General features: G+C 53.2%; 186 protein-coding genes, 9 tRNA genes and 1 pseudogene (1 of these 196 cut by a window edge). 128 read left to right on the top strand and 68 right to left on the bottom strand.

Annotated elements, in window-relative coordinates; translation table 11 throughout:
* The first annotated feature begins 626 nt into the window (after nucleotides 1–626).
* From KTH_RS24205 to KTH_RS24095, 23 genes are all read left to right on the top strand, one after another.
* Nucleotides 627–1,172 carry an RrF2 family transcriptional regulator gene (locus tag KTH_RS24205; RefSeq protein ID WP_111325484.1) on the top strand — a complete coding sequence of 182 codons (546 nt, stop codon included), beginning with the start codon at nucleotides 627–629 and terminating at the stop codon, nucleotides 1,170–1,172.
* A 245-nt stretch (nucleotides 1,173–1,417) separates the two neighbouring features.
* A complete protein-coding gene (gene sufC / locus KTH_RS24200) occupies nucleotides 1,418–2,242 on the top strand; it encodes a Fe-S cluster assembly ATPase SufC (RefSeq protein ID WP_111325483.1) in 825 nt (274 codons plus the stop codon).
* Nucleotides 2,235–3,689, top strand: a complete 1,455-nt coding sequence (gene sufD / locus KTH_RS24195) for a Fe-S cluster assembly protein SufD (RefSeq protein ID WP_497621486.1) — start codon at nucleotides 2,235–2,237, stop codon at nucleotides 3,687–3,689. The genes sufC and sufD overlap by 8 nt, the downstream gene beginning before the upstream one ends.
* Nucleotides 3,690–3,766: 77 nt before the next feature.
* On the top strand, nucleotides 3,767–5,032 hold the full coding sequence (locus KTH_RS24190; RefSeq protein ID WP_111325481.1) for a cysteine desulfurase: 1,266 nt from the start codon (nucleotides 3,767–3,769) through the stop codon (nucleotides 5,030–5,032).
* Between the two features lie 110 nt (nucleotides 5,033–5,142).
* Entirely contained in the window at nucleotides 5,143–5,550 is a 408-nt protein-coding gene (gene sufU / locus KTH_RS24185) for a Fe-S cluster assembly sulfur transfer protein SufU (RefSeq protein ID WP_111325480.1), read from the top strand.
* 8 nt (nucleotides 5,551–5,558) lie between these two features.
* Nucleotides 5,559–5,879, top strand: a complete 321-nt coding sequence (locus KTH_RS24180; protein ID WP_111325479.1) for a Rieske (2Fe-2S) protein — start codon at nucleotides 5,559–5,561, stop codon at nucleotides 5,877–5,879.
* 88 nt (nucleotides 5,880–5,967) lie between these two features.
* A complete protein-coding gene (locus tag KTH_RS24175; protein ID WP_111325478.1) occupies nucleotides 5,968–6,537 on the top strand; it encodes a TetR/AcrR family transcriptional regulator in 570 nt (189 codons plus the stop codon).
* 156 nt (nucleotides 6,538–6,693) lie between these two features.
* On the top strand, nucleotides 6,694–7,293 hold the full coding sequence (locus KTH_RS24170; protein ID WP_111325477.1) for a metal-dependent hydrolase: 600 nt from the start codon (nucleotides 6,694–6,696) through the stop codon (nucleotides 7,291–7,293).
* A 6-nt stretch (nucleotides 7,294–7,299) separates the two neighbouring features.
* Nucleotides 7,300–9,069 carry a DUF2079 domain-containing protein gene (locus KTH_RS24165; protein WP_111325476.1) on the top strand — a complete coding sequence of 590 codons (1,770 nt, stop codon included), beginning with the start codon at nucleotides 7,300–7,302 and terminating at the stop codon, nucleotides 9,067–9,069.
* A 224-nt stretch (nucleotides 9,070–9,293) separates the two neighbouring features.
* Nucleotides 9,294–9,782, top strand: coding sequence for a YggT family protein (locus KTH_RS24160; protein WP_111325475.1), 489 nt, complete (start codon nucleotides 9,294–9,296; stop codon nucleotides 9,780–9,782).
* 153 nt (nucleotides 9,783–9,935) lie between these two features.
* Nucleotides 9,936–10,874, top strand: a complete 939-nt coding sequence (locus KTH_RS24155) for a ribose-phosphate diphosphokinase (RefSeq protein ID WP_111325474.1) — start codon at nucleotides 9,936–9,938, stop codon at nucleotides 10,872–10,874.
* 208 nt (nucleotides 10,875–11,082) lie between these two features.
* Nucleotides 11,083–12,501: a ribosome biogenesis GTPase Der gene (gene der / locus KTH_RS24150; protein WP_111325473.1), complete on the top strand. Its 1,419-nt coding sequence runs from the start codon at nucleotides 11,083–11,085 to the stop codon at nucleotides 12,499–12,501.
* A 407-nt stretch (nucleotides 12,502–12,908) separates the two neighbouring features.
* The gene (locus tag KTH_RS24145) at nucleotides 12,909–13,781 is read left to right on the top strand and encodes a PP2C family protein-serine/threonine phosphatase (protein WP_170142912.1); all 873 of its coding nucleotides are present in this window, start codon (nucleotides 12,909–12,911) and stop codon (nucleotides 13,779–13,781) included.
* Between the two features lie 193 nt (nucleotides 13,782–13,974).
* Nucleotides 13,975–15,978: a serine/threonine-protein kinase gene (locus KTH_RS24140; RefSeq protein ID WP_111325471.1), complete on the top strand. Its 2,004-nt coding sequence runs from the start codon at nucleotides 13,975–13,977 to the stop codon at nucleotides 15,976–15,978.
* Between the two features lie 11 nt (nucleotides 15,979–15,989).
* Nucleotides 15,990–17,900, top strand: coding sequence for a protein phosphatase 2C domain-containing protein (locus tag KTH_RS24135; RefSeq protein WP_497621482.1), 1,911 nt, complete (start codon nucleotides 15,990–15,992; stop codon nucleotides 17,898–17,900).
* 51 nt (nucleotides 17,901–17,951) lie between these two features.
* Nucleotides 17,952–19,190: a vWA domain-containing protein gene (locus KTH_RS24130; protein WP_111325469.1), complete on the top strand. Its 1,239-nt coding sequence runs from the start codon at nucleotides 17,952–17,954 to the stop codon at nucleotides 19,188–19,190.
* A 456-nt stretch (nucleotides 19,191–19,646) separates the two neighbouring features.
* Nucleotides 19,647–20,312, top strand: a complete 666-nt coding sequence (locus KTH_RS24125) for a double zinc ribbon and FHA domain-containing protein (RefSeq protein WP_111325468.1) — start codon at nucleotides 19,647–19,649, stop codon at nucleotides 20,310–20,312.
* A gap of 94 nt (nucleotides 20,313–20,406) precedes the next feature.
* Entirely contained in the window at nucleotides 20,407–20,541 is a 135-nt protein-coding gene (gene rpmH / locus KTH_RS24120) for a 50S ribosomal protein L34 (protein WP_111325467.1), read from the top strand.
* 20 nt (nucleotides 20,542–20,561) lie between these two features.
* Nucleotides 20,562–20,978: a ribonuclease P protein component gene (rnpA, locus tag KTH_RS24115; protein ID WP_497621480.1), complete on the top strand. Its 417-nt coding sequence runs from the start codon at nucleotides 20,562–20,564 to the stop codon at nucleotides 20,976–20,978.
* An 11-nt stretch (nucleotides 20,979–20,989) separates the two neighbouring features.
* Nucleotides 20,990–21,253, top strand: a complete 264-nt coding sequence (yidD, locus tag KTH_RS24110; RefSeq protein WP_111325465.1) for a membrane protein insertion efficiency factor YidD — start codon at nucleotides 20,990–20,992, stop codon at nucleotides 21,251–21,253.
* Nucleotides 21,246–22,268, top strand: coding sequence for a YidC/Oxa1 family membrane protein insertase (locus KTH_RS24105; RefSeq protein ID WP_111325464.1), 1,023 nt, complete (start codon nucleotides 21,246–21,248; stop codon nucleotides 22,266–22,268). The genes yidD and KTH_RS24105 overlap by 8 nt, the downstream gene beginning before the upstream one ends.
* Nucleotides 22,269–22,563: 295 nt before the next feature.
* Entirely contained in the window at nucleotides 22,564–23,487 is a 924-nt protein-coding gene (jag, locus tag KTH_RS24100; protein ID WP_111325463.1) for an RNA-binding cell elongation regulator Jag/EloR, read from the top strand.
* Between the two features lie 112 nt (nucleotides 23,488–23,599).
* Nucleotides 23,600–24,487 carry a PfkB family carbohydrate kinase gene (locus KTH_RS24095; RefSeq protein WP_111325462.1) on the top strand — a complete coding sequence of 296 codons (888 nt, stop codon included), beginning with the start codon at nucleotides 23,600–23,602 and terminating at the stop codon, nucleotides 24,485–24,487.
* Between the two features lie 63 nt (nucleotides 24,488–24,550).
* Here the strand turns inward: KTH_RS24095 and KTH_RS24090 are convergent, their stop codons facing one another.
* Nucleotides 24,551–26,077: a 3-keto-alpha-glucoside-1,2-lyase-like domain-containing protein gene (locus KTH_RS24090; RefSeq protein WP_111325461.1), complete on the bottom strand. Its 1,527-nt coding sequence runs from the start codon at nucleotides 26,075–26,077 to the stop codon at nucleotides 24,551–24,553.
* Nucleotides 26,078–26,353: 276 nt separating this feature from the next.
* Between KTH_RS24090 and gcvT the strand changes: the two genes are divergently transcribed.
* The 4 genes from gcvT to gcvPB all read left to right on the top strand — a co-directional run bounded on the left by gcvT (nucleotide 26,354) and on the right by gcvPB (nucleotide 31,193).
* Entirely contained in the window at nucleotides 26,354–27,478 is a 1,125-nt protein-coding gene (gene gcvT, locus KTH_RS24085) for a glycine cleavage system aminomethyltransferase GcvT (protein WP_111325460.1), read from the top strand.
* Nucleotides 27,479–27,533: 55 nt separating this feature from the next.
* Nucleotides 27,534–27,920: a glycine cleavage system protein GcvH gene (gcvH, locus tag KTH_RS24080; RefSeq protein ID WP_497623279.1), complete on the top strand. Its 387-nt coding sequence runs from the start codon at nucleotides 27,534–27,536 to the stop codon at nucleotides 27,918–27,920.
* Between the two features lie 436 nt (nucleotides 27,921–28,356).
* On the top strand, nucleotides 28,357–29,709 hold the full coding sequence (gene gcvPA / locus KTH_RS24075) for an aminomethyl-transferring glycine dehydrogenase subunit GcvPA (protein WP_497621476.1): 1,353 nt from the start codon (nucleotides 28,357–28,359) through the stop codon (nucleotides 29,707–29,709).
* On the top strand, nucleotides 29,706–31,193 hold the full coding sequence (gene gcvPB, locus KTH_RS24070; RefSeq protein WP_111325458.1) for an aminomethyl-transferring glycine dehydrogenase subunit GcvPB: 1,488 nt from the start codon (nucleotides 29,706–29,708) through the stop codon (nucleotides 31,191–31,193). Before gcvPA ends, gcvPB begins: the two co-directional genes overlap by 4 nt.
* Nucleotides 31,194–31,245: 52 nt before the next feature.
* Here gcvPB and KTH_RS24065 read toward each other — a convergent pair whose 3' ends face one another.
* Together KTH_RS24065 and KTH_RS24060 are read right to left on the bottom strand one after the other, a co-directional pair.
* Nucleotides 31,246–32,088: a DNA-methyltransferase gene (locus tag KTH_RS24065; RefSeq protein WP_497621474.1), complete on the bottom strand. Its 843-nt coding sequence runs from the start codon at nucleotides 32,086–32,088 to the stop codon at nucleotides 31,246–31,248.
* Nucleotide 32,089: 1 nt separating this feature from the next.
* The gene (locus tag KTH_RS24060; protein WP_497621472.1) at nucleotides 32,090–32,587 is read right to left on the bottom strand and encodes a hypothetical protein; all 498 of its coding nucleotides are present in this window, start codon (nucleotides 32,585–32,587) and stop codon (nucleotides 32,090–32,092) included.
* A gap of 56 nt (nucleotides 32,588–32,643) precedes the next feature.
* Between KTH_RS24060 and KTH_RS24055 the strand changes: the two genes are divergently transcribed.
* The 10 genes from KTH_RS24055 to KTH_RS24010 all read left to right on the top strand — a co-directional run bounded on the left by KTH_RS24055 (nucleotide 32,644) and on the right by KTH_RS24010 (nucleotide 42,980).
* Nucleotides 32,644–34,014: a DEAD/DEAH box helicase gene (locus KTH_RS24055; protein WP_497621470.1), complete on the top strand. Its 1,371-nt coding sequence runs from the start codon at nucleotides 32,644–32,646 to the stop codon at nucleotides 34,012–34,014.
* A 4-nt stretch (nucleotides 34,015–34,018) separates the two neighbouring features.
* Complete coding sequence (locus KTH_RS24050) at nucleotides 34,019–35,269, top strand: DUF790 family protein (protein WP_111325455.1); 1,251 nt, start codon at nucleotides 34,019–34,021, stop codon at nucleotides 35,267–35,269.
* A 135-nt stretch (nucleotides 35,270–35,404) separates the two neighbouring features.
* Nucleotides 35,405–36,331 (top strand): GntR family transcriptional regulator YhfZ, encoded by a 927-nt coding sequence (gene yhfZ, locus KTH_RS24045; RefSeq protein WP_111325454.1) that lies wholly within the window; start codon nucleotides 35,405–35,407, stop codon nucleotides 36,329–36,331.
* A gap of 27 nt (nucleotides 36,332–36,358) precedes the next feature.
* Nucleotides 36,359–36,760, top strand: a complete 402-nt coding sequence (locus KTH_RS24040) for a PRD domain-containing protein (RefSeq protein WP_111325453.1) — start codon at nucleotides 36,359–36,361, stop codon at nucleotides 36,758–36,760.
* 113 nt (nucleotides 36,761–36,873) lie between these two features.
* On the top strand, nucleotides 36,874–37,251 hold the full coding sequence (locus KTH_RS24035; RefSeq protein ID WP_111325452.1) for a DUF2620 family protein: 378 nt from the start codon (nucleotides 36,874–36,876) through the stop codon (nucleotides 37,249–37,251).
* Nucleotides 37,248–38,564 (top strand): YhfT family protein, encoded by a 1,317-nt coding sequence (locus KTH_RS24030; RefSeq protein ID WP_111325451.1) that lies wholly within the window; start codon nucleotides 37,248–37,250, stop codon nucleotides 38,562–38,564. The genes KTH_RS24035 and KTH_RS24030 overlap by 4 nt, the downstream gene beginning before the upstream one ends.
* Before the next feature lie 52 nt (nucleotides 38,565–38,616).
* On the top strand, nucleotides 38,617–39,546 hold the full coding sequence (locus KTH_RS24025; protein WP_111325450.1) for a phosphotriesterase family protein: 930 nt from the start codon (nucleotides 38,617–38,619) through the stop codon (nucleotides 39,544–39,546).
* A gap of 8 nt (nucleotides 39,547–39,554) precedes the next feature.
* The gene (locus KTH_RS24020; protein WP_170142909.1) at nucleotides 39,555–40,667 is read left to right on the top strand and encodes an aminotransferase class V-fold PLP-dependent enzyme; all 1,113 of its coding nucleotides are present in this window, start codon (nucleotides 39,555–39,557) and stop codon (nucleotides 40,665–40,667) included.
* Entirely contained in the window at nucleotides 40,657–41,805 is a 1,149-nt protein-coding gene (locus KTH_RS24015; RefSeq protein WP_111325448.1) for an alanine racemase, read from the top strand. The genes KTH_RS24020 and KTH_RS24015 overlap by 11 nt, the downstream gene beginning before the upstream one ends.
* A gap of 32 nt (nucleotides 41,806–41,837) precedes the next feature.
* On the top strand, nucleotides 41,838–42,980 hold the full coding sequence (locus KTH_RS24010; protein WP_170142908.1) for a phosphopentomutase: 1,143 nt from the start codon (nucleotides 41,838–41,840) through the stop codon (nucleotides 42,978–42,980).
* A 44-nt stretch (nucleotides 42,981–43,024) separates the two neighbouring features.
* Here the strand turns inward: KTH_RS24010 and KTH_RS24005 are convergent, their stop codons facing one another.
* Genes KTH_RS24005 through KTH_RS23985 form a run of 5 tightly spaced genes read right to left on the bottom strand, consistent with a single transcriptional unit; the run spans nucleotide 43,025 to nucleotide 49,199 of the window.
* On the bottom strand, nucleotides 43,025–43,378 hold the full coding sequence (locus KTH_RS24005; RefSeq protein ID WP_111325446.1) for a hypothetical protein: 354 nt from the start codon (nucleotides 43,376–43,378) through the stop codon (nucleotides 43,025–43,027).
* Nucleotide 43,379: 1 nt separating this feature from the next.
* The gene (locus KTH_RS24000) at nucleotides 43,380–45,263 is read right to left on the bottom strand and encodes a hypothetical protein (RefSeq protein WP_111325445.1); all 1,884 of its coding nucleotides are present in this window, start codon (nucleotides 45,261–45,263) and stop codon (nucleotides 43,380–43,382) included.
* A 23-nt stretch (nucleotides 45,264–45,286) separates the two neighbouring features.
* Nucleotides 45,287–46,843 (bottom strand): hypothetical protein, encoded by a 1,557-nt coding sequence (locus KTH_RS23995; protein WP_111325444.1) that lies wholly within the window; start codon nucleotides 46,841–46,843, stop codon nucleotides 45,287–45,289.
* A complete protein-coding gene (locus KTH_RS23990; RefSeq protein ID WP_111325443.1) occupies nucleotides 46,840–48,072 on the bottom strand; it encodes a glycosyltransferase family 4 protein in 1,233 nt (410 codons plus the stop codon). The genes KTH_RS23995 and KTH_RS23990 overlap by 4 nt, the downstream gene beginning before the upstream one ends.
* A complete protein-coding gene (locus KTH_RS23985) occupies nucleotides 48,060–49,199 on the bottom strand; it encodes a glycosyltransferase family 4 protein (RefSeq protein WP_111325442.1) in 1,140 nt (379 codons plus the stop codon). The genes KTH_RS23990 and KTH_RS23985 overlap by 13 nt, the downstream gene beginning before the upstream one ends.
* 366 nt (nucleotides 49,200–49,565) lie before the next feature.
* Here KTH_RS23985 and KTH_RS23980 point away from each other — a divergent pair, with 366 nt between their 5' ends.
* From KTH_RS23980 to KTH_RS23955, 6 genes are all read left to right on the top strand, one after another.
* Nucleotides 49,566–50,333 carry a glycosyltransferase family 2 protein gene (locus KTH_RS23980; protein WP_246046339.1) on the top strand — a complete coding sequence of 256 codons (768 nt, stop codon included), beginning with the start codon at nucleotides 49,566–49,568 and terminating at the stop codon, nucleotides 50,331–50,333.
* Nucleotides 50,334–50,347: 14 nt separating this feature from the next.
* Nucleotides 50,348–51,352, top strand: coding sequence for a glycosyltransferase family 2 protein (locus tag KTH_RS23975; RefSeq protein WP_111325440.1), 1,005 nt, complete (start codon nucleotides 50,348–50,350; stop codon nucleotides 51,350–51,352).
* On the top strand, nucleotides 51,346–52,167 hold the full coding sequence (locus KTH_RS23970; protein ID WP_170142906.1) for a polysaccharide deacetylase family protein: 822 nt from the start codon (nucleotides 51,346–51,348) through the stop codon (nucleotides 52,165–52,167). Before KTH_RS23975 ends, KTH_RS23970 begins: the two co-directional genes overlap by 7 nt.
* 17 nt (nucleotides 52,168–52,184) lie before the next feature.
* Entirely contained in the window at nucleotides 52,185–53,513 is a 1,329-nt protein-coding gene (locus tag KTH_RS23965; RefSeq protein WP_111325438.1) for a lipopolysaccharide biosynthesis protein, read from the top strand.
* Nucleotides 53,514–53,596: 83 nt separating this feature from the next.
* Nucleotides 53,597–54,835 (top strand): NAD(P)-binding domain-containing protein, encoded by a 1,239-nt coding sequence (locus KTH_RS23960; RefSeq protein WP_111325437.1) that lies wholly within the window; start codon nucleotides 53,597–53,599, stop codon nucleotides 54,833–54,835.
* Nucleotides 54,832–56,091: a carboxylate--amine ligase gene (locus tag KTH_RS23955; protein WP_111325436.1), complete on the top strand. Its 1,260-nt coding sequence runs from the start codon at nucleotides 54,832–54,834 to the stop codon at nucleotides 56,089–56,091. Before KTH_RS23960 ends, KTH_RS23955 begins: the two co-directional genes overlap by 4 nt.
* On the opposite strand, the gene KTH_RS23950 is transcribed toward KTH_RS23955, so the two are convergent.
* The 5 genes from KTH_RS23950 to KTH_RS23930 all read right to left on the bottom strand — a co-directional run bounded on the left by KTH_RS23950 (nucleotide 56,066) and on the right by KTH_RS23930 (nucleotide 60,766).
* The gene (locus KTH_RS23950) at nucleotides 56,066–57,679 is read right to left on the bottom strand and encodes a serine/threonine protein kinase (RefSeq protein WP_497621462.1); all 1,614 of its coding nucleotides are present in this window, start codon (nucleotides 57,677–57,679) and stop codon (nucleotides 56,066–56,068) included. The genes KTH_RS23955 and KTH_RS23950 overlap by 26 nt on opposite strands.
* A 439-nt stretch (nucleotides 57,680–58,118) precedes the next feature.
* Nucleotides 58,119–58,191, bottom strand: a tRNA-Arg gene (locus KTH_RS23945).
* Nucleotides 58,192–58,254: 63 nt separating this feature from the next.
* The gene (locus KTH_RS23940) at nucleotides 58,255–58,830 is read right to left on the bottom strand and encodes a GtrA family protein (protein ID WP_497621461.1); all 576 of its coding nucleotides are present in this window, start codon (nucleotides 58,828–58,830) and stop codon (nucleotides 58,255–58,257) included.
* A 314-nt stretch (nucleotides 58,831–59,144) separates the two neighbouring features.
* A complete protein-coding gene (locus tag KTH_RS23935; RefSeq protein ID WP_497621459.1) occupies nucleotides 59,145–60,083 on the bottom strand; it encodes a CHAP domain-containing protein in 939 nt (312 codons plus the stop codon).
* Between the two features lie 350 nt (nucleotides 60,084–60,433).
* Nucleotides 60,434–60,766, bottom strand: a complete 333-nt coding sequence (locus tag KTH_RS23930) for a hypothetical protein (RefSeq protein ID WP_111326439.1) — start codon at nucleotides 60,764–60,766, stop codon at nucleotides 60,434–60,436.
* 545 nt (nucleotides 60,767–61,311) lie between these two features.
* On the opposite strand from KTH_RS23930, the gene KTH_RS23925 reads away from it, so the two are divergent.
* The 7 genes from KTH_RS23925 to KTH_RS23895 all read left to right on the top strand — a co-directional run bounded on the left by KTH_RS23925 (nucleotide 61,312) and on the right by KTH_RS23895 (nucleotide 68,503).
* On the top strand, nucleotides 61,312–62,325 hold the full coding sequence (locus KTH_RS23925; protein WP_497621457.1) for a LacI family DNA-binding transcriptional regulator: 1,014 nt from the start codon (nucleotides 61,312–61,314) through the stop codon (nucleotides 62,323–62,325).
* Between the two features lie 42 nt (nucleotides 62,326–62,367).
* Entirely contained in the window at nucleotides 62,368–63,684 is a 1,317-nt protein-coding gene (locus KTH_RS23920) for an ABC transporter substrate-binding protein (protein WP_497621455.1), read from the top strand.
* 20 nt (nucleotides 63,685–63,704) lie between these two features.
* A complete protein-coding gene (locus KTH_RS23915) occupies nucleotides 63,705–64,613 on the top strand; it encodes a carbohydrate ABC transporter permease (protein WP_497621453.1) in 909 nt (302 codons plus the stop codon).
* A 17-nt stretch (nucleotides 64,614–64,630) separates the two neighbouring features.
* Nucleotides 64,631–65,470: a carbohydrate ABC transporter permease gene (locus KTH_RS23910; protein WP_174843909.1), complete on the top strand. Its 840-nt coding sequence runs from the start codon at nucleotides 64,631–64,633 to the stop codon at nucleotides 65,468–65,470.
* A 33-nt stretch (nucleotides 65,471–65,503) separates the two neighbouring features.
* Nucleotides 65,504–66,808 (top strand): sulfatase family protein, encoded by a 1,305-nt coding sequence (locus tag KTH_RS23905; RefSeq protein ID WP_497621451.1) that lies wholly within the window; start codon nucleotides 65,504–65,506, stop codon nucleotides 66,806–66,808.
* A 323-nt stretch (nucleotides 66,809–67,131) separates the two neighbouring features.
* A complete protein-coding gene (locus tag KTH_RS23900; RefSeq protein WP_497621449.1) occupies nucleotides 67,132–67,875 on the top strand; it encodes an RNA polymerase sigma factor in 744 nt (247 codons plus the stop codon).
* Between the two features lie 34 nt (nucleotides 67,876–67,909).
* Complete coding sequence (locus tag KTH_RS23895) at nucleotides 67,910–68,503, top strand: helix-turn-helix domain-containing protein (protein WP_497621448.1); 594 nt, start codon at nucleotides 67,910–67,912, stop codon at nucleotides 68,501–68,503.
* 29 nt (nucleotides 68,504–68,532) lie between these two features.
* On the opposite strand, the gene ubiG is transcribed toward KTH_RS23895, so the two are convergent.
* Nucleotides 68,533–69,243 (bottom strand): bifunctional 2-polyprenyl-6-hydroxyphenol methylase/3-demethylubiquinol 3-O-methyltransferase UbiG, encoded by a 711-nt coding sequence (gene ubiG / locus KTH_RS23890; RefSeq protein WP_497621446.1) that lies wholly within the window; start codon nucleotides 69,241–69,243, stop codon nucleotides 68,533–68,535.
* 328 nt (nucleotides 69,244–69,571) lie between these two features.
* On the opposite strand from ubiG, the gene ffh reads away from it, so the two are divergent.
* From ffh to KTH_RS23860, 6 genes are all read left to right on the top strand, one after another.
* The gene (ffh, locus tag KTH_RS23885) at nucleotides 69,572–71,074 is read left to right on the top strand and encodes a signal recognition particle protein (RefSeq protein ID WP_497623277.1); all 1,503 of its coding nucleotides are present in this window, start codon (nucleotides 69,572–69,574) and stop codon (nucleotides 71,072–71,074) included.
* A 341-nt stretch (nucleotides 71,075–71,415) separates the two neighbouring features.
* Entirely contained in the window at nucleotides 71,416–72,501 is a 1,086-nt protein-coding gene (locus KTH_RS23880) for a L,D-transpeptidase (protein ID WP_497621445.1), read from the top strand.
* Between the two features lie 107 nt (nucleotides 72,502–72,608).
* Nucleotides 72,609–74,330, top strand: coding sequence for a L,D-transpeptidase (locus KTH_RS23875; RefSeq protein WP_497621443.1), 1,722 nt, complete (start codon nucleotides 72,609–72,611; stop codon nucleotides 74,328–74,330).
* Nucleotides 74,331–74,523: 193 nt separating this feature from the next.
* The gene (locus tag KTH_RS23870) at nucleotides 74,524–76,248 is read left to right on the top strand and encodes a L,D-transpeptidase family protein (RefSeq protein WP_497621441.1); all 1,725 of its coding nucleotides are present in this window, start codon (nucleotides 74,524–74,526) and stop codon (nucleotides 76,246–76,248) included.
* Between the two features lie 156 nt (nucleotides 76,249–76,404).
* Complete coding sequence (locus KTH_RS23865; protein ID WP_497621439.1) at nucleotides 76,405–78,123, top strand: L,D-transpeptidase family protein; 1,719 nt, start codon at nucleotides 76,405–76,407, stop codon at nucleotides 78,121–78,123.
* Between the two features lie 160 nt (nucleotides 78,124–78,283).
* Complete coding sequence (locus KTH_RS23860; RefSeq protein WP_497621438.1) at nucleotides 78,284–79,336, top strand: DUF6585 family protein; 1,053 nt, start codon at nucleotides 78,284–78,286, stop codon at nucleotides 79,334–79,336.
* Between the two features lie 32 nt (nucleotides 79,337–79,368).
* Here KTH_RS23860 and KTH_RS23855 read toward each other — a convergent pair whose 3' ends face one another.
* From KTH_RS23855 to KTH_RS23840, 4 genes are all read right to left on the bottom strand, one after another.
* On the bottom strand, nucleotides 79,369–80,835 hold the full coding sequence (locus tag KTH_RS23855; RefSeq protein WP_497621436.1) for a DUF3536 domain-containing protein: 1,467 nt from the start codon (nucleotides 80,833–80,835) through the stop codon (nucleotides 79,369–79,371).
* Between the two features lie 314 nt (nucleotides 80,836–81,149).
* Nucleotides 81,150–81,695, bottom strand: a complete 546-nt coding sequence (locus KTH_RS23850) for an HNH endonuclease (protein WP_497621434.1) — start codon at nucleotides 81,693–81,695, stop codon at nucleotides 81,150–81,152.
* A gap of 403 nt (nucleotides 81,696–82,098) precedes the next feature.
* Nucleotides 82,099–82,175 (bottom strand) — tRNA-Pro (locus KTH_RS23845).
* 221 nt (nucleotides 82,176–82,396) lie between these two features.
* A complete protein-coding gene (locus KTH_RS23840; protein ID WP_497621433.1) occupies nucleotides 82,397–83,665 on the bottom strand; it encodes an NAD(P)/FAD-dependent oxidoreductase in 1,269 nt (422 codons plus the stop codon).
* Between the two features lie 181 nt (nucleotides 83,666–83,846).
* Between KTH_RS23840 and KTH_RS23835 the strand changes: the two genes are divergently transcribed.
* Nucleotides 83,847–84,680, top strand: coding sequence for a putative RNA methyltransferase (locus tag KTH_RS23835; RefSeq protein WP_111324542.1), 834 nt, complete (start codon nucleotides 83,847–83,849; stop codon nucleotides 84,678–84,680).
* On the opposite strand, the gene KTH_RS23830 is transcribed toward KTH_RS23835, so the two are convergent.
* A complete protein-coding gene (locus KTH_RS23830) occupies nucleotides 84,666–85,052 on the bottom strand; it encodes a YybH family protein (RefSeq protein WP_211326281.1) in 387 nt (128 codons plus the stop codon). The two genes, KTH_RS23835 and KTH_RS23830, sit on opposite strands and share 15 nt — an antisense overlap.
* Nucleotides 85,053–85,188: 136 nt before the next feature.
* Here KTH_RS23830 and KTH_RS23825 point away from each other — a divergent pair, with 136 nt between their 5' ends.
* Nucleotides 85,189–85,533 (top strand): winged helix-turn-helix transcriptional regulator, encoded by a 345-nt coding sequence (locus tag KTH_RS23825; protein WP_111324541.1) that lies wholly within the window; start codon nucleotides 85,189–85,191, stop codon nucleotides 85,531–85,533.
* Nucleotides 85,534–85,582: 49 nt separating this feature from the next.
* On the opposite strand, the gene KTH_RS23820 is transcribed toward KTH_RS23825, so the two are convergent.
* Entirely contained in the window at nucleotides 85,583–89,152 is a 3,570-nt protein-coding gene (locus tag KTH_RS23820; RefSeq protein WP_346268197.1) for a WD40 domain-containing protein, read from the bottom strand.
* Between the two features lie 335 nt (nucleotides 89,153–89,487).
* Between KTH_RS23820 and KTH_RS23815 the strand changes: the two genes are divergently transcribed.
* Both KTH_RS23815 and KTH_RS23810 read left to right on the top strand, forming a co-directional pair.
* Nucleotides 89,488–90,123, top strand: coding sequence for an RNA polymerase sigma factor (locus KTH_RS23815; RefSeq protein ID WP_111324539.1), 636 nt, complete (start codon nucleotides 89,488–89,490; stop codon nucleotides 90,121–90,123).
* Nucleotides 90,124–90,261: 138 nt separating this feature from the next.
* Nucleotides 90,262–91,602 (top strand): hypothetical protein, encoded by a 1,341-nt coding sequence (locus tag KTH_RS23810; RefSeq protein ID WP_497621431.1) that lies wholly within the window; start codon nucleotides 90,262–90,264, stop codon nucleotides 91,600–91,602.
* Between the two features lie 111 nt (nucleotides 91,603–91,713).
* Here KTH_RS23810 and KTH_RS23805 read toward each other — a convergent pair whose 3' ends face one another.
* From KTH_RS23805 to KTH_RS23785, 5 genes and pseudogenes are all read right to left on the bottom strand, one after another.
* Nucleotides 91,714–92,184, bottom strand: a complete 471-nt coding sequence (locus KTH_RS23805; protein ID WP_111324537.1) for a peroxiredoxin — start codon at nucleotides 92,182–92,184, stop codon at nucleotides 91,714–91,716.
* Nucleotides 92,185–92,198: 14 nt separating this feature from the next.
* A pseudogene (locus tag KTH_RS23800) lies at nucleotides 92,199–92,756 on the bottom strand (DsbA family oxidoreductase); the annotation flags it as partial.
* 120 nt (nucleotides 92,757–92,876) lie between these two features.
* Entirely contained in the window at nucleotides 92,877–93,200 is a 324-nt protein-coding gene (locus KTH_RS23795) for a DMT family transporter (protein WP_111324535.1), read from the bottom strand.
* 122 nt (nucleotides 93,201–93,322) lie between these two features.
* On the bottom strand, nucleotides 93,323–93,736 hold the full coding sequence (locus tag KTH_RS23790) for a DUF3037 domain-containing protein (RefSeq protein WP_111324534.1): 414 nt from the start codon (nucleotides 93,734–93,736) through the stop codon (nucleotides 93,323–93,325).
* Nucleotides 93,714–94,496: a HipA family kinase gene (locus KTH_RS23785; protein WP_497621429.1), complete on the bottom strand. Its 783-nt coding sequence runs from the start codon at nucleotides 94,494–94,496 to the stop codon at nucleotides 93,714–93,716. Before KTH_RS23785 ends, KTH_RS23790 begins: the two co-directional genes overlap by 23 nt.
* Before the next feature lie 475 nt (nucleotides 94,497–94,971).
* Here KTH_RS23785 and KTH_RS23780 point away from each other — a divergent pair, with 475 nt between their 5' ends.
* On the top strand, nucleotides 94,972–97,134 hold the full coding sequence (locus tag KTH_RS23780; RefSeq protein ID WP_497621427.1) for an amylo-alpha-1,6-glucosidase: 2,163 nt from the start codon (nucleotides 94,972–94,974) through the stop codon (nucleotides 97,132–97,134).
* 116 nt (nucleotides 97,135–97,250) lie between these two features.
* On the top strand, nucleotides 97,251–98,066 hold the full coding sequence (gene otsB, locus KTH_RS23775) for a trehalose-phosphatase (RefSeq protein ID WP_497623275.1): 816 nt from the start codon (nucleotides 97,251–97,253) through the stop codon (nucleotides 98,064–98,066).
* Between the two features lie 65 nt (nucleotides 98,067–98,131).
* On the opposite strand, the gene KTH_RS23770 is transcribed toward otsB, so the two are convergent.
* The gene (locus KTH_RS23770) at nucleotides 98,132–99,709 is read right to left on the bottom strand and encodes an alpha,alpha-trehalose-phosphate synthase (UDP-forming) (RefSeq protein ID WP_497621425.1); all 1,578 of its coding nucleotides are present in this window, start codon (nucleotides 99,707–99,709) and stop codon (nucleotides 98,132–98,134) included.
* 1,463 nt (nucleotides 99,710–101,172) lie between these two features.
* Between KTH_RS23770 and KTH_RS23765 the strand changes: the two genes are divergently transcribed.
* From KTH_RS23765 to KTH_RS23750, 4 genes are all read left to right on the top strand, one after another.
* Nucleotides 101,173–102,309, top strand: a complete 1,137-nt coding sequence (locus KTH_RS23765) for a hypothetical protein (RefSeq protein ID WP_497621423.1) — start codon at nucleotides 101,173–101,175, stop codon at nucleotides 102,307–102,309.
* Between the two features lie 7 nt (nucleotides 102,310–102,316).
* Nucleotides 102,317–103,423 carry a histidinol-phosphate transaminase gene (gene hisC, locus KTH_RS23760; protein WP_497621421.1) on the top strand — a complete coding sequence of 369 codons (1,107 nt, stop codon included), beginning with the start codon at nucleotides 102,317–102,319 and terminating at the stop codon, nucleotides 103,421–103,423.
* 195 nt (nucleotides 103,424–103,618) lie between these two features.
* Nucleotides 103,619–104,944, top strand: coding sequence for a phosphopyruvate hydratase (eno, locus tag KTH_RS23755; RefSeq protein WP_111324526.1), 1,326 nt, complete (start codon nucleotides 103,619–103,621; stop codon nucleotides 104,942–104,944).
* Nucleotides 104,945–105,140: 196 nt separating this feature from the next.
* A complete protein-coding gene (locus tag KTH_RS23750) occupies nucleotides 105,141–106,016 on the top strand; it encodes an alpha/beta fold hydrolase (RefSeq protein WP_497621418.1) in 876 nt (291 codons plus the stop codon).
* 136 nt (nucleotides 106,017–106,152) lie between these two features.
* Here KTH_RS23750 and KTH_RS23745 read toward each other — a convergent pair whose 3' ends face one another.
* Nucleotides 106,153–106,359, bottom strand: a complete 207-nt coding sequence (locus KTH_RS23745; RefSeq protein ID WP_497621416.1) for a hypothetical protein — start codon at nucleotides 106,357–106,359, stop codon at nucleotides 106,153–106,155.
* A gap of 170 nt (nucleotides 106,360–106,529) precedes the next feature.
* Nucleotides 106,530–107,204 (bottom strand): hypothetical protein, encoded by a 675-nt coding sequence (locus KTH_RS23740; protein ID WP_111324523.1) that lies wholly within the window; start codon nucleotides 107,202–107,204, stop codon nucleotides 106,530–106,532.
* 405 nt (nucleotides 107,205–107,609) lie between these two features.
* On the opposite strand from KTH_RS23740, the gene KTH_RS23735 reads away from it, so the two are divergent.
* The gene (locus KTH_RS23735; RefSeq protein ID WP_497621414.1) at nucleotides 107,610–108,440 is read left to right on the top strand and encodes an XdhC family protein; all 831 of its coding nucleotides are present in this window, start codon (nucleotides 107,610–107,612) and stop codon (nucleotides 108,438–108,440) included.
* Nucleotide 108,441: 1 nt separating this feature from the next.
* Here the strand turns inward: KTH_RS23735 and KTH_RS23730 are convergent, their stop codons facing one another.
* Entirely contained in the window at nucleotides 108,442–109,194 is a 753-nt protein-coding gene (locus KTH_RS23730) for an SIR2 family NAD-dependent protein deacylase (RefSeq protein WP_111324521.1), read from the bottom strand.
* 166 nt (nucleotides 109,195–109,360) lie between these two features.
* Here KTH_RS23730 and KTH_RS23725 point away from each other — a divergent pair, with 166 nt between their 5' ends.
* The 7 genes from KTH_RS23725 (at nucleotide 109,361) to KTH_RS23695 (ending at nucleotide 114,995) form a co-directional block, all read left to right on the top strand.
* On the top strand, nucleotides 109,361–110,563 hold the full coding sequence (locus KTH_RS23725; RefSeq protein WP_497621411.1) for a GAF domain-containing sensor histidine kinase: 1,203 nt from the start codon (nucleotides 109,361–109,363) through the stop codon (nucleotides 110,561–110,563).
* A 44-nt stretch (nucleotides 110,564–110,607) separates the two neighbouring features.
* Nucleotides 110,608–111,285, top strand: a complete 678-nt coding sequence (locus KTH_RS23720) for a response regulator (RefSeq protein ID WP_497621409.1) — start codon at nucleotides 110,608–110,610, stop codon at nucleotides 111,283–111,285.
* A 195-nt stretch (nucleotides 111,286–111,480) separates the two neighbouring features.
* Nucleotides 111,481–111,813, top strand: coding sequence for a hypothetical protein (locus tag KTH_RS23715; protein ID WP_111324518.1), 333 nt, complete (start codon nucleotides 111,481–111,483; stop codon nucleotides 111,811–111,813).
* Nucleotides 111,814–111,828: 15 nt separating this feature from the next.
* Entirely contained in the window at nucleotides 111,829–113,307 is a 1,479-nt protein-coding gene (locus tag KTH_RS23710; protein ID WP_497621407.1) for an NAD(P)/FAD-dependent oxidoreductase, read from the top strand.
* A 2-nt stretch (nucleotides 113,308–113,309) separates the two neighbouring features.
* Nucleotides 113,310–113,615 (top strand): 4Fe-4S dicluster domain-containing protein, encoded by a 306-nt coding sequence (locus tag KTH_RS23705; RefSeq protein ID WP_111324516.1) that lies wholly within the window; start codon nucleotides 113,310–113,312, stop codon nucleotides 113,613–113,615.
* A gap of 4 nt (nucleotides 113,616–113,619) precedes the next feature.
* On the top strand, nucleotides 113,620–114,417 hold the full coding sequence (locus KTH_RS23700) for a hypothetical protein (RefSeq protein WP_497621405.1): 798 nt from the start codon (nucleotides 113,620–113,622) through the stop codon (nucleotides 114,415–114,417).
* A gap of 161 nt (nucleotides 114,418–114,578) precedes the next feature.
* On the top strand, nucleotides 114,579–114,995 hold the full coding sequence (locus KTH_RS23695) for a hypothetical protein (protein ID WP_497621403.1): 417 nt from the start codon (nucleotides 114,579–114,581) through the stop codon (nucleotides 114,993–114,995).
* Here KTH_RS23695 and KTH_RS23690 read toward each other — a convergent pair.
* From KTH_RS23690 to KTH_RS23680, 3 genes are all read right to left on the bottom strand, one after another.
* The gene (locus KTH_RS23690) at nucleotides 114,992–116,551 is read right to left on the bottom strand and encodes a hypothetical protein (RefSeq protein ID WP_497621401.1); all 1,560 of its coding nucleotides are present in this window, start codon (nucleotides 116,549–116,551) and stop codon (nucleotides 114,992–114,994) included. The two genes, KTH_RS23695 and KTH_RS23690, sit on opposite strands and share 4 nt — an antisense overlap.
* A gap of 26 nt (nucleotides 116,552–116,577) precedes the next feature.
* Nucleotides 116,578–118,632 (bottom strand): protein kinase domain-containing protein, encoded by a 2,055-nt coding sequence (locus KTH_RS23685; RefSeq protein ID WP_497621399.1) that lies wholly within the window; start codon nucleotides 118,630–118,632, stop codon nucleotides 116,578–116,580.
* 335 nt (nucleotides 118,633–118,967) lie between these two features.
* Nucleotides 118,968–119,747, bottom strand: coding sequence for a hypothetical protein (locus tag KTH_RS23680; RefSeq protein ID WP_111324511.1), 780 nt, complete (start codon nucleotides 119,745–119,747; stop codon nucleotides 118,968–118,970).
* 320 nt (nucleotides 119,748–120,067) lie between these two features.
* Between KTH_RS23680 and KTH_RS23675 the strand changes: the two genes are divergently transcribed.
* A complete protein-coding gene (locus KTH_RS23675) occupies nucleotides 120,068–123,550 on the top strand; it encodes an ATP-binding protein (RefSeq protein ID WP_497621397.1) in 3,483 nt (1,160 codons plus the stop codon).
* A 56-nt stretch (nucleotides 123,551–123,606) separates the two neighbouring features.
* Here the strand turns inward: KTH_RS23675 and KTH_RS23670 are convergent, their stop codons facing one another.
* From KTH_RS23670 to KTH_RS23660, 3 genes are all read right to left on the bottom strand, one after another.
* Nucleotides 123,607–123,945, bottom strand: coding sequence for a hypothetical protein (locus KTH_RS23670; RefSeq protein ID WP_111324509.1), 339 nt, complete (start codon nucleotides 123,943–123,945; stop codon nucleotides 123,607–123,609).
* Between the two features lie 192 nt (nucleotides 123,946–124,137).
* Complete coding sequence (locus tag KTH_RS23665) at nucleotides 124,138–126,525, bottom strand: ATP-dependent helicase (RefSeq protein WP_497621395.1); 2,388 nt, start codon at nucleotides 126,523–126,525, stop codon at nucleotides 124,138–124,140.
* A gap of 169 nt (nucleotides 126,526–126,694) precedes the next feature.
* Entirely contained in the window at nucleotides 126,695–127,204 is a 510-nt protein-coding gene (locus KTH_RS23660) for a hypothetical protein (protein WP_497621393.1), read from the bottom strand.
* 193 nt (nucleotides 127,205–127,397) lie between these two features.
* On the opposite strand from KTH_RS23660, the gene KTH_RS23655 reads away from it, so the two are divergent.
* Together KTH_RS23655 and KTH_RS23650 are read left to right on the top strand one after the other, a co-directional pair.
* Complete coding sequence (locus KTH_RS23655) at nucleotides 127,398–128,867, top strand: pyridoxal phosphate-dependent decarboxylase family protein (protein ID WP_497621390.1); 1,470 nt, start codon at nucleotides 127,398–127,400, stop codon at nucleotides 128,865–128,867.
* Nucleotides 128,868–128,985: 118 nt separating this feature from the next.
* Entirely contained in the window at nucleotides 128,986–129,846 is an 861-nt protein-coding gene (locus tag KTH_RS23650) for a PHP domain-containing protein (protein ID WP_497621389.1), read from the top strand.
* A 37-nt stretch (nucleotides 129,847–129,883) separates the two neighbouring features.
* Here KTH_RS23650 and KTH_RS23645 read toward each other — a convergent pair whose 3' ends face one another.
* The 3 genes from KTH_RS23645 to KTH_RS23635 form a co-directional block, all read right to left on the bottom strand.
* Entirely contained in the window at nucleotides 129,884–132,205 is a 2,322-nt protein-coding gene (locus KTH_RS23645) for a transglycosylase domain-containing protein (RefSeq protein WP_497621387.1), read from the bottom strand.
* A gap of 427 nt (nucleotides 132,206–132,632) precedes the next feature.
* Nucleotides 132,633–135,554: a transglycosylase domain-containing protein gene (locus KTH_RS23640; RefSeq protein ID WP_497621385.1), complete on the bottom strand. Its 2,922-nt coding sequence runs from the start codon at nucleotides 135,552–135,554 to the stop codon at nucleotides 132,633–132,635.
* 243 nt (nucleotides 135,555–135,797) lie between these two features.
* A complete protein-coding gene (locus tag KTH_RS23635) occupies nucleotides 135,798–136,433 on the bottom strand; it encodes a helix-turn-helix domain-containing protein (RefSeq protein WP_497621383.1) in 636 nt (211 codons plus the stop codon).
* Nucleotides 136,434–136,693: 260 nt separating this feature from the next.
* On the opposite strand from KTH_RS23635, the gene KTH_RS23630 reads away from it, so the two are divergent.
* The 5 genes from KTH_RS23630 (at nucleotide 136,694) to KTH_RS23610 (ending at nucleotide 143,113) form a co-directional block, all read left to right on the top strand.
* Nucleotides 136,694–137,224, top strand: a complete 531-nt coding sequence (locus tag KTH_RS23630) for a hypothetical protein (RefSeq protein WP_497621382.1) — start codon at nucleotides 136,694–136,696, stop codon at nucleotides 137,222–137,224.
* Nucleotides 137,225–137,645: 421 nt separating this feature from the next.
* Complete coding sequence (locus tag KTH_RS23625; protein ID WP_497621380.1) at nucleotides 137,646–137,867, top strand: hypothetical protein; 222 nt, start codon at nucleotides 137,646–137,648, stop codon at nucleotides 137,865–137,867.
* A 99-nt stretch (nucleotides 137,868–137,966) separates the two neighbouring features.
* Nucleotides 137,967–139,154: an FIST signal transduction protein gene (locus KTH_RS23620; protein WP_497621378.1), complete on the top strand. Its 1,188-nt coding sequence runs from the start codon at nucleotides 137,967–137,969 to the stop codon at nucleotides 139,152–139,154.
* Nucleotides 139,155–139,263: 109 nt separating this feature from the next.
* Nucleotides 139,264–140,553: a lactate racemase domain-containing protein gene (locus tag KTH_RS23615; RefSeq protein WP_497621376.1), complete on the top strand. Its 1,290-nt coding sequence runs from the start codon at nucleotides 139,264–139,266 to the stop codon at nucleotides 140,551–140,553.
* 4 nt (nucleotides 140,554–140,557) lie between these two features.
* Nucleotides 140,558–143,113 (top strand): metallophosphoesterase family protein, encoded by a 2,556-nt coding sequence (locus tag KTH_RS23610; RefSeq protein ID WP_497621374.1) that lies wholly within the window; start codon nucleotides 140,558–140,560, stop codon nucleotides 143,111–143,113.
* A 66-nt stretch (nucleotides 143,114–143,179) separates the two neighbouring features.
* Here the strand turns inward: KTH_RS23610 and gyrB are convergent, their stop codons facing one another.
* The 3 genes from gyrB to KTH_RS23595 all read right to left on the bottom strand — a co-directional run bounded on the left by gyrB (nucleotide 143,180) and on the right by KTH_RS23595 (nucleotide 149,735).
* The gene (gyrB, locus tag KTH_RS23605; RefSeq protein WP_111324497.1) at nucleotides 143,180–145,201 is read right to left on the bottom strand and encodes a DNA topoisomerase (ATP-hydrolyzing) subunit B; all 2,022 of its coding nucleotides are present in this window, start codon (nucleotides 145,199–145,201) and stop codon (nucleotides 143,180–143,182) included.
* Nucleotides 145,202–145,858: 657 nt separating this feature from the next.
* The gene (locus KTH_RS23600; protein WP_170142782.1) at nucleotides 145,859–146,455 is read right to left on the bottom strand and encodes a zinc ribbon domain-containing protein; all 597 of its coding nucleotides are present in this window, start codon (nucleotides 146,453–146,455) and stop codon (nucleotides 145,859–145,861) included.
* A 175-nt stretch (nucleotides 146,456–146,630) separates the two neighbouring features.
* Complete coding sequence (locus tag KTH_RS23595; RefSeq protein WP_497621371.1) at nucleotides 146,631–149,735, bottom strand: alpha-mannosidase; 3,105 nt, start codon at nucleotides 149,733–149,735, stop codon at nucleotides 146,631–146,633.
* A 480-nt stretch (nucleotides 149,736–150,215) separates the two neighbouring features.
* Here KTH_RS23595 and KTH_RS23590 point away from each other — a divergent pair, with 480 nt between their 5' ends.
* Nucleotides 150,216–151,127 carry a glucosaminidase domain-containing protein gene (locus KTH_RS23590; RefSeq protein ID WP_111324494.1) on the top strand — a complete coding sequence of 304 codons (912 nt, stop codon included), beginning with the start codon at nucleotides 150,216–150,218 and terminating at the stop codon, nucleotides 151,125–151,127.
* Nucleotides 151,128–151,135: 8 nt separating this feature from the next.
* On the opposite strand, the gene KTH_RS23585 is transcribed toward KTH_RS23590, so the two are convergent.
* Together KTH_RS23585 and clpB are read right to left on the bottom strand one after the other, a co-directional pair.
* Nucleotides 151,136–152,485: a LuxR C-terminal-related transcriptional regulator gene (locus KTH_RS23585; protein ID WP_497621369.1), complete on the bottom strand. Its 1,350-nt coding sequence runs from the start codon at nucleotides 152,483–152,485 to the stop codon at nucleotides 151,136–151,138.
* Nucleotides 152,486–152,552: 67 nt separating this feature from the next.
* The gene (gene clpB / locus KTH_RS23580; protein ID WP_497621367.1) at nucleotides 152,553–155,150 is read right to left on the bottom strand and encodes an ATP-dependent chaperone ClpB; all 2,598 of its coding nucleotides are present in this window, start codon (nucleotides 155,148–155,150) and stop codon (nucleotides 152,553–152,555) included.
* Between the two features lie 566 nt (nucleotides 155,151–155,716).
* Between clpB and KTH_RS23575 the strand changes: the two genes are divergently transcribed.
* Nucleotides 155,717–158,134 carry an FtsK/SpoIIIE domain-containing protein gene (locus KTH_RS23575; protein WP_497621365.1) on the top strand — a complete coding sequence of 806 codons (2,418 nt, stop codon included), beginning with the start codon at nucleotides 155,717–155,719 and terminating at the stop codon, nucleotides 158,132–158,134.
* Nucleotides 158,135–159,298 carry an FtsK/SpoIIIE domain-containing protein gene (locus KTH_RS23570; RefSeq protein WP_497621364.1) on the top strand — a complete coding sequence of 388 codons (1,164 nt, stop codon included), beginning with the start codon at nucleotides 158,135–158,137 and terminating at the stop codon, nucleotides 159,296–159,298.
* Nucleotides 159,299–159,601: 303 nt separating this feature from the next.
* On the opposite strand, the gene KTH_RS23565 is transcribed toward KTH_RS23570, so the two are convergent.
* Nucleotides 159,602–159,892, bottom strand: a complete 291-nt coding sequence (locus tag KTH_RS23565) for a hypothetical protein (RefSeq protein ID WP_111324489.1) — start codon at nucleotides 159,890–159,892, stop codon at nucleotides 159,602–159,604.
* A 421-nt stretch (nucleotides 159,893–160,313) separates the two neighbouring features.
* On the opposite strand from KTH_RS23565, the gene yjjX reads away from it, so the two are divergent.
* Nucleotides 160,314–160,844: an inosine/xanthosine triphosphatase gene (gene yjjX / locus KTH_RS23560; RefSeq protein WP_497621362.1), complete on the top strand. Its 531-nt coding sequence runs from the start codon at nucleotides 160,314–160,316 to the stop codon at nucleotides 160,842–160,844.
* A 34-nt stretch (nucleotides 160,845–160,878) separates the two neighbouring features.
* Here yjjX and KTH_RS23555 read toward each other — a convergent pair whose 3' ends face one another.
* The 4 genes from KTH_RS23555 to KTH_RS23540 form a co-directional block, all read right to left on the bottom strand.
* Nucleotides 160,879–161,754 carry a deoxyribonuclease IV gene (locus KTH_RS23555; RefSeq protein WP_497621360.1) on the bottom strand — a complete coding sequence of 292 codons (876 nt, stop codon included), beginning with the start codon at nucleotides 161,752–161,754 and terminating at the stop codon, nucleotides 160,879–160,881.
* Between the two features lie 36 nt (nucleotides 161,755–161,790).
* The gene (gene scpB / locus KTH_RS23550) at nucleotides 161,791–162,396 is read right to left on the bottom strand and encodes an SMC-Scp complex subunit ScpB (protein ID WP_497621359.1); all 606 of its coding nucleotides are present in this window, start codon (nucleotides 162,394–162,396) and stop codon (nucleotides 161,791–161,793) included.
* Between the two features lie 45 nt (nucleotides 162,397–162,441).
* Nucleotides 162,442–165,243 carry a BACON domain-containing protein gene (locus KTH_RS23545; RefSeq protein WP_497621358.1) on the bottom strand — a complete coding sequence of 934 codons (2,802 nt, stop codon included), beginning with the start codon at nucleotides 165,241–165,243 and terminating at the stop codon, nucleotides 162,442–162,444.
* 245 nt (nucleotides 165,244–165,488) lie between these two features.
* Nucleotides 165,489–167,141 carry an acetolactate synthase gene (locus KTH_RS23540; RefSeq protein ID WP_497621356.1) on the bottom strand — a complete coding sequence of 551 codons (1,653 nt, stop codon included), beginning with the start codon at nucleotides 167,139–167,141 and terminating at the stop codon, nucleotides 165,489–165,491.
* Nucleotides 167,142–167,408: 267 nt separating this feature from the next.
* On the opposite strand from KTH_RS23540, the gene KTH_RS23535 reads away from it, so the two are divergent.
* The 3 genes from KTH_RS23535 (at nucleotide 167,409) to KTH_RS23525 (ending at nucleotide 170,506) form a co-directional block, all read left to right on the top strand.
* Complete coding sequence (locus tag KTH_RS23535) at nucleotides 167,409–168,428, top strand: Gfo/Idh/MocA family protein (protein ID WP_111324483.1); 1,020 nt, start codon at nucleotides 167,409–167,411, stop codon at nucleotides 168,426–168,428.
* A gap of 19 nt (nucleotides 168,429–168,447) precedes the next feature.
* Nucleotides 168,448–169,443, top strand: coding sequence for a helix-turn-helix transcriptional regulator (locus tag KTH_RS23530; RefSeq protein WP_249033470.1), 996 nt, complete (start codon nucleotides 168,448–168,450; stop codon nucleotides 169,441–169,443).
* A gap of 67 nt (nucleotides 169,444–169,510) precedes the next feature.
* Nucleotides 169,511–170,506, top strand: a complete 996-nt coding sequence (locus tag KTH_RS23525) for a Gfo/Idh/MocA family protein (RefSeq protein WP_497621353.1) — start codon at nucleotides 169,511–169,513, stop codon at nucleotides 170,504–170,506.
* A gap of 45 nt (nucleotides 170,507–170,551) precedes the next feature.
* On the opposite strand, the gene KTH_RS23520 is transcribed toward KTH_RS23525, so the two are convergent.
* A complete protein-coding gene (locus KTH_RS23520) occupies nucleotides 170,552–172,609 on the bottom strand; it encodes a pectinesterase family protein (RefSeq protein WP_497621351.1) in 2,058 nt (685 codons plus the stop codon).
* A gap of 321 nt (nucleotides 172,610–172,930) precedes the next feature.
* On the opposite strand from KTH_RS23520, the gene KTH_RS23515 reads away from it, so the two are divergent.
* The gene (locus KTH_RS23515; RefSeq protein ID WP_111324479.1) at nucleotides 172,931–173,746 is read left to right on the top strand and encodes a site-2 protease family protein; all 816 of its coding nucleotides are present in this window, start codon (nucleotides 172,931–172,933) and stop codon (nucleotides 173,744–173,746) included.
* Here the strand turns inward: KTH_RS23515 and KTH_RS23510 are convergent, their stop codons facing one another.
* Together KTH_RS23510 and KTH_RS23505 are read right to left on the bottom strand one after the other, a co-directional pair.
* Nucleotides 173,747–174,337: a GNAT family N-acetyltransferase gene (locus tag KTH_RS23510; RefSeq protein WP_111324478.1), complete on the bottom strand. Its 591-nt coding sequence runs from the start codon at nucleotides 174,335–174,337 to the stop codon at nucleotides 173,747–173,749.
* 6 nt (nucleotides 174,338–174,343) lie between these two features.
* Nucleotides 174,344–174,622 carry an Lrp/AsnC family transcriptional regulator gene (locus tag KTH_RS23505; RefSeq protein ID WP_111324477.1) on the bottom strand — a complete coding sequence of 93 codons (279 nt, stop codon included), beginning with the start codon at nucleotides 174,620–174,622 and terminating at the stop codon, nucleotides 174,344–174,346.
* Between the two features lie 69 nt (nucleotides 174,623–174,691).
* Between KTH_RS23505 and KTH_RS23500 the strand changes: the two genes are divergently transcribed.
* Nucleotides 174,692–174,934, top strand: coding sequence for a hypothetical protein (locus KTH_RS23500; RefSeq protein WP_497621349.1), 243 nt, complete (start codon nucleotides 174,692–174,694; stop codon nucleotides 174,932–174,934).
* A gap of 149 nt (nucleotides 174,935–175,083) precedes the next feature.
* Nucleotides 175,084–176,262 carry a carboxylate-amine ligase gene (locus tag KTH_RS23495; RefSeq protein ID WP_497621347.1) on the top strand — a complete coding sequence of 393 codons (1,179 nt, stop codon included), beginning with the start codon at nucleotides 175,084–175,086 and terminating at the stop codon, nucleotides 176,260–176,262.
* Between the two features lie 364 nt (nucleotides 176,263–176,626).
* Here KTH_RS23495 and KTH_RS23490 read toward each other — a convergent pair whose 3' ends face one another.
* The gene (locus tag KTH_RS23490; RefSeq protein ID WP_111324476.1) at nucleotides 176,627–177,115 is read right to left on the bottom strand and encodes a hypothetical protein; all 489 of its coding nucleotides are present in this window, start codon (nucleotides 177,113–177,115) and stop codon (nucleotides 176,627–176,629) included.
* Between the two features lie 282 nt (nucleotides 177,116–177,397).
* On the opposite strand from KTH_RS23490, the gene KTH_RS23485 reads away from it, so the two are divergent.
* Nucleotides 177,398–178,081: a hypothetical protein gene (locus KTH_RS23485; protein ID WP_497621345.1), complete on the top strand. Its 684-nt coding sequence runs from the start codon at nucleotides 177,398–177,400 to the stop codon at nucleotides 178,079–178,081.
* Here KTH_RS23485 and KTH_RS23480 read toward each other — a convergent pair.
* Nucleotides 178,070–178,597 (bottom strand): PadR family transcriptional regulator, encoded by a 528-nt coding sequence (locus KTH_RS23480; protein ID WP_497621343.1) that lies wholly within the window; start codon nucleotides 178,595–178,597, stop codon nucleotides 178,070–178,072. The two genes, KTH_RS23485 and KTH_RS23480, sit on opposite strands and share 12 nt — an antisense overlap.
* A gap of 377 nt (nucleotides 178,598–178,974) precedes the next feature.
* Here KTH_RS23480 and KTH_RS23475 point away from each other — a divergent pair, with 377 nt between their 5' ends.
* The 3 genes from KTH_RS23475 (at nucleotide 178,975) to KTH_RS23465 (ending at nucleotide 181,758) form a co-directional block, all read left to right on the top strand.
* The gene (locus KTH_RS23475; RefSeq protein ID WP_497621342.1) at nucleotides 178,975–180,198 is read left to right on the top strand and encodes an MFS transporter; all 1,224 of its coding nucleotides are present in this window, start codon (nucleotides 178,975–178,977) and stop codon (nucleotides 180,196–180,198) included.
* 149 nt (nucleotides 180,199–180,347) lie between these two features.
* Nucleotides 180,348–180,839 carry an NUDIX hydrolase gene (locus KTH_RS23470; RefSeq protein WP_111324472.1) on the top strand — a complete coding sequence of 164 codons (492 nt, stop codon included), beginning with the start codon at nucleotides 180,348–180,350 and terminating at the stop codon, nucleotides 180,837–180,839.
* Between the two features lie 70 nt (nucleotides 180,840–180,909).
* Nucleotides 180,910–181,758 carry a class I SAM-dependent methyltransferase gene (locus KTH_RS23465; protein ID WP_111324471.1) on the top strand — a complete coding sequence of 283 codons (849 nt, stop codon included), beginning with the start codon at nucleotides 180,910–180,912 and terminating at the stop codon, nucleotides 181,756–181,758.
* Between the two features lie 68 nt (nucleotides 181,759–181,826).
* On the opposite strand, the gene KTH_RS23460 is transcribed toward KTH_RS23465, so the two are convergent.
* Complete coding sequence (locus KTH_RS23460) at nucleotides 181,827–182,696, bottom strand: isoaspartyl peptidase/L-asparaginase family protein (protein ID WP_111324470.1); 870 nt, start codon at nucleotides 182,694–182,696, stop codon at nucleotides 181,827–181,829.
* Nucleotides 182,697–182,980: 284 nt separating this feature from the next.
* Here KTH_RS23460 and KTH_RS23455 point away from each other — a divergent pair, with 284 nt between their 5' ends.
* Genes KTH_RS23455 through KTH_RS23445 form a run of 3 tightly spaced genes read left to right on the top strand, consistent with a single transcriptional unit; the run spans nucleotide 182,981 to nucleotide 186,537 of the window.
* On the top strand, nucleotides 182,981–184,156 hold the full coding sequence (locus KTH_RS23455) for a CaiB/BaiF CoA transferase family protein (protein WP_497621339.1): 1,176 nt from the start codon (nucleotides 182,981–182,983) through the stop codon (nucleotides 184,154–184,156).
* Nucleotides 184,157–185,353 carry a M20 family metallopeptidase gene (locus KTH_RS23450; RefSeq protein WP_497621337.1) on the top strand — a complete coding sequence of 399 codons (1,197 nt, stop codon included), beginning with the start codon at nucleotides 184,157–184,159 and terminating at the stop codon, nucleotides 185,351–185,353. It abuts the gene before it with no gap.
* Nucleotides 185,350–186,537, top strand: coding sequence for a pyridoxal phosphate-dependent aminotransferase (locus KTH_RS23445; protein ID WP_111324467.1), 1,188 nt, complete (start codon nucleotides 185,350–185,352; stop codon nucleotides 186,535–186,537). Before KTH_RS23450 ends, KTH_RS23445 begins: the two co-directional genes overlap by 4 nt.
* Nucleotides 186,538–186,616: 79 nt before the next feature.
* On the opposite strand, the gene KTH_RS23440 is transcribed toward KTH_RS23445, so the two are convergent.
* Nucleotides 186,617–187,840 (bottom strand): protein kinase domain-containing protein, encoded by a 1,224-nt coding sequence (locus KTH_RS23440; protein ID WP_497621336.1) that lies wholly within the window; start codon nucleotides 187,838–187,840, stop codon nucleotides 186,617–186,619.
* 6 nt (nucleotides 187,841–187,846) lie between these two features.
* Entirely contained in the window at nucleotides 187,847–188,908 is a 1,062-nt protein-coding gene (locus tag KTH_RS23435; protein ID WP_170211509.1) for an ROK family protein, read from the bottom strand.
* Between the two features lie 271 nt (nucleotides 188,909–189,179).
* Between KTH_RS23435 and KTH_RS23430 the strand changes: the two genes are divergently transcribed.
* A complete protein-coding gene (locus KTH_RS23430) occupies nucleotides 189,180–189,686 on the top strand; it encodes a hypothetical protein (RefSeq protein ID WP_111324464.1) in 507 nt (168 codons plus the stop codon).
* A 25-nt stretch (nucleotides 189,687–189,711) separates the two neighbouring features.
* Here the strand turns inward: KTH_RS23430 and KTH_RS23425 are convergent, their stop codons facing one another.
* Complete coding sequence (locus KTH_RS23425; RefSeq protein WP_170142777.1) at nucleotides 189,712–190,812, bottom strand: ABC transporter ATP-binding protein; 1,101 nt, start codon at nucleotides 190,810–190,812, stop codon at nucleotides 189,712–189,714.
* Between the two features lie 245 nt (nucleotides 190,813–191,057).
* On the opposite strand from KTH_RS23425, the gene KTH_RS23420 reads away from it, so the two are divergent.
* From KTH_RS23420 to KTH_RS23400, 5 genes are all read left to right on the top strand, one after another.
* Nucleotides 191,058–191,432: a winged helix-turn-helix transcriptional regulator gene (locus tag KTH_RS23420; protein ID WP_111324462.1), complete on the top strand. Its 375-nt coding sequence runs from the start codon at nucleotides 191,058–191,060 to the stop codon at nucleotides 191,430–191,432.
* A gap of 466 nt (nucleotides 191,433–191,898) precedes the next feature.
* On the top strand, nucleotides 191,899–192,399 hold the full coding sequence (locus tag KTH_RS23415) for an HIT family protein (RefSeq protein ID WP_111324461.1): 501 nt from the start codon (nucleotides 191,899–191,901) through the stop codon (nucleotides 192,397–192,399).
* Between the two features lie 37 nt (nucleotides 192,400–192,436).
* Entirely contained in the window at nucleotides 192,437–193,807 is a 1,371-nt protein-coding gene (locus tag KTH_RS23410) for a hypothetical protein (protein WP_111324460.1), read from the top strand.
* A 379-nt stretch (nucleotides 193,808–194,186) separates the two neighbouring features.
* Entirely contained in the window at nucleotides 194,187–194,960 is a 774-nt protein-coding gene (locus tag KTH_RS23405; RefSeq protein ID WP_497621332.1) for a CAP domain-containing protein, read from the top strand.
* Nucleotides 194,961–195,217: 257 nt separating this feature from the next.
* On the top strand, nucleotides 195,218–196,495 hold the full coding sequence (locus KTH_RS23400) for a M16 family metallopeptidase (protein ID WP_111324458.1): 1,278 nt from the start codon (nucleotides 195,218–195,220) through the stop codon (nucleotides 196,493–196,495).
* Between the two features lie 24 nt (nucleotides 196,496–196,519).
* On the opposite strand, the gene KTH_RS23395 is transcribed toward KTH_RS23400, so the two are convergent.
* The 5 genes from KTH_RS23395 to KTH_RS23375 all read right to left on the bottom strand — a co-directional run bounded on the left by KTH_RS23395 (nucleotide 196,520) and on the right by KTH_RS23375 (nucleotide 203,110).
* A complete protein-coding gene (locus KTH_RS23395; protein WP_111324457.1) occupies nucleotides 196,520–197,407 on the bottom strand; it encodes a WD40 repeat domain-containing protein in 888 nt (295 codons plus the stop codon).
* The gene (gene mog / locus KTH_RS23390) at nucleotides 197,407–197,892 is read right to left on the bottom strand and encodes a molybdopterin adenylyltransferase (RefSeq protein ID WP_111324456.1); all 486 of its coding nucleotides are present in this window, start codon (nucleotides 197,890–197,892) and stop codon (nucleotides 197,407–197,409) included. The genes KTH_RS23395 and mog overlap by 1 nt, the downstream gene beginning before the upstream one ends.
* A gap of 5 nt (nucleotides 197,893–197,897) precedes the next feature.
* Entirely contained in the window at nucleotides 197,898–198,533 is a 636-nt protein-coding gene (locus tag KTH_RS23385) for a CpXC domain-containing protein (RefSeq protein ID WP_111324455.1), read from the bottom strand.
* 145 nt (nucleotides 198,534–198,678) lie between these two features.
* Nucleotides 198,679–199,953 carry a DNA double-strand break repair nuclease NurA gene (locus KTH_RS23380; RefSeq protein WP_111324454.1) on the bottom strand — a complete coding sequence of 425 codons (1,275 nt, stop codon included), beginning with the start codon at nucleotides 199,951–199,953 and terminating at the stop codon, nucleotides 198,679–198,681.
* Nucleotides 199,954–199,969: 16 nt separating this feature from the next.
* Nucleotides 199,970–203,110, bottom strand: a complete 3,141-nt coding sequence (locus tag KTH_RS23375) for a hypothetical protein (RefSeq protein WP_497621328.1) — start codon at nucleotides 203,108–203,110, stop codon at nucleotides 199,970–199,972.
* Nucleotides 203,111–204,170: 1,060 nt separating this feature from the next.
* On the opposite strand from KTH_RS23375, the gene KTH_RS23370 reads away from it, so the two are divergent.
* From KTH_RS23370 to KTH_RS23345, 6 genes are all read left to right on the top strand, one after another.
* Nucleotides 204,171–205,520, top strand: a complete 1,350-nt coding sequence (locus tag KTH_RS23370; protein ID WP_111324452.1) for an ABC transporter substrate-binding protein — start codon at nucleotides 204,171–204,173, stop codon at nucleotides 205,518–205,520.
* Between the two features lie 159 nt (nucleotides 205,521–205,679).
* A complete protein-coding gene (locus KTH_RS23365) occupies nucleotides 205,680–206,606 on the top strand; it encodes a carbohydrate ABC transporter permease (RefSeq protein WP_497621326.1) in 927 nt (308 codons plus the stop codon).
* Nucleotides 206,607–206,640: 34 nt separating this feature from the next.
* Complete coding sequence (locus tag KTH_RS23360; protein ID WP_497621324.1) at nucleotides 206,641–207,534, top strand: carbohydrate ABC transporter permease; 894 nt, start codon at nucleotides 206,641–206,643, stop codon at nucleotides 207,532–207,534.
* A gap of 233 nt (nucleotides 207,535–207,767) precedes the next feature.
* Nucleotides 207,768–207,839 (top strand) — tRNA-His (locus tag KTH_RS23355).
* Between the two features lie 55 nt (nucleotides 207,840–207,894).
* Nucleotides 207,895–207,979: transfer RNA gene (locus KTH_RS23350), tRNA-Ser, on the top strand.
* 5 nt (nucleotides 207,980–207,984) lie between these two features.
* Nucleotides 207,985–208,057, top strand: a tRNA-Asp gene (locus KTH_RS23345).
* A gap of 99 nt (nucleotides 208,058–208,156) precedes the next feature.
* Here KTH_RS23345 and coaA read toward each other — a convergent pair.
* Nucleotides 208,157–209,122: a type I pantothenate kinase gene (gene coaA, locus KTH_RS23340; protein ID WP_111324449.1), complete on the bottom strand. Its 966-nt coding sequence runs from the start codon at nucleotides 209,120–209,122 to the stop codon at nucleotides 208,157–208,159.
* A 282-nt stretch (nucleotides 209,123–209,404) separates the two neighbouring features.
* Nucleotides 209,405–211,414, bottom strand: coding sequence for an ATP-dependent zinc metalloprotease FtsH (ftsH, locus tag KTH_RS23335; RefSeq protein WP_497621321.1), 2,010 nt, complete (start codon nucleotides 211,412–211,414; stop codon nucleotides 209,405–209,407).
* A gap of 459 nt (nucleotides 211,415–211,873) precedes the next feature.
* Between ftsH and KTH_RS23330 the strand changes: the two genes are divergently transcribed.
* The 4 genes from KTH_RS23330 (at nucleotide 211,874) to KTH_RS23315 (ending at nucleotide 213,327) form a co-directional block, all read left to right on the top strand.
* Nucleotides 211,874–211,949 (top strand) — tRNA-Met (locus KTH_RS23330).
* 29 nt (nucleotides 211,950–211,978) lie between these two features.
* Nucleotides 211,979–212,054, top strand: a tRNA-Met gene (locus KTH_RS23325).
* A gap of 96 nt (nucleotides 212,055–212,150) precedes the next feature.
* Nucleotides 212,151–212,223, top strand: a tRNA-Met gene (locus KTH_RS23320).
* 768 nt (nucleotides 212,224–212,991) lie between these two features.
* Nucleotides 212,992–213,327: a hypothetical protein gene (locus KTH_RS23315; RefSeq protein WP_497621319.1), complete on the top strand. Its 336-nt coding sequence runs from the start codon at nucleotides 212,992–212,994 to the stop codon at nucleotides 213,325–213,327.
* 51 nt (nucleotides 213,328–213,378) lie between these two features.
* On the opposite strand, the gene KTH_RS23310 is transcribed toward KTH_RS23315, so the two are convergent.
* From KTH_RS23310 to KTH_RS23295, 4 genes are all read right to left on the bottom strand, one after another.
* Nucleotides 213,379–215,025, bottom strand: a complete 1,647-nt coding sequence (locus KTH_RS23310) for a DHA2 family efflux MFS transporter permease subunit (protein WP_497621317.1) — start codon at nucleotides 215,023–215,025, stop codon at nucleotides 213,379–213,381.
* Between the two features lie 144 nt (nucleotides 215,026–215,169).
* Complete coding sequence (locus KTH_RS23305) at nucleotides 215,170–215,856, bottom strand: TetR/AcrR family transcriptional regulator (RefSeq protein WP_497621316.1); 687 nt, start codon at nucleotides 215,854–215,856, stop codon at nucleotides 215,170–215,172.
* 80 nt (nucleotides 215,857–215,936) lie between these two features.
* On the bottom strand, nucleotides 215,937–216,971 hold the full coding sequence (locus tag KTH_RS23300; protein WP_497621314.1) for an ArsR/SmtB family transcription factor: 1,035 nt from the start codon (nucleotides 216,969–216,971) through the stop codon (nucleotides 215,937–215,939).
* Between the two features lie 315 nt (nucleotides 216,972–217,286).
* Complete coding sequence (locus KTH_RS23295; RefSeq protein WP_497621312.1) at nucleotides 217,287–217,589, bottom strand: hypothetical protein; 303 nt, start codon at nucleotides 217,587–217,589, stop codon at nucleotides 217,287–217,289.
* Nucleotides 217,590–217,890: 301 nt separating this feature from the next.
* Here KTH_RS23295 and KTH_RS23290 point away from each other — a divergent pair, with 301 nt between their 5' ends.
* The 13 genes from KTH_RS23290 to KTH_RS23230 all read left to right on the top strand — a co-directional run.
* A complete protein-coding gene (locus KTH_RS23290; protein ID WP_497621311.1) occupies nucleotides 217,891–219,921 on the top strand; it encodes a hypothetical protein in 2,031 nt (676 codons plus the stop codon).
* Between the two features lie 124 nt (nucleotides 219,922–220,045).
* Complete coding sequence (modA, locus tag KTH_RS23285) at nucleotides 220,046–220,852, top strand: molybdate ABC transporter substrate-binding protein (protein ID WP_497621309.1); 807 nt, start codon at nucleotides 220,046–220,048, stop codon at nucleotides 220,850–220,852.
* Nucleotides 220,853–220,877: 25 nt separating this feature from the next.
* Entirely contained in the window at nucleotides 220,878–221,687 is an 810-nt protein-coding gene (locus KTH_RS23280; RefSeq protein WP_497621307.1) for an ABC transporter permease, read from the top strand.
* A 120-nt stretch (nucleotides 221,688–221,807) separates the two neighbouring features.
* Nucleotides 221,808–222,407 (top strand): hypothetical protein, encoded by a 600-nt coding sequence (locus KTH_RS23275; RefSeq protein ID WP_497621304.1) that lies wholly within the window; start codon nucleotides 221,808–221,810, stop codon nucleotides 222,405–222,407.
* Nucleotides 222,408–222,568: 161 nt separating this feature from the next.
* Nucleotides 222,569–223,561: an ROK family protein gene (locus tag KTH_RS23270; RefSeq protein WP_497621301.1), complete on the top strand. Its 993-nt coding sequence runs from the start codon at nucleotides 222,569–222,571 to the stop codon at nucleotides 223,559–223,561.
* Nucleotides 223,562–223,594: 33 nt separating this feature from the next.
* Entirely contained in the window at nucleotides 223,595–224,350 is a 756-nt protein-coding gene (locus KTH_RS23265; protein ID WP_497621299.1) for a TlyA family RNA methyltransferase, read from the top strand.
* Between the two features lie 35 nt (nucleotides 224,351–224,385).
* Nucleotides 224,386–226,089 (top strand): benzoate-CoA ligase family protein, encoded by a 1,704-nt coding sequence (locus tag KTH_RS23260; RefSeq protein WP_497621297.1) that lies wholly within the window; start codon nucleotides 224,386–224,388, stop codon nucleotides 226,087–226,089.
* A 100-nt stretch (nucleotides 226,090–226,189) separates the two neighbouring features.
* Entirely contained in the window at nucleotides 226,190–226,765 is a 576-nt protein-coding gene (locus KTH_RS23255; RefSeq protein ID WP_111325825.1) for an NUDIX hydrolase, read from the top strand.
* A gap of 81 nt (nucleotides 226,766–226,846) precedes the next feature.
* Nucleotides 226,847–227,593 (top strand): response regulator, encoded by a 747-nt coding sequence (locus KTH_RS23250; RefSeq protein WP_497621295.1) that lies wholly within the window; start codon nucleotides 226,847–226,849, stop codon nucleotides 227,591–227,593.
* A 5-nt stretch (nucleotides 227,594–227,598) separates the two neighbouring features.
* Nucleotides 227,599–229,119 carry a sensor histidine kinase gene (locus tag KTH_RS23245; protein ID WP_497621293.1) on the top strand — a complete coding sequence of 507 codons (1,521 nt, stop codon included), beginning with the start codon at nucleotides 227,599–227,601 and terminating at the stop codon, nucleotides 229,117–229,119.
* A 38-nt stretch (nucleotides 229,120–229,157) separates the two neighbouring features.
* Nucleotides 229,158–229,230, top strand: a tRNA-Lys gene (locus tag KTH_RS23240).
* Between the two features lie 168 nt (nucleotides 229,231–229,398).
* Nucleotides 229,399–229,743, top strand: a complete 345-nt coding sequence (locus KTH_RS23235; RefSeq protein WP_497621290.1) for an ArsR/SmtB family transcription factor — start codon at nucleotides 229,399–229,401, stop codon at nucleotides 229,741–229,743.
* Nucleotides 229,744–230,003: 260 nt separating this feature from the next.
* Nucleotides 230,004–230,686, top strand: partial view of a PHP-associated domain-containing protein gene (locus KTH_RS23230; protein ID WP_111325829.1) — the 5' portion only. 172 nt of this gene lie beyond the right edge of the window; the window shows 683 of its 855 coding nt (coding positions 1–683); it begins with the start codon at nucleotides 230,004–230,006; the stop codon falls past the right edge of the window.

Below are 230,686 nucleotides of genomic sequence, written 5' to 3'. Positions count from 1 at the left end.
GGACTTTCAGTCAACACAATGTCAAACATCCACTACTAACTACTACACGTTTCGCATACGATAGTAGTTCCCCATTACGGCCCATTTGACACTCAAACCACCGATACCATCCACCCTCAGACATTGTGCCAAACTCCATATCAGGTATTGTACCCTGTTTCACACTTCTCTACATCACCATAAAAACGCAAGGGCTACGGCCCGGAGAAGCGTTCACGGGCCACTTCGGCACTTTTGCCTGTTCTCAAAAAACGAATCCTCGTATAGTAAGATCGTTTCAGGACGGTATTTTGTCTCAACCAGTAGGTAAATAGTGTTCAAATTGATGCAATTTGTCTCATAACGCAAGCAGCCAGATGGTTCATCCTTTATTATGAGCTATTTTTTGCGAAGTGTGAACAGAAGAACGCTGATCTATGCGCAGGAGAACAGGGACGCTCGATAAAATGCCTTTTTTGTATGCCTGGTAGCATCTTTTCTTTTCCCTCAGAATATGTTGACGCTCCATATCCTCTAGTGCTAGAATATATCCTAGTTAACAGGTCGGAATAATTTCGCATAGTGCAGACCACATATGATACCTATGTATCACCTGGCAATACATGTTGAGAAAGGGAGAGACCACAATGTTGCGTGTATCTACAAAAGGCGAGTATGGCGTGCGGATCATGGTAGACCTCGCTCGGCATTACGGTGGCCGTCCCCGCTCACTGACTGACATATCACAGACGGAGATGCTGCCACTGGCCTATCTGGAACAACTGGTGAAGCTGTTGCGCGAGGCAGAGCCGCCACTGGTCATCAGTACGAGGGGCGCACATGGTGGTTATCGCTTGAGTCGTCGCCCGGATGAAATCTCGATGGGTGAAGTTGTACGTGTCCTCGAAGGACCAATTTCTCCGATGATTTGTGCAACAGAAGGCGAGATGTCTCAGGTCTGCGGTTTTCTCGATTCCTGCAAGACAAAGTACCTGTGGGCCCGGGTGCGTGATGCCGTAGCGCAAACGCTCGACACCATCACACTGGCCGATCTGGTAGCTGAGTCAGCCCGCTTTCCCGAAAACCAGGAGCAGAGCAGTACCCAGTTTATCTCGCTTTCAGATGTTCGCCCGTCTATCAGCACAGGTGGCTCTCTCAAGAAGCAAACTGAGTCTCCATCTCTGCCAGGGTAAGTGAGAATGCCTGATACAGGCACCGAACAAGTAAATCCATTGGATCCAAAGCAATACGGAAAGAAGGAAGCATAAACGCTTCTGCGCTTTGTCCCTATCTGATAGATGAGAGGCACCAGGCCGCTCAGCAGAGCTCGTATGCTCTGTTGTCCTGGACTCGCATTTGTTTTGTCCCGATTTTTTTGCGAATTCAGAAAGAACGACTGCATTCGCACCGAACATAATTGAGGAAGGTGTTATCAATAATGGGATCTGAACTTGTCATTAAAAACCTTCACGCAAATATTGAAGGCAAGCCCATTCTGCGTGGCGTCAACCTAGTGGTGCGCCAGGGTGAAGTACATGCCCTGATGGGCCCAAATGGTTCTGGCAAAAGCACTCTGTCAAACGTGATTATGGGCAACCCCAAATATGAAGTCACCGAGGGAGAGATCTGGTTCAAAGGTGAGAACATCCTTGAGTACTCGCCTGATCGCCGCGCACGTATGCGCCTCTTCCTCGCGTTCCAATATCCAATGGCTATCCCCGGCGTCAGCGTTGCGAACTTCCTGCGCCGCTCTCTTGAGGCAATTCGCGAAGGCAACAAGCCTCTCGAAGAGGGCGAGAACCCGTCAGGCAAAGCAAGCAAGCGCAAAACCATTCCTCCTGGTGAATTCCGCAAGCTCTTGCAGGAAAAGATGAAGCTGCTCAAAGTAGACAACAGCTTTATCAACCGCTCGATCAACGACGGCTTCTCCGGTGGTGAGAAGAAGCGCGCCGAGATCTTGCAGATGGCTCTGTTGGAGCCCGAAATTGCCCTGATGGACGAAACCGACTCCGGTCTTGACATCGACGCCCTGAAGATTGTTTCCGAGAGCGTCAACGCGCTGCGTGGCCCGAACATGGGCATCCTGCTGATCACGCACTATCAGCGCATGCTGAACTACATCACGCCTGACTTTGTGCACGTCATGTACGAAGGCCGCATCGTCAAGTCCGGTAGCAAAGAACTGGCCCTTGAGCTCGAAGAGAAGGGCTACGAATGGCTGAAAGAGTCCATCGAAGAGAATGGAGTGTCCGCGAATGCTTAATGTCTCAACTACAGGTTTCACAAAAGACGCGCTGGTAGAGCTATCGCGTCAGCGCGGGGAGCCTGAATGGTTGCTGGACAAGCGCCTGCAAGCCTGGGAGCTCTATGAGCAGACTCCCGCGCCTCTGGGCCGTCGTGGTGACCTGGGCACCCTCAAGGCGCTGGCAGGCTTCCGCTTCCAGCAGCTCACCTCTTATGTTCCCGATCCAAGTGAGAAGCTGCCCGCGAAGATTGAGCAGTCCTTGCAGGAAGCGCTGGTCAATGACCGCTCGGGCCTGATCGTGCAGCATAACTCGTCGGTAGTGCACACACAGCTAGATGAGGATCTCAAGGAGCAGGGCGTGATCCTGCTGCCTCTGGACAAGGCCGTACAGCAGTATCCGGAGCTTGTGCAGAAGTACTTCATGACCGAGTGCATTCCGGCACATGCCAGCAAGTATACCGCACTCCATGCCGCCTTCTGGACAACCGGCTTCTTCCTCTATGTGCCAAAGGGCGTCGAGATCGAAAAGCCGATTCTCTCGCAGGTCTGGATTGATGCGCCGTCTTCCGCGACCTTCACACATACACTGGTTGTGACCGAGCCCCAGAGTAGCGTGCGCTTCGTTGAAGAGCTCTCTTCCAGCGTGACCAGCGATCAGCCGAGCCTGGTCAGCGACGCCGTTGAGATCTTTGCCCAGCGCGAGTCCCGCGTTGAGTTCAGCTATCTACAGGACCTTGACCAGAACACCTGGAATATCACGAACAAGAACGCGGTCTTTGAGAATGACGGGAGCGTTACCTTCGTGATGTCGGATCTGGGGGCGAAGCTCAATCTTGTTGAGATTGGTGCGGGTCTTCAGGGCAACGGCAGCGCCGCTGAACTGGTTGGTATCTTCTTCACCGACCACGATCAGCGCTACAAGATCAACACGCTGTCTGACCATGTGGGCCTGTCCACCAACGCCGAGACACTGGTCAAAGGCGTGCTGACAGATGAATCTCGCGTCGAGTTCGATGGTATGATCCGCGTGCGTCCCAACGCGCAGCAGACGGCGTCGTTCCTTTCGGCGCACGGCATGATGCTGAGCAAGAAGGCACGCGGCGAATTCATTCCCGGTCTGGAGATCGCGGCAAATGAGGTCAGCGCCAGCCACGGTGCAACCACCGGTCAGATTGACGAAGAAGAGCTCTTCTACCTGATGTCTCGCGGCGTTCCCCGTCCTGAGGCCGAGCGCATCATTGTGCAGGGCTTCTTTGAGCCGGTCCTTCAGCGTATTCCGCTGGAGAACCTGCGTATCCGTCTGCGCCGCAGCATTATCTCCCGCATGAGCGGTGCTTATGAGACCGAGGCCGACACCTGGGTCGACGCTCAGGAGCGCTGGGAGATCGAGGGCGTTGATGAGGGCGCGGTCCATCTGGATGACTCAACCAGAGACAAGGACGAGATTGAGCTCTCAGAATACTAATTTGGTGAGCAGGGTACCTGTTTACGGGTACCCTTTGCTTTTCTTCCCCCTGGTTCCCGTCTGGCGGAGAGTATACGATGATTAGCGAGAAGAACACAACAAACCGCAGCGTTGAGGATATTCGCCGGGATTTTCCCATTCTTTCGCGGCAGGTACACGGAAAGCGTCTGGTCTTTCTGGACAGCGCGGCAAGCTCACAGAAGCCTGCTGTGGTCATTGAGGCGCTCGATCAGTACTATAGAACCTATAACGCGAACGTCCATCGCGGCGTCTATGAAATTAGCGAAGAGGCAACCGAAGCCGTTGAACGGGCCCGCCTGAAGATCGCTCGTTTCATTCATGCACGTCAGAGTAAACAGGTCATATTTACCCGCAACACAACCGAAAGTATCAATCTGGTAGCGTACAGTTGGGGTGGGGAACATATTCAGCAGGGCGATCTGATCGTCCTGACCGAAATGGAACATCATAGTAATCTGGTTCCCTGGCAGTTACTGGCCCAGCGCACGGGCGCGCGGCTGGAATTTGTCCCTGTCAACGAAGAGGGCCTGCTACGTCTGGATGTCTACGAGCAGCTTTTACAGCAGAAGCCGAAACTGGTCGCTTTCGCCCACATGTCAAACGTGCTCGGAACGATCAATCCGGTGAAAGAAATGGTCGCACAGGCGCATGCAGTTGGAGCGATCACGCTGGTTGACGGAGCACAAAGCGTGCCACATATGACGGTCGATGTGCAGGATCTTGATGCTGACTTTTACTGTTTCAGCGGACATAAAATGCTTGGCCCGACCGGCATAGGTGTGCTCTATGGGAAACGCCCGCTGCTGGAATCCATGACGCCTTTTATGGGTGGCGGTTCGATGATTCGCACGGTCAAGCTACACGAGTCCACCTGGGCCGATCTCCCTCACAAATTTGAGGCAGGAACCCCGGCGATCGCCGAAGCCATCGGGCTGGGCGTGGCCGTTGACTATCTGAATGAGCTTGGCATGGAGTGGGTCCGCCAGCACGAGAAAGCACTGACCGCTTACGCCCTCAAGCGGCTGAGCGCGATTCCTGGCCTGACCATCTACGGTCCGAAAGATGTTGAGCAGCGCGGTGGCGTGCTCTCCTTTACGCTTGATGGAGTACACCCGCACGATCTCGCCTCAATCCTTGATATGGAAGTCGGCGTTGCCGTTCGAGCCGGTCACCACTGCGCTCAACCGTTGATGGATCGCTACAACATTCCGGCAACCGCTCGCGCCAGCTTCTATGTCTACAATGATGAACGCGATGTTGATACGCTGGCAGAGGGCTTGCAGAAGGCTCAAGAGATCTTCCAGGCGACAGCAGGTCTCTAAACTTTCGACCAACGCGCTTGCTTAACCAGCCTCACAGGTGTACACTTTTACACAATTCTCATTTCAGTACCCCTGTGCGCTGAGCAGCAGCGCCTTTGGAGGCAGATACAATGTCAATGGATTATTATCGCGAATATATTCTAGATCACTATCGGAATCCGCGTAACTATGGGACCCTGGAAGCGCCAGATGTACATATGGAGGATAACAACCCGTTGTGTGGCGATCAGCTCGCGATGGATCTCAAGGTTGAAAATGGCCTTGTCACCGAGGTTCGCTTTCAGGGAAGAGGGTGCGCCATCAGTCAGGCATCAGCTTCCATGCTCTCCGAAATGATCGAAGGACAGCCGATCGAGGAAGTGGTCAAACTTGGCAAGGATGAGGTGCTCGAAGCACTGGGCATTCCCATCAGTCCGGCCCGCACAAAATGTGCCTTCCTTTCATTGCGTGTCCTGCATCGTGGCCTCGCGGTAGCCGGCTATGAGCGTCCCGATCTGGATGAGGACGAAGAAGAGTAAAAGGCTTTATGACCGAGTTTATCAAAGCAGCCGACCTCTCAGACATACGAGAGGGGAAGCTGTATCCCGTTGATATCGATGGCGAGCCGGTCTGCCTGACGAAAATCGATGGCACCATTTATGCCTTCTCTGATAACTGCACTCATATCAGTGGCCCGCTCAATCGCGGCGAACTTGATGGCTGCGTGATTACCTGCCCGCTTCATGGGGCTCGCTTTGATATCACCAATGGAAAAGTGTTGCGCGGGCCTGCCCGCTATGACCTGATCACTTTTCCGGTCAAAATCGAAGAGAATTCCGTTCTGGTCGGGCTCCCGGATGATGAATGACCTTATAGCTTCCGCACTTATGACTTGCGGAAGCTGCTTCTTTTGCCCTCCGCTTGACAAGAACATGCTCTAATGGCATAGTGTCTTTATGGAAAGACAACATCCAACAAAACGAGCTGCCATTCTGGAAGCGGCCAGCCGCATTGTGCATCGGGACGGCGTTTCGCATCTGACGATAGAAGGAGTTGCCCGTGAAGCCGGGGTCAGCAAGGGCGGAGTGCTGTACCATTTCCCGAACAAAGATGCCCTCATTGAAGGGATGCTCAACGCTTTTCATGAGCATTTCCGCGCGCGGCTGAACGAAGAGCTCGCAAAGCAGGATGACACCCCGGGGCGCTGGCTCCGTGCCTTTGCTCAAACCTCCTGTAATCTTTCCGGGTATGAGCCAGACTTTATCAGTGGTCTGATCGCAGCACTCAGTAATAACCCCGTGCTACTCGAATCGACCCGCAAGGAATTCCTGTACTATCAACAATGCGCCGAACAGGACGGACTTCCACGCGCTTACGCAACCATCTTGCGTCTGGCGATTGATGGCCTCTGGTTCGCGGACCTGTTCCACTTCGCCTCTCCTGAGGGCGCTTTCCGGGATGAGGTACGTTGCCTGCTTCAGGATATGGCACGTCCCGATTTCTCGCTTTCACAGCGCCGTTCGTAGGCGTCGCTTCCTCTTTTCCTGCACCTCGTGTGTCTCCCGATGCAAGAGGGCGAATAACTTCAGTTGACAGCAATTCGAGAACACTCTACAATAACCTATGCGTTTCGTTAATGGAGAAAAAGCGCTTTACACCGCGCAAGCAGGAGAGTCAAGATCATGGAAGGTCGCTCGCACCTCTTAATGGGCCTGGCAGCAGGCGTTGTACTGGATAGCTTCGTTCACCTCTCAGGAGACCCTCTGACACTCGCTACATCTGTTCCCCTCGCATTGGTCGTGAAAAAAGCTGTCTTCTATTCGGCAGTTGGCTTCGGCGCGTTGCTTCCAGATATTGATAACGCACGAAGCATGCTTGGTCGTCGTTTTGGCTGGATCAGTAGGACAATTCAGCATGTGGCAGGGCATAGAACGATTTTTCATAGCCTTCTCGGGTTAGCGTTAGGCTCATTGCTGGCCATCGGCCTGGAACAAGTGGTAATATTTTTACTGGGTACGCGCGGTTTACAGGCTCCTGCGCATATCGTAAGCTTATCGCACGTTGTATTCTTCGGGGTCCTTTTTGGATGTATCGTCCACATCGCCTGTGATTCCTTAACCGAGGGCGGGGTCCCCCTTTTCTGGCCGTACCGTAAACGCTTTGGAATTCCCCCGCGACCTGATATGCGGTTCAAAACTGGAACCTGGGTTGAACACGTCGTTGTCTGGGGATTTATTATCCTTGTGCTGCTCGGTATCTGGCAATCAATATTAGTTATTTGAGGTCTGATGAAGCGGTTCTCCTTCTCTTTTCTACAAAAACACCAGACACGCCTTGCCTTTCTTCTGGCCTGTCTCGCGATAGTGGTCTATTTCGGATGGATCAACTATGAATCGATCCTGCGCTATACCACGTTCCGCGCTACAGCCTTTGACCTGGGGAATATGGATCAGGTTGTCTGGAATACGCTGCATGGACGTCCATTTCAGTGGACAAACCAGGGAGTTGACTGGTTCGGCCCGCCACTGCGATTAGCCCAGCATGTCGAACCGATTCTCCTGCCGATATCGCTGCTCTATCTGATCTGGGCCGATCCACGTATGCTGTTGACGCTCCAGACCGCTATGCTGGCTCTCGGAGCGCTCCCAGTCTATGCGCTAACACGCTACTTTATCCCCAGATTTCCCTATCTGGCCACCGGGATGGCGATTGGCTATCTCTTTTCGCCAGCCCTGATCGGCGTGAATATCTTTGACTTTCACCCGGTCGCGTTGGTTGCGCCATTCATGCTTTTTGCAGCCTGGGCGCTGACAAAACGACGATTTGTGCTCTTTATTCTCTTCTGTGTTCTGGCGGCCTCCTGTAAGGAAGAGATTCCTGCTGTAGTTGGTCTCTTTGGCCTGCTGGTCATGTGGAAGTACAAGCGCCCGCGGCTCGGCCTTGCCCTCTTCGTCGGGGGCATCGCATGGAGTGCAGGCGCGTTTCTGTTGATGAAGCAGCTTTACCCTGGCAATCAGGGGAACAATTTCTGGTATCGCTATGTAGAGCTTGGCGACACCCCCGGAGACGCGATCAAGAACATCCTGCGTCACCCGATGATCCTCTTCACTTTCTTTGTAACGCTGGATCGCCTCTTCTATCTGGTTGGCCTGTTCCGCAGTGGCGGCTTCTTCGGCCTGCTGGCTATTGAGTGGTTACTACCCGCGCTGCCCGATCTGGCGATTAATCTGCTAAACACCAATAGCCCGCAGCTTTACAGCGGCATTTATCACTACAATGCTCCCATTATTCCATTCGTCACGCTTGCCACAATTCATGGTCTGGCTCGCTTTGTAGCCTGGTGGCAGGTTCGCCACGGCGAAACGGTTGAGCCGATTCCATTGATCGTCGGCGACACAGCACAGGCGCAGCGTTCAAGCTGGCCGGGCTTTGTAGTCAAGCCAATCAAAGGCATACAGCTTGCCCTGACACGCGCCGCTCGCAACCTCTGGTCAACCCGCCCGGTGACGATGGTACGCCCCGGCGTGCTGGCAATTGTAGAAGAGGGAGCCCTGCGCCGAAAAAGCTTTCATGAGCGGATGACCGACCTCTCGCGGGTCATTACTCCTACCGTGATGCAGTGGGTGATCTGTGGGCTGGTAGTGCTTATGGTGCTACTCAACAACTTTATTATGTATCCTAAATACAACTGGCTGCTCGCGGATCATACACCCGGCACGCGGGAGCAGCGCATTGAAGAACTGCTGACCATGATCCCGGATACGGCTTCGGTCTCGGCCAGTGCCACGCTCAATCCACATCTGACACGACGGCAATATGTGACCGTCTTCCCGTTTATCACCTATCTCACGCTTGACGGCAATATGCATACCGTTGAGTATGTAATTGTGGATGTGCGCAATATTGTGCCCGCCGATATGCGCGGAAGTACCTTTGAGATGCTCAACCAGATTCGCGAAACACATCTCTTCTGCACCATCAAACAGACAGATGGCGTGATCCTGCTGGCGCGAAATGATGTAAGCTGCCCCGCCAATCCTGAGCCTGGAGGCAAATAGAAGAAGAAAACATCGAAACACACCTGTAGCAACAAGAGCGGAATTAATGTTATAATTGCAGCGTGCAGGACAATGTAGCTAAGAGCTGAGACAACAATGCGGATAGTGCTTGTATGCTGTTTGCTCTATTGTCCGCCCTTGTTTGCTACAGGTATTCGCATTCTCTTCGGCCACGCAGTGTGGGCTGAAGAAATGCCATAACCGCGTGTTGGAGGATTGGCAGGATGCGCAATAATCCCTATGAAGAACCTACCGGTCAGGCAGATATGCAGAACAGGGCGGGACGGATGGAGGATCTGCCCATGCGGCAACCTTCTCTTCCCCCTCAGCAACAACCGCCACCTGCGGGTGATCCTGCCCCTGAGATTGACCTTGAACGGCAGGAAGAGGCTCGCACCGTGAAATATGCGATCGGAAAGCTGATCGACTTTCTCCAGTGGTTTACTACAGTCCTGGAAGTCGCGCTTGTGCTTCGCTTCCTGTTGAAGCTGATTGGCGCATCCAGCGGCAACCTGTTTGCAGGTTTCCTGTACTCGCTGACCGATATCATTCTTTTCCCGTTCCGTTCTATTGTGCCATCACCGTCTATTCGGCAAGATCAGGCATTTGAGTGGTCAACCCTCATTGCCATGCTCATCTACTTCCTTATCTTCTGGGCAATTCGCCGCTTCCTGCAAATCCTCATCTCCAGCCCGGAGGAAGCGCCCAACTAGGCAAAGCAACAGAGTGCCGCTTCTCCTGATTCTTGAAGCGGCATCTCTTTTCTGGTGGTCCTTTTGAGCGTGAGAGCCTTTTTCCTCTCTGTACATGTCAACAGGTGCGGTCACCTCCCTGATATGGTATACTGAAAAACCAGGAGGTGCCCTGTGGACAAACTAAGTATTTTTACCGGGAACGCGAATCGACAACTGGCAATTGACATTTGCGAACATCTGCATATTCCGCTCGGGAAGGCGGATGTTTTTCAATTTAGCAATGAAAATATTTTTGTGAAAATCAATCAAAATGTGCGCGGACACGATGTCTTTGTGATTCAACCCTTCAGTTCACCAGTCAACCGCTCAATCATGGAACTACTCATCATGATTGATGCGTTGAAACGAGCATCAGCCGCCAGAATTACCGCTGTTATTCCCTACTACGCTTATGGCCGCACTGATAAAAAGGATCAGCCGCGTGTGCCCATTACCGCCCGCCTGATCGCAGATTGTATTACAGTGGCTGGTGCACAGCGTGTTGTCTCAATGGATATGCATGCAGGTCAGATCCAGGGCTTTTTTAACATTCCCGTTGATGAGCTAACCGCGCAAACCATTCAGGCCCGCTACTTCGCCGCCAAGAATATCTCTGATCTGACGGTTGTCTCCACCGATGAAGGGTTCGCGAAAAAGGCCCGCAAGCTGGCCGATCGTCTGGGCGCACCTCTGGCAATTGTCGAGAAGCGCCGCCTCGGCAACGATGGCACAACCGAAGCCCTGGGACTCATTGGTAACGTTGAGGGACGCCGCGCATTGATCGTTGACGATGAGATTGATACTGCCGGCTCTATCACGCAGGCGGCACGCATGGTCCGAGAGCACGGAGCACGCGAGATCTATCTATGCGCCACCCACGGCGTTTTCTCTGGACCCGCTATTGAACGCCTCGCAAAAGCGCCCATTGAGGAGCTGGTTATCACCGATACCATTCCTTCACCGGATGCGAAACGCCTGCCTAAACTGGTTGTCCTCTCCGTCTCAGAACTGCTTGCAGGCGCGATCAGCCGCATTCATGACGGCCGCTCAGTCTCTGAGCTCTTTAACTGATGAAAGGAAACAGAACAAATCCATTCTCTCTACGCTGAAACAGCTCTTATTCTTTTACCTCTCATACCCAGGAACGTTAGTTTATGCTATAATGCCTCCTGATATCATACCGTTTATAACAAACAACAGTCCTCAAGAGAGCAAAGGGCATCTCGGGTAGTGCTGAGATGCCCTTCTTAAAACTACATAGAAAGGGTGGAAGGGCGCAATGAAGCCACTTGTCGCCATTGTAGGCCGTCCCAATGTCGGCAAATCCACATTTTTTAATCGCATGATTGGCGAGCGTCTCGCCATCGTTCAAGATATGCCTGGTACAACCCGTGATCGCCTCTATGGTGATACCGACTGGAATGGGCGCGAGTTTACACTTATCGACACAGGTGGCCTCGAACTTGGCTCCGGTGTTCCGGTAGGACAGATCGGGCTCACAGGGCAACCAGGCGATATCATGGATCACGTCAAGGCGCAGGCGCAACTTGCGATTGAAGAAGCCGATGTGATTGTCTTTATGGTTGATGCCCGTTCCGGGATCACCGCCGCCGATGAAGAAGTTGCGGACTTACTCCGCCGCTTTGCAACCAAGCCGGTTATTCTTGCCGCCAACAAGGCAGACAACGAGGCCCGCCGCCAGGATTCCGTTGAGTTCTACGCCCTCGGCCTGGGAGAGCCCATTGTTGTGTCTGCAATCAGCGGCATTGGCACCGGCGATCTTCTTGACCGCATCGTAGAAGAACTGCCTCCCGAAGAGGAAGGAGAAGAGGAAGAGGACGAGGAAGAGATTCCGCGCATCGCGATTGTTGGGCGTCCGAACGTGGGAAAATCCTCGCTGTTGAACGCCATTCTGGGCTTCAAACGCTCGATTGTCAGCGATGTTCCCGGCACAACTCGCGATGCCATTGACACCACCTTCGAGTTTGAAGGACGCAAGCTCAAGCTGATCGATACCGCCGGTATTCGGCGCCGTGGTCGTATCACGCCGGGCATCGAGAAGTTCAGCGTGCTGCGCACATCGCGGGCTATTGAGCGCTGCGACATTGCCCTGCTGCTGATTGATGCTTCCGAGGGCCTGACCGCTCAGGATACCCACATCGCGGGCGAGATTCTTGAACAGTCCAAAGGCGTGATCGTAATCGTGAATAAATGGGATCTGGCCCAACAACAGCGCGCCGCGGAGCGTGAAGGCATCTACCCGCGCCCGGATGAGGAGATTCCAGAGGCCGAGGAGATGCGTAAGCAACTGGAAGAAGATCTGAAATTTATTCCATATGCCCCGGTGATCTTTGCTTCGGCCAAAACCGGCTATCATGTTCAATCGATTCTGCGCACGGCCCTGAATATCGCCGATATGCGCTACCTGCGTGTCTCCACCTCACGTCTGAATGAGGTTGTTCAGGAAGCAGTTCGCCATCATCACACAACCATTATCCGGCATAAACCGTTCAAGATCTATTATGCGACTCAGGCCCGGGTCAACCCGCCAACCTTTGTCTTCTTTGTGAACGACCCGGAAAGCGTACACTTCTCGTATACTCGTTATCTGGAAAACCGGCTGCGTGACGCCTTCGGTTTCAAAGGAACAGGAATTCGCCTTCAGTTCCGTGCCCGTGGCGAGAAAGAGACACGATAGCCCTTCCCGCGAAAAGCTGATACAGGAGAGGAGCCGCCCGGCATGCGGTTCCTCTTTTCTTTTTTCAAGGAAAAATGAGCTACTGGTTTGCACAACCTTTTGCGGGCTGGCGCGTATTGAGTATAGACAATTGCAGTTGTAGCGCACAGGCAGAAGGGAGAATGCTATCATCTCTGTTCGCTCGCAGGTAATCCCACAGTTGTGATGGAATGGGTATAAAGACAGGAGCACCGTACGGGTAGCCTCACATGTCCTGATACACATAAATAGAGAAGAAAGTATATACATATCATATTCATATATGCACACACGCGGGGATGTCTCAATTGTCATATATACTAGCTATATGCTATAGTGAGCATGGAAATTTCTCTAAAAGCATTCCTGCTCCTGTGAGGTACGTACCAATGCAGTTTAAACTCACCGCCGCTGATAAAACCGATGTCGGTCGACAACGAGAACAGAATGAAGACTACGTCTATAAGCGCGTAGAGTCGGCGGAAGACGGCGACCGTGGTCTTTTTATTGTTGCTGATGGAATGGGAGGCTATAAGGCAGGTGAAATCGCCAGCCGTATCGCTGTCGAAACAATCAGCCAGGGCCTGGATCACATCTTTAAGCCAATTTCAGAACAACCAACAATCAAAATAGACCGGGCAGTGCTCCAGCAGACACAAAAAGCCGACACCAGCAATCAGGGACAGTCCCCGCAAACGAGCAAGCTCGCAGATACCCATATGGCTCAGGCGATGGAAGAGCAACTGAAGGCTGCTATCCAGCAGGCCAATCGGAAGATTAACCGATACGGTGAAGAAAAGGCTTCGGCCCGGGGTCTGGGCTGCACCGTCACTGTGGCATTACTTCAGGGCGAACACGTCTATATTGGCAATGTTGGTGACAGCCGCACATATCTCTTTCGCAAGGGCAAGCTCACACGCCTGACGAAAGATCACTCGGTTGTGCAACGTCTGGTGGAAACCCACCAGATCGCCCCGGACGATGTCTATACCCATCCACAGCGCAACCTGATCTATCGCTCTTTAGGTGGGGGCAATGCCCGGATCGAAGTTGATGTGTTCCATGAAATCGCACAGCCGGGAGACACGTTTCTCCTCTGCTCGGATGGCCTGTGGGAAATGGTCCGCGATCCAGACATAGAGCGTATTATTATCGAAACAGGCTCCCCTCAGGCAATCTGCGATAAGCTGATTGAACAGGCGAACAGAAACGGCGGCGAGGATAACATTACCGCCATTATTGTGCATGTCAACGCCTGTTGATCCGGTATATCTACGCCTGCATATGCAAAACGAACAGAGAAGCGCGCATCTTTTCCCTCCTGACCCGAGGGGAGGCTGCACCGTGAGATAGCGGAACCGCATCAGGCATCTCCCAACACTCTGCCAGACTGCCTATTGCACGTTGCTTACACTTATAGGGGATATTAGTTCAGAAAGGTTGAGCGCACGGAGTATGGCTCTCCCGATCGGTACAATCCTTGATGGAAAATTTAAAATAGTTCAAATATTAGGCGAAGGGGGGATGGGAACCGTCTATAAAGTTGCCCAGGTGGGCACCAATCCCCCATACTATTATGCAGTCAAAGAGTTACTCGTTAATCCCAATACAAGCGAAGAAGAGCGCAATGCAGCGATCGATCGTTTTCATAAAGAAATCGAGTTACTTCGTGACCTGAAGCATCCGCGTATTGCTTCTCTGAAGCTTCCCTTCCAGGATCGGGGGAACTATTACTTTGCGATGGAGTTCGTCCCCGGACGGAGCCTGGAGAAAATCCTTGAGGACGCAAATAAGCCGCTCCCCGAGGAACAGGTCATCAAATGGATGATCCAGGTCTGCGAGGCGCTCAGCTATATTCATTCACGCGTACCGCCCATTATCCTGCGCGATCTGAAGCCAGGTAACATTATGATCACGCCCGATAACGAGGTCCAGTTAATCGACTTCGGAATCGCGCGCCGTTTTGATCCCAACAAGCGCACCAATACCGAGAACCTGGGGACCATCTCATACGCGTCACCCGAGCATCTCGGCTCCATTACAATGCCCGGACAGCGCCGCTCCGCCGACAATCCCGGTCGGCTGGTTCAGACAGATGCGCGCTCGGATATCTACTCGCTTGGCGCAACCATGTATCATCTGCTGACCAACTACGAACCCGAGCCCATTCAAACACCAGCACCGGGGAGTATCCTGGCGAAGAATCCCGCTCTCCGCACCATTCAGGTCGGAGGGAAAACGGTGTGCCCGGTGGAGCAGGTTATTATCAAGGCCATGCAGCAGGAGCCCGCGCACCGCTTTCAAAATGCCGATGCCATGCGTACCGCGCTTTTTTCCTGCCTGCCCAATGTGCCTTTCACCCCGACAACCGTGCAGATTCCGTCCATGCCCAACAAAGCCACCATCTCGACCACACCAGCCGGAAGCGCTGTCTCCGGGCTGATCTGTCCAAAGTGTGGCTATCAGAATCGTATTGGCGCGAAGTTCTGCAAGCGAGATGGACAACCACTGGTTCAGGGTGTCGCCGTCGCGCCTCCGCAGCAGCGGCATTCGCGTATTCAGGCCCGCCCCGTCCGTCAGCCAATTCAGCCCCGGCCCGTCGCTCGTCAACCGATCCGGGCCCGTCCGGTCAGCTCAAATAACGCGGCACGACCTGCGACCTCGATGGGTGATCCCATGCAGCCCTATCGGGATGGGCTCCAACAACTGGCCAGCAAAAACTATGCTGGCGCGGTCAGCCATTTCAAGCAGGCGCTCAGTCTTGGTGCTCCGCCATACGACACATACTACAACCTCGGTCGCTCGTATCGTCAGTATGGGCAGGCCGTCCGCAGCATCAATCAAAAAGCCTTTACCGACAATATGCGCTACGCCGCAGAACAGTTTGAGCAGGCTTTAAAGTATAAAGCAGATGGCATTGACGCTCACTTTCAGCTTGGTCTCTGTTACCGGGATCTGGGGCTCCTGGAGAAAGCCAGTGCGGCCTTTCAAAAGGCGCGTTCTCTCGCCCCTCAGGACCCGGCAATCTACTACCAGCTTGGCAGCATTGCCCTTGAGCAGGGAATGAAACGCAACGCCGAAACCTGGTTCCAGGATGGCCTGCAAATCAATCCCAATCATGTGCTGCTGCTGTCAGCGCTTGGGCGTCTCCAACTGGAAGAAAAACAAATCCCGGCAGCAATCAAGACGCTTCAGCAAGCAACACGACTTGATCCGTCACTCTGGGATGCCTGGTACGCACTGGGACGAGCCCACATGCATAATCGTGAATGGAAATATGCGCTCGGTGCACTGGAACGCTCGCGACAGGCAAACCCCCGGATCTCGGAAACCTACAGTGCGCTAGCAACAGCGTATCTGAAGTTGAACAAAAAACATGAGGCCCGAAAGATGGTCGAAGAGGCTCTGGCACACGATCCACAGAATACCGAAGCCCGACGACTACAAAAACAACTCTAAAGGAGGGCAGGATGCACTGTCCGTCATGTCATACATTGAATCGTGAACATGCAAAGTTTTGTAAAGGCTGTGGTCAGGCTCTCCCCACAACGACAGTCGACACGCCTTCGACGACCCGGGAAGCCTCCGCTGAAGCCGTAGAACAACAGGTCCTGTCTCCCGCTCCTGAAGCGCCAGAGACACAGGTAGTAGAAGAGCCCAACGAGCAGCCAGCAACAGATGAGGCTCAGCAGGAGTCGGTCGAGCCCTCCTCTGAGGCCGCACTAGAGGAAGCCAACGCGTATCCGACACAGATTCTGACGCCGAACAAGATGAAAGAATACCATGTGCGCAAATGGGAACGCGAGCTTGAGCGCGAACGAGAGCGTCACGGTGAATACGCCCAGGAACAACAGGATATCGCAGAGGCCCCGAGTGCTCAGACTCCCTCTCCCAAAGAGGAGATGCAGGAGCCAGAAAGCGCCGAACAGCACATCCCGCCTCAGGAGGAGCCGCAAGCCGAGCAGCCACAAGCAAACGCAACACAGCGAGAAGAAACACAGGCACCTTCTGTAGAGAGCCTGGAAACATATGCAGCGGTGCCAGCAGGCACGGCTACGACTACAACAACGGAAGAGGTCATAATGGAGCAGGTAACACCACCTTCTGACGACAATCAGGCACATACCGAGTATGAGCAGTCCCAACCAGCCGAGCCAGAAATCACGGAGGAGAACCCGGAAGGGTTGATTCCACCACCGCCACCCCCTTCGGCTGAAACGACTGAGGAGAGCACCACGTTCCCGGTCCTATCCATCGGGACGGTGCTAAAGGAGCGGTATGAGGTCGCCGAGGTGCTGGAGATCACACAACATGAACATGTCTATGAGGTGCTTGATCGCCAGAGCTATCGTCGATGCTGGAACTGTGGCTCGGATAAGAACACAGAAGACGATGACTTCTGTATGGATTGCGGTGCTGAGCTGCGCAACGCCTCGTATATCCTGCGTGAGTTCGCGGCTGATATGCCTCCTATCGAGGATACCCGGCTCAACAATACGATGTTAGACACCTTTGTCGAGAACAACCAGACCTACATTATCGAACATCAGCAGGATCTTCAGCCAGCGTTCCCGAACGGCATTGCACTGATCGCAGCCTGCGCCTCAGATGCAGGTAACCTGCGCCGCGGTGATCCCAACGAAGACAGCACGCTCGTGCTTCACCTACAGCGCGTACATGAGTCCATTGCCTCGACAGCAGGAATCTTTGTGGTCGCTGACGGCATGGGCGGTCACGACAATGGCCAGCTTGCCAGCCGCATCGCGATCAGCACGATGGCAAACCAGATCACACAGGCGCTGCTCCTGCCTCCTCTTGAGACCGAGCAGCAGGGCCAGGTCGCGGAGAAGGCCGAGAGCGAGGCACTAGACGCACTGCTAAATCGAGCCGTGCAGGAAGCCAATAACGCCATCTACCAGGTCAACCAGAAAACAAATACGGATTCCGGCTCAACTATGACCGGTTTTATGATTGTTGATGATTATGCGTATATTCTTAATGTAGGGGATAGCCGTACCTATATGTTGCGTGACGGCAAACTCTATAAGCTCACCACAGATCATTCTCTGGTCGGGCAGCTTGTCGCCGGTGGTCTGATCGAGCCAGACGAGGTCTATAGCCATCCACAGCGCAGCCAGATCTACCGCAGTCTGGGCGATAAGCAGAATGTACAGGTAGATATCATTCATCAACAGCTCCATCCCGGTGATATTCTGTTAAGCTGTTCTGACGGCCTATGGGAGATGGTTCGCGATCCGCAGATTGAAGAGATTCTGAATCGTTCAGCCGATCCGCATACCGCCTGTAAGGAATTGATTGATGCAGCAAATATAAACGGCGGAGAAGACAATATAAGCGCTGTCGTTGTTTTTGTGCGATAAGCAGGTATGATATACTAGGGGCAGCCGAACGCGAAAGGAGCTAAAGAGACTATGCCCGGAGAGGTAACGTTTACTTCCCAGGTAGGGAAAGAATATATGCCAGTCACTGGCGGTAGCCAGGTTGCATACGTCCTGTGTGAAGCCAAACCAACTGATGTTGTGGCTCAGGTTCGTATGCCGCTGAACTTCTGTTTGGTCATTGACCATTCCGGCTCGATGAAGGGCGCGAAACTGCGCAATGTCAAGGAAGCCGTGAAGATGGTCATCGACCGTCTGGAGCCAACCGATTACATTTCAGTTGTGATTTTTGACGACACGGCTCAAGTGATCATTCCCTCAATGCCCGCCAATGACCCCATTGGCATGAAAGCGGCCATCGACCGCATTCAGGACGCTGGTGGAACAACCATGTCTCTCGGCATGATTCAGGGACTGGGAGAGCTGCGCCGTTGGAATATCCCCAATGCCGTCAGCCGCATGATCCTGCTGACCGATGGTGTCACCTACGGCGATAATGACCGCTGTCGCCAGCTCGCACGTGATGCAGCCGCAGCCGGAATCTCCATCTATCCGCTTGGTATCGGGGCAGACTGGGATGAGAATCTGCTTGACGAAATCGGTCAGTTGAGCGGTGGTATGCCCGCCGAATTTATCCGCACCCCGGCCGATGCCATGAGCATCTTCGAGCAGCAGGTACAGAGCGCGGTTGCGGTCGCGGTCCGTAACACAACCATGACCCTCAACCTGCCCGCTGGCGTCTCACCACGCCGCGCTGTCAAAGTGCTTCCGATCATTCAAGATCTTGATCCCTCGACGCTTTCAGACCGTCGGGTTGTTGTGCCACTGGGAGATCTGGAAAAAGATACCCCGCAGGCCGTTCTGATTGAGCTGATGATTGAGCCCCGCCCCGCCGGACTATTCCGTATTGCACAGGCCGAGCTCTCCTATGATGTGCCCATCAGCGGCCTGGTCGGTGAGCGCATACGCGAGAATATCACTGTCACCTTCACCAGTGATGCCAATCTGATCAGTCAGGTGAATCCAAAAGTCATGAACTTTGCCGAGAAAGCGCAGGCCAATCGCCTCGTTACGCGCGTGCTTGACGAATACAAGCGCAGCGGGAAAGTGACAACCAAGCTGTCGCCCAACGTCACCAGAGTGCTTGACGCCGAGACACAGCAAGCGATTGAGAAGATCAATCAGGGCCAACAGATCTCGGCAGATCAGGTCAAATCGATCGGCAACAAGACACGTAAGCTCACACAGCGCCTTGATGACCTGCTCCCCTGACGACAGAGGCAGGGGAAACCCTGTTCCCTGACAGGGGCATCAATCGTTTATATAGCGTGTATACGTGAACAAACTCAGGAGAATCAGCAGGAGACTGTACAGATACGCAAGGCCAGAAAGCTCCGTTCCTGAGAAGGCGGGAATGCATGGGCCTCCCTGTCGAAAGCAAAGCAACAGAGTGGTCCTGTCGGACAGACAGAACCAACGGTTCCGGCGGATCGTGAAACGCTTCTGGTCACCTGGCCTCTCTACGCTGTCTCGCAAAGACAGCCGAGCACGCCACATGGATGGAGGAAGTATCCCCCGCCTGGAAGTGGGCGGTGTGTCAACGACTCAGCAACCGGTTCAAGGAGCAAACCGTAAGATAAGAGAGGCCCGTCTGGTTCTCCCGAGAAAAGAGATTTACCAGCAGTTGCCATACATTACAATGTACGAAAGAGGAAGGATAATAGCATCATGCCAGTACGCTGTTCTTTAGGACATGAGAATCCAGATGGCTCCGCCTTCTGCGATGAGTGCGGTGAGCCTCTGGGGAATGCGCCTGCCGCATCGACAGCAGCTCCAGAGCCTCCAACCCCACCAGCAGCCAGCCAGGATGCAAACCAGGGTGCAAGCCAGATCTGCCCTTCGTGTGGTGCAAGCAATCCGGCAGGTGAGGCCTTCTGCTCCAACTGTGGAGTGAGCTTGCAGGGTGCCCCCCAACCGGTCGCACAGCCTGCTCAGCCTCAGGAGCCACTGGCACCACCGGCACCAGAACCGCCCGATGTTCAGCCCGCTCCGGCAGCCACGGGCACAGGCCTTCAGGCCCGCCTGATCGTTGAGGCCGACAATCAGGAATTTGACCTCAGCGGCAAAGATAATATTACGATTGGACGCGAGGATGCAGTCAGTAACATCTATCCCGACGTCGATCTGACGCCACATGGCGGCGAAGAGGGAGGCGTCTCACGCCTGCACGCTCGCATCTTTGTGCAGAACGGCAAGTACATGCTGGAAGATGAGAGAAGCACCAATCGCACCTATCTCAATCGCCAGCGCCTTGAGGAGAAAACGCCTGTCGAGCTGCATGACAACGACGAGATTCGACTGGGACATGTCGTGTTACGTTTCAAAACCCCCTGATCGGGAAACAGCTCTGTCCGATTATAGCATTTGACAGTATACTTATTACTCGCTATAATCTTTGGGATATCCGAACTGGGAGGATTTTTGGTCAATGAAACGTACCTGGCAACCAAAGCGCATCCCGCGCAAACGTGAGCACGGCTTTATGAAGCGTATGGCGACCCGCAATGGTCGTCGTGTGCTGAAGGCCCGCCGCGCAAAAGGGCGCTGGAAACTGACCGTCTAACATAAAGGCTTCAGTCCACCGTGGCTCTTCAACGTGCTTTACGTTTAAAGAAAAGTGCAGATTTCATGCGAGTAAGGCAGCAGAGAAGAAGTGTTTCCTCTCGGCTGCTTATCCTCGCATGGGCACCGAATAACGTTCACCACACCCGTATAGGCTTCGTAGTGAGCAAACGAGTTGCTCGCAAAGCAAACATACGCAATTATCTGAAACGGCTATTGTCAGAGGCGATCCGACCTCACCTTAATTTTTTGCCAGAACAGACCGATATAATTATTAGTGTACGGCAGACGGCAGTTCAACTCGATCCACAGACACAAAAACAACGTGTGGCCGTGAATCTGCGTATACTACAGAAAGAACTTGTATACGTGTTACGTAAGGCGCATCTACTCGCACCTTCTCAATCAGGAGAAGTTCGGCAGAGTAATCAGGCGTAAGGTTACAAACCGTGAAATATATCGCTCTCGGTCTCATTAAACTCTACCAACACACGCTGTCGGTGATCCTGCCCTCATCGTGTCGGTTTACACCCTCATGTTCCCAGTATGGGTATGAGGCAATTCAACGTTTTGGCTTTTTACGTGGTGGCTGGCTTACCATCAAGCGGATAGGCCGTTGCCATCCCTTCTATCACGGTGATCTCTATGATCCGGTTCCGGAAACACTGGGCGGGAAACTAGAGCGAGGAAGGCAGGAAGAAACTCGTGTTTGAATTTATTGGCGCATTTTTTGATATGATATTCGCCAGGCCCATCTTTAATGGATTGATGCTCTTATATCATCTTTTCGGAGATCTGGGCCTCTCCATTATCGTTCTGACGATTATCATTAAGCTCGTCCTTTTCCCGCTTACGATCAAGCAGCTCAAGTCGTCAAAGGCGATGCAGCAAATCCAGCCGGAATTGAAGAAGCTGCAAAAGCAGTACGCCAGCGACCCGCAAAAGATGATGCAAGAGACACAGAAATTGTACAAGGCCGCAGGCGCCAGCCCGATGAGCGGCTGTCTCCCCACCCTGGTACAGCTTCCTGTGCTCTACGGTCTCTACTATGCCGTCTATGGTGCATTTGGCCAGCACGGTTCCTCTGCGACCCAGTTGCTCAAAGCAATCAACGACCGACTGTATGCCTGGGTCCCCCACTTCACTACCCCGGTTAATTTCCACCTTGATTGGCTGACCTTTATCAGTCCCGTGCTGTCAGTCGACCTTTCCAAGCCAAGCCCGGTGCTGGCGATTCTGGCTGGTCTGGCAACTTTTGTCTCGCTGCGCATGAGCATGCCAAAGCAGAACAAGCAGGCAGACAAGGATAAGAAGACGCCAGAAGATCCAATGGCCCAGTCGATGAAGATGATGCAATACATCTTCCCGTTCATGACCGCCTTCTTCGGCTTTACGTTCCCGGCAGGGTTGGCGCTCTACTGGACCATTTCGTCTGTCTTCCAGGCAGTTCAGCAGTACTTTGTCACCGGTTGGGGCTCACTGCTTATCGGCACTCCCAAAAAGCCAGAGGTGAAACCGGCCGTCGAAACACTACCCGCTTCCACAGTTGAAGCCAATGGGCGCGAAGGTTCCCAGGCAAAGAGTGGCAAAGAAGTTCCGGTTGCAGCCGAGAAAAGCTCGTCAACCAGCACACTTCGCTCAAATGCCCACAATGCGACCGGAAGTCAGCGCCGCTCGCGGAACAGTGCCTCAGCGCGCAGACGCAACACGCAGCGTACCCATCGCTAGTACAAACGCTGAGACTATTCCAACAAAATAAGGTATAATGCAAAAAGGTCCCCTCCTGTGCGCTATCCGCTGGGAGGGGATCGTATCCCTTGCAGGTAAAGGAAGCAAGCGAAGTGCTAAAACACCCTCCTGAGAGATCGGGCACCGGAAAAAGGACCCTTGATCCTGCTATCTCTTGTGTGATTATATCTTTCTGGTGACACCGGGTGCGCTTCAGGCAAGAATCTGTTACAATATTCATCACACAGGCTGCAATTATAGACTCTAGTTCTTTACTTAGGGAGGCAAGGAAACTGTGGAAAGTATCGAGGCTAGTGGCAAAAGTATAGATGAAGCAATACACCAGGCTCTTTTACGTCTGGGCAAACGCCGGGACGAGGTTGACATTACGGTCTTGCAAGAGCCTGTGCGTGGTACTTTTGGCATAGGGAGCAAAGAGGCGCGAATCCGGGCCACCGTTCGCTCGACCCCCACGACCTCTGGCGCTGTCATCACACCAGAAATGGCCGACGCCATTCTTGGCCCGAGTAGTGATGATGATGAACTCTATGACCATGATGAAATGTACCTTGAGGATGAGGCTGACGATGAGTATGAGGACGATGAGTACAGCGATGAAGCGGAGGAAGAAGAGGAGGAAGAGGAAGCTACAGAGGAGGAACATGCTCCATTCCTGGCCTCCAGCAACTTTCCCGGTGTTGCCGCTGCCGCGTCTGCTGAAAAGAACTCAGAACTGCCTTTCATCGAAACCCCATCCCGCGAGGATGTTGAGATTACGGTCGATGTGCTTCAGCATATTTTACGCTATATGAATATCCGGGCCACCGTACAGGTGCGCTCTACCAGCCCGCTGACACTCAACATTCATGGCATCAATGAGAATCTTGGCCTGCTCATCGGTCGCCGTGGTGAGACGCTGGCAGCACTTCAATTGCTGGTTAACCTGATCGTTGCCCATCTTACTGGCCATCGTCTCCGCATTATTGTCGATGCTGAAAATTACCGCGTACGACGTGAGGAGAACCTGCGCTCTCTGGCTCTACGTGTGGCACAACAGGTGCGCAGCTATCGCCGTTCTATCGCGCTGGAAGCCATGCCACCGCATGAACGCCGAATCGTTCACCTTGCGCTTGCAGATAGTGCAGATGTCACAACAGAAAGTATCGGCGAAGGCGATGAACGTCGCGTCGTTATCTCTCTCAAACGTCCCGGCAGGTAATTTTCGGTTTTCTTCTCGCAGGGCGACCCCCCTGCATATATAGCTTTTTGTTGTATCAGAAGCTTTTTCCGGTCGGTCGCCCTCCCACACTTCAGTTTAAAGGGCCTGATCTATGCTACCGGTTCCAGATTTTCTTACTATCGGTCATGTATCGAAAGACCTACGCCCTGACGGTACTTACACACTCGGTGGTACCGTTACTTATGCTGCTCTTACTGCACAGCATCTGGGCCTTGCGACCGGTGTGATTACGTGCGCCGACCCGAATATGTGCATTGAGCTCCCTTCTCACCTACCGGGTATCGCGTTACATATTCGTCCGTCTTCCGTCACCACAACCTTTATCAACCAGTACACGGAGGGCGTACGGATACAGTATCTTTGCGCTCGGGCCGACACATTTGAAGCCCGTGACGTCCCCGAAGCCTGGCGGAATACTCCGATCGTCCTTCTGGGCCCACTCGCTCAGGAGCTTCCTACAGACTTCGCCTCCCTGTTCCCCCGGCGCCCGGATGCGCTGATCGCTGCCAGTCCACAGGGCTGGCTCCGCCAGTGGGATGCTGATGGCCGCATCTGGCCCACAGCCTGGCACGATGCCCCGAAAGTTCTTTCTTCTCTCGACGTTCTGATCCTGAGCTACGAAGATATTCTGTCCTCTAATGGCAACAGCCGCGAGGAAGCAGATGCCCTTTTCAGCGAGTGGAGTACGATGGTGCCAATTCTTGTCGCCACTGAGGGCAGATATGGCGCGACCCTTTTCCACGAAGGTCAGACAAAACAGTTCCCGGCCTATGAAGCAGAAGAGGTTGACCCGACCGGCGCAGGCGATGTCTTCGCTGCCGCCTTCCTGATCCACCTTTCAAAGAATGGTGATCCCGAACTGGCGGTCGAGTATGCCAATTGTGTTGCGTCGTTCTCGGTTCAACAGGAGGGAACAAAGGGTATCCCGTCCCTGAGCATGATTAATCGTGCGTTCAGATCACAAAGCAGGAAAGAGTAGTGTTACGATAAAGGGGGAGCCGAACGGCTCCCCCTTTATCGCTTTGCTAACTGCCTGCCTGACCTACAGTTCCCACACTTTCGCGTTTGAATAGACCACCTCAGCGGTCGCTTCATTCATATTGGTGATGCTCATCACACCGATTCTGCCATTCGTATGAGATGAATCGCTCATTCTATTGACTAAAGTCCCATTCACATAGAATTGCAGGCTTTCGCCCTCCGCCACAACGCTGATTTTATTCTCTCCATTTTGCTGGAAAGAGGGTACGCTATCCCCGCTTGCGAGCAGGATGATATCGGAGTAGACCCCCATCCCCTTGATAATATTATAGCCTTTAGATGAGACCAGGAAAGCGTACAACTTGCCTCCGTTCACGTTGGCCCGGAAATAGATACCTGCCCAACTCCCCTCAAGCAGCTTTGCGGTGATCTCATAGGTAAAGTTCGAGAACTGCTTGCTTTCCCCACAGAACGTGGCTGCATCCGATTTGACGTGCACATGGTAGCCATCCTGCTGGAAAGCGCAATCCCCGTTCACATCCCACTCGGCCTCATTCTTGTTGAGCGGCTGATTCAGGACCAGCTTTGTGCTGAATGGATAGGTTGATTTCACTGCGGTAGCCGTCTGTACAACGCTGGTTGCGGTCGCATTTTTGTTATTTGTCTCTGTTACCTGGGCCTGGTAGGAGAAAAAGGCAAAAATCAGACTCCCGAAGAGCACCAGGACCAGCACAGCGCAACATGCCAGAAAGATCGTTTTCCCAGGAGAGCGACGCGGCTGCTGCCGATACGGCTGTTGATATCCATACGGGTATGGCGGTGGCATCCCCGGGCCCTGCTGTGGAAACACACCAGAAGGAGCGGGATACTGTGGCCCACCTGATTGCGCCGGGTAGCCCCACGGCTGCGACCCGCTGACCGCCATCATTTCTTCGGGTGGTGGGCCGAAGCGCTCGCTATAGACGTGATCCTGCTGCACCGAGACAACCTGCGGAAACGCTGCCGGGCCATTCTGTGGTGTGGCAACCGGGGAAACAGGCGGTGTTGGAGCTACCGGAGCTTGCTGCACGCCTCCCCGGGGAGGCATCCTGCGTACCGTCACCTCGTCCACAGAAGATCCCTGTTGCTGCTCTTCCGACGGTGATGCGGGCGAGATTCGCTGTGTCTGCTCCGCGGAGGCAGCCACCACAGACTGTTCTTCCGACGGTGATGCAGGCGAGATTCGCTGTGTCTGCTCATTATTCACGGAACCAGCAGGCTGCGCCGGAACCACTCTCTGTGTCACCTCTTCTACGGGTGTTGCCCCGGTATATCCTTTTTCTTCAATGACGGGCTTGTGTGTGCTTACGGGTCTGAAGGTAGCCTCGCTCGGCGTCGTGGGGACTTCCTGCTGAGTAGCCTGCGCCGCATAAGGGGGAACTGCTTTGCTGGTTGGTTCCTCGGTCGAGAGCGTTTCCTGCTCGCGGCTTCCCTGTGGCAACTCAGACGCCTGCTCGGGATACTGCCGCGCCTCTGCCTGCGGGCTCTGCTCCTGAACTGGATTATCCCCCGAGCTCTGCCGTTTTTGAGTCTCTGGGTTCACGTCCATGCCTGCATGAACTCCTTCTAAAACAGATAATAGAAAAAAAAGAGAGCGTCTCTATTGCTTATAGTTGTTCTATTATTATACCAAATTCTGCGGAACGACTGGAAAGCAAGTGGACATACGGGGCACCCTTCACGCTCAATCTCATGCCACAGTAATGGATTCCTGATCTTGTGTTATATTGTTCTTGAAAACAAAATCTGCTATAGTGACAAGCGATATCTAGCTGCGCACAGCGTCTGCTCACACCAGCAGTGCGCAATGGGAGAAAAAACACCTATGTCAACGCAGGACAATGCGGTCAATCAACTGAAACGTACTCCTCTTTATGAAGAACATCGTTCCCTGGGAGCTCGCCTGGTTGAATTTGGCGGTTGGGAAATGCCCGTCCAGTATAGCGGGATTCTCCAGGAACATCAGGCCGTTCGTACAAAGGCCGGTCTGTTTGATGTCAGTCATATGGGAGAGTTCAAGGTTGAGGGAAAAGACGCCGAAGCCTTTTTACAATATCTGGTGCCAAATAATGTCGCTCGCCTCGCGGTCCATCAGGCGCTCTATACACAGCTCTGTAATCCCGAGGGAAACACACTCGATGACCTCCTGATCTACCGACTGAGCGAAGAGCATTTTATGCTGGTCGTCAACGCGGCGAACATTCAAAAGGACCTTGCCTGGATTCAGGGACACGCGACCAAGTTCGCCAGCGTAACCATCACCGACCAGTCTGACACCACCTCGCTGCTTGCATTACAGGGTCCGCTCGCACAAACCATTCTTCAGCCTCTTACCTCCACCGACCTCTCTGCCTTGAAGTATTATCACTTTCTGCCAGGACAGGTGGCCGGCTATACATGTCTTATTTCACGTACCGGATATACCGGAGAGGATGGTTTTGAGCTGTACTGCTCCTCGGCTGACGTGGTTGCACTCTGGCGCAAGCTCCTGGAGGCCGGTCAGCCTCATGGTCTGCTTCCAGCCGGTCTGGGCGCCCGCGATACGCTCCGCCTGGAGGCGGCTTATTGTCTGTATGGGCACGAGCTTGACGAGCAGACCAATCCGCTGGAGGCCGGGCTTGGCTGGACGGTGAAACTGAAAAAGCCGGGCGAGTTCATCGGTCGCGCAGCCCTGGAAAAGGTCAAAGCCGAAGGGCTCAAGCGCAAGCTGGTCGGCGTTGAGATGATCGAACGAGGAATACCGCGCGGAGGCTACGCCCTGTATGCCAGTGATCAACAGATCGGCATCCTGACCAGTGGCGCCCCCGGACCAACAGTACAGAAGAATATTGGTCTGGGCTATGTAGAGACTCCATTCGCGGTTGAAGGCACACAGATCCAGGTCGATATACGCGGCAAGCGTGTTGCGGCTCAGATTGTTGCGCTCCCCTTTTATAAACGCGCACAATAGAAATAATACACCTACTTTTTTGAGAGTAAGGAAGGGAGATTCATCGATGGCAAGCCTGAACCATCCTGAAAACCTGAAATATACAAAAACTGATGAATGGATTCGCCTTGAGGGTGATGTTGCTGTGATCGGCGTGACCGATTACGCGCAAGACCAGCTTGGCGATATCGTCTATATCGAACTCCCCTGGGACGGTGGCGAGCAGTTTGACGCTGGCGCAAAGTTCGGTGACATCGAGTCAGTGAAAGCGACTTCTGAGCTCGTTTCCCCGGTCAGCGGTCAGGTGATCGAGGCAAACGCGGAGTTGAAAGAGCATCCCGAACTGATCAATGATAGCCCTTATGAACAGGGCTGGATGCTGAAGATCAAGCTGAACGATCCTTCCGAAGTTGATCAACTGCTGAGCGCAGAAGACTATCTGCGGCACCTTCAGGGCCGCTAATTCCTGCTCCGTCTTCCTCGCCTCCTGACACATCCAGGCGAGGAAGGCCCTCCCTCAGTTGCAGGCCGAAAAACTCCCCTATGCTCCTCTTCTAGCCCAAATGGGGGGTACGCAATTCATGTATTCTCTTTTTGGCTATGCCAGACAATTATGAGATATAATCAAGGGGTCTGATAGAGCACAGCTCTGTTCCCCACCCACAAATTGAGTATCAATGGGTGCCTGAAATACTTTTTTACAGGAAAAATGCTTTACCGTTTTTCCAGATATTTTTTGTGCTTATTCAAAGATAGATATCTACCTTGCATTCAGAAACACCATATGTTGTGTAACGTTTGCCCGCAGTGAATGCCGCTGAATGCCCAAAGGTAAATACAAAAAGCCAGAGCAGCACCCCCACCAGGGGTGTTTCTCGATCTCCCGGAGTGTTTTATCCATGAGTTATGTACCAAATACACCGGAAGAGCAGCAGGCGATGCTAGAGAGCATGGGCCTCTCGTCGTTAGAGGACTTGCTGGCTCCTGTTCCAGCCAATGTCCGGCTCAATCGCCCTCTTGACCTTCCAGCCGCCCTCTCGGAACCCGACCTGCGCCGTGTGGTAACGAGGATGGCCGCGAAAAATCGCAACCTTGACACTGCTATCTCTTTCCTGGGGGCCGGTACTTATGACCGTGCGATCCCGAGCGTAGTCCCCCACCTGCAACGCCGCTCGGAATTTGTCACTTCCTATACACCATATCAGCCTGAAGTCAGCCAGGGGATGCTGCAAACCATCTATGAGTTTCAAACGATGGTCTGTCAGATCACCGGTCTGGATATAGCAAACGCCTCCCTCTATGATGGCGCGACCGCAATGGTTGAAGCAGTCTTTATCGCGCTTGGTCCGGGCGGTAAGGGAGAGGTGGTTATCTCTGCTGGCGTCGATCCCCAGTACCGCCGCGTCCTGCAAACATACGCCTTTGCCCGCGGCTTTACGGTGAAAGAGGTTCCAACCCGCAATGGTGTGACCTCCCTTGAGGAGCTCGATGCAGCGGTAACAGCCACAACAACCGCCGTGGTGGTCCAGCAGCCGAACTTCTTCGGCTCTATCGAAGATATGCAAGCAATCGAGAAAATCGCCCACAAAGGGAAAGGCGTCTTTATCTCGGTCGCAACTGAGCCCGCCTCTTTCAGTGTGCTTGCCCCTCCGGGTGAATACAACGCGGATATCGCGGTTGGCGAACTCATGAGCTTCGGGAACCCCATGAGCTTTGGCGCTCCGGCCCTCGGTTTCATGGCATCCAAACAGAAATTCATGCGCCTGCTGCCGGGCCGCCTCGTAGGCCAGACGGTAGAAGAAGGCGGCGACAAGCAAACGGGCTATGTGTTGACTCTTCAGACCCGCGAACAGCACATTCGCCGCGAACGCGCAACCTCCAATATCTGTACCAATCAGTCGTTGCTTGCGGTCGGCGCAACAATCTATATGGCAGCGATTGGCAAGCAGGGCTTCCGTGAACTCGGTCAGCTCTGTTTGCAGAAAGCGCACTACGCCTTCCGCCAGATCACCGCCCTGCCCGGTTTTGAAGCTCCCTTCGCTGCTCCCTTCTTCGACGAATTCGTGATCAAATCCCCCGTCCCGCTTGCCCGCCTTGAAGAGGCCTTTACTCAGGCTGGAATCGTCGGCGGCTATGCGCTGGACAAAGACTATCCAGACATGGAAAACTGCATGCTCTTCTGCGTCACGGAGACGCGCACCAAAGAAGAGATTGACTATCTGGTATCCGTTCTGAAGGAGGTGCAGGCATGAGCGTAGAGAAACTCATTTTTGAAAAGGGCGCCCCCGGTCGCCGCGCCAGCAATATGCCTGCAATGGATGTCCCGACCGAAACCATTGAAGATCTGGTGCCTGCTCACCTGCTCCGTCAGGAAGAGGCGCCGCTTCCCGAGGTCAGCGAAATCGAGGTAGTGCGCCACTACACTCATCTCTCACAGCGCAACTTCGGTGTTGATACCGGCTTCTATCCGCTTGGTTCCTGTACTATGAAGTACAACCCAAAAGTGAACGAGGATATGGCCGGGCTGCCCGGGTTCGCGCATATCCACCCGCTTCAGCCCGCTGAGCAGGTGCAGGGCGCGATTCAACTGGTCTATGAGCTGGAACAGTATCTCGCGGAGATCGCTGGCATGACTCGCGTCACCCTGCAACCCTCCGCAGGCGCTCATGGTGAGTTGACCGGCCTGATGCTGATCAAGGCCTATCATCAGAGCCGGGGCGAAGGTCACCGTCATCTGGTGCTGATCCCGGACAACGCTCACGGCACCAACCCGGCCAGCGCAACCCTCGCAGGCTACAAGTCGGTTGAGCTGAAATCAGACAAGGCAACCGGCGGCGTGGATATGGATCACCTGCGCCAGATCCTGGATGCACACGCGAACGATATCGCGGCAATCATGTTGACCAATCCCAATACGCTTGGTCTGTTTGAGGCGAATATTCTGGAAATTGCCCGTCTCGTGCATGAGGCAGGCGGCCAGCTCTACTATGATGGTGCGAACGCAAACGCGGTTATGGGTATCACTCGCCCCGGTGATATGGGCTTTGATGTGGTGCATTTTAACCTGCATAAGACGTGCAGTACTCCTCATGGTGGTGGCGGCCCCGGTGCTGGCCCTATTGGCGTAAAAGAGCATCTGGTTCCCTTCCTCCCCGGTCCCCTGCCCGCGAAGGACGAGCAGGGACGCTACTACTGGCAGGAGGTGGGGCCGCAGTCAATCGGCAAGGTACGCGCCAATCTGGGCAACTTCGGCGTACTGGTTCGAGCATACACCTACATCCGCTCCAATGGCCCCGATGGCCTGCGTCATGTCTCGGAGAGTGCGATCCTGAACGCCAACTACGTCAAGCATGGACTCTCAGAGGATTACGAGATCTATTATCCTCATATCTGTCAGCACGAGTTCGTGGCAACAGCACGCCGGCAGAAGGAGGAATCAGGCGTCACGGCAATGGATATCGCGAAGCGCCTGCTCGATTTCGGGATGTACGCGCCTACAACCTACTTCCCGCTGATCGTGCCCGAGGCGTTGATGATCGAGCCAACCGAAACAGAGACACGCGAGACGCTGGATACCTTTATCGCGGTGATGAAGCAGATTGCAGAGGAGGCCCGCACCAATCCAGAGCTTGTGAAAACGGCTCCCCACACTACGGTGGTCGGGCGCCTTGATCAGGCACTGGCAGCGCGTAAGCCCAATCTGCGCTGGACACCCGGTCAGGAAGTCACGCACTAAGGCAGAACCTGTTGAAGCCATCCAGTTGCTTGCTGGATGGCTTCTTTGCTCTCTATGAGACGGCGGGTAGCTCCGGTTGTACCTCGGCCAGATATCGTTCAATACGCTGCTGGGCGATCAAACAATACTTCTCGTTGAGTTCAAAGCCAAGCACCTTCCGCCCGTTTTGGAGCGCCGCGACCGCGGTTGTCCCCGATCCCATGAACGGATCAAGTACCAGCTCACCCGGGTGAGAACATGCCTTGATAATACGGTCGATCAGCGCAAGGGGAAACTGCGCCGGATGGGCTGTTCGCTCTTTTGAACTGCGCTTCTGCCCGGATGTGACCTTCGGAATTTGCCAGACATCCGAGGGATTCTTCCCGAGTGGATTACATTTCAGCTTTCCGTTTTTCTTTTGAAAAGGGTATTTTACGTCTTTATCTCGTACAGCATCCAGGTTAAAGGTATAGTGTTGTTCCGACTTGACATACCAGAGAAATTTTTCGTTGCGCGGCGAGAACCGTTTGCGCGTATGCAGGCCCGCTCCGTAGTTCCAGACAACTTCCTGCACAAAATAAAAGGGCGAGCGATCCCAGAGTAAATAGGGGATAGGCACCGCCTGTGCTCGATGAGGGATTGAGAGATACCCGAGGTTTAACCAGAAAGCGCCATTTGTGCGAGTCAGGCGATGAATCTCCTCCATCCAGCACTGGCACCAGTATAAATAGTCGTCTAAAGGCAATGGCTGTTCGTATTCTTTGCCAATATTGTAAGGAGGGCTGGTAACAGTAAGGTCTATAAACGGCTCGTCCAGCTTTTGCAGCGCCGCCAGACAATCCATCTGATAGAGCAATACAGCCTCATCCTCAAAAAAAGGCTCTCCCAGCGCCTCCTTTATTGCCTTAAAGTACACGTCAAAATACCCTCCATATCTCTTTGCAGCTTATTTCTGCCCTTTCATATGAATATGTGGCTCTATTGTTGTCAATTATACCGTTAGCTCGGACAAACTGATAAGGTGTTCCCTTAGCGTGCGTCTCGGGCGGGTATTGGCGACAGGAAGCCAGCGTTCCTGTACAGACAAAAAGCTGTACCTGCCATTGCTCAGCAGGATCAGTCACCAGTTCAAGCTGATGCAGGGTCCCTTCGCGCTCCTGAACCTTAAAGGCGCTCCTGGTCTGCCCGCACTTGAACGAGCCGCCAACGTCGAGCGGGTAGAGCATTGCCGTGACATGCCCCTCACCTCGACAGCTCAAACGAACTGCCCAGATACCAGAAACACGCAGCCCTAGCCTGTTTAACACCGCGCTCCCTTTTCCATGAAACACTCGAATCTCTTTCCAGTGTACCGCTGGCTCTCCACAGCCAGTCAGCAACAGAACAAGCAACAGCAGGCTCCATACTATGCGCATCTCAAACCCTCCTTCCCTTTTGCGCTGTTCACCCGCAGTTTGTTATGATAAAGGACATGAGTACATCGGTCTTCTTTCATGGTGGCACACTGGTCTTACAGGGAATCGGCTCCGACGCCTGCCCACCTGCTCCCTTTCGGTTTATCAAGGGACGTTGGCGCTGTGAGGCCTATCACTATAGTACGCTGGTTCCCTGGTTCCGGGAGCAGAAAATCCGCGACTCTGTCCCCCGCTGGCACACGCTGCATCTGACACTGCATGAACAGCGCGAACCTCATGATTATCAAACGGAGGCGCTGGCGGCCTGGGAAAAGGCCGGGCGACGCGGCAGTATTGTGCTTCCAACCGGCGCCGGGAAAACCTTTATTGCACAGCACGCAATTCACCGTGCCAGATGTGCGACCGTGGTTGTTGCTCCCACGATTGACCTGCTTCACCAGTGGTACAGTCGCCTGACAAACGCCTTTCAGACCGAGATCGGTGTCTATTATGGAGGCGAAAAGAAGATCTTGCCGTTAACTGTCACCACCTATCACTCAGCCGGAGACCTGATCGCTGAGGCAGGCAATCACTTTAAGTGCATTATTTTCGATGAGGTACACCATCTTCCTGCGCCCTCATGGAGCGAGACCGCGCTGATGGCTCCGGCTCCACTCCGTCTGGGTTTGACCGCTACCTATCCCGACGCGCAAGAACAGACAAACGGACGGCGCAGCCTTGAAGACCTGCTCGGCCCGATTGTCTACACGAAAAAGATCGATGAACTGGTAGGGCTGCAACTGGCCGAGTATCGTACAGAACGTATTCGGGTGAACCTGACAGCCGAGGAACGCGAGCGCTATGACCGGGATCACAAGCTCTACACAGACTATATCAACACTCAGCGCCTTCCGCAGCGCTATGGTCCTGATTGGCTGCTGGAATTGATGCGGCGCTCAACGCAGGATCTCGCAGCACGACGAGCACTCCTTGCTCGTCAGCATATGCTCCGCTTGATCGGGCAGTGTGCAGAAAAGTTTCAGGCTCTCGAAGCCTTGCTGCATGAATACAGCCAGGAGCGCGTACTGATCTTTACCGAACAAAACGCCACAGTATATGAGCTGTCACGCCGCTTTTTGATTCCGGCTATCACCCACGAAACCGGCGCCGCCGAACGCAAGCATATTCTGGATGGCTTCCGTGAAGGTCAGTATCGGGTGATCGCAACCTCTCGTGTGCTCAATGAAGGGGTTGACGTGCCCGAAGCCAAAATTGCGGTCGTGCTTGGCGGCACCTCGGGCGCACGCGAATACATTCAGCGGCTTGGACGCGTGTTGCGCAAAGTCGAGAACCGACAGGCACAGCTCTTTGAGATCATCGCCCGGAAAACGCTTGAAGAGGGTCGCGCCCAACGCCGACGCGCCCACTGGAAGAAGAGAGAGGGATAAGACCATGCTGACCGCTGATCTGGTTCGGCCACGACTCCGACTTCGAGCCAGAGACCTTTCAATTGATGTAGTGGACACCACAGATCCGCACTGGCTGACCACAGCAGGCGAGCTGATTTCCCTGTTCAAACAGCAGACCGGACGGCCACGAGAGAGCTGGAACGCAGCACTTGAACAATATGAAAGTGATCGCACGGACTACCTGACCATTCGCGGTCTGGCAAAAGTGCTGACCGACGCCGCAAGCTTCGAGCCACGCCCGACGCCGAAGCCACCCCTGGTCTTGCGTGAGCGCCTCTTCTCGTACGGTCCGGTCTTCTCCAAACCATCCCTTTTCGGCCAGAAGACCCGCGAAGAAATCTTACAGGCCAGTGCGCACGATCTGGGAATTGATGCCACCCAGATTGACACAGCGCTCTTTGCGGACCGTCCCGCTGCGTATTTGCTCACCTCGCCCGGGCCGGATTGGACCCCGGAACAACTGTTGAGCCGCTACAACCTGGAACTGGCTCGCGGTGTTCTCTACTGGGCAAGCCAGGTGCAGATCAAGGTACACGGCGGCTATAAAGATCTGTGGAAGTATCTCAAGCTATTTAAGCTCATGTTTGTGGCACACCCCTTACAGTCCGGCTATCTGTTGGAGCTGGATGGGCCAATCTCGCCGTTTGTCTCGGCAACCACCCGCTACGGGCGACAATTTGCCGCCTTTCTGCCCGCGCTCCTGCACTGCGATCAGTGGAGTCTTGTCGCCACTATCCACCTGCCCCAACAACCACCCGTCACCTACCGGCTGGATCACACAATGCCGCTCCATTCCCACTTTAAGCGAAGCGGACTCTTTGATAGCCGCCTGGAGGCCGATTTTGCACACGAGTTTGAAGAGAAGTTCGGCAGTGAGCGCGGACAATGGCAACTCAGCCGTGAAGATGAGGTACTGCTTCTGGGCGATACCGTCATGATTCCCGACTTTGCCCTGACCCATAAGCGCAAGGGGCATCGCGTCCTGATTGAGCTGGTGGGTTTCTGGCATCCCGACTATCTGCGGCGCAAGGTCGAAAAGGTGCGTGCTGCCCGCTGTCAACATCTACTGCTACTCGTCTATGAGGGCGTGAACCTCAGTGGAGAGGCGCTGCAAGATGTCCCCGGGGAAGTGCTCTACTTCAAACAAAAGCCCGTCCTGAAAGAGGTAATGGCAACCGTTGAAGCGCTCGCCACTCGCGTCTATGAAACGTCGGAGCAGAGACACCACCAATGAATTTCAATCTCTCTTTCCACCCGATATACAGGCAGGGAAAGAGGTTAGAACGCCTCGCAGCTCAGAAAAAAGCTTGACTTTCTAGTTTTTCTTCCTATACTATACAGTATACTGAATATTGAAACGGAGACAGAAATGAGTGCTCTGGAAACAGATGGCTTTCTTTCGCAGACAGGAAAAACAACTCTCGCGATCGCTCGACTTCTGCTTGCTTATAACCAGGGAGACCGCATTCCAAGAGTAATGGATCTTGCACGCGAACTGAAGGTCGGGAACGGCACTGTTCAGGAAGCGTTGAACTGCCTGACCCGTACCGGAGCGATCCGGATAGAGGCCAGAGGTTCACGGGGAACCAGCATTACAGAGATCGACTATCAGCAGCTCTGGCGCTACGCGGGCAATGATTGGATTGTTGGCTCAATGCCGCTGCCCTACACGCTGCGATATGAAGGGCTTGCAACCGCATTACACGCGCAGATGGAAGAGACCGGGCTTCCTTTCAATATGACCTATCAGCGCGGTGCTTTGACACGGGGGGAGATGGTGCGCAAAGGTCATTACCATTACGCCGTGATGTCGCTGCTGGCCGCAGAGCACTTTATCAAGCAGAATCCAGATGTCTCCATTATCACACAGTTGCCGGTTCACACCTATCTGATGGAACACATTCTTGTTTCCGCGGTCCCCCGAGATCAGATTCGACGAATTGGCGTTGAACCGGTTTCGCTTGATGAACTTCTGCTGACAGAGGAGGAGCTGCGCATTCATCCCGAATGGAAGACCGTAGCCATCAATCGGCTTCAGGTACTGGATGTTCTGCAAGAAGGACTCTGTGATGCACTGATCTGGAACCGGGATGGGCTTCCCTCAGTTCTCCCCGCCGGAATAGAGATCTTTCCACTCGAAGGTGACAGCAAAAAACGCGATAGCGCCACACAAGCCGCTATTGTTGCCCTCAAAGATGCTCCCGTGCGCAAAGTTCTGATGAGTATTTTTTCACCGGAAAAGATCACCGCCATTCAGCAAGAAGTGTATCAGCGTCAACGGCTGCCGCTCTACTAGGGACAGCACCAGAAAACAGGAGGTTCGATGGATCAAACAATCCAGGAGCGCCTACAGCTATTCGAGCAGGAAGAAATCGTTGCGCCTGCCATTGCAGGATTTGTTCGGAATATGCTTCTCTGGCTTGAGGAGCGCAGCAAACACCCCTGCACAGAGGAAAGCGCCGGAACACTGGCCAGCCACCTGATGATGGCATTAGAGCGCGTACGCAAAGGTGAAGGATTAGGCGACACCTGGGATCCCGATGTACACCAGGAGGCGCTACAGCTCTCCATCCTGCAACCGTGGGCAGAGCATATTCGCGCTCAGGCTCAGCAGGAGCTTCACCTGAGCCTGCCTGATGAGGAAGTGGACTTCCTTCTGCTTCACCTGGGCGCCTTCTTCTTACACTACAATGACCCGATGCTTGAGAATATCGGCGCATCATAGCGCCTATCCGTCAAGGGAAAGGACGTCAAAGAACCTGAACAGATCATCGAAGATCATTTGTCTTCACTTGATACGGGAACCTCTAGAACAGAAAAGATAGGAGCGAAGAAGCTATGTTAACAATCTATGTAGGTGGTGTAGGCAAAGTTGACGTCAAGCGGCTTCTAGAGCAGCGCCGCAGCCCGGATCTCAAGATTATCGCAAGCAGCGACCTTGAGGCGGGTCCGGCCATGAAACGCAACAAAGACGCATATTATATCGGAACCTGCCATACAGGAGCGGGCGCATCTCTCGGTGCAATGCTTGCATTTATGGGAAGACAGAAATGTCATACATTCGGACGCCAGAGCAAACTGACGACAAAAGATGTACATTCATTGCTTGATTCTGGTGTACGGGCTTTTGGCCTCTCCATTGACCAGATCAACGCCATTGTCCCTGTTCTGGTTGATGGCCTTCAGTCGTACAAGGAGAAGGGAGGGGCATCATGACCCTCCATCTTCCCCCTCTCGTTATCATTTTCACGATTCTCTGCACTGCCTTTGCCTCACTGCTCTCTCACATGGCACTGGCAGTCTTTAACGACGGTGTGCGCCCGTTCCTGCTGGATTTCCACCAGGGAGAGCTCAAACGCCCGCAGATGTCGTCCATCGCGTTCGGACTGTCAGCAGGCTTTATCTTCGGTCTGGGCGTGCCGATCGCCTTCTCTTCGAGCGTGCTGAACCCGTGGCTTCTGTTCTTGCCATCAGATATCCTGGGCATTATTTCGCCCAAGAAATGGCTTGCTCCGATCCTGGGCGCGGCCTGGGGGGCCATTGTCGTTTTCAGTCTGGGAGCTGTTACTTCAGCCGCAACCAGCCTGCCAGTGAACTTCCTGGACGCAATGCAGCAGATGTCGACCCCGATTCTCTATCTGTTTGCATTCTTCCCCTCGGTTGCCATTGCAATGCAGTTCGGGAAACTGCGCGGCTCAATTGCAGCGATTATCAGTTTTGCGGTCATGCTTGTCATCATGAAGTGGGTACCGGCTATTAATCCTGGTGCAGCCGCAATGGCAGCAGGCATGATCATCCTGGTTATCATCGCTATTTTTCAGGAGTTCAAAAACCGCAAGGAAGCCAAAGCCGAGGCCGGTGAAGAAGACGCGGAAGATGTGGAGGACGAGACGGACTCTATCTTTGCAGCCAACGCGAAGCGCCTGCGCAAATACCTGCCCATGTTTATGGTTATGGGCGCTCTGCTGGCCGTTCTGGTTAATACGCATAAGTTTGGAGGCGGTGAGGCGACCAGCTACCTGCTGGCAAAAGGTGATTATGCAAACGCCGCACAGGTCGACTTCTATCGTGCACTTGGCTTTATCCCGCTGGTAGTCACAACCGCTGTGGCTTCGGGCGCCTATCAGATCGTCGGCTCGACCTTGATCTATCCGATCGCCTATCTCCTGCCAAACCCGATTCTGGCAGCCATTGTCGGCGCGCTGCTCTTTGGCCTTGAGGTCTTTGTCCTGAGCTACCTTGCAAAAGGACTATCGAAGCTCAGCACCGTCCGTGATGCCTCGGATACAATCCGTAACGCGATCACATTGACGCTTGAAGTCGCGATTCTCTTTGGCTCGATCGCCGCAGGAAACGCGATGGCGGGAGGCATTGGCATTGCCGTTGTCGGTGGTATTTACGCGCTCAACGAAGCCTTTGGCCGCCCCATCGTGCGCATGGCAGCGGGACCAGTTGGTGTGATTATCGCCGGTATTCTCTTTAATATTCTGGCATATGCGCATCTCTTCACACCGCTAGCTGCCAAGTAAAGAAAGCACACACACGCCTTTGCCAACCAGTCACAGTGCAACGAGGAGAACGATGTCTACAATTATGATACAGACGGCTGCGGGACTGCAACCGCTCAATGATGGAATCATTTACGCACATGAGCATCTCTGCATCGATTTGACGACCGAGCGCGATCAAGCCGGAAAGCTCGATCAATTCGACGCTATCATCGAGGAGGTCAGCGAGCTTAAGCGCCTGGGCGTTGCAGCCATTCTTGAGCAAACCTGCCTGGGAATGGGGCGCAACGTGGCTCGCCTTCGGGAGATTCAGGAGGCAACCGGCGTACAGATCATTCCCGCAACAGGCTATTATCATAAGGGATTCCACCCGCCATTTCTGGCGACCGCAACCATAGATGAGATCGCTCACACGCTCGAACAGGAGCTACTTACTGGCATGGATGGCACAGGCGTGCGCCCCATGTTGCTTGGCGAAATTGGCGGAACCGGCTCTCCTCCCTTCCCGGAGGAGGCCACCGTCTTTCGAGCAGCCGCACAGGTGGCGCGAAAGTATCCTGTACTGGTCACAACCCACGCCCACCTGGGAACCGGGGGTCAGGATGAGCTCGATCTGCTCCTTGAGGGTGGCGTTGAGCCAGCGCGCATTCTAATCGGACACCAGGATCTCTGTCCGTCGCTGGATACTCTTCTCCACATCGCCGAGCAGGGGGCCTATCTTGGCTTTGATACAGTGGGTAAGACCAGCTACGCGCCAGACGAGCGCCGCGTTGAGTATATCAAGGCATTTGTTCAGGCAGGGTTACACCATCGCATCCTGCTCTCCTGTGACATCTCACGTAACCCGTACCTCCGCAAGAATGGTGGACAGGGCTATGCCTATCTCATTCAGACCTTCTTGCCCATGCTGCGCGCTGCTGGGGTCTCAGAAGAGGCAATTTATGCCATGACCGTTGAGAATCCTCGCGCCTTCCTTGCGGGTGCCGGCATTACGAAAGGATGATAGGGCATATGTTAACTGTTTCACGTCTTGCACCCTTAACATTGAATACTGCCCGCCAGCTCCAGGAGCGCCTGATAGAGGCCATCACCCGAGAATTTCAGGGGAACGAATGGCTGACACGGGGTGAACTGGGCGTTGGCATTGATGGACGCGGCAGTCAGTTCACACAAAAAGTCGAGCGGGTACTGGCTCGTCTCTTCCATACAGAAGATGCGGTTCTGGTCACCGGAGCCGGAACAGGCGCGATTCGTGCGGTTCTGTTCGCGATGCTTGCATCAGGAAGCCGGGTCCTGATCCATGATGCGCCTCTGTACTCCACCACAGGCGTTACCTTTCGGGCCGCGGGCTATCAGGCCGTGCGGGTTGATTTCAACAATCAGGAGCAGCTTCAACAGGCACTTGAATATGAAGAGGTTCAGGCCGTCTATATTCAGCACACACGCCAGCAGCTCAAAGATAGCTATGACCTCGCAACGGTGATTCGGCTTGTGCGAACCCATAAACCGAACGTACTGATCGTGATCGACGATAACTATGCTGTTGCCAATACCCCACAGATCGGTGTCGAGATGGGAGCCGATGCCAGCGCCTTTTCAGCCTTCAAGCTGCTTGGTCCTGAGGGAATCGGCATTGTCTGCTGCACCTCCGCGATCGGCGCACGTATCCGGGCCGATATGTATTCGGGAGGAACCCGTGTTCAGGGCTATCAGGCACAGGAAGTGTTGCTCGGCCTCAGCTCTGTTTTTGTTCAGAACGCGCTCACCCAGGAAGCAGCGACCGCTGTGGTTGAGCATATTCGCCAGCAGAAACCGGCAGGCATCAGTGAAGCCTGCATCGCCAATGTGCAATCTCCGGTCATTCTGGTTCGCTTCGAGCAGCCGATAGGACCCCGCATTGTTGAGCAGGCTGCCCGCTTTGGCGCTGCTCCCTTCCCGGTCGGCGCAATGTCACGCTATGAGCTCGTCCCTATGTTTTATCGCGTCTCAGGCACAATGATCGCTGAACTGGGAGAGGAAAACGCCCGCCACTGGATACGCATTAACCCGATGCGAGCCGGAGCCCAGACGGTCCTGGCAATTCTCGAAAAAGCGCAAAAAGAGGTAGAAAACCATGTTTCTTGACGCTGTCCGCAAACGCAATCCAGGGCTGATCCGCTTTGCAGCGCAATTGCACCGCGAGGGCATGATTCCGCCCAATACCTTCGTTATCGATAAGGGAGCCGTTCGCAAGAACGCCCACATGATCGCCTCCCGGGCCCATGAACTGGGTCTTAAGCTCTATTTTATGGCAAAGCAGTTCAGCTACGATGCAGAGATTATGGAGGCTATCCGCGAAAGCATCCCTTCTGCCGTTGCCGTTGACTGGATGGGGGCAGAGGCCATGATGGCACAACAGGTTCCAGTCAAACATGTGGGACACCTTGTCCCGATCCCTTTCCACACCATTCCCAAAGTGATGCAGCAGGCCCGCCCGGAAGTCTGGACGGTGCTTGATCTGGAAGCCGCAGCGGAGGTCAGCCGCATCGCCAGTGCACTCAATATTACGCAACCGGTTCTGTTGCGCATCACGGGTGATGATCTCTTTCCGGGACAGGAGGGCGGCTTCACATCCAAAAACGTTCAGGAAGCGGCAAAGCGCATCGCCGATATGCCCGGTCTGGAAGTTGCCGGTGTCACCAGCTATCCCTGTTTCGCCTGGGATGAGCAGAGCCTGAGCTATAAACCGACCTCGAATCTGGAACATGTGCAGATCGCCATTGAGCGCCTGAAGGCCGAGGGCTTTACGCTGAAGCAGATCAATTTGCCCGGCAACACCTCGCGCAGCGTTCTGTCACTGGTCGCGCAGTATGGCGGCACACATGGAGAGCCCGGCCATGCACTGACCGGCACCACACCGGAACAGAGCCAGGGGCATTGTGATGAGATTCCCGCGACGGTCTATGTTAGCGAGATATCCTCGATTGCTCCCGATCAAGCGCAGGTCTACGGCGGCGGCCTCTACCCTCGTGCCCATGCCCGGGGCGCACTCGTTGGAAGCAGCGTTGATGAGCTGGTTGAGCGAGAGCCCCTGCCAATCGAATTCCCACCCGCACAATATATCGATTATCAATGCACGCTAAAGCTTCCTGAGGGACAGCGCGTCCACTGCGGTGATACCGTGGTGATGTCCTTCCGCTTCCAGCTTTTTGTGTTGCGAAGCTATCGCGCTATTGTCGAGCAGGATGAGCACGGCACCTGGAAGCTTCTCTCATTTCACTGAGCATTATGTGGAAAGTAGAAGAAAAAAGCGTTATGAATATGATCTCAAAGAAACGTGCAGTATTATGCATTCTGGATGGATTGGGTATAGGAGCCATGCCAGACGCTCCTGAACAGCAACAGGGGGCCAACACTACCAACCATGTTATCAGTCGGGAGCAACGCGCCTCGTTCCCCCATCTAGCAGCACTTGGCTTGTTTGAGGCCGCCGATGGCACTTTCGGCCCGGCAGTCGGGCGGGCAGCGCTTGGCTATCCCGGTGCTGATAGCTACCTCGGCCACAACGAGCTGCTAGGCGGCACGGCCCCCGAAACCCACCCCGACACCGTTCGCGGGCGCCTTGAGTTCCTGATCCCGGCGCTCGAACAGGCAGGCTTCATAGTACACCCCATCGCGGACAATGGAGCGCTCTGGGTCAATAATGGTATTCTCGTCTCGGACAATCTGGAAAATGAGCCCGGCATGGCGATCAACCTTGCAGCCACCTTCGATATTGTCGATCTTGAGACGCTGGTCCGTGCTGGTGAGGTAGTGCGCACACAGGTTCGCAACCCGCGCGTTATCGCCTTCGGTTCGCCCGAGATCTCGCCTGAGAGCATTCTAAGCGCAGTCCATAAAGCGTCGGAAGGCCGAACAGGGATTGTTACACCAGAGGTTGGTTTCTACAAAGAAGGGTATCTGGTGCGCCACCTGGGTGTCGGTTTCAAGCCAGATGACGAGCTTCCCTTGCAGTTCATGCAGGCGGGCTATCCAGTGGAGTTGATCGGGAAAGTCGCGGACGTCGCGGCCGGAGATCAAGGCATACCACGCCGCCCGACGGTCGATACGCCGGGTGTTCTCTCGGATATCAATGAGACCTGGGAGCGCCTGGAAAGCGGCCTGATCGTCGCCACTGTTCAGGAAACAGATCTCTCCGGCCATGCCGAGGACGTGGATCGCTTCCGCGATATTCTGCGGCAGGTTGATACGTGGCTCGGCGAGTTCCTGCCCCGTCTGGATGACGAGAGCCTGCTTATCATCTCGGCGGATCACGGAAATGACCCGACATATGGCACCCATCATACACGGGAATATGTCCCGGTGCTGGTCCGCGGTCCACTGACAGAGCCTCTTACTCCTATGTCGAGCCTGCGCGGCGTCGCGGCACTCTGTCGCTCCTTCTTCGGGCTCGCCTGAGCCAAGCCGTACCATGAGGGACATACCTTGAGCGGGGTTGTTCCTCATGATACGGGCAGCCGCTCCAGCACACGCAAACAAACAGAGAGCAATTGGATCGCGGCCCCCACACAGCAGAAACAGGCAAGCACATTCACAATTCCCATAATCGACCAGTGCCCGGTATAGAGGGCAACGCTTGTCACCAGCATCATCAACACAATGCTCATCGTCAGCGCCAGAATCCCTTCAAGAAGCGGCTCTTCAAGCCGGAGAAAATTGACCACGATCGTTCCAGGAGCCAGAAACAGGAAGCCCAACAGGAGCAGATTGCAGAACCAGCCTCCCGAGATCATCAACGGCTCACAGAGAAACGAAAGCGGCAAAATCAGCAACGCACAGATTGTTGTTCGAGCCATCTCATTTCTCCTTTTCCGGCACGTAGCGCAAAATAGTAATATCTCCGTTTTGGTAGAATGACTGAAAGCGCTCCGAGCGCAGCAACTCTCGTTCCAGTTGCCGCAGTTTAAACGAGGGCACATCATTCAACAGGTCCGCTGCTGCCTCCTGACTTTTGGAAAAGAGAATATAGACCTCTGTCGGCTGCTCACGCCGAATCACATCCAGAATCGCCTCAACGTGCTCTTTACTGGCAAGCGCGATCGGGCTATACTTGATGACATCCTTCGCCGAGAAATAGTTGAACTGCTCGAAGCGCTCAAATTGCCAGGGTGCTCCATACCAGGCCTCCATCAGCAGTGAGTGCGGCGGCGCCACGCGATAGAGATAGCGCAACCCGACAACCTCATTCGCACTGATATAATCCATCTTTTCATTACCATACCGGGTAAACAGGAAACTGCTTAACAGCGCCAGTACAGCACAGGCCACCAGACCACAACGCCAGAGCGGGATCTTCTCCAGTTCTTCCTGCAAAAGCGAGGCCACAAAGAAAGCCGCGAAGGGGAGCGCAAACAGGTAGACCCGCAAGAGCATCTCACCACCATACGACTGCACAATCATCAGGAGGAATGGAGTCACGGCCAGAGCGATCAGCGTGATGTCTCTTTGGCCGCGCCGCCAGCGCAGGAGACAGCCCGCCACAGCCGCGGCCCAGAGAGTCAGTGTCATCATGATGCGGACAGATGAAATGTAAATATGCTCAGGGCTCCCCTTTACCGCCCGGGCAGTCACATTCGCCGAAAACGAGCTTGCGACCTGACCCAGATGGCCCGTCACCATTGGCATATGGCCGCGCAAGAACGGTTGTGCCATAATCACCATCCAGGCAAGCGTGAGCCCGCACAGAGCAACCGGCAGCCAGATAGGATGACAGCGCCGCAGCAGCACCAGCGCCGTGATACTGGCAATCATAAAGAAGGGCGTGAGCGGGTGGCTGGCTACCACACACACAAAAAGGAGTAATACCAGCGTCAGTAAGACAATCCGCTGGGCACGTGTACAGGGTTGTGGAACTTCGTCTGTCTGTCTGCTCCAATGCTCATAGCGCCTCAATAGTGCGATCGCGGGCTGTAGCCGGCGCCAGTTCGGCACCCGGAGCGGTTGAGTTGCTCCCCTGAACCAGCGCAGCAGGATCAGCAGAATTACCAGATAGCAGAAGAAGCTAAGCCCCTGTGGCGAAAAGTAGTCCTGCCCGATCCAGTTGCCCAGATAAAAAACCAGCAACCCCAACCAGAGCAGCCGCTTATTGGTGGTAAAGGTACCCAGAAGCCCATAGAGAGGGGCAAGATAGGCAAGGTTCAGCACAAGCGGCGCCCACCCGGCAAACACGAGAATATCAGGCGCGTGTATGACCCGGGTCAGAAAGGCTCCGAAGATAAAGAAGCCCGGCCAGTTAAAGTAGGCGTCAAGGTTGGGATCCACGGTCCCGTTACGCATGATGTACTCGGTATAGCCCGCATGTCGATAGACCGTCGCGAAACGCGGCACCTCCTCAAGTACCGACGTTATTCCATAGAGCATAAAAATGAGCGTGAGCAGATAGAGCAGTAGCAGCGGCTCCCGCAGCGACTTCAATTGTAGCAGAACCACAAAGCAGAGGACCGCAAGCCCCAGAGCTCCAAGCGTCTGTAACGGTAAGGCTGATACTAACCCTAGACCGGTCATCCTTTCTAACTGTACATCCGAGAGAGAGAAGCGCCAGAGCAAGAAGATAAGCAGCAGAATAAGCAGAGCAGTGCTATCGATCCACCTTCGCCTTCTATCCTGAAGGTAGATGTGAGTAAGCGATACCAGTTTGTCACGCAGTAAAACGCCCTCATAAGCATACCCGAGTAATCTCATAACGCTCCTTTTCTCCGATACTCTTATCTGGCAGTCTCCTCTAATAGGGCCTGGCAGGCTGGCTGAAGCGAGGGAACGCCTCCCTCTTTCAGGACAGTAGAGATACGCGCTGTATCCACAATCAGTACCTCATACGGTTTCAGCGTTCGTGACTCTCGCTCAAAGTTCACTGTGCGCGTATCGGCGGTTTTATTCACGATAATGGTTTTTATCGGCCCGGCAAGCGCCGCAATATCGGGCGAAGTCGTGTACGTGCGATAGATCACCGACCCGGCGCTAAAGCAATTGTTCAGCACCCTGTAGACCATAAACCACGGCAGCGGTCGGCCTCCATTCTCTACCGCGGTTGATGTCCAGAGACCATTCAACGGCGTGGACTCTCCTTCTCCGTTACCACCCCAGATCAACGCGACCGAGCCACCCGCCTCGATAAAGCGCATCATGGCATAGGTTTTGACCGCGAGCGTTCCCTGTAACTCGTTTGGTTGATAGCTATCGGCATACCACTCCGCCCACCAGATCGGCAACGTACGCGCTCCGGGATAGCGGTTCGCATCCAGCGAGCGAAGCCAGCGCACCACATCGGCAAACTTTTCTGCCGCTGTAAATGGATTCACATCTTCAACATCGTCCCGATTGCGATTGTTGCCGGATAACGTGATAAACTCTGCTCCCCGTTTATGTTCCAGCCAGTAGCTGATAGCGGCCAGATCGCGGTTATCATACATCCCGTACGAGCGAATAAATTGCGAGGGATGGCTGGCTTTCTGCGCATGCAGCCAGGTGTTCACCACAATGTAGGGTCCACCCACAAAGATCGCTGAAGGGTTGATATCGAGCTCTTTCGCGACCATCTTCAGCGTCTCATACACACGGTTGTACATATAGGTATATCCGTGCTTCGCATTGGGGCCATCGGGCTCCCCGGGCGATGTGCTGACATCCCAGTTGTTGGTCGCGGGATTATAGTACCCCTTAAACTCATTCCATATCTGAAAAAACCGGACATTATAGGGAGCGACCATATAGCGCTCGGCGACTCGGCGCACCAGATGCAGCCAGTTGTCCATCTGATTATCAAGCACACGCGAGGAATAGGCCACCTCAGCAAAATCATCAGCGGGGGTCAGCAATCTGGTGGTGCCATCTCCACGTAACTCCCCCTTTATCCACCAGGGAGCCTCACAGAGCGAGATTACAGGGTGCGCTCCCATCTGTCGCGCCAGCTCAAGCTTGCGATCCATAGAGGCCCAGTTATCCGGTTCTGGCTTAGCTGGATCAGGCCAGGGATTATCTGAGCCCCACCCCATAAGGAAATTGTTCACGAAGGTCAGCCCCTGAGAGGCAAGCGCCCGCGCCTGTTGAACCGCCTGCTCGCTGTTTGTTTTCCAGGGATAGGACAAACTGGAATCAACATTCGACATCCCTGGCGAAAAACGGCTGAGATAGCTCTGTTTTGTTACCTCAAGCGATGGCCCCTCCAGCTTACAGGATGCCAGCGGCAGAACGGCCAGGAAGACGAGTAGCAGCATGAAGCGCACAAACAAGGCTCGCTCTGCACGCCCTCGACTTCCATTCATGATGACTGTATGACCTCTCGATAGATAGTTTCAATGCGTGAGACGACCGCGCTTGCCAGAAAAGAGGTGACTTGCTGCCTGCCATGCTCCCCCATCCGGGCTCGCAAATGGTCATTCTCCATCAGCCATTCAAGCACAAAACGGAGAATACGAGCATTCCCGGGAGGAACCAGCACGCCCGTTTTGCCATCGACGACAACGTCAGAGATACCGCCAATACGCGAAGCAACCACGGGTTTTCCCATGGCCATCGCCTCCATTGCTACTGTCGGGCAGGCATCGGGGCACAGCGACGGTACAACGCCAATAGCACACCGTCGCCAGGCATGCATTACCGCCTGATGGGGCCAATCCCGCAACCAGATCACTCCTGGAGGCAGTTCAGTAGGAGAATCGGCCACAGCTCTCCCGATCAGGACAAGTGGCACGTTACAGGCCATATCGGCATAGGCATTGAGCAGCGTCGTTATGCCCTTATCATAACCAACATCTCCCACAAAAAGCAGAAATTCTCTCCTGGGGAGCTGCTGCAATAACCGATTCAGCTTCGCGTTTGAACTGCAAAGTGAGGTCACGGTATCAGGAATAAAATTCGGAATCACCTGAAAGGGTAACTCTAGCTCGCTCAGCCGAGCGCCCTCCGCCACAGCCCGGCTGACCGGGAGAAACAGATCCACTCCCTGACGGGCAGTAGCTGACGCGATGCGATGCATCAGTGCGACCGATATGCCTTTCATTATGCCATAATGCTGTGCACTACACTGTAGACACTTGTCCAGCCTCGGTCCCTCACAGAGTTCTCGCTGAAAGAGAAATCGCCTGGTTGGGCAGACCTGACTGAAATCATGCAGCGTCAAAATCAGCGGGCAGCCATACTGCTGCTTAAGAGGCAGGAACGAATAGACCAGCCAGTTATGTGCGTGAACAATCTCCGGGCGCTCCTGGTGCATGATCCTGGACAGGGCGCGAACTGCCTCGGGATCAGGAAACGGAGGCACATGTGTCCGCCGTGGATCGCTGTACAGAGATGAAAAGCGCTGCGTTGTCGTCCGAAAACGATAGACACGTACTCCCTGGTCCTCTTCAAATTCCGGGCAGCCCTCCTGCCAGAGTGTTGCTACCGCCACCTGATGGCCGCGTGCAACCAGTTCCAGGCTCAAATTGCGGACATGTCGTTCCTCTCCGCCGATTACTGGCGGGTAAAATTGAGTGAGCATCAGGATACGCATTGTGCCCTCCTCTCGCTTACAACACGTTGATAGAGCGTCAGCAACCGCTCGGCACAATCATCCCAGGTAGGCAAAGGAACGTCCTCTGCCCGGGGTGGCCATGCAAGAATCTCAGCAACCGTCTGCGCTATTTTCTGTGCCGAACTTCTTAAAGGAATCACTTTGACCAGAGGCCAACGGGCAAGCTCGCTCAGGCCCGACGTGTTGGCAACCAGAACCGGCTTGCGCAGCGAAAGCGCCTCCATAATCGAAACCGGGTGCGCTTCATACTGGCTGAGCAGCGCCACCAGCGAGGCACGAGCCAGAGTCATCGCCAGTTCCGCACGTCGGGCAGGGGAAATAGAGCGAATTTCAACAAAGTTGGCAACGCCCGCTGATTTCGCCAGCTCGCGCAAAACAAGCTCATAAGGCCCCTGTCCCAGGATCAAAAGCCGGGCCGCAGGACAATACTTATGGATTTCCGGCAGCGCCAGAATCAGCCGATGGTGTCCTTTATATTTCTCTAACCGTCCCACCGAGACGATCAGCGCATTCTCTGGTGTGATTGTCTCGCCTGAAGGGAGATAGGCAGCCAGATCAGACGCGCCATTAGGAATCACCTCAAACTTCTTCACAGGTAGCCCGAGCTTCAGGCAAAAATACGCGGCCTCGAACTGTGACACCCCGATCAAGTACTGTGCCCCGGCAAATAAGGGTCTCAACAAACGCCATTGCAGGCCACGAAACAACGTGCGCACCTGAGAAGAATGCCCTCCGGTATGAAACGTCAGCACATAGGGAAGGCCGAGTTTCTGCGCGGTCCGCATCGCCAAAATCGGCACGAAGGTATGACAGCTCTGGCAATGGACGAGATCCCAGTTCTCGCTCTTCATGACCGTCTCAATACCGGGAGCAAAAAAGTAGTCGCCCCGTGGAGGCCAGGCCCGCACGCGAATAATGCGCATGCCATCAGCCATCTCAACAGAGGGAGCGGATCCAGCCGGAGCAGTCGTCAGGAGTGTCAGCGCAACGCCTCGCTCAGCCAACCGCCGCCCGACCTCATACACATGCGTTTCCGTTCCGCCAACAGAAGGAGAGTAGCGCGGGGTCACCATCAACACTTTTACCACGTCAGATTCAACGGACATCTACAACCTCCCCTCAAAGCACTTCACGCTCTACATGGGCAATCTCTTCACCATCGCGTTTCTCTGCCAGTTCCAGTATACACACCCAACAACAAGGGTATCGCAAAGGGGTGGGATAACGGTTACGCACCATCTAAATGCGGAGAAGCAGAAACGCTTCGTGCTAATTATATGCAGTCTCCAAATAGATAGCCGCACATATTTCTTTCCTGCGTATTCGTATACTAAAGCCAACAATTGTTCTTTTTTGCCCATAACAAGCCGTATCAACGAGCAAGAATTACTGGCTCTGTGATGGAGCCAGCACGCAGAGCGCAAAGAGCATTGAACGTCTGGCTACACGGCTCTGGAAAGGTGATACAAAAGGTGAAAATACGACCAGGAAGAACACAGAAACCACGGGTCAGTGTGATAATCCCGGCAATGAACGAGGAACAAAACCTCCCCTGTATTTTGCCCTTACTCCCATCCATTGTTGATGAGGTCATACTGGTAGATGGGCATTCCACAGACAATACAATCCAGGTAGCCCGACAGCTTCTTCCCTCCATCCAGATTGTTACCCAGGCAGGGAGAGGGAAAGGCGAGGCGCTCCGCACTGGATTTGCCGTCTCGCGGGGGGACATCATTATCATGCTCGATGCAGATGGCTCGGCAGACCCGACAGAGATTCCGCGCTTCGTCAGTGCCCTGATGGAGGGCTATGACTGCGTTAAAGGATCACGCTTCAAGCCGGGCGGCGGCAGCTTCGATATCACGCCACTCCGCCGCCTGGGGAACGCCATTTTCTGCCATATCGTCAACCTGCTGTTTGGCACCAATATTAGCGACCTCTGTTATGGCTATGTGGCCTTCTGGCGCTCTTGCCTCGATCAGATCCAGCTCGACAGCGAGGGATTTGAGGTGGAAACACAGCTCTACCTCCGCATGCTGAAGGCGCATCTTGGCATTGCAGAGATCCCGAGTATCGAGAATCTACGCATCTATGGACGCAGCAACCTGCATACAATCCGCGATGGCTGGCGCGTCCTCAGTACCATTGTGCATGAGTGGCGCCAGGGGAAAACCGTGCATACAGAGCCGCTCAAGACGCTTCCTACGCAGCTTCACACGAAAGAAAAGATATCGGTATAAAAACGGAAAGGACGATGCCTGTGGAGGAACCACAGAAAGCAGATGTCTCAGTAGTCATCTGCACCTATAGTCTGGACCGCTGGCAGCCCCTTCAGGAAGCCATTGCCTCGGTTCGACGGCAAACCCTTCCGGCCAGAGAGATTATCGTTGTCAGCGACCATAATCAGACTCTCTATCAGCAACTACAAGCCTCTATGCCGGACATTCAGGTAGTGGAGAACCACCATGCTCCTGGCCTCTCGGGAGCGCGCAATACCGGTCTTGATGTTGCCCGGGGTAGCGTGATTGCGTTTCTCGACGATGACGCGATCGCCACCACGTCATGGCTTGCACAGCTCATAGAAGGCTTCACAGATCCCACAGTTGCAGCTACTGGAGGCTCGATACTTCCTCTCTGGCCCGGCCAAACACCACGCTGGTTCCCGGAGGAGTTTTACTGGGTAGTTGGCTGTACCTATCGAGGCATGCCCGAACAGAACACAATCGTACGGAATGTGATCGGCGCAAATATGGCATTTCGCAAGGAGGTATTGAAGCGCTCTGGTGGCTTTCGCAGCCATATCGGGCGTATCGGAACACTGCCGCTTGGCTGCGAGGAGACCGAACTATGTATCCGCGTGCAGCAGCAACAGCCGGGGATGCGTTGTCTGTATCAGCCCGAGGCCCGGGTCTATCACCGGGTGCCTCAGAGCCGCATAGCATGGAAATACTTCGTGCAACGCTGCTTCGCGGAAGGCATCTCCAAAGCGATGATCGCCCGCTTTGTCGGCCAGCACGCAAGTCTGGCGACCGAGCAAAGCTATACCTTTCGGTTGCTACTCGGTATTGTGCCCGCGCTACTTATCCGCTCGCTGCTTCATTGCGAACAAGTATCACTGCAAAAGGCGCTGACAATTCTGGCAGGGATTGGTGCTGCCGTGACGGGCTATCTCTATGGCAGCATGCCGGAACCGATGCTGTTGCCGTACCAGCAAAGAGGCCACCAGGTTCCCACAGGAAGAAAGGATCAGGTATGTTGATGAAGACCGCAGAACGGTATATCCCCATTCTCATGTATCATAGCATCTCCCAATCGGCGAACCCGCGCTTCAAGCAGCTCGCTGTTGCCCCGGTGATGTTCGCGGCTCAAATGGATTACCTGCATCGCAATGGCTATACGCCACTCAACGTGACCCAGTGCCTCAAGGCCATGCAGGGAAAGATACCGTTTCCCGCGAAGCCGGTTGTGATCACGTTTGATGATGGCTTTGCCGATTTCTATGATTATGCGCTGCCCATCCTGACGCGCTACCAGTTTACGGCTACGCTCTATATCACCACGGCCTATATCGGAAAAACCAGTACATGGCTTCGCCCCGAGAACGAGACCGAACGCCCCATGCTCAACTGGGCCCAGATTGAGGAGATCAGATGGGCCGGGATTGAGTGCGGAGCGCATACCCATACGCACCCCGCGCTGGATCTTCTGCCACTCTCCCTGGCGCGAGAAGAAATCGCGCTCAGCAAACTGATTCTTGAGCAGCGCTTAGGACAGGAGATCTGTAGCTTTGCCTATCCCTTCGGCTACTATACACCCGATGTTCGCGAACTGGTACAGCAGCTTGGTTTTACCTCGGCCTGTGCCGTCAACTTCGCGACCTGTGCCGTTACCTCACACCCATTCAGCCTTGAGCGCCTGATGGTTACGCCAGGCATGAGTATCGAAGCGTTCCGGCTGCTGCTCCACCAGGAGGAAGAGGCCCCCGTACTGAAGCGGATGTATATCAGGGCCCGCATTCCGGTAAAACAGGTCCTCCGAAGCTATAGCGCGGCGCTCACCCGGACACGGCGATAATGTGGAAGGATGAAGTGATGAAAGCAAAGCTTCAATACTGGTTCAAAACCTACGGTGACCTGCTGACAAATGCTGGCTCACTTATCGGCACTAGCGTGGTAACCTCGGGCATGGGCTTTATCTACTGGTGGATTGTCTCGCTCCGTTTCCCAAAGGGCGTGGTAGGCATCAGTACCGCAATCATCTCCGCCATGATGCTCCTCGGTACCATCAGTACGGTAGGGCTGGGCACCTTTTTGATTGGCGAGCTGCCCCGCACAACTGAAAAACGTGCCTCCCTGATCGGGGCCTCACTGCTACTCGCCAGCCTGATGGGAACGCTTGCCGGAATTCTCTTCGCCCTGCTGGTTCCGTCCTTATCCTCTCACTTTCATGAACTACGCACCAGCATCATGACCGTCCTCCTCTTCGCAACCGGGGTAAGCCTGACAGCCTGTACACTCGTTCTGGATCAGGCGCTCCTCGGTTTGCTGTGCGGCACGCAACAGCTCTTGCGCAATATTCTGTTTGCTTGCATCAAGCTGCTCGCGCTGCTTCCCGTTGAACTTGGTTTGCTGCATAAATCATGGGCGAGTATTTATGTAACCTGGATCATCGGGAATGTTTGCTCAATGATGGTGCTCTTCTTATACTGGATGATAAAGGGACAACACAGACACAGAATGCGTATCTGGAGTGATTGGAACTGGCTGAAAAAACCGGGGAAAACTGCCGGACAGCACTATCTCTTCAATCTGGCCCTTCAGGCAACGCCGCTGCTGTTACCTGTGCTGGTGACGATGAGTCTTTCGGCAACAACCAATGCAATATTCTATTCAGCCTGGATGATCGCCAATTTCCTGACGATGATCCCGCTTGCGCTGACCACCATACTCAACGCGCGGGCGGCGGCACACCCGGAGAGCCTGACGTCAAACGTTCGGATAACACTTGGCCTCTCCGTGCCACTCAGTGGTATCGCGTATGGGGTTTTGTTTGTGTGCGCCGGTTTTGTGATGTCTCTCTTTGGCTATCGCCATAATGAGCAGGCCGTCCTGTGTCTGCAAATTCTGGGCTTAAGCGTTTTTCCAGCAACCATACGCTATCATTTTGTCACAATCTATCGTCTGCGTCAGCGCATTCTGCACATAGTGCTTCCTATGTTTCTCTGCTGCATTGTGGAACTGGGAGCGGCTGCGCTAGGAGCCAGGATGGGAGGTTTGGTCGGGTTGAGTCTGGGGTGGCTCACAGTAGCCTGCACCGAGGCATGTTTCATGATCCGCACGGTCTACCAGGCTATGCACCACACATCAGATGATTCCTCCCTCGACGCCATTCAGGAGGCTGTCTACACTGGCCGCGTTTAAGGCTTCTGCTCGGTTGCCGCGGAAGTCTCTACAGGTTGTCTGCTTGCTTTTATCACACAAGAGCTTCTGTAAGGAGGACGTATATGAGACAGCTATTAGATCAACAACCGGCTTCATCAGCAACATCAGAAATGACATACGATGCGGTGGTTATCGGAGCCGGGCCCTATGGACTTTCAATCGCGGCGCATTTGTTGCATCACGGCCTTCGAGTAGCGATCTTTGGGAAACCGCTTCAGCTCTGGCGGGACTATATGCCCGACGGCATGTGGCTCCGCTCGGAATGGTGGGCAAGCAGCCTCTCTGATCCAACTGGAAAAGGCAGTATCAAGGCCTTTTTTCGCGAGATTGGCTACATGCCAGGCGAGCCGCTCCCGATTGAGCTCTTTATTCGCTATGGACTCTGGTTTCAAGAGCAACTGGTTCCTGAGATCCAGGAAACCTTCATTACAGATATAGAACAGCAAGATGGGCAGTTCTTGCTAACCCGGGACGATGGCGGGAAGCTCTCCAGCCGGGTTGTGATTATGGCACACGGCCTGCACTACTATACCTATCAGCCCGAGGCCTTTCAAAAGTTCAGCCCCGAACTGGTCTCTCATGCCTCGACCCATAAGCAGTTCACACGCTTTCAGGATAAAGAGGTCGCGGTCATCGGAGGCGGACAGAGCGCACTGGAAACTGCCGCACTGGCACAGGAATGCGGAGCGCGTGTACACCTGATCTCGCGCCGTCCGCTGACCTGGATTAAAGGCGAAACACCCGATGATACCTTCCTGCACCGCATTCTTCATCCCAGGGCCGGGATAAACTCGGACTGGGTAAGCTGGACACTGGAAAAGCTCCCGTACGCCTTCTATAAGCTGCCTAAATCGCTGAAAGCAACCGTCACAAGCAGGCTCTATGGGCCGATGGGTTCTTCCTGGCTCCGACCGAGAGTTCAGAATAAGGCTACCATTCATGAGGCACAACCGATCGTCGATATGCATGAGACTGACCGTGGAATCGAACTGCGCCTCTCCTCCGGCAAGCAACTTACGGTCGAGCACATTATTCTCGGGACAGGCTATCGCTGCGATCTCAGGAAAGTGCCAATGCTCAACAACGCGCTGCTCTCACGCATCCGCACTTACGAGCAAGCACCTCTGCTTTCTCCTTTCTTTGAGAGCAGCGTTCCCAATCTCTACTTTGTGGGATTTAGCTCCGTTCTGGGCGCGGGCCCGCTCTATCGCTTTGTTCTCGGGGCTGATGCCACTGCCAGACGTGTTACAGCTCATGTTGTCAGGCAATTTCAGAAGATAGGGAAGGGGCAACATTCATGAGTCAGACCTTGCTTCAGACATCCCGAGGGACAACACAAGTCGAGCATTCCACCTATCTCTATGACGCGCTCATCCTGGAAGCGCATTTACGACAGGCACTGGCAACAGTCCGCTCACTGGGTCGGCGTGGCTTACAGGTTGCAGTGATGGATCAAACACGTCATGCTCCCGCTTATGAGTCTCGCTGGTGCCGAAAAGCCTATATCTGCCCGACAGGCGACAGCGCGGAGATCTATTTCCAGACAATCAAGCGCTGTGTTGAGTACACGCGCCCCAGGGTACTGTTCGTCTCTTCCAATGCGACAGCCGAGATCATAAACCGCTACCGGGCTAAACTGGAAAAGCGCGTGCGTCTCGCCTTGAGTCCCGCTCCCGGTCTGCGCATCGCGCTGGATAAAGAGGCAACGCTTCAAATGGCCCGTGAGCAAGGTCTTTCCGTTCCACGCACTGTCACCGTAACACAAGAACAAGATATCAAAGCGGCGCTCCGTGACATCGGCCTACCAGCAATCCTGAAGCCTGCCCTCTCGTGGACATGGGAGACTCAACCAACACAAAGCCTGACAAGCCAGTTGGTGATAACAGAGGAGGAAGCCTATCGCCACGCTACCACGCTCCTGCAACATGGAACCGGCATTCTGATTCAACAGTATCTGTCAGGACGCCGGGAAGCGCTTCATGTCTTCTACGCACATGAGCGGTTCTACGCCTGCTTCGCGCAATGGGCCAAACGCACAGATCCCCCTCTTGGCGGAGCCTCTGTCCTGCGTCAGAGTATCCCCGTACCGCCAGATACGGGTAAGCAGGCGCAACAACTGGTCCGCACACTCTCTCTGGAAGGATATTCAGAAGTAGAGTTTCGCCGCGATGATCGAGGGACACCCTATCTGATGGAGATCAACCCGCGTCTCTCAGCATCAATAGAGCTGGCAATTCGGGCAGGAGTTGATTTCCCTTATATGCTCTATCAATGGGCCTGTGGAGAGCCCATTCCCCACGTAGAAGGCTACAAAACGGGGCTATGGATGCGCTATCTGCGTGGTGATTTTACCACAACCCTTGCATCCATGCTGCGCCAGGGACGGCCAGACGGTGCACCTCCCCTCAAGGCATTCCTGGATTTTGGCCTGACCTTCTTCCAGCCGATGTGTTACGATTATGTAGACTGGCGCGATCCTCTCCCGGCAATTGCCGCGGCAAAGGACTTCATACATTTTGCCTGTCAGCAGGTCAAACAGCGGCTACACCATCCCTGAGCGATCCACGATGGCAAGGCTTCAAGCGCTTGCCATCTTCTCTTTTTGGGCCGCAGTCTCGCGCTTGGAACGATTCCACGTGATCAAGGCGGCAGGAAGCAGGGCCAGTACAATTGGCAGAAGCACCCCCCAGCACCACAATAAGCAGATTCTCAGGCCCAGAGGGTGGATATAGGATGCAGGTGAGCGGCAGGGAACAGAGCAGGAGCAGGATGCTGATACCGATCCAGGCTCGTTTGAAGCGGGGTCGCCCTTTCCGGGACGCAAGAAATCCGGTCAAGCATGAGCAGAACATGGCCCCGACAATCAGCCCGATCAAGAGTTGTCCGTCAATATAAGCCCCCAGAGGCAGGAATGCAAGCGATGGAAGGAGTAGCAGCAAAGGACCAAGCCACCAGCCGAACAGAATCCCGGTCAACATGATATAGAGCGGGAGCATAGCCAGTACAACAGTTATCTCCACCCCTGTCATTGAGCCGCTACTGTTCCTGCTCGCATACAACAGAAGCGCCAGGCAAGCACCGAGCACAACCCAGAGCAGCGCTCTGAACAGCTTCCATAGCCGCGTTTTTTTGTGTGAAGCCATCCTGGTTTTCTCTTCGGTGTGCGCGGGCGTTGGCAGCGGTTTCTCGGCTTCAGGTGCGGGTGTTGCGGGGAGCACAAGCTGCTGCTGTTGCATCAGTCCATCACTTGCCCGTTCCGTCTTCATTTGTTCCGAAACATGTACAACAGTACTGGCGTCAGCAACAGTGGACCGCTGCAACGCAACGCTTGTAAGAGGATAGGTTGCAACCGTCGCCTCCCGCAACGCCACCGCGAACTCAGCGACACAGGAAAAACGCTGTTGCGGATCTTTTGCCAGCGCTTTCATCAGGACATGCGCTACCGCATTCGGGACATGGGAACCCATCGGGGGCGGAGGCGCTGAAAGGTGTTTGGCAACGATCTCGGTAAAGGTGCCATCAAATGGACGCCGCCCGGCCAACCACTCGTAGGCAACCACGGCAAGCGCATACTGATCACTTGCTGGACGCGGGTGCGACATGGCCTGCTCTGGAGCAATATAATATGGCGTCCCGGCAAAATTCTCGGTTTTCGCCGAGTTGGTGCTATGAGCAACTACGGCAATACCAAAATCTGTTAAGAGGATCTCCTGTCGGCTCCCCACCAACATATTTTCAGGCTTGATATCTCGATGAATAACCTTGCGGTCGTGTGCAAATTGCAGAGCATCAGCAATCTGCCCGACATAAGCGAGAACAGCAGAGAGCGAAACCCGCTCTCCATAACGGTGGCGCTCGCGCAAAGAGGCATCAGGAGCATAGTCCATCACCAGAAAAGGGGCTCCCTGCTCAATGCCAAAATCCAGAATACGCACGATGTTGGGATGACGAAGCTGTGCGACAGTACGAGCTTCAGTACGAAACTGAGTAATAGCGTCATTAGCCAGACGTGTATGTAGAATCTTGATGGCAGCATAAGTTCCGAGGTGAAGGTGCTCTCCGAGATACACATCCGCAAAGCCTCCCTGCCCGAGACCGCGCAGCAGATGATAGTTCCCGACAGTGCGCCCGATATATTCAAACATAGTATTTTTCCTACAAGCTCTTTGTCAGATCTTCGAGAAGAGGCAAAACAGAGATAGATATTGTCGGTTATCAAGTAATACATAAGAAAGAGAGACAATAACTCTCTTCTATATTAAGAACGTAGAGAAACCTGAAAATGCAACGGTGGAACAGGAACGACCAGTTAGAGAGGACAATCCAGCAGATCAAATACCATCTGTCAGCAGAAAAGAAGGGAGGAAACTCGAACCTCCGACACACGGTTTCTGGTAAAAAGCCTCAGTAAAGCTGCTCTTGCTGATTTGCTTTATGGGGGCTGTAGCTCAGTGAATAGAGCGTCGGTTGTTTTTATCACAGCAAAGGTTTTTCGAAATGGAGATGAGGATATGACACACTTTGAGAATCGCCGAGAATCGCCAAAAAAAAGAAGTGGCTCTACAAGCCACTGTGTTACTCGAATGGGGCTGAGAGGACTCGAACCTCCGACGCACGGTTTAGGAAACCGACGCTCTATCCACTGAGCTACAGCCCCGAGCAATACAATGATAGCATAATCTCAAACCTCATTCAATCCCTTTCCCAGGCGTATTCCCACTTAGAGAGACTTACTGCCTTTTCCATCACCGCTGTTTCCCACAAAAAGACGGAAGCAGGCACCGATCTTTCCCAGACAAAGCAGAATCGAGCCATCAATATGCGCCAGCGCCTCACTGACTCGCTCCATACAGTGCCGCAATCTTGTTGCAAAAGGCACAGAGAGCCAGCTCCGAAAGACCAGAGTATCGCCCAAAATAAAGTTAACAATGCCAGTACAGCCACTCCCCAGAACAGCCGCAGGCAGCGAAGACAGAAACGGTCGCGCCAGCAGAAAGATCCCCATATTGACCCAGGATGTACCGATCACCGCGCCATGATAGGCCAGCCAGCGTCCTAACACGCTATGCCAGCGCGTTCCCTCAATCCGACGATCTCTCCAGGTAAAGCAATAACTCAAAATGAAATTGACCTGCGCACCCACAAAAAAAGCCACGCCATTTGCGATTGTTGGAAGCCAGCCGATTGCCTCCAACACATAGAGGGTGCTCAACTGCGAAGCCGTCGCAACGCCACCGGTAAGCATAAAGTGAATGACGCGCCTCGCAATCGCGTGCCAGGTCTGACGTGCCGACACCTGTCTTTTTTGTTTCAAAGCGTCCACTCTCTTACCAAGCCCCATAACGGAGCCTTTCCGAAAAGGGCTTGCAGTCCTTCTGTTTCATCGCCAGCAAAGGAGCGGGCTGTTATCGCTATTATACTCTATCAGACAGAGAAAGATCTGCATCTTTCTAGTAGATTCGTCATTTCAGCTAGAATTCTCTCATTTGTTGGCCACCAGAACAAAACAAAATGAGGCCAGATAAAACAGATACTCTGGCCTCATTGCATGGGGTCTAAGAACAACTACTGTTGCAAGCGAACACCGTAAAGATCAACCAAATAGCGGAGTCACGTGCGGCTGATAAAGTAGACACCGGGCCCGCTCTGGAATGTCCAGTATGACACGGCCAGCGGGTTCACTCCCCAATTCATTGAACTTACCACAACAGAGCCATTGTTCAATACTTTCTCGACAACTCCAACATGCCCAAAGGGGCCAGCTCCCTGCACGCCTCCCAACAACTGCATAATAGCGCCAACACTTGGACGAGACGATACGTGCCAGCCATACTCATACGCTCGATCTTTCCACTGCCATGCATCAGCGTTCCAGCGCCAGGGCACGAAGTACCCATGCATCTCATGATAGCGCTGATTGGCATACCATGTACATTGACCATAGGGGAAAGCATTGCCTTGAGCAGCATACATTGAATACACAGGAGATGCGTGCTGAGATGGCTCCATCAGAGCCATTTCGTCACGTTCGGCATCCTGGCTTCCCGCCTGAATGAGCTGCTCCGCAAACGCCACTCTCCTCTCTGGTTTCATCAGCCTTTTGCCGGTAGACGGTGCTATATCATGTACAGGCGCGCTCCACCGGGCCGAGCGGAGGCCGGTTCGCGGGAGCTGCGCATTCTGCACTGGGAGATCAGCACGCGGCAAAAAGCGTATATCGTAGGTCACAGCATCACTTTGAGCAGAAAGCGGTGGCGTTAAAGCCCACCTCTCACCGCAAAAAGCCGATGAAGAGACGGCAGGCGTGAACTCAACCTCCTGCCACACACTGCTTTCCCTGTAATTCGCTTGTGCCTCGATTTTTCTGGCAGGAGACATGCTTCTGTGGCACTCCTGAACAGTCGCCGCTGCGCTCACCCCGGCACTGCCAAAGTGGAGCGTACAGGCAACAGTACAGATTCCTAGCATCGCCATCAGCTTTGTCTTTGTTACCAGATGCACGATTTTTTCCTTGCGGAATATTTTCCAGCGTAATCGACGTGTTTGCAATGTTTCCTCTTTCGATTCAACAACTTGCAGACCCCTGCACATGAATGCTTTCACCTCACCAGTATGCTAAAAAGCTATCTATCGGTGAGTTCATCGAGAACATTCACTCAGAGGCAATATATACACGTCATTGTAAAAATGTATCTTAATATAGAAACTAACGATAGAGCAATGAGTAGGAGGGAAGTGAAAGGTATAGAAATGGATGGAAACGCGAGAGCAGAAAGCAATTACATACTGGTTCGGCCCTCGGTTCTTGAAGGTCCAGAGAGGCTACCCGGACACTTTGAAGGCATAAAAAAAAGATGGGATAGCAGAGAGACTATCCCACCTTTCAACATGGTATCGATTTAGAGACGCTTCTTCGGTTTCTTATGGACATAAGGTGAGTTCTTCTCAAGGTCAGGGCTCACGCTTCCCACTTTGGCTTCATCGGCAACAGGGCGCTCCGCACTCTCGACAGAGGGTGTCCCGGTTACTTGATTGTAGCCAACCTCAGTGACCTGCTCACGACGAATCGCGTTCACCGGCTTCATTCCGGGAGGAGGAGGCGTTTTCGTCGGGCCAGGGCGGGAGGTAGGCCAGGCCGGAAAGGTAAAACGAGGTTTTTCGATCGCTTTACTCTCGGCTGCTGTCGGCTGGACGGCTTGTGTTTTCTCAGGTTTGGTCTTCTGTTTCTGCATCTTTCATTCCCTCGTATTCATCATTCCACCAAACTAAAGCGTTCATCAACAAGCAGACGGTGCAAAAAGAAAAATACTGCTGGCCCGCGCTGTCGAAAGAGCTTCAGTTTATAGAATTTATATATCAGGATAATGCCTACTGTATGTAAAACGAGTGACCCCTATGATAGCGATACTGAAAAAGGCGCTCTATAAACGCTCTTCCCGACTCAATAGACGAAATACATACATCCAGAAAGCACAAAGATATCCTGCTTCTGGCGACAGGAAAAAGCCTTCCCTCTTATTGTACAATGCTCAATCCATGCCGTGCGAGAAGAGCGACAAAAGGAAGCACTCTCTATCAAAAACATAGTATAGCACTGATTCTTCAGTGATGGCGATACAAAATAACGGCTTCGCTGAGATTGGTCCTCCCTGCCAGCTTATGCCGCGCCCGACCAGACGGTAGCTCTCATATCAGAGAATACCATTGACTTTTTTAAGAGGAATATGGTACTCTTTCCTCAATGTGAAACGTTTAACCCACACACGGAAAGCAGAGAATGACCAGAAACGTACCAACTTTGCGCGATGTTGCCAGGCAGGCGGGAGTCTCTATCGCGACTGTCTCCTACGTCCTGAATGGAAAGCGTCCGGACAACAAGACGATCAATGAAGAGACACGCGAAAAGGTGCTGCAAGCCGTAGCAAAACTCGGGTATGTACCCAACCAGACAGCACGGCACCTGCGGCGCCAGCGGACCGAGCGGATCTGTATCGTGCTGCCACAACTTGGTGTCCCCTATTATGAGGCGCTCTGCCAGGATATAGAACGCATCGCCGAGCAGCATCACTACTCAGTCGTCTTGCTCCTGGCAGAAAACGCCGAGGGTCAGCAAAAGGCATTTACGCAGCTCTCACGTCAGCTTGCTGATGGCGTTGTCTTTATTCACGGCTCCCCGTCGAACGCGGAGTTGGAACAGCTTGCTCGGGCCGGTATTGCCGTCGTCGCCTTTAACAATGAAGTTGAGGGCACAGCGTTCGATATTGTCCGCACGACTGAAAAAGAGGCATTCTATCGGGCAGTCTGGTATCTTATCGATAAGGGTCATCGCCGCATTGCCTTTTTATACGGAGGCAAGGAGAACCAGGCAGACAAAGATGTACGGCTCGAACAATATCTGCAAGCTCTGCGTGATGCCAACATCATGCCAGATCCCAGGCTGATCTTGCAGGGAGTAGCTGGAACCCGCAAAGAAGCATACCGCAGCGCCTATCAGCTTCTCCAGCAGCCATATCGACCCAGCGCAATTTTTACCGGTTCTGATATCTCTGCTATTTCGACCATCTGGGCCGCCCGAGATCTGGGTTTACGTGTTCCTGACGACGTTGCCGTTGTGGGCGCTGGCAATATTGCCGATGGCGAAATTACCAGTCCTCCGCTGACGACCGTCGGTCCTGCCTCACTGGATTTCACCATTATCGCCAAACTCTTATTTGACCGCCTCGAACATCCTGGCAGTCAAGGACGCATTCATCTCTGTCGATGGGAGCTGATCATTCGCGGATCAGCTTGATAGCCCGGTTTGCAATGTTGCATATCACCAGGAGGGAACTTTATGACTATTTCCATTCAACATCCTGACGAGCGGCCTGCACTCACTCGCCGTCGTGTGCTCAAGCTCGGCGGCGCACTGGCTTCTACAGCCTTTGCAGTTCCCACTATTTTAAGTGCTTGCGGCGGAACTAACTCGCTGACAGGCGGCACCTCGGATAAAACACTCCGCGTTTACTGGAACGCCGGACATGCCTACCAGGTATACAAGAAAGTCATCGAGCAGTTTGAGCAGGATCATCAAGGCTGGAAGGTCAAGCTTGAGCTTTATCAATGGCCCGACCTGCGCACAAAATTGATGGCGAACTTCCAGGCAAACGACACGCCCGATCTGGTCGAGGAGCCCGGAGGCTGGGTGCAGGAATTTGGCCTTACCGGAAAACTGCGCTCTCTACAGGACTTTATCAATAAGGACAAACAGAGTTCAGGTTTCCCTGATGACTGGCAAGACTACACGGTTCAGCGCAATACGGTCAATGGCGAAGTATACGGCGTGCAACTTCACCTTACCTGCACGCTCTGCTTCTACAATACAGAGATGTTTGAGAAAGCCGGGATCAAAACATTCCCCACCACCTGGGATGACTTCCTCGCAGCCTGTAAAGAGCTCACTGGCAAGGGAGTCTATGGCGTCGCACTCAATCAGGATGCGGGCTACGCCTGGCCGTGGTTCCTTCAGAACGGCGCGCGCATCTACGACCCCGAGAAAAAAGTGCTCGATCTGGATAATGAGCGGGCCTTTGAAGCGCTTCAGTTCCAGTCTGACCTCATTCATAAGCACAAAGTCGCCCCCGTTCCCGTCGCAACTGGGAGCTATGATGGTCCCCAGAAACTCTTCTCGGCCCGGAGAGCCGCCATTATCCTCACCGGTCCCTGGGATATCAAACCCATTCTTGAGGGCAGCAAAGACCTGAAATGGAATATTGCGCAGGCACTCAAGCAGCAGACACAGGCAACAACAGCCGCAGGCAGTAGCATGATGATCCCCAAAGCGGCAAAAAATCCCGAGATGGCCTGGGAACTGCTCAAGCGCCTTGTAGCTCTTGATGTCGAGCTCGCAGCAACAAAAGAAGCGCGTATGACCATGCCCCGCAAATCATGGGGCAACCATCCCGACGTCAAACAGATGGATCTGATAGCGCCCTTTGGGCAAGGTCTCACCTACGCGCAATTTTCCGGCGCCGAACTGGAAAAAACCGGGAAATCAGGCACGATCAATGACCTCTTCAACAAGGCCTATCAGGATGTCATCTACAAGCAGAGGCCAGCAGCCGACGCATTGAAAGAATTCGTTGCTACCGGAAACAAGGCATTATCATAGCGCATCACAAGGGGGTCTGCATGGGTCTTATTGTCGCGCAAGACCGATACGGGGCAAAACGGCATGTACGTACCGGGCTGGCTTCGCGTCAGGCGCTGGTTGCCTATATTTTTCTGATGCCTGCCCTGATTTATTTTACCGTGTTCTTCTTCTACCCTATTCTGGTTGAACTCTGGACAAGCATGCAGAGCACAACCGATTTTGTGGGTTTGGCAAATTATGTTCAGGCATTGCAGGACCAACGAGTGCTTGAGTCATTTAAGGTGACGCTGATCTTCGCGGTCTGCGTCACCACCTTCAACGTGCTGATTGGTCTGGGCCTTGCCCTGTTGCTTGATCGGCCTATTAAAGGACGCACCATCTTCCGGGCTCTTTTTCTGGTGCCTTACATGACTTCTATGGTTATTGTAGGGCTCATGTGGCGCAATATTCTGGACCCGATGGTCGGCATTTTCAACCGGCTCCTCCTTGCGGTGGGACTTCCCACCCAGGACTGGCTGACGAACTATCATATGGCGTTACCAGTTATCATTGGTGTGACCATCTGGCAGGGCGTCGGATATACGATGGTGCTGTTTCTGGCAGGCCTGCAAGGCATTCCCACCGAGTTCTATGAGGCTGCCCGCGTGGATGGGGCCGGCCCCTGGGCGCGTTTTCGCTATATTACACTTCCCCTGCTGGCACAGACCACGCTGTTTGTCGTCATCATCAGTGCCATCGGGAGCCTGCAAGCATTCGCTCAAGCCTTTATTATCACGCAAGGCGGCCCGGCAGATGCGACGCGCTTTTTCATTTTCCACGTCTACAATACCGCCTTCAATGAAAACAACCTGGGGTATGCTTCGGCGTTGACCTTCTTGATGTTTATCGTCATTCTGGTCCTGACCTTCTTCCAACTACGGGTCAGCAAACAGGCCGTTGAATACTAAGGACGGAGGAAGTTTGTATGCACATCAAGCAACGTCTCACCGGAAGCATTCTTTCCTCCATGCTGAGTTATCTGATATTGATTGTTCTGGCTGCGATTGCCGTTCTGCCGCTGCTCTACATGGTCTCCCTCTCGCTACAAAGCGAGGCAGAAACCTTTGCAGGCGTTCCTGTCATCGTTCCAGCGGTACCACAGTGGCAGAACTATCTTGAGATCTGGCAAAAAGCGCCCTTTGCGCGCTTCTTCCTCAACAGTGTGATTGTTGCAGGAACAGTGACCATCTCACACCTGTTCTTTGATCCGCTGGCAGGGTACGTCTTTGCGAAATTTCGCTTCCCCCTGCGGAACGTGCTCTTTCTGTTGATTCTGGGGACATTGATGATCCCCTTCTTTGTCCGCATGATTCCGCTGTATGTTATGATGGCACAATGGCACTGGCTTGATAGCTATCAGGCCATGATCACACCGTTTCTGATGGGAGCATTCGGCATCTTTTTGACGCGCCAGTTTATCCAGCCCCTTCCATTCGAGCTGATCGATGCAGCACGGCTAGATGGCTGTTCTGAGTTCGGAATATACTGGCGGATCATTCTGCCTCAGATCAGGCCAGCGCTGGCCGCGTTGGGCCTCTTTACCTTTATCTTTCAATGGGATGAGTTTATCTGGCCCTTGATTATCGCCAACAGCACCGAGATGAGAACCATGCCCGTTGGGTTGACCCTCTTCAATCAGGAGTTCTTTACTCAGTGGCACTATACCGCCGCCGGAGCTGTCGTCCTTTTTATCCCGATCTTTCTCCTATTCCTGTTCTGTCAGAAATACTTCGTCAAAGGAATTAGCCTGACAGGCATGAAATAGGGCACCATACCAAACTGCGGAGAACAACACACAATGAGCAATACACAGAAAAAGCGCCCAAACGTGATTGTCTTTTTTACGGATCAACAACGCTGGGATACATCGGGGTTACACGGCAACCCGCTTGACCTGACCCCCAATTTTGACCGCTTCGCACAGCGCGGTACCCATCTGACCCAGATGTTTACCTGTCAGCCTGTCTGTGGTCCGGCACGCTCCATTATGCAAACTGGCCTGTATCCAACAACGACCGGCTGCTATCGCAATGATATCCCATTGCCAGCCCAGGCGCGAACACTGGCCCACCACTTTCAGTCGGCGGGCTATCATACTGGCTATGTTGGCAAATGGCATCTGGGCACCAGTGATCCGGTTCCAGTAGAGGAGCGCGGTGGCTATGATTACTGGCTGGCGGCCAACATTCTTGAGTTCACCTCGCGTCCCTATAACACAATCGTCTATGACAATGAGAATCGTGAGGTCAAGCTACCGGGTTATCGTGTCGATGCGATTGTTGATGCCGCCATTCGCTATATCGATGAGCAGAAAGACAATCCCTTCTTTCTCTTTATCTCGCAGCTTGAGCCACATCAACAGAACCAGCAGGACTACTTCCCGGCCCCCGATGGCTATGAAGAGCGCTATCGGGGTGCATGGCTTCCCCCCGATCTGGCGGCGCTTGGAGGCTCCTCACAGCAGCATATCGCCGGCTACTACGGGCAGGTCAAGCGCGTGGATGAGGCGTTTGGCCGTCTGTTAGATGCCCTGAAAAGTCTTGATCTGACCAACAATACCATTGTACTTTTCACCTCAGATCATGGCTGTCACTTCAAAACGCGCAATAGCGAATACAAGCGCTCGTGTCACGAAAGCTCTATCCGGGTGCTGGCAGCATTGCAGGGCCCTGGCTTCACAGGCGGTCGGCGCATCGAGGAGGGTATCAGCCTGATCGATATTCCGCCCACACTGCTGGAAGCTGCCGGGATCCCGGTTCCCTCTGAGATGCAGGGACGCTCAATCGTGCCACTGGTGCGCAATCAGGAAGATGTTGTCTGGCCAGAAGAGGTTTTTATTCAGATCAGTGAATCGCAAGTGGGCCGGGCCATTCGCACCCGGAACTGGAAGTATGGCGTGAACGCGCCAGACAAGAACGGGTGGGACGATTCGGGCTCCACGCACTACGTCGAACAATATCTCTATGACCTTGAGGCGGACCCCTACGAGCTACGTAATCTGGCTGGCAGCCCGCACCATCGCGCAATTGCCCGCGAGCTCCGGGAACGTCTGATCTGCCGCATGCAGGAAGCGGGCGAACCCGCACCAACAATCGAAGACTGACATATCAGGGAGCCCTTTTCCGGGCTTCCCTGCCCTCTCGCTTCTCTTTTTCTCCTTCTCAGCGCCCAAAGAGCAAGAAAGACGCTTTTCTGAAGATCTGTTTTCTGTTATGCTATCAGTCAGTATCTCAAAAGGGCAATACCATCAATCGCTAGAGACGAACTCGTAGGATGATACAGTGAAGGTGTACCTTCCACCCCATTTCCGTTTTTTCATCCGGGTTGTGGAATAAGGTACCAGGAGCAAGAAAAGTAGTCGGTCGGTAGGATAGAAGGGACACCCGGAAACTGCCGCGCAGTGCAGAACTACTCAGGGGAGAAGTAATGATTGATCCAGCAGATCCTATGCTCGATGAGCGATTACAGCGCCGCACGGCGAACGGGCGCTATGAAATCACGGACGAACAACTTGTACAGATAATTCGCGAATTGAGGGCCACTGGCAAGGAAGCAGAAGCCCGCCGCCTGATGATGGCTCTGGTCACTCGCTGCCAACCTATATTTCAGCTCCATACGCAGGGGTTGCGACATCGACCGGATTTGCGCGAAGAGGCAATCGCGAATATGGCGGTCCACCTGCTACAGGAAGTACAGGACCCACGCGAGGAATTTATCACGTTAAACTTTGCACGTTACATTCGTTGTCTCTGCATCGATGAGTTTAACCGTGTCCTGAGACAGGAGGGACTGATCTACAAGCGGGACGAAGAAGGCCGCCCGCTTGGACGCCCACAACACGTACCGCAAGGGTTGCGCGACTCGCTCAACACAACGGTCAATGATGAGAGCAATTCGCCGGGAGCCGACGTTGCTGATCCACAGGATCAATATGAACAACTGCACGCAGCATATGAGAGTCAGCGCATCCTCCATTATTTAAGCGATTCGCTCGACCGCAAGATTATGGTGCTACGTGCCATTAAAGGGTGGAAATGGGACGAGATCGCTGAGATCTGCCAGAAAAATGAGCGCACGGTTCGTTTGCGCTATGAGCGAGCGCGCAGCTTTTTGCGTCAGTGTATCGCACAGGAGCAACACTTTAGCGACCAGACAGTCACGTCACAATAACACGGTCGTTAAGGAGAGATAGGAGAGATATGACATGCAGGACCTACAGCATATTAAAATGGCCTGGCTGGCCGCCGAAGAGGCAGGAGACAAAGAGACACAGCGCAAGCTGCTCCTGGAGTATCCACAGCAGCAAGATGCTCTCATCGATTTTATCACGGGCTACTATGCCACGATTCCGCAGGATCTTGAGGAGAATACCCGCATCCTGGACGTAACGCGCAGAGCATGTGAGACAGCCTTTGAGCGCGTCTTTGGCTCGACCTCTGCTCCCGTGCTCTCCCTTGCCGAGTTGCGTAAGAGCCACAACCTGAAAAAGGTTGAGGTCGCGCGAAGCCTGCGCCTCTCGGTTGATGTCTGGAACAAGTTTGAGGCCGGTGCAATCGAGCTTGCCAGCCTGAGCAAGAAGCAGCTTGAGCGCTTCGCTGGCTTCTTTCAGATCAGTATTGACCAGTTCGCACAACTGCTCACCAGCAGCCAGCCATCTCTGTCAATCAACCGCAGGCAGCGCAGCGAGGCCGCCCGCAAGGAGCAGCAGGGTGCTCCCAAACAGAGCTTCACAGAAGCCATCGCTCGCAGCGATATGTCCGAGGAAGATCGGCGCTACTGGCTGGAGGATGCGGAATAAGCCGACGACTCCGGCCTGAAACGCGCTGCTTAGTTCCTGATTGCGTATCCAACGTAGGATATAAGCAAGGGGCCCCCGGGAGCTATTGTCAGACGTCGCTGGATCAGCCGTGGCATAAAGCCAACCATTTCTGCGACCTGGAAGCCAGCTTCCTGTAAGCCATGCCGGAGTTCGCCGGGCTTGATAAACCGTTCGTACGAATGCAGGCCCGGAACCAGGCCAAACCGGTGAAAAAGACGTTCGCCAATCCAGATCAACACAAGACGAGAAAGCCATGTACGATTGATCGTATCAAAGACAAAGACTCCTCCCGGAGCCAGGACGCGTGCAATTTCATTGATCGTTCTTTCCAGATCGCTCACATGCTCTAAGACGTCCAGGCAGACAACCACTGAAAAGCTGCCAGCAGCATATGGCAGGGACTCAGCCACTCCTTGTTGAAAGAAGACGCGCCCAGCCAGCCCACTCTGGCGTACATGCGCTCTGGCAACCTCAAGCGCTCCCGCTGATGGGTCCAGTCCAATGCAAGAGGCTCCGCGCCGGGCCAGTTGCTCACAGATGAGCCCTCCCCCACAGCCGACCTCCAGAATCGTCTGCTGACGCAACGCTTCACGGCCAAAAGCGCGGTCAATACAGGATTCGATATAGTCGCAGCGCTCCCGGGTGATCCGGAACAGGAGGTTATCCTGATCCCACCAGTTATACGAGGCGAAAATCTCATCCTGTGAGCGCCGTTGCATGCCTTTTCTCATTATCACCCCTATTCTGAAATACTTCCCTTCTTTTCCTTTCTATTATATGATGGAGGAGACCGGAAACGCCATTCAGCAGGAACGAGGAGAGCAGAAAACAGGAAGTAGATGAGAGTCCCGATACAGGCTTGCATGATAATCAACTTCCAAACAATAAGAGAAGTTTCCTATTCGCCTCCTTCTGCGCATGATGGGCTCTTTTTCAGGGCTTCATCTGTCTGCTTGATACTCGTTTTGGAAAGAAGCATGATATAATGGTAGCCAACTATAGCATAATCTGCTTGGCGGAGAGAGGAACGAGATAAATCCTATGGCAATGTTTGAAAGCTTATCCAAACGGCTTGAAGGCATTTTTAACAACCTGAGCGGCCAGGGAAAACTGACAGAAGAAGATGTAAACGCCGCTCTGCGTGAGGTGCGAATTGCCCTTATCGAAGCCGACGTTAATTTAAAGGTTGCCCGACAGTTTGTAGAACGAGTCAAAGAGAAAGCTATTGGCGCTGACGTTCTGGGGAGCCTCTCCCCGGCACAGCAGGTACTGTCAATTGTAAATGACGAATTGATCGAGGTGCTTGGCGGTACCGAGGGTAAAAACAAGCTGGAACTCAGCGGCAATCCGCCGGTCATTATGCTGGTCGGTTTGCAGGGTTCCGGTAAAACGACGACCGCAGCCAAGCTCGGACGCTATCTGCGTGACAAACAGGGAATGCGCCCTCTGCTGGTAGCCGCAGACATGTACCGCCCGGCAGCCGTGAACCAGTTGAAAGCGCTTGGCAAGCAACTTCAGCTCCCTGTCTATTGGGAACAGATGGGGGCAGATCCCGTTGATATCTGTGTAAACGCGCTTGAGCATGCCCGCGAACAGGCCTGTAACGTCATTATTCTGGATACCGCAGGCCGCTTGAATATTGACGAGCGCATGATGGAAGAGGTACGCACGATCCGCTCGCGCGTGCAGCCGCATGAAATCTTGCTCGTGGCCGACGCCATGACCGGTCAGGAAGCCGTGCGCGTGGCAAAAGACTTTAATGAGGCCGTCTCGCTCACCGGCATGATCCTGACCAAGATGGATGGCGACGCCCGTGGTGGTGCGGCCCTCTCGATTCGCGCCGTTACCGGGTTGCCGGTCAAGTTCATGGGTGTCGGCGAAAAGACTGACGCGCTTGTTCCCTTCCATCCCGACCGTCTGGCCTCGCGTATTCTCGGTATGGGTGATGTGCTCTCACTGATTGAGCAGGCGCAGGAAGCCATTGACGAGGAAGAGGCACTCAAGGCGCAGGAGAAGCTGAAGGCCGGTAAGTTCGATCTGGAAGACTTCCTGACCGCGATGCGCCAACTGAAACGTATGGGGCCCTTGCGCTCCGTGATGGAAATGTTGCCCGGCTTCAATAAGCTGCTACAAATGCCTGAAATGGAAGAAGCCCTCGAAAGCGACCAGCTCAAGTATGTCGAGGCAATGATCCTCTCCATGACAAAGGAGGAGCGCCGCAACCCCGACATTATTAACGGCAGCCGCCGCAAGCGTATCGCAGCAGGTAGTGGCACGAAAGTTGAGGAGCTCAACGCGCTGCTGAAGCAGTTCAATGAGATGCGCAGTGTCTTCCGACAGATCAGCACCGGGAAAGGACCGTTCGCTCAACTGATGCGCCAGTATGGCAAAGGCGGCGGTGGTTTCCCCGGCCTGGGAGGCGGTTTCCCCGGTCTAGGAGACGGCAATATGGGCGAGATGCCCGCACTGCCCAAGCCACGCGGGAAAAAGACAGGTAAAGCCGCACGCAAAGAGAAGCGCAAGAAGCAGAAAGCTCGTGGCAGACGTTAAATTGTCTATCGTATCTACAGGCAGGGCCCAATTACAAGCAGGGCTCTGCTTTTTTTGCCCATATTCAGCGGAACAATTTGTCTCTGCCAGACGTTCAGAAAAGTAGAACGCTCGTAGAGAAAGGATACATAGCCCCCCAAAGGTCCTCTCTGCTCTGAGAAAACATGGTGTTTCCGGGCTTTTTGCGATGTAATACATAGGTCCAGCCTGATACAACACATGCAAAAGAGCTAGAGGGAGATGCTGCTACTATGTATCAATCTCGGTATCAATCTCGTTCTATCAAGCGGAGGGGTACAGGAAGGAAGGTGAGGGCGCTGTTCCCATTCGTTCTGGTGTGCATGGCTTTTCTGCTGAATGCATGCGGCCTGAACGCCGGAGCACATGGCACTGTCTATCATGGGGATGAATCCCGAATCGAACAAAAAAAGTATGGACAAAACATCCATAATGAACAGCTAGAGAATTTGCCCACGCAGAGCATGAAGAACCGGGCGAAAGAGACGCTTCAAGTATTTGAGAATATCGTGAACCAGTTGAAAGGTTCGGGAGGAGAGAGTGCTTCCCTCCAGCAGCGTCTTGACTCGGCTAAGAAGCAGCTAACAACGTTGACAAGGCAGCAGGATTATTATTCATTCTCGGCTCAGCTTGCCGCGGATCTGACGGAGGCGCAGAAAGCCCGCGCTGGTGGGAATGCACAGAGCCTGCTCAGCATTCTAAAAGAGGAGGGAGTAAACTGGGGGAACGCCCATAAATGGCATAACCCCTACGATGGAAAGGACTATCTCTTAGACTCGTCCTATCTTGAACTGGATGATGGATATGGGGTCATTCCCGACCTGAAGGCTGAACTGGCTCAGGGAGGCTCATCACAAAAGGTGTACGATGATATCGCCAATGCTCTTTTTCATCTCTATATGCTAGAGGCCAATTTCAATGATACAACACCTTATAATAAAGAGCATCCCACCGACCGCCAGCTACTCAAACACTATGATGCTCAAAACGGTCAGGTACTCGTCGTTTCATTAACTGAGCAGGCGCTACGTGTTTATGAAAATGGGCAGCTTACCAAAGCGTTTCTTGTCACGACCGGACGTTATAATCGACCAACGCCCCCGGGAATCTTCCCGCTGAGTGACTATCTAACGAATCAGCTTATGATGACCCTTGAACCGCCCGGATCACCCGAATACTATGATCCGGTCACCGTCAACTACACGATCAAATTCCGTGATGTTGGCTATCTGCTTCATGACACCTGGTGGAGAAAGGACTATGGACCCTATACCCAATTCCCCCATCAGGATTCGGGAGGCGATAAACAGGCGGGTACTGGTAGTCATGGTTGCGTTAACTTGCAAACAGAACAGTTAGGCTGGATATTTCATAATATAAAACCTGGCTCAAAAATTATTATATACTAATGCATTATTGTTCCACTCTCACCCGAGAGACCAAATGGGAGTTATTCTGCGCCAAAAACAGAATATACTCCCGTTGGATTTGTGCCAAACTAGAGGAGAACACTCCTATGACATCATCAGCATCTCATAGGAACCAATCAAGCCTTGTCCGAACAACACGGTCCGTACTGACCCTGTTGCTTCTGATAAGTGCGCTCTCAGTTCTTCTAACCGCTTGCGGCAGCGACTCTCACTATAGAGCCCAGGCTGAACAGAACAAGCAAGCGTTTGAAAAAGAACTACAACATGCTTCTGATATCGGGGTTCCTGATACCTATCTCAAATCTATTCAAAAGCAAAAAGATGCTCTGAACAATACCTTTGCTCCTTTAACTCTCTTTAGCCTGAATGGACAAGCAGTAGATCAGTATTACAATAACCTTGCCACTCGCTATAAGCAGTTGACCCTCCAGACACAGGGAGTGGTTCCCGTTGCTACTCAGCAACTGCAAAACCAGGCCAGCAAAGATCTGGAAAGCTGGCAGCGGCTTCTTGGACAGCAGAACTCAAAAGGTCTGCCCGTTGATACACTCAAAGCAAACTATACAGCCAGCCAGGAAAAGCTGAAAACCGCCAAACTGCCAAAGGACTATAACGCGATCATTGCCGAGGCCAATACTGGCATGAAAACCCTGAACATGCTTGGTGATACCGCTGAGAAGCTCAACTCTTTCAAGGAAACCATCGACCTGATGGCTGATGGCAAGCTCGACGTCACAACCTACCAGCAGAAGTATCAGACCAACAAAGACGCGATGGGGAAGGCTGCTTCTCCACAGGATCTCCAGAAGATTAACCAGCAGATCGATGCCGACTATCAGCAGGCTGCTACCCAGTTTAAGAGTTCCATTCCTATCATCACTCAGGCAAAGATCAAGGATCTGGAAACCAGGCTCGATAAGCTCAAGCAGAACAAGGTCGAGACAAGCAGCTATCAAAGCCAGTTTGACGCTTTGAAGAGCATGCAACAGACCACCAAGACGGTTGATGAATACAACGCCTTTGCGAAGAAGGCATCAGCACTCCAGGACGCGATGAAGTTCGATCTGCTCAAGGTTGATACCAAGCTGTTGCTGGATCAATATCATCGGGAGGTTGAAGAGTATGGTAAGAAATACACCTACTTCAATGCGCCTGACGGCCAGACGTATGCACTGAACTTCGAGTATGAGCAGCGTGGATTGGGCGAGGATCTGGACAAAGCCTACAACAACGCGACAACCTATGAAGAGATGCAGCAGGCATACACCGACATCAGCAATGGTATCTTCCATCAGCGCATGCTCGGCGAAGACTACAGCGACAAAACACCGTACAACCAGCCACATGAGACTGACAGGAAGTTGCTTGAGCGCTACAAGCTGCAAAACGACCTTGTCATCGTCGTCTCATTTGTTGAGCAGGCACTGCGCATCTATCAGAACGGCAAGGTCATCTATGCTATCCCGATTGTGAGCGGGCGTACCGAGCTGCCAGCAGTACCAGGCATCTGGAAGCCGTTGCTGCGTGATACAAACATGGTCTTTAAATCTCCTTTCCCGAAGGGCTCTCCCTACTGGTACGAGGACACTCCGATCAACTATGGCATCCTGTATCACGATGGTGGCTACTTCCTGCATGACTCGCCCTGGCGTCTGGACTATGGCCCGGGCAAACAATTCCCGCATACCGATTCCGGTGGCGCAGCCAGTGCCAGTTCTGGAACGCACGGCTGTATCAATATGCCAACCGAGCAGATGCGCTGGATCTACGAACACACCGACTACAATACCCCTATCATCATGTACTAAAAGTACTCTGGAGGGCTGTCCCGGGAAAGGCGCAGCCCCTCCATCTTCTCGCCTTGAATGTCCTGCTCCCCTCAATAAAGGTGATGCATTTCGGCACATAAAACGATATAATTATAGGCATATACGTATCTATTTATCCTGAAAAATCTTTTGGAAAAACGTTCTGTTTCTCAAAAAGAGGAGAAGCCTTCTCATGCCATCACGTTCAGCACACCAGAAAACAAGCTCACAACGGTTTCGCAAGACGCGCACGGTGCTCGCGCTGTCTCTACTTCTGAGCATGCTTCTGGTTCTCCTCAGCGCCTGTGGAGGAGATCCCAAGTACCAGAGTCAGGCAACGCAAAACAAGCAAGCGTTTGAAAAAGAACTACAACATGCTCATGATATCGGGGTTCCTGATAGCTATCTGACCAAAATCAACAAACAAAAAGATGAGCTCGGCCAGACGCCTGCACCGGTCAACTTTCTTGGCCTGAATGCCCCGGCGGTTGACCAATATTACAATAACCTTGCCACTCGCTATAAGCAGTTGACCCTCCAGACACAGGGAGTGGTTCCCGTTGCTACTCAGCAACTGCAAAACCAGGCCAGCAAAGATCTGGAAAGCTGGCAGCGGCTTCTTGGACAGCAGAACTCAAAAGGTCTGCCCGTTGATACGCTCAAAGCAAACTATGGTGTCAGCCAGGAAAAGCTGAAAACTGCTAAACTGCCAAAGGACTATAACGCGATCATTGCCGAGGCAAACAACGCCATCAAAACCCTGAACATGCTTGGCGATACCGCTGAGAAGCTCAACTCTTTCAAGGAAACCATCGACCTGATGGCTGATGGCAAGCTCGACGTCACAACCTACCAGCAGAAGTATCAGACCAACAAAGACGCGATGGGGAAGGCTGCTTCTCCACAGGATCTCCAGAAGATTAACCAGCAGATCGATGCCGACTATCAGCAGGCTGCTACCCAGTTCAAAGAAGCGATCCCGATGATCACTCAATCCAAGATCAAGGATCTAGAAACCAGGCTCGACAAGCTCAAGCAGAACAAGGTCGAGACAAGCAACTATCAGAAAGAGCTCGATGAGCTCAAGAGCATGCAGCAAAATACCAAATCGGTTGAGCAATATAACACCTTTGCGAAGAAGGCGTCAACCTTGCAGAACGCAATGAAGTTCGATCTGCTCAAGGTTGATACCAAGCTGTTGCTGAACCAGTATTATAACGACGTCGAGAGCTATGGCAAAAAGGAGACCTACCACGACCCAAATGATGGACAGACCTATCCGCTGAACTTTGGCTATCAGCAGCATGGACTGGGCGAGGATCTGGAACGGCTCTATAACGAGGCAACTACCTATGAAGCAATGCAAAACGCCTATACCGAGATCAGCAACGCCATTTTCCATCAGCAGATGTCCTATGAAGACTTTAAGGACTCAACGCCGTTTGATAAGCCTCACAACGCCGATCTGAAACTGATGGAGCGCTACAAAGTGCAGAACGATGTGGTGATCGTGGTCTCCTTCTCACAGCAGGCGCTTCGTGTCTATCAGAACGGGAAAGTCATCTATGCAGTCCATATCACCAGCGGACGCCCTGAGCTGCCAGCAGTACCGGGCTTCTGGAAGCCGTTGCTGCGTGATACAAACATGGTCTTTAAATCTCCTTTCCCGAAGGGCTCTCCCTACTGGTACGAGGACACTCCGATCAACTACGGCATCCTGTACCGCGATGGTGGCTACTTCCTGCATGACTCGCCCTGGCGTCTGGACTATGGCCCGGGAACTCAGTTCCCGCATACCGATTCCGGTGGCGCAGCCAGTGCCAGTTCTGGCACACACGGCTGTGTGAATATGCCAACCGAGCAGATGCGCTGGATCTACGAACACACCGACTACAATACCCCTATCATCATGTACTAACGGCAACAATCCACCGGAGGGATAGGCGTTTTCGCTATCCCTCCTTTCTTTTTGCCTTCCTTCCACACAGCACCCCCTAAGATCGATCTTTTTTCTATTCACCTCCTGTTTATAATGAACCAAAGAGCCAGAGCACGGTAAGAAGGATAAAACGATATGATCTCAAAAACAAATACAAGATATATCAATGTATTGCGAGAACGTTTTCTGCAGATCATCGCGCTTCTTCTTCTTCTCGGGATTCTGGGAATCGCTCTCCTCAACGGCTGTGGGAGCCCCTCGGCGCTTCAGAATCAGGCCGAGGCAAGCTATCTCAAGCTGGAAACAGCCATCACAACCGCTCGTTCAGCGGGCGTTTCGGAACAGCAGCTCGCGCCAGTCCTCTTACGCAAGCAACTGATTATCGAGCAAGCGCCCATGACATTATTTCAGACACAGGTCTATCACGAGTATTATCATAGATCCATCGAAGAGTATGCTCAGCTTCAAACAGAGGTACAGCGCATCCTCCAGCAAGCCACCATCCAAGCACAGCGGCAGGCACTGCAAGATCTTCAGGCCCTTCAGAGATCGCTAGAAGGAGCGCAACAGCGAGGTTTTCCAGTCAACGGGCTGCAAGAAAAGCTCAAACGAGCACAACAACAAAGCTTGCATGCGCAGCTTCCTCGCGAATTCGCAGCGATCAGCGCAGAGGCACAGCGCACAAACAAAGTGCTTACCCTTCTCCCGGAGAACCGCCGTCTTTTTGAGGAAGTACAGGGAGCGCTCTCTATAATGCAGAAGGCACATCTAAATACAGAAGCAATCCAGAAACAGTACAAGAGCGGACAACAGCTTTTCACACGGCAGGACTCGCCTGAGAGCATCCTACAGGTTCATCGTCTGCTCACAACAACGCTCAAACAGGCGAAGGAACAGGCACTTCAGGCACTTCCCTCGCTCACTACATCCAGTCTGCAAGCGCTGGAAACCGACATCAACGCCTTTCAGCATTACGGAGGCGATCCAGAACAGTACACACGCTGGCTGAGAGACGATTGGAAGGCGGTGCCCGCAATCAGCACCTATGAGGAATACAGCAGCTTTGCACAGAAGGTCCAGGCACATCAACAGATTGTTCATCAGGCGCTCTTACGCCAGGAGGGAGACTATCGGCTACAACAATTGAGCCAGGATATCACCACCTGGGCCAGCATGCATCCCTGGTATAACGGCTATGACGGTGGCTTATACGATCTCAACGCGGGCTACATGGAGCAGGGCGTCTTCTCTGACTTACGTCATGCACTTGCGGACGCACAAACGGATGCAGAGCTAGCAAGAGCCCTTCAGGACATCAAAAACGCCCAGTTTAACCATCAGTTGCTCAAGGAGAACTACAGGGATAGAACTCCCTTCGATCAACCACATAACACAGATAAGCAAGCGCTTCGCTATTATGGTGTTGAACAAAAGCTCGTCATCGTTGTCTCCTTCACAGAACAAGCCCTCCGCGTCTATCAGCAGGGACGGCTCCTCCGAGCGTTTTATGTCGCAACCGGACGCCCGGAACTCCCCTCATTACCCGGTTTCTGGCCCGTTTTACAACGGCTTTCGCCGACAAAGTTTACCAGTCCCTATCCCCCGGGCTCACCATACTGGTACCCTGATACCCCGATTAACTATGCCATTATGTATCATCAAGGGGGCTATTTCATTCACGATACCGCCTGGCGTGGCACCTATGGTCCCGGATCACAATTCCCGCATCAGGATGCGAGCGGGAATCAAGCTTCAGCAGGTACCGGAAGTCATGGCTGCATTAACTTGCCAGTCGAAGATATGCAGTGGCTCTATCAGCATACCAACCAGGACACAGCCATTATTATCTACTAAATCCATTCTACTGGCTTCTTGTGAGGCTTTCAATCCTGCGGAGAGACAATCGAAGGAATAACTTCGGTTGTCTCTTTTTCTAGCACCACTTGCAATTTTCCGCTTTTTCAACGTAAATAAAGGAGAGAAGATACCAAAAGAAAAAGATCAGAGGAACGGTATGCGTCAGGTAGCATCAATCCGGCAGATACCACTAGAAATCATCGGGGCAGCAACAGCTTATCGATTAGGTATGCCAGAAAAGATCTTCAGTGGCAAACCGGAAACACTGCGTTACCATATCATCGGTTCACTCTGCATTGTGCTTGGCATCGTCTTTATCGCCACATTCTTACTTACCTATCAGCTCCTGATGCCGTCGTGGCCGCTCTGGCAACTGCTGCTGTTACCTCTTATCGGGTTTGCCTGGCTGGCACTGGGAGGCTGGATTCTCTTTGCCCCTGCCTTTTATCCACGCACCTACATCTACGTCTGCCCGGAAGGTTTAATCGTTTCCACCCGGAAACTGGATATTATTCGTTGGGATCAGATGGAGCGGCTCTGGAAGCAATTTCGCCCACCAGATCTCTATGCATACAGCATCCGCAGAAGCGACGGAGCACGATTTGAATTCACCCACGAACTCAACGATATCACCAGCCTCGGAGCGCTGATAGAACACGAGATCACACTGCGCTTGCTCAAACGCGCCATCTCTGCCTATCAAGCGGGTGACACTATCTCGTTCGATGCATTACTTGTAAACCGAAAAGGGATTGCCATCCCGGCGCGTCGCCTCTTTCTTTCCTGGGAACAAACCTGGAAGCTCGAAATCACGGAACAGGATGTGCTGCTCTATCAAACGGGACACAAAGAGCCACAGGCACGCCTCAAAGCGGCTCGCATCCCGAACCTGAATATTATGTGTGAGCTCATCACTTATGCACAACGAGAACACGCGCTACTTCAATATCCACATATTCAGGCGTACAACACCGGAAGCGAGCTCGATTTTGGTCCGCTGGCGATCAGCAGACATGGAATCACGCTCTATCAGGCGGGTATCACACTTCTCTGGGACGAGATCAAAGGGGTGAATCTGGGGGAGGAAGATTTGATGCTAGGACGCAAAGGCACCGAACAGGAATGGTTCGCATTCCCTCGCTGGATGCTCCACCATCTTGATGAGCTGAGCGACCTGCTTCGCTATATCGAGCTCAGACAGCTCGGGTGACCGCTACAAAGAGCAATCACCCGCAGAACTTGCTACTGAAGCGCTGGTAGCTTCCAGGCACTCACAACCGGTAACTGTCGGTAGAGGTATGCACCGGTTACGCCCGAGCGCCAGCTTTTCGTTTGGCGTAGATCGCTGACAAACTCCTGTTGCAGATCGATACCCGTCGCTTCCCAGATCAGGCTGATTGCCCGGCGCGCAAAGGCGATACAATTTCGAGGCTCGATGCGGTCTAGATCCTCGAAGAAAAAACCACAACTGGTAAAACTACACTGGATATAATACTGTGCCTCTAACAACAACCGCGTGTGATGCATATCCTCAGCGGAAGGTTGCTGTCTGCCATATTGTTTCCAGAAGTGCTCTTCTGAGATCCAGCCATTACGCAACGACAGGTACGCATCACGAGCACCCCAGGGATCATGCAGAGCTTCACCGGCCCGCAGCTCAAACACTCGGTCGGCCCGCTCTTCCAGCCGGTTCAACGCCTCACGTAGCGGCTCCTTCCAGCGACTATCACCCTCTGTACACGAGCAGCCGGTACTCCAACGAGCTACGCCGTGTCCACAACTCCACGCACTGGGAACCTTCAATTGCACCTCTTTTTGAGCGGGATGCATCAGCATAAAGCGCTCGGGCGTACAGATCTCAAAGCCATGCTCTGGCGCACCATGCTGGATCAGGTAGGACAGAAACTTATCACGCCAGGGCTTATGATGCCCGTAGAGCTCGCCATCCGTTGCAATCAAGAGCATTTGTGCCTCGCCAGCACGTTGTTTCTCCTGCACCACCTGGGCAGGAAGATGGGTAGAGGCAAACACATCGGCATTGCTTGTGAGATTCCCATCAAACGAGACGCCACCCGAAAGCGGAGCATTGTAGAAAAAGACCGTCATGGTGCGTCCGGAAGGCAACCGTACAAGATACGGTTCGGTCGGGTCAATGGGCGTCGCTACCTGCCAGGGGGCCAGAATAGTATATGTGATTCCCTGGTCTGCCATAATATCCAGACTTTCAAGGTCAATTGCCGTTTCAGCAAGCCACATTCCATGCGCCGGACGCCCGAACCGGTGCGCAAAATCCTGTAACCCCCAGAGGATCTGGGTGCGCTTGTCACGGGCATTTGCCAGCGGAAGGATAGTATGATTATATGCCTGTGCCATTGCATTTCCGACGCCGTAACGTTGATAGTGCTGCCGATCTGAGTCCAGAATCAGCCGATAGACGTCAGGGTGGGTCTGTTCCAACCAGGCCGCCAGCGTTGGCCCAAGGTCAAAACTGATAGCAGCGAAATTGCCCGCTTCAGCATTCGGACGATAGCATTCAGCCGTAATCTTTTCATTGAAATTTTTAAAAGGAGCAGCATCTGATTCAATAGGAAGAATATGTGTAAAAGGATCTTCACGAGGCGGCTGATAAAAATGTCCATGCAAGCACAGGTAGACGGAACCCGGGTGAGTTTGAGACATGGACTCCTCAGCAGCGATCTGTTCTATCATAAACCACCTTCACCAGAAAAACAGGGGGTCAGGCATGCGCGTAGCAAGCAACAAAAAACAACTTACAAGAATGATAACAACTCTCTCAGAGAGCAGGCATCAAGCATAGAAACATACGTTTAAGCAACAAGGGCAGGCGCAAAGCCCCCATTCTCGCCATTCTTGTCGGATATACTCATCCTTATTTCTAGATACGTGTAGAGCAGAGGTATAGATGCACGAGAGGGAGCAAAGATAACCTTTGCTCCCTGATCAATAGAAGGATAAGACCAGGTTCCCCAATGTCTCCTCTAAGGGCATACATCCTGCTGATTTTAGGCACTTATGCCACTGACCTGCCCGCTCTGAAAACCGTTGATGAACTCCTCATAGGCGGCACGCAGCTTGGGGTAGCGCAGCAGGAATACCCCGGCATATTCGGTTGTCAGGGCACAAGGCTGACGCAACAGACGCATATTGACTTCTTTGAGCAACCGGTTTCCCTTCTTTCCGTTGCAGGCCCGGCAGCAAGCAACCAGGTTTTCCCAGGTGCTCTTTCCGCCTCGCGAGCGCGGAATGACATGATCCAGAGTCAGATCACGAGAGTGCTTGCCGCAATACTGGCAGGTCTCATCATCGCGCAACAGGATATTGGCGCGTGTGGGTTGCAGCGTCATACGAGGCACACGAATATTAGCCAGCAACTGAACAATTACCGGTCGCTCAAGCTCAAGGCGTCGAGCTGCAATGCTCTCTTCGATCAACTGACGAACATTTTCGTCTAGAAACGTCACCTTATGTTTTGATAACAGTACAATCAGGCGGCGCTCAGTGATGACCGAGAGAGGTTGTAGTGAGGAATTCAGCACAAGAACAGGCATGAATACTATCCTTTCCTCTCTGTCAGAGACGACCCAATCACAGACAGCGAGGAACAAGGACTGAGGGGAAAAAAGGAGTACTGACAGGGAGCATTTTCCCCCGGTCCCTCAGCGTTTTCGCCGTCTGTAACGTCCAGGTGGATAAGTACAGGTATCCTTTGCACGTCCAGGGGAGCCAGGCAATGCAGGGAGTCCGCTTCCCTGTAGACAAAAAGCGGCCTGAGAAGGGAACAGGGAAAAAGCGGGATACAACTGTTTCCAGAAGGATGAATGTATCTGGAGATCCTGCATTGAAGGGGGGAAGCGCCTTAAAAAGGCAAAAAGACACATGCTATGGTTAGACCTCATCGATTGTAGGCTTGTCTGAACCATTTCACCCCTCCTGGGGAGCATGTGCCTATCCTGGTCGGGGTGAGAGGACTTGAACCTCCGACCTCAGCGTCCCGAACGCTGCGCGCTAGCCGACTGCGCCACACCCCGGATTGACTCCATGCAATGACACAACGCACTGCACTTATCCGCGCAATAGATCCACAAACACTCTATCACAATCAAGCTTTTATTTGCTTCTCCATTGCTCATCGCTAGTATAGCATACTCCCATACTGCTTGACAATAGGTATACAGGCAATCCGGGAAAAATTCTCATAAATCTCGCTGCTGACGTCAGAAGAGGTGTTCCCTCGCACCCTTTCCGCTTGCTATTGTTGCAAGATACGTTTTACCAGCTTTTCAGCAAGTTCAAATGAATAGTTCTGTCCTCGATCATGCGGATACACCTGAAACATATTCGCCATCCAGAGGCCCGCAAGTGGCGTTTCCAGTGGAGGAATATGCTCGCGATAATCCGTGGTCACAATTGGTTGCGCATATGGGGCCTGGAACATCCAGCTTTCCGTGACCCACTCAGGCTGAAACGCAGGAACCAGCCGTTGCAGATGAGGTAGAAACGCAGCCAGCACCTCCTCTTTCTTCATCGTAAAGAGAGGGTCATCCATCGCGCGATAATTGCCCAGATAGATCAGATGCCGACCGCCATACTCTGCCGGAGAACGATAGTTTGTATGTTCAACCAGGGCCATAAAGGGGTAGCCGGGATCGCAGATATTAATCCAGTAGCTATCATCCGTCAGGCGTCGATCCAGCGCCAGGATCAGGCAATGCGCCCCGTAGGCAAGCCCCCAATCATAGCGCTTGCGATATGCCTCCGGTAAAGTGGGGATCAGCCGAAACGTCAGGCGTGTGGGGAGCGTCGAAATAACACCATCAAAGGTCCATCCCCCCTGGCTCGTCCTGACCTGCCAGCGCCCATCCTGCTGTTCAACCTGCTCAACCCGCGTCTGTAATAAGAGCTTCCCCCCGGAAGCCACAATCAGTTCAGCCAGCCGATCATAGAGAAGCTGAAAGCCACCCCGCAGATAGCCGAGCTCTGTTGTGCGATCATGAAAACGCGCCCAGAACCAGGGCAGGGCAATCTGATCATACAGCTTGCCAAATTTTCCCTGAAAAAGCGGCTGAAAGACCGCCTCATATGCCCGTTTTCCCATCCAGCGCCGCAGCCAGGGATCAGCCGTCTGGCCTTCCAACCATTCGGGTCGAGCCACTTTTAAGAAAGCGGCAACAACGCCCATACGAAGCCGCTCATCAAAGCGCAACGGCTTGAAACGAAGCAAGGTCAGTGGCGAATCTAGCTGATGCAGCTTTCCCTGTATCAGGCTGACAGTGCGGGGACGGAGCCATTCCAGTCGCTCGCGAAGTCCTATCTCCTCAATAATTTTAATAATCGTTTTGTCCGAACGAAAAATATGGTGATAGAACTTTTCCAGCCAGGTATCACCGACTTGAAAGCCAGAGGCCAGCCCACCAGCCAGTGGCTCCTGCTCAAAAAGCATTACCGAATGTCCCGCTTGCAACAAGCGATACGCGGTCATCAACCCTAATGCACCACCACCAAGTACAGCATATTCCATGCTTCAGAACCCTTTTTTCACTATCATTGCTTGTTTTCCTGACTCTCTATTCTAGCATACTTTGTATGGGAATAGGACAAGCAGGTACTAAAGCAGAGTGATCACCCTGACCTGAATTTACACATCGCCCCAAAGGCCATATACTGGCAAATGAAATGAAGAAAGAAACAGGGGATATATAATGGATGCAGTGCTCCATCTGCTTAGATGCCCGATTTGCGTCACCGAACTGACACATCATGAGAAGAGCTTGCGCTGTGTACATGGGCATAGCTTCGACATTGCACGAGAAGGTTATGTTAATTTGCTGCGGAAAAAGGCCGGTATGGGTGATAGCAAAGAGATGCTTCAGGCGCGTCGTGCCTTTCTGGAAGAAGGATACTACGCTCCGCTTGTCAAGGCGCTTCACCAGCAACTTGAATCCATCTCAGAGCAGGAACAACGCCCGCTGACAATGCTGGATGCAGGCTGCGGCACTGGCTATTATCTGGCACACCTGCAAGCTGCGCTTCATACAACAACCCTCGGTCTGGGCTTTGATATCTCAAAAGAGGCCATTCGTCTGGCCGCTCGCCAATACCGCGAGACGTTCTTTTTTGTTGCCAACGTCAAGGAGCATCTGGTACTTGCGGATAATGCTATCAATATCCTGCTCAACATCTTCGCGCCCCGTAATATCCCGGAGTTTGCTCGCGTGCTGGTTCCCGGGGGCTTGCTCGCAATCGTCATTCCAGGCGAATACCATCTTCAAGAGTTGCGCGACGCATTGCATCTCCTCTCCATTGAAGAGCAGAAGCGCCAGCACATTCTTGAGCAATGCGCTCCATACTTCCAACTTGAGGCAACTCAGGAAGTGACCTACCGCCTGAGTCTACCCCATGAGAGCCTGCTTCAATTGCTCATGATGACACCAAATTATCATCATCTCAACGAAGAGCAGTATCGCGCCATCCGGCAATCAGGCTCTCAAGAAACGACTGCTGACTTTCTCTGTCTCATCTTACGGAAACGCTAATAGACCACCAGCAGGATGATCTATGACATATAACCAGCGTCCATCAGGTTGACGTCTGACAATCTCAGCAGTTACGCCTCGCACAAGTATTGTCTCATTCTCAAGGATCTGGAATTCTGCCTGTAGCAAGGCAATATCTTCAGTGACAAAGGCGTATCGATTGATTGACACCATACGACCGGGCAACTGTAGCAAGCGGCACAGATCGTCTCGAATCGCGGCCAGGCCAACATGAGGAACGCCTTCGGGTGAAACAAGGCAGGCATTTGCTTCATAAAGCGAAAGCAGATTCTCGATCTTGCCAGAATTGAAAGCCCGCGCAAAAGTGCTATTCATCTGTTCTGGTGAGGTGACAATAAAAGGATCTGACATAGCAACTTCCTTTCTCTGACGATTTCCCAATTTCAGATTGAAAGTATGTGCGATAATGCGTGAAGGCACAAGTACGCAGAAAATGCTGCCATAGTCAGCTCAAACTGACTGGCTGGTAGTGAGGAGAGATAGTAACATGCCCTATGAGCACAGTCTTTATGGGTGTCCGGTTGATGCGACACTAAACGTCATTAGCGGAAAATGGAAACCGCAGATTCTCCGCTTGCTGTTTCAAGGGACCCGGCGTTTCGGAGTGTTACAGCGCAGCATACCCGGGATTTCGCGGCACGTTCTGACAACCCAATTGCGAGAACTGGAACAAGATGGCATCATCCAGCGCACAGTATTCGCGGAAGTGCCCCCCAAAGTAGAATACTCGCTTACAGAGTTCGGCAAAACACTGGAACCCGTTCTGACAGGACTTCTGACCTGGGGAGAGCATTATATCCAGCAACAGGACAAACAAAAAAGCGCCACCTGAAGCGGAGACCGATCAGATGGCGCAACCACACACCAGATTACAGAAAAGGTTATTCTTCAACGGCTCCTAGCGTGCGCAGCATTGCTTTTTGAGCGGACGATAGACCTGTTATGCCCTTGATAATCATGTTCTCATAGGGACGCTCACTTTGTAGCGACCGCAAGCAATTGCCTGTTTTCACATCCCAGAGTTTAATTGTGCCATCATAACTACCGCTGGCAATCATGTCACCAAACGGGCTGTATGAAATCGAATAGATTCGGCGAGCATGCTCAAAGCTTGCCCAGATCTGTTGGTTCTCCTTCCAATCCCAGAGCCGAACACTGTTGTCATCGCCTCCGCTGGCAATGTAGCGGCTATCAGGGCTGAAGGCAACAGACCAGATCCAGAGGGTATGGCCTCGCAATACCCGTATACACTCACCTGTCGCCACAGACCAGATCCGGATAGTCCTATCATCACTACAGCTTGCCAGCAAGGTTCCATCCGGGCTAAAAGAGACTGAACGTACTCGCTTGGTATGACCATGCATCTCAAAGAGACAATGATAGTCAGGGATATCCAATTTCCAGACACGCACTACCGTATCTTCACCACCGGCTGCAACCAGATCACTGCCTGGTGCAAACGCAACAGACCAGATACGGCTTAATCCCTGCTGGACAATCCCCAGACACAGGCCAGTCTCCACCTGCCAGAGCCGCATAGTCTGGTCATCGCTTCCACTAACCAGCAAGGAGCCATCTTGATTAAAGGCAACCGAGCGCACCCAGTTCGTATGCCCGGCCAGCGTGCGAATACAGTAACCGGTTCTGGGGTCCCAGATACGAATAGTCTGGTCATCACTACCGCTGGCAAGCAAGTTTCCTTTAGGACTATACGCAACGGTGTAAATCCAGGTGCTATGCCCCTGCAAGGTTCTCAGGTTCCGGCCAGTCTCTACATCCCAGATGCGAACGGAGCGGTCATCGCTGCCACTGATCAGTTTGGTGCCGTCTGAACTAAAACTAACCGCTCGAATACGACTACTGTGACCCTGTAATGTTTTAAAGCATAGCCCATCACCGGTATTCCACATTCGGATGGTTTGATCGTCACTGCCGCTGACCAATGAATTGCCAGAAGCGCTATACACAATTGACCAGACACGATTCAGGTGACCATGCAGTGTATGAACGCACTCACCACTCTCAATGCTCCAGATACGGATAGAGCGATCATCACTGCCACTGGCGACCATACGCCCATCAGGTGAGAACTTTACCGGCCAGATGCGCCCGGTATGCCCGGTAAATACACGGAGCATTTCGCCGCTCTCGATGTCCCAGATGCGCACAACCTGGTCTTCACCGCCACTGGCAAGCAAGCGTCCATCCGGGCTGAAGGCAACCGAGTTGACACGTCCCTTATGTCCCTGAAAGACATGGATACACTCGCCGCTCTCAATGTCCCAGAGCCGTACTGTATAGTCGCTCGAAGCAGAAGCAGCAAGCCGGCCATCAGTACTTCTTGTAACGCACCAGACACGGCTTGTGTGTCCACGAAGCGTTTTGAGGCAATCACCGGTGTATACGTTCCAGAGCCTGATTGTCATATCATCGCCAGCACTCAACGCTTGCTTCCCATCCGGAAGAAACACAACGCTGCGAATTCGGTTCTCGTGTCCATGCAAGATACGTAAGCACTGCGTGGTACGAGTATCCCATAAACGAAGCGCCTGGTCGTCGCTTCCGCTCAGCGCAACCGTTCCATCTGGACTGATATCGACTGAACGCACCCAGTCCTCATGCCCATGACACACCCCTAATGGGGCACCAGAGTGCGTGTGCCAGAGTCTCACTTCTCCATTTGCGGTACCAGCCACCGTTAAGGTTTCATCGGCCCCTAGAGCAATAGAGAGAATACTACCAAACGTATCTGTAAACACACAGTTCTCTAACTGGGCATAAGAGAAATCGACCTTTTGCAGATATGAATCACGGAGGTATGCATTCCGAACACACAGATTAGAAAAGTCATATCCGGTTAGATCAACTTTCAATTGGATTAAGAGATTGAGTATATTCCCTGCTGCATACTCCGGCGTTTGCGGGCGCTTCTCCCGCAAATATGCAAGCATGTTCCGGAGCTTCCGTTCACACTCAATCTTGCCAAAAGAAGTCAACAATAGCTTGATCACCGGTTCAAGGAAAAGACGAACCTGGTTATTTCGGATATGATCTTTTGCCTGCGCTTTTATCAGAGCATGACTTGCCAGAATTTCAAATTCCCCGTTCTCAATTTCCTGGCAGACTTTCGAAACCAGAACATCAGTGACATACTCCATAATCACCGGCTGAAGTGTGAAACGAGCTCCACTGCTGCTCTCGATCATTGAGCGATGCCGCAGAGAATCCAGAGCGCTTAATAACAAGCGTTTAGGTACAGGGCGTACGATATCGCGGGAAATGTCTTTCAAGGATACAGGCTCACAGGCAAGTGCAAACCAGTAGATCAGCTCGCGCTCCTGGGCAGATAAGCGATGGAACTGTCCATCTATCAGATCATAAATATCACCGATTACAGCTCCGCGCTCAGCAAGAAACTCCGCAATCTCCCCTCCAAACAGCTCGCTAATTGGTCCAGCAGCCAGTTTGAGAGCAAGCGGATTACCGGAATACATCTGGACAAGCTCATTGAACTCCTCCTCGGTTCCGATCAGGTTCCGTTCCTGCAAAATCAAGCGGCCTTCCTCTAGACCAATACCGGAGAGGTGCCAGACCCGTACCTCATTTCCCTCTAAGGCTTCAACCTCCACAGGTAATTCACGGCTTGTTAGCAAAACACAACTTTGCAACGAACTATTCGAGCCAACAAAATGGAATAGCTCACCATAGCCTTCATATCCAGCCTGATAAGAACCATGCCCCTGCTCAAGGCTCGTTGCGCCAAGTTGAAGGCCACTCTTGAGAATCGTTTCTATATTATCCAGCACCAGCAAGCAGCGATGATTTTGTAAATATTTGCCGAGAAGCCTGATCCGCTCCGAGAAGCCCTTTGGCAGCTCAACGCGTTCTTCTCCAGCTAAAAAGCGGATACAATCATTCAGGTATTCGTCAGGAGGCAGAGCATTTTGTAATGTCCGCCAATATACAAACGCAAACTGGCTCTTTACCTCCTCTTTGAGGCGAGTAGCCAGTACTGTCTTGCCGATGCCCCCGATACCCAGAAGCGTGACAACTCGGCAGCGATCATGTACCAACCACTTACGAAGTTCTATCAGTTCGCTCTCACGCCCATAGAAAGTATGCAGGCGTGGCGCTTCATCAGCATACTCGACGAATGAACGTGCAGGCTTATTGCCGACCTCAGGAGCATTTGCCTCTTTTTTTGCCTGCACTACCAGCGGTTCGAACTGATCGCTTTTTACGCTCTGTTCCTTCCGCATATTATCCGGGGAACGTTCATCACGTGATAGCGTGCCTGAACGCATCCCAAGAGCCTCTTCATATGCTCTGATCAGCTCCAGTGAGGGTTGACCATGCCCGTTCTCAACGGAGGAAAGACGCCCTTTTGTATAGCGAATCAACTGTGCCATTTTTGAGAGCGAGATGTTTTTTTCTTGACGCGCTAGCCGCATTCTAGCCCCAATGGCATTCTGTTCTGTCGAAACCTTTTTCTCTTTTCTACCCATGGTGCTTATTCCTCCCACTTCAAAGTATAAAACAAACTTGAGAAAAACAAAATAGTTTTCCCGGGTAAAATACAATAGTTTTATAAAACAAAATAGTTTTCTCAATATAAAAACTATACAGAAAAATATTGCAATTTACCGTTCTTTTATGTTATTATTGTTTTGTAATCGAAAGAAACAAAGAAACAAAGAAAAGTGGGTACTACCGGGGTAAAAAGATATTTTTTTCTATACTAGAAGACGCTTCAGTTTTTCTTCTCAAAAATAAAAGGAGAACAACAATGTCAGGAGCCAGCCCCGTAAGCCTCAATACATATAATCGCTTTCTTGAAGCACATCTTGTCTATATCCGTGAGCAAGTCAGCCTGAATGTTCAGATCTACTTTCGGGGCTGCTCACCGGAAATCTTGAAATGGCTTATCGACGATATCATGCAGGAGCTGCTCATTAAGTTATGGCAGACCCTTCAGCGGCAAACCATTGAGAATCCCCGCGCGTATATCAGGATCGCGGCCCGTCACGAAACCATTTCGCATCAGCGTAAACGAAAACCCGTTTACAGACTGCATACAGACGACAATGGAGAAATCTATCAAGGAAACCTGATCGGTCACTATAACAGCATTGAGCCTGACCCGGGAGAAATTGTTGAACAGGAAGAAAACTTGCAACAATTCCTGGAAGCTTTGATTGACGCCATTCAAAAGCTCCCTCCTATTCAACGGAAAGCAATGCTCTGCTCATTAAAAACGCGTATTGACAACCCGATCCCATTGAGAGAGGCATGCAACAAGCATAACATCAACCTGGATGCAATACATTGGCCAGCTAATCCACGCGAGCTACAAAAAATTCGTGCATCGGTCACAATAGCCAGGAAAAAGCTGCGTCTTGTTCCTGCATTGGCAGGGAGCTGATACCGATATTGAAAATTGTTTTCATCAGAAAACAATTCAATAAAACAATAGACATTATTAAGTTGAAGTCAGGGATACTATAGTATATAATAAAAACAATTATTTGACTTGTACGTCATAAAGAGAGGGAGCACTCCCATGTTACAAGAAGAGAAAAACTACAAAGATGTAGAGTCTCACGTTAAAATAGAGAAAGGCGTACTACGGGAGCTTTTTTCCAAAGAAGCTGCTCTCAGAGAAGAGGCTTTCCAGAAGCTTCATTCCCGGCTTGGGCCCTTACACGAAACCTTTGAATGGTTCTTGCAGGCAGAAAAGAGCATTCAACCCCCAGACACAGAACAATTAAAGAAGCTCTTCGATTCCTGTAGCGATCCTGATAGATCACCAGAAGAACTACTGGAAACCCTGTACGCGCTGGAACCCGGCAACAGTATCGGCTTTCAACAGATCAACATGCTTGTCGATCACTTACGGGGGCGCGTCTGGAACTATGCCAGAGAAAAATACTCCTTGCAGGTGGAAGAGATCGAACCACACGACCACGTTTTTGGGAGTGGTGGTGACTTCTGTAAAACACTGCATGCCAGCACAGCAGCAGCTATTGTCGCTTCAACATTTATTCCTATCTGCAAAACAGGCACCTCAAATGTCACCTCCTGGCATGGAAGCACCGAGGCAATGACAACGCTTGGTTATACACAGCTACCCGTTCATACAGCAGATATCAACCGCGAGCTAGCACAATCTCGCTTCGCCTTTATTCCGCTCTCTGCTCTGGGTTTCCCCTACTCTCCAAACTTACGGCAGGCCCGTAAAAGACTCTGGGAACAGGCAAGCAAGATACTTAAGGATCGACAAGAGGCAAAAAAGCTTTCCTGGCAAAAGACAATCAGAACAACACCTATTCCAATGGATATCTTTAAGATTGTCTCGCCAAACGCACAGGTATTGAAACCCAGACATCATAGTACTGGCGTATGTAGCCCTTATATGCTCCCGTATGTGCTTTCTCTCTATCTCCATTTGAACAGTCAGGGAATCATTGTTTTCAGCTATGACGGCATCGATGAGTTTTCTACCGCATCCAGTGAGCCGGGTGCAAACAACCTGGTCATCCAGGTCCGCGAACATGATGTTCTCATTCTGGAATGCGGTCCCGAAGCGCTTGGGCTCAAACGCTCCCGCATAGAAGATATCTCGGAAAAAGACCTTGAGACGACACGTGATGTCCTTCAGAACATCTTTGCTGGCAAGGAGGAAGGCGCCAAACAGGATTTCATTGTTGCTAATGCAGCCCTGCTTCTGGTCGCGAATGGATACAAACAGCGGACAGAGGAACACGAAGAAGCACAAGAGGAGAAAAGTTTACAGGAACAACTATGGAACGCAGTTACCCGCGTACGGGAAGCGATTCAACATGGTGAAGTTAAGGAGCACTTCGAGAATGTGCTGCATGCGCATTTTCAGCCAGTACTGTAACCATTTCGCAGGACTTATCTTCCTTTTCTTATGCTTTATCCACCAGCAGAGGACTATGAACAGGAGCTCTTATTGAACTCGTTCATAGTCCTTCGTTGTTGGATATGTTTTTTAGGGAAGTGCACTGAGTTCCTTGATCGTTTTCAATGCCTCTTCTCGATGCATTTCAGCATCAAACTGCGAGTTAAAAATGTGGCGTATGATCCCCTGCTTATCAATCACATAAGTAACACGCCCGGGAATTAAGCCAAAGGTTTTGGGCACATTATAGCGCTTGCGCACCTCTCCCCCTTTATCGCTCAACAACAAAAAGGGAAGCTTGTAGCGCTCACGAAAGCGTTGATGCTCTTCAACCGAATCCGAGCTGATCCCGATGACCTCGGCTCCTGCCTGCTTGAACACCTCATAGCTGTCACGAAACGCACACGCCTCTTTCGTACAGCCGGGGGTATCATCTTTCGGATAGAAGTATACAACAACATATGTCTTCCCCAAAAAATCGGAGAGTCGTACCATTTCTCCTGTCGTTGCAGGAAGTGCGAAATCAGGTGCTTTATCACCTACCTGAATCTTCGAGCCCATACTTCTCTGCTCCTTTAGTTCGCAGCCATTTCCTCACGGACACGCTCGACAACCTGCTTGAGTACCTCATAGGGCTGAGCACCCGAAACCAGATACTTTCCAGCAAAGATCAGCGCGGGTACAGCCTGCAAACCATATTCTTCAGCCTGTTGATGATCAGCCCAGACAGCCGCAGTGTAGTCTGTCTCTTCTTCCAGCGCGCCGAGGAAGGCATCGCCATCCAGACCCACACTGATTGCAAGCTCTCTCAGTACCTGCTTCTCCCCGATAGGTTGGGCATGCCGCCAGTAGGCATTCATCACAGCTCGATGATATGCATCGCCTTTGCCCTGCGCTTCAGCATATTTCGCTCCAACCAGGGCAGGCAGGCTGTTTGTGCCAAAGGGACCGGCATTGATCTCGATCCCATACTGTTCACGAGCCATCTGCTTGAGGCGTCCCTGCATACTTTCGATCTGGGCTCTCTTCTCGGGAGAGATGGGAGGCGAGCCAGGAGGATGTAATAAAAATGAGTGCCACTGCACTGTCACGTTACATTCTTGTTTGAGCTTCTCCAAACTGGAGGCTACGAGAAAACAAAATGGTCACACAAAATCGGACCAGACATCAATGTGCACTGGTAAAGTCATGCTTCTCTTCCTTTCGATAAGTAGCTTACACTATTCTAGCACATTGATGCAGAGAAAGCTGGATCAGTGGCCACCTCCCGTTATCTGTAGGCCGATCACGCCTGCAACGATCAAGACAATAGAGAGCAGCTTAAGCAGGTCACGCGACTCACCCAGAAACAGAATACCTATCAGGACAGAGCCCGCTGCGCCAATACCAGTCCACACCGCGTAGGCCACCCCTACCGGCAATGATTTGACCGCCTGCGATAGCAGATAGAAGCTCAAAACGGCAAATGCAACCATCCCGATACTGGGCCAGAGCCGGGTAAAACCCTCGCTCAATTTCAAAAAGTAAGCCATTGCAACTTCAGCAAAACCAGCAATAACAAGGAGTATCCAGGCCATAAGGATTATACCCTCCATTCCTCTTTCTCATACCTTCCCAATTACTATACCGTCTGGACGGTACATTGTCAAGGGAAGGAAAAAAGCCAGCTTGTTTCTGGCTTTTCTCGGAGAAAGTTTTTTTATCCCTGGCGAGAAAGGGATGGAAGGTCCGTCCTCACCATAGTATCGAACAAGTGATGCAAGGTAGCCTCGGGATCAGTACATAGGCCACAATGCACCGCGGAGGGCTGAATAATGGTGCTGCGCGGCGAAACCAGCCAGTGAAAGCGCTCAGACTGGGAGAGCGCAGCAATAGGCCCTCCAGCAGGATCGCCTGCTCCAATGCGCGCCATTGTATCCAGATGTTCCTGTACGCCCTCAACATCAATATGAGGAGCTAACGCCAGCAAGCGCTGGCGATCCAGATGGACCAAAACACCGAGAAAGCGCAAGGTGCGGCTGAATACAATCACGCCCACATTGATACGTTCACCTCGCTCCACCGAGGGCACGACACGGATTAAAGCATAATCATACGAGTTGTGCTCTGGCATTCAGCCCCTCCTGAACAAAGATTTCCGAGTGTTCAAGCCGTTCCAGCAGGTACGATACATACGCTTCCCGATGCATCTCAGGATCGGGATACTGGCTATCACCCTCAAGCCATGCAGTCGGAATCATCTGCGCGATCGCCTCAAGGACCTCCCGTGAGAGGCGCGCTTTCATTCTTGCATCAGCCTCTTGCAATTGGCTTGCGAGCGGCAAAAGCACATGATCTTTAATCGGGCGGAACGGGGAACGGCTGAATGCCTGATACGCCGAACCGCTATGATGGAAGTAGAGCGCAGCACCATGATCGATCAAGAAAGGGCGTCTATGCCATAACAACATATTGGTATTGCGCGGTGTTCTATCAACATTAGTAACATAGGCATCAAACCAGACAATAGCCGAGGCAAGCTGTGCGTCTACCTTTGTGCGATCATTGGCATCAAACGGCAACGAGCCCGGCAAGAAATCCAGCCCGGCGTTCAACCCGGCGCTCTTCTTGATGAGCTCCTGAATCTCGTAATGCGGTTCAGAGCGCCCCAGAATCGGATCAAGTTCAAGTAACACAATTTCAGGGATGGGTAAGCCTAACGCCCGCCCGATCTCTCCGGCCAGCACCTCGGCAACCAGCGTTTTCGCGCCCTGAGCGGCCCCCCGAAATTTTAAGACATACATCCCATCGTCATCTGCTTCAACAATAGCCGGCACTGATCCTCCCTCACGCAAAGGAGTCACATACCGTGTTGCAGTTAAAGTTCGTAGCATTTATCTTTTCCAGTAGCTTTGAAGAAACGATTTCGGCTTTTTCAATCATACTCGAAAGAGGAGGCGAACACAACAGCAGAGGGTTCCCTGATCCTCTCCACTATTCCGCTTTTCTTCGCCTGTCTCCCACCACTGTGCCCTTTTCGCTCTTTTCTACAAAAGATCGAGGCGCAGGAAGCCAGATATAGAGCCATGCGGCCCCTTCAAAAGCAGCCCATAGGTCCTATACCATCTGTGCTACTTTTCCTCTGTTTCAACACTATAAGCGTAAAAATGGTATCATATCCGCAATCCAGATCCAAAAAAGCCCTTTTATGGAATTGAGAGCGCGCGACTCCCCTCTAGCTCACAGGAGAGTCGCATTTGTCTTTCAGAGAGCCTAGAGCTATCAGCACACCATGCTGACAGTTGAGAGACAGAGTGTATCGCTTTATTGTCACTTATCGAGGTAGAAAGAAGCACTATGACGAACGACATGACACTTCTTCACTCATCTGAACACCAGCATCAAGCCCTATCCAGCCAGCCAGTAACGCTTGAGGACGGTCGAAACGATACCGTCGTTTCAGGACAATCACAGATCACGCTGAAGAGCGGCGATGCTTTTCTGGTAGCAGATGTGCACGGTGATCTCCTCGCCTCATACCCGGAGATGGGATTATACTGGCATGGGACCCGTTTTCTGCGCACCTGTCAGCTCTACCTGGAAGGCCGCCAGCCTATCATGCTTTCCCACCATATTGCCAACGAAGGAGACGCCTGTCAGATTGACTCCACAAACGCGACCCTGACCATAAATAATACCCCCATCGAACAGGGCGAAATCCATATCAGTCGTCTGCTTACGTTGCAGCCAGAACAACTCATACAAACTATCACGATCACCAGTTTCAGCCCGCAGCCGCTTCCTGTCACCATCAGCTTCAAAGTTGATACAGATTTCAGCGATATCTTTGAAGTGCGTGGAAGCGTGCGCCCGGAAAAAGGGACTTTACAACCGGCCTTTATTCAGGACTCCACCTTGCACCTTCCCTATCTGGGACGGGATCACATCCAGCGCGAAGTACAGCTCCACTGTACGCCGGCTACTCCCCATATAGCAGAGCAGGTGATCCACTGGCAACTTCTCTTACAGCGTGGGCAGCCAGTCGAGCTTCAGCTTCGCGCCACAATGCATGAGGAAGTCAAAAAGCATTCCATCAAGTCTGTTGCTCTCCCTGCGACGCATACCCTTGCTCAGCCAACAGTACGTACTGATGATCTTCTCTTTAATCGTCTTCTCTTGCGTGGTATGCATGACTTGCAGATGCTCAGCACCATTACGCCACATGGCTTCTATCCCTATGCGGGCATTCCCTGGTTCTCCTGCCCATTCGGGCGCGACGGGCTGATCACCTGCCTGCAATTTCTCCCCTGGTATCCAGAGGTCGTGAAAGGCACGCTACAGTTTCTGGCCGCGCATCAGGGCACCAAATTCGATGATTTCACCGACGAAGAGCCCGGGAAAATGCTTCACGAAATGCGCACCGGCGAAATGGCGAACTGTCGAGAGATTCCCTATATTCCCTACTATGGAAGCGTTGATGTCACACCACTCTTTCTGATCACGCTTGAAGGCTACATCCGTTGGACCAACGACACCGACCTGCTTGAGCGGCTCTGGCCCAACGCTGAAAAGGCGGCTTGCTGGCTGCGAGACTATGGCGACAAAGATGGAGATGGCTTTGTTGAATACCATCGTGCGCGTGAGACAGGGCTGGCCAATCAGGGCTGGAAAGATGCCTGGGACGCTATTTCTCATCAGAACGGGAGCCTGGCAGTCTCCCCGATTGCCCTTTGCGAAGTGCAGGCCTACACGTTCGCCGCCTATCGTGCGATGGGATACCTGGGAAGCCGCCTGGGCAAACAGCAAGAGGCAACCTACTGGGAACAGCAAGCGCAGAAGCTTCAGGAACACTTCTTACAGCGCTTCTGGTGGGAGGAGGAACAAACACTCTATCTTGCATTGGACAAGGAGAAAGAGCCCTGCGCGGTCGTTGCGTCCAACGCGGGCCAGTGTCTCTGGACGGGCATCCTCCCCAAAGAGCAGGCGCAGGCAGTCATAGCGCGACTGATGCGTGAGGATATGTTTAGCGGTTGGGGCATTCGGACGCTCTCAACCACCGCTGTACGTTACAATCCGATGAGCTACCATAATGGCTCCATCTGGCCGCATGATACGGCTCTGATCGGTGCAGGATTCGCCCGCTATGGGGCGCGAGAAGAGGCCGCAACCCTGCTCTACAGTCTTTATCAGGCAAGCCTGTTCTTTGAGCATATGCGCCTGCCAGAGCTTTACTGTGGGTTCTCGCAGCGTCCGGGATTTGGTCCGACACGTTATCCCGTTGCCTGTTCCCCTCAGGCATGGGCAACCGGCGCCCCCTTCCTGCTCCTCACCTCCCTCCTGGGTATGACAGCCGATGGAGAGCAAGGACGCCTCACCCTTGAACAGCCTGTGCTACCACCCTGGCTGAATACGCTTGAAATCAAGGATCTCTATCCGGGGGCACGGCAGGTCCACCTGTACCTTCAGCGCAAAGGCACGACTGTGGAGGTATTTCCGGGCACCCAGAATGAAGTAGAGATTGAGCTGCAGTAGACAATCAGGGTGAGAAAGGAGATTCCTTCTCACCCTGATTTCTATTTGACAAGCTATCAGAGATGAGACATAGTGAACCCAGGAAACGAAAAAAGATGAAGACAGAGAGTGACGTGATGACAACAACAGCATTACAATCAGTTCTGAAGCAGAAACCACTCGGCCTTGTGTTTGATATAGACGGAACACTCAGTCCCATCGCGCCCACACCAGCCGAAGCGCGTTTGTTTCCGGGCATTGACACACGGCTCCGTGAGCTCTCACGCTATGCAAAGATCGCTATTCTGACCGGTCGGGCCGCAAAAGAAGGCGCAGCAATGGTCAATGTTGAGGGGCTGACCTATTTTGGAACTCATGGTCTGGAATGGTGTAACGGCCTTCCTTCCCCCACCAATCTTGTTGAAATCGTGCCAGAAGCGAAAGCCTATATTGAGCCGGGTAACCGCATTATGGACCTGGCTGAGCGGGAACTGGCAAACGAGCCGGGCATTCTCATCGAGCGAAAACAGCTCGGTGGCACCATTCACTATCGACTTGCCCCCGACAAGGATCATGCTCGCCAGCGTATCCTTGACGTTGTCGAAGGACCGGTCGAGCAGGCACATATGCGTCTGGGATACGGCAAATTTATTATTGAGGTTCTTTCCCCCTTGAAAGTGAACAAAGGGGTGGCGTTACGCAGTTTTGCGCAGAAAATGGATCTGCGAGGAGTCATCTTTGCAGGAGATGATCGAACTGATCTGGACGCAATGGAAGCGGTATCTGAGCTGAGACAGGAGGGGATCAGTGGTCTCTCTATTGCTGTTCAACATCACGATACACTTCCCGCACTTCTCAATCAGGCAGATCTTGTCGTCCAGGGTGTGGAGGGTATGGCTGCAACACTACAGGGGATACTGGAGTACCTCAAGCAACTGAACGGTTCCCTCTAGCTTCGGGCTACCCACTCTTCGGTAAGGACGCAAATTGTTTGCGTCCCCCGAAGGCAGTATTGGACTTAGCTGACATTTGCAACGATATTACCGGAAGCATCTCTCTGAACCGTATCAGCTTTTTTCGCCTGCGAGGCTACTGAATATTCAAGCAACTCGTTAATATCGCGAATCTGCCTGGCCAACCAGGCATCAAGATTATTCCGTTCCACAGACTGCCTTACGAACGTGGCTTTTGCATGTCGCTCTTCCTCGGGCAACATCAACGCTTTATACAATGCCTGTGCAGTCTCAATCACGTCAGTCGGGGAGGTTGGAATAGAGCCCTTACCCAACTGCTGGAATGCCCCAACAGTACGGGAGAGAACAAGCACACCATCGCGCTGATTCACTACAGGGCCTTCTTTTGCTACCAGGTTCATACCATCAATGATCGGATTCACCAGAAGGACATCATAGTACTGCATTGCCGCCAGAGCACGCGCGCGGTCGTTCCCCGTAAATGCCTGAATTGGCATCCAGTCATCTGAGCCATATTTCTGATTGATCTCATCAATAATGGCCTGTACCTCTAATGCAGTGCGGCGATAAATGGGGAGAGATTGGCGTGAAGGAACCAGGAAAGCCAGAAACGCAACTTTTCCATGCAATTCCGGGTGCTCTTCCAGCAGCAGATCATAGGCCTGGAAGCCACGAAGTATATTCTTTGTCGGTTCGATACGATCTACGCGCATAATATTATACTCGCGTAAATACTGCTGTATCTCTTTCGCGGCACGCTTTCCGGGAGCACTGTTCACAACACGGCGCTCCTCTGTCACAGAGATCGAAATGGGGTAAGCGCGAGCCTGAGTGCGATGTCCCTGCCACCAGACAGCCCCTTCTTCAAAGTCAACAACGGCCCCATCCAGGATGGTGCGGGCTCCTTCAAGGAAATTGCGTGCATCACGTTCCGTCTGGAAACCGATAATATCATTGCCAACCAGACCGCTATAGATGGCCTGCGCAATATTACTCGGCAAGAAGTGCCAGCAGCGAATATCGGGCCAGGGAATATGAATAAACTGCTGCATAATGATCGAAGGATGTTTCTTCCGAATCATCGAAGAGACCAGATAGAGATGGTAATCCTGAAGCATCACCACAGGCAGGGAGTCCTCACGCTCGATCTCTTCAACTACAGCCTCAGCCAATTCCCGATTGGCCTCACAATAGCCATTGGTCCAGGCGTCCTGGAGCTGTCGAATGTTACTCTGATAGGGATCATACATGTAGTGCTGTAAGAACCAGAGCACCTCATTGCTGATCTTGTCATAATATTTCCGGTACACGTTCTTCTGGACAGGCACATAATGAAGTTTCATGCGATGTCCTCGCACCGGAGAAGGCAAAACGCCTCCATGTTGCTGCATCTCGCGAACCGCAACCCTGTCGCCCTCGGTCATCGTCACAGCAACCCAGGTTACATCCATACTTTTCGCAATTTCGATTAAAGCGGTGACCATCCCACCAGCACCGCGACGCGCCTTGAGCGATCCATCCTGACTAAGTTGGAACTCGACGGGACCACGATTTGAAGCGATAATAAGGCGACGAGCATGCATCAACTGCGGAGGAGCGTCCGTCGTCGTCCGCGTGGGCATAGCATTTCCTTTCTAACAGGTGCTTACTGTTGTTTGTTCTATGACCGCCAACGACGCTTCAATACAGAAGCGAGCTGATGCAAGAAGCATTCTCTTGAAACGGTCTGCTACAGTCTTACACCGATTTACTTACTACGGCGTTACGCAAGGCACCATGTGTAATGTTACCATATGATGAAGTGTAATTACCAGAATTCGATTTCATCAACTGCCTGTAGTCCTTGCATTCCATACCCATAGTAATCGATTGCGTATAGTGTGCAACGATTTCGACAGTACAAATACACACTGGAAGGTATCACTTTATGATACGAATCGATGGTCACATTTAGACTCAACAACACACGGGACCACCGCAGGCCATCATTTAAGATTACGCAGCAAGGTCGTTTCTGGTTGAATCCCGGCATTCCGCGTGCCCTGATGCCGCATCATACCCTGGCAATGCATTCCACCATACTTAAAGGAAAGATTCGCCAGCATGTGAACACAAATCGAAAAACGCATATATGCTTTCTCCATCTTTTCTCAACCCACCTGCTCTCCCCGTTCTGCCCTGTTGCTCCTGTAACCGCTTCTTCTCTTTTTTCCTGCTCTCTACCAGGAAGTCATATATACTCCTCGATCAGGTGATACAGGGGTATGACGCATTGAGCAATACCCCCACCACTTATTGGATACAACAAAGGTTAAATAGTAGTAAAAAAAGATGCTCGTTCTCTTTTCGCCTGCTTCCTCATCAATTGCTCCCCCAAGGATAGCGGGAAGAGACAGGGTCCAGAGAGCGCCATCCGCGCACTGGAAGACGTTCCCGGCGAACTGCATATGATACAGCAGGAAGCGCCAACAGCAAGCAGAAACTCGACAGCAAACCAGACATCCGGTACTATGGTACCGTTTATCTTTATCAACACAAGCTTTCTTCGTTTTATCAGATACACGGTCCAAAAAGTCCCGTTCGTTTAAGGCGGGAATGCATGGGCCTCCCTTGCTGAAAGCAAAGCAACAGAATGGTACCGTCGGGCAGACGGGAACCAACGATCCCAGCAGATCGTAAAACGCTTCTGGACACCTAGCTCTCCTCGCTGTCTCGCAAGAGGTCAGCCGAGCATGCCACGTGGATGAAAGAAGAAGCCCCCGCATTGAAGCGGGCGAAATGCCAACCTGATAGAAGAGGGCAAAAGTGAAGCGGGCGACCGCAAAGAAGCCCGAAAAATGATGGTCTGATCCGTTTTTCTTTGTTGAAGGAAACAAGCTGTCAAGCGGCAAGCCTGTCAAGCCGGGAGGGGGTAATCAGACGAAACACAATGAATACCCACCCCCAAAACTACCTGTTATTCCGATAAAATTTGCAGATATCCAGGGCCACATGTTAGAATCAGCCCTGCAAGCACAACACACATCCGAAAGTAGAGAGAAGATTTTATCTGTCGGACCAGCGGCAGAACCGAGAGGAGCGCACATTGGAAGAAGAGAAGACAGGAAAAAAATGGCTTCGCCGCATACTGGACTTTATTAATCCTTTACGCGATCCAAGCCTGATGGTCGCCGCCGTACTGACCTTTATACAAGAAGCGGGACAGCACGACCCCTGGTACCTGATCATCCTACTGGCGCTCGTGAACTGGCTCGCGGTACGAGGAATCGTCTGGCTGGTCGTTAATTTTACATTTGCGGCAACCTTTTTGGCCAGGCGATTATGGTGGGCATTAAAACATCCACGTCTGGCATGGCGTATACTGGATGCTATAGGGCACGAAGAAATCGTGATAGGTGGGCTTCCTTCCGAGGGAGTCTTGCTTCAGGATGGAACGGCTATTATGGGCCCAATGCTTGGGGCCAATGGAATTCAGGTACTCGGCGAATTACCCGCGGGCGCAGAGGTTCCTCTTTACGGTCTGCCCGGCGGTCAGCCGATGGGCCAGGATTTCAGCGGCTTTGGGGGGGCTGGTTTCTTTCCTGCCGGAAATGGTTTCCAGGACTTTAACAATCAGGCAGGTTTCCAACCGATGGGCATGGGGGCCAACGGCTTCGTCAGTGCCCAGAGCACAGATGGGTTGGCTCAGGGTTTCCCCAACGGCCATTCATCTGAGGAAGAAGAGCGTATACGCCAGCAACTGGCAACCCTGACCCAGCTCCTGGATGACTGGATTCAGTTCACGGAAGAAAAATGGCGTACAGTAAGCGATACCCAGTTAGGCTGGAAACCATTGCGCGGACGCTGGAGTAGCTGGGATGATATTTTCCAGGATGTTTATGCCGCCAAGACAGGTGATGTCATGGCGCAAGCAGCGCAGGCAGCCGGTGAAGCCACATCGCGCCGGTATGAAACCTCGAAAGATAAAGGCTCTGCTGCCTCTGCTGTGGCCTGCTTTATGCGTGACATGCTCACACTACGGCAAGGTCTGGAACTCCTTCAACAGTCGAACGGAGAGGGTCCCGGAACATCTGGACTTCAGCAGGTTGTGCAGCCACTGACCAGGCGTTTCGGTAGCAGCAATAGCGGCTCGCTCAATGGCTCTACTGGTAGTGCCGGTCCTCGCAGCACATTTATTCGACGCCCTGCGCAAATTTTTGTGGATGCTGACTCGGAGAAGTAAATAAGTGATGTATACATATTCCCCTCGTCTTGTATCCGTGCGCCCAGAACTGGACCGCCTGGCCGAATATGTACCGGGCGAGTCGTTAGAAGCGTTCAGCACACGTACAAATATTCCTATACAAGAAATTATCAAACTAAATAGTAATGAGAGTCCCTATGAACCGGTGCCGGAAGTCCTTGCGGCACTGGCGAACTATAAGCAGTTCAATCTCTATCCAGACACAGATTCGGCGGCTCTTCGCCAGGCTCTCGAACAGTACACCGGAGTAGAGAAGCGTCATATCGTCGTACAGCATGGGAGCATGGAACTGATTAACCTGCTCTGGCACCTCTTCCTGAGCCCGGGTGACAACATCATCTGCTGCCCTCCGACGTTCTCGCTCTATAAGTCGGTTACAACCTTCTGTGGCGCTCATGTTGTCGAGGTTCCACGTAACCCTGACTTCTCGCTGAATGTCGAAGCGATTAAAGCAGCGATTACGCCTCAGACCAAATTAATCATTCTCTGTTCTCCTAACAATCCAACGGGTAACCCGATCCGTCAGGAGGATCTTTTTGCCCTGCTGGATACCGGGCGCATCATTATGGTCGATGAAGCCTATGTGGAGTTCTCAGATTTCCCTCGTGGCTACGCGCATCTGGTTCCTGAACATGAGAATCTGGTTGTCACCCGCACGTTCAGCAAATGGGCGGGACTGGCCGGGCTGCGCATTGGCTATGCCCTCGTGCCCGAGTGGATTCAGTCCTACATGCGCCGCGCGCAATGCCCATTTGAGGTCAATATGTCCGGGCATATCGCGGCCATCGAAACGCTGAAACACCTCGATGCAACCCTGCAGAATGTGCAGCGCATTGTAGAAGAGCGGGCTCACCTTTTTGAGGTTCTTGCCAGCTATCCCTTCTTAAAGCCGCTGCCCTCGCAAGGGAACTATATTCTGACCTTCGTTGACCAGAGTCAGGTTACGATCAAACAGCTACGGAACGCGGTCGAGTCGCACGGCATTCTGCTCCGCTACTTCTCATCACAGCCCGATCTGGCAGACTACTTCCGGGTTACGGTTGGTTTACCGGAGCATACAGAGAAACTCAACCAGGCACTACAAGGCCTGTGAGCACATACCATTCATCCTGATAAGTACCCTGGTGAAGATTCACCAGGGTCTTTCTCTTGCTTGCCCATACCCGGCACTCCGATGTACAATAGCCCAGGCAAGGATGCAACATCCCCTGCGACTGGGCTATTATAAAGAGAGAAACAATTTGCTCCGCATGTGCATAGATAAGATTTTTGTGGAGGATTTTTGGTTATGCCACTCAACACAAACGATTCGACATCCATCAAGGAAGTCATCGCCCGCGAGATCCTGGATTCGCGCGGCAATCCCACGGTTCAGGTTGAAGTCACCCTGAAGGGAGGAGCGCGGGGAGTAGCGGCGGTTCCTTCCGGAGCTTCAACCGGAGCACATGAAGCAGTCGAGCTACGCGACGGCGACAAGAGCCGCTACGGTGGCAAGGGCGTTCTCAAGGCCGTTGAAAACGTCAATAAAGTGATCGCTGAAGAGATTGCTGGCTTTGATGCAACCGATCAGGTCATGCTCGATGAAGTGCTGATCGGTCTGGACGGTACACCCAATAAAGCGAAACTCGGCGCGAACGCCATTCTCGGCGTCTCACTGGCACTTGCCAAAGCAGCGGCACAGGCATACAATCAGCCGCTCTATCGCTACCTCGGCGGTGTTTCCGCCTGCACCTTGCCCGTACCCATGCTCAATATTTTGAACGGCGGAAAGCACGCGGATAATTCCACCGATATGCAGGAATATATGATCCTCCCGGTTGGCGCTTCTTCGTTCCGCGAGGCGCTGCGCATGGGAGCAGAAGTCTATCAGGGCCTCAAGAAAGTTCTCCATAGCAAGAAACTTAATACCAACGTCGGTGATGAAGGTGGCTTTGCTCCTTCCCTCTCCTCCAACCGGGAGGCACTGGAAGTGCTGGTTGCGGCAATCGAGACGGCCGGATACAAGCCAGGTCAGGATATCTTCCTCGGTCTGGACGTCGCGGCAACCGAGCTCTACGACAATGGGAAGTATGTGCTTGCCCGCGAGGGTCGCACGCTCAGCGCCTCTGAAATGGTCGACCTCTACGATAAATGGACAAGCGAGTACCCGATTATCACCATTGAAGATGGTCTTGCCGAAGACGACTGGGAAGGCTGGTCCCAGCTTTGCAAGCGTCTGGGCAGCCGGGTACAGCTCGTAGGTGACGATCTGTTTGTGACCAACACCGAGCGCCTCAAGCGCGGTATTGTCGAGCAGTCCGCGAACTCTATCTTGATCAAGCTAAACCAGATCGGTTCTCTGAGCGAGACAATGGAAGCAATCGAGATGGCGAAACGGGCCTCCTTCAGCGCGATCATCTCGCATCGCTCGGGTGAGACCGAAGATACCACTATCGCTGACCTTGTGGTTGCAACCAATGCCGGGCAAATCAAGACCGGGGCACCCTCCCGCAGCGAGCGCGTGGCAAAATATAACCGCCTGCTGGTTATCGAGGACGAACTGGGTGGAGATGCAGCCCACTACGCAGGCTTTAGCGCCTTCTACAATGTTCCGGCCCTCTATGCCAGAGCATAAGGCCTATCCCGGGTCATAGACAACCGATATCCCACCCCCGGGCCCGCCCTCGGAGTGGGATATCCCTATTTGCGAAAATGGCCAGCTACGCTTTACAATTCAGAAGGGAACAGAGTAGCGCATTATCGCTACCCGCTCTCATCAGAGATTTATCTACTTTGCTTATCCGTGAAAGAACCCTGTAAAGTGAGGACGTATGTCAACGAAATCATCCAAGACCTCCGTCTCGCAAGAACGACGGAAGGCACCTACCATACATTATAAACTCAGCTATATTGTCCAGGGCGCCGAACATGGACCAGACGGGGCAATTGTCCTGCTCCATGATATTCCGGCAGGCGCCTTCACCTGGGAAGCCGTGATGCCTCAACTGGCCGGCCTGAATCGTGCTGTCTACGCGTTCGATATGCTTGGCTATGGCGAGTCCGATCATCCCTGGCCCGCCGATACCTCCGTCTGGGGCCATGCCGATGCGCTCGCTCTGCTGTTCAAGGATCTCAAGCTGAACAATATCATCCTGGTTGGTCACGGCCTCGGCGGTGGCGTCGCTCAGATTCTGGCAACCCGCCTCTATCGCGAGCAGACCGCGGCGCTGGTACTGATCGATAGCATCTGCTATCTACAAGCCTTTGCCAAAGATTGGCCTCTGCCCGAGATGGAGAAGCGTCAGGACTTCGACGCCCCCAAGCAGACCAGCCTCGAAGATATGATTCGCGATCTGCGCGAGACCCTGCCACAGGCAGCATTCAAGAGCCAGGACTTCGCCAACGTGCTGGATCAATATGTTGAACCGTGGAACAGCGAGCTCGGGAAAGAGGTGCTCTATCAGCATATTCGCCTGCTTCTCCCTCACTATGTCAATTCGGTCTCAACCGATCTGGCAGTTGCCAAAAAGCCTACCCTGCTGATCTGGGGCGAGAAAGACGAGCAGATCCCGCTGAAATATGCACAGCGTCTCAATCGGGAGATCGAGACCTCCAAACTGGTCGTCGTGCCAAATGCGGGCCATCTGGTCCTTTTCGACGCACCGGATGCTGTGGCGAAAGCTATTGTCGATTTTGTACAGGCCTGATACAGTGGAAGAACGATAAGGGGACAACTTTCGCTTTGAGGTGTGGGACCCCGCAAACACAGTGAAGGTACTCACCGCTTCTCTTGTGCCAAAATAGCGCTGCGAGTACCTTCACGCCTTACGTTGGCGATGCTTTCTACGAGGCTTTCCTACGACGTTTTCCCTTCTGGACAGTTGATCCGGTCTCGGGATGCTGCGCAGCCGCCTGTTCAACAAGATAGCGTTCAGCACAGTGGTTGTACTCTTCAACAGCTAGCATATAGGCGTTAAACATCCGATCCAGCGTCTGGAGAGATGCCCCTTGCTGCTCTGCTGTTACCAGATCATACCATCGTTGTTTCATGCGCTTTTCAGCACACTCTACCTCTTCAGATGTCATTGTAAAACTGCTTTCCCGCTGCACTATGAAACCGCGTCGGGTTTCGCCTCCCACTACGTTCACCAACATGCGATCTACCTCTTTCAAGCAGGCTGTTCCAGATGATGCATTCCGGAAAACAGCCTCAATTGATATTACGAGGCCTTGTTCTGTTTGCGCTCTTTGTACTCGTTGGTCAGATCTTCGATCATTTTCTTGGCGCCCAGAAAGCTGAGAGATGTGATATTCTGGGGCTCTTCTTTGCCAAGATGCTGACAGAGTTTCCTGATATTGGCAATCTGTCGCTCAGTTACCTGGGCGTCAGCCGCGGCCTCGGCGCTCATGACGCCTGTTGCCCCATTGCGGGACGGGGCAGCGCCTCCCTGACCGCCGACCGGGCTATCAACAATGCGGTGTTCCTCATCGAGTTCCGGGGCAAACTGCGTGCCATAGCCAAGCGCCGCTAGCGCTCGTCCGATTGCTCCAGTTTCGGCCTTCTCAAGGAAATCCGGGAATGAAGCCGCTTTCTCCATCTTCGTTGCAGTCGCGCTTCCACCTTTGCCATCTTTGACGGTCGCCCGAAAGACGGCCAATCCCTTTGCAGTTTTGACTACTTTTTCACTGCGCCGTTTTTCAGCGTTCCAGACAAAAGCCTCTTCTTCCGTCTCTCGTTCCAGATCCAGTTGCAGCAGTTCGGTCTCAATACTTCCTTCTGGACATTCCGAACGGAACCAGACAAGCCGCCACTGGACAGGCAAATACTCGGTTGCTCCTTGCCTGTTTTTAATCGTTATCAGATGTTCTCGTGGATTAAAGGTATTGTTACTCATTCGCTCTTGCTCTCCTCTGTCATTCTCTTCGTTGTCATAGCAGAGAAACATACGAAGTTACGTCAGTACAAGCTTATCTGCGGACTGTCTGACCGGTTGCTGCGGTTCTTTGCTCCCGCCTGTACCCCTTAGAATAGATGTTCTACAGAGTATAGAACACTTTTGATCTTTTCGTCAAACGCGCCGCCATCTCTAACGGCTGCTAGACAATGTGTTCTATAGCGCTTGTCATTTAGCTATTCTTTTCAGCACAGACAAAGGTGGAATCTCCCTTTCCACCTCCAGGAGAGATGCCCATGCTATTCATGTTGCCGGGAATATATTTTTCAGGCAGCAGCGTTTTATCATATAATCATAGGTGCAATATTCAGTCTTTGAGCAATAAAAAACGGGGAGACAGGTTTCATGAATGCTTTACCTATTTACGAGGCCATTCAGGAGGTCTTACGTCAGGGTGAACGCGTTGCAGTAGCAACCGTGGTAAAAACAAGCGGCGCGGCTCCCTGTACAGTTGGTAGCAAAATGGTGATCCGGGCAGACGGATCCACAGAAGGAACGCTTGCCGGTCCCATCACAGATCAGAAGGTTGTTCAGCTCGCACTAGAAGCGATGCGAGAGGAGCGTACATTTCTTCAGCATGTACACCTTGACGCCGATCAGGGTGAGGCCGTCGGGAGTTGCGGGGCAACACTGGAAATCTTCTTCGAGGTGCTTCAGCCACAGCCGCGCTTGATTATCGCCGGAGCCGGATATGTCGCGCAGGCGCTTGCTCGTCAGGCAATCTCGCTCGGGTTCCATATTGTTGTGGTCGATGATCGCCGTGATCTGGCTGACCCTAAAAACTTTGGAGAACAGGTACAATTAACCTTTGGCGATATCCCGGAGACCATCCGTACACTGGCACAGGATACCTCCAGTTGGATTGTCATTGTCACTCGGGGCCACCATCTGGATAAAGACGCGCTGAGAGCCGCTCTAGAGACCAGAGCAAGCTATATCGGCATGATCGGTAGCCCGAGCAAGGTCAAACATATCTTCAAGGATTTACTCAATGAAGGGGTCTCTCGCGAACGACTGGCAGCCGTCCACGCCCCTATTGGGCTGGATCTGGGAGCCGAAACCCCGGACGAAATCGCGCTCAGTATTGCCGCCGAAATGGTGATGTTGCGCCGCAAGGGAACCGGGGCACAGCTCAAAACGATTCACCGCCTGCTTGAAGAAGAGGCGCTGGTCTGAATCAGGTTCGTTCGGGCCAGGCCCGCTGAACCAGTTCGGGTAATATGGTCCCTGCCTTTCCATGAATCTGATAGAGCGGAGGCACATCACGAGGTTCAACATCCAGATTGATCAGCGCAACCGTTGCCCCCATCTGCCGGGCAAGACGAGTCAAGGACGCGGCAGGCTCAACCACGCCAGACGTACCAATGGAGAAAAAGAGATCACACTGTGCAGCGGCTTCTACTGCCTTTTCAAAGGCGTCGGCGGGCAGGTTTTCACCGAACCAGACAACATCCGGACGCAATGGACCACCACAGTCAGGGCAACGGGGCGGCACCTCTCCCGTGTCCTCCCAGGAAGGGATCACCGTGTTTTCATGGAAGCAGCGAACCCGGGCAAGGTTTCCATGCAGTTCCAGCACGTTCTGGCTTCCTGCACGTTGATGCAGGCCATCTACATTCTGCGTAATCAGCGTTAGCTTTGGGACATGCTGTTCCATCGTCACCAACGCACGATGAGCGGCATTCGGCTCCACCCGCTCAACCAGCTCCCGTCGGTGCGCATACCATTCCCAGACCAGCTTTGGATCACGCTGAAAGGCCTCGGGCGTTGCCAGTTCTTCAGGGTTAAAGCGGGCCCACAGACCGGTCAACGCGTCACGAAAGGTGGGAATACCACTCTCTGCTGAGATGCCGGCACCGGTTAAAATAGCGACACGCCGTGCCTTTCGCAGGGCATCAACCAGCCCCGAGGGAACGAGAGCAGAAGACATAAGACTCACCTCGCTGTTCTTCTTGTTGCTTCAAGAATAGGCTACATAGCCCTACCTGTCAAACCATATCGCAACCGAACAGCAAAGGTTGGCTCCGAACCGGGATATGATATACTGCAAAAAGGAAAATACAGGGCAGGCAGTACCGGGAGGAAGGGGAAAGGTTATGGACAAAGAAACATCAAATCATACAAACGCAATTACATCGCCGCTTCTCCATCGCAATCGTGATCTCGCAATACTTTATGAAATCGCCAGCTATCTCAATCACATTGTAGATGTACAAAAAGCGCTACAGGAAGTGCTCGTGCGAGTGACAGAGCTCTTTGGCCTGCGCACAAGCTGGGTGTGGCTTCTCAATGAAGAAGGAAAACCATATCTGGCCGCCTCACAGGCACTTCCACCCTATCTGGGAAAACACCCGAAACGGATGGAAGGTTCCTGCCAATGTCTGGACACCTTTCTAAGTGGAGATCTTACCGGAGCCGCTAATATCAACGTCCTTCGTTGCAGCCGGTTAAAAAATGCCGAACGCGAAAGCGATCCGACCGCGCTCGGGCTCCGTTTTCACGCCAGTGTTCCCATCTACGCAGGCGATACCCGTATCGGGATTCTCAACGTCGCAAGCGAGGACTGGCGCGAGCTACACACCGAAGAACTGCAACTCCTGCATATTATCGGCGATCAGGTCGGGCTGGCCATTCAGCGGGCCCGCCTCTCCGCAGAGCATACCAGAGCCGCGACCAGGCTGGCAACTACCGAAGAGCGCAACCGACTGGCACGCGAGATTCACGATACGCTGGCCCAGGGCCTTACCGCGATCTCACTTCAGCTAGAGACAGCGGATGTGCTGGTTGAAAGTCGGCCAGACAAGGCCCGCGAGGCCATCCAACGGGCGCTGCGCATGGCGCGTCGCAATCTGGAAGAAGCACGAAACTCGGTTATGGATCTGCGAGCCGCCCCCTTACAGGAAAAGACCCTCCCCGAAGCGCTCAAGATGCTGGCCCAGGAGACCAGTGACGATGGAGAGGAAACCGCAATCCATTTTACGATCATTCCTGATCCCGACTTCCCGGCACTTCCCGCCCGCGTCGAAGCAGGACTCTATCGAATCGCCCAGGAGGCGCTGACCAACGCACAGCAGCATGCGCACGCCACACGGGTTGATATCCACCTGGAAGCCAGCGAGCATCAGGTATATCTGACAATTGAGGATAACGGTCGGGGTTTTGATCCCACAGCCATTCCAGAAGATGGTCACTTTGGCCTCAAAGGCATGAGTGAGCGAACCCGGCTCTTGAGTGGTACAATCTGTATTCAGAGCGAACCACAGAATGGAACTCGCGTCGAAATCATCGTCCCTTACTAGATCAACAGACGGTCAACAACAAGCGAAAGAAAGGCTCGAAGAGAATGGTGCGCATAGTGCTGGCAGATGATCATCCGATTGTACGAGAAGGATTGCGGGCAGTGTTGGAAACGCAGGAAGATCTTGAGGTCGTGGCGGAGTGCTCCCGTGGAGATGAGGTCCTGAGAACCGCGATGGACCTACGGCCCGATATTATCTTGCTTGATCTTGAAATGCCGGTTATGGATGGCGTAGAAACCATTCGCCGCTTACGACAGGCACCCCATAATTTCAAAATTCTGGTCTTCACTGCCTTCGACAATGATGAACGCATTATTGCCGCAATCCAGGCCGGAGCCGATGGCTACCTTCTGAAAGGCTCACCCCGCGACGAGATCTTCAAAGCGATCCATCTGGCAATGGAAGGCGGCTCACTCCTTCAGCCAGTCGTTGCCTCAAAGCTCTTGCGCCATATCGGACAGCAGACAAAGCCCGTTACCAGAGGCGATGATTCTATTCCTCCCATTGAGGAACTCACTGAACGAGAACTAGAAGTCCTGCATCTTCTGGCACAGGGTATGCCCAACAAGGAAATTGCCTCTCAGCTTGTCATCAGTGAGCGAACAGCGAAATTTCATGTCAGTTCGATCATGAGCAAGCTTGGAGCAACCAACCGAACCGAAGCGGTTGCCATCGCGGCCCAGCGTGGCCTGATCAATCTGCGTAATAATCAACCATCCTGACTGGTTTCTCATCCTCCTCAACAGGCGAGCAAGACTCGCCTTTTTCTTTTTTTAGAAGCCTGATTGATAGCTAATCAGGCTAACCAGAACGACGAAAAGCTGAAGATTGCCTCATTATCATGTAGAATCACTGACGGAAAAAGGATGCCACTTTGTAGCTCGTTTCTGTCATTGAGAGGATGCGAATCGGAAAAGATGCGAAACATTCGTCTGGCAGCCGCTCTTTTCGTGTTCTTGCTCATCGGGACGCTTTCACTGGCCGCTATTTTGACCCTTCATTGGCTTGGGCCTGCCCTTGCGCACGGCACCGATGCTCACCATGTACAGGGTACCATTCTGTTTCTGACAGGCAATGAGCGCGACTTTCACTTTCAAACCAGCGAGGGGCAGATTTTGCAATTCCAATGCAGGCAACACTGTAAAGCCTCCTACGGCCATATGCAACGCCACATACAGGAGAAAGCGCCGACTGATGTCTACTATATCATCGGTCCGGGGAAGACCTTGATCGCGCTTGATGTCGATTAACGGAGAGGAGTTTCGATGAACGGACGCCTTGATAGAGCCGAAATTGTAATTGTCGGAAACGGCATTGCGGGTATCACGGCAGCGCTCGAAGCTCGTCGCCTTGCCCCGGAAAAGCGCATTGTCGTGATTAGCTCACAGCTCCATCCACCTATTCATACGCCCGCTCTCAAACAATTTGCCTGTGCTCGGCTGGAACGGGAGCAATTGCTTGTCCATCCTGCCGGCATCGAGCGACAGCAGCGCATTCACGTTATCACCTCACGAGTGGAAGAGATTCAAGCCCAGAGCCAATATCTGCTGCTTAGCGGGAACCGCCCCTTTCACTATGGGAAGCTGCTTCTTGCCACAGGAAGCGTGCCGCAGGGACTTCCAGAGACGCTCCCAGGCCAGCACTTTGACGGAGTGCTTACCCTGCATCGCCTGCGTGATTACCTGGATCTGCGGCGTCGGCTGCCCACAGTGCAGGAGGCCGTCGTCATTGGAGGGGGAGCGCATGCGGTCGAAACCGTGATGACGCTGCTGTACTGGGGCATTCGGACACACTGGCTACTTCGAGGAGAATATCCGCTAAGCCGCCAGCTTGATGCGCAGGGGGGAGCGCTTGTCCGGGAAACGTTGCACCGAGCCGGGGCCATTATTCACCAGGGAACCGAGGTCGTGGATATAGTGGGCCGCATCGGCGTTGTGGTTGGTGTCATCACCAATCAGCGAAAGATGATTCCCTGCCAACTGGTGCTTGTCTGTACCGGCTCACGCCCCGCCATCGAGCTGAGTGAGCGCTGTAGCATGCCACTGTGCAGGCAGCATGGTATTCTGGTCGATGATCTTCTGCGGACCAACGTGCCCAATATCTTCGCTGCAGGCGACGTCGCGGCAATCAGAGATCCGCAGACCAATCGCTACGCGCCACGCGCCCAATGGTACGCGGCAGGAGAGCAGGGCCGAATTGCCGGGGCAATGCTGGCCGACCGTCCTGATCTCACACGCCCGCTCCTCGGGGTTTCCTGGCATGCGACCCACCTGGGCGAGCTCTCGCTGTTGATCGCGGGCAATCCGCATCTCCAATATCCCGGCATTGAGACGCTAACCGATGCGAGTCAGGGAGGCTATCGCCGTCTGGCACTCTTTGAGGATCGCTTGATTGGCTATCTCTCGCTCGGTCATATCCAGCCCGATAGTCTGGCGATCAAACGCCTGATTGAAGAGGGTCACTCGGTTCGACCGATACTCAAAGCGCTGCTCAAGGGAGGCGTGGACGCGCACCACTATTTCGCCCGGCTCCAAGCACCTCCTGTACAGGCGCTTCCGCTCATCAACTCGCAACCAGAGAGGCAGCGACTTCCTATCACCGGAAAGCTCGCTCTGACGCCTGAACAACTCCCGTTGCTGGCAGGTAGCTCACCAACAGGGCCCTCTCCGAAGGTTCCGGCTGGTTCATCGGCGTATTCCCACCATACGCTCTGGTCCTATCTGGAGCAGAAAGAGAGGCCATAACTATGCGCAAGCTGTTGAGAATGTTCGCGCCGCCACCTGCCGGGCTACATAAGACGGTCTCCCACATCGCACAGGAAATCAATGCCTGCATCGGCTGCAATGAATGCTTGCTGGCCTGTCCTGCTCTGAGCGAGCCGATTACGATTGACGTGCTCAATCATGCAACAGTGCACGGGCCCATTACTGAATCAGTTGCCCATTTTGCCCGTTCCTGTTATCAATGCGGGGCCTGTGTTCCTCCCTGCCCGGTTGGGCTCCATCGAGATGCCATGATGCTCTGGCTCAAGATTCGGCTACTTCAGGAGTAAATGAATGATGCAGAGGCCACCGCGTACTGAACATGGCTATCCATTACTCTTCTTTCGGCTCAGTCGTCCACTGCGGAGAAGCGTTCTCCGCTCATTCGCCTTTGCCTCTACAGCGCTCCTCCTCACACTGCTCTGGGGCTCGCTGACAAATGATGTGGCTCCCGATAGTCCGGCAGGCTATCTGCTGGCAATCGCGGGCACTGTGTGCATGCTGCTGGCGCTTTTCCGCTATAGTATACAGCGCCGGACAGCGAGAAGATTTGCCGGCATGCTCAATGCAGCGCTTCACTCACATGTGGCCTTCGGATTCCTTGCCCTCTTTTTGCTTTTCCTGCACGGTGCTGGAAATTTTAATGCTCGCTCAGGAACCTACGCACTCTATAGCCTGCTTGCCTTGATTCTCAGTGGCGTGGTCGGACGCCTCCTTGATCGCATTCTGCCCAGGCTCATAGCAGAAGAGGCACGAACCACACTGACCCCACAGGGAGAAGACCGACAGCAGGAGCTGCTTGCCGCCACCTCTTCCAGACAGGCCGGCCAGGACTATCAACCAGCGCTGCAAGCTCCCTGGGATCTGGCCTCTCTCCCGCTTAACACGCCGCTCCATACCGACACGCGCCCACTCTCGAAAATGGCGCAACTCCTTGAACTCCATACCTTTCAGCATGCCTACCGCAAAGAACTCTTCTATAGCTATGTCATTCGGTACTGGCGGCTGTTTCATAGTGCTCTCGGCTTGCTGACACTCGGCCTGACCATCTGGCATATCCTCTATGCCTTGCACCTGTTGTTACTCCACTAACCGAATTCGCGCGGGAAAAAAAGAAAAGGGAGTGGAAAGGAACGATTCAACGACAGAGGCAACAGAATCGTAATAGAGAAGGAGAGCGAAACGTATTCGTCTCTATCGTATGATGCAGGAAAGACCCCCACCATTTCGGGGCAGAAGAGGAGCGCAGCAAGATGAAACAACAACAGCAACAACCGTACAGGAGACTGAACATCAGCCAGTATCCCTATCCCAAACGCATCGAGATTTTCCTGCATCTGATCAAGACAGGGAAGCTCTTAAAACGGCTGTTCACCGATTCCCGCATTCATCCCGGGCGGAAGATCTCATTTCTGGTCTCAGTGGTCGGGCTGGCAGTCATCCTGCTGGCGTTGCCATTGGGAGAATTTGCCCTGGGAACTCTCTTACCAATCATCGGGATTGTGCTTGGCGTGCCACTGGATACCGGCGTTGACTGGCTGACCTTCGCCATGCTGGTTGTCAGCTTGCTCCGCATTTTCCCGCAAGAGATTGTCTCGGAGCACTATCAGGATCTCTTTCACCATTCCTCCCGGCGGAGATGGCGCGTTCAGCCAGATGGAAACGCCTAAAGGTCACGTAGACGTATGAGAATGCCACCCGCCGCCAGCAGCCCGAAGAGCGGGAACAGCACAGTGCTCAAGAGAATAAAGCGCTCCAACCCTTGTGTTATCACAGCAAACGTCTCAGCATAGCGATGGTGATTTGCTGAGGCATACGCGCTCATTGCCTGATCAAAGTCACGCACGACCTTCGCCGCATCAGTTTGAGCGCTCAGCGCTGCATCGTGAATCTGTTGCGCGTTGCCGGTTTGCAACTGCTTATGCAGAGAGAGATAACGCTTCCATTGCTCGTCTGCCTGCGTGACCGGCTTCTGCTCATCGGGCCAGTAGACAAGCGCTCGATCGTTTTGAAACCATACCTGCACGGCATTGCTATGCTGCTGCCACACATCTGACCAGTGTTTCGCCTGTTTCTGATCGTTATAAGCCGATGCAGCCAGCCACCTCATTTCTGCCGCCTGCGCCCAATCAGCCTGAAGCTGTGTCTGCATAGCATCCAGCTTACGAGCGTAGCCAAACTGCGTCATACGATCATAGTCGCCATCAAGGACCCCTCCCAGACGCAACAGGAAGAGCCCCAGGAAAACGCTCAACACCGCCGTACCGATCAACGAAACATTCACAGCGGGCTGTAGCACGCGATGGGTCACAAATAAGAGCCAGATGGAGGCAAAGAGCAGACACAGAATCAGGAGCCCGGCCAGAGTACAGATCACCAGCATAAAGGGGTACATCTCGCCCCGGCTATTCTGATCCGCGGTCTTGTATTCCTGAATGTTGATCGAGCTCAAACAGGCGAGGGCGGTTGTGATACCGCCTTTGGTCCATTGCGCCGCGGGCACCTGCTTCCCGCTGACCGTACATGCCGGTGCATTTCCTGCATCCTGCGGCAATTGCCCTTCTATCTGCTGATAGAGCACCTGACCAGCGGAGTGATAAGCCTGCTGGACCTTTTGCATATGGGGATCATTGGGATTCCCTTTTTGCTCTGCCTGCGCATATTCCTGGCGCATAATAGCAAGGTAACCAGTATACTGCTCAAAGCCAGTGATGATTCGCTCAATTGCAACACGCTCTCCGGGGTACACCAGATGGTGAGAAGCGTTGATCAATTCCTGATTAAAGAGAGCGATAGAGGCATCAATGTTGCGCTCGTTACACTCCTGCACGCTGATCGTTCCCGGAGAGCCAGACGCTCCCGGAACAGTACACGGCTCTTTCTTCTCAACTGGCGCAAAGAGATAACTCGCGGCATAGGCGTCCAGTTCAGAAAGCGCTCGCTCCATTGCCTGAGCGGCATCAGTTCCCGGAACGCTATTCTGCCCCATGCTCCCGATATTATCAGCGAGCCGACGCAAGGAGAAAAGCGAGAAGAAGGAAAGAAACAGCGACAGCAGCAGAATAATTGACGCCAGCATCACCAATCTTCCGCGAAACGTGCGAAACATCCAGAATCGAAAGCGTGGGAACACACCCCGCGAAGCAGGGGGGCGCTCAGGTTCCGTTTGCAGAGCAGGCAGGGCCTGTTCCTGTCTCGCTACAAGCTCTTGCTGCTGTTGAGCCATAGAGTCATTCTTTTCCTTTCCTCTGTTTACCAGATTCGCCAGGGAGCCACTTCAAGCTTGCGCCGCACAATAGTCTCGCGCTCCTCGGGATGAGCAAAGCGGCGCGTCAGGTGCAGATAGCGGGCGTAACCGGCTTCGGCGGCCTGCCTCAGCGTTCTCGGACGACAATCAGCTACCCCGGGAAGGGCCGTTAACGGCTGCTTGCGCGCCAGTTGGAGAGCAGCCCTGAAGACTTCTCCCTGCGCCAGATAATAGCGGGGATCCTCAGTTCGGCCTTGCAGGGAAGCGATCACATCCGCAGCCTTCTGTACGTTCTCCTCGGTTACGGGCTGTATATGACGCAAGTAGAGATCGACAAGGAGCAAACGCGCCTCAACATAGTGGGCCGTTGCCTCATTAATACGGCTAAGCAGTTTCGCCGCCTCCTGCCAGCGCTGCAAACGGAACAGCGGGCGGGTGCTCTGTAAAATTGCATCCGTATTTCCCGGATCAGCCTTGACCACAGCCGCGTATAGCTGCGTTGCCTCTTCGTCCTGCTCCAGTTGCACCAGCACACGTGCTAAGGCCAGTTGTGGCGGCAGTTCTCCGGGAAGATCTATTAACAGAGCACGATACTCAGTCGCAGCCTCAGTATAGTGCTTCTGCGCCTCAAACAGCCGTCCCCGATACCAGTTCAGTTGCCAGGCCTGTGAGGATAGCTGTGCTGCGGCTGTCAGTTCGGCTTGCGCCTGCTGATATTCTCCCTGGTCAATGAACACTTCGGCCAGACGTAAGCGAGCATCCAGGCTTGATACGTTTTTCTGTAGCGCCTGCTGATAGAAGCCCACCGCGCTCTCATATTTGCCCTGCCGCAGCGCCTGATCGCCATAGCGTAACAGCTCAACCGCCGGGTCCGTGGTATCTAGCGCGGCCTCGCCGCGTGGTCCCAGTGGGCCATTCGTCGTGACAGCCCCCGGGATAAAATAGCGAGACGTCACCGGGAGACCGGGCTTGCCACCGACCACCTGCCGCAAGACGCCCTCAAGCTGATCACGCAATTCTTCGGCGCTCTGAAAGCGTTTTTCTGGCTGTTTCTGCGTCCCTTTGACCAGTAAACGATACAGAGCAGGATTTTCTTGAAAGACCGGGTATTCTTCGGCTGCTGGCATGCCAAAAAACGGCTTTGCCAGATTCATCTGGCTCACCAGATAGGCCAGCACCCGGCAAATAGAATAGAGGTCTGTCTGAGGGGATGGCGCTTTGATGGCTTCTTGAGCATAAAAACCATGCGTGCCATAGATATTCTTTGTCTGGGTCCCCTCCTTGATGACAGTACCCAGATCGATCAGCTTGACGATCTTCGAGCCATCCTTGAGTTCTTCCACCATCACATTCTGCGGCTTAAAGTCGCAATAGACCAGATGCAGCCGGGCCAGATAGCTAAACGCGGGCAAAATATCCAGAATATAGCCAATAGCCTCAGGGACAGAGAACGGCTGCCCGCGCTCCTCCATAATCTGGTCAAGCGTCCTGCCCTGCACATATTCCATCACAATATAGCCCTGGCTCCCCACCGGCACAAAATCGTAGATTGAAACAATATTGGCCTGCTTCAGGGTGGCCAGGAATTCATGCTCACGGATACTCTGTGTGACCTGAGCGGGGTCAACATCACGCAAGAGGGCCTTGATCACCACCTGTCGCCGCAACACAGTATCTTCCGCCAGATAGACCGCGCCCATGCCACCAGAGCCAATCTCTTTCAGGATACGATAGCGCCGCTGAAAGAGAGCGCCTACCTTCAGATGTTGTGTTGCCAGTAGATCGCCATCTGCGGTGGCGGCAGCGTACTGGAGATTATACCCACAGCGGTTACAGAACTTTGCCCCCGGCTTACAGTGCGCATGACAACGCGGGCACTCGATCACCAGCGGTGGCTCGGTTTCGGGTGTCCGGGGTGGTGTTGTAATGGTTATTTTTGCGGAGGGCGGCTCTGGATTACGTCGCGGTGTCGTGACAATTGTCGAGACTACCGCGCCGCAGTTTTCACAGATATCCTGACCGGGCCAAAGCGGCAAATCACAATTAGGGCACCGTTCCATTGTCCTCGTTCCTGAATCCTGAATACTTCAGCGACTTTCGCGCGTTCACATTGCAGCAAGCTCTGCTACACAGTGTCGCTGATTGCGCTCAAAGCGTCAACCCCTTGAGACATGCTTTAGCCGTAATTACATACTCAGAAAAACGCAGATGAGGCGTCGACATCAAAGAGCGTCTGCCACGCTGCCGCAAGAGGATCCATCCTAGAGCAGGAGGGTCTATTTCTTGTTACCACATCCTATTATAATCGTCAAATTCGCACCTTCATAATAGCAGGCGCACTGGCGCTTATGGCAAAAAAGAGGGTAGAGATAGACAAGAGCCCGCTGGAACAGGTTCAAAGCCGAATTTTATCATTATTATTCGACGGACGGAATTTTTTGCCATCATTGATAAAGACAGAGAGCTGTTCTTGATTTGGCATATGAATATGAACAATCATATCGGGCTTTGAATCGCTATTAACATCGCGGAACTCAACGGTCACCGGGGCCTTCTCCCCGCCTTCACCCGAAATATAGACAGGAGCAACATAGCTGACCGATTTTGAAGGATCACCGGCCATCACCTCAAATACAATCGCCTGTCTGTTCAGATTCATCGCGATGAAATGGCTCTTCTTGGTCTCACTATCGTCTCCATGCCCGACCGCGGCATCAGTCTGAAAGGTCCGTGGATTCCCATATTGAAAGTCATTATAGACCCCGATTCCCCAGGCAAGCACCCATGAACCGGTCACCCAGATCGCAAGCATAGCAAGCATACCCAGGCCAAGCGGCAAGAGCCAGTGAATCCCGCTCCGTTTCTCGGCCTGTGTTACCGGGGTGCGTCCCGAAGCGGTTTTCGGGCGTGGCGGCTTGACCGTCTGCACACGACCTGTCTGCCGGCGCTGATTGGAGGCGGGAATTGCAGAGGTAACACGGGGACTTTCGGCGCGAAGGGAACTGGTCTGTGTACGGGGATTATTGAACTCCTCATCATCCATTGGGAGACGCGCCGTTCGAGCCCCTCTTCGTTCATACAGATCGTCTTCAGGCGAATGAAGGGAGCGAGAGCGTGTATCCCTCAGCTCTTTCGTGCGCCGCAGGTACTGCGAGAACTCATCGGCTGGCGGCATAGCTCTTCCTTTCTGGCTAGACTGACTTCTAGCGCTCGATGAGAACTACAGAACAGTTCAGAAAGGAAACTGTACTGAGCCCTATCATACTATCAAAACTGCTGCATTGTCAAATATGGCTTTTTCATCCTGAGCCACATTGCACAGTATCGTATTATACTGTATCATTATCATTCATCGATTTGCAAAGCACAAGAGCTATAGGAAAAAGGGGAAACGCAGACAGTACCTGAGCTTCCAGTATCTATTGACATCGTTCTATTACTGTACAATAATGAAATATACTTATTCACGCTTTTTCCCACATGGGGAGGTTGAGGATGGATAGAGATACTCATACACTACACGTCATCACTTTCGGTCGTTTTGAACTTCGCTCCCAGCATGGCCCCCTGACCGGGGAGCCGTGGAGCCAGCAAGAGGTACGCCAGCTCTTTAAGCTGCTGCTTACCGCGCGCCAGCATCGCCTACATCTGGATCAGATTCTTGACCTGCTCTGGTCATCTCAGCCCCTTGAGTATGCCTTGCTGGCTTTTGAAGAAACCCTGGCCCGGTTACAGGCCGCCCTGACCCTCGAACAGGGCTCGATTCCCCTGACCTTTCAGCACAATGTCCTGACACTGCATACCCAGAACCTTTTTATCGATGCTGACGTATTTGAGCAGAGCGTCCAGCAACTGCAAGCTCATTACACCATGCATCCGAGTCAGCCACCTGTAGAGATGCAGAGCCTGCTCAATCGCTTCGAGCAAGCCCTGGCCCTCTATCAGGGCGACTATCTCCCTGAGGAGAGCGTCATTCCCTGGTTTCAGCCCCGCCGGAGCCAGTTTCGGAGCTACCACCTCTGGCTGCTTGAACATATCAGCGAGGTCGCTGACGCCTGCCATCAACACCGGAAAGCCTTTGAATATCTGCATCTCCTCCGTGATCGCTATCCCGCTGATGTGCGGATTCGCAACGAGCTGCTACGCCACTATGCGCTCATGGAGCGCTGGACCGATGCCATGCAACAGGTCCAGAAATGGCAGCAGGAGACACCCCCGAAAGAGACACAGCCGTTTCTCTTTCTTCCCCCGCTCAAGAAAATGCCTCCTGCGGAGCCGCCGACGATCCCGGCAGCCGAGACCTATAAACAGAAGCCCCTTAACAGCCCACTGACGCATGCACTAACACCCTATGTCGCGCCGTTCCAGTTCCCGGAGGCTCAATCGTTCTCCTCAGCCCTTCCGCCACTGTTGCAGCATGCGCTGGAAAACACCCGGGGACAAGAAGATTCTCTGATCGGGCGCAGCGAGGAATTCGAGCAATTACAATGCTTCTTCCAGCAGGAGCGCCTTGTGTTGATCCGCGGTGAGGCAGGTAGCGGCAAAACCCATCTTGCACGGCAATTCTGCCAGTGGGCCAGCACTGAACACAGTGCTCGCTGTTTCTGGAGCACCTGCACACCGGCATCCAGCTTTCGGCCATACAAGCCGTTCATTGACTATTTAAGCGCCATTCTTGAGCCCCTGACCGTCGGTCAGCTTCGGAAAAAATATGGCAAGAATGCTGATGTCTTCTATCGCTTACTCCCGACCTACCGGGATCAGATGAAATCTATTCCCGACATAGATCATGCCTTCCTCCTGCGTGCCGTCACTGCCTGCCTGACACGGCTTGCCAATCAGGAACCGGTCATCATTGTGCTGGATAACGCCCAATGGAGTGATCGAAGCACCTTACAGCTACTCGCACAGCTTGTTGCCAGAGCCGCGCAAACGCCTGCCCTCCTCTTTCTCGTGCTCTATCGCGCTGAGGAGGTGGGGGTTGAACACCCGCTGCGAGAGCTGCGGATCCCGCTTGAGCAAACCACTCCTCCGCCTGAACTTCGCCTGAGCCGTCCGGGAGAGATGCATACTCTGGAACTGCTTTCAGGCCGTTTGCAAAGCCCTATTCAGCTTTCCCTTGCTTATGTGCTTTATAAATACACGGACGGCAACCCCTGTCAGACTCTAGAAACGCTTCATTACCTGCAAGATACAGGTAAGTTGCAACAACAAGACGGACGCTGGCAGCTAACAGGATCGGCGGAACATCTGATCCTGCCAGGCAGCATGCAGGAATTGGTCAGCGCACGCCTCTCACAGTGCACTACTGCATGCCAGGAGACGCTGGCCTTTGCAGCAGTACAGGGCTATACATTCGATCTGGAAACATTGTGTAAAGCGCGTAACCTTCCACAGGACGATATTCTGCTTCATCTGGGCCAGGCAGCCTGCCTTCACCTGATCCAGCAAGGAGAAGAGAAAAAAGAGTTTACGTTCACGCATCCATCTATTCATGAGGCACTCTACTGGTCTCTGAACCCGTGGAGTAAGCGCGCGATGCACCGGGAAATAGCTCACGCTATCGAGGCACTTCACGGCACGAATTCGCAGGAAATGCTCTACCTGCTGACCTATCACTATCAGCAGGCAGAGGAACCACGTTCCGCCCTGGCCTATTCCATCCAGCTTGTCACCCTCTGCACAACGCTCTATGCCTATGATGATGCAGCCTGTATACTTGAACGCACGCTCCCTCTGCTTGATGGACACGATTACCAGACAAAAGCGGCGCTCCTTGACCAGCTTATACGTGAGCTATATCTTCCCGGTGGGCACATTGAACGGGCGCTACAGGCCTGTGGAGAGGCACGTTCTCTCTGGCACTCGTTGAAGCAGCCGGAAAAAGAGGAGGCAATCATCTTTCAACAGGCGCTGCTCCATTTCCGTTTGCGACAAGATGCACAGGCGCTGCAAACGCTTCAGCCACTTTCCTCAGAGAAGGCAACAGAGCAGGCACGAACCAGAAGCCTCGCACTACAGAGCATGCTTACAATCCGGCAGGGCGACACCGCCACGGCCTTTGAGCAGCTACGTCAGGCAGAAAACATGCTGGATTGTCTTACCCTTCCCGACCCACTTGTCAGCATTCTCACCCTCTGGTCACGCAGCTGGTATAGCTTCCTGACCGGGTCACCGCAGGCCATGCTCTCCTATGCCCAACGCGGGCTACAGCTCTGCCGCAACACCCAGGAAGAGTACTGGGAGCCGGTTCACACCTTCACGATGATCTGGGCGCTTATTCACACCGGCTACTACAAAAAAAGTGAGCAGGTCGCCCATACGGCCCTGAAACAGGCACAACACCCCGGAGCTCTGCGGGCGCGCGGCTGGATACATCTTGCTCTGCTCTTTCTGTCCAATCGGCGGGAACACTGGCATGCAGCACGCGAACAGGCCGAACGAGCGCTGACAATTGCTCGCCACAGACATGATATAGATCTGGAACTTTTCACGCTCTGGGGTCAAAGTCAGTATGAGAGTGGTCAGGGCCATTATGAGGAGGCATGTGGGATTCTGCAACAGACCCTTGAATATATTCAGCAGCAGAATTTGAAAACGATGATCCTGCCTCACCTCCAGCTACAGCTTGCCACAGTGCACTATCAAGAGGGCGAACTAGAGGAGGCACGACAGGTGTTACAGCAACTTCAACAACCTCTGACCGAACAGCGGTATATCCAGCTTACCGCCCTATCGCGGCGCCTTCAGGGCTGCATCCTGCAACGCCTGGGAGATCTGGATAGCGCCCGAAGCCATTTTGAGCAGACGCTTGAGTTGCTGATGCGCATCAAAGATCCGCTCGAATATGCCAGCACACTCAACCTTCTGGGGAATTACTACTTGAAGCGGCGCAAGCCAGGTGATCGCAAGAAGGGGAGAACCTACCTTGAGCAGGCTAAAAGTATTCTCAAGCAGTTTTCGCTCAGGGAATCGTGACATTGGAAGAACGGCTATCGCAGAGAGGTGCGATAGCCGTTCACCCCGGAGGAGGGTCAAATACGCACAAAAAAGCCTGCAATCAAGAAAACAACTGCCAGAACCAGCAGAATCGGGCTCCAATACTCCATATTGATGAAGAAGAGCGAGTGACCACGAGAGACCGTCACCTGCCGCCCGGTCCGAGGATCAAAGGTGGTTGTTGGTTTGTTAAAGAAACGCCCGAGCGGCCAGACAATAACAGCGGCAATCACCAGCCCGATCGGGATCAAAAAGCGCTGAATTTGAGTGGTTGCCTCGGGGCCTACGATAGTGGATGCAAGCCACTGGAGCCCACCTACACAAATAAGGACGACCAGAACAACAAGTGCGCCAAACCCACGCCAGATAATCATAGATACCTTCTCCTTAGCTCTCTTTGTATTCCCCTTAAGAGAGAAAAGCTGTGGGGCCATACTTGCTCTTACCATACCGTCTTTATCCATGTCTATCTATGAAGCAATTCACAGCCGAAAGAAAAAGGGAAGCCAGAAGGATCTCTTCCGCTTCCCCTCTTTTTCTGCTATAGCAAATTTCACGTTGCAGGTTTAAAGTTTTTGCAAACGGGCGAAGTCCAGACTCAGGCGCTTCTTGCCTATTTTCCCCTGGAACTGGACCTCAACAAACTCCGTTCCGCTCTCCATCTCGCTCTTGAGGATGATGCCCTCTCCGAATTTGTCATGACGCACCCGTTCCCCCGGTTTAAACTGCTGGCTCTTCGGTGTACGATCTTCCTGGCGTACAGGCTTAGGAGTGCTTGAAAACTGACCGGGTCGCGTCGTGGATGACCATTTCGGTGTAGTGGTGGCTCTTCGTCCGCTACCGATTGCCGCGCCAAAATCCTGATCATCAAACGGGTCTTGATTATATTCATTGTCCCACTCGACCTGACGCGCCTTTGTCATCCGTGAGCTTCCGATATTCTGGCTTACCACCCCAATCTGCTTGAGCAGATGTTCTGGAATATCATAGACAAACCGGGAGGTCTCTGTATACTGGGTCTCACCCCAGAGAGAACGCCGTTTCGCTCGCACCAGATAGAGCTTGCTCATTGCGCGCGTAAAGCCAACATAGGCAAGGCGTCGCTCTTCTTCCAGTTGCTCAGGAGATTGCAGTGAACGAGAATGCGGTAACGAACCCTCATCCATACCCACAATAAAGACAACCGGGTATTCAAGCCCTTTCGCAGCATGCAGCGTAATCAAGGTGACAGAGTCGCTGTTCTCCTCGGAAACCAAAGTGCCGTTATCGCCTGTCTGCACGGTATCGGCTCCGCCAACCAGCGCCACATTTTCAAGGAACAGCTCGATAGCAACCGGCGTCTCAATCTCCGCATAGTCTTCTGCGACCCGCTTTAATTCCAGCACGTTGCCCCAACGGTCCAGTTCTTCTTCAGCGTTTGCACGAAGCTCATGACCATAGCCGCTCCGCTCCGCAATGCGCTCCAGCAAGTCGGGAAGCGGCAAATCCTCGATAGAACCTCTCAGATCCTCGATCAACTTTGCGAAGCCCTTTAACGCGTTTTTGGCCGCCGCCCCAAGTCCCGGATACTGATCAATCGTGCGAATAGCCACAAAAAGCGAGCATTGCTGTGTTCCTGCCCATTTTCTCAGTTCGCCAAGTGTTTTGGGCCCAACCTTGCGATTTGGCACATTCACAATGCGTTCAAAGCTCAAATCGTCATCGGGATTTGCCAGCAAACGCAGGTACGCCAGCATATCCTTGATTTCTTTGCGCTCATAGAACTTGCGGCTACCTATCACTTTGTAAGGGATGTTTGCGCGCAGGAATTGCTCTTCCAGAGCACGCGATTGCGCGTTCGTACGATACATGACCGCGATATCGCTGCGATGTTTGACCTCCCCGCGAGCCAGCAAGCGCTGAATCTCATGGGCGACAAACTGCCCTTCCATCTCATCGTTAAACGCCTCATAAAAGATAACCTGCTCGCCCGCCCCCTTCGCAGTCCAAAGGCGTTTCTCTTTGCGGAGCCTGTTCTGTCGCACAACACCCTGAGCGGCATCGAGAATCGATTGTGTGGAGCGATAGTTCTGTTCCAGCAGAATAACCTTCGTCGCCGGAAAATCGCGCTCAAAACGAAGCACATTCTCGGCGCTGGCCCCACGCCAGGTGTAGATCATCTGGTCATCATCGCCAACCACACAGACATTGCCTGCCCCCTTCTGCCTGTCGGGCGTGCCCAGACCAAGCAAGCGGATAAGCTTATACTGGGGCAGGTTACAATCCTGAAATTCGTCAACATGCAGGTAGCGCCAATGACGCTGATACTTTTCCAGCACCTCGGGATTGCGCCGCCAGAGTTGCTCGGTCAGCATCAACAGGTCATCAAAATCAACAGCGTTGCTCTGACGCAAGAGCTTCTGATACACCTTGTATACGCGGGCGGCAACCTCTTCGCTATACTTGCGTGCCTGCTCCGCCATCTGCTCGGGGCCCTGCATCTCATTTTTTGCGCGGGAGATCATCGCGTGGATCGCAGACGGGCGATACAGTTTCTCATCGAGATTCAGTTCTTTGATCGCCTGCTTGACCAGCGTGACCTGATCGTCGGTATCCAGGATCACAAAAGAACGATTGAGCCCTAATGGAAGCAGATAATCGGCCTCAACACGCAGCACCCGTGCACAGATAGCATGAAAGGTACCTATGCTCATTTCTTTTGCGGCGCTAATCCCTATCAGGCGTTCCAGGCGCTCGCGCATTTCTCGGGCCGCCTTATTGGTAAAGGTCACAGCGAGGATATGACCCGGTAACACCTTCTCATGTTGAACCAGATAAGCAATACGATGCGTGATGACCCGTGTTTTTCCACTGCCAGGCCCGGCCAGAATAAGCACAGGCCCCTGAGTTGTGGTAACGGCTTGACGCTGCGGCTGATTGAGTCCGGCTAATAAATCAATTTGTTCCAACATCATCACGCTCCATAGAGAAAGAAGAAAAATATGCTTTGCCTGTAATTCAAAAGGGAGAGACGACCATATAAAACCCAGGCTATTGTATCACAGATGGAAGCGGAAAGGGATTCACCAGACGAGAGGGAGGACATTCAGGCCGGGAGCAGTCCCGGCCAGCGTCCTTCTTAGCTCAGGGAACATAAATGACACTGCCAGTCGGGATAGGCGTTTTCGGGCCCCGGCCGGCGGTCAGGATCCGTTGAACCAGCATATAATAGCCAGACTTGAGCGAGGAGGGGAGCTTGAGTTTTGTCGAAACGGCGGTATCGGTCCAGTTATCGGTTTGGACAGGCGTCATGGTCGTCGCCACCGGACCGGTCATACTGCTTCGATCAAAGCTCACCGCCTTGTTGAGCTCATCAAGCGAGGGAAAAGGCCCGATTAAGCCAGCCTCAATACTGACCTTCTGAGGCGCTTTATCCATCGTCTCGCCCGTTGCCTGAGGCTTCCAGGTCAGCATTATCTCGTCCCCCGGGCGATAGGTAAACGCATTTTTCTGTTTGATCAGGCGGTCTTTAGGCAAGCTCTCAATTGAGCCATATTCATAGATTTTATGTGTAGGCACCTGAGTGACATTACAGGCGCTGAACAGCACAAGAAACAGGCCTCCGATCAGAGCCAGCACCCCCACCTTTGTCATACGTCCAGACACAGCCGCAGTACTATCCTTTCTTTTTTCGCACCAGAAAATATATGCCGTTATGATACATTCATCGTCACATATTGTACCGGCTTCCTTGCTTTTATGCCAGAGAGACGCACCATAGCACCTCCTCTTCAAGCTGTGCTAAGCTAGAGAGCAAGAAGGAGTTTTTTCCCAGAAGGAGGTTCTTATGACAGGAGAACGCCCCACATCAGACCCCTTGCACGGCGATATGAGTAGCGAAGAGTTCCGCCGCTACGGTCATCAGATTGTGGATTGGATCGCCGATTACCTCGATCAAGTAGGCACCTATCCTGTACTCTCACAGGTTGCTCCAGGTTCGACCCGCCAGGCCCTGCCACAACAGCCGCCGCAGCATGGCGAATCGATGGATGCCATTCTTGAAGACTTTCAGCGCGTGGTTCTGCCAGGCGTCACCCACTGGAACTCACCCGGCTTTATGGCCTATTTTGGGATTACGGGCTCAGGTCCCGGCATTCTTGGTGAAATGCTCACCAGCGCACTCAACGTCAATGCTATGCTCTGGCGCACCAGCCCCTCAGCAACCGAGCTCGAACAGCTCACGCTCGACTGGCTCCGTCAGATGCTCGGCCTGCCTGCTCCCCTCTTCGGCGTTATCAACGATACCGCATCTACAGGCGTCCTCTATGCCCTTGCCGCAGCCCGTGAAGCTATCCCGCACCTTTACATTCGTCAGAAAGGAATGGCGGGCCGACATGAGCTGCCACCTCTGCGGCTCTATTGTTCACAGGACACGCATTCCTCCGTAGATAAAGCCGCAATCACACTTGGTATCGGACAGGAAGGCATCCGCAAAATATCGATAGATGCCGATTTTAGAATGAAGCCCGACGAGCTGGAACAGGCTATCCTTGAGGACCTTGCACAGGGCTGGCTGCCTTTCGCGGTTGTCGCTACTGTGGGGACGACCTCAACCAGCAGCATCGACCCCATTCCCCGGATCGCAGACATTTGCGAGCGCCATCAGCTCTGGCTACATGTTGATACTTCCTATGCCGGCACGGCTGCCATCATACCCGAATTCCGCTGGATACTGGAAGGCTGTGAGCGAGCCGACTCCCTGATTGTGAATCCGCATAAATGGCTCTTCACCCCACTGGATTGCAGCGTACTCTTCACCCGCAGGCCTGATGTGCTGAAAGCTGCCTTCAGCCTTGTGCCCGAGTATCTTCGCAATAATGAGAGCGCCACAGACGAGGTGCCCAATCTGATGGACTATGGGAACGCACTCGGCAGGCGCTTCCGTGCCCTGAAACTCTGGATGATTCTGCGCTATTTCGGTCAGGACGGCATTATAGCCCGCCTGCGCGAACATATTCGTCTTGCCCGATTATTGGCCCGGTGGATCGACGAGTCTCCGAACTTTGAACGCATGGCTCCCACACCCTTCAGCCTTGTCTGTTTCCGTGCTCATCCAAAGGGTATGGACGACCCGGACGAGCTGAACGCGCTGAACGAGCGGATCATGAACACCATCAATGCCAGAGGGCGCTTCTTTATCTCCCACACTCGCCTCAATGGGGCGATGACGCTACGGGCCGCCATCGGCAACCTGCGCACGACGGAAGCAGATATACGCGAGTTCTGGCAGCAGTTACAGGAGTATGCCACCATATAGCGGTCACACGAGGAGAGAATGCCCTTTTCTCTCCTCCTTATCTAGCAAGCAAGCGTGTGATACCATTATGGTGGAAGCATCAAAGACCAGTGAAATAAAAGAAAAAGAGGAGAGAAGCTTGCTCACACACTACCTTACCTTACATCCCGACGCCCCGATAGATCTTCATATGCATACGACATTTAGTGACGGACGCTGGCCTGCCGAGCAGCTCATTGACTTCCTGGCAACCGAAGGCTTTGCGCTGGTTGCCATCACTGACCATGACCGCGTAGACAAGGTCGCCGAGATTCAGCAACTCGGTGCTGCCCGGAACCTGCCAGTGCTCTCAGGAGTTGAAATCAGCACCTACTGGAAAGGCAAGCCGACCGATGTGCTGTGTTATGGCTTTGATCCCACACAGAATGAGCTGGCTCCCCTGACCGAAAGGCTCTCGCGCCAGAAAACCGAGAACGCCCTTGAGGTCTATGAGGAGCTTTTACGCCAGGGCTATCGTTTCCCACGCCAGGAAGACGTGCTTGCCTCGAAAGGCGGGAAGGTACAGCGCGCCTTCGATAATATTGATCTCCTGCGAGAGCATGGATATATCAAAGGCTGGTCCGATGGACATATTATTCTAGAGAAAGCGGGTTATCGCTCGATTCGTCCCGAGATGGATGAGACCGTTGAGGCCGCACATAAAAGCAATGCCCTGTGTCTGATCGCCCACCCGGGCAGACGCGAAAATGGGTTCACCTACTATACTCCAGCTCTGCTGGACGAACTGCTCGCAGAAATCCCAATGGATGGCATAGAACTTATTCACCCTTATCATTCACCGGAAGACATCGAGATGTATCGCGAGTATGCCGCACAGCATAATCTGCTGGTCAGTACTGGCTCCGACTCGCATAGCCACCCCGGACGTATGCCCCTGAAGCATCGAGCAGAGATCAGCCGTCGTCTGCTGGAGCGCCTGGGAATCGCGATTTCCGCGTAAAAAAAGAACCGGCGGAAAATTTCCGCCGGTCAAACCGCTAATGTTTCGTAATCACCCAGTCGACATTTCCATCAACATTCCGTTTCTCCACTCCAGGAGGCGGGCCATCAAAGTGCCGAATGGGTTTTCCCTGCTCCATCAACTGCATGGTGTCATGCCAGATCGGACCCGCGCCATCGATACCGGACACATCGACCATTGGCGAGTTATCGTTATTACCGGCCCAGACACCAACCACATAATCAGTGGTATAGCCAATAGTCCAGTTATCGCGGAAGTCATTTGAGGTTCCCGTCTTTGCCGCAGACGGGCGCACCGGTCCCGGATTGCCAGCATAACACTCACGCTCTGATGTGCTGTAAAGGTACAGGGCGCTACATTTCCCGAACTCGAAGATACGCGACGTGTTATCGCTCAACACATCCGTCATCACAAAAGCAAGCTGCGGGCTGATCACCTGCTCACCCTTCTTGTTGTACTGAAGCACCGGTTTGCCGCTTCGCGCATCCAGCGCCACATCAATCGCATGAGGCGGAACCCGTACACCCTTGTTGGCAAACACGCCATACGCAGACGTCATATCAATCAGGTGCACGCCCAATGTACCAAGCACCATCGTATAGTTCGGAGTACCGTTATACTCGGTGATGCCCATCTTCTTCGCCAGATTGAGCGACTCATCCACACCGGTTTGCATCAGCAGACGCACAGCCGGAATGTTAAAGGAGTTCTGCAACGCGTAGCGGTACGAGACAATACCGTGAAACTTCAAATCATAGTTCTTGGGCTGATAAGGCGGCAAGCCACAACACATCTGCACCGTCAGAGGCGTATCCGCAACCTTGTTGCCCGGGCTGATTCCCTTGTTAAAGGCGTTCGCATAGATAAACGCCTTAAAGGTTGATCCCGGCTGACGCAGGCCCTGACTGGCAACGTCAAAAGCGCCGCTCTGCGGGTCAGCAGGATCAATATTTCCAAGCAGGGCGCGGATTGCTCCCGTGTGGGGATCAAGCACTACCACCGCCGCATTCGACATATTGTGCTGCGCCGCCATGCCTCGAATGTGCTTCTGTGCGATCTTTAAGATCTCTTTTTGTTTTGAATAATCGAGTGTCGTTTTGACAATCAAGCCGGAGCGCGGAAGATCTTCCACCTTCACATGCAGCTCATCAGCCAGTTCCCGCAAGGTATAGTTGATAAAGTGCGATGCCACCAGCGCATCATTTTTAATGACACCTCGCTTCAAAAAGTCTGGTTGTTGCGCCTCATGGATCGCCTGGAGCTCCTCATCATGAGTGATATAGCCCTGTAAGCGCATCTGTTTGAGGATCTCTTTCATGCGCGAAAAGGCAACCTTGAAGTTGTTAAAGGGATTTCGGGCATTAGGAGAACTCGGTATGCCTGCCAGCATTGCAGCCTGTGCTATATCAAGTTGTTCGGCCGCGGTCTTCCCATCTTTGGGCTGTAACCCGAAATAGGTAAAGGCAGCCGCCTCGGCACCATATGCCTGCTCACCATAATAAATGGTGTTCAGGTACATGCTGAGAATCTCTTCCTTGCTAAAACGCCGCGTCACATCAGGGGCAAGCAGGATTTCCTGCAACTTTCGGATCATTGAGGTTTGATTACCTACAATTGCATTTTTAATAAGCTGCTGAGTGATTGTACTTCCACCTCCCATGACGCGACCATGAAGCAGGTTCTCTAATGCTGCCCTGACAATACCGGTAATATCATAGCCCTCATTATCCCAGAATGACTGATCCTCAATCGCAACCTCAGCATTAACTAAATGCTTTGAAATTTTTGAAAATGGAACAGTAGTCTGAATTCCGCGCGATGTTGATTGATAGAGAAGCTCTCCCTGAGCATCGTAGAGCTTCAGGTTATCCTTCGGGAGAATATCCGGCAATGTGGTTAAGGCCTGTCCATACCGATGGTAAGTGGCATCGCGAAAAGCTGCCAGCCCCACCAGCACAGACGTTCCGACCACCAGCACCGTCAGCGTAATCAGCGTCAGTGGCATAAAGCCAAGCCGCATCCCCAGATTTTCAGCCGAGGCATGACGTGAATTGCTGATGCGCAAATTCTTGCGCTTCTTGTGACGTTTAGCTCTCCATCCCTCTGGATGCGTGCGCAAATGGGGCGCCGAATAATGCACCCCGCGTGGAGCTTGCGGAGGAATCTCATTTAGCCGTTGCGCAGCAGCAGCCTTACTATATGGTGGCAGCTTCGCAGGGACTACGGCCTGTTCATCATTGTGCTCTCCACCTTCCTCCTTTTCAAGCTGAACGCACTGTTCTTCATTCTTCACACCCTCTCTCCCATCCGGCTCATCAGGGCGTCGCTCTCTCTGCATATCCCAACCTCCTGCAATTCAGGCATACACGCAAGACGAACTTCTTTTTTCAAGAAACAATACCAGCCGCCTCTTCAAGGAAAACGGTATCCGCTTTCTTATCCTCTCTTATCTACCATACACAGAATCTTTATCTATAAATACAAATATAAACATCCCATATCTGGAATAGAGGCAAGCGTTCTTTTTCTCTTTCTATCATACAACAACACTATTTCGTGCTCCCCTTACAATTCAAACACCCCATGACTAAAAGGCATAGAGAAACTCTGCAATAGAAAAAGGCAGCCGCTTGTCCTCAAGTATTTAGCCGACCGTTTTCCAGAAAAAGTGTAGCTGTTGTTTTTCTACCTGGCCCCTCGCACCTCCACCCAAAAAGAAAAACGCGCCTGCACCCTTGAGAGTTGCAGGCGCTTGAAGTGTTTGACTACCACCATCCATCAGCGTTGGTATTCGTCGGAGGAAACGCATAGTTAAAGCTGCTCGGACAGTATGGCTGCACCTGAGGCGCAGGCTTCGTCTTTTCTCCCGGCTTCGCAGTGGGAGAGGGGGCAGGTGCTCCGCCCTTGAAGGAGTCAGGTACTTTCCCCTCCAGATAGAGATCAGTAGAGCGCACGCCATCAGGATAGGTTACCGTTGCGGTGACCAGTCCGGGCGGCTTCGGGAAATCGCGAATCGGCTTATCCGCGTTGACGGCCAGCATGGCATCATGCCAGATGGGAGCCGCGCCGACCAGGCCGGTCGCACCCTCAGCCATCGGATGACCGTCGTTATTGCCAGTCCAGACACCAAGCACATAATCAGTGGTATAGCCGAGCGTCCAGTTGTCCTTAAAGTTGTTGGTGGTTCCGGTTTTGGCTGCTGCCGGACGCACCACACCACGATCTCCGGCCAGGCACTCTTGTTGGGAGTTTGAATAGAGTTCCAGCACATTACAATCCAGCATCTGTGGAATGCGAGCCTTGTTGTCGGAGAGCACATTTGTAATCATATACGCGATCTGCGGACTGAAGATCCGCTGACCCTTCTCCCGTGCATGTTGCTCCACTTTTCCAGAGCCAGAATGTACAACCTTTTCAATGACATAATGGGGAACATGGACCCCCTGATTGGCAAAGGTGCCAAATGCCGACACATGGTCCAGCATATTCACTTCCAGACCACCAAGCACCATTGAGAGGCCAGGATAGCCCTCATGCTGAATACCCATCGCATCGACTTTCTTCATCGCCTCATCCACTCCCAGATGATCAAGTGTACGCACCGCCGGGATATTGAGCGAGTTTTGTAAGGCACAGCGGATCGTCATATGCCCGTGAAACTTTTCATCGTAGTTCCCGGGCTCAAAAGGTCCGCTCGGCAGATCGAACGTCGTCTCAACATCCGCGACCGCCTGTCCCGGGGAAGCGTTAAACTTCTCAAAGGCCGTGGCATAGACATACGGTTTAAAGGACGAGCCGGGCTGACGCATACCCATCGTTGCCACATCAAACTGACCACCGATCGCCTCATTGTTATAATCGAGGCTTCCAAGCAGGGTTCTGATCGCTCCGGTTTTCGGCTCAATCAACACCGCCGCCGCGTTGGAGATGCCATACTGTTTCAAGTCGTCGGTATGCGCAAGCATAGCCTTCTGCACCTTTTCCTGAAGCTTCAGGTCCAGAGTGGTATACACGTTCAGGCCAGAGAGCGACAGTTCCTCAGGCTTTAGCTTATACTTTTGCTGCAACTCGCGCAGGACATAGTAGAAGAAATGTGGCGCACGATTCTTCAAGCCGTTTTTCGGCCACTTCACAAAGTCGGGCTTCTGTGCCTCTTTCTCTGCTTCCAGCGCCTGCACCTTTGTAATATAGCCCTGGCTGACCATTGAATTCAGTACCAGTTCCATACGTTTCATGGCACTTTCAGGATGATAGCGCGGGTTGAGCAGGTCACCTCCCTGAGGCAGACCGGCCAGCATCGCCGCCTGAGCCAGTGACAACTGCTTGGAAGCAGGTAGCCCGGGCTTATCCTCCAACCCGAAGTAAATGTATGCCGCGGCATCGATACCATAAGCCATATTGCCATAGTAGATGGTGTTCAGATACAGCTCCATGATATCGCGCTTGGAGTAGTTGCTGTTCACTTGAGGAGTCAGCACTATCTCTTCCAGCTTACGAAACGGGCTGACCTTATCGCCAACGATCAGCTTTTTAATCAACTGTTGCGTGATAGTGCTGCCACCCTGCACAACGCGCCCGCTCCGCAGGTTCTGAAGTGCTGCCTGCACAATACGGAGCACATCAACGCCCGGGTTCTCCCAGAAATCCTTATCCTCAATGGCAACGGTCGCATTGATCAGATCTTTTGAGATGCCATCAAATTTCACATAGGTATGAAAGCCCTGATCCTGCAACTGACCGATCAAGGTATTGTTGCGGTCATACATTTTCAGGTTATCTTTTGGCACCAGATCAAACAGCGTTGTCACAGTACCCTGATATTTTTCCTCGGTAGACATATAGAAGCGATAACCCAGAAAAGCGCCGGTGCCGCTGAGGGCCGTAAATATCACCACAATTGCCAGCAACGTACTGACAAGCGTCAACGCAGCCTTTCGCAGTCTATTCGCCGCTCTGTTCCGCTCATCGCGCATATGTTTGCGCGAGATATGCCGCAATAAAATCTTGCGCTTTCGTTGCCAGCGGGCACGCTCGCGCGCCGAGGCATTCTCTGGCAGTGGCGGAAGAACAAACGCATCCATATCCAGGCGCGAAGCGGGAGACAATGCCCCCGTACGCTTCCGCGCTTTCTGCCCATCGCGCGCCGTTTTTGACACCTCGGGCGGCCCGCTCTTCGTAGAGAGTTCGGACTTTCGGATAGAGGGTAGCGCTGGTTCAGTCAGACCACTATGGGCATCATCGCTCAGCGCAGCCGATGGCGTACGCTCCTTCTCTGTCTCTTCGCCAGAACCCTCTTCTTTGGCAGAAGGATGACCGTCCTTTCTGCTCGTAAGAGCTTCAACGTCTTTTGGGTTCCTCTGGTCGTGATGGGATTGTGCTTTATTCTGTTCAGATTGCACCGCAGGCCTCGTCTCTTTCACATCTTCATCAACATTCAGAGAGGATGCCTCAACAGGCAATGCTTGCGGTTCCTTCACAGATGTTTCTTCACTTTCCCCTTCTTCCCCCTTACCATCATCTCTCACTTTTGGCGTTTCAGAGTTTTCCTGAAAATGGGCCTGTCGATCATCCTTTTCTTTTTCTACTATATCCTGTTTACCATAAGGCCCTGTTCGTGCCGCCTTCTCCCCGCGCCGCTTGGCCACCTCCTCAGGGTCAATATTCTGGTGCTGCTTTCCGTCAGACATATGAGCTCTCCTTCTCAAAGCTCCCTCTTAGCAAATACATATTTATCTATAAAGATCCAGGAACTAAATTAAAAATGCCATAACTGAATACTTCTTAGAAAATGATACAACAGACAGATGAAAAAAGCCTCCCGATGAAGAAGGCAGATATATCTATCCCTTTTTATTAAGACGCGAAACAGAGGAATTTGTTACAGACAAAATGGACAGACAGGAGAAATGGCGTAGCAGCAAGCGCTGCTCTTATTGTGCACCAGGAGCGGCCTCAATCAAAGCAGGCAGAATTTCATTGGTGATAGTCTGAATCTGGTACAGGCTCTCGATCCAGGGAATATCCTGCTCACGAGTGCCCCGCACCTCCGCAAGCTGCAACACCGCTTCATCCATCATTGTACGAAAATAGAGGAAAGCTCTGACGGCATCGGCCAGCGGGACATGAGATTGCGCTGCGATCGAGCCGTACTCGCGACCAAGCTCGACAGCCTCGCGGCGCAGATTGTCATTGTGCGTATCGTCGGTCAACGCCCGGAGCAACAGATCCAGGACACGCCGCCCCAGGCGGCTATAAGCGGCACGCGCATTTGCGTCAAAATGCTGATACCAGGGCAGGGAATCTAATTTCCCATCGGTCAACTCAAGACGCACACGGCCCAACAAATTTTGAATCAGCATCTGGGCCGCCAGACTGGGGCGTGGCTCTATCTGTTGATGAAGACGCGCTTCAATATCTGCACGACGAAAACGGCGATGGCCCCCGCTTGTCCTCCGCGATGGAATCTCGTTTCGATCAGCCCAGAGGCGCACTGTTGCCGGGTGCATGCCCAGTAACTCGGCGGCCTCACGCAGGCTCAGCCATTCGTCACCAGCCTGTGATGTCACAGTTTTCCTCCTGCCTTCAGTGTTGCAGCTTCCAATTGATATGTATTCTTTACCCCTTAGAATTGGATTGTATGGAATTCAAGAAGCATCGTCAAGCCTGTCTTAAGTATCTCACAAATGCCTGCTCCCGACAACCGGCAAACCCGAGCCGAGGTAGAATTTTTCCACTAAAGCAGAACACCGTCACCCTCCGCTCAGTTGCTGCGTGTTCTTAAACAGAGTAGGCTATCAAGCAGCGATCCAGAAAGGGATAGACCATTATGACAGAGCATGAAAAGCAAGAGCGTAAGCCTGAATACAATAAATTACTCCACCAGAAGGAATCCGGAACTGAGGAAGGCGAGGGGACAAAAACCCCGCGCACTGAAGGCATGGGAAACCGGGATCTGGGAACTGTGGGAGGTGGCACCCTTCCCGAACCGGCTTCATCGCTCTCTGGAACAGACAATCCACCGGGCGGCATGAATATCAGCAGTGATACCATCGCAGGCGGTGGCACCACAGCCAGCAGTATTGAAGGTGGAGGCTCGCATCATGAACGTGGCTCCGGGAGTATCAGTGAGAGTTCTATTCGACGCGGGCACTTCAACGAGGTAGACGCCTACGCACAGGGAAGTATTGGCGGTCGGGCAGCAGGACAACCGCAAACAGCGATGGGGGACCGAGATCCCCGGAAAAACGAATATATGAAACAGGGGGGTACTAAGCCGGGAGAGCAGCCACATCAAAGCGACATCGTGGACCCTATGACCTCCCGTCATCCCGATACCCTGCAAAAAGACGAACAATAATCGAGCAGGCACTACAGTCCCTATTACAGGCCACTCAGTTCCTCTCCTCGGAACAATTGTGGACTGTAATAGGGGCTACCTCTTTTATTATTATTCGCCTGTTATCTCCTATTCACAACCTCATTTGCCCCTCTTCACCCCATCTTTTTTTAGAAATATTTATCGAATATTGCAAATGAGAAAAATTAATAGAATTTTAACACATACTCCAGATTAAATTTGCTATACTCGCTCATAAGTTAAGGCTCACCACTGCCAGCCTACTACACAAACATTGTACGTAGCCCCTCCGTTGCCTTCTCCCTGTAGCGGAGGGGTTACGTTTGCCCCTTTTTCTCTTCCATTGCCTTCTTTCCTCTCAGTGTGCGATACTTTTCAACAGAAAGAGTGATGCAGTGTATCTGCTTCAGGAGAGAGGCACGTGATGAAGCATAGTGCGGCTCGTGCAGCAATCGTGCTCCGGGTCAAGCGGCGCCTACACGCAGAGAGAGCATTCAGCGCCTCCATCATCGATTGGTCCTTTCCTGTACACAACGAGGAACATCCAGTAAGGCAAACCTCGAACACCTGTGCTCAGACCGCCAGAGGCCAGGCCATCTGGCTATCAGCAAAGAAGATCAGGAGTCAGCCAGTTCGGCCATAAACGGGACATCCTGCCCTGGCAATGTGCACCCATATATCAAGAAGAAATCCGGTTTCGGCTTCAGACGGCACCACCCAATACAACGCCCAGGGAGGATATATGAAAACCTGTAAGCCGGTTGCCAGAGCAGCAATTATCGCAGATGAGGATTGGAACCAGGCCCTCTATCAGGCGCTCGAATCCGTTCGTGGCACCTATCCAGATGTCGTGCTGCTCTTTGCGAGCGGCGAATATGCCGCACACTATCAGGACATGCTTCACATTCTTCGCCATGAGCTGGCCGCGCCGCTCCTCATTGGCTGCTCGGCTCAGGGAACCATCGGGACAGGAATAGAGCTAGAAAACGCGCCCGCGCTCTCTCTCTTGACGCTCTCCTTACCTGAAGCGACCCTGTATCCCGTGCGTATCCCTGTAGATCTGCTGGAACAAGGCAACTCACCTGTCTCTATGCGAGAAGCGCTGAATGTTCCGCTGGATGATGTCAATGCCTGGCTGTTCTTTCTTGACCCTTTCCATATGGATTGTGAAAGCCTGGTCGAACACCTGAGCGGCGCCTATCCCGATATTCCGATGCTCGGTGGTCTGGCCTCCAATGATATAGAGGAGCATCGCAGCTATATCTTCTTTAACGATGAGGTCTTTACCGATGGAGGCGTTGCCCTGGCTCTGGGTGGCGCTTACTCGATTCTTCCACTGGTCTCGCAGGGATGTGAACCGATCGGTGAACCCTGGACAATCACCCGCGTGCAGGACAACGGACTTGTCGAGACCATCTCGAACCGGCCGGCCTATGAAATGCTTATCGAAACGTTTCAGGGCCTGCCGTATACGCTTCAACGCCGCGCACAGCACAACCTGCTGGTCGGGCTTGCCGCAGATGAATACCGCGCCACCTTTGAACGCGGTACCTTCCTCATACGCAATCTGCTAGGAGTCGATCGCAGCACTGGCGCTCTTGCGCTTGGCGCACAGCCCCGGGTCGGGCAGACCATTCAGTTCCAGATGCGGGATGCTCAGGCCGCAGATCACGATCTACGTACGCGGCTCTCTCACCTCAAGGATAAGCTTGTTGGTAACATGCCTATCGCGGCAATTCTCTGTACCTGTAATGGTCGCGGTGAGGATCTTTTCTCCGTTCCTCACCACGACGCAGGCCTGATAGAACAGATCCTGGGCCCGATCCCGCTGGCCGGGCTCTTCTGTAATGGCGAAATCGGCCCGGTAGGGAGGCGCTCCTTTCTTCACGGCTTTACGGCGAGTATCGCAGTACTGGTCCATCGCCGATAAGTCACCGATACATTGCGGGGAAACAGGACTTTCTTGCTTAAGAATGCAGTAATTTTTTCAAAAATGGTACAATAATACACAAGGATCAAAATAGAGAAAAGGATGCACTATGTTGCAGGGAAAAGGTAGTATACACCAGGAATTAACAGAAACCGATGTACAGGAACTGCTCGCAAAGTCGTTTGCCTCTCTACCGCTCGATGGAAAGCGCGTCCTCGTTATCATTCCCGATGGCACGCGGACAGCACCCATTCCACTCTTCTTCCGCGCCCTCTATGCGCAACTCGGGTCGCGGGTTGAGCGTCTGGATTACCTGATAGCGCTCGGCACCCACCCCCCGATGTCGGAAGATGCTATTACGCTTCTGGTGGGCGCAACCCCGGAAGAGCGGGCGCAGCACTATCCAAACGTCCATATTTATAATCACCAGTGGGACGGCCCGGAGGCCCTGCAAACGATAGGCACCATCAGCCGCGAAGAGGCAGCACGGCTGACAAATGGCCTGCTGGCAGATGAGGTCCCGGTGCGCCTCAATCGAATGATCTTTGATTATGATCAACTGCTCATTTGTGGTCCGGTCTTTCCGCATGAGGTGGTTGGATTTTCAGGCGGTGCGAAGTACCTGTTCCCGGGGATCGCAGGCCCGGAGATCATTCATTTTACCCACTGGCTTGGTGCACGTCTGACAAGCATGCATACGATCGGTGTTAAAGATACGTATGTGCGCCGGGTGATTCATCGTGCCGCCGAATTTGTGCCCGTGCCCATTTTGCTGCTGGCGATGGTGATGCAGGGGAACGCCTTTCATGGCCTGTACATTGGCTCGCATCTGGAGGCCTTTTCCAGCGCCGCCGACCTTTCGGCCCGCCTGAACATCATCACAGTACCGCATCCGATGCGCCGCGTGCTCTCGATGCCCTCCACGCGCTATGATGATCTCTGGACTGCCGCGAAGGCGATGTACAAAACCGAGCCAGCTATTGCTGACGGAGGCGAAGTGATCATCTATGCACCACATATCACCGAGGTCTCCTATACACATGGGCATCTGATCGATCAAGTGGGCTATCATGTGCTGGAGTATTTTCTGAAGCAATGGGATCGTTTCAAGGACGTTCCCGGCTCCATTCTGGCGCATAGTACCCATGTCAAGGGCACGGGGACGTACGATCCACAAACCGGTATCGAAAAGCCACGCATTCAGGTGACATTGGCGACAGGCATTCCAGAGGAGCGCTGTCGTCGCATCAATCTGGGGTATCTTGACTACCGTACTATTCGTCCCGAGGAATGGGAGAACCGCGAAAAGGAGGGAATTTTGCTGGTTCGGCATGCTGGCGAAATGCTTTACCGCTGCCCGCAGCTTTTCCAGCAACAGACAAACCAGGGAGAGGTTTGATTCTATGTCCTGGCAACCACTGGCCGAACGCGCAGAAGCGTTACCACTTATCCTTGCAGGCCCGATTGTACGCCGCGTCGAGCCACATAGCGTGACCATCTGGCTGGCGCTTAAGGAAGCACGCACCGTTACCCTGTTTGTATATGAACCCACGGAAGAAGGCCACACAGAACCACGTTGTACAGGGACTCGCCAGACCATCAGACTTGGCGATCATTTACATCTGGTTGCGGTCACGGCACGCCCGACAGATCGGGAACAGCCGCTCGAATGGGGTAAGCTCTATTACTACAATCTCTTCTTCTCGGAGGAGTCTCAGGCAACGCCAGCAGCCCATTTAGGCACACCTGGCATTTTCAGCATGGCAGACGAGCCGCTCAGCCAGCTCACGTATGCGGGACAGCCCCTGCCCGGCTTTGTGCTGCCCCCGCGTGAGCTCGAACAGGTACGCATCATTCACGGCTCCTGTCGTAAGCCGCAAGCACAGGGCTACGAAATGCTTTCCGTCCTCGATACCTTGCTTGCCAACGCTGCCCATGACCCGGTGCGTCGCCCACAGCAGCTTTTTCTAACCGGAGACCAGATCTACGCCGATGATGTCTCCGCGCCACTGCTCTTTGCTCTGATGGATGCCGGATCGTATCTTTTCGCAGGCAATGAGCCCGAGCTGCTTCAGCCGTTACAGCTTCCAGCACAGGCTTTTCCACCGGAAGGACGAACGCCAATCGTCCATACGGTCGCCATGTTCACCACCACGCACCCGGAAAATCATCTGCTTTCTTTTGCCGAATATGCAGCTATGTATCTCTTTAGCTGGTCCGATGTGCTCTGGCCGGACGAACTTCCCGGCACACAGGATCTCTGGAAGGCCTACCCGGAAATTCGCCCGCGCAAAGCCTCGCAACAGGAGAAGGCCGAACGCAGCTTCAAAGAACAATACTATCTGATAGATGATTTTGTGCGAGGTCTACCAGCAGTACGCCGCGCTCTGGCAAATATCGCTACTTATATGATCTGTGACGACCACGAGGTGACCGATGATTGGTTTCTGGATGGAGCATGGTGCCGACGGATCCTGAAGAATGAGCTTGGTCAGCAGATTGTGCGCAATGGCCTATTAGCCTACGCGCTCTTCCAGGGATGGGGCAACACGCCAGAGCAGTTTGAGCAGAGCTGTTTGCTTTCCACTATCAACAGATGGAACGGTTCTGAGCGCGCAGCCGAGGTCGAGAAGATCAACACACTGCTAGGAATGCCTTTTCCGTTCTCTGGCAAGGGAGAACTCAGGCGCTCAAAGCAGGCGCTTGACTGGCACTACACCTACAATGCCCCGGCGTACCACGTGGTTGTGCTTGACACACGCACACGCCGTTATTATCGCAAGCCCTCTGATTTTCCGGGCCTGCTCTCTCGTTCCGCCATGCATACCCAGCTTGACTCGGCGCTTCAGGCACAGGCAGACGTCACAATTATTATCTCGCCCTCTCCAGTGCTGGGCGTCGATTTTGTGGAATCTATTCAGTTCTGGAGCCGCCTGCGAGTGCGCGAGAACTATGCCTTTGATCGTGAGGCCTGGGCGCTGGAATGGGAAACCTTTCAGAACTTTCTCAAGTATCTCAGCCGTCTGCAACGAGTTGTGTTTCTCTCGGGCGATGTGCACTATGCCTTTGGTGCCAGCCTGGATTACTGGGACCATCGAACGCATGCAACCGCACGCTTTATCAACTTTACAGCCAGCCCTCTCTCGAATGAGGGCTCAGGCTCACAAATGGCCGTCCTTGCCATCGGGTATCCACGCCTGCTTCAATTGCTGCGGCGCGACTCTCCCTCGGTTGATTTTTTTGCCTGGGATCTTCTCCCGGGAGATAGCCTGATCGCGAACTATGTTCTCTCCAATATTCGTAAGCGCCTGTACCATTTCTGGTGGTCTCTGCCCCGCTTGATCGCGGCGCGGCGCTCAAAGAGAGAGATTGTGCTTCCCGCACATGGCTGGCATACAGGGAGCTTTGACGCTTTCCCTCCCAATCGGAGCTATCGTCTGAATTACCTCCGCAACTCAATGGCACAGATGCTGCCACAGCGAAAACGAGGCGTCTTTATGACCCTTTACCGCTGGCTGCTGTTTCCTCTACAGGTCGCTTTGGGAGCGGTAACCCTGTTACAGAAAGCGCTCGGAGCAGCTCGGCAGAATCTGATTCAGGCCAACCGGAAGGCAGAGCAGAAACGGCTGACATCACGCGCTCTCCATCGCCCATTTCAGGATGCGATCACCCGGACGGAGAAGGTTGAACAGAAGCTGGAAGAGCAGCGTGTGGAGTTGGTTGATGCCACATTTCGCCATAAAGAGTGGTTCAGCAAGTGGAAAGCCGGTGAATTGATTGTGGGCTACAACAACATCGGTGAGGTCTTTTTTGAGACAGCGAAGAACAGGCCGGAAACGGAGATTATTCAACGGCTCTGGTGGTGGACACCAACCACCGGGATACCAACGCTGCAAAAGGCCGAATATCACGCCTCGCTGGCCCCGCCTGATCCGGCCGCCGAACCTCCGTTGCCCTGAACGAAAAAAGAAGGTCTGGCTTCGAAGCCAGACCTTGCTTGTATATTCTGTGTTGTGCCATCCAGACTAGATGTCCAGATTCGCACTCTTTGCATGGCTCTCGATAAAACGGCGACGCGGCGCAACCTCATCACCCATCAGCATGCTGAAGACCTTATCAGCTTCCACGGCCTCTTCAATCGAGACGCGTAGAATCGTGCGCTTATCCGGGTCCATAGTGGTATCCCAAAGGGTTTCGGGATTCATTTCGCCAAGACCTTTATAGCGGCCAATCTCTGGCTCTTTCCCGTTATGGGTCGCCTTGTACTCCTCGATCAGAGCATCGCGTTCCTCATCGCTGTAGACATAGCGAATCTGTTTGCCCAGTTTGATGTGGTAGAGAGGCGGCTGAGCAATAAAGAGATGCCCATTTGTGATAAGCTGTGGCATGTACCGATAAAAGAAGGTCAGCAACAGGGTGCGAATGTGAGCGCCATCAACGTCAGCATCACACATAATGACGATGCGACCATACCGCAGCTTGCTGATATCGAAGTGTTCGTCTATGCCGACGCCGAGCGCGGTAATAATATTCTTGACTTCCTGGCTATGTAGAATTTTATCCAGGCCCACACGCTCAACGTTCAGGATCTTACCACGCAGCGGCAGGATAGCCTGAAAATGACGATCGCGTCCCTGCTTGGCAGAACCGCCCGCGGAATCACCCTCAACCAGATAGAGCTCACACCGATCGGCGCGACGCTCCGTACAGTCGGCCAGTTTACCCGGCAGGGTGGTATCCAGCACATTCTTACGCTGGACCAGCTCTCGGGCCGTGCGAGCAGCCTCACGGGCTCGGGCTGAGGTCAAACATTTATCGATGATTGCCTTTGCCTCATTGGGCGTGACTTCGAGATAGTGCGTCAACATCTCGGCGGTGATTGCCTCAACAATCGGGCGCACCTCAGCATTATTCAGCTTACTCTTGGTCTGAGCCTCAAACTGCGGATTCGGGATCTTGACACTGATAACGGCGGTCAAACCCTGTCGTACATCATCGCCGGTGAGATTGCTATCTTTCTCCTTCAGCAGTCCGGCCTTGCGGGCATACTCGTTCAGGGTGCGAGTCAGAGCGCTGCGGAAACCAGTCAGGTGCATCCCGCCGTCGATGGTGTTGATGCCATTAGCAAACGAAACCTCGTTCGTGCTCCATTTATCATTATATTGCACCGCAATATCAACGCTGACCCCGTCAACAATGCGGCTCACACTCACCGGACGAGCCTGAAGGGTACGCTGATTCTTATTGAGATAGCGCACAAAGGAGATCAGACCACCCTCGAAGTAAAAGGTTGCCTCGCGCTCACGACCAGGACGCTCATCAACCAGACTGATGGTCATGCCCTTATTGAGATACGCCATCTCGCGGAAGCGCTGAGCCAGAGCATCGAAGCTGAAATCACGGGTCTCCATTACCGAAAGATCGGCCAGGAAGGTTGTTTTCGTGCCTCTTCCCTCTGCCGGGCCAACCTTGATCAGGCCAGTGACAGGGTTACCACGCTCATAGCGCTGCCGATAATGGAAGCCGTCGCCGGGTTTTACATCGACCTGACACCACTCAGAAAGCGCATTCACGACCGAGACTCCCACACCATGCAGACCGCTACTGATCTTGTATCCACCACCGCCAAATTTGCCACCGGCATGCAGTACGGTCATTACAACTTCCAGTGTTGATTGTCCCGGGCGCTGATGATGCTCGTCAACCGGGATACCACGCCCATTATCTTCAATCGACACCGAGCTATCCGCGTGAATCACTACTTTCACGGTATCAGCGTATCCTGCCATGACCTCGTCAACGCTATTATCCACAACCTCAGTGACAAGATGGTGCAGGCCACGCTGATCAGTTGCACCGATGTACATGCCGGGGCGTACCCGTACAGCCTCTAAGCCTTCGAGAATCTGGATATTTTGCCCGCTATAGCCTCTTCCATTCTCATTCTCGCTCCCATTTCCATCGCCCTGCCCCTTGCCATTTTCTGAAATTTGTGTTGTATTATGACTGGTAAGAGCATCTGAATTATCAGCTAATTGCTCTGTCATGAAGGATTCTCTCGTCTTTGCCATAGAACCTGTACCTTTTATGCAGTAAAAAAACGGATCAGCGGCGGAAGGGGTCATCTCCCTTCCTGAGTTCGGATGTGCCGCGCCGTAAAAATCGAGTATTCATAACCTTCCACACAGCAGCAGACTGCAGAGTGGTTCAATAAGAGTGTGTGTTTTTTGGCCTCAAGCGGAGGCTCACGCCCTTTACGACAGATCAGGGGGTGAATACCACATTGAGGTAAGCGATATCCATTCAGAACAACACAAAAGACGGCCACCCTGCCTGGCACCTACCCGCAAAGGATAAAAGCAAATCAAGCATCGGGCCAGATACTTCCTGTTTGCCATCCTCATCACGGAAAGAGTCCAGAGGAAGGAACAAAACAAGAAAACGGCGCTTCTGAATGATCAAGAGTGTAAAGCACTGGCGGAAAGCAGTTTTTATCTCATTCAAATATTCTGCTCAAGCATAGAAAAAGTGGCAACGGAAGCCACCATCCACTGTGATATTATATCACATTCTGCTTGATAAACAAAGCAAGTAGGTTGAACAGACGACCGAAAAAAGAAAATCCCCGGGAATGGCTTCTAGAGCCGCTTCTGACCATATGTCAGAAGTCACCATCACCGGGGAATTATGCGTTTCTCAACAAGTTAATAGCGATTGCCCCCGCCACTAACAGAGACATTGGAAGAGCCGGGCGTATTAGCAACATTGGGCAAGCCGGGCATGCTTGGCGGAACCTGATTCCCACCAGCCACATTGGAGGCGCAATATGGGCAGAAGGACCAGCGCAGCTCCAGAAGACGCTCACACTTGGGGCAGGTTCTCTTCAGCTTCTGACCACAGGACGGACATACCTGAAAGTCATTTTCAATCCGGGCGTGACAGTTGTTGCAGGTCTGTCGCTCGGTCATCTCGGCCAGCAACGACTCTTCTTCAAGCTGCCGCTCATAGACCTCGGCCAGTGTCTGACGCGGGCGAAGCAGCATATAGATAAATACACCGACGATCGGAAAAATGGCCGCCGCCAGCGTTGAAATGATCTGTAGGATCACATCTTGTGTGCGAGAACGAATATCACGGAATGTCCAGTAGACTGTGCTCAGCCAGAAGGCGACAAAAAACGCGCCCAGACAGCCAATAATAATGCCTAGCGAGTTCTGAATAGTCGTTAGAAGGTCCCCTGATCCCCCACTGGAAGAAGGACTCGCGAGCAAGCTTAGAGCCAGATTTGCATACACGTTCACAGGACAAACGCCCCTTTCAAGAGTATAGAGTATTTTTTTACAGGTACGTAACTGATTTTTTGCGCCTACTTCGCTTTGCTTATCACACCCACTGATCTTACAACGTTTCATCACCTGTCAGGTTGCTTAACCAGGACTATAAGCTGACAGGTATGCCCCATCAGAGGAACTGTGTTCACTCCTCACAGACCAGAGTGATGATCTCTCCCCCCTTGAACTCCAATGTCACACGCTGCTCTCCGGCTCGCATCTCTCCACTACTCCCCGCTTCCTCTCCTCCCTGAGCCGTAGCCACCACTTCCTGACATTCTTCAAGGAGATTGGCCCTGGATACTTTCCAGAAAGAAAAGCGCAGGTGAACCGTTGCATGGACAGCAGAAGCAAATGGATTGTACAGACGTACTACTATTCCTTTACCACGTAGCCAACGTTTTACGGCACTGACGACCAATGCCGCGGGTTCAACCGTTACAAATGCTTCCCGAGAAGGGAATCTCCCCTCATGGATCTCTTCGATCACAGCCCGGGTCGCAAGCCGCGTTGTAAATGTTTGTGCCTCACGAAGTACCAGAGCCTCTTCACCGTCCCACGCTCCCGCATGCGGAACCAGCGCATAATCAAACTCGTAGAAGCCCGGACATTGTGCCTCTGGAGTATGCTCCATCGGGCCCGCATGTCCCTGCCGATTTGGAAGATCCCCTCGCGAGAGCCAATCGACACAGCGCAGCAAGGTAATTGCAACAGCAGTCCCTCCCTCTTCTACTCCGAAACCAGAGGGTAAAACCTCACATTCCGGTAACCCCTGGTTTAAGATTGCTAGCCCGAATTGACTAGTGCTGAGATCAACAAAGCGCTTCTGTGGAAATGTCGCCACCGGATACTCGATCCATGTGCTGACATTTACAGGCTCTGGAAGAGAGATCGGGCGCTGACACACCTGAAATGTGCTTTCCGCCATAACCGCTTCTGGTCGATAAGGGACAGGGAAAAGAACCCTCAGGCGATGGTCCTTCACCTTATTCTCTATACGTGTATGAATGTCGACACGCCGCATCCCTGCCGTCAGGGCTACATCGCTGACAATCGTACAGACGGCTGTGCGTGCACTGCGCTCCCGCCGGTTTGCCGTACAGGATGTCGGCAAAGCCCAACGACTACTAATACGCAAGGCCGCACGCACCGGACCGCTCTCTATCACCTCAATCCTGGGTGCTTCTAGAGGCTCACCAATAAGCATATCATGTTCAGGGGGACAGTAGGTATACAGATCACCGATATCCCCTCCATCTATAAAACGGTTGAGACCTCGAAAAACTGCACCAGTGCGCTTATCAGTTACGGTCAACGTCCCATTCGTTGCATCGACTGCAACCTGATAGTGTTCATTCTCAATACTATTATGACCAGTTCCAAGAAATGATGATACAGAATGCACTTTCTGTGAAGCATCACACCCCCGTGGATAGAGCCAGTATGTTTTATATCCATATGAGGGCAGGTCTTGCGCTACAAAGGAGATAGTTTCCCGCGCCTGTGCCACAAGCTTCAATTCCAACGTATGGATATCTTCTCGTCGCAGCAGGTCCAGCACCTGCTGAGCAGCGGCCCGCAGATCGGCCCGGTTAATCTGCACGCGCCCCTTTGGAGCAATCATAATCTCAATAAAAATGACACCTGGATGTGGTATATGCGGCTCATGATGCAGAGGAGAAACGGTTACGTTCTCGATATAGATATGGGAGATCTCCTGTTTCTCATCAATGCCGGGCGTTTCTCCCAGCGTGCTGGTGATGATCGATTGAGTCATCTGCAACAGGTGGTCAGGGTCCTGTAAGCCCGATAGCGCCACCATTGACGCCAGCATCTCACGCGCTACTGGCATGGTCCCGAGCACTTCCCTGCTGCGATTCACGACACGGAATGGCATACAGCGGCGCTTCTCATCGAGAAGCATGGCATGATTGAGCGAGCCCGGAAGCTGCACTGTTGTCTGCACCGCTTCACCCGGCGTCGCCGGAGCCGGATGAAAGACGACGATTGGCACGGGCGCATCCGCAGGATGCTTGACAGGAATGGGTGGCTGCGTATCGACACGGGCCGCAATCTGCGGGAGGGTCTGCGCAAGGAGCCCTTCACAGATCTGCTGACATTGAGCAAAGCGCACGCTATTCTCACGATGAACCTGGTCAATACTACAACCACAGATACTATCGTGAGGGTGATTTTGCAGAAGATATTGCCAGGCAAGTCGTACCAGTCCTTCAGGATAAGAGAGGTTCAGGGCGCTCATAAAGGTGGTCATTGGCTCAACCCAGCGCTCAAGCAGTTGCTCGCAGCGCTCATTCTGCTGCTTGATCCAGATACGACTGGAAAGCACACCGGGCAAAAGCGGTGCAAACTGACTGCTTCGCAACTCGCCCTGCCAGACCTGCCAGTGCCGGTTCTGACTTCGTACCCGCTCGATGTATTGCGGCAGAGTGCCTATTTCCACATAGAGTGAGTGATAGTGTCCGTTCGCTGATGACTGCTTTCGTTCCTGCTGGATGTCCACATGTTGCAGGAGCGCGTTCGCCTGCGCTATGGTAGCCGGGAGCCCTTCTTGTACCTCAAGATGATCGGAGCCATTCATGAAGAGCAACACATCATCGGTAGCTCGGGGCAACAGATTGGCGACCTGGAGCTTCACCCGGGACACAAACTCTTCCGGGTTCAGGGGCATCTGGCGGGCATTGGAATAACCCTGCGGGTCGGCCAGATAGACAACAAAGACCTGTGAGCCGTCCGGCGCCTCCCAATAAAATTCGCTCCCCTTGATCTCCTCGCCCACTCCCCGCCAGAAGACCGCATTATCAATGCCAACGCCACGCAGGATCTGGGGAAGCTGAGCGATATGCCCAAAGGTATCCGGGACATAGCCAACGCGCATCAAGCCACCAAGCTCTTCGGCCTGACTGATACCCCGTTGCAGATTCCGAATCAGCGACTCGCCACTGACCAGAAACTCATCTGGCTGAATATACCAGGGACCAACCAGGATCCGCCCGGAACGAATCAGCCGTTTCAGACGTTCTGCTTGCTCTGGTCGAGCCTCAAGGTAATCGTCAATCACGATTGTCTGACCATCGAGCATAAAATAGCGAAAGTCCTGGTCCTCTTCCAGCACATTCAACAACGCATCAACAGCCTTCACCAGGCGCAGACGGAATTGTTGAAATGTTTGATACCATTCTCGATCCCAGTGGGTGTGGGGCACAAGAACAATATGAAGCTGTTCAGCCATAGCGCGTCCTTTCAAACCATTCTTCTGTTTTTACTATAATCCCCTCGCACTATACTCTCTTCCCTTCAGCAATTACAGTGGAGCTCTTGAGGAATACGATCGCGCCAGAATAAACTCTTGCATGAAGAGTAGCAACCTGTGGTAAAAAATTATATCTGATTCTCGAATAGAATCGCAAACCAGTCTCTGACTGAAGCATTTCTTCTGCTCTTAACCAAGTTCGTGGATTCCTGCGATACTCTTTGCCAAAAACAGGACTTATTTCTCACTCATGAGTCGCTTCAGAGGTGATATGATAGTTTTTGAAGAGACAGGATATCTTTTTCAACGTTCCAGTCAGGTAGGCTCTAGCGGGGATCACAAACAGTTGAGCGGCATGCAACGCGGCTTCAGCAATTCTAACACGACAGGCTTGACACTACGAGGTATAATCTGGAACAAAGCCTAGAACAGAATTTCCAGAAGGAGAATGCGTTTTTCATGGCAAGCGGCAATTATATCAAACGGAAGCGCCCGGTTACTCAGATGACAGATATCCAGCCCGTAATTCGGCGCACAACCCGTCTTCTCGAAGCGGTACCGGGCATGGATTTCCGGGACACGGATGAACTCCATCTGGAAGCCATCCAGACACGTACCACTACCGCTTTTACTGTTTCCAGACCCGCGGCCAGCAAACCCGCGATCTCCCCTCTAGCACGCCACCTGCCCTGGCTTCGGGTATTCCTCATCTGTTTGATTATGGTGATTGTCGGTACCGGGGTGTTAATCGGCGTTGGTATCTCACAGCGCTCAAACGGCTCACTGCTGTTGCCCTACAGTGGCGGTAAGGTCTACGACATTCAGGTTGGTGGCGAGCTTGCCAATACATGGCAGACCAAGCAGCCCATCAAACCGAAAGTTGAGCTCCCCAAACAGACAGGCCCCTATTCTGTGCTTGGGAAACCAACGATTACCGCCGATTTTATCAACAAAGTGCTGCAAGATTATGGTTCACCGGCAGCAGGCAAGGGAAAAGCACTGTACGACCTGGGTGTACAATATGGCATCGATCCGGTCTATGCGCTTGCATTCTTCCTGCATGAAAGCGGCTTCGGCACCCAGGGAGAAGCTCGTGTCACACATTCCCTGGGCAACCTGCGCTGTATTCCGAACTATGATTGTATCGATCAGGATCGCGGAGGCTACGCCAGTTTCCCGAGCTGGGAGGAAGGCTTCAAGGCCTGGTATGCGCTTATCCGTAACCTCTATGTCGCCCAATGGGGAAAAACCACCATTGATCAAATCATTCCAACGTATGCCCCTCGCGCCGACAACAATGACGAGAAGGCGTATATTAACGCAGTAAAGCACTCGGTCGATACCTGGCGCGCCGGAACATTGCGCCCATAAACGAACGCTTATTTTGCGCCATTTTGCCCGGTTCTGAGCAGTCCAAGCGCGATCGCCCTGCTCAGAGCCTCAGTTCTCCCCGAGACGCCTAGCTTCTGATAGATATTGGCCAGATGAAAGTTCACCGTTCGCTCGCTCACATACAGCCGATTTGCAATCTCTTTGTTGCGCAATCCAAGCGCCAGCAACTGCAAGACTTCCAACTCACGGGCAGTCAACTTCTGCCCATGCGCAACTGTTCTTCCCTGTTCGCTGACCCGCGAGAGGAGCCGCCCGGCCAGACGCGGTTGGATCGTCACCTCGCCTCGGGCAACGCTCCGTATCCCCTGCGCCAGTTCCTCAGAAGTGCTATCTTTGAGTAGACAGCCATCGGCCCCCGCCCGCAAGACCTCATACAGTTGCTCCTCACGGCCCTCAGTCGCCAGCAAGAGAATTCTGGTATCCAGGTTCAGTAGCTTGATCTGGCGGACAGCCTCAATGCTTGATTCATCGGGCAAGAAGGCATCCAGCAGGACTACCTGTGGTCCCAGTTCCAGCGTCTCGCTGACCGCTTGTACGCTATCTGACGCCTGACCGACAATCCGAATCTCCGGGTATGGTTCCAGCAAATGCCGCAAACCAACACTGATGACAGAACTGGCATCTACCAGCAACACCCGAATCATCTTCGCAGTGTCCGCTGTGGGCTCACTCTCAGGGACCCGTGCACCATAAGGCACAGTCGCGCTCACGCGTACCCCTCGTTCGGGCAGATGCTGTATTTCCAGACTTCCCTGAACACGCTCAAGACGCTCACGAAGATCTATCAGCACTGGACTCTCTCCTGCGCGCGGCTCTCCGGCCTCCATGCTCATCAACGGCAGAGCAGGCGCTTCCTCGGGAGAGCGCACATCCAATCCATCGTCTTCAATACTGAGCAAAACATCATCCAGGCGAAACGTGAGGATCAGGCGCAGGCGATGAATATCGGTATGTGTCAGCGCCAGATATACCGCCTCCAACGCTACCAGATAAAGCAGGCGCCCCGCCAGTGGGGAAAACTCCTTGCTCTGATCTCCAGTCACAGAAATACGGCTTGAGAGGCTATGGGCCTCCGCGGTTTCCTCGATCAAGTTGGAAAGAGCCTCGACCAGCGAGACCTGTTCCAGCTCAGGCAATGCGAGTTCCACCGTTGCCTGTCGCACTATACGCAGAGCTTGCTGTGTCATTTGCTCGATCTCGCCTAATCCCGCTTGAATCGTGGCGGTCTCTGTCTGCATACGCAAAGTCTTGATCTGAAGCAGCATCGTGTTCAGCATCTGCAACAGGCGTTCTCGTACCACGATGGGAGAGGGTCTTTGCTTCTCTTGTTCAAACATGCCTTGTGTTCATTCCCTGTCATGAAACAAAGCCCGGAGAGTTTCCCTCTCCGGACCTCAACACTGTTTATGCTGCGGGCTGCATCGTTTTCATTTGCAGCTCGTTTCCGCTGGCGTCAAACACTACCTCAGAGCCATCGCGAATGGTGCCGTCAAGCAGACCACGCGCGATTCTATTTTCGATCTCACGCTGAATGACGCGCTTGAGTGGTCGTGCACCAAACTGTGGATCATAGCCCTCCTGGGCCAGCAGATCCTTCGCGGCATCGGTCAGACGCAACGTCACATGGCGCTCGGCCAGACGCGGGCGCAGCCGATTGATCTGAATATCTACAATATGTTTGACCTGTTCGCGTCCAATCGAATGGAACACAATAATCTCATCAATACGGTTGATAAACTCAGGACGGAAGCCCTCTTCTCGCAGGCGCTGTCGCACCTCTCGCTGTAGCTGGTCCTCGTCGAGCTTCTCGTATTGTGGTAGCCAGGACGTACCAACGTTACTGGTCATAATCACAATACAGTTCTTGAAGTCGACCGTGCGCCCCTGTCCGTCGGTTAATCGTCCATCGTCCAGCAACTGAAGCAGGACATTAAACACTTCAGGTGCGGCCTTCTCGATCTCATCCAGCAGGACCACGCTGTACGGGTGCCGCCGCACGGCCTCGGTTAACTGGCCACCCTCTTCATAACCAACGTAGCCCGGAGGAGCGCCGATCAAGCGCGAAACCGAATGCTTCTCCATGTACTCTGACATGTCGATACGAACGAGAGCATGTTCATCATCAAAGATGAATTCTGCCAGCGCTCGCGCCAGCTCGGTCTTACCAACGCCAGTCGGTCCCAGGAACAGGAAGCTTGCCAGCGGACGATTTGGGTCCTGCAAGCCAGCCCGTGAGCGGCGAATAGCGTCAGAGACGGCCTCTAGCGCCTGCTCCTGGCCTACGACCCGTTGCCGCAGGCGATCTTCCATATGGAGCAACTTCTGTACTTCGGACTCCATCAGTTTGCTGACAGGGATGTGGGTCCACTTCGCAACAATCTCGGCGATATCATCGGCGTCAACCTCTTCCTTCAACATGCGATTCTTGCTGCCATGAATCTCCGAGAGGCGCTCTTCCATTGCCTGAATGCGCTCTTGCAGATCCTTGATCTTGCCATAGCGCAACCGGGCCATTTTTTCATAGTCATAGGCGCGTTCGGCCTGCTCATACTCGACCTGGGCCGCGTCAAGCTCTTTCTTCAAGCGGCGTAGCTCGTCAACCGGCTCACGCTCTTTCTCCAGCGTCATCTTGAGTGTATGAAGCTGTTCTCTCAGATTTGCAATCTCGCGGTCAAGTTTTTCACGCCGTTCGCGACTGGCAGGATCGGTTTCCTTTTTCAGTGCCTCCTGCTCAACCTGTAACTGCCGGATACGCCGATCCAGCGAATCAACCTCAGTTGGTGTGCTATCCAGCTCAACACGACGCAGACTGGCCGCCTCATCAACAAGGTCGATCGCCTTATCTGGCAGGAAGCGTTCAGTGATATAGCGATCAGAGAGCACAGCAGCAGCCACGAGGGCGCTATCCTGAATCCGCACTCCATGATGGACTTCATATCGTGGCTTGAGACCGCGCAGAATACTGATCGTATCCTCAACGCTTGGCGGCTCAACCATCACTGGCTGGAAGCGGCGTTCAAGCGCGGCATCCTTCTCGATATGTTTGCGGTACTCATCCAGTGTTGTCGCGCCGATACAATGCAGCTCACCACGCGCCAGCATTGGCTTGAGCATATTAGAAGCATCCATTGCGCCCTCAGCAGCGCCCGCGCCAACCAGCGTGTGGAGCTCATCAATAAAGAGGATAATCCGGCCCTCTGAACCGGTTACTTCCTTCAGCACGGCCTTTAACCGGTCCTCAAACTCTCCCCGGAACTTTGCGCCCGCAACCAGCGCCCCAAGATCCAGTGTAATGACCTGTTTTTCGGCCAGCGTCTTGGGCACGTCACCTCGCACAATACGCTGTGCCAGGCCCTCAACGATTGCTGTTTTACCAACACCTGGCTCACCAATCAAGACCGGGTTATTCTTGGTACGACGGCTCAGCACCTGAATCACACGCCTGATCTCCTCATCACGCCCGATAACCGGATCAAGCTTTCCCTGTTGCGCGAGTTCGGTCAGATTCCGGCCATATTTCTCAAGTGCCTGATATTTGCCTTCCGGGTTCTGGTCTGTGACTCTTTGCGAGCCACGAATTGCCGTCAACGCCCGTAACACAGTATCCCGGGTCAAACCAGCGACGCTCAACGCGCGTTTTGCGCCACTCTCAGAATTGAACATTGCCAGCAGTAAATGCTCAACGCTGAGGTACTCATCCTTGAAGTTGCCCATCTCGATCCAGGCATCATCGAGGATTTTCCGCAAGCCTGGACTGATGCTCGGCTCACTGCCTCCATACACGCGAGCAAAGCTATTCAGCTCTTTCTCAAGCACCTGCTGAACTGCCTGAACGCTGCCACCCGCCTTCTGCACAATCTGCGGCACAACGCCACCCTCCTGCGTCAGGAGAGCGGCTAACAGGTGTTCTGGCTCGATCTGTGCATGATGCCGGGTTCGCGCCATCTCTGACGCCTCATAGATCGCCTCACGTGCTTTATCAGTAAAACGCTCAATCTTCATACGTTAACACCTTCCTCGTAAACCGCCTGAAAGGGGAGAACAACACGCTCCTTAGAGATGAGTCACTACCCCTCAGAAACTTTGAGTCATATTCTATCAAAGTAAACATGAGAGCCAGAGTAGTTATTCCCCCCGAGACGACAGGGCAAGACCTACAGGTAGAGGATCATTGTACATTTCTCCTTCCTCCTGAGAAATGCAATTTCTCTCAAAATATACTCTTATCTATTCGTTATATACGCACCAGCCAACGCTTTTCGCAAGCAGAGGTAGCAGACACCCTGAAATAAGCAGGCCCTACCAGGAAGCCAGCGGACTCATCCGTATAAGCTCACTTCACACTCACCCTTTCCTCTCATGAGCTGCTTATAGTTGAATAAGCAAGCAAGGATGCAAGGGGAGCAACCATCCAGGCAATAGTATGATAAAGGTACTATAGAGATGAATGATCAATAGCGCTTTTCTACTCTCTTTTCATAGTATCTTGCAAAACAAAAAGCTGTTTGTTATTATAGCCAAAAGTTCAAATACGCTTTAATGGTGGAAACGTTGAAGAGGGGAGCACCATGTCTTATCAGCAACCAACAACCATATCGCGGAAGGCCCGTATCTGGCCAGAGATCCCTCAAGAGACAGTACAGTTACCAGCACCGCCACAGTTACCTCAGGCTCCACAGCCTTCGATGCTGACATCCGTGCTCTTCAGCCTCTTAGGCACCGGCACATATGCACTTATCGTCACCAATAATAGCAATGGCCGAGCACAGTATCTCTTTCTGCCATTTCTGGCGATCAGTGGCATGATGGCACTGGGCACGCTCACTTCCTATTCAGTCCAGTTCATAGGCACACGGCGACAGATCAAGCGCTACCTTGCCTCCTATCGTCGCAAACTGGAAGAGGCGGAGGAACGACTACAGGCATTGCAATTACAGGAGCGTCAGGCACGTATTGAGCAGGACCCACCCTTTGTTCTGCCCGCTGCCTCTCCCGAATGGTATCAGGAACTCAGCATTCGACCGCTTATTGAGCAGCGCTTTGATGATCAGAATGTCAGCCTCTGGGCGCGCCGCCCTGATGATCCCGATTTTCTTTCTGTCCGGGTCGGAATGGGATTACGTCCAGCCTCATTCTCGGTTCATCGAAACATGCATCATGATCGGCTCGATGTTGATCGCCAGCTTGAAGAGCAGAACGCCTATGCACAACAGCTTCAGGAGAAATACAAGCAGGTCATGGTTCCGCTCACGGTCTCATTGCCGGAGCAGGGACCGATTGCGCTGGTCGGCTCAAAAGAACGCCTGACCAGAGCACGCAACGCGCTACATGCAATGGTCGGCCAAATTGCCTATCATCATTCGCCCGAAGATGTTCGCATCATCATTCTCGCGCCGCGCTCACAGGAAAACGCCTGGCACTGGGCAACACTGCTTCCCCATACCATACAATACGATCCGCGTTTATCTGGCGAGAACAATGATGAGCACGAGGGCAAACGTGCTGTCGCGTTTGGTGCAGCCGAAGTCCTTGAACAGTTGCCGCTGATCTCACGCGAGCTCGGGCGGCGTGAACTCTTGCTTGGCGACTCGCGACGGGATGAGAAGCAGCCCATCTTACCGCATTTGATCATCGTCGTAGATCACTTTGACCCCGAGACCGACCTTGACCAGCCAACACTTGCGATGCCCGTCCTGAAACCCGAGGGAGGACATCCCCTGACGACAACGATTCCCAATACACCCGTTGATTATCGTCCGCATCTCTCTATCTCACCTCTGAAGCGGCCCGAGATGACTCTTGCCCTTACGCCACAGGCCCGGCTTGGTGTCTCTGTGCTGAGCGTGAATGCCAGCAGAGCAGAAGTGCCCACCACCAGCAAGCTGATAATAGATCTCGATGTCCCGCCTCAAGGAGACACACAAACACCACAGGCTCTTCTGCATGAGTTGAGCCCGACACCACCGCCTGCCGTTGCCTGCCTCGAACTGGATAGTGTGCCACAGCAGGCGCTCACCTACTTCGCGCAACGGCTGCAACCGCTGAAGGCCATGAGTACCAAGCGGCTGGAACTACGCACCCAGGTCGATCTGCGTATGCTCTTTGAGCCTCCGCTTGATCTGGCACATTATGATCCGCTTTCCCGCTGGAGTGATCCGCTGTTCCATACTACCGATAGCCGGGGTAATGAAAAGCCCACCATGCGCATTCCGATCGGGCTCAAGATCGGCGACGAGGTGCAATATCTCGACTTCCTGAAAGATGGACCTCATGGCCTGCTGATCGGCCAAACTGGCTCAGGCAAGAGCGAACTGCTGCAAACGATTGTGATGGCGCTGGCAATTGCATACCGTCCGACCGAGGTCAACTTTCTGTTAATCGACTATAAAGCGGGGCTGGCTCTGGAGCCATTCCGCCATCTGCCGCATACAATCGGCTTTCTCTCCAATGTGTCGTCACCGGCACTCATTCAGCGCTTCATTACCATGTTACGGGCAGAGGCGACACGACGCGAAATCAAGCTAAAAGAGGGGAAAACGCTGCCACGCCTTGTCATCATCATCGATGAATTCGCCGAGATGCTCAAACGGACCGACTCTGTCCTTGACGAGCTCTTTACCATTACACGCGTTGGTCGAGAAATTGGCATGCATCTCCTTCTTGCCGCGCAGCGTCCCGAAGGCATTATCGCCACACGCGTGCGCGACTATGTGCAGTACCGCCTGTGCCTGCGCTGCGCATCTCCAGAAGACAGCCGCGAAGTGCTTCGGCGCGTCGATGCTGCAAACCTGCCCGCCAGTATTCCCGGGCGCGGCTATCTGCTCCACGGAGATAATCAGCTTGATCTTTTCCAGGCAGCTCGCGTCACGATCCCGGTCACACTTGAACAGCTCTATCATCAGCCCCGCACCCCAAGCGGTAAACATGTCTCTCTGGACCCGACCAATGATATTCTACTGGCTCAGCTCACAAAGGAGAAGCCATAAATGTTTCAGGTTCAACCATCACCCAGACCAGTCACAAGTAATCTGGAAACGTTTCGCCAGACGACCACCGTCGCTGAGGTCATTATTGAGCGAATTGTCGAGGCCTATTCGCGTGACCATGCCCAAAAAGATGGCATCTACTACTGGCCTGACCCGCTCCCAACGCCCTCTTCGCCGCTGGCGCCTGATCCCCTGATCCTCTTTCGGCCCGACAAGACGACGCAACGGCTGGTAGGAGAGAATCAGGACCGCTACTATGTGATGCCTACAACCATTCGAGAGTTTCTGACCCAACGCGCACAGGAAGAGATCAAGCCCTCTATGCAGATCCCGTTAGGACTGGTCGATAAGCCAGAACAGCAAAAACGTGAGATCCTGTTTGTGGACCTTCACGGCAGCGCCGGGCCTCTGACAGGTGGCCCGCTTCTGCTGGCAGGCGCACAACATAGCGGTAAAACGACGGCCTTACAAACCCTGCTCCTCTGGCTCAGCGCCTATTTTACACCCGACTATCTGCGCTACGCTATTATCGATCCTCTACATGAGCTTGACTGCTTTCAGGAGATGCCACATGCCCGCAACGAACAGGGCGTCCCGCTGTGGACCGATGGCAGCACAGATGACAAGCTTATCCAATTCGCCACTCTACTTCAGGATATGCTTCAACAGCGGCGTACTACATTCCCCGGCCTGCGCTGGACAGAAAACACACTGGCTCACCTCTGGGAGAACAACACCCGCGTTCCCCAATTGCTGCTGGTAATCTGTCACTATCAGAACTTTGTGGAACGGTTGCAGGCTATTACTGCACTACGGAAGCTGGCACATAGCTTTGCTGAAGCCCGCACACTCGGAGCGTATCTGGTGGTCACGAGTGGTGAGGTCCACTTTCGCACGATTCCGTCCGATCTGATGGGCAAATTCAGTACCAAAATCGGGCTGCTGCTGAACGAATCACAGCGGCTTGACCTGTTCGGGAGACCACCTATTATCCCTGATCCGATTCCTGGTCGCGGATTGGTGCTGACGCCCGACCGCCGTACCTACCAGATTCAACTGGCCTTGCCAATTGCAGGTATAACCGAGAACATTCGCTATGAGATCCTGAAGTATGAGCTTGGTAAGATTGCCAGAATGCAGCAGCAACAAACTCTGTCAGTCTAAGAGTCAGCGAGCCCGAACGAGTCAGTCTCGCTCGGGCGTTTCCAATAAAAAAAAAGCCCATTCTCATGGACGAATCGCTCATCCGATTGAGAATGCGCCTGATCTTTCAGCCTTTACTCCCGGCTTTCTGTGCTCGCAAGTAAGCAAAAAGAGACATAGAGAACAACATGAATCACGTCTAAAAGGTATGGGAGGGACCGGTAAGCCCGGAGGGAGCGATCCTGTACGGATCTCTTTAGACGAACCCTCCAGGGCTAAACGTTGTGCGATACATGAGAGTGCGTTTCAGCACATAGGGACCAACTAGACGCCCAACTGATTGAGCTTGCTCATATGTCCCTGGGTGTCGGCCAGCAGGCTGCTCAGCGCGTTATGTGCGCCACCCATCTGGTCAACAACGCTGCCCAGGGTTACGATCCAGCTATTCAGGGTATCCTGGACGCCAAGAATGTTGTTGCCGGACAGAGCATTGTTCGCAATATTGGAAAGGACCTGAATATCCTTCAAATTATTCAAAAGGTTGGCCTGGACGTTTGCGAGACTCGAAACCAGAACGGTCAAATTCTCGACGTCGATGTTATAAGCACCTGCCATTCCCACTTTCTCCTTACAAATCAAAAAATCATAAAAGTACACTCTCGCTTCTATCAACGCGATTGTGAACGGATTACGTATTTCCGTTGACCTTACTTTAACAGAGCGCTATAGTATTGTCAATACGTTTTTCGACGTAATTTCTCTTGTTAAATATATTTTAATGGTAATAGCGGCGTCACCTCTTTACAAGGAAATACCCTGATATATCGTGAAACAAAACGCCTTTCCCTAGAATGACAGTTTATTCATTGATGAATCCGACTCCAGCGAACAGGCATTCAGAATCCGCACAGAGAAATCTATCTTTGTGCCGGCGCGAAACGAGCCGCGAGAAACCCACTTCTCAGGCTGGTGATATTGACATTTAAGACCTTAACACCACAGAATCTACCTAGTTAATAACCTCAGGAGGAAACGTGTGAATACATTCGTCGCAGTGGGTTCTACAAACCCGGTCAAAATTGCCGCAGTGCACCAGGCTTTTCAACAGGTCTGGCCTGAGAGCATATGGCAGATCGAAGGTGTTTCAGTCACATCAGATGTGTCGGCACAGCCTATGAGCAACGAGGAATGCATCACCGGCGCACGAAACCGGGCCCGTAAAGCATTACAGACCCTCAAGGCAGACTATGGAGTCGGTCTGGAAGGCGGACTCTTTCAGGTCGGAGATGCATGGTTTAATACCGGCTGGATCGTCGTTATTGACGCGGCGGGCCGTGAGGGTATCGGCGCCACGATTGCAATGGCAACCCCGGAGAGAGTGATGCGCTTTATTCAGGAAGGTATGGAACTGGGCGATATCTGTGATCGGCTCTTTCATCAGGAGAACAGCAAGCAAGGCGATGGCTATTTCGGCCTGCTGACGCAAAACGCGGTGACCCGGACCACAGGCTACACACAAGGAGTGCTTTCGGCTCTAGCCCGTTTTCTCAGCCCTGAACTGTTTTAATGGAGGCCGGAACCCCGGTTCCGGCCTCTCCTCATCAGACACTTAGCGGCAGGCACAGGCTCTTCGCCTTCGCGATCTGTGTTGCGTCATGCGTCCAATCCTCTTTCTCATGTTCGTCCTTCTTGATCGGGGTCTCCATCAACACCGCCACATGGGCCAGACGCGGATCTGTTAGCAGAGTTCGCAAACCGGCCTCACCGATAATCCCTTCGCCCAGACGAGCATGTACATCACGATGGCTTCCCAATGCTTTGAGCGTATCATTCAAGTGGAGCACTTTCAGCCTATGCAGGCCGACGGTCTCCTGAAAATGCTGTAGCACCCGGGTGCTGCCTTCTGGAGTGCCAATATCAAAGCCTGCTCCCCAGAGATGAGCGGTATCAAGACAGACGCCTAACCGCTGCTGATACTGTGGCAACATCTCCAGAATAGCCGCCAGATTCTCAAAGCGACTCCCGATGGAGTGCCCGGCTCCGACATCATTTTCCAGCAGCAGCATCACGCTCTCCGGCGTCTGCTCCATCACCGCTGTGATACCATCCGCGATCAGACGCAGACCAGCCTCAACGCCTGCGCCTCGATGGCTACCCGTATGAAAAACCACATATTTCGCCCCCAGTAGTTCCCCACGTTGTAGCGTCCAGGACAACAGGGAGATCGATTTTTCTCGGTTTGTCGCGTCCGATGACCCCAGATTAATCAGGTATGGGGCATGCAAGACAACCGGGTCGAGATCCAGCATTCGCGTCGCAGCAGCAAACGCCTGGCTCCCCTCGGGATCAAGTGCAGGGGGCTTCCACCCGGTTGGGTTACTCGCGAAGATCTGAATGGCATTGCAGCCAATCCGATGGGCTATTTCAGCCGCCTGTACCGGCTTTGAATTAGTGGGCATATGTCGCCCTATACGCATAACACCAGGCTCCTCTCGTTCTCTTCTCGCGCCACCCTATTCCGGCGGTGACACACTTGAGCGCGTTTCATCCTCTGCTGTCTGTTGCACCCTTAGCTGCACATGAGGCAGCTCTTCCAGGCTGGTCAAGCCAAATTGCTGTAAAAACTCAGCAGTGGTCGCAAACAGAGCTGGACGGCCCAGGGTTGGAGCGCGTCCCACCTCTTCTACCAGACCATGTTGTAGCAGGCTGGCCAGTGCCCGATCACTGTTCACCCCGCGAATCGCCTCAATCTGGCTCCGTGTAATGGGCTGGCGATAAGCCACCACCGCAAGCGTTTCCAGGGCAGCCGTCGTCAATTTCGCGGACAACGGCAAACCAAGCAACGCAGCTACATACTTTGAGTGTTCGGGAGCAGTAACAAGCTGCACCTGCTCGCCCATTTGCTGCAAGCGGAGTCCCCTTTTGTGCTGGAGTAGATCGGTTTCCAGAGCCTGTAAAGCAGCCTGTAAACGTGTGTCATTGATATCCAGGAGCTTGCGCAATTCCGCTCGCTGTAGAGGCCTGCCCGAGACAAAAAGCAGGCTTTCGATAATCGCGCCTAGAGTTCTCTCATCCGGCACCACAGGTTGATGTTTCTCGTTCAGCGCTCGCGTTTCCATATGTGAGCCAAGTATATCACAGCAGAGATTGCCCTGCGAAGATGTTTAGAGAAGAGTAGGAGAAGGAAGAGTAATGGTAGGGGTAGGCAACGCTACCACAACCAGCACAACAGGAACCTGTTGCTCGCCCCCTGCTCCTTGCAGCAGAAGCGTTGTAGTATAGGTACCAGGGGGCAAGGTCGCAGTGGTAAACGAGACAGTGAAAAAGGCCCCGCTCTCCGTTGCCTGAACCTGTTCAGGAGAGACGGAGAGCCAGTTCACCTCAGGAGTCACATGTGCGTTTACCGTTACCGAGTTGCAGCCACTACTCAGCGCGATTGAGAGCGTCCGCGGCTCCACATTTGAGCCTTGATTGATCAAGAACGAGAGCGAACCGGGCTGCGGTGCTTGCAGCGTGCAAAGAGCCTGCACATTCAGCGAAACAGCGACGTTGAGCGCCGTTCCGACCGGCATTTCGGTTACGCTATCAACGGCGCTGAGCAGGATATTTCCTTGATAGGTACCCGCATCTAAACCGGTCGATGAAGCCGTGACATTCAAAACAGCGGCAGCATCAGGGCTCAGTTGCCCGCTGGACGGCGTAACAGAGAGCCACTTCCCGCTTGCCTGCGCGGTCCAGCGCAATGGATTGGCACAGCTTCCGGCTTCGCTCAGCGTCAGGGTCAGCGTTGTCGAGCCATTGGCCCCCTGCTCAAAGGCAATCGTAGAAGGTGTGGCGGTGATACTGCAAGGAGCCTGAACCTCAAAGCTGACCGGCACCGTCATCGCATCCTTGATGGCCTTCCCGGCCTGATCGGTTGCGGTAATGGTGATACTGTCCTCATACGTTCCGGGCTGCTCAATGGCGCTGGTGCTGGCACTGACGCGAATGCTTATAGACTGCCCGGCCTCTAACGTGCCCGAGGTCTGAGAAAGCGTCATCCAGACACCAGAACTGGCGCTGGCGTTCCAATGCAACACCCCGCCACCGGTATTGGTAATCGTCAACGGGACCGTTTCCGTGTTTCCTGCACCCCAGATTGCGCTGACCGCGATCTGCTGAGGTGATACCTCCATTGCAGGAGTCGAGCCCAGTCTGATCGTGAGTGTGACCGGAACCGCACGCGTTCCTGCCGCGGTGTGGAACAACAGCTCACCCTCATAGGTACCGGGCTGCATTCCCTTTGTGTTCACGCCAATACCAACCGTCTTATAATCCTTTGTCGAACCGCTGGCCCGATCAAACGTCAGCCATTTCGCGCTGCTGCTGATCTTCCAGTCAAGTGGGGCAGAACAGCCAGTAGAGCCACCCAACGTAAGCATCTGCTTTGCGGGCGCATCCTCATACAGAATGCTATCAAACGAGAGCAGTGCAGGATTGATCTCAAGGTTACAGCGCGGCAGAACCGTGACCGTCACATTAAGTACCTGTGGGGAGCCGGGTGGGTCCTCCGCTGCAATAAACCGTATTGTCCCGTGATAAGTCCCCGGAAGCAGCGTCGTGGTATTGACTGCCACTTTGAGTGACGCGCTTTCGCCACTATAGAGCGTACGTGTCTGCGGTGAAACACTCAACCAGTTCGCATCCGAGTGCGCGGTCCAGGAGAACGCCGACAGGCCAGCATTGCTGAGCGTGATCTGCTGAGGAGCCGGTGAGGGTCCGCCATCGGTAGCAGAGAACGAGAGGAGAACCGGAGACAGCTCCATCTTCCCGCTATTCGTGGTCGCGACAGGAAGCACCTCCATTTTGACGGGAAGCACCACGGTTCCGGCATTTGAGGTAAAGGTCAACTCTCCCTGATACTTGCCCGCCTCCAATTCAGAACGATCGACCGCAATTGTAATGCGTGCGCTCTGGCCGCTGGCGAACATCCCGCTACTCGGCGAGACAAGCAACCACTTTTGCTTGCTCTGTCCTTTCCAGGTAATCTGGCCGCCACCAGTATTCAGCAGTGAAATGGTACGCGTCGTGTTAGTCAGGGCATCCTCGGCCCCCATATCCAGCGTATCAACTGAGAGATTCAGGTGCGCAGGACCGGCGGAGCTCCCCTTACCAGACACAATAACCGGGAACGTCGCCATCTTATGCGTTTGCGCATCCTCGGCATTGACGACATGCGTTCCCCCCTTCCAATCGGACGTAATCACCACGGTGTCCGTGAAATTCCCCTGTGCATCGGCCTGAATCGTACTTTCGCCCGAAGTATCCACAAGCGGGATGTGGGTATCACGTGACAGAGCAATGCGCCCATTTGGCGTAAAACGTGTACCACGCAGGGTAATGGTTGCTCCAACCGCCACACGCCCGGGCGTGATCTGGAGCGTCAGCCCCCCGGGATCAGACGTGTTCGCAGTTCCCTGTCCCAATGCAATAAAGATCCCGAAAGCGCCTCCAAGCACCAGCATAATCATCAACACAAAGCTGATCCACGCGAACAGACCGGGACGGAAATGCTGGTACCAGTGCGGGCGAAACGGTCCTTTTTCAAAAGGCGCAGATGTTGGCCGTGGCGGATAAGTAGCCTGAGCCCGGTTCGGAGAAGGCTTCACCTCTTTATGCCACGTCCCGCCAATCGCCGAAATATCAATATTTGTATCGGGCAAGAGCGGATCATCTGCCAGGTATGCAGTGATACGGCGCTTTCCTGCTGATGTCTCTTCAGCACCGGGACGAGCAATAATCTCGATCGGGACTTCAGCAAGATCTGCCAGAGAGGCAATATCGTCCAGATGAAGCGTCGGAGCCTCCTCCAGTACGAAAGCCTCTTTTTGCCGCTCAACCTTTTCAATCTCGCTTCCGCAAACAAGGCAACGGCCCATCACAGCGGAGATCTCATTAGCGCAATGCGGACAATACGTTCCCACCATGAAGGAGGTATCTCCCTGCTTCCATAACATTCAAGCAAATATCTATTTCAATTTTTCATTACGCGGGAAATAGGCGTTTTCAACACATTTACAGTCTCATCACCCATTGTACGTGAGCACATTGAAACCTGTCAACATACATGCTCCATCTCTCTTTCTTTGTAGCGTGCATTGGTAGGGGTGTTTAGAGGAAGGCAGAAGAAAAGGAGGAAGCGGCATGAAGTAGCTTCCTCCCGAACCGTTCGCTATACAGCGACTTGTGTTGAACGCCCATAGGGCTTCTCAGGGTCAATCAACACATTAACGCAGGCAGGACGACCGGAGGCAAAAGCCCGCTCTAGAGCCGGACGAATATCTTGCGGACGCTCTACCAGCTCTCCATAACCACCAAGCGCCTCAACAAGCTTATCATACCGAATTCCCGGAGCCAGTTCCGCAGCCGTGGTATGCCCGATCAACGCCTTTTGAGGATGCTTGATCTGGCTCCATGCACCATCATTGCCGATCACGGTGACAACTGGCAAGCGTTGCCGGACCATACTTTCAAATTCCATACCATGAAAACCGAAAGCGCCATCGCCGTGGATAATCAGTACCTTTTCAGTGGGCCGTGCCAGTTGCGCCGCCATAGCATAGCCTGTGCCGGTGCCCAGACAGCCCATTGGGCCGGCATCCAGCCAGTAACCGGGACGCGATACCTGAATCACCCGGGCAGCATAGCTGACAATATCACCACCATCGCCAATCACGGTTGTTCGATCATCGAGGAAATCGCGAATCTCGCGGCAGAAGCGCAGCGGATGAATAGGGACGGCATCGGAGTTGAGCGCGGCGCTCTCACGTTCACGTGCCTGCTGTTCCTGTTCGCGCAGAGAAGCAAGCCATGTCCTCTGCTGTAAGGGGGTGATCGCTCCTGTCAGCTCCCACAGACTGAGCCCCACATCTCCCACCAGCCCCACATCAGCGCCCCGATTGACCCCGATATCTTCGCCCGCCAGATCAAGCCAGATAAAACGAGCGTCCCGCGGAATTAATGGCGGCTGCCCATGGTTCAGACGAAAGTCCATGCGCGTGCCAATCGCCACAATCAGGTCAGCGTTTTCCAGCGCCTTCCGTCGAACAGCATTGAAAAAGAGCGGATGGTCAGGAGGGAGGCAGCCACGTCCCGCGCCGTTCAGAAATACTGGAGCCTGTGCCTTTTCGGCAAAAGCGCGTAACTGGTCGGCGGCATCGCACCACCAGACCGCAGAACCTGCCATAATCACTGGCGTTTGCGCCTTTTCCAGCAGTGCCGCTGCACGCTCGATAGCGGCTTGCTCGGGCCTTGCACGACAGGCCGGTCGATACACTGCGGGATCACCTGAATCAATATAGGGCTCATTCTCAGTGTCAAATAGTCGATTGAGAACATTCATCGGCATTTCCAGAAACACGGGACCGGGTTTCCCGTTCACCATCTGTCGAAAGGCCGTCGCCACATACTCTCCGAGACGGGTGGTTTCATGGACCGTTCGCGCCCACTTGGTCATGGGGCGCAGAAAATCAAGCTGTGGCATCTCCTGTAACGCGCCGCGATCCCACGTATCAAGAGGAGCAGCGCCACCTATCACCAGCAGGGGAGTTCCAGCAAGAGCGGCATTGGCGATTCCGGTAACACCATTGGTCACGCCCGGGCCCGCCGTCAGGAGCGCCACCCCCGGCTTGCGTGTACACTTTGCCCACCCTTCCGCGGCATGCACCGCCGCTTGTTCATGCCGGGTATCCACCACTCGGATGCCTTCGCGCACACATCCATCATAGATGGCCGCGATATGCCCGCCGCTCAGGGTGAAGACGACCTCCACCCCCTCACGCTTTAAGGCTTTCGCCACAATCCAGCCCCCGTGCATGATTGCCATAGATCAGCTCCTTTCATCATTGAAAGCGTATAGCGCGAATCTGGCGATCTTCTCTTCTCTTTGACCATGATACCGCACGAGGCGAGACTTTGCGTGTTAGCGGGCTAACAATTCACAACAAGGACACCTTATCCCTTAGAAAACCCTCTTTGTCGCAATATTGCACACAGCCTGTCGTCTCTCTGGATTGTAATAGACAGTACGTCGATATAAAATGAGTAGTATACTGTTGTGCTAGGTCGCAATTTCAAAGGAGCTTTTTACTCAATGATTCGTGTTGCGATGATCAGTTTCTGGCATGTTCACGCCCAGGACTATGCCACTCAGGCGCAGAAACATCCCGATGTCGAAATTGTTGCAGCCTGGGACGAGCAACCGGAAAGAGGAAGACAATGGGCCGAGCGGCTCGGGGTCAAATTCTATGAGGATCTCGACGAACTCCTGTCTCAGCCCGACATTGACGGCGTCATTATTGATACGCCAACTACGATGCACCGTGAAGTAATGCTGGCCGCCGCTCGGGCCGGAAAGCACATCTTCACCGAAAAAGTGGTCGCAACTACCCTGCATGAGTGCAATGAGATTATCCAGGAAGTGGCTCGTGCTGGCGTCAAGCTCACCGTCTCACTGCCCCGGCTCTATGACGGCTATACCCGGGCGATTCTGGGTCTATTAGAACGCAACCTGATCGGTGAAATTACGCTGGTGCGCACTCGCCTTTCTCATAATGGCGCGATTCCCACAGAGCAAGCACCCAATGGCTGGCTGCCCGCGCACTTCTTTAGCAAAGAGCAGTGTGGAGGCGGAGCGCTGATTGATCTGGGCTGCCATCCGATGTATCTGGCACGCCTGTTCATGGGCCGCATGCCAGAGAGTGTCAGCGCCCACTATGGCTATGTTACCGGACGCGAGGTTGAAGATAACGCGGTCGCGACGCTGCACTATCCTGATGGGGCCATCGGCGTTGTAGAGGCTGGTTTTGTCAATCGCTTCTCCCCTTTCAGCATTGAAATTCATGGCACAGAGGGAAGCATCCTCTATGGCCTGCCCGAACGCGAGTTGCATGTGCGCAGCCCGAAGATTGAAGGCGGGAAGCACTGGGAGGTGATTACCAACCTACCGGAAGATCAGCCGCGCCCGTTCGCGCAATGGATCACCCATATCCAGGAAAATACAACCGCCACAGAGAATATCCAGATGGCGCTTGACCTGACTACGCTTATGGAGGCATCTAACCTCTCGGCGCAGCAGAAACGACCGATAGTATTAGACGAGCTGGCACGTTAACGAAGGGTTTCCAGATCCGGTGAACACTGCGAGTACCATCCGAAAAGAGCAGACTATGTATCCAGCGGGACGCAGTTCACAACCGCGCTCCTTCCTCTTTGCTCAGATGCAGGAAGAACCGGACGCGCTTGATAGACTTGACCTGCGTTTCCGTTGGGGCCGTTATGGCATCCAGGTACTCCGCTGCCATCTCATATCGTTTCCTGCTGGCTATGTCATCCCATATCACAAGCACCGGGATTATGAGTTCCACTTTATCCCACGAGGAAAAGGAGTCGTCTTTTTGCAGGAAGGCTCCTTTCCGCTGCATACAGGGATGTTCTATCTGACAGGGCCGCAGGTCCTGCATCAGCAGATATCAGACCAGCAAGACCCGATGTATGAGCTCTGTTTGCATGTCAACATTGTTCCGCTTGAAGCGGAGCATGGCCCGGAAACCCCCGAGGACTGGGGTAACCGGTGGGAAATGGCGGAGGCTGATGCGTGCATGCGACAACTCCAGGCAATGCCCGCCACGCCAACCCTGGACAGCTATAACGCGATGCACTGGTTTCTTACGGCCTATCAGGCATGGCAAGAGCGTGAGTTTGGAGCGTTTACGACCATTCGCCAGGCGATTATTCAGATTTTGCTTCGAGCTGCGCGGGTTCACCAGTCCCTTCAGCCGACGCTGCCCGCCCGCAACATGAACGCCTATCGCTACCAACTGGCAACGCAGTATATCCGCGATAACTACGCCAGCCCGCTGACACTGAAAGAGGTCGCGGACGAATTGCGCATCGGAAGTCGCCAGCTACAGCGAATAATTCGCGAGTATGCGAATGAGACCTTTAGCAGCTATCTGGAACACTATCGGCTGACCCAGGTCTGTCTATCGCTCACCCATACGGATCTGACCGTTAAGGAACTGGCCGCGCTTCATGGCTTCTCAAGCGGGAGCTATCTGCACTATGTGTTTAAGAAGCACTTGGGGGTGACACCCGCCCATTATCGAGAGCAACAGCGGCAAAAATAGATGAAATCAGGACACACAAAAAGGAATGCATCAACGCTTACAGGCTTGATCTTGAGAGGAGAACAGCATGACAGTTAAAATTGGCATCATTGGTTGTGGCGGAATTGCTACCCCGCACATCAACGGGTATAACAAGCTTCCTGACGCGCAGGTTACAGCAGTCTGTGACATCGTGGAAGAGAATGCTCGACGCTGTGCGGAACTGGCAGGCGGCGCGACCGTCTTCACGGATCTCAAGGAGATGCTGGACAAGGCCGACATCACAGCAGTGGACATCTGCCTTCCTCATCACCTGCACAAAGACGCGATTGTGGCAGCCGCCAACGCGGGCAAACATATTCTCTGCGAAAAGCCGCTCTGTCTCACTCTCGATGAGGCCGAAGCAGTGAAACGAGCGGTAGACGATAACGGGGTAACGCTGATGTGCGCTCACAATCAGCTTTTCCTGCCTGCGGTGCAATATGCCCGGCGGATGGTCGCGGGTGGCACATTGGGTGACGTCTATGAGATTCGCACCACCGATTCGTTCTACCATAGCTTTGATCCGAGCACAATTGGCTGGCGTGCCAACCGCGAGTTCATTGGTGGCGGCGAACTTATCGATACAGGCTACCACCCCACATACCTGTTACTCTATCTGGCAAACAGTAAGCCAGTTGAGGTCACCGCAATGCTAAGTAACCATCGCCTGCACTTTATGGACGGCGAAGACTCCGCTCAGGTGCTGGTCCGCTTTGAAAATGGCATTGTCGGTAACATCGTGACCAGTTGGGCCTATGAGCCAAGCGACAACACCGAGAAGTTCTCTATCGTCGCACAGCGCGGCTATGTCTACAGTCAGGGGAAAGACGTCACCTACAAAATGCGCATGAGCAATCCCCCTGAAACCATTACGGTCAAGCAGCCAACGATCAGCACCTTTGACGCGGAAATTGCTGATTTCGTAGACTGCTTGAAAGAGAACCGCCGCCCGATCAACAACGAGGAAGACGGAATCAACGTCTTGAAGATTATTCTCGGAGCCTATCGCTCGGCCAAAGAGAAGCGCACCATCGAGATCTAAGCAGAACGTTCAGGAGAGAAGGCGAAAAGCTCGTTTTCTCTCCCTCTATTCCAGGGTGATCGCCTCCTTGTAGACATGGCTCCCCTCTTCCTCACGAATCGGCTGCAAGGCATTGCCGCGAAAATAGCAGGCTTCAATCGTGGCGGTGCCACCCTCCCGAATGCAGATACCATCGTTTCCGCCATCATACAGCCAGCAGTTTTTGATCTCAGCGCTGCTCTCAAAGGCCACATCAATGCCCTTGTGCTGATTGGCATAAATCCGGCAAGCGGAAAGACTGGCGCTTCCTCCAGCATGCACCCGCAAACCGCACTGTTTCCCCTCGTAGAAACGGCTTTCCCGAGCAGTCAACTTGCCGCCCCAGCACACTCGTATCTCGTCTAAGGCGTGACCATAGACCTCGCAGTTCTCAATCACGCCTTCGCCTTGATCGCGTATCACGATCCCTGAAGCGCTCGCGTGCAGGCGGCTCCCCTTGATCTCTACCTTACCATCCAGCTCAGCAATTACATCGAGCAGATCGTTTTGAAAAAACTCGCAATTCTCAATCATGCAAAAGCTCTGCTCGCTGATCTCAATTCCATTTCCAGCGCACTCATGCACACGACAGTTTTTGAGTTCAAGGCCGGCATGCATCCAGATCGAGAGCCCTGCCTGCTCGTTCTGGTAGATGTCGCAATCCTCAAGCCGACCGCGAGCATAGTTATAGAGCACCACGCCCTTCCAGCCTCCGTTATGGACTTTACAGCGTCGCAGCACAACTCTGGCATCCTGCCCCTCCACCTCCAGCGCGGTATACACTGTGGCGGAGAGATCACAATATTCCAGATGCAACACGCCCTGACCCACCTCTATAGCTGCCTCGCTGGCCTCGCCTCGAATGGTCAGGTTTTTGACCGTCGCCCGGGACGTGCGCATACGAATACAGCTTGTATATTGATTTGAGAGGATCACCTGCTCTGCTATGCCCTCGCCAACAAGCTCCACCTCCTTGTTCAATACAAGCGCTTCCTGATAGATACCGGGCCTGATACAGATCCGGGTTCCGGCGCTGACACTGGCAAGCGCCTCCTGAATACTTTGAAAGTCTCCACTCCCATCTTTTGCGACAACGACCCGAGGGCGTGCCACAGACAGCGGTGCGTATGCCGGAAGTGGTCCTGCTCTCATCCCGGCCTGCATCATCAGCCGTTCACATTCCTGCCTGACCTCCTGCATGCTGGCCGGTCGATCCTCTTGCCGAACCGAAACCATCCAGACAATGAGATATTCCAGGCCCCGCCAGCGAGATGACAAATGTAAGGGCGGGAACCGGAAAGGCTCTTCGCTTGGATCACGCCCGCTGAGCAGGTGATGTAATGTTGCGCCAAGCCCATAAATATCGGCCTGGGGGCCCGTCTGTGCTTTGCCATATTGTTCAGGAGCCGCGTAACCGGGAGAACCAAGCGCGATGGTATCCCTGGCCTGGTCGGTCTTGAAGAGACGCGCAATGCCAAAATCAATCAGATAGAGATGACCATCCGCGGTCAACATAATATTTGCTGGCTTGACATCACGAAAAATAATGGGAGGCTGCTGACTGTGCAGGTAGCCAAGAACCGTGCTGAGCTGGATCGCGAGGGGGAGAACGGTTTCCGGAGGGAGCTTTCGATCAGGCATACGACTCAAATATTTTTCAAGCGTCTCGCCCTCGATATAGTCCATCACCAGGAACCAGTGACCCTGTTCCTCAAAATGATCATAGATCCGGGGTAAGTTGGGATGCATCAGTCCAGCCAGCAACGTTGCTTCCTGTTTAAAGGCATCGGCGGCCAGACGAATTTCACGCGTGTCGGTTCCCTGTCCCTGGGAACACATTTCCTTGATCGCTCTCCATGCGTTACTGAGCACAAGATCACGCGCCTTGTAGACGGCTGCGAACCCGCCCTCTCCCAGTTTCCCCTCAAGCTGATAGCGCTGCTTCAGTACAAAGCCCTGCGGCAGAGCGCCTGCCAGAGAAAGAGTCGGGGTAACATAGAGAGATTGGTGACAGGTTTCACAAAAGCGAGCATTGACCCGTTGTACCGTGGCACCACAATGCGGGCAAAATCGTACCTGTTGCATTCCTTGCTCCATTGGGACGGTTATTCCAGTGGTGGTTTTCTCCATTGTAGCTTTACCGATCCTGTATTACAAGTGTTTCGCGCAGCGTTCTCGCCCCCAAAAAAGAAGCATTGAGCAAAGGAGACCAGAGAAGGTATAATATGAAGAACTCAGCAACGGTCACAGGGGAAACCTTCCAGACGTTCTCAGCATGAATGTGCCCGGAACATAAAAAGAGATCGATTCTGTTTTTCTCAACGAACCCTTTTCCCCACCACTATGATTCATCGAAGAGGAGAAACCCATGTCCGAAGAGAGCAACCCGGCGGAGGCATACCCCGCATGAAAAAGCTCTTTCGCTCACGGACGATGCGCCCGTGGATCAAATACGGTCTCCCACCAGCCTCGATTCTTGTCAGCGTGCTGGTGATGCAGCTCCTTTTTCGCTCATGGTTTGTGGCCCTGAGTATTATGGGTATACTCCTATTGCATGAGCTCGGTCATTTGATCGTGCTCTGGTTGAAGCGCATCCCGACACGCGGCCCCTTCTTTATCCCGCTACTTGGCGCGTTTGTGGCGATTCCCCCGATACGCAAGGCGGAGGATGTAGCACTCATCGCGCTCTCTGGTCCCTTTTTTGGTGGTCTGGGAGCCGCTTTTTGTTACGCAATGGCGATGTATGCCAGTTCACAGGATTGTCCCACGCAGTTCTTTTTCCCGTCTGATCCGCTCGATCTACACCTATGCTTTCTCTTCGGGCATGCGCGTATGTGGCTGGTGCTCTCCTATGTCGGCTTTTATCTCAATCTCTTGAATTTGCTCCCGCTTCAGCCGCTGGATGGCGGGCGTGTGGCCCCGATTCTCTGGCGCTGGTCATTCGTGCTCGGGTTACCACTGGGGCTGATCCTACTCAAGGATACCTTTAACCTCTCGTCGCCCTTGCTGATCGCGTTCAGCCTGCTGACGCTCCTGCTCCTGTTGATCAGCGTCACGATGACGATTGTCAGTTTTCGCAAGCCCCAACTTCCACTTGACCCGATTTCGGTCAAGCAACGGCTGCTGATCGCCTGTATTTATCTGCTACTCGCCGTCGCGTTAGGGTATGGATGGTGGACCACATCCTCACTGCTGAACTATATCAATCAGGTTCTCCCCTAGTCATCCGCCATAGAGCAGGGGAGAATATTCACGCTCAGGCGAATCGTTTGCGGGGTAATACAGCGCTTTCCATTCGCTCTCCAGAATGGCATATTCCAGCGTATCCCACCAGCGCCCGCGCATCCACTCGTTTTCGCGCAAATGCCCCTCCCGCTTCATGCCGATTCGTTCAAGGACATGAGCGGAAGCCAGATTTTCCGCGATACACTGCGCACAAATACGATGGAAGCGCAATTCCTCAAAGCCGAACCGCAGCAATTCACGGGCAGCCTCGGTGGCATAGCCTCTTCCCCAATAGCGGCTATCCAGCTCATAGCCAATATTCGCCTCCCAGGGCTGCTGCATATTCGTGCGAATCCCACAATTGCCGATGAGCTGTCCATCCAGTTCCATCGCGAACTGAAAGCGTAAACGAGGGCGCTCACGTTGCCAGCTCAGGAACATATTGACAAAACTGCGCACATCCGCCTCTGTCCGCTCTGTCCAGGGGGTGTAGCGCAAATATAACGGGTGGGCCTGGTAACGAAGCACGGCTCGCCAATCGGACCGCACAAATTCACGTAATACCAGGCGCTCAGTGTGTAGCAACATACCTTCCTACTCGATCCCCAGATCCCAGGCCTGTTGTAAGTCGGCTTTTGAATAGCATTGAAAGGCAGTCAGAGTGTGCGTCTTGAGAATAGCCGTTATCTGCGGCATTCGACCGGTCACTACAGTCGCCAGATCTTCATAGCGCGGCACACGAACGATCGCAACAAGATCGTACTCTCCAGTCACCGAATACACTTCAGATACCCCTTCTATCTCCAGCAACCGCTGCGCCGTCTCATTGACCTCCCCTCGCTGCACATTCATCAAAACGATTGCACTGACCATAGCAGATCCTCCGTGATAGAAACGAAAAAGAAAACACCCTTATCTGATGCCATACAAAAACACTGATACATGGATACTGCTTCTCTCCTCGGGCGTTTCTGGCATCATCTCCATGCAGTACTGTATCACGTGGATACCAATCGAGGCAAGATGAAGCACAGCAAAAGCGACCTCGAAGGAAACGAATATGTTGGCGCTCAAGCGCGATATGCAAACCAACAACTCCAATCAAACGTATTAATGATTGTACGATACAATACGCCAGTAAGGCCGCTGAATCTCACTCGGGTTATAGTGCGTATACCGTTCTAACAGGAGTTTCACATCAACCCGTTTCTTTCCAAATATACTACTCTATCTCTCTTTTTAGTTCAATCAAGGTAAAAGCCGCTCCCTCTCTTGCTACCGATGCCCAATTAGTTGTACAAATAAAGGGGGACACAAAAGGAGGCTACTTTATCATGGTTGACACATCGTTACCTCGTACAATGCAAAATGTTACAACCTTCCTACAGGAGGCGTCCTGCATGCTCTCGCCGGAACACTTCTCTTTCGGTGTCGAAGAAGAATACCAGATCATCGATCCTCTGACGCGTGACATGAGTTCACAGGCTGAACCGGTGATCCAGGAAGCTAAAAAGATCCTGGGCAATGATGTTCAGTTTGAAATTCATCTCTCGCAGATAGAGATTGCCACACCTATCTGTTCCACGCTGAATGAGGCAAAGCAACACCTCGTTCGCTTGCGTAAAGGAGTGATCGATGCAGCCTCTCGGTTTGATTGTCGTATCGCCTCATCGGGCTCACATCCCTTCTCTCACTGGTCCCGACAGATGATTACGCCACAGGAGCGTTACCTTGCGCTCGAACGCGACTTCCAGCAGATTGCCCGCGAGCAATCTATTCTCGGCTGTCATATTCATGTTGGCATCCCGAATCGACGTATTGGCATACAGGTGATGAACCATGCCCGTATCTGGCTGGCGAGCTTGCTGGCAATCAGTGCCAGTTCACCGTTTTGGTGGGGGACAGATACCGGTTATGACAGCTTTCGCTCTACCCAGTGGTCCCGCTGGCCACAATCAGGACCCCCGCAGATTTTCTCCTCGCTTGAAGAATATGAGTCCCTGCTTCAGTCCCTCGTCAAAACAAACTGCATCACCGATCCAACAAAGATTTATTGGGATATGCGCCTTTCCGAGCGCTTTCCTACAATTGAGATCCGTGTTGCCGATGTCTGCCTGACCATTAACGAGGCGATTATGCTGGCAGGGATGGCTCGTGCTCTGCTTCATACCTGCTATCAAAAAGTCCTGAACAATGAGCCATTCTTCCCGGCCCGTCAGGAACTCCTGCGTGTCGCCCACTGGCGTGCGGCTCGCTATGGGTTAGATGCCGAACTTGTTGACCTTGAAACAGAAGAAGCTGTCCCCGCCTACCAACTGGTTGAAAAACTCCTTGCCAGGATTCGTCCTTCACTTGAACTCTTTGGAGATTGGGATGCCGTCACGCGACAGGTGGAAAAGGTCCTACGAGAAGGAAATGGCGCAAAACGGCAGCGACGCGTCTATCAGCGCAATCACCACCTTGAAGCGGTTGTTGACTACATTATAGAGCAAACAGCCATCGATATCGTCTAGAGTATTTCATTGTCCCGGTAGCACCGTGGCCCTCTGTTGACCGGAGAACAGCCACGCACGAATGCAGACACAGGGAACGATGAAAGCAGCATAGAGCATGCACTACCATCCATAGTCAGTCGCTTCTTGGCGACGGCAGCGATGCTCGCCGCAGTAGCAGTAGAGAGTATTTGTAGAGAAGCACGTGCTCTGTTTGGAGTACGCTCTGAGCACTCTATCCAAGCACTCCAGCCAGGTATTCTTAACAAGATACAACTCTATGGCTGCTGCCGGGCGCAGCGCTGTGGGCCTGTCAAAGAACCGACGTCCGTAAGAATGCCAACCGGGTAAGGAGAAAAGCCAGAATCACACATGCACAAAGTCATCATCGAGCAGGAGGGAGCATCGTTCGCCAGGGGCTCACCGCCGTTCGTCTGACCGCTGGCTCCCAACCGGCCTCACCAAAAAGAACCGAGCCATCCCACTGCGGATTCTTTTGCAGGTAGCAATAGCGTACCTGCCAGTGTTGCCCGATCTGTTTCTTTTCTCTATACGCCGTCTCAACATTCAGATGAAATGAAAGCAACTGAGCATAATATGGCTGAAGCAATTCTTCCATTGGATCAGTATTGAGATCATGTTCCATAAAGGCTGCTTGCAGATCAAATGCATAGGGAAAGTCACTGACCTCCGGGTCTCGCTCCTCTTTCTCGGTTTCATGCAGCAGAATCAGCATGCCAAGCACCTCAAACTGACAATAGGGCGCGCCATCAAAGACGCTCTCAGTAAAAGGTGGCAAAGAGAGCACATCCCGTATCTCAGAGGCGAGTTGACGAAGGCTTTTTGCCGTTTTGATGCAAATTTGAAATGACATCGCGTGTGGCTCCTTAACAGAACGGAGGACTGGTTCTGATTACTTTGCCCTCATCTTACGACCGTATACATGTAGTGTCAAGAATACCTTCAGCAAAAAACGCTGATCTAAACTGACACACAACACAGCCTACACTTGCACCTCATCTTCCTGCTTGATATACTGGAAACTACTATCACTCTCGCACGTGTCTTTGCAGGGATGCAGGCGAAAACAGCGGTAACGCTCATCACGTTCTATCCTGCATGCCGTTTCGTCACCTGAATCGTAAGAAGGAGAGATATGACCACCGCCCCACGCGCTAGAAAGAAAAGCGCTCCTGCGCCGCCACCTCAACAGGATGAACCAATCATTCATGGGGATACTCAAACGCTTCTGCGCTGGCTGATCCATTACTGGGAGAAACTGGCTCTTCCCACAGCAGAACTTTCGTTTCTGGCTATGACCCAGGATCGACGGGAGTTTGCGCGGTGGACAGGGAAGCGGCTCAACCCGCTCGTGCTTGGCTGTTATTGCTATCTGAGCACCCAACGCGCCGACGCTCAGCGCCCGACCTCCGGTTCTCCCCATACGATGGCCCCCGTCCACTGGCATCTGATCTTTATTGAACCTGATATGCAGCCACAGTCAATTGAAGTCACAATTGCACATGAACTAATTCATCTGGCCGATCGCGTCAATGGCACCCCACGGCGCCACCGACATCACGGCTTCGATGCGATCGCCGTTGAGGAAGCGGCCATTACCGGTTATAGTCTGGAAGAGCTCCGCGCCCTGCTCCATGAAGAAGGTCAACGACGGGAAAAGGCCCGCAGAGCGGCACGGCCCCTGCGCTACCTGTATGAGTGCCCGCACTGTAAGAAGCAATATCCACGCGCCCGCCGCTATTCGCAACCGGTCTCCTGTAGCAGTTGCGACAAAGATTATAACCCGCGCTTCCATCTCCGGCTGGCGTCACTGCTGTAGCCGCATAGCGCGTAGCTCTCGCAACCATTCAAGGAGCGCCTGCGTTTGATAGATGCGACTGCGCAAAACAACATGATCAAAAAAGGGTTCACCCTCGTTCTGACGCGACTGTAGATAGCTCAGGAAGCGCTCGCAGGCCTGAATCTGTTCCTCTATCAGCATCTCGGCTCGTTCGGGATGCAGGCGCAAGAGAAAATAGAGTTTGATTAAAAAGAGAATCCGAATGTCCCGCGGCTTCTCCACTGGCTGCGTTAGCCAGGCTGTAAAGGTTGCTCGCCCCCGCTCGGTCAGATGGAAGATCTTGCGTGGTGGACGCGCTCCCTGCTTCTCAATGACCGCCTCAATCGCCTCAAGCCGCTCCAGCTTTTTGAGAAACGCATACATCTGGCTCATCTCCAGGTGCACGATTTCACCCAGTGTGCCATGCTCGAACCGTTGAAACATCTCATATCCATGCATTGGCTGCTCGCTCAGCAGGCCAAGGATTGCGTACTCTGCTGGCTCTCGTATCTGCATATCATCCCTCCCGTACCCGATTTTATCACACGACAGCAGCGCATCGGATAGCTATTCTCTTGACAGACAGCATTTCGATATGGCATAGTCCTATCTATGAATACCAGCCAACAAGCAGTTCTCCTCATGATAAGAAAAGCCGCATAAGCGACAGCGTCAGGCTTATGCGGCGGAAATACGACGCAAATAGAACAACAGGCTACTACTATTGGAGAGAGTAGTCATTTTTCTGCGTACGTTTTCCACTTCCTTTTCTCCCCTGGCGGTGTCGCAGGACACCGCGGTTGCTTCTTTCTTTTTGACATTCAGAACGCGGTGTCCCTCCGCACCGTCAGTTGATGTTTCCCATTTTGACCCGGAAAGAGGCAACACCTTTTATGCAAGTCACAAAAACACAGCCACTCTGGCAAAATCGCTCGTATCTGACTTTGATCAGTGGACAGGGTATCTCTGCTCTCGGTTCCTTCATGTCAGACTTCACCTTTTCCCTCCTGGTACTGGCGTTAACTGGCTCGCCACTGCAAACGGGGGTTATGCTTGTACTGAGAACTCTTCCCTATATTCTCTTCTGTCTGCCAGCGGGAGCACTTGCCGACAGAAAAGATCGCAAGCTCATCATGATTATCAGTGACGCGGGATGCGCCCTGACTCTGGGAAGTATTCCCCTGGCCTACTTCCTGGGCCATCTGACTCTTATTCACCTCTACCTGGTTGCATTCATCCAGGGCTCGCTTTTTGTCTTCTTTCAGATGGCCGAGGGAGCTGCACTGCGCAACGTCGTTGCCCGGGAACAGCTCGCCTCTGCATCAAGCTGGAATGAAGTGATCTATTCCACGTGTTTGATGCTTGGCCCCCTGCTCGGAGGTATGCTGTATAGCTTCTCGCCCATGTTCCCCTTTATCCTTGATGCGCTCTCCTTTGTGGCCTCTGTGATCTCTCTTGTCTGTATCAGAGTCCCTTTTCAGGAGCAGCAAGCCACCTCGGTGAATACTTTGTGGCAGGAGATGAAGGAAGGTCAGATATGGCTCTGGAAGCACCCTATCCTGCGCTTTTTGGCGCTGCTGACCACCGGTCTGCTTGCGCCATGTGCTGGATTTACGCTTATTATCATTATGCTTGCTCAGGGCATGCACGCGGATAGCACAACGACCGGATTTATTCTCTCATCGGGCGGTCTGGGCAGTATTATTGGAGCACTGCTGGTCACCCCATTATTGAAATGGCTTGGTTTTTCCCGGCTCATCATTCTCGGCGCGCTCTATTGGGCTGTCTCCTGGCTCTTCTACTGCATCGCACCCGATCCGCTAATTTTGAGCATTTTGAACATCTCTGGCTATGCGATCGTTCCCATAGTGACAGTGCCGCTCTACAGTTATCGTCTGACTGTCGTACCAGATAACATTCTTGGACGTGTCAACAGCGCTTATCGGTTGCTGATGAGCGGCTCCCGCCCGATTGGCATTGGAGCTACCAGCCTGCTGCTTCAATGGGTAGGGCCAATACTCACCATTGTGTTGCTGGCTATTCCTCAACTTCTCGTCGCGTTTCTGGCCATCTTCTATCGGCCTCTGCGTGAAGCACGGCTGGACAACAAACAATAGCGGTGGAGGAGGGCGGTTAAGCGCTCTCCTCCCCTGGCCCTCACACTTGACCGCCTATTGTGACAATTCCGCGACAGCTCCATGATAGAGCTATGACAATTCTCGCCTATCATTGATCTTGTAAGCAACGATCAAGGAGGAAGCGAGTTATGTTCTACACTCTCTCAAGCATCTTTTGCAACGTCCTCAATCTCTTTCTGGGAAACAAACTTCCCCCTTTGAGTAGCACTTCTCTTGTGGTTGAAGAACATGGCCGTTTTTTGATGCTGCGTCATTCTCGCAAGCGCGTGATCTTCCCCGGAGGACTGCTTAAATGGAATGAGGCCCCAGAAGAGACCGCCGAGCGCAAAGGGGAAGAGCAAACAGGGCTGGTCCTGCGCATTACCGGCTTCATTAACTTCTATTCCCTGCCGGGCAGCCGCTGGAACAGGCCGAGTCTCTGTCATTTTGTGTTTGCGGGCGAAGTTGTCGGCGGTTCACTGCGGCATAAAGCCTGCTGGCTCCCTGAGGCAGAGGTTCGGCGCATCTTGAAAGGGCAGGAGCTGCGCATGTTCAATGACTACCTGGACTATCGCAACCGCAACAGGAGCTTTCTGCAAGCCACACAACCGACCGCCCCGCTGGTTCCCTTATCAAAGTAGCGGAAGGCGTTGACCGCTTCTACGCAGTATGCTACAGTGAAACCTGACGTTGATCCTGGAGCATAGTGCAATGACATCATCAATCGTACTTTCTTTTATTCAAGCCAGAGCGCTGCTTGAGGCACATAAAGCGGGCCGTGCTACGCTTGATATCACTCCTGATCTCGGCGTTTCGCAGACGAGCGTCACGCTTACAGAGACAGGCGTTACCTTCCCGGGCGGAGAGGCGCTTTCCTGGCAGCAGCTTGAGGGCATAGCGCAGGCTGAGGTGAACTGTTTCCGCGTGGAAGGTGGAGAAATAGTCCCTATTCGCGTGTTTTCTGAAGCGACCAACCGCATGTGTAGCCTGATGCCCACACATGGCTGGCCTACAATGCTGATCGCAGGCTTTACCATGCATCGCATTGTGGATGTTGACCCGAGCGAGGATACCCGTAAAAAAATCGCCACTATCACCCCGATCCAGGGCACCGTGCTTGATACCGCAACCGGACTTGGCTACACAGCGATCGCGGCGGCTCGCACCGCACAAGAGGTGATCACGATCGAACTGGACCCGGGAGCGCAGGAGATAGCTCGTCAGAATCCCTGGTCACGCGATCTCTTCACCAATCCCAGGATCAAGCAGCGTATGGGCGATGCCTATGAGGTTGTTCCCACCTTCGCCGATAACCAATTCGATCGGATTATTCATGATCCCCCCGTCTTCAGCCTGGCCGGTGAGCTGTATTCCGCACAGTTTTATCGTGAGCTCTATCGCATCCTGAAACGCGGCGGGCGGCTCTTCCACTATATCGGAAATCTGGAGAGCAAGTCCAGCGGCACCGTTGCCCGTGGCGCGTTAAAGCGCTTGCAGGAAGCCGGTTTTAAACGGGTCGTACGCCGTCCCGAAGCCTTCGGCGTGGTTGCCTACAAATAAGAATGTTTCACGTGAAACACTCTGGCCCTCTTTGCCGGGTTTCTGTTTCACGTGAAACATAGCACTCACTACGCTTCCTGCAAAGCCGCATACATCATCAGCGGCGTATTCCAGTGGTAGCCGACATTGCCTTCGCGATCGACCACAATCAGACCGCCTGTGCCAGTGGCCCTCGCGCCAAGTACAGCAATCGCGGCCTCAGCAGCTTGCTGTGCTGGTAGGCCAGAAGCCACGAAATCGGCAGCGCGTCTGGCGATCATCAGACGAATAAAATCCTCCCCATAGCCGGTACAGGAAATAGCGGCATGCTCATCCGCATAGAAACCGCAGCCCACCAATGGTGAATCACCAACGCGGCCCGGCCGCTTGTTCACAATGCCGCCCGTTGAGGTTGCCGCCGCAAGATGCCCCTCGCTATCAACCGCTACAGCACCGACGGTGCCATGCTTCTTCTCTTCTACATCCTCAGGCTCAGCCGCAAGTTTGCCTTGCGCACGCATCCAGTTCATCTTCTGACGCTCGGTCAGGAGCTCTTCAAATGCACAGAAGGCAAAGCCATTCTCGTGAGCGAACTCCTCCGCCCCACGAGCAACCAACATCACATGCGGACTCTCCAGCACTTTACGGGCCAGTGCAATGGGGTTCTTCAATCGCTGGATATTAGCAACCGCCCCAACCTGGAGAGTATGTCCCTCCATTATCCCCGCATCCATCTCAATATTACCCTCAGATGTCAGGCAGGAGCCCGTGCCTGCATTGAAATGAGGATTATCTTCAAGCGCTCGCACTGCCGCCTCGACAGCATCCAGCGCACTGCCCCCACGCTTTAGAATCTCCATACCAACCAGAGCAGCGGCACGACATCCCGCCATGCCACTTTCAACCCGCTCCTGTGCAATATTCCCGGCGCCTCCATGCACAACAATCGCAATCGTCATAGATCAAGACGTCCTCTCATCAGAAAAAATACTATCCTTACAAGCAGCCTCTCTCGTGTTAAAGAAAGGGCTATTCCGCATCGCATTGTACCACGAATCAAGCGAGCATTCAGAGAGAGAAAGCGGGAAGCAGAAGCACCGCGATTGACAACGCTTTCCAAAGACTGGTACGCTAGTTTCAGACGATGATAAGATCTGGCATACGCCTTGCAACCATAAAACAGCCTCTGTTCAGCAAGAGACTGAGCCGCAACACCTCCCAGGAGGTGTGAAAGGAGAGAGCTATGAGCTTGCCACTACAGGGTATCCGCGTTCTCGACCTCTCACGCTTGCTACCCGGCGCCTATGCCTCGCAAATGTTGGCCGACTATGGCGCAGATGTCATTAAAGTGGAAGAGCCCCGCACAGGTGACTATGCCCGGACCATGCCCCCGACCGATCAGAACGGCATCAACCTCTATTTTCAGGCCATCAATCGCAACAAGCGCAGCATGACTCTGAATCTGAAAACGGAGAGCGGGCGCGCCCTCTTTCTGCGTCTTGTCGAGCGTGCGGATGTCGTGCTTGAGAGCTTTCGTCCCGGAGTAATGGCCCGCCTGGGGCTAGCCTATGAGCGGTTGCGGGCCAAGCGCCCGGAGCTGATCTATTGCGCTATCAGCGGGTATGGTCAGGATGGACCATACAGCGAACGAGCCGGGCACGATCTCAATTATGCCGGGTATGCAGGCCTGTTGCATCATCTGCGTGATCAGGAAGGCAGGCCTATGATGCCACCAACCCAATTTGGCGATCTGGTCGGCGGCAGCTATCTGGCCGTTATCGGCATCCTTACCGCCTTGCTTGGCCGTCAACAGACCGGTGAAGGGCGCATGATTGACGTCGCCATGACAGAAGGGTTGCTCTCCCTGCTCCCTCTTCAGATCGCGGCCTATCTCCATACCGGCAAAGAGCCACTCCCGGGGCGCACATCTCTGACGGGAGATCTCCCCTGCTACCATATCTATGAAACGAAAGATGGGCAATTTCTGACGCTTGGCGCACTGGAACCCAAATTCTGGCATGCATTCTGTACCCGGATCGGGCACCTGGAACTGCTCCCCTTTCATTCACCTGTTGGACCGGATGAACGCGAACAGGCCCTCACCATCCTGCGCAACGTCTTTAAAACGAAAACGCGTGATGAGTGGATGGCAGAACTGGGCGACCTTGATAGCTGTGTGGGTCCAGTCTATACGCTCGCTGAAGCCCTGAACGATCCACAGATGCAGGCACGTGGTGTCCTCTTTCGCGAAGCAGAAAATGCTCCTCCTCAGCTCTCAACATTTCCACGTCTCTCTGATGTTCCTCAAACGATGCGTTCAAAGCCTCCTGCGCTCGGAGAACATACCAGTGCCATTCTTCAGGAGTACGGGTTTCAAGTCGAGGCCATTGAACAATTCAGGAAAGAAGGTGTAATCTAAATGCAGAGTATTCATCCAGTCGTGGCGCGGGCTCGCAACGAGTTAGATGCTTTCCTGGCAGATCTCGAAGCGATCGTAAACATCGATTCCGGCACAGACAATAAAGCAGGAGTCGATCGCGTCGGTGCCTATCTGCAAAGGCGCTTTCTGGAAAAGGGCTATCAAGTTCGTTTCGATCACCAGACTCAGTACGGTAATCATCTGATCGCGACACATCCCGGTGAGAACCCAAACGGTGCCCGTATTCTGCTGATCGGGCATATGGATACCGTTTTCCTGGATGGCGAGGCCCAACAGCGCCCGTTCAGGATTTGTGCTGCCGAGAACGAGCCAGAGAAACGCATTGCAAAGGGTCCGGGCGTGCTCGACATGAAATCCGGCCTGCTGATTGGCATGTATGCAGTAGAGCTGCTTGAGGAGCGGAACTATCAGCATATCACCTTTCTCTTCAACAGCGATGAAGAGATCGGCTCGCCCTCAAGTAAGCCGCTGGTCACAGAGCTTGCTCAGGAAGCCGATGCCGTCATTGTCCTTGAGCCGGGGCGGGAACTGGGCTCGGTAGTCTCTTCTCGCAGGGGTTCCGGGCTCTATCGGGTTGAAGTGCATGGGATAGCAGCACATGCAGGAGTCGAGCCACAGAAGGGACGCAACGCCATTGTTGAGCTGGCCCACCTGGTCGGGCTGTTGCAGGAACTGCACGGCACGATTCCCGGCACCTCACTCAGTGTCACGACCATTCAAGGCGGCACACGCGGCAATGTGGTACCAGAATATGCCTGTTGCGAAATGGATGTGCGCGCCAGCACTCGCGCAGGGATTAAGGCCCTGGAAGGAGCGATACGGAAAACTATTTCCCGGCGTAAAATTGAGGGCACAACAGTCAGCCTGAGTGGTGGCTTTCGCTGTCAGCCTTTTGAGCCCTCAGAACGCAATGCACATCTGGTTCACATGGCCCAGGAGGCCGGGGCTGAACTGGGTATCCAGATCCAGGCTCTCACTACTGGAGGTGCCTCTGATGCCAATACCACGGCCAGCCTGGGTATTCCTACCATCGACGGGCTTGGAGCAGGAGGCGGCAAGGCACACAATCCAGATGAATACATTGAGCTTGACTACCTACCCGAACGGATTGCATTACTGACAGGACTGATTCAACGTATCACACTATCTTTGCAGAACAGGGACAACAAAGCATGACGGTAACACCTCAGCAAGCACCAAAAACAAATTTGATCGCGTATGCACAGCAGCTTCGCGCGGAAGCAGAGGCCAGAGGGGAACAGCTCCCGCCATTGTTGCCGCTCCACATGGGAGAACCAAGCTTCCGCACCCCGGACCACATTCGCCGTGCGGCAATCGCGACTATCGAGCAGGAGCCCATTTCGTATGGACCGCCACCGGGCTGGCCGTGGCTGCGAACACTGCTGGCCGAAAAGGTCACCCGGGTCAACGGGTATACAGTTCGTCCTGAGAACGTCGTGGTCACCGCCGGAGGAACCAACGCGCTCCTTGCCTCCTTTCAGGCGACGCTCAAGCCGGGCGACGAAGTGCTGATCTCTGATCCTTGCTTCCCGCTCTACTACCTCCAACTGGGCACTCTGGGAGTCAAGGCTGTTCCCTATACCCTTGATCCAGGCAATGACTGGCTTCCCGACCTCGAACAGATGGAGAAGCTAATCACGCCGCGCACCAGAATGCTGGTCATCAATACGCCAGGGAACCCGACCGGAGCCGTATTCCCGCCGCAATTGGTCCATGACCTGCTGGACTTTGCCCGGCGGCACAAGCTCTACTTGCTCTCGGATGAGTGCTACGATCAACTGGTTTTTGAGGGCGAACATGTCAGCCCTGGCTCGCTGCTCACAGCGGGAGAACTTGAAAGCAATACATTTATTGGCGTCTACTCATTCTCCAAAACCTACGCAATGACCGGCTGGCGCGTTGGCTATATCGTGACCGGGACAGGACTTATCAGGCGGCTGGAAGATATTCTTCTGGCGACGCATACCAATATCACGCTGGTCGCACAGAGAGCTGCCGCCGCCGCACTCACCGGGCCACAGGATTGTGTGGAAGAGATGCGGGCAGCCTACCAGCACCGCCGAGATCTGGCCGTACAACTGTTACAGGAGTATGGAAGATACGTCTACACACCACATGGAGCCTTCTATGCGCTGATTGATATCAGTCCTCGGGAGGGCCGGGCAGCGCTCGATAGCGCCGACTTTGCGATCAAGTTGCTGGAAGAAAAGCAGGTGCTCACTTCACCAGGTAGCAGCTATGGACAGGTGGCGCGTCAGTATATCCGTATCTCGCTGGCGGCATCCGAAGCGGATATCGAGAAGGGGATTCGGGCAATCTGCGAGCTAGCAGATAGGTGAGGCTTCTTCCAAAAATAGAAAGGGGGGAAACATTTCCCCCCTTGCAGAAACAAGAATATCTTTCTGGTATATACCGGCGCTACGCGTGAAAGACAACCTGGGAAAGAAAGAAACCGATGAAAAAGAAGAGAGCGAAAAGCACCAGCCCCAGACCGATCATCAGCGGCCAGTTCACCCCACGACCGGCGTCAACAGGAGCGGCCTCATTGCCTCGTGCATAGTTCTGCTCCACAGGAGGATAGCCGGGAGAAGAGTTCATAGCCGTTGCCTGCTGATAAGCGGCTTCAGTGGTCGCAGCAGGATCAAGGAGCGGCTGTGAGACCTCCTGGCGATCAAGTAGGCCACTGACTGTCGCCTCGGGGTGATAAGAGAGCAAGCCAGTTGGCGCACGCTCCTGAGAAGGTAAGCCTCCGGGAGCGCCACTTGCGACCGGCATAATCTGGCGAGGCTTGACCATATCTTCTGTCTGGTAGCTGGATTGAACCGGCTCCAGAGGTTCCAGGGCCTCAGCCAGATCTTTCAGTTCCAGATACATCATTTCCGGCGTCATCAGCCGTTGAGGATGTTGACGAATCACAGCGCGGGCAACAATATCGCAGAGTTCAGGAGGAACGCCACGTTGAAAGCGCAAGCGACCGTCGGAAGGGGGTTCAACAAACGTAGCACCCGGCGCTCGGCTGGTGAGCAACTGATATAACAAAAGGCCAGCCGCCCGTGCATCATCGGCAAGGCGGCCCTCACTGATCTGTCCATAAGGCAACTGCTGATCCGAAATCGCGATGCCGTCTCCACCAACGCCACTCCACAAAGTAAAATACTGCATATCAGCAGGCAGCGCAAAATTACTGACGCGTACCAGTCCTCGACGATCCCGGATAACAGAGGAAGGTGTCAGATCTCCATGACAAATTTTTCGTCCAGAATTACTTGCATAAACGAGCGCAAGGCAAATCTGCCGTCCCAGATCCGCGACTTCAAAGGCCGACAACTGTGTTTGTAACAGCGCGGGAAAGTCATCGCCATCCACATACTCCTGTACAATATACAGGCAATCAGGTTCAACAATCAGATCATAGATCCCGACAATATTAGGATGGGAAAACTGAGAAGTCAGGCGGAGTGCTGCACGGTACGTTGCGACGTGATCGGCAGGAGTTACCTTAATAGCTACAACGCGCTGCAACACCTGGTCGAATCCTTGATAGACGGTACACGCACGCCCCTGTTTCACCAGCCGTTGAAGCAGGTAGCGCCGTTGAATGACTCGACCCGTTTCTACCATAAGCCCCTCAAGATTTTGCATCTTTTCCTATAAGTCCTGTAGAGCCAGTGTCACCGCTCCTACAAGATTGGCATCCGTACCCAGAGACCCCTGGACAATGCGCAAATCCTGAAACGCAGCGGGCAAGCACAAACGTTGGAGACGCTCCCGGAGAGGCCCGATTAACAAATCACCTGCTTGTGCGACAGACCCACCCAGGATAATCATACTTGGATTTACTAAATGGACAATATTAGCCAGGGCAATTCCCAGATAAGTACAAACCTCCTCAACACCCTGTCGTGCCAGTTCATCGCCCTCAGCCGCCAGTTGAAACACCTGTGCGGCAGTGATACGCTCTGCACGTCCGTCAGTGATGCGACGGATAGCCGCTTCTGTCTCTGGATAGTTTACTGATCTCCCGATCAATCTGTTTACAATAGCCTGTGCCGAGGCAACAGCTTCCAGATGTCCAAAGCCTCCGCAGGAGCATCTGGGGCCGCCTTCCTGTACGACGAGCATATGACCAATCTCTCCAGCGGTACAGGAAACGCCATGATACACCTTCCCATCCACAACCAGAGCGCCCCCGATTCCACGCCCTAACCCGACATAAAGGACAACCCGTTCGCCGCGTCCAACTCCATAGATACATTCTGCCAACGCCGCGGCATTTGCATTATTATCGATAATACAGGGCACTTCCACCTGTTCTGTGAAATAATCCTGTAGCGGGAAATGATCCCACCCGTGCGCACGATGGAGGGTACGAACAAGCCCACGGCGTGCATCTACCAGGCCTCCGACCGCAATACCGACACGAAGGAGACGACCATCCAGCGCGGATCCAGTTACCTCGGAGAGCATCACTTTGAGATGTTCCAGCGCTGTATTTCGATCGGGCAAATACTCCAGGGGTCGGCGTATCTGATGGAGGATCTCACCATCTAAATTAGCCAGTGCCACCGATTGCCGCGCTCCTCCTCCGCTGATCTCAACACCTACCACATACCCCTGAGTTGCGAGCAGCTTATCAGTAACCCTTTGAGCGCTTGCTGGCCCTGTGTTTGGTATCCCAGTTGAAACACCTGAAGCGCGCAGTCTAGACACGGCATTACTCCCTTTTTCAAGCAGCTATTGAGCTGTACGAACGACCTTACTAGAGCAGTATCAGGGTATCCTCTCTGGGACAACATCGTGTTCAGTATATCACACTGTCCTTCTATAGCAAAGTTGCTAGGATGCCTGTCCCAGTTACAGAAGTTGCATACTGCCATACCTATTGTTACAATACCTTTTAAGACAAAAGCTTGTCGCAACTCTGGTATTTTACCTGTCGTTTACGGCAGGGTGGCAATAGCATTGCGGGAGCATTTACATTATGGCATCGTCATCTCCAGCTCAGGAGCAAGGCCAGATATTTATTGGTCCTGGGCTCAGCCGTTTTAAACTGGTCGTGACCACGCTTGGCATTATCGGCGCCGTGGGCGTGGTGCTCTGGATCGCGTATTATCAGATCCCTTCCTTTGGCGTCGGCAGCACGATTCTGGCGCTGCTCTTCATTCTGGGCTTTGTCTACTACCTGCGCTTGATCGCCCCCGTTCCTTTTACTATCTCGTTAACCGAGGAAGGCGTCATCAAGCGGAACAAGCGCGGTGAAGAGATCAAGGTGCGCTGGGAAGACCTGACACGCGTCAAAGAAGAGTTCTTCCCGAATGGGAAGCGCATCAGTGTGATCGCCTATCGCAAGGTCACCGAGCCGGGTCAGAAGCCTAAAGCCTGGGCCGTCTATCGGGATGATGTAACCGATCTAGACGGGCTGGCGGCTGCACTCAAGAGTGCCATTCCCGAGACCTGCGAATGGGTCAGCGAAACCGTTCACGAATAAAAGAGCAACCCTCTTTTGTCCTTCATCACGTATACGCATGAGCTTCGGTCGCTTTAAAGGTTGCATACACGATTTTTCCTTCGTGTAGCTCCATGCGAGCGGCCGAAGCTTCTGTTATCTCGGCCAGCAACGGCGGCGCTCCCTGCTCAATTGACATACTCACCCGCAAATGGCCGCCCGTGCGCAAAAGCTGCATAATCTCACCCCGGAAGATATTGCGTGCTGAGGTATCAGGCATACTCTGATACAACGAAACGCTTCTGGGATCAACGACAAGAAACGCCTCCGCCCCTACCTCCAATGCGTCCTCTTCCTTGACGGTTGCGATCACCTCCACCTGTGTTCCACCATTGCTCAGACCAATAGCGCAGGTCCGCCTGTCTTCCCTCCGCAGCACCCGGCCACGCAGAAAGTTGACACCCACCAATTCCGCTACATACGACGAACGCGGATACTCAAGTAGCTCCCGCTGATCTCCCTGTTGAATCAGCCGGCCTCGATCCAGCACCAGAATAGTGTGACCGAAAAGCAGCGCGTCCAGATAGTGGTGCGTGACCAGCACGGCGGTAATGCCGCTCTCCTGCAAGAGCCGTCGCAGCTCCTGCCTCACTTCGCGTCGCGTCTGAACATCAAGCGCCGCCATCGGTTCATCTAAGAGCAGCAGGGATGGCTGCAACACCAGGGCCCGAGCAATGGCAACACGCTGCTGTTGCCCGCCAGAAAGTTGTGTAGGCTTGCGTTGCTCAAAGCTGGTGAGGTTGAGCCGTTCCAGCGTCTCGCCCACACGCCGCCGTACCTCAGTTCCCGGGAGTCGCTGCGCTCGCAGACCAAAGGCAACGTTTTCAAATACGGTCAGATGTGGAAAGAGCACATAATCCTGAAAGACATAGCCGAATGGCCGGAGTTGTGGCGGCACAGCGATCCGCTGTTCGCTATCAAAATAGACCGCGTCATCAAAGGAAATATGCCCACGCTCCGGCTTCAACAAGCCAGCCAGGGCGCGCAACACCGTACTCTTTCCGGCCCCGCTCTCTCCGAGGAGCACCGTTGTTTTTCCACTTGCCGCCATAAAGTCCAGCGAGAGATGAAACGAGTGAACATGAGTATCAATCGCGACGCGAAGCATTGCAGCAACTCCCCTTTTTCTCATTTTTCAAATATATGCAAATACCCACAACACATACAAAAGCCAGAAGTGTTCTTCAGTCGCCTCCATTCTATCAGCTTCAAAGGGGAGACAAAAGGCGGGATCTACCTTACTTACTTTTTACACGTAGCGAAACTTGCGTTAGAATAGAAAATATGGTATACTTGGTATTCAAATACAAGTATCTGGTGTCTGAAATTTCAATCCAAATGGCAGGAAAGCATATGGCGACAAAGCCAATCGACCAAACATCCATATCGCATGCATGCTGTCCACGCTACGAACACGCCATTCAGGTACTGGGGAAGCGCTGGACAGGCTTGCTTCTGAACGTCCTGATGAAAGGCCCCAAGCGTTTTGGCGAGTTAACAGCGCTGGTTGACGGCCTCTCGGATCGTGTCCTGAGCGATCGACTTCGCGAACTGGAAGCCGAGGGTATCGTCAAGCGTGTGGTGTACCCACAGATCCCTGTGCGCATTGAATATCAACTGACGGAGAAAGGGCAGGCGCTCAAGCCAGTTGTTGAGGCTATTGAACAATGGGCTCAGGACTGGGTCACAATCGATCCAGAGCGGTGCCAGGAACAGCAGGAAGCGTAAGTGCAAACAAGCAAGCGATTCTATCCTTCTTACGCTTGAGGAGTTGCCATATTCTCTTTCGCTCCGAGCTTTGCTGTCTCGCAGAAAAGGCTTTTCGCTCATCTGTTCCTCGGAGCACCACACTATTCCAACAATAGGCCCCATTCAGAGCGTGCAGATAGGCCAGTGTGTATCTCATAGAAATACACCATAAACATACTTTGTCCATATTGTCACACAAAGTACAAATGCGCCTGATATGCCCGCTGTCCGCTGTCCAAAAAACTTCAGGAAGACCACAGGCGTGGGCCCTCCCCGCACCACTTGCGAGGTAGGGTATCATTTTTCCATGCACCAAAAACGCGGTGAAATATCTTCCTTACAATCTTGTCAAGATCGCTACTTCCCGCTACACTGTGTTATAACGATCGGTGAAGCAATGCGCATCTTCTTAAGAAGATAGATTGAGAGCAAACAGAGGTTTTCTATGGAAAATTTATGGGCCCCGTGGCGCATGGCCTTTATCAAGCCAAAAACTGAGCCTGAACCGGGCTGTATTTTTTGCACACAACCAGCAGCTCACCAGGACGAAAAGTATCATATTATCTATCGCGGCAAACTCTGTTTTATGATGCTCAACCTGTATCCCTACAACAACGGGCATCTGATGATCGCGCCCTACCAGCATATTGGAGCGCTGGAAGAGCTTTCGCCTGAAACATTGAACGAAATGATGGCGCAGGCACAGCTCGCGATTAAGGCGCTTCGATATGCGATGAATCCTGATGGCTTTAATATGGGCTTCAATCAGGGCAAGGTCGCCGGTGCCGGTTTCGCCGAACACATTCATTTCCATATCGTCCCGCGCTGGAACGGTGACACCAATTTTATGCCAGTGGTTGCCGATATCAAAGTAATGCCTGAGCATCTCGACAACGTGTACCGCGAATTGAAAGATGCCCTTGCCCACGTGCAAGAAGAGAAATAGAAGTACCGGGAATGGTCCCGCTTCATCCACAAAAAGTATGCAGGATAAGCAACATAACACGCCGCCTGATTTTGATGAAAACCTGATAGAGATCAGCGATCTAACACAAGCAGAACAGGAAAAAGGCCAGGCTTCACCCCAGAAGCACTGGCTTAGTTCGCGTTTGACGCCAAAACAGCGCCGGCACCGCCTCTTTATTACCTCAGGCATTGTGCTCATTGCTTTGCTCCTGCTTCTGAGTAGTATTCCGGCCGTGCGGGAGTTCTTCAGCCAGCCCGGCCTTACCACCGATTCGGCAAGTCAATCGAATCTCTACACGCTTCCGGCCCTTCCAGGGTGGGGACAATTTCATCTCGATGGTCACACGCTTATCTCGCCAACCGAACGGAGTCTCACGCTGACCCCGGGAAAACATACCCTTGAGTGGCAGGGTGAGCCCTTTACGCCTCTGGCATGTACGATCACCGTGCCTACAACGGAGAGAAGCCAGGATCCCAATGCCTGCCAGGTAAAGCAGACCATCGGCAATCAGCAAAAGGCCGTCAATCTGATTACCTTTCCGCAACATCTCTCGTTGCAGCAACTCCCGCCAGCCGAGCGGGCATCATTGCAGAAGGCCACACAACAATTTCTGGATACCCGGCGTTCCAGCGATACGGTTCAGCCGGGCGAGCTTTACGCATATAACAGCCACGATAAAGTGAAAAAGGCAACCCGTCCGCTCCAGGCTACACAGCGCTTTATCCTGGATACCGACGCAAGCAAAGAGGGTCAGTGCCTGCAACCCTCGCTTGGACCAAACTGTAAGCTCGACGAGCAGGATTGTCGCCTCTTCTGTACGTTACCGTTCCCCATTCAGGACGCCTCGGGACAGAACGCAGCATCCTATACTCAGGAGGGCTGGAATGTGGGCGCAACTATTCGAGTTCAGTGGCAATACACGCTTCCCGGGAGCCAGCAACTGTATAAAACCGCCGCAGATAACACTGACGGCGAGCAATACCTGATCATCTTGCTGATCACACGAGAACAGGGAAAGTGGAAGGTGGCCTTCCATCCACAGCGTTTCAGCGGGTTTGGTGATCCGAACTGCACGCCCGCGATGGGACGCATCTTCAGCGAGGCACAATACAAAACGATCGAGAAGACCAATCAAAGCGCTTCCTGGACGTTCTTCTCAGGAGAGATTGCAGCAAGGGGCTGTCTGGCTGCCGCCCAGCTTTCGAGCAGCACGCTTCAACCTGTCCTTCCATCAAATACCGCTGATGCCTATATCCTGTATCGGTTCGGCGTGCTTCTGGCCGCGGATGACGCCGCTCATCGACTCTGGCCACACCTTCCACTCGCGAATGCACAACAAAAAGAGATTGTCTCTGATATTGCGGCAAATCCTGCATTTACTACCTGAGCCTTTCTTTCACCATTTGCAAGGCCTCAGATAAGCCCCCTCATCTTGTTCCCTTCCCTCTAGCCTTCTCATTTCTTCACCAGGATATACCGAAAAAGTACTATACACACCTCTATTTATGCGGATTGACACATGTTGACATGCTACAATAAAACGCAACGAAGCTCTTCCAGAATACCTGACAGTATTTTTGCGCACCGGAGAGCTGACAACAGTCAAAGAGGGCAAGCACATGTGTGCACAGAAAGCAGACAGTGTTTTTCAGAGGGCACATATAAAAGTACCTACTTATTTTTTCGAGCCAGCTCTGAACAGGCATCATTTTGAATGAGGTCGAGCCCTCCCCTTCATCCCGAAAAAACAAGGAGGATTCTCTTTCGTGAGTAAGAAGCTCTGGTTCTTCAGCCTATGTCTCGGGCTCGGATTCTTGCTTGCCGCTTGTGCTGAACAGCCACCGACGACAGGCAATCTCCCCCCCACACCAACGCTCACCGTCACCTCAAAACCAACCGAGGTGATACAGCCAAAGCACACGCCAACAGCAACCGTTGTTCCTGCAACTCCAACACCGAAGCCAACCCGGGCCCCGGAACAGCCGACCGTCGTTCCCACGACACCCATACCGGAACCAACCCGGGCCCCGGAACAGCCGACCGTCGTTCCCACAACGCCACCTGTTGAGCCAACAACGCCACCTGCCCAGCCGACAGAACCACCCGTCCAACCCACGAAACAGCCCGGCACAACCGATCAGCTTGTCCAGCAACTGCTGGCCCAGATCAATCAGGATCGCGCCGCGAATGGCCTGCCCGCTTATACATGGGACGACGGGCTTGCGCTCTCTGCCACCCGGCATACACAGACCATGATCCAGAACGGCGAGCTCTCGCATCAGCTCCCCAGTGAACCCGGCCTGGGTCAGCGTATTACAGCGGCGGGCGTCGATTGGAGAGCCGTTGGTGAGAACATCGCCTACACCACTCAGACGAACTGGCAGGGTGTCTACGGAGTACACAAATCCATGCTGAACGAGCAGCCACCCAATGACGGGCACCGGAAAAACTACCTGAGCACAACCTTCCATCGCATCGGTATTTCTATCATTATCGATCAAACAGGGAAGCTCTGGCTGACAGAAGACTTTGCGAACTAACATAAGCAAAAGCGCGCTCTTCTTGCATCCTGTACCATAGAGACAGAGAGCAAGATGCGCTCGTAGCCAGCTTCAGGCTCAACAGACACACAGAGCAGGGAGGAAAAAGATTCTCTCCCTGCTTTTTTTGTACGAAAACCTCATTTGACAACAACGAACACCGGGGACTATTATGAGACTACTAACTGAGACATTCAGCTTATAGCGAACCTCCTTTCTTGTCAGCGAGGGAGCTTCCTGATTGCTAAGGAGATAATATGGCAGAGAGCAGAGCCAATGGCACTATATTCCATACACATCGCTTGAGTAACGGGCTACAGATTGTGGCCCAACCCATGCCGGATTTTGAGTCGGTCGCCGTCGCCTTTTATGTCAAAACCGGGTCTCGCGACGAGAAAGACCCTTCCATTGCTGGCGTCTCCCACTTTCTAGAGCATATGGTCTTTAAGGGAACGCAAAGCCTGGACTGGCAAGAGATCACCCTGGCATTCAACAAAATCGGCGCCGAATTGAATGCCTTTACTTCACACGAAGCAACGCTCTTTTATGCTCGCGTTCTGGGCGAATATCTTGATCGCGCCCTGGAACTGCTCAGCGATATGATGTATCCACGGCTGGCCGAAAGTGATTTCGAGATGGAGAAAGAGGTCATCGTGAACGAGATCGCACGGTCAGAGGATCAGCCGTACAACTATGCCTACCGACGCATGATGCAGACATACTTCGGTGATCACCCTCTGGGTCATGATGTCCTGGGCACGCGCGAGAGTATCCGCAATATGCGTATTGAGCAGATGCGGAACTACTGGCAGCAGCGCTATGCGGCCAACAACATCATTTTGACCGTTGCCGGAAATTTCGACTGGAACCATCTCGTAGAGAAGGCCGAGCAGCTTTGCAGCTCCTGGCGCACAGGCGATGCAAGCCGTGATATATCGCACTATGAGCCAGCACAGCCCATTAACAATATCATGGTTGATAAGAAGCTAAAGCAGCAAATTATGCTTCTGGCAATGCCCTCACTCGATGTTAAAGATCCTGACTACTATGCCGCGCTGCTTGGAGGCAGTATTCTGGGCGATAGCGATGGCTCACGTCTGTACTGGAACATCTATCAGCGTGGTCTGGCCGAGTCCGCAAGCGCTGGTGTCTGGGCGATGGAAGGCACCGGGTTGATGCTGATGGAAGCCAATTCAACCCCCGAGGATGCCCCTAAGGTGCTGAACTTGCTGCGGGCAGAGCTGGATAGCCTGCTGACCGATGGCGTACATGAAGATGAGCTCCGTCGCGCCAAAGATAAATGGATCAGCAGCATGGTGCTCAGCAGCGAATCAACGTTTGTCCGCATGCGCAGTATCGCCAGTGACTGGGTGACCGAAGGCCGCCTGCTCAGCGTGGATGAGGAAATTGAGCGCATCGAGAAGGTCACAACTGAAGATATCATGCGAGCACTTCACCGCTTCCCCATGCGAGAGAAGCAGGTTTTGACAGCGCTTGGCCCCCTGACAGAGGAAGAACTGCTCGGCACCGCATAAGACACTCTGCCAGCCAGCCCAGGATCACCCCGGCGGGTGGTCCTTTTTTACTGGTAATAGTGCGACAAGAGCATCATAGGTCAGGGCGATTGCATCGCCGGTTGGAGCCCAGGAAAGCGAGCGAATCCAGGCAGAGATGGGGACAGAAAAAGAGATGCTCCAATCTTCGCAGGAGTAGATCAGCAGGCGCTTCATATTCCCTGCCGAGGCCAGCAAACGGCCATCGGGTGACCACGCCAGCGCTTTTATCGGGGCAGTATGCTCCCGCAAGATGTACCGCTGCTTCCCCGTGGTTGCCTCCCAGAGCTGAATAGTGGCGTCCTGCCCGGCTGACGCTATCAGGTTCGCAGCAGGAGACCAGGCAACCGCATAGACCGGCCCTTGATGCCCCCGATACGTCACTACTGGCTCACCGGAGAGCGCAGAGCGGACAACGATCAGTCCATCAAAGCTCGCCGCTGCCAGCAAATCACCATCAGGTGACCACGCCAGCGAAAAGATGCGATATTGATCCTTCGCGATCCACTGTTGTTGCCCGGTTCGCGCCTCCCAAAGTTGAACCGAGCTATCGCCAAAATCGCCACCTGAAGCGAGTCGTGAACCAGACCAGCCAAGCGCTCGCACAAAGCGGCTATGCCCATGATAGGTACAAACAACACGCGCAGACTCCGGTTCCTGCAAAATCACCAGTCCCGAGGTATCACCGGAGGCAAGCAGGCTCCCATCAGGAGACCATGCAAGGGAAAGGACACAGGAAGGATGCGCGTTGAGGATGGCCTGTTGTGTACCGGTATGGGGAGAGAGCAGGTGCACCTGTCCATCGCGACAGCCAGAAGCCACCCGATCGCCGGCAGGCGACCAGGCGACAGTAAACACCTTATCGTTATGTCCACGATAGGTGAACGGCGTCATCAATGCTCTTTTGGTCCTTCAATCAGCAAATTAATCGCATGCGGCAACACTGGCAGAATATATTCCAGACATTCCCTGACCGCTTTCGGACTGCCGGGCAGGTTGATAATCAGAGTTCGCCCACGGACTCCGGCCACACCGCGCGAGAGCATCGCCATAGGAGTATATTGTAAGCTATGCGTGCGCATCGCCTCCGCGATCCCGGGTGCCTCGCGCTCAAGAATCGAGAGCGTCGCTTCTGGCGTCACATCGCGGGGAGCAAGCCCGGTACCGCCCGTCGTCAAGATCAGGTTCAGCTTCTTTTCATCGCTCCATTCGCGAAGAGTTGCCGCAATTTGCTCCAGCTCATCAGGAACAATAGCGCCCGCACTGATGACGGCATCAGGAAACTGCGTGATGATCGTCCGAATAGCTTCACCACTCAGATCTTCACGCAAGCCACGCGATGCACCATCACTGATAGTCAGCACGCCAATGGTCAACATCTCTTCTACCCTCCCGGGGTGAGCTCGCGCATTAAAGCGCCGATTTTTCGACGCGAGCCATACAGCCACACAATATATTCGTCGGGCATATCCTCGATCTCAACGCCGCAGCCCATTTCGGTAGCAAGCTTCCGCGCAATAGTGTGAAACTGTCCGCGCTCCGCCTCGTTACGGCTCTGGGTGCTCAAAGCAATCTTACCCAGGCGCTCTTCAGGCGAGAGCATGCTGTTAATCACCAGCACAAGCTGCTCATGACCGAAAACTACCTGTAACGGCGGTAACTCATCCGTTGCGACTTCCTGTTTCTGCTGCTTCTGCTCTTCCGTCTGCATTTCGCGTTGCATCTCAACGTGCTCATAGGTTTCACGCAACTTTTCCAGAATCAGCAGGCGAGCATCTTCGGGCAGATCGGTCCGCGGATGATAATAGATCAAGAGCTGACGTTCAGGATCAGAATAGATAAAGGGTCTGGCAAGCGCTGCCCTGCGTCCACATTGTGGGCATGTCGAGACATTGAGCAGGCCAGCCAGCACGGTATAGCGAAGTTGCGGGTCCTTCTCTACATTGACATACTCATAGATTGGTGCGGTAAACACTTCGCCGCAGGGACAGGTAAATGATTGTGTTGTGTAACGGGACATAAGCTTTCGCGTAGATTTCTATTCCTGACTCGTTCCCTTCAGGGATTGAGTATAACATGCACTTCCAAACGAAGAATACGTTTCGCTGTAAGTATATCTCATTTTGGAAAGCAAGAAAAGGGAAACCGGAGAAAGCAATCAGGTATCAAACGCGGCGACGCACTTTACTCATTGCTTTCTGCGAGAAGGCAAAATTGATGCCCTGTCTGCGCATAAACTCCTGAAAATGGGCATAAAACTCGGCCCTATCCTGCATCGTGATCACCGACACAGCATCCGCAGTCTCAATAGCGTAGGGATATCCGTTCCCCCCCGCGATGACCTCCGCACGAATCGCGTCCATCACTGGCTCAATGAGTCCGGCATCAACCATCCAACGCGGGAATTCCAGCCGGGCAGGCGGGCGACTGGCTGCCGTCTGCAAATAGCAGAACGCGATCTGATCATGATAGGGACCGTACAGGTCCAGAATATCATTACGCGCACAGATAAAGGCAGGCGTCCGATCTCCCCATTGCAGGCGTCCCTGCAAGAGCAGGGCATCATGGATACGCTTTGTTTCACGCAAGACTGGCTGCTGCTGCATAGCATCAAGACGGCGCAACATAGTAATCAGGTCCCGCGCATAGCTTGTATCAATATAGCCAATCAGTGGCACCTGAAGCTCTTCCGAGGTACGTAACAGACGCACCGCCGAATCAATGTAAAGTTGACGATAGCGTGGCGGCATCGTCAGCGCAAAGGAGACCACCAGCGAGCCATCAAAGAAAAAGAGGGGGCCATGCGCAGGTTCATCAGGCAGACGCTTTGCGGCCTGCTGCTCCATCAAGGTGCACAATATCTCAACTTCCAGTAAATAGCGCTTTAACGTCACCTGCATATCGGAGTAGGGGTAGCTGTCCGGTTCCTCGGTACTGCCCTGAAGCTCGTCCATCAGCTCATCAGGGGCCAGTACCTCCATCCGCACATCTTTGATATAGGGGTGATTGAACCGATGCGGGTTGATAAAAAAGCCCACCTGCACCAGCGCGACCGGAACCGAGGCATCACGCCAGGGCAGAATATGACTGCCGTCAACCGCCACCGTCGTCACACCCTCGATGCACTCGGCCCACTGCCGGGCCTGCTCATGCGTGCTAAAAACGGTGCCGAAGGGGAAGCAGGGAGCTCGGTATTCCTGCATCTCAGCGGTGACCAGCCAGCGATCAAATTCAATCGTTGAGCGTGCGCCTGCCGGTGGCATCCCGGGCTGTTCAGGAGGAAGCGCCTGCTCCAGTTCCGCGCTGGAGGGAAAGCGTCTATAGAGCGTTTCCAACGCCTGTCGATATGCCTGTAGCTGCTCGCCAAAGGTGCCATCATAGAGTTTAAACTGTCCACGCTTCGCCTGAAGCGCAGCTTGAAGCTTCCCTTTATGTAACATACCGTTTCTCCCCTGCTTAGTGCATCAACATCACATCGTCTTCCGATGAGAGGGCCTCAAAGGCTCGCGGGTAATCTCTGACCGCATCCTCATCCAGAAGCTGCGTTTCTCCATGCACCTTGCGCACCCGAATCAGACTATCAAGCCCTTGCTCAAACGTATCATCATGGCTAATCACAATCAATTGCTCAAAGCCGCGAACACGCCTGATCTGTTCGGCCAGATTCATTCTACGCATCTCATCCATGTTTTGCGTGGGCTCATCAAAGAAGGCGATATTGAGCGTTGACAGTTTTTTCAGGAGCGCCAGACGTACCGCCAGGGCCGCGCTCATCTGCTCGCCGCCGCTCAACTGGGCGAACGTTCGGGCCACGCCCTGCCGTCGCAACACAATTTCATACTCGTTCTGCCAGGACAGCTGTGCGCTATGATCTCCCATAATCTCGCCGAAAATACGATTTGCCTCGGCAGAGATATCATTGAGCATCGCTTTCAAGACATGGGGCGCCGCCTCTTTGATCAGCTTCCGAAAATACTCGGTCAGGCCATACAGCTCATCGAGTTCATTGTACTCTTTTCGCGCGGCTTCCAGTTCCTCCTGCTTCACCTCTCCTTCCGCAATGCGCTGTTGCAGGCCGCTCATTGCTTCCTGTAGATGCCTGATCTCCCCGGCCAGGCTGCTAAGATCTCGATCAAGCTGGAGCTTCTTCAGCCGGACCTGTTCAAGAGCCATACGATCAAAACCAGCAAGGGCCTGCTGTGAGGCCTGTTGAGCCTCTTCAAAGGCATGCTTTGCCGCCTCTACTTCGGCCTGCTGCCGCTGATACTCCTGTTCACGAAGCGCATATTTTTGGGCCGTCTCTATATATTTTAGATAATTCTGATATCCTGGCAGGCAATGCTGTAGCTCCTGTTCCTGTGCAAGGACACGCTCGTCCAGCGATTGATAGGCAGCCAGCTCTTGCTGTAAGGAATGCATCTGTTGCTGAAGCTGCTGGATCTCGGCCTGTACCTCGGCAAACTGACGCTTCAACGTTTCTTCTTTCGCGATGATCTCCCGCTGTCCCCGGCTATGTGCGCGGGGATCATCCAGACGCAACAGCTCTTCCTCGATCTTCGTGAGCAGGCTCCTGCTCTCGCGCAGGCTGTCGAATTTGCGGCGCAAGTCCTGCAATTCCCGCTCCAACTGATCAATAAGTTCCTGACAGCCCTTTTTTTGTTCGTAGAGGGTGGGTAGAACGCTGATTTGCTCGCTGGCAAGGCGGCTCTGCTGATAGAGGCGCTCTGTCTCCTGTTTCTGCTGGTCCAGCCCTTTTAACATGGCTGCATCAGCCGAAAGCGCAGCAATCTCGTTCTCATGGTGCGCAATTTCACGCTCAAGCTCCTGGGAGAGATCTGCCCATTCATCGCGTCGCTGGATATACTGATCCAGCTTTGTCAGCGCCTCCGCATATTTCCGAACTCGCTCGATACGCTGGACAACCGCTGCATACTCCTGACGCACCTTCGCCAGTTGCGCCTTCTCGCTCTGCAAGAGATCCTCAAAGTATGATTCCAGGCTGGCGATGCCACGCTGCTTGATATTGAGGCAGCTTTCATGTAACAGGGGGCATTGCCCACCGGCAGACTGGGCACGAGAGCGCGCGTAGCCCTCAATATTGCCTTCCAGCCGATTGCAACGGGCTGCGAGCTGTTCCTTGCGTGCTTCCAGTCCTGGCATCTCCTCGGCCTCTGCCCGATGTGCCTCAATTGCCTCAATATGCTGCTCTACCTTATGCAGGCGCTCAGCAACCTGAAGCTGCCGCTGCTTCCTTTCCTGGACAAGCTGCTGCTTATCACGGATCTTTTGAAAGATATTCTTGCGCTCGTTCTCCTGAACCAGCAGGCGTTTACGGGCGTGCTCATACTCGTTCAGCTTCTCAGCAACAGCTTTGAGAGGCTCAATACGGGCAATCTTCTGTTCCAGTTCGCGCAGCTTCTTTTTCTGGTTCTCCTGCTGTTCGCGCTTGTTGGTTCCTTCCCGCATCACAGTTTCAAAGCTCGTGATCTGCTGCTTGAGCTTTTCCCGTTGCTGTTCAAGCTCAATCTGTCGCTCAACCAGCGGAGCAAGCTCGATCACTCTGGCTTTTGCCTGCTCGACTACGACAAGCTGCTGCTTCAGAAAATTCAGCCGTTCCTGTGCAGAGGCATCGGAGCGCTGAATTTCAGCTAATTGTTGTTGAAGCTGGCTCTGGCGACGCTGTTCCTGACGCAAGATATTGAGCGCTTTTTCCACTTCAAGGTAGCGCTGATATGACTCCTGATTCTCGTTGACGATCTGTCGGGCCATGCGTGCCTGCTGTAGTTGCTGCTCATAGCTCTTCAGAAGTTCCTGCGCATGGCTATATTCGCGCTCGGTTTCTCTGCACTTCTGCTCAAGCGTCTGGACGAGTTCATGCTGCGCGGTCAGTTTCTCCTCTTCACGTGAGAGCAACACCAACTGTTGGGTCAAGAGCGCACTTTGTCGAGACCACTCCTGTTCACGCTTCCGCTTCTCCTCAAGCTCGTTGCGCCATGCCTCCAGATCCTGAGTCTCGGCCTCAAGGCGAACAATCCGTTTTTCTTGCTCCTCTCGCTGCTCCTTATATTGTCTTTGGGTCTCTAACAGATATTCAGCCGCCGTCTTGTAGTCTTCGATCTGTAGCAGGGAGTCAAAGGTTTGCTTGCGTTTACTGGCGGTTTCAAGAAAAATCGAGGTAAATGTTCCCTGAGGAACGCCCAGAGCGTCACGGAAAAGAGAAGCGAGGGGCCGGCTTCGATCAATACCAAAGAGTTCATGCAGCTTATCCATCACATCGGCGCTTTGCTCAAGACGAATATTGGCGCCCTCATCGTATACAAACCAGCGCGATCCAGACCCACAGCGCCGTTCAACAACATAGGGGCGCTCATCTCCGCCGATCAGGTGCACGGTGACACGTCCCCACTTCTCACCTTCACGAACAAAGCGCGACTGACTGTAGGGAAGATAGTCAAACAGAGCGAAACCAATCGCTTCAACCAGTGTTGTTTTTCCGGCTCCATTCTCGCCGCTGATAGCGGTGGTGCCCCGACGCAGATCAACAGTGAAGTGATGATAACTTTTAATATTTTCTAACTCGATACGGGTTATTAACATAACAACGCCTTCCCGGTAAACGCGAAAGTCTCTTCAGAGGCGACTTCTCTCACCCTTATTCCAAAGGGGAAAAGCAAAAGTGGAAAGATACTGGTTGATTATAACACGTGAGTGCCTGATTGAGACCGCAAAGCTCAGAGAAAGGGAATGGAGCCGCTTTTCATGCTTCTCTCCAGAAACCGGGACTTTTTGGACAAGGTGCCGTGTCGCATCCAGAGCCCGCGAAAATGAAGCGAGTATGCTCAGCCATTCGTATCATTCATATATTGTACAGATAGATCTTTTTTGATACAGTGTCCCGGTCTATGCTCTCATCCGTTTTGAGATGCTGACTTAGCTAGCAGGAGATCGAGTAGAAGTGTATGCGCACAACAGCCTGCTTTTCTCTCTATCCTGATAGTATTAGTTGATTTCTACATCATTTCTATGATCACGGAATGAAGATACCATCTCAAATTATACAAGGATGACTCATAGTAAGACAGGCAGTGAGCGGACCCATTGCCCGAAGAGTAGGAACAGGGACAAAATCGTCTTCAGGCAGCAAGAAGCCTGCCACAAGCTATGAAAATGGCTTGACTAATTGTGCAAGAGGGGGTATCTATATATATATGGCTTTTTATTCAACCGATCCCATCAGGAACAATCAAATCGTCTTCAGGGAGGAATAGCAGCGAGCAAGAAGCTTTTTGTCAACCTGTGCAACGCCGCAGAAACAGAAGGGATCAGCGAACGGTTCGCAAAGAGAAACGCTCTCTAGCGCCAGGAAGCCATATAGACACACAACATAGCCGCCCTTTGTTTCCTGTCCACCACCCATCTGAAGCGGGACAAAAGGAACACACGCTCTATTTTATTCCAAAGCATCTCATTACGACAGCAAACGGGGCAAAGAGAGGCAGGATCACGCTCTCTTACAGTAGCAAAGCCGCTTCTTCTCAGAAGAAAGAGCACAGAGGGACGATTGATTTCAGAAGCGAGGAAGAGAACACAGCGTTCCGACGTCGTGAAGGAATCACCCGCTATGCCAAATAGCAAGTAAGCCGAAGGAGGATCTGAGATGTTTCGTGAGCAACGAGAAGCTCTCGACGAAATCGTTACAAAAATGCGTTCTGGACGCATGAAACGCCGTACTTTTATGGAGCGCGCACTTGCTGTCGGTCTGACAGCCAGCGCAGCGATGTCGCTGTTAGAGGCCTGTGGTGGGGACACCCCGAGCGGCAGTAATGGCACAGTCAATCTCGTCTGGCAGAGTGAGAGCGACAAGACCGACACCTACAAGAACATTGTCGAGGAATTCAACAAGACGGTTGGTAAAGAGAAAAATATCCATGTGACCTGGCAAAACGGGCCGAACAGCACCGACGAAATGATGACCAAGTACAACAACATGTTCCGCGCCCGCAATGCAGAGATCGACATTATTTCGGTGGATATTGTCTACCCCGCTATGTTTGCTGAGCAGGAATGGACCGTTGAAATCACCGACAGCATGTGGCCATCCAGCGAGCGACAGAAATATCTCTCGGCACCCATTGCAGGATGTACCTACAACGGGAAACTCTGGGCCGCTCCCTTCCGTACAGACCTGGGCCTGCTCTACTACCGCACTGACCTGATGAAGAACGCGCCGCAGACCTTCGATGAGCTCGTCTCCATATCAAAGGATGTAGCTCCATCAAAGGTACAGAGCGGCTATGTCTGGCAGGGCTCACAGTATGAGGGTCTGGTGTGTAATTTCTGTGAAGTGCTTCACGGCTACGGCGGGGCCATTCTTGATCCCAATGATGCCAAGAAAGTCACAGTCAACACCCCGGAGGCCGTTGATGCTCTGACCATGATGGCAAGCTGGGTCGGCTCCGTTTCTCCGGCTGCCGTTACCACGTACACCGAGGACCAGTCCCATGCAACATGGGCCGCGGGCAACGCTGCCTTTATGCGCAACTGGCCCTATGCCTGGGTAATCGACAATGATCCCAAGCAGTCAAAGGTCGCGCAAAAGTTCGCTATCGCCTCCTTGCCACACGGGAGCAAAGAGAGCGCCGGTCATTCCGCCATTGGTGGTTGGAACCTGGCCATTAACGCGTTCTCCAAGCATCAGGACGAGGCATGGGAGTTCATCAAGTACATGCTTTCGGCCGAGGCTCAGAAGAAGGCTGTGCTAAGCGCAAGCTGGGCAATGGTTCTGCAAAGCATCTACGACGATAGTGATGTGCAATCCAAGATCGCATTCTACAAGGACTTGAAGCCCATTCTCCAGAATGCGAAGCCGCGCCCGGTCTCTCCAAAGTACACGACGGTGTCAGAATCCATTCAGCGCCATGTCTATTCTGCACTGAAGAAGAGCGCCAAGCCCGATCAGGCCATCAAGAGCCTGGCCGACGATCTGCAAAGAATCGTACAATCATAAGCCATCTAGCTACACTCAGGGGTAACGTTCTGTTACCCCTGACTCTCTCGCAACAGCTCCGTCCATTGCACAGGGGCATTTCTGCCCTCCAGCACGCACAATTCTCACCAGATCAGGCCCTTATACCTTCAAACAGCGCTTAACAGAAGGAGAAAACTCATGGCTGTGAAAGAAGCAAAAGTCGAAAAAAGTGCTTCTCCTGGCCTCATGGATCGTATCAGGATGAACGGCGGATTTCTGCCTTATATCCTTATTCTGCCGACACTTCTCTTGATTCTGGTCATTGCGGTCTATCCCATGCTGGACTCAATTCGGCTCAGCATGCTGCATAATCCGTTTGCCGCGCGCCCGAAATTCGTTGGTCTACAGAACTATATCACGGTCTTTCAGGACCCGGTTTTCCGCCAGGCGATGGGAACAACGATGATCTATACCGTGCTCAGCGTTGCACTGGAATCGATCTTCGGTTTGCTGATCGCGTTACTCATCAATAAGTCCTTTCCCGGACGTGGCCTGGTACGCGCGGCAATCCTGGTTCCCTGGGCATTCCCGACCATTGTTTCGGCACAGATGTGGTTCCTGATGTATGGCGATCAGACAGGTATCCTGACCTACATCCTGCGCTCCCTTCATTTACTTGCCGAGGGCGACACGCTGCTGAATAGCGTGCCGGGTGTCATTACCGCATCTGTCATCACCGATGTCTGGAAAACCACACCGTTTATGGCCCTCTTGCTCCTGGCCGGTCTTCAGGTCATTCCTGCTGATCTCTACGAGGCCGCAAGCGTTGACGGCGCAACCCGCTGGCAGCAGTTCACGCGCATCACGTTACCGATGCTGAAGAACCCTTTCCTGATTGCGTTGCTCTTCCGTCTACTCGACGCCATCCGCGTCTTTGACCTGTTCTATGTCTTTGGTAAGCAGATGGTCCCTTCTCTTGCCTCGTTTGCCAACATCCGTATGTTTGGCAGCAATACCGAATTCTCGCAGGGAGTTGCAACCTCTATTCTCATCTTCATCATCGGTATTATCATCAGCATCATCTTCGGCAGTATGTTACGAAGTATGCTCAAAGAGCAGGGCTAAACCATCAGGCAACCTTGAAGGAGATATATAGTTTATGGCACAAGACGTCGTAAAGAAACGGGCCTCCAGGGCAGCAAAAGACCAGGAGAACGGGAAGCAATGGTCCTGGGCAGCTTTTGGGCGCTACATTGCCGTTATCGTGGTTGTTTTTATAGCCCTGGCTCCGCTCTACTGGACCTTCATCACCTCGGTGAAGGATGGCACCGAAATTAATGCCTATCCGCCAACGCTATTCCCGCATCACTGGAATTTCAACAACTATATAGACGCATTCACCAAGTCAGATTTCTTTCTGCCGACCCTGCGCAATAGCGTTATTATTGCCGTCGTTACTACGGTCGTTTCGCTCCTCTTCGGCATTCTTTGCGCCTATGCGCTCGGTCGTACCAAGTTCTACGGAAAAGGGGCGATGCTGGCGATCGTCCTGTCCGTCAACATGTTCCCGTTTATCGCCATCGTTGGCCCGCTCTACATTCTTTTCACGAACGGGCTCTACATCTACAATACCTATGCCGCACTGATCGTTCCGAACATTGTGGCTACCTTACCGCTGACGATCTGGTTCCTCACGTCTTTCTTCCGGGATCTTCCGTCAGATCTGGAAGAAGCAGCGCGTATCGATGGCGCTTCTCGCCTCCAGGCGCTCTGGCACGTGATTGTACCGCTGACCGCGCCCGGCGTCTTCGCGGCAGCGATCCTCTCATTCATCGCCGTCTGGAACGATTTCCTGTTCGGCTTGACGCTGACCAGTTCGACCGCGGCTCAGCCGGTCACCGTTGGTATTACCTTCTTTAACTCGGAACACCAGACCTCTTACGGTATGCTTGCGGCAGCGGCTATTGTCGTCACGATCCCGCTGGTTATTCTGGTCCTGTTCTTGCAGCGCCGTATTGTTTCCGGCCTGACCGCAGGTGCAGTAAAAGGATAATCCCTCCGTTGTTCCTTTCGGCGTCTCTGCTGAAAGGAACAACCCTTTTTTCTTCCTCTTCCCACTCTTCTGCTGCAAACGGAATTTTTGCCGTCTTCTCTCCTTGACAAATCGCAAATGTAATGCTACTATGTCAAGTATCAGAAGGGACATGAAGAAAGCTGCCGGGTCCACAAGGTGCTACAGGCTGATGCTTTAAGAGCAGAGGTAGAGGCTTTATCTTCTTTCTGATGGAGACAGTAGTTTAACGGTGAGAACTTCAGATTGTGGCTCTGAAGATAGCGGTTCGATTCCGCTCTGTCTCCTTTCTGGCAGGCAAGGCAGCAAAGAAGGGGGGGCTGCCTTTGCTTGCCAGATGACGCACAGGTGGCTGAGCGGTTAAAAGCATCTGACGGGAGGTTAATGGTCCCGACGGACTACGGAGGTTCAAATCCTCCCCTGTGCACTCAGGCCTGTGAAGACAAAGGGTAGCGTCACTCGTCTGTCGAACGAGAGAAAGTGGGTTCGAGTCCCATCACAGGCGTTTCTCCTGCCTTGTCTCCTTCTTGAGAAAAGCCAGAAGCAGAATGTCTTCTCCACTCCATCTCTGCTTCTGGCTTTCTTTCGTTGCGCTCACAGCAGGCTAAAGCTTGCGTAACCAGACTTCCTGAACCAGATGATTTGCTCCCTTCTTGAGAATCAGGTGCGCCCGCTCACGCGTCGGCAAGATGTTTTCACGCAGGTTGAGCCCGTTAATCTCCTGCCAGATAGAGCGGGCAGTATGAATGGACTCTTCAAGCGAGAGCTGTGTGAAATGTCTGAAGAAGGATGAGGGATCGCGGAATGCGGTTTCACGCAGGGTTAAGAAGCGCTCAATATACCATTGTTCAATATGAGCTTCGTCGGCATCTACATAAATAGAGAAATCGAAAAAGTCAGAGACGAAGAAACGGGGCCCTTTGCGTGAACGTCCCTTCTTCCCGGACTGAAGCACGTTCAAGCCCTCAACTATCAGGATATCGGGTCTTCGGATCACCTGCATTTGATCCGGCACAATATCATAGGTTAAATGCGAATAGATCGGCGCTGTAACCTCTTCCATCCCGGATTTCACATCGGCCATAAAACGGAGGAGACGCCGCTGATCGTAGCTCTCGGGGAAGCCTTTCTTGTTCATCAGACCCCGCTCCTCTAAAATCCGGTTGGGATAGAGAAAGCCATCCGTCGTCACCAGTTCGACATGCGGACGCGATGGCCAATCCGATAGAAGCGCCTGCAAGAGACGAGCAGTGGTGCTTTTCCCCACAGCCACGCTTCCGGCAATACCGATCACATAGGGTACCTGCGCGGTGGTATGCCCCAGAAAGGTACTGGTAGCGGCATGCAATTTCTGGACAGCACCAACATAGAGGTTCAGCAAACGTGAGAGTGGAAGATACACATGCTCGACTTCTGCGAGAGAGATACGGTCGTTCAGGCTGCGCAATGCGTTCAGACGCTCTTCAGAGAGCGTTAATGGCGTATTGGCGCGACGCTGCGCCCACTCCTCACGAGAAAAGACGATGAAGCGTGAAAGTTCTGTCGTATGCTCATTGGCAATAATATTCATACTTTTCTATCAAGCAACCAGACACCAGGAAACAGCATGGATGGCACCCGGTCACTCCTTTCACTCCTTAAAATCTCTGAATACGATATTCTTCAATCGATCGATCATGGCTGGCATGCGCGAGAAAATACAACCGTTTGACCGTCACGCAAGATTATATACTTTTTATTGTACATAGCAAGAGCTTCTTTATGGCAGGTAGCTGGCTAGCATCCATACCCCGCTTACCACATAGAAAAAGGTCCGGGAATATTCCCGGACCTCTGACTTTTTCAGGCATCTTTAGGCCGAAGCTGCCGCCTCGCGATAGGAAGGCGGAGTTGCCTCAATTGAGCCTGTTTCAATCATGATCTGCCGTAGTTGAGCTGCATCAATTGTTTCATACTTGCGCAACGCCTGTGCAATTCGGTTCAGCGCCTCTCGGTGCTCGGTCAGCAGGGTGACAGCGCGTTCATGCGCCCATTTCACGATACGAGACACTTCCTCGTCAATGACGTGGGCAGTACGCTCACTGTACTCCCGTGAGCCGGTCGCAAGCGCCGTTCCCGCAAACGGGTCTTCACGCTCGCTATATGAGATCTGGCCCAACCGCTCACTCATACCCCAACGCGTCACCATCTGCCGGGCAATTGCAGTTACACGTTGCAGGTCATTTTCAGCACCGGTTGTGATACGGCCAATCGCCACCTCTTCAGCGGCACGACCACCAAGCGCGGTCACAAGCTGCGCTTCGAGATACTCACGCGAATAATTGTAGCGATCATCCAGCGGAGTATACTGAGTGACACCAAGCGCCTGACCACGAGGGACAATCGTCACCTTACTCACCGGGTCGACGCCTTCGGTCAGGATACCGGTCAGGGCGTGACCACCCTCATGATACGCCACAACGTTGAGATCCTCTTCGCTCAGGATCAGCGGACGCTCGGCACCCAGAATGATCTTGTCCAGCGCCTCTTCAAAGCACTTCTGGTCAACCACATCCATGTTACGTCGTGCAGCCAGCAGTGCGGCCTCGTTGACCAGATTCTCCAGATCAGCACCTACCATACCCGGTGTGCTGCGCGCAATTGCCTGCAAGTCAATATTCGGCGCCAGCGGAACATCACGCGTGTGAATCTTCAGAATAGCCAGACGTCCATTGGCGTCGGGGCGATCAACGGTCACACGACGGTCAAAACGACCCGGACGCAACAGCGCTTTGTCCAGTCCATCCGGACGGTTGGTCGCGGCAAGCACAACCACTGCCTGACGAGCATCAAAGCCGTCCATCTCTACCAGCAACTGGTTCAAGGTCTGCTCACGCTCATCGTTGCTGTTAATGCTGGAACCACGCTGGCGACCGACAGCATCGATCTCGTCAATGAAGATGATGCTCGGGGCGGCTTTCTTGGCCTGATCGAACAGGTCACGCACGCGACTGGCACCAACACCGACCAGCACTTCAACAAACTCAGAGCCGCTCATAGAGAAGAAGGGCACGCCTGCTTCACCAGCGACAGCACGGGCCAGCAGCGTTTTACCAGTTCCCGGAGGGCCCACCAGCAACACACCACGAGGAATCTTGCCGCCCAGACGCTGGAACTTCTGCGGCGTCTTGAGGAAATCAACAATCTCGACAAGATCGTTTTTCGCTTCGTCAACGCCCGCCACATCCGCGAAGGTGGTGCTCGGACGATCTTCAAGCACCATCTTCGCCTTACTCTTGCCAAAGCTGAAGATGTTTTGCTGACTCTGCGTGGCTCGCCGCATAATCAGGAAGACAAAGCCGAGCAACAGCAACCAGGGCGCAACATTGAGGACAATCCCCCAGAACAGGCTGTTGTCATTGACCGGTTCGGCCCGGAACTGGATATGCTTCTCATTCAGCAGTGGAACAAGCTGTGTGTCGCCATTGGGGAAAAGATTGACGCGGAACTGCTCGGCTTTGGTGGATTGCCCATTGCCAGTCGGAACAGAGACCGCTTTCTTGAAGGTACCGGTCGCCTCCTGTCCTCGGAAAATGACCGATTCAACGTTGCCACTCTCAACCTGTTTATAGAACAGACTGTAGTCAACTTCCGTTGTTTTCCCATCGTTTCCGCCGCTGATGCCGTTGTAGATAAGTTGAATGAGCCACCAGGCCGCGAGCAGCAAAATCACAAAGAGGATAGCCCGCAAGATCAGCGAGCCACCTCCCGGCCCCCCGGAGGAATTGCCGTTGCCACCTCCGCCCCCATTGAGCCGGGGCGCGCCTGGGTCTCTCGGTTCATTGTTGTTGTTCTGATACTTATATATAGCCTGAGCGACCATTAGATCAGACCTGCTTTCTTGTCTGTCAATAATAGGAAAAATCTATATGCAGCATACGGTACTATGAATATTACACGTATGCACAGTATTCGTCCACTCTTTTCTCTACTAATCTCTACGGTTGAAAACCCAAAAACGCTCTCTTTCTTTCAGAAAACAAGAAAAATCCAGTCATCAACCTCCACATAAGAAGGGCTTTCACGCTCTACTGGCAGATGAAGAGAGGTATCGCTATACATACGAGTCGGCAAGATGAAAGTTTCACTGTAGGGGCCACCGCTCATCACACTCGACACATCTTCTCTCTCTTAGTACAAGTCTGCTTGCCCTTTTATTCCCTGAATATACCTGACCTGTCAATGAACAAAGTGCCTATATTTCCTTCTGGCAAAATGGAAAGAATACCTCACCAAAACTACTTGACAGGACGCAAAGTATGGTATATCCTATAGATACCGACGCGGGGTGGAGCAGTGGTTAGCTCGTTGGGCTCATAACCCAAAGGTCGGAGGTTCGAATCCTCCCCCCGCTACCAAGTCTCCCTTTCAGGGAGCATTTTATTGACGCGGGATAGAGCAGTGGTTAGCTCGTCGGGCTCATAACCCGGAGGTCGCAGGTTCGAATCCTGCTCCCGCTACCACTTCCCTTCTTCCACTACAAAAGGAAGAGCCGTTCCCGAGGAAACAAGCTCAACCTCTTGACAGACTGTGGTAAGATAGGTGATGAAAAAAGATCTGGCGGCTTAGCTCAGGTGGTAGAGCAGGGGACTCATAAGCCCCGTGTCGTAGGTTCGAGTCCTACAGCCGCTACCGTGAGAAGGACCCATAGAACTTGATGGGTCCTTTGTTTTTTTGTCCTCACTCTTTGCTACCAACCTGACCGGACGCAATGCCCCCCGCGCCTCTCCTCCCTGCACAGCTATCCCCTCATCAATCACCTGAATGGTAAGCATCGCACACGAAAATGATGTCCCCACCAATCTGGAAATAGTCGTTAGCACCTTCTCCGCAATACGTCGCTCCACCGGCAAACTCCACGCCATCGCATACAGGTAATCAACATGCACCCCGGCCAGCTTTGAAAGCCGTACCATATTCAATCTGTACCTGTTTAAAAGCTGCACAAACGTCCGCGGCTGCATCTCATTTTGCATCTCAGCACGTACAAAAGGTCGTCCACTCATACTATCTTCCTCCTTCATAATAGAAACAACATTACTCGATCATCAATACCCTATTTCCCTTATTGGGAGTGTTCTCTAATAAAGAGTCTACCATAGAAAATTATGCATGAAAACTTGGAAATAACCCCTCTCCACATTTCCAATAGAACATATCCCTGGGAGTAGATTCAGGAGGATACAGTCATAGAACACATATTCCCTTTTCCGCATGGCTACATCAATGAGTCTAAACATTTCTCTTTTCCGTAAACACACATATAGATCATAACTATATGCCAGTAAGCAGACAGTCAACCGAAACAGGTAGAGCATATTTTATCAAGTACAATACTAATAGAGTATAGTTATACTCCCATTTTTTGCCTTGTCTGCTTACAAAAAAGGAGATCCCGTGATGGAACAACAACGTATTAGTCCCAAGCGACGACTACGCATTTTTGAGCGAGCCGTCTGGAATAAATCCAACAGATACATCTGGAGTGGACTTCTTTTCGTTATCCTGGGACTTCTCCTCATAGGAGCGGGAATCGTTTTCAGCGGTGGCGTCTATTACTCTCCGGAAGGGCTTCTCATTGGCATAGGGGCTATCGTCTTTATCGTCGGCATTATCCGCCTGTTGATTGGCATGATTAACCCACCAACGCCGGAAGACTTACCGCCACTCGATGAAGAGGAGGAGACAACCAGACCAAATGATGAGATATCGCTTGATGACCTGTACAGACACTGAGAGCCAGGAGAGCAAAGGGGCGGCTCGTTACAGGGCCGCCCTTCTTGCTGCTCAGGAAACCGTTTCACGTAGCTCTGTTGAGGGGTTCTTTGCGGCCTCTCGCTTCTTTGCCCCTGGCAGGGTCAGCGCCAGCAGAATCGTCGCGATAGAGAGCCAGAAGGTCAGCCAGTAGGCGTCATTGATTGCCTGCAAGAGATAATGCGGCATATGGGTCCCAAGCACCTTCCCGGTAGCGGCTGCTGTCGCCTTCTCGTGCATTTTCTGCAAGGCCTCCGGTGGAAGATGCGGCATTTTTGCCGTCATTTGCTGAAACAGAAGCGTTGCCTGCTGTACCACCTCTTTTCCAAGCGCGGTCGCGGGATGCTGCATGTCGCTTTTCGCTGCCGACACATATACATCCGTTTGATGCGTCACGATCGTGCCAAGCACAGCCACACCAAAGGACTGAAAGACATTGCGAAACGACGTAATCAGCGAAGAGGCGCGAGGCAACTGCTGCGGCTGCAAGCCGGTGTACGCCGCGTTGATTGTGGTTTGATGAGCCAATCCAACCGCGATCCCACGCAACGCAAAGAGGATCATTAAAAACCAGTACGGCGTATCGAGCGCCACATTCGCAATATTCCAGGTATTGATAGCCAGAAGCAGGCTTCCCCCCACAATCAGCCAGCGCGGCCCAATGCGGTTATAGAGCGCTCCAGAGAATGGCGCGACGATGCCTGCCGCCACCGCCAGCGGCAAGAGCAGCAGACCAGCCTGTAAGGGACTGAGTCCACGGAGACTCTGAAGATAGATTGGTAGCAGGAACTCCGAGCCAAAGAGCGCGATCGTGCTGACCCATCCTACCACGCTGGCCGAACTGAAGGTCCGCTTCCGAAACAGGCGCAGATCAAGCAAAGGCTCGGGGACGCGCAATTCGACCACGATAAAGCAAGCAAACAATACCACGCCCGCCACCAGAGAGATGATAACAGAAAGCGCCGTCCAGCCCTCATGTGAACCCTGCTGGATCGCATAGAGCAACAGGCCAAAGCTCACGCTTGAAAGCGCGATCCCCGGGAAATCAAAGCGGGCCAGAGCGCCACGCCGATACTCTTTCAGCCAGAGACTGCCCATCACAATACCGGCAATACAGACCGGCACATTGATATAGAAAATGTAGTGCCAGCTCCAATATTCAACAAAGTAGCCGCCCAGAATCGGGCCAAGCGCCGGAGCCATCACCATCGCAATCCCAAACAGGCCGAAGGCGATCCCGCGCTGCTTCTCGGTAAAAGCCCCGGTCAACATCGCCGTCCCTAAAGGAACCAGCGCCCCACCACCAGCGCCCTGAATCACGCGAAACACAATCAGCCAGGTCAACGAAGGCGCAAACGAGCAGAGCAATGAGCCTGCCCCAAAGACGCCAAGCGCAAACAGATAGACCCGCTTGACGCCCAGACGCTCGCCTAAAAAGCCAGCCAGCGGCGTCACAACTCCCAGAGCCAGCGAATAGGCCGTAATCACGGCATCAATCTGGTCAACGGCGGCCTTCTGTCCGTTCACGCCGAAAGCCGCCTGTAGTGTAGGAATCGCGACATTAATCGCCGTTGCATCCAGGATCACCATAAAGGTTCCAGCGATCACCGAAACCAGCACACGCCACTTATACCCGGGATCGCCCTGTTCTGCTTCAATCCCGCTCTTTGCCAGATCCATAACAGTTCCTTCCCTCTCAAAGCTTGTTTATCAAGCGATAAGTTTCAGACATACAAAAAACACTCCATACTGGCAGTCCGACCACTACACGGTGCAGCGTATGCTTATCGATTGATAAGGAACAGACAAAAAAAAGAACAGGTCCTACTCTTTGCGCAGATAGGGCGCCTGTTCAAAATCGGGATACGCCAGACCATAGAAGAGCAGCGGAACAACCCGCTCCGCCTCAGCAATATGCTCGGATAGGTATCCCGAACGTGGTGCTGTAGGATGCAAGGAGCCCGATGACTCACGTGGAACGAAGCTTTTCAATACATGCATAAACATTTCGGCTGCCGCCATTGGCTGCAAGCCCTCATGCTCCTGATCACGCAGAATTCCCTGCTGAATCCCGTCCGCAAAAAGAGAAGCAATGGGAGCAATGATACCGCCCTGAAAGAGGTCCAACAGGGTTTTATATGCCTGCTTATCCAGCTCATAGGCAATATCATGGAGCATCATGCTGATATCATGCTGGTTTGTGGTCAACAAGAAGCGCACAACCAGGCGTAAACGATCCTGTACACTTTCCTGACGCTGTACGATCCGCTCAAGGCCAGCACGAGTCCGGGACAGCCGCTCTTTCACCACCGCGATATAAAGATCTTGCTTATCGGCAAAATGATGATACAGTGCAGGCTGTGTCAGCCCGCAGGTATCAGCGATCTGTCGCGTTGACACGGCACGATAGCCATATTGCATAAAGAGCTGGCTTGCCACCCGAATAATAGAGCGTCGCGTCTCCTCTACTTCTTCTCTGGAGAGAGAGCGGCGTTGTTTCTGTGTTCCCATTGTTCCTCAACGCTCCTGCATTCCTTATCAACTGATAAGTACCTGTATATCCTACGTTAAACGAACTGAATCTGTCAAGCTCACGGCTGCACAAACTCGCGAAGCAGCAGAGGGAGCGTATCAACCGGGGCAAGTGTGCCCGTATAGAGCAGCGTGGCCCCTTCTTTTGTGCTCTGAACCAGCCGGGCGGCTTTCAAGACTTTGAGGTGACGCGACACCGTCGACTCGGACAATCGCACCCGCTGAGCCAATTCCTGAAGCGAGCAGGGATGCTGTAGCACCAGTTGATACAGGCGCAAGCGGGTCTCGTCAGCCAGCGCTTTCGTCAGTTGTGTAATTTCGATCGGGATCGTTTCAGGGGCGGGAAGAACCGGAGGCACATTGATATACAGATACAGCTCTTCGCGACTATATGTAGCAATGACATGCGGAGCAGTAAAACTGGAAACAATACAATTAAGGTGTTTGAGTGCATCAAGGGGGAAACGAAACTCACGATACTTCTGGACAACCAGCGTTGTCCGCTCAACAGAGACACGAGCATGGAGCGTCTCCAACCAGTGTGCAGGCTCGGTAGCCTTGAGACGTGCCGCCAGCAATGCCCGCTTGCGTTCGAGCAAGGGACGTCGCCGCTCCCACTCCTCAGTAAATATCGTTTCCTGATATGCGGAGAGCGTCCGTAGCAGGAGCTCCACAAAACGCTGTGGCTGCTTTCTGGCCTCCTGATAGGCATGCACTACTGCCGGGTCAGACGAAAGCCTTCGCTCATCCTCAAGCGGAGCAGTGGACAGACCCATGAAGGCAGTCATCACCACCTGTTCCGGCTCAAGCGCTGCTACCCCCTCGCAAAAGGCCGCAAAAGGGAGATCAGGAGCCCCCACGAGATAGACCAGATCGACAATGGTCAGCCATTGCTCACAGCAGCGCCCGAAACAGGTAATATCCTCGCGCAACGCCGGTGACAGCCGTTGCATGGTGGCCTCGGCCCATCGTTGATTGGGCAGATGATGTGAGGGATCAGCCAGAACATGGAGACTATGCAACATCTCGCAGACTGGCGCAACCATCAGACGTACCCGTTCGCGTAGCGACTCTTCCTGCAACTGAAGCGACATAAAGACACTTCCTTCCCCTCTGAAAAATACGCATTGATAAGTGCCAACGCAGTATAAGAGAGTGAAGAAAGCCTTGTCAAGCCAGAAAAAGAGCTCCCCCGGCCAGCATGCGAGAGGGGATATTTCCTCTCGCATTGTGCCTTACGTCCTCCTCATAAGACACAGTGACACGGGGTGCGACCACCGGGAGCAAGGTGATAAGAGAGAGTGGCGGAGTATCCGCACATGAAAGAGTATAGCTGCTTGCTGTTAACAGAGGTTTATCGTCAGGTTAAAAAAAAGAAAGCTCCCCGGAATCGGGAAGCCTCTTCTCAACTAATGCTGAGGGGGATAGGGAGGAGTGGGAGTATGGCCCGGATGCGAGTTGTTCGGTTGAGTACCAGCCCGATAACGCTGTAGTTCCTGCTCAATCGGCCATTCAGTAAACGCAAACCAGAGCAACATGATAATATTTGCCAACGGGATAAACGCAATAATCAGAGCTAGAGCGCCACTGAAACCGGCCTTCTCAAATATCTTCCAGAAGCTCACAGTCATCAATATAGCGATCAGCAGCCCGAGAAGCCCCCCCACGACACTGACAATCATCAAAACAGCAAAGACGTCTTTCGTAATCACAAAAAAACTCCTTCTACCAGAGGCTTAGAAGCGCACAATCTTCTCAGATTTTATCCATTCAGCTTTATAAAAGCAACAATACACAATATACAGGACGTTTTCGGGAAAAGACACAGCCTGCTCCCATTTCTGCACAGAGAATGGCAGGAATGCCCATCAGAGATAGCAACAGACCCGTTGACAAGCGCTGAAACAGCACGTAGAATCGAGAGAGTAAAAAGGATTGTGCATGAAACATGCATAACAGGTTGTACACGATCAGGGGTATTTTCCTCTTAACAAGGCAGTGGATGTAGTTTTTATGGATACCGACAGGAAGCGCGCTGAGGCAGAAGAGCACTATCAACAGGGGATCAATTATAGCAGTGCGGCTGCTTCTGGCGATCAACAGGATAATCTGGAAAAGGCCATTACCAGTTTTCAGGCGGCGCTTGATTTCTATACGCTGGCAGCATATCCTGACCAATGGGCACAGATTCAGTGTCGACTGGGTACCGCCTATCGAATGCAGGAACGAGGAGATCGTTTTACCAATCTCCGCAAATCGATAGCCAGCTTTCAAGCCTCACTCGAAGTGTTTTCCTACGAAACCACTCCGATTGATTGGGCTCAGGCACAATATGGGATCGGCGTTGGCTATGCACAACTGCTCCGGCTCCCTATCCCACAAGAGCAGCAGCATATCTCTATCCAGAAGGCGCTTTCCTGCCTTCAAGCGGCCCTGAAAGTCTTCACCTATGAGAACTTTCCCGAGGAATGGGCAAAAACACAGAGCCATCTGGGCAACCTCTACTGTCTTCAGCCCGGTGAAGACCGCTATGAAGCACTGAAACAGGCGATTCGCTGCTATGAAAACGCGATGAAAGTGTATACCCCGGAAACGAACCCTGTCGAGTGGGCCCTGACACAACATCACCTGGGCAATGTCTATGCCTTTCTTCCCGGCGGAGATCGGCAGGAGAACCTTCAGCAGGCGGTATACCACTATCAGGAAGCCCTGAAGGTCAATACGCTCGATGCCGCTCCCCGCAACTGGGCCGACATCATGCACAGCCTGGGGAATGCCTATCGGCTGCTGGTTGGAGACGACCCCAATAGCAACCTGCAAACAGCTATCTCCTGCTACCAGAACGCCCTGCGCGTCTATGCGCCCGAAACAACGCCGCTCGAATGGGCTGCTGTCCAGAATCGGTTAGGCATTGCCTATAACCTTCTGACCGAAGAGAATGAAGAGGAGCGGATGGAAAAAGCACTCGGCTGCTTCTACGAGGCTCTGCGCGTCTATACCCGCGAGGAGCACCCGATTGAGTGGGCCAAGACGCAGAACATGCTGGCCCTGACCTATCTTGATATGCCAGATGACAGCAATCAAACGGCGCTCCGAAAGGCGATCGAGTGCTTTCAAGCAACGCTTCAGGTCTATACCCGGCACGATTTTCCGCTTGGTTGGGCCACGGTGCAAAGCAATCTGGGACACGCCTATTTCAATCTCAGTTCAGGAGATATTCAGCAGAATTTGCAAAACGCGATAGCAGCGCTTGAAGCGGCTCTTTCCGTTTACAATCGCAAGGCGTTCCCGTTCGATTGGGCAAGGCTTCAGCACACGCTCGGGAGCGCATACGGCAATCTCACGACCAATGCCCAGCAGAACCTGCACAAGGCAATCGGCTGTTTCCGGGCCGCTCTGCTGGTCTATAACAAAGGCACTACACCCGAAGAATGGGCGATGACCCAGAGCAGCCTGGGTGACGCCTACAGCAATATCTCTGGCGAGCAACGTCAGGAGATGCTCGAACGTGCCATCGCCTGCTATGAGGCGGCATTACAGATCTATCAGCGTCACGTTTACCCGCTCGAATGGAGCAAAGTACACGGCAAGCTCGGCTATGCCTACTCCGAACTATCCGAGGGAAGACGTCAGCACAACCTGCGCAAAGCGATGGACCATTACAGGCAGGCGCTCAAGGTCGACTTCAGACAGGTTGAGCCCCGGGAATGGGCACTGCTGCTCTTTAATCTGGCGAACGCGTACCGCGAGTACGAAGAGGGAGACCGTCAGGAGAACCTGGAAGCCGCGATCAGACTCTATCAGGCGACCCTCTCGATCTATACCATCGATACCTCTCCCTTAGAGTGGGCAGCCAGTCAGAATAACTGTGGGAACGCATATCGCGATCTGCAACGTGGCAACCGGCGCAAGAATCTGGAAGCGGCACTTGCCTGCTATGAACACGCATTGGAAGTGTTTCGAGCGCTGCAAATGGATGAGTACGTAGCAGCAATTCAGGAGAACATTTCTTCTGTCTATGAGGCCTTGAAGGATTTCGCCTGACACCGTTTCGCCTGCCGAGAAAATCCAGACGCCACACACACATCTTGACGGTATCACACTTCATGTATATACTCAATCTATGAATAATCATGTATGGAGTAAAGCACAGTAAGGGAGAGCTACCTTGAAGCTTACACGATTGGCAGTAACCCTGCTTGCAACACTCTGTTTGTTGCTTGCCGCCTGTGGCAACCCAACAGCAGAGAACAAACCGTCCCCTATTTCGCTCAACGTCTTTGCCGCGGCTTCGCTCACCGAAGCATTTACTGAAATCTCCACCAGTTATCAACAGGAACATCCAAATATTCACATTACCTATAACTTCAATGGCTCCCAGATCCTGGTGCAACAGATGCAGAATGGAGCCAACGCCGATCTTTTTGCATCTGCCGATCAACGCAATATGCAAAAGGCCAGCTCGGCGGGTCTGGTGAACAAGCCCGAGGTGTTCGCACGCAACAAGCTGGTTGTGATTCTCCCCGCTGCAAATCCGAGCAATATTCAGACGCTCAAAGATCTTGCTCGGGCCAAAACAAAAATCGTGGTTGCAGCACAGGCGGTTCCGGTTGGAAAATATACATTGCAGGCGCTGGACAAACTGGGGAAATCACCCGACTATGGAACTGGCTATGTGGAGGCAGTGAAGAAGAACATTGTCTCAGAAGAAGAGAACGTGAAAGCAGTGGTGCAGAAGGTTCAGCTCGGCGAGGCTGATGCTGGCTTTGTCTATAGCACCGACGTGACAGCCAATGTGGCCCAGAAACTGCATACGATTGATATTCCAGATAATTTCAATGTTATTGCCGAATACCCGATTGCTGTAACTAAAACGACGCAGCATAGTGCCGAAGCGCAGAGCTTCCTTGACTATATCCTATCAGACAAGGGGCAGAGCGTTCTGACAAAATATCGTTTCCTGGCCCCAAAGTAAAGCAGAGAGAAAGGAACCAGATGCCGTGGCAAGAGCAAAACCGATCCGCACGATACGTCCATCACTGCTCACACGTTTTTTGATTGGTGTGCCTGCCATTCTCTTTTTTCTCTTTCTCGGCATCCCACTTGCCTCTTTGCTATTTCAGCAAGCGCCCCAGCGGGTCTGGGAAGAACTGCTCCAACCGGATACCTTGCGGGCGCTACAGCTCAGCCTTGTCACCACAACCATCAGCACCGTGCTAGCGGTCCTGCTTGGCTTACCGGTTGCATACCTGCTTGCCCGCACAACCTTTCCGGGCAAACGAGCGCTGGAAACGCTGGTCACTATGCCCACGGTCCTTCCTCCAGTGGTGGCAGGCGTCGCGCTCCTGCTGGCCTTCGGACGTGTTGGCCTGATCGGGCGCTATCTTGCCCTTTTCGGCATCACATTGCCATTCACCACGGTCGCCGTGATACTGGCGCAGTTCTTTATCGCCGCCCCATTCTTTATCAACAGCGCCCGTGCAGGCTTCGCACAACTCGATACCCGCTACGAGCTGGCAGCCTATACCCTTCGCGCGACGCCTCTCTACACCTTTCTGCATGTGACTTTACCGCTTGTGCGCCCCGCGCTTCTCTCCGGTATTGGGTTGGCCTGGGCCCGCTCTCTGGGCGAATTTGGTGCTACGATCACGTTTGCCGGAAACTTCCCCGGCACAACACAGACGCTCCCAATCGCGGTCTATATCTCCTCACAGATCGATCTGGATAAAGCGATTGCGATCGCCGTTGTCCTGCTTGCAGTCTCCTTTGGGTTGCTGCTAGCGCTACAGCTAGGACAGCGCAAAAGCTAAATCCGGGAAAATAGTACACAGAGAACACATCATCCCCTTCCCTCTTGCACCAAAACAGGGTAGAGTGAGAGAAGAAGCGCCCGCGCACGGATCGCACTACAGATTGAAGGAGCATATCACATGAAAACCTCGAATTCCGGGAAAACAGCCGCCCTGTATGGTCTGGTGACCGGGGCTATCTCTGGTGTTTTTATTCTCACACTTGCCAGGCTTTGCCCGAACCTCCTCACCGTAGTAGCAGCAACAGGAACACCCTTCCCGGTCACTTATATACCGATACTTACAAGCCTGCTCAATGTGTTATTGATGGGGGGACTCAGCAGCATCGCCTATGGCATAGCGGGCATCCTGGCGACGAAAAAAACCGGCGAGTTGCGAACAGGCATTCAGGCCGGGCTCTGGGCCAGCGTTGCTTTTAGCCTTCTGTATATTCTGAGCTCGCTCTTCTTTCTCTTCCTGATAACCATTCCTTTGCTTATCGGCTTTGCAGGCCGCTCCGCTCAAGGTGCTATCGCGAACTCGATTGTTGCTCTGCTCCTTTCGCTGGTCGTCTGGGTCATTGTTGGTCTGGGTCTGGGTGCGGGATTTGGCGCGTTGGGGGGTCTCATCAGCAGGGGAAGACGTCCGCCAGAGCCTGCGCCACCACCACAGGAGCCCTATGCCGAGTACAGCGTGCAAGAGCAGGTTCAGAGAGCGTATCACAACGAACACTTCTCCTGAATTCTACCAGTGCTACAGAGACCCACCAATCCCGGAATCACTTCAGTTTTTCAGCATTGATCCATTGACCGATTGCGGTCAAAAGCTCTGGTGTGGGCTTGTCCCTCCGGCTTAAATGCAGTATGATCTATCTCGAACAAGTCTTTTTGGAGCATGATGACATGGTAGAAGAGAAGAGGGATACCACACCGCTGGTAGTCGGCGTGGACCTCGGAGGAACTCAAATTCGCGCCTCCGTCCTGCGGGGAGCCGAACTGCTCTCACGGGCCAATACGCTTACTGGTGAGAACCCGACACCCGAGCGCGTTCTCCCCCGGCTCTTTGCCACAGTAGAGCAGGCGATAGAGCAGGCGGGTATCTCCCCTGAAGAAATCAGCGGCATCGGTATTGCCTGTCCCGGTCCCTTAAATAACCGAACCGGAGAGATTCTTTCACCACCAAACCTGCCCGGATGGGATCACACACCACTGCGTACCCTGTTTCAGGAGCGCTATCAGGTGCCCATCTATGTCGAAAATGATGCCAATGTAGCGGCCCTCGGCGAATATATGTTTGGCGCAGGCCAGGGCTGTAACGAAATGGTCTATCTGACCATCAGCACTGGCATTGGTGGCGGTGTCATAGCAGGCGGACAGATTCTGGAAGGTGTTGCCGGTATGGCCGGTGAACTGGGACATATCACTATTGATTGGCGCGGACCAATCTGTAATTGCGGCAACATCGGTTGTCTGGAGCGGCTGGCCTCGGGTACCGGTATCGCGCTAGAAGCTCAGGAAGCGATTGCACAGGGCAAGGCTGAGGAACTCCTGGAATACGCCCGACAGACAAACGTTCCTCCCACGCAGATCGATGCCCGGGTCATTGGAGAGGCGGCAAAAGCAGGCGTCCCTGTCGCACGTGATATCATAGAAAAAGCCGGAGAAGCGTTGGGCTTTGGTCTGGTCAATATCATTCATATTTTTAATCCCGAAAAAATCATTCTCGGCGGTGGGCTGACACAGATGGGCGACATTCTGTTGCAGCCAGCGTATCGCATCGTTGAGAAACGCACCATGCGCGAGCCGCACAACTGCGCAAGCATCGCCTTAGCCCGTCTGGGCGCAAATGTCGGCCTGATCGGTGCAGGTGCCCTGGTCTATCATCTGAACAGGTAATTATTCTCACAGTTTGGGAGGCTTCAACAGGCAATGCCAGCAAAAAAAGAACGTCTTGATGTAGCACTGGTCAGGCGCGGCCTGGTTCCAACTCGCGAGCGTGCCCAGGCCTTAATCATGGCCGGACAGGTTTATGTGGGGGATCGGCAACAGACCAAACCCGGTGTTCAGGTTGCGCTCGACGCCGAATGCCGCATTGCGGAAGTCACCCCTGAACTGAAATATGTCAGTCGGGGCGGGTTAAAGCTGGAAAAGGCGCTCGACACCTTCCATCTTGACCCGTCTGGCAAGGTCGCGCTTGATGTCGGCGCTTCCACCGGCGGCTTCACGCAGGTCTTACTTGAACGCGGAGCCAGCCGGGTCTATGCGGTTGACGTCGGTCATGGTCAGCTTGCCTGGTCGCTTCGGAACGACCGTCGTGTCGTTGTGATGGAGCGCACAAACATCCGGCATCTGACCGAACTTCCCGAAGCAGTGCAGTGCGCCGTAATTGATGTCTCCTTTATCTCACTCAGGCTGGTTCTTCCCGCCCTTGAGCAGCTTTTAGAGCGTTCTCCTGAGACATGGATTGCCTCACTGGTCAAGCCTCAATTCGAGGCAGGGAAAAAGGAGGCGGACCGAGGAGGCGGCATTATCAGTGATCCAGCCGTACATCAGCGTGTTTTAGCAGAACTTCAGGAATGGATCCCCCAACACACAGCATTTCAAGTAAAGGAGGTAACAGCTTCACCGATTCTCGGTCGTGACGGGAATCGCGAGTTCCTCTTCCATCTCCGCTTTTCCCAATAAAAAAACAGGCATTGTATGTTGTTGTTCGTACCGTAATGAACAGAGTGGTTCTTGAACAACACGTCCTCTGTGCCCACAAGGCCGACGACGTGAAAGGAGTCAACAGCATGCTCTACGGACAACCACCACTGGACCCTGCTGCGCCCACTGTCACCATCCCCGAACAGTTCAACGTAGCAGATGCCTTTCTTGACCGCCATCTTCGTGAAGGCAGAGGAGACCGCGTCGCGATCCATTATGAAGGACAACGCTACACCTACGCACAGATTGCCGAACTGGCCAATCGCGTCGGGAATGGGCTGCTCTCCCTCGGTGTCGAGCTTGAACAGCGCATCGCCCTGCTGCTGCTCGATTCACCGCAGTTTGCCGCCGCTTTTTTTGGTGCGATCAAAATGGGTGCGGTTCCAGTTCCCCTGAACACCCAGCTCCGCCCTGACGACTATCGCTACATGCTCAACGATAGTCGAGCCCGCGTGCTCCTGATCCATGCCTCTCTCTGGCAAACGCTCTCCCCACTCCGCCCCGAGCTTCCCTACCTGCGTCATGTCGTCATCGTCAATGATCTCGGGGCATCCGTTCCACTCGATAGCACCACGCACGACTTCGATGACTGGACCGCCCACGCCTCACTACAGCTTGACCTGGCCCCTACCAGTAAGGATGACAGCGCCTTCTGGCTCTATAGCTCGGGGAGTACGGGCTTCCCGAAAGGCTGCGTTCATCTCCAACACGACATGATCTACTGCACCGAGTACTATGCACGGTCCATTCTTGAGATCAACGAACAGGATATTATGCTCTCAGCAGCAAAGCTGTTCTTCGCTTATGGGCTTGGGAATGGCCTGTATTTCCCCTTTAGCGTTGGCGCACAGGCCATCCACTATCCCGGACGGCCCCTGGCAGCAACAATGTTTCAGCTTATCGAGCGCTATTGCCCCACCATCTTCTTCGGCGTGCCGACGCTCTATGCCAGTATGCTTTCTCTACCCGATGTGGCGCGTTACAATTGCTCATCTTTGCGCCTTTGTGTCTCGGCAGGCGAGGCCCTTCCGGCAGAGCTACAACAACGCTGGCAGGCAACTTTCAACGTTCCGATTCTCGATGGCATTGGCTCAACCGAGATCCTGCATATCTTCATCAGCAATCGCCCCGGAGATATCAGGCCGGGAAGCTCAGGCAAGCCTGTGCCGGGCTATCGTGCGCTGCTTGTCGATGAACAGGGGCACGAGGTAGCACAGGGCGAAACCGGAAACCTGCTGATAGCTGGCGATAGTATCGCAGCCTGCTACTGGAACAAGCACGAAAAAACCAAAGCGACCATGCATGGCTATTGGATTCAGACCGGTGATAAATATTTTCAGGATAGCGACGGCTATTTCTGGTATGCAGGCCGTTCAGACGACATGCTGAAGGTCAGCGGGCAATGGGTTTCTCCGGTGGAGATTGAAAATACCCTGATCGCGCATCCGGCAGTGCTGGAAACAGCGGTCGTGGGGGCCCCTGATGCCCAGGGACTCATCAAGCCAAAAGCCTTTGTTGTGCTGAAAGAAGGGCTCACACCCACAGAGGAGCTGACAGAAGAGCTCAAGGCCTTTGTGAAAGAACGGCTTGCCCCTTTTAAATACCCGCGCACCATCGCCTTTCTACCCGAGCTGCCAAAAACCGCGACCGGGAAAATCCAACGTTTCCGCCTGCGCGACACAGCTCGTACTCTTCCAGATGACAGCGGCAGCCGATAGTTTCAAACAAACGAAATGTGTCGTACAATGTCTGTGGAAGGCAGGCTACCACTGCCTGCACAGGCATTTGTACCCTGAATAAGAGCAAAAAAGGAGATACATGGAAGTCAGACAATCCTGGAAAACACTATCTTACAAGCAACTGCTTGATTCCCCATATCTCCGCGTGCGAAGCGAACGCGTTCAGCTCCCTGACAACAAAATCATTGACGACTACTTTATCATTGAGAACTTCGGGTGGGTCGGGATCGTTCCTGTCACGGAAGATGGGCGCTTTCTCCTCAATCGGCAATACAAGCACGGAATCGGGCAGGTGGTAATTGAATTTCCAGCGGGGATGATTGATCCAGGAGAATACGAGCAGCCCCTTCTGACCGCACAGCGAGAGCTAATGGAAGAAACAGGCTATAGCACAGAACCTGAGCACTTCGAGCCACTGGCAAAGATGATCGCCAATCCGACTGGTGCTCGCACCCGGATCTGGTGGTATCTGGCCCGCAACGTCCGGCGAACCGGCGCTCAGAAACTTGACCCGGCAGAAGAAATTGAGAACTTTCTGGTGACGCCCGCCGAGCTGCTTCACCTGCTCCACAGCGGAGAATTCCCGGTGCAGGGACAGATCGCAGCGGCTTATATGGCACTTGAACGGCTTGGCATTCTGCGTTCAACCTTATAAAAATCTTACAAATTATCAGTGCTTTTTTTACAAACTCTTGATATGTTACCTTAGAAAGTCGCACAGTCGGGAGCAATATCAATGAAGATTCTCGTAATTGAGGATGAAGCAAATATTGTGCAGGTCTTGCGCCTCTACCTGGAGCAGGCTGGCTATACCGTTATCAGTGCGGAAGATGGTATAGCAGGCATAGAGCTGCATGCCCGGGAAAAACCGGATCTGGTGATCCTGGATCTTATGCTCCCTATGCTTGACGGAATGGAAGTATGTCGACGCATTCGTTCCTGGGCCAATACTCCTATTCTCATGCTGACAGCCAGACAGGGCGAGGATGACCGCATAGCCGGGCTTGAGGTCGGGGCAGATGACTATCTGGTCAAGCCTTTCAGCCCGCGCGAAGTGGTCAGCCGGGTAAAAGCCATCCTGCGTCGAACAACTGGTATGGCTTCACATCCAGAGCAGAAAACAGAGCGTGAAGAGCAGGTGGCAAAACCCGAACAGGCAGAAGAGTTACACTATGACAATCTTCTGATCAATATCCCTGCCCGACGCGTCACCATCAATGGGCAGGAGATCTCGCTGACCGTCAAAGAATTTGATCTCCTGGTGACACTGGCAAAAGCGCCAGATCGTGTCTTCACTCGCGAGGCACTTCTAAACCAGATCTGGGGCTATTCGTACCTCGGGGATGGGCGCACGGTCGATGTCCATATAGGGACATTGCGGAAAAAGCTTGAGGCGCTTGCACATCGACCACACTTTATTCAGACGGTCTGGGGAGTGGGTTACAAATTCGTGCCACAATCGGCGTCATCATCTGGAGGCTAAAACGTATGCAGACAGCTCTTGCGCATTTCTGGCGCTGGATCAGAAGCTTGAGTATGCACATCAAGGTGATTTCCAGCATGCTCTTTGTCGCCTTAGGGGCCATTCTTCTTCTCTCACTGGTCACCTCTCTGGCAATCCAAAGTTACTTCTACAATACACACCTGCGCTTGATTCAGAATGACGCAGAGCTGATCGCCAATAGCTATATCAGGTTTTATATCACAGGAGATACAACCAAGATCGATCAGCTTCAAGAGCTGTTAAGCACAACCTCCTACCTCGTTCAGATTTTTGACCACAAGGGCAATATGTTTCTCTGTAACCAGCCGATCGGCTATCCCTTCAGCAACTGTGAGCATCCCGTTCTGCCCTCCGCCCTCAAAGCCTCGTTGCAAGGAGAGACTCGCACAGGCTATGCGATGATACCAACACTCGCAAAGAAAACCTCTTCGACACTCTATATCAGCAAGCCTCTGGAGCTGAGGGGAGAGAATATCGGCGCCCTCGTAATCGTTGACGTGCGCCCGGATATCAGTGACCTGCTGAACCAGATTAACCAGACGATTTTGATTACCGCCATTATTATCGGCATTGTCGTCTTGCTCTTCAGCCTGCTGCTCGCCCGGCACCTCACCTCGCCTCTAAAAGGGCTCACGCTGGCAGCCGAGAAAATGAAGCGGGGCCAATATACGCAGCGGGTCGATGTTCCACCCTCACATGACGAGCTAGGGATGCTGGCACGCACCTTTAACGAGATGGCGGACACGATTGAGGCTGATGTGAACGAGCTTCATCGGCAGGAACAATTCCGGCGTGAGCTGCTGGCAAACATCGCGCATGATCTGGCGACGCCGCTGACCGCCATTCAGGGCTTCAGTGAGGCACTGGCCGATGATATTATCTCTGACCCTGCCCAGCGCCAGGAGACTGCGCAGCGAATCGGACGCGAGGTGCAGCGTCTGCGACGGATGGTCGCAGACCTGCAACAGGTGACCGCGCTCGAATCCGGGCGTACCACGCTTGATCTTGCGCCGCTGAATATCCACACGCTGGTAGAGGAAACGCTTGCGGTCATCGCGCCAGAATGCGAACAGATGGGTCTGACCGTTCGCAATGAAATCGATCCACATACACCACAGGTGCAGGCTGACAGCGACCGCATCACACAGGTACTGCTCAATCTGTTAGACAATGCCCGTCGCCATACCCCACCTGGAGGAACCATTGTGGTTGGTGCGGAGCCACGAGACAACTATCTGCACATTCATGTCAGCGATACAGGCTCAGGAATCGCACCTGAGGCATTACCCCATATTTTCGAGCGCTTCTACCGCGCAGATCGCTCTCGTACGGGGAAAACAGGCGGGAGCGGGCTCGGGTTGGCGATCGTAAAGGCGATCATCACAGCCCACAAAGGCACCATCCATGCAACCAGCACTCCCCATCAGGGAACCAGCATTACCTTTACGCTGCCACTGGTCGCCAATTCCCAAAGCCAGCAAAAAATTGCAAGTAAAACCGCTTGACTTCAGTAGCTCAGTATGATATTATACTTCTCGCAGTCGGGTGACTAGCTCAACTGGCAGAGCAAGCGACTCTTAATCGCTAGGTTCAGGGTTCGAGTCCCTGGTCACCCATTCGACCGACTCTTTAGTGAGTCGGTCTTTTTTTTCCTCCCTGCTCTGGCTATTACCAAACTCCCCCGACCTTGACACACTTTGCATCACCTCGATAAAATATAAACATACGTTTATGAAACAAAGCTTTATACATCCTGTTTCACTTTTCCGGTCGAGATACAAGCTATGGAAAACTGGCGCGAACTAAAAGCGATGGTGAAAGCCCTTGCCGGAGTTACCCGGCTGGCCATCATCTACCACCTCTCGCGAGACGAAAAAATATCGGTCTCCGATCTCTCGATCACTCTTGGTATCAGCCAACCGCTGGTATCCTGGCACTTGCGCAAGCTGCGCCGCGCCGGTCTGATCGAGACGCGCCGTGAAGGGCGACAGGTATACTGCATCTTCAATCAGCAGCGTTTCCGATCCTGCTTGCAGCGCCTGGAAGGACTGATTGATCCATCCGTACAGAGCATGCCACCGGTAGGAGCGGCCCTGATAGAGGCTGAAGCGGAAAGGGAAGATTCATGAAAAGTACCCATTCATACCATAAGTCTACACAAAGACGCAGGTATAGCCGATACCTATTCATGACCTCAAGGTATCATTGCTCAGGTAATGTCAGCATCCCGATGAGTTTTTCAAGACGAGGAAGCATTGCTTGAGATTAGCCAGAGAAAAACATTACGCACATTTAACAGTGCATGTATCTGGCGTTAAAGAATGTATGATACGTCTTTTTTAGCAATAGATAATCCAATTCGTTTTTGCAGAGGTAGAAAAGGAACCACATGATAACCCAAACACGCAATAGTGCGCCTCCCGCTTCAGACCAGGCTTTACAGGGCACAGCCATGCTCGCCAGAGGAAAAGCAATGACACAGCAACAGGCCCTGCAAAGCGGAAAAACCGGAAAAGCTGACCTGCACATGCATAGCACTTATAGTGATGGGTGCGCCACCATTCAGCAGATTCTCGACCACGTACAGCACAATACCGATCTGGACGTTATCGCGATCACCGATCATGATGTGATTGAAGGGGCGTTACGCGCCCGCGATCTCTGGGAAAAGGGCTCATATCGCTTTGATTTTATCGTTGGCGAAGAGATAACGACAAAAGAAGGGCACCTGCTCGGCCTGTTTATCGAGCACCGTATCCCCTCTGGTCTGAGCATGGAGCGCAGCATTGATCTCATTCATGAACAGGGTGGATTAGCCGTGATTGCCCACCCACTCCATCGCCTCTTCAGACATAGCTGCCAGCGTTCGGTGATGGATCGCATTCACGCCGCAAAAGACGTCTGGTTTGATGGTGTTGAGACCTGGAACGCCAGCTTCTGCGGTATCTATGCGAACCGCCACGCTATGGTAGTCAATCGCTCAGTCTATGGCTTACCCGAGCTTGGAAACAGCGACGCCCATTCATTGAGCGCCGTTGGCCGAGGGTGCACCTGGTTTGCCGGAAAGACGGC

The organism is Thermosporothrix sp. COM3, from assembly GCF_059696735.1.
This window is presented reverse-complemented; position numbering and strand designations above follow the sequence as displayed.

What these genes read in the sequence shown, in the direction of transcription:
- KTH_RS24205 (WP_111325484.1), top strand. Translation starts at nt 627, where the DNA reads ATGTTGCGTGTATCTACAAAAGGCGAGTATGGCGTGCGGATCATGGTA.
- sufC (WP_111325483.1), top strand. Translation starts at nt 1,418, where the DNA reads ATGGGATCTGAACTTGTCATTAAAAACCTTCACGCAAATATTGAAGGC.
- sufD (WP_497621486.1), top strand. Translation starts at nt 2,235, where the DNA reads ATGCTTAATGTCTCAACTACAGGTTTCACAAAAGACGCGCTGGTAGAG.
- KTH_RS24190 (WP_111325481.1), top strand. Translation starts at nt 3,767, where the DNA reads ATGATTAGCGAGAAGAACACAACAAACCGCAGCGTTGAGGATATTCGC.
- sufU (WP_111325480.1), top strand. Translation starts at nt 5,143, where the DNA reads ATGTCAATGGATTATTATCGCGAATATATTCTAGATCACTATCGGAAT.
- KTH_RS24180 (WP_111325479.1), top strand. Translation starts at nt 5,559, where the DNA reads ATGACCGAGTTTATCAAAGCAGCCGACCTCTCAGACATACGAGAGGGG.
- KTH_RS24175 (WP_111325478.1), top strand. Translation starts at nt 5,968, where the DNA reads ATGGAAAGACAACATCCAACAAAACGAGCTGCCATTCTGGAAGCGGCC.
- KTH_RS24170 (WP_111325477.1), top strand. Translation starts at nt 6,694, where the DNA reads ATGGAAGGTCGCTCGCACCTCTTAATGGGCCTGGCAGCAGGCGTTGTA.
- KTH_RS24165 (WP_111325476.1), top strand. Translation starts at nt 7,300, where the DNA reads ATGAAGCGGTTCTCCTTCTCTTTTCTACAAAAACACCAGACACGCCTT.
- KTH_RS24160 (WP_111325475.1), top strand. Translation starts at nt 9,294, where the DNA reads ATGCGCAATAATCCCTATGAAGAACCTACCGGTCAGGCAGATATGCAG.
- der (WP_111325473.1), top strand. Translation starts at nt 11,083, where the DNA reads ATGAAGCCACTTGTCGCCATTGTAGGCCGTCCCAATGTCGGCAAATCC.
- KTH_RS24145 (WP_170142912.1), top strand. Translation starts at nt 12,909, where the DNA reads ATGCAGTTTAAACTCACCGCCGCTGATAAAACCGATGTCGGTCGACAA.
- KTH_RS24140 (WP_111325471.1), top strand. Translation starts at nt 13,975, where the DNA reads ATGGCTCTCCCGATCGGTACAATCCTTGATGGAAAATTTAAAATAGTT.
- KTH_RS24135 (WP_497621482.1), top strand. Translation starts at nt 15,990, where the DNA reads ATGCACTGTCCGTCATGTCATACATTGAATCGTGAACATGCAAAGTTT.
- KTH_RS24130 (WP_111325469.1), top strand. Translation starts at nt 17,952, where the DNA reads ATGCCCGGAGAGGTAACGTTTACTTCCCAGGTAGGGAAAGAATATATG.
- KTH_RS24125 (WP_111325468.1), top strand. Translation starts at nt 19,647, where the DNA reads ATGCCAGTACGCTGTTCTTTAGGACATGAGAATCCAGATGGCTCCGCC.
- rpmH (WP_111325467.1), top strand. Translation starts at nt 20,407, where the DNA reads ATGAAACGTACCTGGCAACCAAAGCGCATCCCGCGCAAACGTGAGCAC.
- KTH_RS24095 (WP_111325462.1), top strand. Translation starts at nt 23,600, where the DNA reads ATGCTACCGGTTCCAGATTTTCTTACTATCGGTCATGTATCGAAAGAC.
- KTH_RS24090 (WP_111325461.1), bottom strand. Translation starts at nt 26,077, where the DNA reads ATGGACGTGAACCCAGAGACTCAAAAACGGCAGAGCTCGGGGGATAAT.
- gcvT (WP_111325460.1), top strand. Translation starts at nt 26,354, where the DNA reads ATGTCAACGCAGGACAATGCGGTCAATCAACTGAAACGTACTCCTCTT.
- gcvPA (WP_497621476.1), top strand. Translation starts at nt 28,357, where the DNA reads ATGAGTTATGTACCAAATACACCGGAAGAGCAGCAGGCGATGCTAGAG.
- gcvPB (WP_111325458.1), top strand. Translation starts at nt 29,706, where the DNA reads ATGAGCGTAGAGAAACTCATTTTTGAAAAGGGCGCCCCCGGTCGCCGC.
- KTH_RS24060 (WP_497621472.1), bottom strand. Translation starts at nt 32,587, where the DNA reads ATGCGCATAGTATGGAGCCTGCTGTTGCTTGTTCTGTTGCTGACTGGC.
- KTH_RS24055 (WP_497621470.1), top strand. Translation starts at nt 32,644, where the DNA reads ATGAGTACATCGGTCTTCTTTCATGGTGGCACACTGGTCTTACAGGGA.
- KTH_RS24050 (WP_111325455.1), top strand. Translation starts at nt 34,019, where the DNA reads ATGCTGACCGCTGATCTGGTTCGGCCACGACTCCGACTTCGAGCCAGA.
- yhfZ (WP_111325454.1), top strand. Translation starts at nt 35,405, where the DNA reads ATGAGTGCTCTGGAAACAGATGGCTTTCTTTCGCAGACAGGAAAAACA.
- KTH_RS24040 (WP_111325453.1), top strand. Translation starts at nt 36,359, where the DNA reads ATGGATCAAACAATCCAGGAGCGCCTACAGCTATTCGAGCAGGAAGAA.
- KTH_RS24035 (WP_111325452.1), top strand. Translation starts at nt 36,874, where the DNA reads ATGTTAACAATCTATGTAGGTGGTGTAGGCAAAGTTGACGTCAAGCGG.
- KTH_RS24030 (WP_111325451.1), top strand. Translation starts at nt 37,248, where the DNA reads ATGACCCTCCATCTTCCCCCTCTCGTTATCATTTTCACGATTCTCTGC.
- KTH_RS24025 (WP_111325450.1), top strand. Translation starts at nt 38,617, where the DNA reads ATGTCTACAATTATGATACAGACGGCTGCGGGACTGCAACCGCTCAAT.
- KTH_RS24020 (WP_170142909.1), top strand. Translation starts at nt 39,555, where the DNA reads ATGTTAACTGTTTCACGTCTTGCACCCTTAACATTGAATACTGCCCGC.
- KTH_RS24015 (WP_111325448.1), top strand. Translation starts at nt 40,657, where the DNA reads ATGTTTCTTGACGCTGTCCGCAAACGCAATCCAGGGCTGATCCGCTTT.
- KTH_RS24010 (WP_170142908.1), top strand. Translation starts at nt 41,838, where the DNA reads ATGAATATGATCTCAAAGAAACGTGCAGTATTATGCATTCTGGATGGA.
- KTH_RS24005 (WP_111325446.1), bottom strand. Translation starts at nt 43,378, where the DNA reads ATGGCTCGAACAACAATCTGTGCGTTGCTGATTTTGCCGCTTTCGTTT.
- KTH_RS24000 (WP_111325445.1), bottom strand. Translation starts at nt 45,263, where the DNA reads ATGAGATTACTCGGGTATGCTTATGAGGGCGTTTTACTGCGTGACAAA.
- KTH_RS23995 (WP_111325444.1), bottom strand. Translation starts at nt 46,843, where the DNA reads ATGAATGGAAGTCGAGGGCGTGCAGAGCGAGCCTTGTTTGTGCGCTTC.
- KTH_RS23990 (WP_111325443.1), bottom strand. Translation starts at nt 48,072, where the DNA reads ATGCGTATCCTGATGCTCACTCAATTTTACCCGCCAGTAATCGGCGGA.
- KTH_RS23985 (WP_111325442.1), bottom strand. Translation starts at nt 49,199, where the DNA reads ATGTCCGTTGAATCTGACGTGGTAAAAGTGTTGATGGTGACCCCGCGC.
- KTH_RS23975 (WP_111325440.1), top strand. Translation starts at nt 50,348, where the DNA reads ATGCCTGTGGAGGAACCACAGAAAGCAGATGTCTCAGTAGTCATCTGC.
- KTH_RS23970 (WP_170142906.1), top strand. Translation starts at nt 51,346, where the DNA reads ATGTTGATGAAGACCGCAGAACGGTATATCCCCATTCTCATGTATCAT.
- KTH_RS23965 (WP_111325438.1), top strand. Translation starts at nt 52,185, where the DNA reads ATGAAAGCAAAGCTTCAATACTGGTTCAAAACCTACGGTGACCTGCTG.
- KTH_RS23960 (WP_111325437.1), top strand. Translation starts at nt 53,597, where the DNA reads ATGAGACAGCTATTAGATCAACAACCGGCTTCATCAGCAACATCAGAA.
- KTH_RS23955 (WP_111325436.1), top strand. Translation starts at nt 54,832, where the DNA reads ATGAGTCAGACCTTGCTTCAGACATCCCGAGGGACAACACAAGTCGAG.
- KTH_RS23950 (WP_497621462.1), bottom strand. Translation starts at nt 57,679, where the DNA reads ATGTTTGAATATATCGGGCGCACTGTCGGGAACTATCATCTGCTGCGC.
- KTH_RS23930 (WP_111326439.1), bottom strand. Translation starts at nt 60,766, where the DNA reads ATGCAGAAACAGAAGACCAAACCTGAGAAAACACAAGCCGTCCAGCCG.
- KTH_RS23925 (WP_497621457.1), top strand. Translation starts at nt 61,312, where the DNA reads ATGACCAGAAACGTACCAACTTTGCGCGATGTTGCCAGGCAGGCGGGA.
- KTH_RS23920 (WP_497621455.1), top strand. Translation starts at nt 62,368, where the DNA reads ATGACTATTTCCATTCAACATCCTGACGAGCGGCCTGCACTCACTCGC.
- KTH_RS23915 (WP_497621453.1), top strand. Translation starts at nt 63,705, where the DNA reads ATGGGTCTTATTGTCGCGCAAGACCGATACGGGGCAAAACGGCATGTA.
- KTH_RS23910 (WP_174843909.1), top strand. Translation starts at nt 64,631, where the DNA reads ATGCACATCAAGCAACGTCTCACCGGAAGCATTCTTTCCTCCATGCTG.
- KTH_RS23905 (WP_497621451.1), top strand. Translation starts at nt 65,504, where the DNA reads ATGAGCAATACACAGAAAAAGCGCCCAAACGTGATTGTCTTTTTTACG.
- KTH_RS23900 (WP_497621449.1), top strand. Translation starts at nt 67,132, where the DNA reads ATGATTGATCCAGCAGATCCTATGCTCGATGAGCGATTACAGCGCCGC.
- KTH_RS23895 (WP_497621448.1), top strand. Translation starts at nt 67,910, where the DNA reads ATGCAGGACCTACAGCATATTAAAATGGCCTGGCTGGCCGCCGAAGAG.
- ubiG (WP_497621446.1), bottom strand. Translation starts at nt 69,243, where the DNA reads ATGCAACGGCGCTCACAGGATGAGATTTTCGCCTCGTATAACTGGTGG.
- ffh (WP_497623277.1), top strand. Translation starts at nt 69,572, where the DNA reads ATGTTTGAAAGCTTATCCAAACGGCTTGAAGGCATTTTTAACAACCTG.
- KTH_RS23880 (WP_497621445.1), top strand. Translation starts at nt 71,416, where the DNA reads ATGGCTTTTCTGCTGAATGCATGCGGCCTGAACGCCGGAGCACATGGC.
- KTH_RS23875 (WP_497621443.1), top strand. Translation starts at nt 72,609, where the DNA reads ATGACATCATCAGCATCTCATAGGAACCAATCAAGCCTTGTCCGAACA.
- KTH_RS23870 (WP_497621441.1), top strand. Translation starts at nt 74,524, where the DNA reads ATGCCATCACGTTCAGCACACCAGAAAACAAGCTCACAACGGTTTCGC.
- KTH_RS23865 (WP_497621439.1), top strand. Translation starts at nt 76,405, where the DNA reads ATGATCTCAAAAACAAATACAAGATATATCAATGTATTGCGAGAACGT.
- KTH_RS23860 (WP_497621438.1), top strand. Translation starts at nt 78,284, where the DNA reads ATGCGTCAGGTAGCATCAATCCGGCAGATACCACTAGAAATCATCGGG.
- KTH_RS23855 (WP_497621436.1), bottom strand. Translation starts at nt 80,835, where the DNA reads ATGATAGAACAGATCGCTGCTGAGGAGTCCATGTCTCAAACTCACCCG.
- KTH_RS23850 (WP_497621434.1), bottom strand. Translation starts at nt 81,695, where the DNA reads ATGCCTGTTCTTGTGCTGAATTCCTCACTACAACCTCTCTCGGTCATC.
- KTH_RS23840 (WP_497621433.1), bottom strand. Translation starts at nt 83,665, where the DNA reads ATGGAATATGCTGTACTTGGTGGTGGTGCATTAGGGTTGATGACCGCG.
- KTH_RS23835 (WP_111324542.1), top strand. Translation starts at nt 83,847, where the DNA reads ATGGATGCAGTGCTCCATCTGCTTAGATGCCCGATTTGCGTCACCGAA.
- KTH_RS23830 (WP_211326281.1), bottom strand. Translation starts at nt 85,052, where the DNA reads ATGTCAGATCCTTTTATTGTCACCTCACCAGAACAGATGAATAGCACT.
- KTH_RS23825 (WP_111324541.1), top strand. Translation starts at nt 85,189, where the DNA reads ATGCCCTATGAGCACAGTCTTTATGGGTGTCCGGTTGATGCGACACTA.
- KTH_RS23820 (WP_346268197.1), bottom strand. Translation starts at nt 89,152, where the DNA reads ATGCGGCTAGCGCGTCAAGAAAAAAACATCTCGCTCTCAAAAATGGCA.
- KTH_RS23815 (WP_111324539.1), top strand. Translation starts at nt 89,488, where the DNA reads ATGTCAGGAGCCAGCCCCGTAAGCCTCAATACATATAATCGCTTTCTT.
- KTH_RS23810 (WP_497621431.1), top strand. Translation starts at nt 90,262, where the DNA reads ATGTTACAAGAAGAGAAAAACTACAAAGATGTAGAGTCTCACGTTAAA.
- KTH_RS23805 (WP_111324537.1), bottom strand. Translation starts at nt 92,184, where the DNA reads ATGGGCTCGAAGATTCAGGTAGGTGATAAAGCACCTGATTTCGCACTT.
- KTH_RS23795 (WP_111324535.1), bottom strand. Translation starts at nt 93,200, where the DNA reads ATGGCCTGGATACTCCTTGTTATTGCTGGTTTTGCTGAAGTTGCAATG.
- KTH_RS23790 (WP_111324534.1), bottom strand. Translation starts at nt 93,736, where the DNA reads ATGCCAGAGCACAACTCGTATGATTATGCTTTAATCCGTGTCGTGCCC.
- KTH_RS23785 (WP_497621429.1), bottom strand. Translation starts at nt 94,496, where the DNA reads ATGCTACGAACTTTAACTGCAACACGGTATGTGACTCCTTTGCGTGAG.
- KTH_RS23780 (WP_497621427.1), top strand. Translation starts at nt 94,972, where the DNA reads ATGACACTTCTTCACTCATCTGAACACCAGCATCAAGCCCTATCCAGC.
- otsB (WP_497623275.1), top strand. Translation starts at nt 97,251, where the DNA reads ATGACAACAACAGCATTACAATCAGTTCTGAAGCAGAAACCACTCGGC.
- KTH_RS23770 (WP_497621425.1), bottom strand. Translation starts at nt 99,709, where the DNA reads ATGCCCACGCGGACGACGACGGACGCTCCTCCGCAGTTGATGCATGCT.
- hisC (WP_497621421.1), top strand. Translation starts at nt 102,317, where the DNA reads ATGTATACATATTCCCCTCGTCTTGTATCCGTGCGCCCAGAACTGGAC.
- eno (WP_111324526.1), top strand. Translation starts at nt 103,619, where the DNA reads ATGCCACTCAACACAAACGATTCGACATCCATCAAGGAAGTCATCGCC.
- KTH_RS23750 (WP_497621418.1), top strand. Translation starts at nt 105,141, where the DNA reads ATGTCAACGAAATCATCCAAGACCTCCGTCTCGCAAGAACGACGGAAG.
- KTH_RS23745 (WP_497621416.1), bottom strand. Translation starts at nt 106,359, where the DNA reads ATGAAACAACGATGGTATGATCTGGTAACAGCAGAGCAGCAAGGGGCA.
- KTH_RS23740 (WP_111324523.1), bottom strand. Translation starts at nt 107,204, where the DNA reads ATGAGTAACAATACCTTTAATCCACGAGAACATCTGATAACGATTAAA.
- KTH_RS23735 (WP_497621414.1), top strand. Translation starts at nt 107,610, where the DNA reads ATGAATGCTTTACCTATTTACGAGGCCATTCAGGAGGTCTTACGTCAG.
- KTH_RS23730 (WP_111324521.1), bottom strand. Translation starts at nt 109,194, where the DNA reads ATGTCTTCTGCTCTCGTTCCCTCGGGGCTGGTTGATGCCCTGCGAAAG.
- KTH_RS23725 (WP_497621411.1), top strand. Translation starts at nt 109,361, where the DNA reads ATGGACAAAGAAACATCAAATCATACAAACGCAATTACATCGCCGCTT.
- KTH_RS23720 (WP_497621409.1), top strand. Translation starts at nt 110,608, where the DNA reads ATGGTGCGCATAGTGCTGGCAGATGATCATCCGATTGTACGAGAAGGA.
- KTH_RS23715 (WP_111324518.1), top strand. Translation starts at nt 111,481, where the DNA reads ATGCGAAACATTCGTCTGGCAGCCGCTCTTTTCGTGTTCTTGCTCATC.
- KTH_RS23710 (WP_497621407.1), top strand. Translation starts at nt 111,829, where the DNA reads ATGAACGGACGCCTTGATAGAGCCGAAATTGTAATTGTCGGAAACGGC.
- KTH_RS23705 (WP_111324516.1), top strand. Translation starts at nt 113,310, where the DNA reads ATGCGCAAGCTGTTGAGAATGTTCGCGCCGCCACCTGCCGGGCTACAT.
- KTH_RS23700 (WP_497621405.1), top strand. Translation starts at nt 113,620, where the DNA reads ATGATGCAGAGGCCACCGCGTACTGAACATGGCTATCCATTACTCTTC.
- KTH_RS23695 (WP_497621403.1), top strand. Translation starts at nt 114,579, where the DNA reads ATGAAACAACAACAGCAACAACCGTACAGGAGACTGAACATCAGCCAG.
- KTH_RS23690 (WP_497621401.1), bottom strand. Translation starts at nt 116,551, where the DNA reads ATGGCTCAACAGCAGCAAGAGCTTGTAGCGAGACAGGAACAGGCCCTG.
- KTH_RS23685 (WP_497621399.1), bottom strand. Translation starts at nt 118,632, where the DNA reads ATGGAACGGTGCCCTAATTGTGATTTGCCGCTTTGGCCCGGTCAGGAT.
- KTH_RS23680 (WP_111324511.1), bottom strand. Translation starts at nt 119,747, where the DNA reads ATGCCGCCAGCCGATGAGTTCTCGCAGTACCTGCGGCGCACGAAAGAG.
- KTH_RS23675 (WP_497621397.1), top strand. Translation starts at nt 120,068, where the DNA reads ATGGATAGAGATACTCATACACTACACGTCATCACTTTCGGTCGTTTT.
- KTH_RS23670 (WP_111324509.1), bottom strand. Translation starts at nt 123,945, where the DNA reads ATGATTATCTGGCGTGGGTTTGGCGCACTTGTTGTTCTGGTCGTCCTT.
- KTH_RS23665 (WP_497621395.1), bottom strand. Translation starts at nt 126,525, where the DNA reads ATGATGTTGGAACAAATTGATTTATTAGCCGGACTCAATCAGCCGCAG.
- KTH_RS23660 (WP_497621393.1), bottom strand. Translation starts at nt 127,204, where the DNA reads ATGACAAAGGTGGGGGTGCTGGCTCTGATCGGAGGCCTGTTTCTTGTG.
- KTH_RS23655 (WP_497621390.1), top strand. Translation starts at nt 127,398, where the DNA reads ATGACAGGAGAACGCCCCACATCAGACCCCTTGCACGGCGATATGAGT.
- KTH_RS23645 (WP_497621387.1), bottom strand. Translation starts at nt 132,205, where the DNA reads ATGCAGAGAGAGCGACGCCCTGATGAGCCGGATGGGAGAGAGGGTGTG.
- KTH_RS23640 (WP_497621385.1), bottom strand. Translation starts at nt 135,554, where the DNA reads ATGTCTGACGGAAAGCAGCACCAGAATATTGACCCTGAGGAGGTGGCC.
- KTH_RS23630 (WP_497621382.1), top strand. Translation starts at nt 136,694, where the DNA reads ATGACAGAGCATGAAAAGCAAGAGCGTAAGCCTGAATACAATAAATTA.
- KTH_RS23620 (WP_497621378.1), top strand. Translation starts at nt 137,967, where the DNA reads ATGAAAACCTGTAAGCCGGTTGCCAGAGCAGCAATTATCGCAGATGAG.
- KTH_RS23615 (WP_497621376.1), top strand. Translation starts at nt 139,264, where the DNA reads ATGTTGCAGGGAAAAGGTAGTATACACCAGGAATTAACAGAAACCGAT.
- KTH_RS23610 (WP_497621374.1), top strand. Translation starts at nt 140,558, where the DNA reads ATGTCCTGGCAACCACTGGCCGAACGCGCAGAAGCGTTACCACTTATC.
- gyrB (WP_111324497.1), bottom strand. Translation starts at nt 145,201, where the DNA reads ATGACAGAGCAATTAGCTGATAATTCAGATGCTCTTACCAGTCATAAT.
- KTH_RS23595 (WP_497621371.1), bottom strand. Translation starts at nt 149,735, where the DNA reads ATGGCTGAACAGCTTCATATTGTTCTTGTGCCCCACACCCACTGGGAT.
- KTH_RS23590 (WP_111324494.1), top strand. Translation starts at nt 150,216, where the DNA reads ATGGCAAGCGGCAATTATATCAAACGGAAGCGCCCGGTTACTCAGATG.
- KTH_RS23585 (WP_497621369.1), bottom strand. Translation starts at nt 152,485, where the DNA reads ATGTTTGAACAAGAGAAGCAAAGACCCTCTCCCATCGTGGTACGAGAA.
- clpB (WP_497621367.1), bottom strand. Translation starts at nt 155,150, where the DNA reads ATGAAGATTGAGCGTTTTACTGATAAAGCACGTGAGGCGATCTATGAG.
- KTH_RS23575 (WP_497621365.1), top strand. Translation starts at nt 155,717, where the DNA reads ATGTCTTATCAGCAACCAACAACCATATCGCGGAAGGCCCGTATCTGG.
- KTH_RS23570 (WP_497621364.1), top strand. Translation starts at nt 158,135, where the DNA reads ATGTTTCAGGTTCAACCATCACCCAGACCAGTCACAAGTAATCTGGAA.
- KTH_RS23565 (WP_111324489.1), bottom strand. Translation starts at nt 159,892, where the DNA reads ATGGCAGGTGCTTATAACATCGACGTCGAGAATTTGACCGTTCTGGTT.
- KTH_RS23555 (WP_497621360.1), bottom strand. Translation starts at nt 161,754, where the DNA reads ATGCGTATAGGGCGACATATGCCCACTAATTCAAAGCCGGTACAGGCG.
- scpB (WP_497621359.1), bottom strand. Translation starts at nt 162,396, where the DNA reads ATGGAAACGCGAGCGCTGAACGAGAAACATCAACCTGTGGTGCCGGAT.
- KTH_RS23545 (WP_497621358.1), bottom strand. Translation starts at nt 165,243, where the DNA reads ATGGTGGGAACGTATTGTCCGCATTGCGCTAATGAGATCTCCGCTGTG.
- KTH_RS23540 (WP_497621356.1), bottom strand. Translation starts at nt 167,141, where the DNA reads ATGGCAATCATGCACGGGGGCTGGATTGTGGCGAAAGCCTTAAAGCGT.
- KTH_RS23535 (WP_111324483.1), top strand. Translation starts at nt 167,409, where the DNA reads ATGATTCGTGTTGCGATGATCAGTTTCTGGCATGTTCACGCCCAGGAC.
- KTH_RS23525 (WP_497621353.1), top strand. Translation starts at nt 169,511, where the DNA reads ATGACAGTTAAAATTGGCATCATTGGTTGTGGCGGAATTGCTACCCCG.
- KTH_RS23520 (WP_497621351.1), bottom strand. Translation starts at nt 172,609, where the DNA reads ATGCAACAGGTACGATTTTGCCCGCATTGTGGTGCCACGGTACAACGG.
- KTH_RS23515 (WP_111324479.1), top strand. Translation starts at nt 172,931, where the DNA reads ATGAAAAAGCTCTTTCGCTCACGGACGATGCGCCCGTGGATCAAATAC.
- KTH_RS23510 (WP_111324478.1), bottom strand. Translation starts at nt 174,337, where the DNA reads ATGTTGCTACACACTGAGCGCCTGGTATTACGTGAATTTGTGCGGTCC.
- KTH_RS23505 (WP_111324477.1), bottom strand. Translation starts at nt 174,622, where the DNA reads ATGGTCAGTGCAATCGTTTTGATGAATGTGCAGCGAGGGGAGGTCAAT.
- KTH_RS23500 (WP_497621349.1), top strand. Translation starts at nt 174,692, where the DNA reads ATGGATACTGCTTCTCTCCTCGGGCGTTTCTGGCATCATCTCCATGCA.
- KTH_RS23495 (WP_497621347.1), top strand. Translation starts at nt 175,084, where the DNA reads ATGGTTGACACATCGTTACCTCGTACAATGCAAAATGTTACAACCTTC.
- KTH_RS23490 (WP_111324476.1), bottom strand. Translation starts at nt 177,115, where the DNA reads ATGTCATTTCAAATTTGCATCAAAACGGCAAAAAGCCTTCGTCAACTC.
- KTH_RS23485 (WP_497621345.1), top strand. Translation starts at nt 177,398, where the DNA reads ATGACCACCGCCCCACGCGCTAGAAAGAAAAGCGCTCCTGCGCCGCCA.
- KTH_RS23480 (WP_497621343.1), bottom strand. Translation starts at nt 178,597, where the DNA reads ATGCAGATACGAGAGCCAGCAGAGTACGCAATCCTTGGCCTGCTGAGC.
- KTH_RS23475 (WP_497621342.1), top strand. Translation starts at nt 178,975, where the DNA reads ATGCAAGTCACAAAAACACAGCCACTCTGGCAAAATCGCTCGTATCTG.
- KTH_RS23470 (WP_111324472.1), top strand. Translation starts at nt 180,348, where the DNA reads ATGTTCTACACTCTCTCAAGCATCTTTTGCAACGTCCTCAATCTCTTT.
- KTH_RS23465 (WP_111324471.1), top strand. Translation starts at nt 180,910, where the DNA reads ATGACATCATCAATCGTACTTTCTTTTATTCAAGCCAGAGCGCTGCTT.
- KTH_RS23460 (WP_111324470.1), bottom strand. Translation starts at nt 182,696, where the DNA reads ATGACGATTGCGATTGTTGTGCATGGAGGCGCCGGGAATATTGCACAG.
- KTH_RS23455 (WP_497621339.1), top strand. Translation starts at nt 182,981, where the DNA reads ATGAGCTTGCCACTACAGGGTATCCGCGTTCTCGACCTCTCACGCTTG.
- KTH_RS23450 (WP_497621337.1), top strand. Translation starts at nt 184,157, where the DNA reads ATGCAGAGTATTCATCCAGTCGTGGCGCGGGCTCGCAACGAGTTAGAT.
- KTH_RS23445 (WP_111324467.1), top strand. Translation starts at nt 185,350, where the DNA reads ATGACGGTAACACCTCAGCAAGCACCAAAAACAAATTTGATCGCGTAT.
- KTH_RS23440 (WP_497621336.1), bottom strand. Translation starts at nt 187,840, where the DNA reads ATGCAAAATCTTGAGGGGCTTATGGTAGAAACGGGTCGAGTCATTCAA.
- KTH_RS23430 (WP_111324464.1), top strand. Translation starts at nt 189,180, where the DNA reads ATGGCATCGTCATCTCCAGCTCAGGAGCAAGGCCAGATATTTATTGGT.
- KTH_RS23425 (WP_170142777.1), bottom strand. Translation starts at nt 190,812, where the DNA reads ATGCTTCGCGTCGCGATTGATACTCATGTTCACTCGTTTCATCTCTCG.
- KTH_RS23420 (WP_111324462.1), top strand. Translation starts at nt 191,058, where the DNA reads ATGGCGACAAAGCCAATCGACCAAACATCCATATCGCATGCATGCTGT.
- KTH_RS23415 (WP_111324461.1), top strand. Translation starts at nt 191,899, where the DNA reads ATGGAAAATTTATGGGCCCCGTGGCGCATGGCCTTTATCAAGCCAAAA.
- KTH_RS23410 (WP_111324460.1), top strand. Translation starts at nt 192,437, where the DNA reads ATGCAGGATAAGCAACATAACACGCCGCCTGATTTTGATGAAAACCTG.
- KTH_RS23400 (WP_111324458.1), top strand. Translation starts at nt 195,218, where the DNA reads ATGGCAGAGAGCAGAGCCAATGGCACTATATTCCATACACATCGCTTG.
- KTH_RS23395 (WP_111324457.1), bottom strand. Translation starts at nt 197,407, where the DNA reads ATGACGCCGTTCACCTATCGTGGACATAACGATAAGGTGTTTACTGTC.
- mog (WP_111324456.1), bottom strand. Translation starts at nt 197,892, where the DNA reads ATGTTGACCATTGGCGTGCTGACTATCAGTGATGGTGCATCGCGTGGC.
- KTH_RS23385 (WP_111324455.1), bottom strand. Translation starts at nt 198,533, where the DNA reads ATGTCCCGTTACACAACACAATCATTTACCTGTCCCTGCGGCGAAGTG.
- KTH_RS23380 (WP_111324454.1), bottom strand. Translation starts at nt 199,953, where the DNA reads ATGTTACATAAAGGGAAGCTTCAAGCTGCGCTTCAGGCGAAGCGTGGA.
- KTH_RS23375 (WP_497621328.1), bottom strand. Translation starts at nt 203,110, where the DNA reads ATGTTAATAACCCGTATCGAGTTAGAAAATATTAAAAGTTATCATCAC.
- KTH_RS23370 (WP_111324452.1), top strand. Translation starts at nt 204,171, where the DNA reads ATGTTTCGTGAGCAACGAGAAGCTCTCGACGAAATCGTTACAAAAATG.
- KTH_RS23365 (WP_497621326.1), top strand. Translation starts at nt 205,680, where the DNA reads ATGGCTGTGAAAGAAGCAAAAGTCGAAAAAAGTGCTTCTCCTGGCCTC.
- KTH_RS23360 (WP_497621324.1), top strand. Translation starts at nt 206,641, where the DNA reads ATGGCACAAGACGTCGTAAAGAAACGGGCCTCCAGGGCAGCAAAAGAC.
- coaA (WP_111324449.1), bottom strand. Translation starts at nt 209,122, where the DNA reads ATGAATATTATTGCCAATGAGCATACGACAGAACTTTCACGCTTCATC.
- ftsH (WP_497621321.1), bottom strand. Translation starts at nt 211,414, where the DNA reads ATGGTCGCTCAGGCTATATATAAGTATCAGAACAACAACAATGAACCG.
- KTH_RS23315 (WP_497621319.1), top strand. Translation starts at nt 212,992, where the DNA reads ATGGAACAACAACGTATTAGTCCCAAGCGACGACTACGCATTTTTGAG.
- KTH_RS23310 (WP_497621317.1), bottom strand. Translation starts at nt 215,025, where the DNA reads ATGGATCTGGCAAAGAGCGGGATTGAAGCAGAACAGGGCGATCCCGGG.
- KTH_RS23305 (WP_497621316.1), bottom strand. Translation starts at nt 215,856, where the DNA reads ATGGGAACACAGAAACAACGCCGCTCTCTCTCCAGAGAAGAAGTAGAG.
- KTH_RS23300 (WP_497621314.1), bottom strand. Translation starts at nt 216,971, where the DNA reads ATGTCGCTTCAGTTGCAGGAAGAGTCGCTACGCGAACGGGTACGTCTG.
- KTH_RS23290 (WP_497621311.1), top strand. Translation starts at nt 217,891, where the DNA reads ATGGATACCGACAGGAAGCGCGCTGAGGCAGAAGAGCACTATCAACAG.
- KTH_RS23275 (WP_497621304.1), top strand. Translation starts at nt 221,808, where the DNA reads ATGAAAACCTCGAATTCCGGGAAAACAGCCGCCCTGTATGGTCTGGTG.
- KTH_RS23270 (WP_497621301.1), top strand. Translation starts at nt 222,569, where the DNA reads ATGGTAGAAGAGAAGAGGGATACCACACCGCTGGTAGTCGGCGTGGAC.
- KTH_RS23265 (WP_497621299.1), top strand. Translation starts at nt 223,595, where the DNA reads ATGCCAGCAAAAAAAGAACGTCTTGATGTAGCACTGGTCAGGCGCGGC.
- KTH_RS23260 (WP_497621297.1), top strand. Translation starts at nt 224,386, where the DNA reads ATGAACAGAGTGGTTCTTGAACAACACGTCCTCTGTGCCCACAAGGCC.
- KTH_RS23255 (WP_111325825.1), top strand. Translation starts at nt 226,190, where the DNA reads ATGGAAGTCAGACAATCCTGGAAAACACTATCTTACAAGCAACTGCTT.
- KTH_RS23250 (WP_497621295.1), top strand. Translation starts at nt 226,847, where the DNA reads ATGAAGATTCTCGTAATTGAGGATGAAGCAAATATTGTGCAGGTCTTG.
- KTH_RS23245 (WP_497621293.1), top strand. Translation starts at nt 227,599, where the DNA reads ATGCAGACAGCTCTTGCGCATTTCTGGCGCTGGATCAGAAGCTTGAGT.
- KTH_RS23235 (WP_497621290.1), top strand. Translation starts at nt 229,399, where the DNA reads ATGGAAAACTGGCGCGAACTAAAAGCGATGGTGAAAGCCCTTGCCGGA.